At 70.0% G+C, this 227558-nt stretch carries 195 protein-coding genes (1 of these 195 running past the window's edge); 93 read left to right on the top strand and 102 right to left on the bottom strand.

Going from position 1 to position 227558, the window contains the following annotated elements; genetic code table 11:
- Positions 1–244: 244 nt before the first annotated feature.
- Entirely contained in the window at positions 245–1453 is a 1209-nt protein-coding gene (tyrS, locus tag WFQ05_RS09180; RefSeq protein ID WP_337053548.1) for a tyrosine--tRNA ligase, read from the bottom strand.
- Between the two features lie 182 nt (positions 1454–1635).
- On the opposite strand from tyrS, the gene WFQ05_RS09175 reads away from it, so the two are divergent.
- Together WFQ05_RS09175 and WFQ05_RS09170 are read left to right on the top strand one after the other, a co-directional pair.
- Positions 1636–3093, top strand: coding sequence for a peptidoglycan DD-metalloendopeptidase family protein (locus tag WFQ05_RS09175; protein ID WP_337053547.1), 1458 nt, complete (start codon positions 1636–1638; stop codon positions 3091–3093).
- A 32-nt stretch (positions 3094–3125) separates the two neighbouring features.
- Positions 3126–4244 carry an anhydro-N-acetylmuramic acid kinase gene (locus tag WFQ05_RS09170; protein WP_337053576.1) on the top strand — a complete coding sequence of 373 codons (1119 nt, stop codon included), beginning with the start codon at positions 3126–3128 and terminating at the stop codon, positions 4242–4244.
- A 60-nt stretch (positions 4245–4304) separates the two neighbouring features.
- On the opposite strand, the gene WFQ05_RS09165 is transcribed toward WFQ05_RS09170, so the two are convergent.
- The 3 genes from WFQ05_RS09165 to WFQ05_RS09155 are packed head-to-tail and all read right to left on the bottom strand — an operon-like array spanning position 4305 to position 6647.
- A complete protein-coding gene (locus tag WFQ05_RS09165) occupies positions 4305–4535 on the bottom strand; it encodes a hypothetical protein (protein WP_130521767.1) in 231 nt (76 codons plus the stop codon).
- Positions 4513–5850: an MFS transporter gene (locus WFQ05_RS09160; RefSeq protein ID WP_130525135.1), complete on the bottom strand. Its 1338-nt coding sequence runs from the start codon at positions 5848–5850 to the stop codon at positions 4513–4515. The genes WFQ05_RS09165 and WFQ05_RS09160 overlap by 23 nt, the downstream gene beginning before the upstream one ends.
- Positions 5847–6647, bottom strand: coding sequence for an exodeoxyribonuclease III (locus WFQ05_RS09155; protein ID WP_337053545.1), 801 nt, complete (start codon positions 6645–6647; stop codon positions 5847–5849). Before WFQ05_RS09155 ends, WFQ05_RS09160 begins: the two co-directional genes overlap by 4 nt.
- 100 nt (positions 6648–6747) lie before the next feature.
- On the opposite strand from WFQ05_RS09155, the gene pyrE reads away from it, so the two are divergent.
- Both pyrE and WFQ05_RS09145 read left to right on the top strand, forming a co-directional pair.
- Positions 6748–7404, top strand: coding sequence for an orotate phosphoribosyltransferase (gene pyrE / locus WFQ05_RS09150; RefSeq protein WP_337053544.1), 657 nt, complete (start codon positions 6748–6750; stop codon positions 7402–7404).
- A gap of 26 nt (positions 7405–7430) precedes the next feature.
- The gene (locus WFQ05_RS09145) at positions 7431–8084 is read left to right on the top strand and encodes a hypothetical protein (protein ID WP_235871781.1); all 654 of its coding nucleotides are present in this window, start codon (positions 7431–7433) and stop codon (positions 8082–8084) included.
- 425 nt (positions 8085–8509) lie between these two features.
- Here WFQ05_RS09145 and WFQ05_RS09140 read toward each other — a convergent pair whose 3' ends face one another.
- Genes WFQ05_RS09140 through coaBC form a run of 3 tightly spaced genes read right to left on the bottom strand, consistent with a single transcriptional unit; the run spans position 8510 to position 12566 of the window.
- Complete coding sequence (locus WFQ05_RS09140; protein WP_337053543.1) at positions 8510–10879, bottom strand: phosphomannomutase/phosphoglucomutase; 2370 nt, start codon at positions 10877–10879, stop codon at positions 8510–8512.
- A 17-nt stretch (positions 10880–10896) separates the two neighbouring features.
- A complete protein-coding gene (gene dut / locus WFQ05_RS09135) occupies positions 10897–11355 on the bottom strand; it encodes a dUTP diphosphatase (RefSeq protein WP_130525138.1) in 459 nt (152 codons plus the stop codon).
- Positions 11352–12566: a bifunctional phosphopantothenoylcysteine decarboxylase/phosphopantothenate--cysteine ligase CoaBC gene (coaBC, locus tag WFQ05_RS09130; protein WP_337053542.1), complete on the bottom strand. Its 1215-nt coding sequence runs from the start codon at positions 12564–12566 to the stop codon at positions 11352–11354. Before coaBC ends, dut begins: the two co-directional genes overlap by 4 nt.
- A 141-nt stretch (positions 12567–12707) precedes the next feature.
- Here coaBC and radC point away from each other — a divergent pair, with 141 nt between their 5' ends.
- From radC to WFQ05_RS09105, 5 genes are all read left to right on the top strand, one after another.
- Complete coding sequence (radC, locus tag WFQ05_RS09125; RefSeq protein WP_130532294.1) at positions 12708–13382, top strand: DNA repair protein RadC; 675 nt, start codon at positions 12708–12710, stop codon at positions 13380–13382.
- Positions 13383–13476: 94 nt separating this feature from the next.
- A complete protein-coding gene (gene argS / locus WFQ05_RS09120) occupies positions 13477–15168 on the top strand; it encodes an arginine--tRNA ligase (RefSeq protein ID WP_337053540.1) in 1692 nt (563 codons plus the stop codon).
- Between the two features lie 27 nt (positions 15169–15195).
- On the top strand, positions 15196–16014 hold the full coding sequence (locus tag WFQ05_RS09115; RefSeq protein WP_337053539.1) for an SPOR domain-containing protein: 819 nt from the start codon (positions 15196–15198) through the stop codon (positions 16012–16014).
- The gene (locus WFQ05_RS09110; RefSeq protein WP_337053537.1) at positions 16011–16460 is read left to right on the top strand and encodes a hypothetical protein; all 450 of its coding nucleotides are present in this window, start codon (positions 16011–16013) and stop codon (positions 16458–16460) included. The genes WFQ05_RS09115 and WFQ05_RS09110 overlap by 4 nt, the downstream gene beginning before the upstream one ends.
- On the top strand, positions 16457–17206 hold the full coding sequence (locus WFQ05_RS09105) for an SDR family NAD(P)-dependent oxidoreductase (RefSeq protein WP_130532299.1): 750 nt from the start codon (positions 16457–16459) through the stop codon (positions 17204–17206). The genes WFQ05_RS09110 and WFQ05_RS09105 overlap by 4 nt, the downstream gene beginning before the upstream one ends.
- A gap of 29 nt (positions 17207–17235) precedes the next feature.
- Here the strand turns inward: WFQ05_RS09105 and WFQ05_RS09100 are convergent, their stop codons facing one another.
- The 4 genes from WFQ05_RS09100 to WFQ05_RS09085 form a co-directional block, all read right to left on the bottom strand.
- Complete coding sequence (locus WFQ05_RS09100; RefSeq protein WP_337053535.1) at positions 17236–18372, bottom strand: acyltransferase; 1137 nt, start codon at positions 18370–18372, stop codon at positions 17236–17238.
- Positions 18373–18475: 103 nt separating this feature from the next.
- Positions 18476–19222 carry a LytTR family DNA-binding domain-containing protein gene (locus WFQ05_RS09095; RefSeq protein WP_337053534.1) on the bottom strand — a complete coding sequence of 249 codons (747 nt, stop codon included), beginning with the start codon at positions 19220–19222 and terminating at the stop codon, positions 18476–18478.
- The gene (locus WFQ05_RS09090; RefSeq protein ID WP_337053533.1) at positions 19219–20286 is read right to left on the bottom strand and encodes a histidine kinase; all 1068 of its coding nucleotides are present in this window, start codon (positions 20284–20286) and stop codon (positions 19219–19221) included. Before WFQ05_RS09090 ends, WFQ05_RS09095 begins: the two co-directional genes overlap by 4 nt.
- A gap of 5 nt (positions 20287–20291) precedes the next feature.
- Positions 20292–20816: a nuclear transport factor 2 family protein gene (locus WFQ05_RS09085; RefSeq protein ID WP_337053532.1), complete on the bottom strand. Its 525-nt coding sequence runs from the start codon at positions 20814–20816 to the stop codon at positions 20292–20294.
- Positions 20817–21112: 296 nt separating this feature from the next.
- On the opposite strand from WFQ05_RS09085, the gene WFQ05_RS09080 reads away from it, so the two are divergent.
- Entirely contained in the window at positions 21113–22123 is a 1011-nt protein-coding gene (locus WFQ05_RS09080) for a pyridoxamine 5'-phosphate oxidase family protein (protein WP_337053530.1), read from the top strand.
- A 310-nt stretch (positions 22124–22433) separates the two neighbouring features.
- Here the strand turns inward: WFQ05_RS09080 and speA are convergent, their stop codons facing one another.
- Positions 22434–24323 (bottom strand): arginine decarboxylase, encoded by a 1890-nt coding sequence (gene speA, locus WFQ05_RS09075; protein WP_337053529.1) that lies wholly within the window; start codon positions 24321–24323, stop codon positions 22434–22436.
- A 61-nt stretch (positions 24324–24384) separates the two neighbouring features.
- Positions 24385–26262: a M48 family metallopeptidase gene (locus WFQ05_RS09070; protein WP_337053528.1), complete on the bottom strand. Its 1878-nt coding sequence runs from the start codon at positions 26260–26262 to the stop codon at positions 24385–24387.
- Positions 26263–26351: 89 nt separating this feature from the next.
- Here WFQ05_RS09070 and speE point away from each other — a divergent pair, with 89 nt between their 5' ends.
- The 8 genes from speE to WFQ05_RS09030 all read left to right on the top strand — a co-directional run bounded on the left by speE (position 26352) and on the right by WFQ05_RS09030 (position 36188).
- Entirely contained in the window at positions 26352–27212 is an 861-nt protein-coding gene (speE, locus tag WFQ05_RS09065; protein ID WP_131660992.1) for a polyamine aminopropyltransferase, read from the top strand.
- 560 nt (positions 27213–27772) lie between these two features.
- Entirely contained in the window at positions 27773–28888 is a 1116-nt protein-coding gene (locus tag WFQ05_RS09060; RefSeq protein WP_337053527.1) for a glycerophosphodiester phosphodiesterase, read from the top strand.
- Positions 28889–29042: 154 nt separating this feature from the next.
- Positions 29043–31337 carry a TonB-dependent receptor gene (locus tag WFQ05_RS09055; RefSeq protein ID WP_337053525.1) on the top strand — a complete coding sequence of 765 codons (2295 nt, stop codon included), beginning with the start codon at positions 29043–29045 and terminating at the stop codon, positions 31335–31337.
- Between the two features lie 472 nt (positions 31338–31809).
- Positions 31810–32469, top strand: a complete 660-nt coding sequence (locus WFQ05_RS09050) for a kinase (protein ID WP_130535469.1) — start codon at positions 31810–31812, stop codon at positions 32467–32469.
- Positions 32470–32881: 412 nt separating this feature from the next.
- A complete protein-coding gene (locus WFQ05_RS09045) occupies positions 32882–33631 on the top strand; it encodes a DUF998 domain-containing protein (RefSeq protein ID WP_337053524.1) in 750 nt (249 codons plus the stop codon).
- A 43-nt stretch (positions 33632–33674) separates the two neighbouring features.
- Positions 33675–34190, top strand: a complete 516-nt coding sequence (locus WFQ05_RS09040) for a GNAT family N-acetyltransferase (RefSeq protein WP_337053523.1) — start codon at positions 33675–33677, stop codon at positions 34188–34190.
- 193 nt (positions 34191–34383) lie between these two features.
- Positions 34384–34638, top strand: a complete 255-nt coding sequence (locus tag WFQ05_RS09035; protein ID WP_130521742.1) for an accessory factor UbiK family protein — start codon at positions 34384–34386, stop codon at positions 34636–34638.
- Between the two features lie 35 nt (positions 34639–34673).
- Positions 34674–36188, top strand: coding sequence for a YifB family Mg chelatase-like AAA ATPase (locus WFQ05_RS09030; RefSeq protein ID WP_337053521.1), 1515 nt, complete (start codon positions 34674–34676; stop codon positions 36186–36188).
- Positions 36189–36328: 140 nt separating this feature from the next.
- Here WFQ05_RS09030 and WFQ05_RS09025 read toward each other — a convergent pair whose 3' ends face one another.
- The 4 genes from WFQ05_RS09025 to aceB all read right to left on the bottom strand — a co-directional run bounded on the left by WFQ05_RS09025 (position 36329) and on the right by aceB (position 41376).
- On the bottom strand, positions 36329–37330 hold the full coding sequence (locus WFQ05_RS09025; protein WP_337053520.1) for a DUF2884 family protein: 1002 nt from the start codon (positions 37328–37330) through the stop codon (positions 36329–36331).
- Positions 37331–37684: 354 nt separating this feature from the next.
- Entirely contained in the window at positions 37685–38056 is a 372-nt protein-coding gene (locus tag WFQ05_RS09020; RefSeq protein WP_130525160.1) for a hypothetical protein, read from the bottom strand.
- A 252-nt stretch (positions 38057–38308) separates the two neighbouring features.
- A complete protein-coding gene (gene aceA / locus WFQ05_RS09015; protein ID WP_337053518.1) occupies positions 38309–39640 on the bottom strand; it encodes an isocitrate lyase in 1332 nt (443 codons plus the stop codon).
- 101 nt (positions 39641–39741) lie between these two features.
- The gene (gene aceB / locus WFQ05_RS09010) at positions 39742–41376 is read right to left on the bottom strand and encodes a malate synthase A (RefSeq protein WP_337053517.1); all 1635 of its coding nucleotides are present in this window, start codon (positions 41374–41376) and stop codon (positions 39742–39744) included.
- 117 nt (positions 41377–41493) lie between these two features.
- Between aceB and WFQ05_RS09005 the strand changes: the two genes are divergently transcribed.
- Positions 41494–42456, top strand: coding sequence for a LysR family transcriptional regulator (locus tag WFQ05_RS09005; RefSeq protein WP_130521732.1), 963 nt, complete (start codon positions 41494–41496; stop codon positions 42454–42456).
- On the opposite strand, the gene WFQ05_RS09000 is transcribed toward WFQ05_RS09005, so the two are convergent.
- Both WFQ05_RS09000 and WFQ05_RS08995 read right to left on the bottom strand, forming a co-directional pair.
- The gene (locus tag WFQ05_RS09000) at positions 42386–43210 is read right to left on the bottom strand and encodes a hypothetical protein (RefSeq protein ID WP_337053516.1); all 825 of its coding nucleotides are present in this window, start codon (positions 43208–43210) and stop codon (positions 42386–42388) included. The two genes, WFQ05_RS09005 and WFQ05_RS09000, sit on opposite strands and share 71 nt — an antisense overlap.
- Positions 43211–43315: 105 nt before the next feature.
- Positions 43316–44239, bottom strand: coding sequence for an alpha/beta hydrolase (locus tag WFQ05_RS08995; RefSeq protein WP_337053515.1), 924 nt, complete (start codon positions 44237–44239; stop codon positions 43316–43318).
- Positions 44240–44328: 89 nt separating this feature from the next.
- Between WFQ05_RS08995 and WFQ05_RS08990 the strand changes: the two genes are divergently transcribed.
- On the top strand, positions 44329–44721 hold the full coding sequence (locus WFQ05_RS08990) for a MerR family transcriptional regulator (protein WP_337053514.1): 393 nt from the start codon (positions 44329–44331) through the stop codon (positions 44719–44721).
- Here WFQ05_RS08990 and rsgA read toward each other — a convergent pair.
- The gene (gene rsgA, locus WFQ05_RS08985; protein WP_130521728.1) at positions 44718–45806 is read right to left on the bottom strand and encodes a ribosome small subunit-dependent GTPase A; all 1089 of its coding nucleotides are present in this window, start codon (positions 45804–45806) and stop codon (positions 44718–44720) included. The genes WFQ05_RS08990 and rsgA overlap by 4 nt on opposite strands.
- A gap of 139 nt (positions 45807–45945) precedes the next feature.
- Here rsgA and WFQ05_RS08980 point away from each other — a divergent pair, with 139 nt between their 5' ends.
- Genes WFQ05_RS08980 through WFQ05_RS08970 form a run of 3 tightly spaced genes read left to right on the top strand, consistent with a single transcriptional unit; the run spans position 45946 to position 48606 of the window.
- Positions 45946–47226, top strand: coding sequence for a pyridoxal phosphate-dependent aminotransferase (locus tag WFQ05_RS08980; protein WP_337053512.1), 1281 nt, complete (start codon positions 45946–45948; stop codon positions 47224–47226).
- A gap of 5 nt (positions 47227–47231) precedes the next feature.
- Positions 47232–47879 carry an SGNH/GDSL hydrolase family protein gene (locus WFQ05_RS08975; protein ID WP_337053511.1) on the top strand — a complete coding sequence of 216 codons (648 nt, stop codon included), beginning with the start codon at positions 47232–47234 and terminating at the stop codon, positions 47877–47879.
- Between the two features lie 52 nt (positions 47880–47931).
- Positions 47932–48606 (top strand): class I SAM-dependent methyltransferase, encoded by a 675-nt coding sequence (locus tag WFQ05_RS08970; protein WP_337053575.1) that lies wholly within the window; start codon positions 47932–47934, stop codon positions 48604–48606.
- A gap of 72 nt (positions 48607–48678) precedes the next feature.
- On the opposite strand, the gene WFQ05_RS08965 is transcribed toward WFQ05_RS08970, so the two are convergent.
- On the bottom strand, positions 48679–50853 hold the full coding sequence (locus tag WFQ05_RS08965; protein WP_337053510.1) for a TonB-dependent siderophore receptor: 2175 nt from the start codon (positions 50851–50853) through the stop codon (positions 48679–48681).
- 179 nt (positions 50854–51032) lie between these two features.
- A complete protein-coding gene (locus WFQ05_RS08960; protein WP_337053509.1) occupies positions 51033–51806 on the bottom strand; it encodes a polysaccharide deacetylase family protein in 774 nt (257 codons plus the stop codon).
- 67 nt (positions 51807–51873) lie between these two features.
- Here WFQ05_RS08960 and grxD point away from each other — a divergent pair, with 67 nt between their 5' ends.
- Positions 51874–52803, top strand: coding sequence for a Grx4 family monothiol glutaredoxin (gene grxD / locus WFQ05_RS08955; RefSeq protein ID WP_130535454.1), 930 nt, complete (start codon positions 51874–51876; stop codon positions 52801–52803).
- 338 nt (positions 52804–53141) lie between these two features.
- On the opposite strand, the gene WFQ05_RS08950 is transcribed toward grxD, so the two are convergent.
- The gene (locus tag WFQ05_RS08950; protein ID WP_337053508.1) at positions 53142–53696 is read right to left on the bottom strand and encodes a DUF924 family protein; all 555 of its coding nucleotides are present in this window, start codon (positions 53694–53696) and stop codon (positions 53142–53144) included.
- Positions 53697–54027: 331 nt separating this feature from the next.
- Here WFQ05_RS08950 and WFQ05_RS08945 point away from each other — a divergent pair, with 331 nt between their 5' ends.
- Both WFQ05_RS08945 and WFQ05_RS08940 read left to right on the top strand, forming a co-directional pair.
- Positions 54028–54972 carry a DegV family protein gene (locus WFQ05_RS08945; protein ID WP_337053507.1) on the top strand — a complete coding sequence of 315 codons (945 nt, stop codon included), beginning with the start codon at positions 54028–54030 and terminating at the stop codon, positions 54970–54972.
- A 63-nt stretch (positions 54973–55035) separates the two neighbouring features.
- A complete protein-coding gene (locus WFQ05_RS08940; RefSeq protein WP_130525173.1) occupies positions 55036–55371 on the top strand; it encodes a hypothetical protein in 336 nt (111 codons plus the stop codon).
- Positions 55372–55510: 139 nt separating this feature from the next.
- Here the strand turns inward: WFQ05_RS08940 and WFQ05_RS08935 are convergent, their stop codons facing one another.
- The gene (locus WFQ05_RS08935) at positions 55511–56428 is read right to left on the bottom strand and encodes a DMT family transporter (protein ID WP_337053506.1); all 918 of its coding nucleotides are present in this window, start codon (positions 56426–56428) and stop codon (positions 55511–55513) included.
- Between the two features lie 102 nt (positions 56429–56530).
- Here WFQ05_RS08935 and WFQ05_RS08930 point away from each other — a divergent pair, with 102 nt between their 5' ends.
- From WFQ05_RS08930 to WFQ05_RS08920, 3 genes are all read left to right on the top strand, one after another.
- On the top strand, positions 56531–57946 hold the full coding sequence (locus WFQ05_RS08930) for a PLP-dependent aminotransferase family protein (RefSeq protein WP_337053505.1): 1416 nt from the start codon (positions 56531–56533) through the stop codon (positions 57944–57946).
- 330 nt (positions 57947–58276) lie between these two features.
- On the top strand, positions 58277–59422 hold the full coding sequence (gene cfa, locus WFQ05_RS08925) for a cyclopropane fatty acyl phospholipid synthase (RefSeq protein WP_337053504.1): 1146 nt from the start codon (positions 58277–58279) through the stop codon (positions 59420–59422).
- 193 nt (positions 59423–59615) lie between these two features.
- The gene (locus WFQ05_RS08920) at positions 59616–60791 is read left to right on the top strand and encodes an arabinose transporter (protein ID WP_337053503.1); all 1176 of its coding nucleotides are present in this window, start codon (positions 59616–59618) and stop codon (positions 60789–60791) included.
- Positions 60792–60813: 22 nt separating this feature from the next.
- On the opposite strand, the gene fghA is transcribed toward WFQ05_RS08920, so the two are convergent.
- Genes fghA through WFQ05_RS08905 form a run of 3 tightly spaced genes read right to left on the bottom strand, consistent with a single transcriptional unit; the run spans position 60814 to position 63098 of the window.
- The gene (fghA, locus tag WFQ05_RS08915) at positions 60814–61647 is read right to left on the bottom strand and encodes an S-formylglutathione hydrolase (RefSeq protein ID WP_337053502.1); all 834 of its coding nucleotides are present in this window, start codon (positions 61645–61647) and stop codon (positions 60814–60816) included.
- Between the two features lie 10 nt (positions 61648–61657).
- Positions 61658–62767, bottom strand: a complete 1110-nt coding sequence (locus WFQ05_RS08910; protein WP_130521714.1) for an S-(hydroxymethyl)glutathione dehydrogenase/class III alcohol dehydrogenase — start codon at positions 62765–62767, stop codon at positions 61658–61660.
- Between the two features lie 55 nt (positions 62768–62822).
- Positions 62823–63098 carry a metal/formaldehyde-sensitive transcriptional repressor gene (locus WFQ05_RS08905; protein ID WP_130521713.1) on the bottom strand — a complete coding sequence of 92 codons (276 nt, stop codon included), beginning with the start codon at positions 63096–63098 and terminating at the stop codon, positions 62823–62825.
- A gap of 293 nt (positions 63099–63391) precedes the next feature.
- Here WFQ05_RS08905 and WFQ05_RS08900 point away from each other — a divergent pair, with 293 nt between their 5' ends.
- The 4 genes from WFQ05_RS08900 to WFQ05_RS08885 all read left to right on the top strand — a co-directional run bounded on the left by WFQ05_RS08900 (position 63392) and on the right by WFQ05_RS08885 (position 68247).
- A complete protein-coding gene (locus WFQ05_RS08900) occupies positions 63392–64105 on the top strand; it encodes a response regulator (protein WP_130521739.1) in 714 nt (237 codons plus the stop codon).
- Complete coding sequence (locus WFQ05_RS08895) at positions 64102–65637, top strand: ATP-binding protein (protein WP_337053501.1); 1536 nt, start codon at positions 64102–64104, stop codon at positions 65635–65637. The genes WFQ05_RS08900 and WFQ05_RS08895 overlap by 4 nt, the downstream gene beginning before the upstream one ends.
- Positions 65638–65930: 293 nt before the next feature.
- Positions 65931–67640, top strand: a complete 1710-nt coding sequence (locus WFQ05_RS08890) for a hypothetical protein (protein ID WP_337053500.1) — start codon at positions 65931–65933, stop codon at positions 67638–67640.
- Between the two features lie 127 nt (positions 67641–67767).
- The gene (locus tag WFQ05_RS08885; RefSeq protein ID WP_130525181.1) at positions 67768–68247 is read left to right on the top strand and encodes a hypothetical protein; all 480 of its coding nucleotides are present in this window, start codon (positions 67768–67770) and stop codon (positions 68245–68247) included.
- Between the two features lie 87 nt (positions 68248–68334).
- Here the strand turns inward: WFQ05_RS08885 and WFQ05_RS08880 are convergent, their stop codons facing one another.
- Both WFQ05_RS08880 and WFQ05_RS08875 read right to left on the bottom strand, forming a co-directional pair.
- On the bottom strand, positions 68335–69699 hold the full coding sequence (locus WFQ05_RS08880) for a glutamate--cysteine ligase (protein WP_337053499.1): 1365 nt from the start codon (positions 69697–69699) through the stop codon (positions 68335–68337).
- 259 nt (positions 69700–69958) lie between these two features.
- The gene (locus tag WFQ05_RS08875) at positions 69959–72637 is read right to left on the bottom strand and encodes a serine/threonine-protein kinase (RefSeq protein WP_337053498.1); all 2679 of its coding nucleotides are present in this window, start codon (positions 72635–72637) and stop codon (positions 69959–69961) included.
- Here WFQ05_RS08875 and WFQ05_RS08870 point away from each other — a divergent pair.
- Positions 72614–72946 (top strand): hypothetical protein, encoded by a 333-nt coding sequence (locus WFQ05_RS08870; RefSeq protein ID WP_337053497.1) that lies wholly within the window; start codon positions 72614–72616, stop codon positions 72944–72946. The two genes, WFQ05_RS08875 and WFQ05_RS08870, sit on opposite strands and share 24 nt — an antisense overlap.
- On the opposite strand, the gene WFQ05_RS08865 is transcribed toward WFQ05_RS08870, so the two are convergent.
- The gene (locus WFQ05_RS08865; RefSeq protein ID WP_165403056.1) at positions 72841–73398 is read right to left on the bottom strand and encodes an ECF-type sigma factor; all 558 of its coding nucleotides are present in this window, start codon (positions 73396–73398) and stop codon (positions 72841–72843) included. The two genes, WFQ05_RS08870 and WFQ05_RS08865, sit on opposite strands and share 106 nt — an antisense overlap.
- A gap of 181 nt (positions 73399–73579) precedes the next feature.
- Here WFQ05_RS08865 and WFQ05_RS08860 point away from each other — a divergent pair, with 181 nt between their 5' ends.
- From WFQ05_RS08860 to WFQ05_RS08850, 3 genes are all read left to right on the top strand, one after another.
- Positions 73580–79264, top strand: coding sequence for an autotransporter domain-containing protein (locus WFQ05_RS08860; RefSeq protein ID WP_337053496.1), 5685 nt, complete (start codon positions 73580–73582; stop codon positions 79262–79264).
- A 112-nt stretch (positions 79265–79376) separates the two neighbouring features.
- Entirely contained in the window at positions 79377–79592 is a 216-nt protein-coding gene (locus tag WFQ05_RS08855) for a hypothetical protein (protein WP_130535440.1), read from the top strand.
- Between the two features lie 145 nt (positions 79593–79737).
- Positions 79738–80445 carry a VIT family protein gene (locus WFQ05_RS08850; protein WP_337053495.1) on the top strand — a complete coding sequence of 236 codons (708 nt, stop codon included), beginning with the start codon at positions 79738–79740 and terminating at the stop codon, positions 80443–80445.
- 285 nt (positions 80446–80730) lie between these two features.
- On the opposite strand, the gene yihA is transcribed toward WFQ05_RS08850, so the two are convergent.
- On the bottom strand, positions 80731–81369 hold the full coding sequence (gene yihA / locus WFQ05_RS08845; RefSeq protein WP_337053494.1) for a ribosome biogenesis GTP-binding protein YihA/YsxC: 639 nt from the start codon (positions 81367–81369) through the stop codon (positions 80731–80733).
- 220 nt (positions 81370–81589) lie between these two features.
- Here yihA and WFQ05_RS08840 point away from each other — a divergent pair, with 220 nt between their 5' ends.
- The 6 genes from WFQ05_RS08840 to WFQ05_RS08815 all read left to right on the top strand — a co-directional run bounded on the left by WFQ05_RS08840 (position 81590) and on the right by WFQ05_RS08815 (position 88414).
- Positions 81590–82417, top strand: coding sequence for a c-type cytochrome (locus tag WFQ05_RS08840; protein WP_130521708.1), 828 nt, complete (start codon positions 81590–81592; stop codon positions 82415–82417).
- Positions 82418–82565: 148 nt separating this feature from the next.
- On the top strand, positions 82566–83207 hold the full coding sequence (locus WFQ05_RS08835; RefSeq protein ID WP_337053493.1) for a thiol:disulfide interchange protein DsbA/DsbL: 642 nt from the start codon (positions 82566–82568) through the stop codon (positions 83205–83207).
- A gap of 89 nt (positions 83208–83296) precedes the next feature.
- Positions 83297–84106, top strand: a complete 810-nt coding sequence (locus tag WFQ05_RS08830; protein ID WP_337053492.1) for a thiol:disulfide interchange protein DsbA/DsbL — start codon at positions 83297–83299, stop codon at positions 84104–84106.
- Positions 84107–84110: 4 nt separating this feature from the next.
- Entirely contained in the window at positions 84111–84887 is a 777-nt protein-coding gene (locus WFQ05_RS08825; RefSeq protein ID WP_130521705.1) for an endonuclease/exonuclease/phosphatase family protein, read from the top strand.
- 239 nt (positions 84888–85126) lie between these two features.
- On the top strand, positions 85127–87088 hold the full coding sequence (locus WFQ05_RS08820; protein ID WP_337053491.1) for a transglycosylase SLT domain-containing protein: 1962 nt from the start codon (positions 85127–85129) through the stop codon (positions 87086–87088).
- A 96-nt stretch (positions 87089–87184) separates the two neighbouring features.
- The gene (locus WFQ05_RS08815) at positions 87185–88414 is read left to right on the top strand and encodes a multifunctional CCA addition/repair protein (RefSeq protein WP_131659166.1); all 1230 of its coding nucleotides are present in this window, start codon (positions 87185–87187) and stop codon (positions 88412–88414) included.
- A gap of 65 nt (positions 88415–88479) precedes the next feature.
- Here the strand turns inward: WFQ05_RS08815 and WFQ05_RS08810 are convergent, their stop codons facing one another.
- A complete protein-coding gene (locus WFQ05_RS08810) occupies positions 88480–88983 on the bottom strand; it encodes a hypothetical protein (protein WP_337053490.1) in 504 nt (167 codons plus the stop codon).
- A 65-nt stretch (positions 88984–89048) separates the two neighbouring features.
- The gene (locus WFQ05_RS08805; protein ID WP_337053489.1) at positions 89049–89957 is read right to left on the bottom strand and encodes a LysR substrate-binding domain-containing protein; all 909 of its coding nucleotides are present in this window, start codon (positions 89955–89957) and stop codon (positions 89049–89051) included.
- A gap of 79 nt (positions 89958–90036) precedes the next feature.
- On the opposite strand from WFQ05_RS08805, the gene WFQ05_RS08800 reads away from it, so the two are divergent.
- Positions 90037–91092 carry a YeiH family protein gene (locus WFQ05_RS08800; RefSeq protein ID WP_337053488.1) on the top strand — a complete coding sequence of 352 codons (1056 nt, stop codon included), beginning with the start codon at positions 90037–90039 and terminating at the stop codon, positions 91090–91092.
- Positions 91093–91123: 31 nt separating this feature from the next.
- Here the strand turns inward: WFQ05_RS08800 and WFQ05_RS08795 are convergent, their stop codons facing one another.
- The 11 genes from WFQ05_RS08795 to WFQ05_RS08745 form a co-directional block, all read right to left on the bottom strand.
- Positions 91124–92203: a heparan-alpha-glucosaminide N-acetyltransferase domain-containing protein gene (locus WFQ05_RS08795; protein ID WP_337053487.1), complete on the bottom strand. Its 1080-nt coding sequence runs from the start codon at positions 92201–92203 to the stop codon at positions 91124–91126.
- 16 nt (positions 92204–92219) lie between these two features.
- Complete coding sequence (nagA, locus tag WFQ05_RS08790; protein WP_337053486.1) at positions 92220–93365, bottom strand: N-acetylglucosamine-6-phosphate deacetylase; 1146 nt, start codon at positions 93363–93365, stop codon at positions 92220–92222.
- Positions 93362–94405, bottom strand: coding sequence for an SIS domain-containing protein (locus tag WFQ05_RS08785; RefSeq protein WP_130521698.1), 1044 nt, complete (start codon positions 94403–94405; stop codon positions 93362–93364). Before WFQ05_RS08785 ends, nagA begins: the two co-directional genes overlap by 4 nt.
- Before the next feature lie 4 nt (positions 94406–94409).
- On the bottom strand, positions 94410–95468 hold the full coding sequence (locus WFQ05_RS08780; RefSeq protein ID WP_130521697.1) for a LacI family DNA-binding transcriptional regulator: 1059 nt from the start codon (positions 95466–95468) through the stop codon (positions 94410–94412).
- A gap of 39 nt (positions 95469–95507) precedes the next feature.
- Entirely contained in the window at positions 95508–96779 is a 1272-nt protein-coding gene (locus tag WFQ05_RS08775) for a sugar MFS transporter (protein WP_130532356.1), read from the bottom strand.
- Between the two features lie 91 nt (positions 96780–96870).
- A complete protein-coding gene (locus WFQ05_RS08770) occupies positions 96871–97593 on the bottom strand; it encodes a GntR family transcriptional regulator (RefSeq protein WP_306996326.1) in 723 nt (240 codons plus the stop codon).
- Positions 97594–97693: 100 nt separating this feature from the next.
- Positions 97694–99292 carry an alpha-L-arabinofuranosidase C-terminal domain-containing protein gene (locus tag WFQ05_RS08765; RefSeq protein ID WP_337053485.1) on the bottom strand — a complete coding sequence of 533 codons (1599 nt, stop codon included), beginning with the start codon at positions 99290–99292 and terminating at the stop codon, positions 97694–97696.
- Between the two features lie 155 nt (positions 99293–99447).
- Positions 99448–100596 (bottom strand): acyltransferase family protein, encoded by a 1149-nt coding sequence (locus WFQ05_RS08760; protein ID WP_337053484.1) that lies wholly within the window; start codon positions 100594–100596, stop codon positions 99448–99450.
- Positions 100593–102920 carry an alpha-N-acetylglucosaminidase gene (locus tag WFQ05_RS08755; protein ID WP_337053483.1) on the bottom strand — a complete coding sequence of 776 codons (2328 nt, stop codon included), beginning with the start codon at positions 102918–102920 and terminating at the stop codon, positions 100593–100595. The genes WFQ05_RS08760 and WFQ05_RS08755 overlap by 4 nt, the downstream gene beginning before the upstream one ends.
- A 14-nt stretch (positions 102921–102934) precedes the next feature.
- Entirely contained in the window at positions 102935–105796 is a 2862-nt protein-coding gene (gene galA / locus WFQ05_RS08750; protein ID WP_337053482.1) for a beta-galactosidase GalA, read from the bottom strand.
- A 69-nt stretch (positions 105797–105865) separates the two neighbouring features.
- Positions 105866–108529 carry a TonB-dependent receptor gene (locus tag WFQ05_RS08745; protein WP_337053574.1) on the bottom strand — a complete coding sequence of 888 codons (2664 nt, stop codon included), beginning with the start codon at positions 108527–108529 and terminating at the stop codon, positions 105866–105868.
- A gap of 756 nt (positions 108530–109285) precedes the next feature.
- Between WFQ05_RS08745 and WFQ05_RS08740 the strand changes: the two genes are divergently transcribed.
- The 3 genes from WFQ05_RS08740 to WFQ05_RS08730 all read left to right on the top strand — a co-directional run bounded on the left by WFQ05_RS08740 (position 109286) and on the right by WFQ05_RS08730 (position 115539).
- On the top strand, positions 109286–110311 hold the full coding sequence (locus tag WFQ05_RS08740; protein ID WP_306995183.1) for a glucokinase: 1026 nt from the start codon (positions 109286–109288) through the stop codon (positions 110309–110311).
- A gap of 156 nt (positions 110312–110467) precedes the next feature.
- A complete protein-coding gene (locus WFQ05_RS08735; RefSeq protein ID WP_130525199.1) occupies positions 110468–113125 on the top strand; it encodes a TonB-dependent receptor in 2658 nt (885 codons plus the stop codon).
- A gap of 119 nt (positions 113126–113244) precedes the next feature.
- Positions 113245–115539 (top strand): family 20 glycosylhydrolase, encoded by a 2295-nt coding sequence (locus WFQ05_RS08730; RefSeq protein WP_337053480.1) that lies wholly within the window; start codon positions 113245–113247, stop codon positions 115537–115539.
- Between the two features lie 276 nt (positions 115540–115815).
- On the opposite strand, the gene WFQ05_RS08725 is transcribed toward WFQ05_RS08730, so the two are convergent.
- Both WFQ05_RS08725 and WFQ05_RS08720 read right to left on the bottom strand, forming a co-directional pair.
- Positions 115816–116220: a VanZ family protein gene (locus tag WFQ05_RS08725; protein ID WP_130521691.1), complete on the bottom strand. Its 405-nt coding sequence runs from the start codon at positions 116218–116220 to the stop codon at positions 115816–115818.
- Positions 116208–117389 carry an SAM-dependent methyltransferase gene (locus WFQ05_RS08720; RefSeq protein ID WP_337053573.1) on the bottom strand — a complete coding sequence of 394 codons (1182 nt, stop codon included), beginning with the start codon at positions 117387–117389 and terminating at the stop codon, positions 116208–116210. Before WFQ05_RS08720 ends, WFQ05_RS08725 begins: the two co-directional genes overlap by 13 nt.
- Positions 117390–117762: 373 nt before the next feature.
- Here WFQ05_RS08720 and WFQ05_RS08715 point away from each other — a divergent pair, with 373 nt between their 5' ends.
- Positions 117763–118602 (top strand): 20S proteasome subunit A/B, encoded by an 840-nt coding sequence (locus tag WFQ05_RS08715; RefSeq protein ID WP_130525202.1) that lies wholly within the window; start codon positions 117763–117765, stop codon positions 118600–118602.
- A 48-nt stretch (positions 118603–118650) separates the two neighbouring features.
- Here the strand turns inward: WFQ05_RS08715 and WFQ05_RS08710 are convergent, their stop codons facing one another.
- Entirely contained in the window at positions 118651–119592 is a 942-nt protein-coding gene (locus WFQ05_RS08710; protein ID WP_130521688.1) for an alpha-E domain-containing protein, read from the bottom strand.
- On the bottom strand, positions 119592–121037 hold the full coding sequence (locus WFQ05_RS08705) for a circularly permuted type 2 ATP-grasp protein (protein WP_306995176.1): 1446 nt from the start codon (positions 121035–121037) through the stop codon (positions 119592–119594). The genes WFQ05_RS08710 and WFQ05_RS08705 overlap by 1 nt, the downstream gene beginning before the upstream one ends.
- 172 nt (positions 121038–121209) lie before the next feature.
- Between WFQ05_RS08705 and WFQ05_RS08700 the strand changes: the two genes are divergently transcribed.
- Complete coding sequence (locus WFQ05_RS08700) at positions 121210–121950, top strand: pteridine reductase (RefSeq protein ID WP_130535424.1); 741 nt, start codon at positions 121210–121212, stop codon at positions 121948–121950.
- Positions 121951–122068: 118 nt separating this feature from the next.
- On the opposite strand, the gene WFQ05_RS08695 is transcribed toward WFQ05_RS08700, so the two are convergent.
- The 7 genes from WFQ05_RS08695 to rhlB all read right to left on the bottom strand — a co-directional run bounded on the left by WFQ05_RS08695 (position 122069) and on the right by rhlB (position 127460).
- Positions 122069–122194 (bottom strand): hypothetical protein, encoded by a 126-nt coding sequence (locus WFQ05_RS08695; RefSeq protein WP_337053479.1) that lies wholly within the window; start codon positions 122192–122194, stop codon positions 122069–122071.
- A 30-nt stretch (positions 122195–122224) separates the two neighbouring features.
- Positions 122225–122629: a 2-amino-4-hydroxy-6-hydroxymethyldihydropteridine diphosphokinase gene (locus tag WFQ05_RS08690; protein ID WP_286575696.1), complete on the bottom strand. Its 405-nt coding sequence runs from the start codon at positions 122627–122629 to the stop codon at positions 122225–122227.
- Positions 122626–122982 (bottom strand): dihydroneopterin aldolase, encoded by a 357-nt coding sequence (gene folB / locus WFQ05_RS08685; protein WP_130525206.1) that lies wholly within the window; start codon positions 122980–122982, stop codon positions 122626–122628. The genes WFQ05_RS08690 and folB overlap by 4 nt, the downstream gene beginning before the upstream one ends.
- Before the next feature lie 5 nt (positions 122983–122987).
- Positions 122988–123830, bottom strand: coding sequence for a response regulator (locus tag WFQ05_RS08680; protein WP_130521684.1), 843 nt, complete (start codon positions 123828–123830; stop codon positions 122988–122990).
- A 14-nt stretch (positions 123831–123844) separates the two neighbouring features.
- Positions 123845–124810, bottom strand: coding sequence for a permease-like cell division protein FtsX (gene ftsX, locus WFQ05_RS08675; protein WP_130532362.1), 966 nt, complete (start codon positions 124808–124810; stop codon positions 123845–123847).
- A 37-nt stretch (positions 124811–124847) separates the two neighbouring features.
- Complete coding sequence (gene ftsE / locus WFQ05_RS08670) at positions 124848–125534, bottom strand: cell division ATP-binding protein FtsE (RefSeq protein WP_130521682.1); 687 nt, start codon at positions 125532–125534, stop codon at positions 124848–124850.
- A 135-nt stretch (positions 125535–125669) separates the two neighbouring features.
- Positions 125670–127460, bottom strand: a complete 1791-nt coding sequence (gene rhlB / locus WFQ05_RS08665; protein ID WP_337053477.1) for an ATP-dependent RNA helicase RhlB — start codon at positions 127458–127460, stop codon at positions 125670–125672.
- Positions 127461–127686: 226 nt separating this feature from the next.
- Here rhlB and trxA point away from each other — a divergent pair, with 226 nt between their 5' ends.
- Positions 127687–128028, top strand: a complete 342-nt coding sequence (gene trxA / locus WFQ05_RS08660) for a thioredoxin TrxA (RefSeq protein WP_337053476.1) — start codon at positions 127687–127689, stop codon at positions 128026–128028.
- A gap of 219 nt (positions 128029–128247) precedes the next feature.
- Positions 128248–130029, top strand: a complete 1782-nt coding sequence (gene rho / locus WFQ05_RS08655; RefSeq protein WP_337053475.1) for a transcription termination factor Rho — start codon at positions 128248–128250, stop codon at positions 130027–130029.
- Between the two features lie 834 nt (positions 130030–130863).
- Here rho and WFQ05_RS08650 read toward each other — a convergent pair.
- Positions 130864–131736 carry an energy transducer TonB gene (locus WFQ05_RS08650; RefSeq protein WP_337053474.1) on the bottom strand — a complete coding sequence of 291 codons (873 nt, stop codon included), beginning with the start codon at positions 131734–131736 and terminating at the stop codon, positions 130864–130866.
- A gap of 159 nt (positions 131737–131895) precedes the next feature.
- Here WFQ05_RS08650 and WFQ05_RS08645 point away from each other — a divergent pair, with 159 nt between their 5' ends.
- Entirely contained in the window at positions 131896–133719 is a 1824-nt protein-coding gene (locus tag WFQ05_RS08645; RefSeq protein WP_337053473.1) for a monovalent cation:proton antiporter-2 (CPA2) family protein, read from the top strand.
- Between the two features lie 14 nt (positions 133720–133733).
- Here the strand turns inward: WFQ05_RS08645 and WFQ05_RS08640 are convergent, their stop codons facing one another.
- From WFQ05_RS08640 to WFQ05_RS08630, 3 genes are read right to left on the bottom strand one after another with little or no spacing between them, the layout of a single operon-like run.
- Complete coding sequence (locus WFQ05_RS08640) at positions 133734–134090, bottom strand: tRNA-binding protein (RefSeq protein WP_337053472.1); 357 nt, start codon at positions 134088–134090, stop codon at positions 133734–133736.
- 37 nt (positions 134091–134127) lie between these two features.
- A complete protein-coding gene (locus WFQ05_RS08635) occupies positions 134128–137511 on the bottom strand; it encodes an ankyrin repeat domain-containing protein (RefSeq protein WP_337053471.1) in 3384 nt (1127 codons plus the stop codon).
- Entirely contained in the window at positions 137504–137764 is a 261-nt protein-coding gene (locus WFQ05_RS08630; protein WP_337053470.1) for a YcgL domain-containing protein, read from the bottom strand. The genes WFQ05_RS08635 and WFQ05_RS08630 overlap by 8 nt, the downstream gene beginning before the upstream one ends.
- A gap of 178 nt (positions 137765–137942) precedes the next feature.
- Here WFQ05_RS08630 and WFQ05_RS08625 point away from each other — a divergent pair, with 178 nt between their 5' ends.
- The 4 genes from WFQ05_RS08625 to WFQ05_RS08610 are packed head-to-tail and all read left to right on the top strand — an operon-like array spanning position 137943 to position 142352.
- Positions 137943–139136, top strand: coding sequence for a beta-ketoacyl-[acyl-carrier-protein] synthase family protein (locus tag WFQ05_RS08625; RefSeq protein WP_337053572.1), 1194 nt, complete (start codon positions 137943–137945; stop codon positions 139134–139136).
- Positions 139133–139918: a beta-ketoacyl synthase chain length factor gene (locus tag WFQ05_RS08620; protein WP_286575703.1), complete on the top strand. Its 786-nt coding sequence runs from the start codon at positions 139133–139135 to the stop codon at positions 139916–139918. Before WFQ05_RS08625 ends, WFQ05_RS08620 begins: the two co-directional genes overlap by 4 nt.
- Positions 139915–140727, top strand: a complete 813-nt coding sequence (locus WFQ05_RS08615; protein ID WP_337053469.1) for a glycosyltransferase family 2 protein — start codon at positions 139915–139917, stop codon at positions 140725–140727. Before WFQ05_RS08620 ends, WFQ05_RS08615 begins: the two co-directional genes overlap by 4 nt.
- A gap of 2 nt (positions 140728–140729) precedes the next feature.
- The gene (locus tag WFQ05_RS08610; RefSeq protein WP_337053468.1) at positions 140730–142352 is read left to right on the top strand and encodes a tryptophan 7-halogenase; all 1623 of its coding nucleotides are present in this window, start codon (positions 140730–140732) and stop codon (positions 142350–142352) included.
- A 293-nt stretch (positions 142353–142645) separates the two neighbouring features.
- Here WFQ05_RS08610 and fabG read toward each other — a convergent pair whose 3' ends face one another.
- The 9 genes from fabG to WFQ05_RS08565 all read right to left on the bottom strand — a co-directional run bounded on the left by fabG (position 142646) and on the right by WFQ05_RS08565 (position 150042).
- Complete coding sequence (gene fabG / locus WFQ05_RS08605) at positions 142646–143392, bottom strand: 3-oxoacyl-ACP reductase FabG (RefSeq protein WP_337053467.1); 747 nt, start codon at positions 143390–143392, stop codon at positions 142646–142648.
- A gap of 130 nt (positions 143393–143522) precedes the next feature.
- The gene (locus WFQ05_RS08600) at positions 143523–143966 is read right to left on the bottom strand and encodes a phosphotransferase (protein ID WP_130521825.1); all 444 of its coding nucleotides are present in this window, start codon (positions 143964–143966) and stop codon (positions 143523–143525) included.
- Positions 143959–146319: an MMPL family transporter gene (locus tag WFQ05_RS08595; RefSeq protein WP_337053466.1), complete on the bottom strand. Its 2361-nt coding sequence runs from the start codon at positions 146317–146319 to the stop codon at positions 143959–143961. The genes WFQ05_RS08600 and WFQ05_RS08595 overlap by 8 nt, the downstream gene beginning before the upstream one ends.
- Positions 146316–146996 carry a LolA-related protein gene (locus WFQ05_RS08590; protein WP_337053465.1) on the bottom strand — a complete coding sequence of 227 codons (681 nt, stop codon included), beginning with the start codon at positions 146994–146996 and terminating at the stop codon, positions 146316–146318. The genes WFQ05_RS08595 and WFQ05_RS08590 overlap by 4 nt, the downstream gene beginning before the upstream one ends.
- Positions 146890–147873, bottom strand: a complete 984-nt coding sequence (locus tag WFQ05_RS08585) for an acyltransferase (protein WP_306995136.1) — start codon at positions 147871–147873, stop codon at positions 146890–146892. Before WFQ05_RS08585 ends, WFQ05_RS08590 begins: the two co-directional genes overlap by 107 nt.
- Complete coding sequence (locus tag WFQ05_RS08580; protein ID WP_337053464.1) at positions 147870–148151, bottom strand: hypothetical protein; 282 nt, start codon at positions 148149–148151, stop codon at positions 147870–147872. The genes WFQ05_RS08585 and WFQ05_RS08580 overlap by 4 nt, the downstream gene beginning before the upstream one ends.
- An 8-nt stretch (positions 148152–148159) precedes the next feature.
- Positions 148160–148894, bottom strand: coding sequence for a lysophospholipid acyltransferase family protein (locus WFQ05_RS08575; protein WP_337053571.1), 735 nt, complete (start codon positions 148892–148894; stop codon positions 148160–148162).
- Between the two features lie 126 nt (positions 148895–149020).
- Positions 149021–149749 (bottom strand): ketosynthase, encoded by a 729-nt coding sequence (locus WFQ05_RS08570; protein ID WP_337053463.1) that lies wholly within the window; start codon positions 149747–149749, stop codon positions 149021–149023.
- 23 nt (positions 149750–149772) lie between these two features.
- Positions 149773–150042 carry a phosphopantetheine-binding protein gene (locus tag WFQ05_RS08565; RefSeq protein ID WP_130521821.1) on the bottom strand — a complete coding sequence of 90 codons (270 nt, stop codon included), beginning with the start codon at positions 150040–150042 and terminating at the stop codon, positions 149773–149775.
- Positions 150043–150179: 137 nt separating this feature from the next.
- Between WFQ05_RS08565 and WFQ05_RS08560 the strand changes: the two genes are divergently transcribed.
- On the top strand, positions 150180–151559 hold the full coding sequence (locus tag WFQ05_RS08560) for an NAD(P)/FAD-dependent oxidoreductase (protein WP_337053462.1): 1380 nt from the start codon (positions 150180–150182) through the stop codon (positions 151557–151559).
- A 9-nt stretch (positions 151560–151568) separates the two neighbouring features.
- Positions 151569–152570 (top strand): pteridine-dependent deoxygenase, encoded by a 1002-nt coding sequence (locus WFQ05_RS08555; protein WP_337053461.1) that lies wholly within the window; start codon positions 151569–151571, stop codon positions 152568–152570.
- A 379-nt stretch (positions 152571–152949) separates the two neighbouring features.
- On the opposite strand, the gene WFQ05_RS08550 is transcribed toward WFQ05_RS08555, so the two are convergent.
- The 3 genes from WFQ05_RS08550 to WFQ05_RS08540 form a co-directional block, all read right to left on the bottom strand.
- The gene (locus WFQ05_RS08550) at positions 152950–153972 is read right to left on the bottom strand and encodes a hypothetical protein (RefSeq protein WP_337053460.1); all 1023 of its coding nucleotides are present in this window, start codon (positions 153970–153972) and stop codon (positions 152950–152952) included.
- Positions 153969–155318 carry an AMP-binding protein gene (locus WFQ05_RS08545; protein ID WP_337053459.1) on the bottom strand — a complete coding sequence of 450 codons (1350 nt, stop codon included), beginning with the start codon at positions 155316–155318 and terminating at the stop codon, positions 153969–153971. Before WFQ05_RS08545 ends, WFQ05_RS08550 begins: the two co-directional genes overlap by 4 nt.
- A 67-nt stretch (positions 155319–155385) precedes the next feature.
- On the bottom strand, positions 155386–156732 hold the full coding sequence (locus WFQ05_RS08540) for an AMP-binding protein (RefSeq protein WP_130521818.1): 1347 nt from the start codon (positions 156730–156732) through the stop codon (positions 155386–155388).
- Positions 156733–156899: 167 nt separating this feature from the next.
- On the opposite strand from WFQ05_RS08540, the gene WFQ05_RS08535 reads away from it, so the two are divergent.
- From WFQ05_RS08535 to hemF, 3 genes are all read left to right on the top strand, one after another.
- Positions 156900–159272, top strand: coding sequence for a S9 family peptidase (locus WFQ05_RS08535; protein WP_337053570.1), 2373 nt, complete (start codon positions 156900–156902; stop codon positions 159270–159272).
- Positions 159269–159871, top strand: a complete 603-nt coding sequence (locus WFQ05_RS08530) for a hypothetical protein (protein WP_337053457.1) — start codon at positions 159269–159271, stop codon at positions 159869–159871. The genes WFQ05_RS08535 and WFQ05_RS08530 overlap by 4 nt, the downstream gene beginning before the upstream one ends.
- A gap of 71 nt (positions 159872–159942) precedes the next feature.
- On the top strand, positions 159943–160899 hold the full coding sequence (gene hemF / locus WFQ05_RS08525) for an oxygen-dependent coproporphyrinogen oxidase (protein ID WP_337053569.1): 957 nt from the start codon (positions 159943–159945) through the stop codon (positions 160897–160899).
- Between the two features lie 225 nt (positions 160900–161124).
- Here hemF and WFQ05_RS08520 read toward each other — a convergent pair whose 3' ends face one another.
- Positions 161125–161610, bottom strand: coding sequence for a YetF domain-containing protein (locus WFQ05_RS08520; RefSeq protein ID WP_130521815.1), 486 nt, complete (start codon positions 161608–161610; stop codon positions 161125–161127).
- A 189-nt stretch (positions 161611–161799) separates the two neighbouring features.
- On the opposite strand from WFQ05_RS08520, the gene WFQ05_RS08515 reads away from it, so the two are divergent.
- Genes WFQ05_RS08515 through WFQ05_RS08500 form a run of 4 tightly spaced genes read left to right on the top strand, consistent with a single transcriptional unit; the run spans position 161800 to position 165931 of the window.
- Entirely contained in the window at positions 161800–162498 is a 699-nt protein-coding gene (locus WFQ05_RS08515; RefSeq protein ID WP_130521826.1) for an HAD-IB family phosphatase, read from the top strand.
- Positions 162499–162533: 35 nt separating this feature from the next.
- Positions 162534–163940, top strand: coding sequence for an aminotransferase class III-fold pyridoxal phosphate-dependent enzyme (locus tag WFQ05_RS08510; protein WP_130521814.1), 1407 nt, complete (start codon positions 162534–162536; stop codon positions 163938–163940).
- Positions 163941–163991: 51 nt separating this feature from the next.
- Positions 163992–165056: a GNAT family N-acetyltransferase gene (locus WFQ05_RS08505; RefSeq protein WP_337053456.1), complete on the top strand. Its 1065-nt coding sequence runs from the start codon at positions 163992–163994 to the stop codon at positions 165054–165056.
- Positions 165053–165931 (top strand): arginase family protein, encoded by an 879-nt coding sequence (locus tag WFQ05_RS08500; RefSeq protein ID WP_337053455.1) that lies wholly within the window; start codon positions 165053–165055, stop codon positions 165929–165931. The genes WFQ05_RS08505 and WFQ05_RS08500 overlap by 4 nt, the downstream gene beginning before the upstream one ends.
- 21 nt (positions 165932–165952) lie before the next feature.
- On the opposite strand, the gene WFQ05_RS08495 is transcribed toward WFQ05_RS08500, so the two are convergent.
- The 7 genes from WFQ05_RS08495 to polA all read right to left on the bottom strand — a co-directional run bounded on the left by WFQ05_RS08495 (position 165953) and on the right by polA (position 174709).
- A complete protein-coding gene (locus tag WFQ05_RS08495; protein ID WP_337053454.1) occupies positions 165953–167155 on the bottom strand; it encodes a DegT/DnrJ/EryC1/StrS family aminotransferase in 1203 nt (400 codons plus the stop codon).
- Complete coding sequence (locus tag WFQ05_RS08490; RefSeq protein ID WP_130524720.1) at positions 167139–167537, bottom strand: EamA family transporter; 399 nt, start codon at positions 167535–167537, stop codon at positions 167139–167141. Before WFQ05_RS08490 ends, WFQ05_RS08495 begins: the two co-directional genes overlap by 17 nt.
- Positions 167534–167896, bottom strand: a complete 363-nt coding sequence (locus WFQ05_RS08485; RefSeq protein WP_337053453.1) for an EamA family transporter — start codon at positions 167894–167896, stop codon at positions 167534–167536. Before WFQ05_RS08485 ends, WFQ05_RS08490 begins: the two co-directional genes overlap by 4 nt.
- Positions 167893–168759 (bottom strand): alpha/beta fold hydrolase, encoded by an 867-nt coding sequence (locus WFQ05_RS08480; RefSeq protein WP_130524718.1) that lies wholly within the window; start codon positions 168757–168759, stop codon positions 167893–167895. The genes WFQ05_RS08485 and WFQ05_RS08480 overlap by 4 nt, the downstream gene beginning before the upstream one ends.
- Before the next feature lie 82 nt (positions 168760–168841).
- Positions 168842–170266 (bottom strand): sensor histidine kinase N-terminal domain-containing protein, encoded by a 1425-nt coding sequence (locus tag WFQ05_RS08475; protein ID WP_337053452.1) that lies wholly within the window; start codon positions 170264–170266, stop codon positions 168842–168844.
- Between the two features lie 17 nt (positions 170267–170283).
- Positions 170284–170973, bottom strand: a complete 690-nt coding sequence (locus WFQ05_RS08470) for a response regulator transcription factor (RefSeq protein ID WP_130521806.1) — start codon at positions 170971–170973, stop codon at positions 170284–170286.
- 970 nt (positions 170974–171943) lie between these two features.
- Positions 171944–174709, bottom strand: a complete 2766-nt coding sequence (gene polA, locus WFQ05_RS08465; RefSeq protein WP_337053451.1) for a DNA polymerase I — start codon at positions 174707–174709, stop codon at positions 171944–171946.
- A 110-nt stretch (positions 174710–174819) separates the two neighbouring features.
- Between polA and WFQ05_RS08460 the strand changes: the two genes are divergently transcribed.
- Positions 174820–175140 carry a DUF2782 domain-containing protein gene (locus WFQ05_RS08460; protein WP_205956659.1) on the top strand — a complete coding sequence of 107 codons (321 nt, stop codon included), beginning with the start codon at positions 174820–174822 and terminating at the stop codon, positions 175138–175140.
- A 151-nt stretch (positions 175141–175291) separates the two neighbouring features.
- Here WFQ05_RS08460 and WFQ05_RS08455 read toward each other — a convergent pair whose 3' ends face one another.
- Positions 175292–176353 carry an acyltransferase gene (locus WFQ05_RS08455; protein ID WP_337053450.1) on the bottom strand — a complete coding sequence of 354 codons (1062 nt, stop codon included), beginning with the start codon at positions 176351–176353 and terminating at the stop codon, positions 175292–175294.
- A 326-nt stretch (positions 176354–176679) separates the two neighbouring features.
- Between WFQ05_RS08455 and WFQ05_RS08450 the strand changes: the two genes are divergently transcribed.
- Together WFQ05_RS08450 and WFQ05_RS08445 are read left to right on the top strand one after the other, a co-directional pair.
- On the top strand, positions 176680–178359 hold the full coding sequence (locus WFQ05_RS08450) for a GMC family oxidoreductase (protein WP_130524713.1): 1680 nt from the start codon (positions 176680–176682) through the stop codon (positions 178357–178359).
- A 276-nt stretch (positions 178360–178635) separates the two neighbouring features.
- Positions 178636–179529: a 2-dehydropantoate 2-reductase gene (locus tag WFQ05_RS08445; protein WP_337053449.1), complete on the top strand. Its 894-nt coding sequence runs from the start codon at positions 178636–178638 to the stop codon at positions 179527–179529.
- A gap of 9 nt (positions 179530–179538) precedes the next feature.
- On the opposite strand, the gene WFQ05_RS08440 is transcribed toward WFQ05_RS08445, so the two are convergent.
- The 4 genes from WFQ05_RS08440 to WFQ05_RS08425 form a co-directional block, all read right to left on the bottom strand.
- Complete coding sequence (locus WFQ05_RS08440; protein ID WP_130521653.1) at positions 179539–179775, bottom strand: hypothetical protein; 237 nt, start codon at positions 179773–179775, stop codon at positions 179539–179541.
- Between the two features lie 208 nt (positions 179776–179983).
- Positions 179984–180214, bottom strand: coding sequence for a hypothetical protein (locus WFQ05_RS08435; protein WP_306995102.1), 231 nt, complete (start codon positions 180212–180214; stop codon positions 179984–179986).
- 139 nt (positions 180215–180353) lie between these two features.
- On the bottom strand, positions 180354–181451 hold the full coding sequence (locus WFQ05_RS08430) for a DUF1615 domain-containing protein (protein WP_337053446.1): 1098 nt from the start codon (positions 181449–181451) through the stop codon (positions 180354–180356).
- Between the two features lie 277 nt (positions 181452–181728).
- Positions 181729–182313, bottom strand: a complete 585-nt coding sequence (locus WFQ05_RS08425; protein ID WP_337053445.1) for a phosphatase PAP2 family protein — start codon at positions 182311–182313, stop codon at positions 181729–181731.
- A 142-nt stretch (positions 182314–182455) separates the two neighbouring features.
- On the opposite strand from WFQ05_RS08425, the gene WFQ05_RS08420 reads away from it, so the two are divergent.
- Together WFQ05_RS08420 and WFQ05_RS08415 are read left to right on the top strand one after the other, a co-directional pair.
- Positions 182456–183577 (top strand): NAD(P)/FAD-dependent oxidoreductase, encoded by a 1122-nt coding sequence (locus WFQ05_RS08420; protein ID WP_337053444.1) that lies wholly within the window; start codon positions 182456–182458, stop codon positions 183575–183577.
- Between the two features lie 67 nt (positions 183578–183644).
- Entirely contained in the window at positions 183645–184034 is a 390-nt protein-coding gene (locus tag WFQ05_RS08415) for an MAPEG family protein (RefSeq protein WP_130521649.1), read from the top strand.
- 9 nt (positions 184035–184043) lie between these two features.
- On the opposite strand, the gene WFQ05_RS08410 is transcribed toward WFQ05_RS08415, so the two are convergent.
- Positions 184044–184883 carry a DUF1932 domain-containing protein gene (locus WFQ05_RS08410; protein WP_337053443.1) on the bottom strand — a complete coding sequence of 280 codons (840 nt, stop codon included), beginning with the start codon at positions 184881–184883 and terminating at the stop codon, positions 184044–184046.
- Positions 184884–185121: 238 nt separating this feature from the next.
- Positions 185122–185685, bottom strand: coding sequence for a hydrolase (locus WFQ05_RS08405; protein WP_286575731.1), 564 nt, complete (start codon positions 185683–185685; stop codon positions 185122–185124).
- A gap of 83 nt (positions 185686–185768) precedes the next feature.
- On the opposite strand from WFQ05_RS08405, the gene WFQ05_RS08400 reads away from it, so the two are divergent.
- From WFQ05_RS08400 to WFQ05_RS08390, 3 genes are all read left to right on the top strand, one after another.
- A complete protein-coding gene (locus WFQ05_RS08400; protein ID WP_337053440.1) occupies positions 185769–186365 on the top strand; it encodes a helix-turn-helix domain-containing protein in 597 nt (198 codons plus the stop codon).
- 118 nt (positions 186366–186483) lie between these two features.
- A complete protein-coding gene (locus tag WFQ05_RS08395) occupies positions 186484–187203 on the top strand; it encodes a hypothetical protein (RefSeq protein ID WP_306995089.1) in 720 nt (239 codons plus the stop codon).
- Positions 187204–187556: 353 nt separating this feature from the next.
- A complete protein-coding gene (locus WFQ05_RS08390) occupies positions 187557–188129 on the top strand; it encodes a DUF2058 domain-containing protein (RefSeq protein WP_337053439.1) in 573 nt (190 codons plus the stop codon).
- A 10-nt stretch (positions 188130–188139) separates the two neighbouring features.
- On the opposite strand, the gene WFQ05_RS08385 is transcribed toward WFQ05_RS08390, so the two are convergent.
- Both WFQ05_RS08385 and WFQ05_RS08380 read right to left on the bottom strand, forming a co-directional pair.
- Complete coding sequence (locus tag WFQ05_RS08385) at positions 188140–188520, bottom strand: VOC family protein (RefSeq protein WP_306995085.1); 381 nt, start codon at positions 188518–188520, stop codon at positions 188140–188142.
- Between the two features lie 62 nt (positions 188521–188582).
- Positions 188583–189485 carry a cyclase family protein gene (locus WFQ05_RS08380; RefSeq protein ID WP_337053438.1) on the bottom strand — a complete coding sequence of 301 codons (903 nt, stop codon included), beginning with the start codon at positions 189483–189485 and terminating at the stop codon, positions 188583–188585.
- Positions 189486–189575: 90 nt separating this feature from the next.
- Here WFQ05_RS08380 and WFQ05_RS08375 point away from each other — a divergent pair, with 90 nt between their 5' ends.
- Positions 189576–190418 carry a helix-turn-helix transcriptional regulator gene (locus WFQ05_RS08375; protein WP_306995081.1) on the top strand — a complete coding sequence of 281 codons (843 nt, stop codon included), beginning with the start codon at positions 189576–189578 and terminating at the stop codon, positions 190416–190418.
- 253 nt (positions 190419–190671) lie between these two features.
- Positions 190672–191664: an MBL fold metallo-hydrolase gene (locus WFQ05_RS08370; RefSeq protein ID WP_337053436.1), complete on the top strand. Its 993-nt coding sequence runs from the start codon at positions 190672–190674 to the stop codon at positions 191662–191664.
- A 172-nt stretch (positions 191665–191836) separates the two neighbouring features.
- Here the strand turns inward: WFQ05_RS08370 and ilvD are convergent, their stop codons facing one another.
- The gene (gene ilvD / locus WFQ05_RS08365) at positions 191837–193675 is read right to left on the bottom strand and encodes a dihydroxy-acid dehydratase (protein ID WP_337053435.1); all 1839 of its coding nucleotides are present in this window, start codon (positions 193673–193675) and stop codon (positions 191837–191839) included.
- A 161-nt stretch (positions 193676–193836) separates the two neighbouring features.
- Here ilvD and WFQ05_RS08360 point away from each other — a divergent pair, with 161 nt between their 5' ends.
- From WFQ05_RS08360 to WFQ05_RS08350, 3 genes are all read left to right on the top strand, one after another.
- Positions 193837–194373, top strand: coding sequence for a DUF1190 domain-containing protein (locus WFQ05_RS08360; protein WP_130521638.1), 537 nt, complete (start codon positions 193837–193839; stop codon positions 194371–194373).
- Position 194374: 1 nt separating this feature from the next.
- Complete coding sequence (locus WFQ05_RS08355; RefSeq protein WP_337053434.1) at positions 194375–195553, top strand: glutathionylspermidine synthase family protein; 1179 nt, start codon at positions 194375–194377, stop codon at positions 195551–195553.
- Positions 195554–195694: 141 nt separating this feature from the next.
- The gene (locus WFQ05_RS08350) at positions 195695–196666 is read left to right on the top strand and encodes a hypothetical protein (protein ID WP_337053433.1); all 972 of its coding nucleotides are present in this window, start codon (positions 195695–195697) and stop codon (positions 196664–196666) included.
- Positions 196667–196702: 36 nt separating this feature from the next.
- On the opposite strand, the gene WFQ05_RS08345 is transcribed toward WFQ05_RS08350, so the two are convergent.
- The 6 genes from WFQ05_RS08345 to WFQ05_RS08320 form a co-directional block, all read right to left on the bottom strand.
- The gene (locus WFQ05_RS08345) at positions 196703–198004 is read right to left on the bottom strand and encodes a DUF58 domain-containing protein (protein ID WP_337053432.1); all 1302 of its coding nucleotides are present in this window, start codon (positions 198002–198004) and stop codon (positions 196703–196705) included.
- Between the two features lie 232 nt (positions 198005–198236).
- Positions 198237–199223, bottom strand: a complete 987-nt coding sequence (locus tag WFQ05_RS08340) for a MoxR family ATPase (protein ID WP_337053431.1) — start codon at positions 199221–199223, stop codon at positions 198237–198239.
- Positions 199220–200380: a DUF4350 domain-containing protein gene (locus WFQ05_RS08335; protein WP_337053430.1), complete on the bottom strand. Its 1161-nt coding sequence runs from the start codon at positions 200378–200380 to the stop codon at positions 199220–199222. The genes WFQ05_RS08340 and WFQ05_RS08335 overlap by 4 nt, the downstream gene beginning before the upstream one ends.
- Complete coding sequence (locus WFQ05_RS08330; RefSeq protein ID WP_337053429.1) at positions 200377–201891, bottom strand: DUF4129 domain-containing protein; 1515 nt, start codon at positions 201889–201891, stop codon at positions 200377–200379. The genes WFQ05_RS08335 and WFQ05_RS08330 overlap by 4 nt, the downstream gene beginning before the upstream one ends.
- Entirely contained in the window at positions 201881–202882 is a 1002-nt protein-coding gene (locus WFQ05_RS08325; RefSeq protein ID WP_337053428.1) for a stage II sporulation protein M, read from the bottom strand. The genes WFQ05_RS08330 and WFQ05_RS08325 overlap by 11 nt, the downstream gene beginning before the upstream one ends.
- Positions 202879–203577 carry an RDD family protein gene (locus tag WFQ05_RS08320; protein WP_337053568.1) on the bottom strand — a complete coding sequence of 233 codons (699 nt, stop codon included), beginning with the start codon at positions 203575–203577 and terminating at the stop codon, positions 202879–202881. Before WFQ05_RS08320 ends, WFQ05_RS08325 begins: the two co-directional genes overlap by 4 nt.
- Before the next feature lie 152 nt (positions 203578–203729).
- Between WFQ05_RS08320 and WFQ05_RS08315 the strand changes: the two genes are divergently transcribed.
- Positions 203730–203996, top strand: coding sequence for a YkgJ family cysteine cluster protein (locus WFQ05_RS08315; protein WP_337053427.1), 267 nt, complete (start codon positions 203730–203732; stop codon positions 203994–203996).
- Positions 203997–203998: 2 nt separating this feature from the next.
- On the opposite strand, the gene WFQ05_RS08310 is transcribed toward WFQ05_RS08315, so the two are convergent.
- On the bottom strand, positions 203999–204892 hold the full coding sequence (locus WFQ05_RS08310) for a DUF2167 domain-containing protein (protein ID WP_337053426.1): 894 nt from the start codon (positions 204890–204892) through the stop codon (positions 203999–204001).
- A gap of 82 nt (positions 204893–204974) precedes the next feature.
- On the bottom strand, positions 204975–205517 hold the full coding sequence (locus WFQ05_RS08305) for a gamma carbonic anhydrase family protein (protein ID WP_337053424.1): 543 nt from the start codon (positions 205515–205517) through the stop codon (positions 204975–204977).
- 75 nt (positions 205518–205592) lie between these two features.
- Here WFQ05_RS08305 and xth point away from each other — a divergent pair, with 75 nt between their 5' ends.
- Entirely contained in the window at positions 205593–206360 is a 768-nt protein-coding gene (xth, locus tag WFQ05_RS08300; RefSeq protein WP_337053423.1) for an exodeoxyribonuclease III, read from the top strand.
- 99 nt (positions 206361–206459) lie between these two features.
- On the opposite strand, the gene WFQ05_RS08295 is transcribed toward xth, so the two are convergent.
- Entirely contained in the window at positions 206460–206711 is a 252-nt protein-coding gene (locus WFQ05_RS08295; protein ID WP_130521611.1) for a GlsB/YeaQ/YmgE family stress response membrane protein, read from the bottom strand.
- 212 nt (positions 206712–206923) lie between these two features.
- Here WFQ05_RS08295 and WFQ05_RS08290 point away from each other — a divergent pair, with 212 nt between their 5' ends.
- From WFQ05_RS08290 to WFQ05_RS08275, 4 genes are read left to right on the top strand one after another with little or no spacing between them, the layout of a single operon-like run.
- A complete protein-coding gene (locus tag WFQ05_RS08290) occupies positions 206924–207571 on the top strand; it encodes a 4'-phosphopantetheinyl transferase superfamily protein (RefSeq protein ID WP_130521609.1) in 648 nt (215 codons plus the stop codon).
- A gap of 11 nt (positions 207572–207582) precedes the next feature.
- Complete coding sequence (gene rsmG / locus WFQ05_RS08285; protein WP_337053421.1) at positions 207583–208221, top strand: 16S rRNA (guanine(527)-N(7))-methyltransferase RsmG; 639 nt, start codon at positions 207583–207585, stop codon at positions 208219–208221.
- Positions 208222–208276: 55 nt separating this feature from the next.
- Positions 208277–209077: an AAA family ATPase gene (locus tag WFQ05_RS08280; protein WP_337053419.1), complete on the top strand. Its 801-nt coding sequence runs from the start codon at positions 208277–208279 to the stop codon at positions 209075–209077.
- Entirely contained in the window at positions 209077–209976 is a 900-nt protein-coding gene (locus WFQ05_RS08275; RefSeq protein ID WP_130521603.1) for a ParB/RepB/Spo0J family partition protein, read from the top strand. The genes WFQ05_RS08280 and WFQ05_RS08275 overlap by 1 nt, the downstream gene beginning before the upstream one ends.
- Before the next feature lie 333 nt (positions 209977–210309).
- Here the strand turns inward: WFQ05_RS08275 and WFQ05_RS08270 are convergent, their stop codons facing one another.
- On the bottom strand, positions 210310–211809 hold the full coding sequence (locus WFQ05_RS08270; protein WP_337053418.1) for a serine hydrolase: 1500 nt from the start codon (positions 211807–211809) through the stop codon (positions 210310–210312).
- 160 nt (positions 211810–211969) lie between these two features.
- Here WFQ05_RS08270 and WFQ05_RS08265 point away from each other — a divergent pair, with 160 nt between their 5' ends.
- The 7 genes from WFQ05_RS08265 (at position 211970) to WFQ05_RS08235 (ending at position 218686) form a co-directional block, all read left to right on the top strand.
- Entirely contained in the window at positions 211970–212380 is a 411-nt protein-coding gene (locus WFQ05_RS08265) for a GntR family transcriptional regulator (RefSeq protein ID WP_205953642.1), read from the top strand.
- A complete protein-coding gene (locus tag WFQ05_RS08260) occupies positions 212380–213321 on the top strand; it encodes an ATP-binding cassette domain-containing protein (RefSeq protein ID WP_337053416.1) in 942 nt (313 codons plus the stop codon). Before WFQ05_RS08265 ends, WFQ05_RS08260 begins: the two co-directional genes overlap by 1 nt.
- Positions 213322–213342: 21 nt before the next feature.
- Positions 213343–215157 (top strand): hypothetical protein, encoded by a 1815-nt coding sequence (locus WFQ05_RS08255; protein ID WP_337053415.1) that lies wholly within the window; start codon positions 213343–213345, stop codon positions 215155–215157.
- Between the two features lie 190 nt (positions 215158–215347).
- Positions 215348–215971: a GntR family transcriptional regulator gene (locus tag WFQ05_RS08250; protein ID WP_337053414.1), complete on the top strand. Its 624-nt coding sequence runs from the start codon at positions 215348–215350 to the stop codon at positions 215969–215971.
- Between the two features lie 89 nt (positions 215972–216060).
- Complete coding sequence (locus tag WFQ05_RS08245; RefSeq protein WP_337053413.1) at positions 216061–216228, top strand: benenodin family lasso peptide; 168 nt, start codon at positions 216061–216063, stop codon at positions 216226–216228.
- 47 nt (positions 216229–216275) lie between these two features.
- Positions 216276–216950, top strand: a complete 675-nt coding sequence (locus WFQ05_RS08240) for a lasso peptide biosynthesis B2 protein (protein WP_337053411.1) — start codon at positions 216276–216278, stop codon at positions 216948–216950.
- Positions 216950–218686, top strand: coding sequence for an asparagine synthase-related protein (locus WFQ05_RS08235; RefSeq protein WP_337053409.1), 1737 nt, complete (start codon positions 216950–216952; stop codon positions 218684–218686). The genes WFQ05_RS08240 and WFQ05_RS08235 overlap by 1 nt, the downstream gene beginning before the upstream one ends.
- On the opposite strand, the gene WFQ05_RS08230 is transcribed toward WFQ05_RS08235, so the two are convergent.
- Together WFQ05_RS08230 and WFQ05_RS08225 are read right to left on the bottom strand one after the other, a co-directional pair.
- Positions 218683–220782, bottom strand: coding sequence for an Atxe2 family lasso peptide isopeptidase (locus WFQ05_RS08230; RefSeq protein ID WP_337053408.1), 2100 nt, complete (start codon positions 220780–220782; stop codon positions 218683–218685). The two genes, WFQ05_RS08235 and WFQ05_RS08230, sit on opposite strands and share 4 nt — an antisense overlap.
- A gap of 5 nt (positions 220783–220787) precedes the next feature.
- Positions 220788–223121: a TonB-dependent receptor gene (locus tag WFQ05_RS08225; protein ID WP_337053407.1), complete on the bottom strand. Its 2334-nt coding sequence runs from the start codon at positions 223119–223121 to the stop codon at positions 220788–220790.
- A 294-nt stretch (positions 223122–223415) separates the two neighbouring features.
- Between WFQ05_RS08225 and WFQ05_RS08220 the strand changes: the two genes are divergently transcribed.
- Together WFQ05_RS08220 and WFQ05_RS08215 are read left to right on the top strand one after the other, a co-directional pair.
- Positions 223416–223736, top strand: a complete 321-nt coding sequence (locus WFQ05_RS08220) for a helix-turn-helix transcriptional regulator (protein ID WP_337053406.1) — start codon at positions 223416–223418, stop codon at positions 223734–223736.
- Positions 223737–224048: 312 nt separating this feature from the next.
- Positions 224049–224333: a helix-turn-helix transcriptional regulator gene (locus WFQ05_RS08215; RefSeq protein ID WP_337053405.1), complete on the top strand. Its 285-nt coding sequence runs from the start codon at positions 224049–224051 to the stop codon at positions 224331–224333.
- A 753-nt stretch (positions 224334–225086) separates the two neighbouring features.
- Here WFQ05_RS08215 and WFQ05_RS08210 read toward each other — a convergent pair.
- On the bottom strand, positions 225087–227558 hold the 3' portion of the coding sequence (locus tag WFQ05_RS08210; protein ID WP_337053404.1) for an Ig-like domain-containing protein. It continues 1758 nt past the right edge of the window; only the last 2472 of its 4230 coding nucleotides appear in the window; its start codon lies off the right edge, out of view — the gene reads right to left on this strand; its stop codon occupies positions 225087–225089.

Here is a 227558-nt window from a genome sequence, read left to right as displayed (position 1 = left end):
TTTCGTTTCCGCCGAAGCGAGCCGCCCATTATGAGGCAGTTCCCGCATCCGTCAAGTGCTTCGTGCGAGGCGCTTGGTGGACCCCGTCTCGTCATGTGCCGGCTGGGCCGGTCACCACCGTGGCGGGGCGCGCATTATGGGAGCGCGCGGCCGCCTTGGGAAGGGGTTTGGGAAGTTCTTTTTACTTTGTGCGCCAAGTGCCTGATGGGGCTAGCTTTTGTCGCCTGCCCGCCGGCTGCGGGCGTTAGCCGGCGAGCAGGCGGACGCGGGCGAAGTTGCGCTTGCCCACCTGCAGCACGCCCTCGAAGCCAGGCTGCAGCTGCAGCTGCGCGTCCTCGATTACCACGCCGTCGACTTTCACCGCGCGCTCCTTAAGCTTGCGGCCGGCCTCGGAATTGCTCGGCGTCACGCCCGCCGCGGTCAGCAAGGCGCCGATCCGCAGGCCTTCGGCCGGGACCACCACGTCCTGCAGCGGCAGCAGCGAGGTATCGCCCTCACCGCGCACGACGGCATGCCAACCGGCGATCGCCGTCTCGGCCTGAGCCGCGTCGTGGAAGCGCGTGGCCAGCTCGCGCGCCAGCCGCAGCTTGACGTCGCGCGGATTGAGCGCGCCGGAGGCGACCTCGGCCTGCAGGGCCTTGGCCTCGTTCACGCCGATGTCGAAGCTGAGCAGCTCGATCCAGCGCCACATCAGCGCGTCGCCGATCTTCATGGTCTTGGTGACGATGTCGATGGCCGGCTCGCCGATGCCGATGTAGTTGCCCAGCGACTTGGACATCTTGTTGACGCCGTCCAGGCCCTCCAGCAGCGGCATGGTCAGCACGATCTGCGGCTTCTGGCCGTAGTGCTCCTGCAGGCCGCGGCCCATGAGCAGGTTGAACTTCTGATCGGTGCCGCCCAGTTCGACATCGGCCTCCAGGGCGACCGAGTCGTAGCCCTGGACCAGCGGGTAGAGGAATTCGTGCAGGGCGATGGACTGCTGGGCGGCGTAGCGCTTGGCGAAGTCGTCGCGCTCAAGCATGCGCGCCACGGTGTGCTGCGCCGCAAGACGGATCATGTCGGCCGCGCCCATCTTGCCGAACCACTCGCTATTGAAGCGCACCTCGGTCTTCTCGCGGTCCAGCACCTTGAACACCTGGTCCTCGTAGGTGCGCGCATTGGCCAGCACGTCCTCGCGGGTGAGCGGCTTGCGGGTGACGTTCTTGCCGGTCGGGTCGCCGATCATCCCGGTGAAGTCGCCGATCAGGAAGATCACCTGATGGCCCAGGTCCTGGAACTGCCGCATCTTGTTGAGCAGCACCGTGTGGCCCAGGTGCAGGTCCGGCGCGGTCGGGTCGAACCCGGCCTTGATGCGCAGCGGACGGCCGGATTGCAGGCGTTGCTGCAGGTCTTCGAGCTTGAGGATTTCGTCGGCGCCGCGGCCGATTAGTTGCAGTGCGTCTGCCTGTGACACGTGAGGTTCCAGATGAAGAAAGAGACCGGCGCGGCCACCACAAAGTTGAACGCGCGGTTAAATCGAGGTTAACGCCGCACCGCAGGAAAAAACCAATCCACTCAACGGTTTGACCTGCTCCCCATGCCTGACTATGGTAGCCCGATTGGGCCTTCCGCTTGGGCCCCAGGGTGAAGACATCGATGCAGACGCACGGGGACGGCAGCCGCCGCAAGCAACGCTTTCGCGAACGACTGGAAGTCCTTCGAGAGTCCGCTCTCCACCGCCAACTGACCCAGCACCTGCCCCAGGGCCGGTGGACGCGCCGGCAGTGGATCCACGCTTCCCTGTTCACCACCATCGGGATCATGGTGGCCACCATCGTGCCGGGCTTCTCCAGCGTGGTACAGCCGCAGCGCAAGCCGCTGGCCAGCGTGCCGCTGGCGCTGCCCGAGATCGACACGCAGGCCGCCGCGGCCTCGGCGGGCGACAACTGGCAGACGGTGAACGTCCGCCCCGGCCAGACCCTGAGCGCGATCTTCGAAGAGATGGGCGTGCCGGCCGCCACCCTGCAGCGTGTGATGGAGAACAAGTCGGCCGCGGCCGAGCTGCGCCGCCTGCATCCGGGCGATGAGATCGCCTTCGATCTTCCCGCCGAGGGCGTGCTCAAGGCGCTGCGCTACGACCGCGACATGGCCTCGCGTGTGCAGCTGGACATCAGCGACGAGGCGGTCACCGAGCGGGTGATCAAGCGCGAGGTCAGCGTGCGCACCGCGGTGCTGAGCGGCAAGGTCGGCAGCTCGCTGATCCGCTCGGCGCGCAAGGCCGGGCTGACGGCGGCCAACATCAATGCGCTGACCGACGAGATCTTCAAGTACGACATCGACTTCAACTCCGACCTGGAGGCCAACGACCGCTTCAGCGTGGTGGTCGAGCAGACCTGGCGCGAGGGCCAGCTGGTGGCCACCGGCCCGGTCCAGGCGGCGACCTTCACCGTGGACGGCAAGCTGCATTCGGGCTTCCGCTTCACGCGCCCGGGCGGGCAGCCGGAGTACTTCACCGCCAGCGGCAAGCCGCTCAAGCGCAGCTTCATCCGCATGCCGATTCCCTACGCACGGCTGAGCTCGACCTTCGGGGCGCGCCATCATCCGATCCTGGGCACGATGCGCATGCACCAGGGCGTGGACTACGCCGCGGCCACCGGCACGCCGATCATGGCCGCGGGCGATGCGCGCGTGCAGTTCGCCGGTCAGCAGCGCGGCTACGGCAATGTGGTGATCCTGGACCATGGTCAGGGCCGCACGACGCTGTACGGGCACATGTCGCGCTTCGCCAAGATCAAGACCGGCCAGCGCATCGCGCAGGGCACGGTGATCGGCTACGTCGGGTCCACCGGCATGGCCACCGGCCCGCATCTGCACTACGAATTCCGCGTCAACGGCGTGCACCGCAACCCGCTGAAGGTCACCCTGCCGCCGCCCGAGCCGCTGTCCGGCACGGTGCTGGCGCAGTTCAAGACCCAGACCTCGAGCGCGCTGGCCCGCATCCACACCGTGGAAAGCGCGATCTACGCCGATGCCTCGCCGGCCACGGCGCCGCAGCCGTCCGTGACGCTGGCCCAGGCGCTGGAGGCGTCGCGCAAGCGGCCGGATCGCCAGTGACTCCGCCGGCTGCGGCGCGCGCCGGCGGACCGCTGGCACGCAAGCCGGCGCTGGGCGACCTCTATCTGGGCATGATTTCCGGCACCAGCGCCGATGGGATCGACGTGGCGCTGGTGCGCTTCGACCCCGAGCCGCAGCTGCTGATGGGCCGCACCTACCGCTGGGACGACGCGCTGCGCACGCGTCTGATCGAGCTGGGCCAGGGCGGCGAGGCGACCTCGCTGGACGAGCTGGGCGAACTGGACGTGCAGGTCGCGCTGGCCTTCGCCCATGCGGCGGGCCGGCTGATCACCCAGTCCGGGCTGGACCGGGCGCTGGTGCGGGCGATCGGCTCGCATGGGCAGACCGTGCGCCACCGCCCGGAGGGCACCTTCCCCTTCACCTGGCAGATGGGCGACGGCAATGTCATCGCCGAGCGCACCGGCATCCCGACCGTGGCCGACTTCCGCCGGCGCGACGTCGCCGCGGGCGGCCATGGCGCGCCGCTGATGCCGGCCTTCCACGCCGCCATGCTGCATGACCCGGGCGAAGACCGGGCGGTGCTCAACCTGGGCGGCATCGGCAACCTGACCCTGCTGCCGGGCAGCGGCGCGGTGCGCGGCTTCGATACCGGCCCGGCCAACGCGCTGCTCGACGCCTGGTGCGAGCGGCATACCGGCATGGCCTTCGATGCCGGCGGCGCCTTCGCCGCGACCGGCAAGCCCGATGAAGCGCTGCTGGCGCGGCTGTTGGACGAGCCGTGGTTCGCCCAGCCGCCGCCCAAGAGCACCGGTCGCGAGCAGTTTCACCTGGCCTGGGTCGAAAGCAAGCTCGGCCAGGGCGCGCTGGCGGCGGCCGACGTGCAGGCCACGCTGGTCGAACTCAGCGCGGTCACCGTGGCCGAGGCGCTGCGCGCGACCCAGCCCGGCACCGCGCGGGTAATGGTCTGCGGCGGCGGCGTGCACAATCCGGTGCTGATGCAGCGCCTAGCGGCGCGGCTGCCGGGCGTGGTGGTCGAATCCACCGAGGCCCACGGCCTGCATCCGGACTACGTCGAGGCCATGGGCTTTGCCTGGCTGGCACGCGAGACCCTGGCCGGGCGCCCCGGCAACCTGCCCAGCGTCAGCGGCGCCAAGGGCCTGCGCGTGCTGGGCGCGCTGTATCCGGCCTGATCGCGCTGGATTCGCGGGAAACCGCGGCGCCCGGAATTGACCTGAGGGCGAGAGCGGCGGCTAGGACGCCGGGCCGCCGTGCGGCACCGCGCGCAGCGCCGCGATGGCCTCGGACAGGACGGCGACCTCCGGGTCGCTGAAGCCGTTGCGCACCTCGGCCTCGACCGCGAACAGGCCGTGCTCGATCAGGCGGCTGATGGTCTCCTCGGTGCTCCAGCCGCGCGCCTGGGCGACGCGGCGGATGCGATCGGTCAGGATCGGATCGAGGTCACGGATGAGCAGGTCGGTCATGGTCGGGTGCGGCCACTGTCCTGGAAGGCTCCTTGATACGACGCCACAGCCAGGCAAGCAAGGCCAGCGTGGGGATCACGGTCAGCGCGCTCAGGGCGAAGAAGGTCGAATACGAGGTGGCCTCGACGATGTAGCCCGAGACGCCGCCCACGAACTTGCCCGGCAGGTTGGCCAGCGAAACCAGCAGCGCGTACTGGGTGGCGGTGAAGTTGCGGTCGGTCAGCGAGGACATGAAGGCCACCAGCACCGTGCCGGCGAAGCCCTGCGAGATGTTGTCCGCGCTCAGCGCCGCGTAGAACGCCCACAGCTGGCCGGGGTGCTGGGCCATCAGCAGGAAGGCCAGGTTGGACAGCGCCACCGCCAGCGCGGCCAGCAGCAGCATGCGCCGGAAGCCGAACGCCGCCACCGCCATGCCGCCGCCGAAGGCGCCGACGATGCTCATCCAGATGCCGAACAGCTTGGACACCGTGGCGATGTCGGCCTTGGTGAAGCCCGAGTCCAGGTAGAACGGCCCGGCCATGACGCCGATCACCTGGTCGGGGAACTTGAACAGGCCGACGAACAGCAGCAGCGCCAGCGCCAGCTTCCAGCCGTTGGTGGTGAAGAAGCCGACGATCGGCTGCCAGAAGGCGCCGAAGAAGTCGATCCGCCGCACCACCGTGGCCTCCGGTCGCACCGGCTCGCGGCTGACCAGCGTGGTGACGATGGGCACCAGCATCAGCGCGGCCATGCAGAAGTAGGCGATCTTCCAGTCCTCGAACTCGGCCATGTACAGCGCGCCGGCGCCGCCGACGATCAGCGCGATGCGATAGCCCAGGATGTAGGTCGCCGCCAGCGCGGCCTGGGCACTTTCCGGGGCGATCTCGATGCGGTAGGCATCGACCACCGCGTCCTGGGTGGCACCGGCGAAGGAGCCCACCAGCACCCAGGTCACCAGCCCGGCCACGCCCAGTTCCGGCCGCATGGCGCCGAGTGCGAACAGGCTGGCCGCGACCAGCACCTGCGCGGCCAGCAGCCAGGAGCGCCGCCGCCCCAGCCCGGACAGCAGCGGCAGCGTATAGCGGTCGATCAGCGGCGCCCAGACGAATTTGAGCAGGTAGAAGAAGCTGGCCAGGCTGATCAGGCCGATCTCGCCCAGCTGCAAGCCGACGTCGCGCAGGCGCGTGGACAGGGTCTGCGAGGCGATCAGCAGGAACGGCAGTCCGCTGCCGAAGCCCAGCAGCGCCATGGTCAGCGCCGAGGGCGTGGCGAAGGCGGCTTTGATCCCGCGCCAGCCCTTGTAGGACACCGGCCGCCCGCCGGGCGCGGCGCTCACCGGGCGTAGTCCACGGTGAACGGCGCGTGGTCGGAGAAGCGCTGGTCGCGGTAGATCGCGCAGCCGCGCAGGCGATCGCGCAAGCCGGGCGTGGCGAACTGGTAGTCGATGCGCCACCCCACGTTGTTGGCGCGCGCCGCGCCGCGGTTGGACCACCAGGTGTAGTCCTGCCCTTCCGGATGCAGCACGCGGTAGGCGTCGACCCAGCCGCGGCCGGCGGCCACGTCGACCTGCGCGCCCTCGTCGGCGCACAGGCCGTTGAGCCAGTCCCGCTCGGGCGGCAGGCAGCCGGAGTTCTTCTGGTTGCTGGTCCAGTTGCGGATGTCCCGCCGGGTGCGCACGATGTTCCAGTCCCCGCACAGCACATAGTCGCGGCCGCTGGCCAGCCACTGGTCCAGGATCGGCTTGAGCCACTCCATGACCTGGAACTTGTAGCCCTGGCGCAGCTCGCCCGAGGAGCCGGACGGGATGTAGAAGGACACCACGCTCAGGTTGCCGAAGCGCGCCTCCAGGTAGCGGCCCTCCTCGTCGAACTCCGGCCAGCCCAGCGCGGTGCGGATCTCGTCGGGCTCGACCTTGCTGTAGATCGCCACGCCCGAGTAGCCCTTCTTGGTGGTCGCGTCGCGGAAGTAGGCCTTGTAGCCGGGCGGCAGGAATTCGGGCCCGGCCAGCTGGTGTTCCTGGGCCTTGGTCTCCTGCACGCACAGCACGTCGGCGTCCTGTGCGGAGAACCACGGAAAGAAGCCCTTGGACGCGGCCGAGCGCAGGCCGTTGGCGTTGAAGCTGATGATGCGCATGGAGTTGGAGCCGAAGACAGAAGCGACGCGCAAGCATACCGCCCGATCCGGCCGCCGCCGCCTGCTAACCTTTGCCCATCCCCACACGTTCAAGACGCCCATGTCCAACCACCGTGCGCGCTTCCTTCAGCTGGCCCTGCGCGCCAACGCGCTGCGTTTCGGCGAGTTCACGCTCAAGTCGGGCCGCCTGAGCCCCTACTTCTTCAACGCCGGGCGCTTCGACAGCGGCGCGGCGCTGGCCGAGCTGGCCGGCTGCTACGCCGATGCGATCGAGGAGGCCGGGGTGTCGTTCGATCTGCTGTTCGGCCCGGCCTACAAGGGCATCCCGCTGGCGACCGCGCTGGGCATGGAGTTCGCCCGCCGCGGCCGCGACCTGCCGCTGGCCTTCAACCGCAAGGAAGCCAAGGACCATGGCGAGGGCGGCACGCTGATCGGCGCGCCGCTGGACGAGCGCCGGGTGTTGATCGTGGACGATGTGATCACCGCCGGCACCGCCATCCGCGAGGCGCTGGGCCTGATCACCGCGGCCGGCGGCGTGCCGGCCGGGATCGTGGTGGCGCTGGATCGCCAGGAAATCCTCGGCGAGGACGGCCAGCGCCTGTCGGCCGCCCAGCGCGTGGCCGCCGAGACCGGCGTGCCGGTGATCGCGGTGGCCAGCCTGCACGATCTGCTTGCATTCGCCGGGGAAAATGCGGAACTTGTCGGCTACCGCGAGCAGTTGCTGGCCTACCGGGCCCGGTACGGCAGCGCCGCGTAATCGCCACTGGCAGCAAGGGGGCTGTCATGACCAGGACCAGGTTCGCCGCGATGCTGATGATGCCGCTGGCTGCGGCGGCGTTGACGGCGGGCGCGCAGGATGCGCCCAAGGCCAAGAAGCTCTATTGCTGGAACGACCCCAAGAGCGGCCGCACCTGCTCCGATGCGCTGCCGCCGGATCAGGTCAACAGCGCGCGCGACGAATTCAGCGCCACCAGCGGTGCGCGCACCGGCGCGGTCGGCCAGGCGCTGACCGCCGAGCAGCGCGCCGACCTGGCCGCCGCCGCCGCCCAGGCGCGGGCCGACCAGGCGGCCGAGGACACGCGCAAGCGCACCGAGCAGGCGATGTTGCTGTCCTATGCGTCCGAGGACGATCTCAAGCGCGTGTTCAACGAGCGCACCACGCTGATCGACAACAACGTGCAGACCGCGCGCTTCAATCTGACCAGCATGCGCGAGGCGCTGGTGATCAAGCTGCAGCAGGCCAGCAACGCCGAACTGGCCGGCCGCAAGGTCGACGCCAAGCTGGCCGAGGACGTGCGCCAGCGCCACACCGACCTGCTGCGCCAGCAGGCGCTGCTGACCAATTTCGAGCAGCAGCGCACGCAGCTCAGCGCAGAGGTGGAGGACACCTTGAAGCGCTACCGCGACATGAAGGCCAGCGCTGCGGCCAATGGTTGAGGTGGGTGCGGGCGGTTAAGCCTGCTGTGCCGAGCAGCGCCGGGCTCGCGAAGCCACCGGTGTTCGGCTTGGCACTGGTGGCAGGCATCTCGCTGCTTCGCCGCCAGGCCTGAACCTGTCGTGGGTAGAGCGGAGCTTGCTCCGCTGGGGCCTTCCCCATGAACCGAACGAAGAGCAGCGGAGCGAGCTCCGCTCTACAGACGGGCGGCTGCTGGAGTTGAGGAGACAGTTGCTCCCACCCGTAGAGCGGAGCTTGCTCCGCTGGGGCCTTCCCCATGAACCGAACGAAAAGCAGCGGAGCGAGCTCCGCTCTACAGGCGGGCGGCTGCTGGAGTTGAGGAGCCAGTTGCTCCCACAAAGGACTTGTTGCTCCGGCGATCGTGGACATGCCCGAGCCCGCTCCTCCTTCGCGCTATTACCGCGCCTCAGAAGCGGGGCTTGAGCTGCGGCGCCACGGCCTGCAGCTGGCTGCGGAACGCGCCGCGGATGCGCTCCAGCGCCGCCGCGTCCGAGGCCTCGAAGCGCAGCACCAGCACCGGGGTGGTGTTGGAGGCGCGCAGCAGGCCCCAGCCGTCGTCCCAGTCCGCACGCAGGCCATCGATGGTGGACAGGCGCGCGCCGTCGAACCGGGCCGCGTCCACGAACGCCTGCACGATCGCATGCGCATCGCCGGAGGGCACCTCGACCTTGATCTCCGGCGTGGACACGCCGTCGGGCAGCGCGTCGAGGATCTCGCTCGGGGTCTGGTCGTCGCGCGCGGCCAGGATCTCCAGCAGGCGCGCGGCGGCGTACAGGCCGTCGTCGAAGCCGTACCAGCGCTCCTGGAAGAAGAAGTGCCCGCTCATCTCGCCGGCCAGTTCGGCGCCGGTCTCGCGCATCTTGGCCTTGATCAGCGAATGCCCGGTCTGCCACATCAGCGGCGTGCCGCCGTTGCGCAGCGTCCAGCCTTGCAGCTTGCCGGTGCACTTGACGTCGTAGATCACCATCGCGCCGGGGTTGCGCTCGAGCACGTCGGCGGCGAACAGCATCAGCAGGCGATCGGGGAAGATGACGTGGCCGTCGTGGGTGACCACGCCCAGGCGGTCGCCGTCGCCGTCGAAGGCCAGGCCCAGATCGGCGTCGAAGCGCTTCACCGTCGAGGCCAGGTCGAGCAGGTTGTCCGGCTCGCTGGGATCGGGGTGATGGTTGGGGAACGTGCCGTCGATATCACAGTACAGCGGCACGACCTCGGCGCCGATGGCCTCCAGCAGCACCGGGGCGATCTCGCCGGCCACGCCGTTGCCGGCATCGACCACGACCTTGAGCGGACGCGCCAGCTGCACGTCGCTGGCGATGCGCTGGACGTAGTCCTCGGCGATCTCGCGCTGGGTCAGGCCGCCGCGCTCGGCGCTGTGCAGCTGCCCTTCGCTGATGCGGGTGTAGAGATCGGTGATGGCGGCGCCGGACAGCGTCTCGCCGCCGACCACGATCTTGAAGCCGTTGTAGTCCGGCGGATTGTGGCTGCCGGTGACCGCCACGCAGGTGCCGGTGCGCAGGTGGAAGGCGGCGAAATACGCCACCGGCGTGGGCACCATGCCGATGTCGATGACATCGCGGCCGGCCTTGCGCAGGCCTTCGATCAGGCCGGTGGACAGCTCCGGGCCGGACAGGCGGCCGTCGCGGGCGACGACCACTTCGGTCAGGCCCTGCTCGGCCATCACCGAGCCGATCGCCTGGCCGATCAGCTCGGCCACCGGCACGCTCAGCGTCTTGCCGACCACGCCGCGGATGTCGTACGCGCGGAAGATGCCCGGGTCCACGGTGGTGCCACGCACCAGCTTGGCGGCCGGCGCGGCCGCCGAGCCGACCGTCTCGACCGGCGCGTCGGTGGCCGTTGCTTCGGCATCGGCCTCGTCCGCCGCCCTGGCCGCCGCGGCGGCGCGGTGCGACTGCACGGCCTGGTCCAGGGTCAGGCCGTCGTCGGCCACGTCCTCGCCCTTGCCGCGACGCAGTTCGGGCACCTTGAGCTTGACCTTGCCGGTGGTCAGCGCCGCCACCAGCGCGGCCAGCGCCAGCAGCAGCGCGGCCACGATCGCGCTGGGGAGCGCGCCCAGGCCCAGCGGGCCCTCGCTTTCGTCGGGCACGGCGGCGGCCACGCGCAGGCCGGTCTGGCCGACCGGGCGCGAGAGCGCGTCTGCGGACCCGGACAGGCCCGCGTCGCCGACCTCGCGCAGGGTGAAGCCGCCCTGGCGCAGGGCCAGATAGGCGCCCGGCACCTGCGCGCCGTCGATCGGGGCGGTGAGCAGCGCCATCGGCAGGCGCACGTAGAGCAGCCGGTTCTGCACCGGCACGGCCAGCGCCAGGCCGGTGCCCGTGCCGTCGCGCACCGCGCCGACGATCGCGCCCTTGGCCTGCTGGGCGGCTTCCAGCAGTGCCAGCTTGCTGTAGCCGAAGCTGGCGGCATCGGCGTAGGCGGACTGAAGATCGGCCGGCAGCATGTCGACGGCTTCCACCTCGGGCCAGCCGGCCTTGATCGCCGCGCCGACCGCGGCGGTGTCGTCGGCGCTCACCGCGGCCTGGAAGGCGGGCGTGGCCACCCGCTGGTCGAGCTTGGCGGTCTGGGTCTGCAGGTTCTGCTGCAGGCCCTGCACGGCGGCATCGCGCGCCTGCAGCAGCGCGTCGCGGCGCGCACCTTCCTGGTAGAGCACCCAGGCGCTCCAGCCGAACCACGCGGCCAGCAGCACCAGCAGGGCGGACAGCAGCAGCACGTGTTGCCCGCTGCCTGTCTTCGCGGTCCTTCGTTTGAATCCAGCCATGCGACGTTTCGCCCCTGTCAGCGGACGCCCGTGTGGCCGAAGCCCCCTTCTCCACGCGCGCTTTCCACGAAAGTATCCACGATCTTCAACGCTACGCGCGCGATGGGCAACACCACCAGCTGCGCGACCCGGTCGCCGGGCTGGATCACGAAGGCCTCGCTGCTGCGGTTCCACAGGCTGATCAGCAGCGGGCCCTGGTAGTCGGCATCGATCAGGCCGGTGCCATTGCCCAGCACGATGCCGTGGCGATGGCCCAGGCCCGAGCGCGGCAGCACCACCGCGCACAGATGGGGATCGGCCAGGTGGATGGCGATGCCGCTGGGCACCAGCACCGTCTCGCCCGGCCCCAGCGTGAGCGGGGTCTCCAGCGCGGCGCGCAGGTCCAACCCGGCGCTGGCCGAGGTGGCGTAGGCCGGCAGCGGCCAGGTCTCGCCGAAGCGCGGGTCCAGCAGTTTGACTTCCATGGGCAGGCTCATGCGCGCAGACGCTCCCCGATCAGGTCCACCAGCGCCTCGGCCAGGGCGGTCTTGGGCGCGGAGGGGAACTCGCGCTGGCCATCCTTCCAGAACGCGGTCATCGCGTTGCTGTCGCTCTCGAAGCCGCCGTCGGGGATGCCGACCCGGTTGGCCACGATCATGTCCAGGCGCTTGGCCAGCAGCTTGCCGCGCGCGTACTCGGCCACGTTCTCGGTCTCGGCGGCGAAGCCGACCACCAGCTTGAGCGGCTGCACCGAGGCGGCGACCTCGGCCAGGATGTCCGGCGTGCGGACCAGGTCCAGCGCCAGCGACTCGCTGGACTTCTTGATCTTGTTGGGCGCCGGCACGCGCGGGGTGTAGTCGGCGACCGCGGCGGCGCCGATGTACACATCGGCCGGGAAGGCGCCGAACACCGCCGCGCGCATCTGCGCGGCCGAGCGCACGTCCACGCGGGTCACGCCGGGCGGGGTGCCCAGGCTCACCGGGCCGGCCACCAGGGTGACCTTCGCCCCGCGCCGCGCGGCCGCCTGGGCCACGGCGAAGCCCATCTTGCCGCTGCTGCGGTTGCCCAGATAGCGCACCGGGTCCAGGTCCTCGTAGGTGGGACCGGCGCTGACCACGACATGCAGCCCGGCCAGCGGACCGTCGAGCGGAACGGCCGCCTGCGCCGCCTGGCTGAGCGCGGCCACGATCGCGTCCGGCTCGCTGAGGCGGCCCGGGCCGGATTCGCCTTCGGCCAGCGGACCGTCCTCGGGCCCGATCACCTGCACCCCGCGCGCGCGCAGGGTGGCCAGGTTGGCCTGGGTGGCGGCGTGCTTCCACATGATGTGGTTCATCGCCGGGCACACGGTGATCGGGGCGGTGGTGGCCAGGGCCAGGGTGGTCACCAGGTCGTCGGCCAGGCCGTGGGCCAGATGCGCCAGCAGGTCGGCGGTGGCCGGGGCGATCAGCACGCGGTCGGCCCAGCGCGCCAGCTCGATATGGCCCATGGAGGCCTCGGCGGCGCTGTCCCACAGGCTGGTGCGCGTGGGCTGGCCGGACAGGGCCTGGAAGCTCAGCGGGGTGACGAACTGCTGGGCGCCGGCGGTCATCGCCACCTGCACCTGCGCGCCGGCATCACGCAGCCGGCGCACCAGTTCCAACGATTTATAGGCGGCGATGCCGCCGCCGACGCACAGCAGGATGCGTTGTCCTTCCAGGGCCTGGGCCACGTCAGAATTTTCCGAACCAGAACTAGGGCGACAGCTTACCCGACGCCCCTCCCGGGTCTGATAACCCCAGGGCATGAGCGTCCGGAACAATCGCCATGACGCCGCAGGGAAGCGGCACATCCCAAGCCCAAGGAAGCGCCCATGCATATCCGCGACTGGCCCGCCGAGGAACGCCCCCGCGAAAAACTGATGGCGCGCGGCGCCGCCACGCTGTCCGACGCCGAGCTGCTGGCGATCTTCCTCGGCTCGGGCCTGCCCGGGCGCGACGCGGTACGCACCGCGCGCGACCTGCTCGCCAGCCATGGCCCGCTGCGCGGCCTGCTCGACCACCCGCCCAAGGCGCTGGCCGCCCTGCCCGGCCTGGGGCCGGCGCGCGCCTGCCAGCTGGCCGCCGCGCTCGAACTGGGCCAGCGCCACCTGGCCGCCGGCCTCGCCCGCGGCGAGATGCTGAACGACCCGCACGCGGCCGGCCGCTATTTCGCGCTGAAGCTGCGGGCGCGGCCGCGCGAGGTATTCGCGGCGCTGTTCCTGGACACGCGGCACCGGGCGCTGGCCTTCGAGGAGCTGTTCGCCGGCAGCCTGGACGCGTCCGAGGTGCACCCGCGCGAGGTGGTCAAGCGCGCGCTGGCGCTCAACGCCTCGGCGGTGATCGTGGCCCACAACCACCCCTCCGGGAACCCGGAGCCCTCGGCCGCCGACCGCGCCGTCACCGCGCGGCTCAAGGCCGGCCTGGCGCTGGTCGACGTGCGCCTGCTGGACCACTTCGTGATCGCCGACGGCCCGCCGGTCTCGCTGGCCGAGCGCGGCTGGGTATGAGCCCCGCGCGCGGCGGCCCGGGCGCCGGGGCCGGCAAGGCGGCGGCCGTGGGCTAAAATGTCCGGTCCCGCGTGACCCATCGAGCCAGAACCCCGTGAAATCCGATCTGCGTGCCCGCATCGCCCAGGGCATCGACGCCCTGCGCCAGTCCGGCACCCTGCCCGCCGAGACCGCCACCCCGGACTTCACCGTCGAGCGTCCCAAGACCCGCGAGCACGGCGACTTCGCCACCAATGCCGCCATGCTGCTGGCCAAGCCGGCGCGCAGCAATCCGCGCGCCCTGGCCCAGGCCCTAGTCGACGCGCTGCCGGCCAGCGCCGATATCGCCCGGATCGAGATCGCCGGACCCGGCTTCATCAACTTCCACCTGGCCAATGCCGCCTACCAGCGCGAGGCCGTGGCCGCGCTGACCCAGGGCGCGCAGTACGGCCGCAACGCGTCCGGCGCCGGCCGCACGGTCGGCGTGGAATACGTCTCGGCCAATCCGACCGGCCCGCTGCACGTGGGTCACGGCCGCGCCGCGGTGATCGGCGACTGCCTGGCGCGCGTGCTGGCCGCCAACGGCTGGAACACCAAGCGCGAGTTCTACTACAACGACGCCGGCGTACAGATCGAGAACCTGGCCAGGTCCACCTACGCGCGCCTGCACGGCCTCAAGCCCGGCGACGCCGACTGGCCCGAGGCGGCCTACAACGGCGACTACATCGCCGATGTCGCCGCCGCCTACCTGCGCGGCGATGTCATCGAGATCGAAGGCCACACCGTCACCGGCGCCAAGGACATCGAGGACCTCGATGCCATCCGCCGCTTCGCCGTGGCCTACCTGCGCCGCGAGCAGAACGCCGACCTGGCCGCCTTCGGCGTGGGCTTCGACGTGTACTTCCTGGAGAGCGCGCTCTACCGCGACGGCAAGGTCGAGGAGACCGTCGAGACGCTGATCAAGTCCGGCCACACCTACGAGGAAGGCGGCGCGCTGTGGCTCAAGTCGACCGACTACGGCGACGACAAGGACCGCGTGATGCGCAAGTCCGACGGCACCTATACCTACTTCGTGCCGGACGTGGCCTACCACCTGTCCAAGTGGCAGCGCGGCTACGAGCGCGCGATCACCGAGCTGGGCGCCGACCACCACGGCTCGCTGGCGCGCGTGCGCGCCGGCCTGCAGGCGCTGGACGTGGGCATCCCCAAGGGCTGGCCCGAATACGTGCTGCACCAGATGGTCACCGTGATGCGCGGCGGGGAGGAAGTGAAACTGTCCAAGCGCGCCGGCAGCTACCTGACCCTGCGCGACCTGATCGAGGAAGCCGGCGCCGACGCCACGCGCTGGTTCCTGATCGCGCGCAAGCCAGATTCGCAGCTGACCTTCGACATCGACCTGGCGCGCGAGCAGAGCAAGGACAACCCGGTCTTCTACGTGCAGTACGCCCATGCGCGCGTGTGCAGCCTGCTGCGCCGCGTCGAGGAGAAGGGCTATGCGGCCTACGATCAGGACGCGGGCATCGCCGCGCTGCCCTCGCTCGAGGACGCCACCTCGATCGCGCTGATGGTGGAACTGTCGCGCTATCCGGAAGTGGTCGAAGCGGCCGGCGTTTCGCTGGAGCCGCATGCCATCGCGCAATACCTGCGCGAACTGGCCTATGCTTTCCAGGCCTGGTACGACGGCGAACCGATCCTCATCGACGATGCCGATGCGCGCAACGCGCGCCTGGCGCTGGCCCTGGCGGTGCGCCAGGCCCTGGCCAACGGTCTGGACCTGCTGGGCGTGTCCGCGCCCGAGCGCATGTAAGACGACTTCTACGAGAACAAGAACAAGATGGCGGCACGACGCGGTAAATCCCAGGCCAAGCGCACCAACGGCAACGGCACGCCCGGCTGGGTCTGGCTGATCGCCGGGCTGGTGCTGGGCGCGGCGGCGTTCTTCATCGTGCCGGACCTGATGAAGAAGGACGGCGACACCTTCCTGCGGCCCAAGCCCAACCCCGACGCGCGCCCCGCGCCGGTGAGCGAGGACGACAGCGCCACCCCGCCCGCCTCGGCCCCGGCCGAGACCGGAGCCGCGCCCGCGGCGACGGCCGAAGCCGCCAAGAAGCCGCCCGAACGCCCGACCCAGTACGACTTCTACACGCTGCTGCCGGGCCGCGAAGTGCAGATGTCCGACGCCGAACTGGCCGCCAGCGCGCGCGCCGAGGCCGACCGCAAGGCCAAGCTGGCCGCGCAGCAGGCGCGCGAGGATGCGGCCAAGAACGCCGGCCAGCCCCAGCCCATCGCCGAGACCACGACGACCGCCGCCCAGCAGCCCACGCCGCTGGATGAGATCACCAAGGTGCCCTCGGCCACGCCGACCCAGACCACCGTCGCCCAGGCCGCCGCGTCCAATGCGGTGGCCAGCGCCGCAGGCGATGTCGCCTACATCCTGCAGGCCGGCAGCTTCAGCGCGTCCGGCGATGCCGAGGCGGTCAAGGCCAAGATCGCGATGCTGGGGCTGAGCGCGCGCGTGGAATCGGGCGACTCGGCCGGCAAGACCGTCTACCGCGTGCGCATGGGGCCCTACGCCACCGCCAGCGAACTGGCCGAGGCCAAGCAGAAACTGGCCAGCGGCGGCCTGCCGGCGATGCCGATCAAGGCCCGGTGATCGCCCCGGCGACCCAGCGCGAGCGCCTGATCCTGGCGGCCGCGGTCGCCTTCACCGTGGATTTGCTGCTCGGCGTGCTGATCTGGCGGCTCCTGCCGCCCGGCTGGCGCGTGCTCGAGCTGCACGGCAACAGCCTGATCCAGCCCGCGCACTGCCTGGCCGGCGCCTTCAGCCTGTTGCTGGGCGGCTGGATCGGCGGGCGACGCTTTCTTCCGCTCGGCGTGGCGCTGATGTTCGCCCTGCAGCTGCTGGCCCTGTGCCTGCTGGTGCAGCTGGCCGACCGTCACATGCCGCAGCGGCCGCTGTGGCTGACGATCCAGGACGTGCTGGCCAGCAACGTGCTGGGCGTGGGCCTGCAGCTGCTGGCCGCCGCGCTTGGCGCGCTGGCCGGCGCGGCGCTGCATGCGCGCCGCCCCCTGTTTCCCTCCCCCAAGGAATCGACATGAGCAAGACTGTCCTGATCACCGGCGCCACCTCCGGCTTCGGCGCAGCCGCGGTGACCCGCTTCGCCAACGCCGGCTGGAAGGTGATCGCCACAGGCCGCCGCGCCGAGCGGCTGACGCCGTTCGTCGAGCAGTTCGGCAGCGAGGTGGTGCACGCCGCCGCCTTCGACATCCGCGACGGCGCCGCGCTGGATGCGGCCCTGGCCGCGCTTCCCGCCGGCTTCGCCGACATCGACGTGCTGGTCAACAACGCCGGCCTGGCGCTGGGCACGGTGCCGGCGCAGGAGGCGGACCTGGCGCAGTGGCAGCAGATGATCGACACCAACGTGACCGCGCTGGTCACCATCACGCGCAAGCTGCTGCCGGTGCTGATCGCCCGCAAGGGCGCGATCATCAACATTTCCTCGGTGGCGGCCACCTATCCCTACACCGGCGGCAATGTCTACGGCGGCACCAAGGCCTTCGTGCGGCAGTTCTCGCTGGGCCTGCGCAGCGACCTGCACGGCACCGGCGTGCGCGTGACCAGCATCGAACCGGGCATGGCCGAGACCGAGTTCACCCTGGTGCGCACCGGCGGCGACCAGGCCGCCTCGGACAAGCTCTATGGCGGCGCCACGCCGATGACCGGCGAGGACATCGCCGAGCAGATCTTCTACGTCGCCACGCTGCCGGCGCACCTCAACATCAACCGGCTGGAGATCATGCCGGTGAGCCAGTCCTTCGCCGGCTTCCAGGTCGCGCGTCAGTAAGTCTCTCTGCCTGCGCCGACCGCGGACGCTCAAGCGGCGTCCGTGGCCGGCATGGGTGTGGTGCGCGGCCTGAGCACGCGGCCGCGCAGGCGCAGGAACGGCCGCTCCACCGCGTAATGCAGCAGCGCAGCCGCCAGCAGCGACGCGCCGCCATAGACCAGCACCTGCGCATCGCCCCAGCCGGCGATGGCCTGGCCCAGATGGTCCTGCACCTGCACGAACACGGCCTTGTGCACCAGATACAGGCTGTAGGACACGCCGGCCAGCCAGGCTGCGCCCGGCAGCGCCCAACGCCCGATCAGGCTGCTGCGGCCCGCCCCGGCGAACACCAGCAGCGCCAGCCCGATCGACAGCACCGGCCAGCCCACCGCATTGCCCACCAGCCCGCTGCGGTCGCGGAACAGCCACAGCGCCAATGCCATCACCGCAAGCCCCACCGCCAGCGCGCCGTTGGCGTACCGCTGCGCATGCGCCCACAGCGCGGGGCGGAAGGTCTTCAGCATCGCCAGCAGCACGCCGCAGAGCAGGCCGTCCAGGCGGTTCCAGGTCGGGTAGTAGAGATCCTCGATGAACCAGTTGCGCTGCGCCCCGCCGGCGGCCTCGGCGGCGGTGTCGTGCAGCCAGATGCCGGCGCGCAGCGCGATGCCACCGACCATCACCAGCGCCGCCAGCGGCGCCACCTTCCACGCGGCCGGCCTGCGCATCAGCCACCAGGCCAGCACGGGGAAGACCAGATAGAAGTGCTCCTCCACGCACAGCGACCACGCGTGCGAGAACGCGGGCCGGCTGTAGTCGTTGCCCAGGTTCATCACCATCAGGACGAACTTCCACAGCGGCTCCATCTCCGGCCGCTCGCGCCAGGCCGGCACCAGCGCATACAGCGCCAGCACCACCCAGTACGCCGGCAGGATGCGGAACGCGCGCCGCAGATAGAAGTCGCCGAACCGCAGCGGCTGCCCGCGCGACAGCGGTGCCAGCACCTGCCCGCCGATCAAAAAGCCGCTGAGCACGAAGAACAGGTCCACGCCCATCCAGCCGTAGCGCGACAGCCAGGTCCATTCCGGCGCCAGTCCACCCACCACCCAGGCGTGGAAGAACATCACCCACACGATGGCGATGGCGCGCAGCAGGTCCAGGCCCGGGTAGCGAGCGTCGGTGCGGATCATCGGGTCGAGCCAGGCGTACAGGGGAAGTGGGAAAGTCTATGTCCGCGCGGCGTCCCGCTCACCGCCGTTGCGCCGGGCCGTGCCCCGCCTGCGGTGAAGCGCATCAGCCCGAAGCGCCGGTCAGCTGGGCGCGCAACGCATCGACATAGGTGCGGCTGACGCGCAGCGGCGCGCCGTTGTGCAGCCGCAGCAGCCCGTCCTTGTTGGAGAGCGGCTGCAGTTCGGCCACGCAATCCAGCCTGACCATGGTGGAGCGATGGATGCGCACGAAGCGCGCCGGGTCGAGCTGGGTCTGCAGGCGCTGCAGCGCATCGCGCAGCAGGTATTGCCGGGATCCCACGTGCAGGGTGACGTAGTCGCCGTCGGCCTGGAGATATTCGACCTCCTCGACCGGCACGAACACGATCCGCCGCCCGACCCGAACCTCGAAGCGCGTGAGCGGCTCAGGCCGCGGCTCGCTGGGCGGCGGAACGGGAGCGGCAGCGCTCGCCTGCAGCCGACGCCGCACGCGGGCCATGGCGTCGGCCAGGCGCTCCTCGTCCAGCGGCTTGAGCAGATAGTCCAACGCTTCCAGCGCGAAGGCCGGCACGGCGAACTCGGCATGCGCCGTCAGCAGGATGACCAGCGGACGCGCGTGCGCCTCCATGGCCTGGAGCAGTGCGATGCCGTCCAGGCCAGGCATCTGGATATCGAGGATCAGCACATCCGGCCGGCACTGCGGGAGGCCGGCCAACGCCGCCTCGCCGTCGGCGTACTCGCCCACCACCTGGACATCCTCATGGCGCGCAAGGCTGGCGATCACGCCGCTGCGCGCCAAGGGCTCGTCATCGATGACCGCGATCCGGATCACGCCGCATCGCCTCGCGGGGCCAGGCGCTGCAACGGAATGGCGATGGCGACCACATACACGCCGTCCTCCAGCCCGGCGGCGAAGGCGTGGCGCTGCGGATACAGCCAGGCCAGGCGCTGGCGCACGTTCGCATGGCCCAGCGTTCGTCCGCCCTGCGCCTCATCATCCGGCGCGAGATCGTTGACCACGCGCAGCCGCAGCTCCCCGGCTCGCGCGTGCAGCGCGATGGACAGCCGGCCCGCCGCGCTGCGTCTGGCGATGCCGTGGCGGATCGCGTTCTCCACTAGCGGCTGCAGCAGCAGCGACGGCAGCGACGCGTCCAGCACACCGGGCCCGATGTCCCATTCCACGCGCAGGCGGTCGCCCAGCCGCACCTGCTCGATGGCCAGATAGGTCTCGGTCATCGCCAGCTCCTCAGCCACCGACACCTCATGGGAGGGCCGATCCAGCGTGGCACGCAGGAAGCCGCCCAGCCGCGCCAGCATGGTGCGCGCCTCCTCGCCGCGCGCCTGCGCCACCAGCGAGGACACGCCATTGAGCGTGTTGAACAGGAAGTGGGGATTGAGCTGGTAGCGCAGCGCGCGCAGTTCGGCATCGCGCGCGGCCAGCAGCGCCTGCGCCTGACGGCCCTGTGCCTCCTTGAGTGCGTGGGAGTGCCCCACCAGCGCATTGGCCGCGCAATAGGCGATCAGCGCCAGCCAGCAATCGTCGACGCCGAAGAACACGCGCGGCCAGCGTGGAGGCTGTGCCCCGGACCAGCCCATCGCCTCGGGCAGCAGGAAGCCCAGCACGTTGTTGACCACCGCCATCAGATACGTCACCGCCAGCAGCAGCGGCACCGTCTTCCAGGGCGAACACCCGGCACGCCCGAGCGCGCGCTGCAGCCAGATCAGCACCGGCACCCAGGCCAGGAAGGCCAGCAGATATAGGGTGCGGTAGGCCAGCGCATGCGCATGCCCCACCGCCGGCACCGCCATCACCAGCTGGCACAGGCCGATCGGCAGCGCCGCCATCAGCGAGACGCGCCACGGCGGTGGCGAGAAGATCGACGCGTCCGGCGCCATCGGCGTCAGCTGGCCCGCTCGGGATCGCGCATGGTCCAGACGACCGAGACGATCTTCCAGCCTGCCTCGGTACGGATCAGCTGCCACATTTCCCTGCCCCGGTTGGTCTGCCTGCCATTCTCTAGGTAGGCGTAGTCGAAGGCGACCGCGGCGATCTCGCCATCGGTGTCGATCCTGACGTCGGAGAACACTTCCTCGCTGGCCTGGGCGCTCGTCACGATCGAGTCGATGAAGCTCAGGTAGTTGGACTGCGGGATGTAGCGGGCCTTCATGGCATCCGGCTTGACGGCACGGAACCGCGCCAGGCGCGCATCGTCGTTGACGAACTGCCAGGTCACCCGGGCCGGGTCCTCGGAGAAGAACAGCGCGGTGAACCGCGCCTTGTCCTTCTCGACGATGGCGCTGCGGAAGGCTTCGACGACCTGCCGGATCGCGGACACGTCGCGCTCGCTGTTCTGTGCGGCCAGCGCGGGCTGGACGGTCAGGGCGAGCAGCACGAATACCAGCGCGGCCTTGGATCTGATTGCCATGGGAGCGAGAGACGTCAGTGAGGGCGGCGCCATTACTCCACGCGGCAGGGCATGACGCCATACGCCTTCCGGCTCCATGCGCCGAGCCGTGCCCGCGATGCGCCAGACGGCCCTCCGGCGGCGGTGCGAGCGAGGCCCAGCGCGCACTTCAGCGTAGTGGCCGGGCCCTGCGCGGACGGGCGTGATACTGTGCGCACGCCAGCGTCGTGCCAGCGATCTCACCCGATCGATCGAGGAATGACGATGCTGCGCACCTGCCCTGTTCCCTGCCCGCCGCCACTGCCGGTGCGGCGGCCATGACCGCCCAGATCACCGACGCCGACACGCTGCAGCGCTGCATCGGCGCGCTGCCCGGTCCGCGCGACATGAAGGTCATCGACCACCTGGACGCCTGGGCGGTGCGCTGGCTGCAGGCCTCGCCGCTGGCGTTCTTCGGCTTCGGCGACGCCGAAGGCATCGCCATCACCGTCGGCGGCGGCCCGGCCGGGTTCGCCCGGACCGATACGCCGACCACGCTGGATCTGCCGCCCACCCGACTGGACGATCCGCGCCTGGCGCGCGCCGGGCAGAGCTTCTGCTCGCTGTGGCTCGTGCCGGGCCTGGGCGAGACCCTGCGCATCAACGGCCAGGTCGCCGGGGTCGAGGACGGCCGGATCGGCATCGCCGTGCGCGAGTGCTATCTGCACTGCGCCAAGGCGTTGATCCGCTCGGACTTCTGGCAGGCCGCGCCCGATCCGTTCGCCGCGCCGCTCGCGCCCGTCCAGGCGGCCGCACGCAGCCGCTTCTTGGTCCTGGCCACGGTCAATGCCGCCGGCCAGGCCGACCTCAGTCCCAAGGGCGATCCGGCCGGCGCCCTGCTGCAGGCGGACGAGGCGGCGCTGTGGCTGCCCGACCGCCCCGGCAACCGGCGCGTGGATAGCTTCCGCAACCTGCTCGAACAGCCGCGCCTGTCGCTGGCCGCGCTGGTGCCGGGCCAGACGCGGCTGCTGCACGTCCGTGGCACAGCCACGCTGACCACCGATGCCGCGGCCCGGGCCCGCCTGGCCGTCGGCGACAAGCCGCCCAAGCTGGTGACCCGCATCGCCCCGGCGCACTGGGCGGTGCGCGACAGCGCCGCCCTGGCCGCCGCCGCACTATGGCCGGCGGCGCAGCCTCCCGACGACCTGGCGCCCGCGGAGATATTCAAGGCCCATGTGCGGCTTAACCGCAGCAGCGGCCTGCAGGCGGCGATGGTGCGCGCGGCGGTCGCGGTGCCGGGGCTGGTGCGCCACGGGCTGGATCAGGACTACAAGAAGAACCTGTATTAGGCGGCGCGATGGCCGCTGCATCGTCGTTCCCGCGAAAGCGGGAACCCATGGACGTTCACGCAGGTCGCGCAAGGCGCTGGGTTCCCGCGTTCGCGGGAACGACGATTAGTGGATCGTGTAGGTCAGCGCGTCGCTGCGCGCCGTGCACGGCGCGTAAGTCCATGGATCCCCGCTTTCGCGGGGATGACGAGGTGAGGTGTTGCTTCGGCTTTAGCGCCGCTTCGGCGCGGTGTGGCTTGGGCTTCTGATCCCTAATCCCGAATCCCCAATCCCAAACGCGCACCACCCCAGATCGCAGGGAAAAACAGCCCTACGCCAACGGCTCATCCGAAAGATACGTGTACCCCGTCAGTCCCGCCTCCAAGGCAGCGGACAGCTCCTGCGCGCGTTCGGCCGACAGGTCGGCGGCAGCCACGCGCTGGGCGTAGGCGCTGCGCAGCTCGGCCAAGGAATAGCCCACGTAGTCGAGCATCACGTCGGTGGTGTCGCCGCGGCGCTGCTGGGTGATGCGCGTGGTGCCATCCTGACAGGTGACCTCCACCGCGTCGGTGTCGCCGAACAGGTTGTGGATGTCGCCCAGGATCTCCTGGTAGGCGCCGACCAGGAAGAAGCCGATGCGGTAGGACTCGCCCGGCTTCATCGCATGCAGCGGCAGCGAGCTGTCCAGGCTCTCGTTCTCGACATAGGTCTTGACCATGCCGTCCGAGTCGCAGGTCATGTCGCAGACGATGCCACGGCGCTGCGGGCGCTCATCCAGGCGTTCGATCGGCACGATCGGGAACACCTGGTCGATGGCCCACACGTCCGGGATCGACTCGAACACGCTGAAATTGACGAAGTACTTGTCCACCAGCCGGTCGTTGAGCTCGTCCAGCACCGGGCGGTGGCTCTTTTCCTCGTGGCTCAGGCGTGCGCGCACGCCGTGGGCGATGGCGTAGAACAGATCGTCGATGCGCGCGCGGTGGGTCAGGTCGATCTGCCCCAGCGCGTAGGCGGCCAGGCCCTCGGCGTGGAAGTGCTGGGCCTCCTGGAACAGCTCCACCGCCGGGCGCGTGTCCAGCTCGTCGTGGATCTCGCGCAGGTGGCGCACCGCGGCCGGCTCGTCGTCGTGCGCGTCGGGCACGCGGCCCTCCGGCGCCTGCTCGACCTCGGACACGTTGGCGATCAGCACCGCGTGGTGGGCGGTCATGGCGCGGCCGCATTCGGTGACGATGCGCGGCGGGGCCAGGCCGTGTTCCTCGCAGGCCTCGGCCAGCGGCTGGACGATGTTGCCGGCGTAGGAGCCCAGCCCGTAGTTGATCGAGTAGTAGCTGCGCGAACGCGTGCCTTCGTAGTCGATGCCCAGCCCGCCGCCGACGTCGACATGGCTGATCCTGGCGCCCAGCGCGGAGAGCTCGACGAAGTAGCGCACCGCCTCGCGCATGCCGTTGGCGATGTCGCGCACGTTGGAGATCTGGCTGCCCATGTGGAAATGCAGCAGGTTCAGGCAGGCCGCGTACTCGGTGTCGCGCAGGGTCTTCCACAGGTCCAGCACCTGGCGCGGGGACAGGCCGAACTTGGCCTTGTCGCCGCCGCTGTTCTGCCACTTGCCCGCGCCCAGCGAGGCCAGGCGCATGCGCACGCCCAGGCCGGGCATCACCTCCAGCGCCTTGGCCTCCTCCAGCACCAGCTTCAGCTCGGAGGGCTTCTCGATGACGATGAAGGTCTCCAGGCCCAGCTTGCGCCCGATCAGCGCCAGCCGGATGTACTCGCGGTCCTTGTAGCCGTTGCACACGATCAGGCCGCCGGGGCGCGAGAGCGCCAGCACGGCCATCAGCTCGGGCTTGCTGCCGGCCTCCAGGCCGAAGCCCTCGCCTTGGTGCGCGGCCAGCGTGCCGGCCACGCCACGATGCTGGTTGACCTTGATCGGATAGACGGCGGTGTAGCCGCCAGCGTAGTTCCAGTCCGCCTGGGCCTGGGCGAAGGCCGCCTGCAGCTTGCCCAGGCGCTGGCCCAGGATGTCGGGAAAGCGCACCAGCAGCGGCAGCTTGGCGCCCTCGGCACGCGCGGCGTCGACCACCTCCGGCAGCGCCACCACCGGGCCGCCCGGGCCCTGCGGGGCCACCGTGATGCGCCCGGCCGCGTCCACGTCGAAATACCCATCGGCCCAGTGCGGGATCGAATAGGTCTTGCGTGCCTGGTCGGTGGACCACTGCGTCATCGGTGCTGCCTGGAAACGTGAGGGGCGCGCATTCTATCGCCCCCCTCCTTTCGCCGCTGTGTCAGCGCCCCCGCCGCCAGATCGGCGTCCCGGCCGCCTTGCGCAATCGACCGGCATAGCGACGGCGATCGGCACCGTCGAACACCTGGATCGAGCCGGGCAGTTCCACCGCATCCAGCACGCGCTGCAGCGCTTTTCCGCGGCTGAACATCAGGCCGCGCAGCTGTACCAGCAGCAGAAAGTGCTCGCCTGCATCGTCATCGGGCAGGGCCTTGCGCACCAGCCAGGCGCGCCGCACCACGTTGGTCTTGACCAGCGCCTGTCGCAGTCGCGCGAGCGCCTCGCCCTGGAGGCCGTGCGGCAGGAACCGATCCTCTCCCGACAAGGTGAAGCGGCGCTTGGTCAGTGCGCGCTGCCGCCGCTGCCAGCCCTCGAACTCGGCTTCCACGGCCCGGGCCGACGGCGCGTCACCCCTCGCCTGGTAGAAGGCATGGAGGCGCTGCAGGACCGCACCGGTATAGCCGGCATCCAGCGCAATGGCCTGCCGCAGATGCGCCACACCGGCCGCGTCGTCCCGGTCCAGCAGCAGCGCCCCAAGGCGGAGCTGGCCTTGCAGATGCGTCGGCACCTGCGCAACCGCCGCCTGCAGCGCCGCAAGCTGGTCCTGCTCGTCCTGCTGGAAATGCCCGGCCAGCAGCAGGTATTCCACCTCCTGCTCGGGCGAGCGCTGCATCCGGGCCAGCTCGGCCACGCGCAGGGCCTGGTCCTGGCGCCGCTGGTATTCGGCCATCCAGTTGCCCTGCACCTCAGCCTGCCAGCGCTGGCTGAAATGCTGCTCCAGGCGCGGCAACAGGTCGCCCAGCAAGGCCTCCGCTGCCGATTGCGCCGGCTCGGTCAGGGCGATCTGCGTCGCGCCAAGGGCAGAGAGGCGGACGCTAAGCGGTGGGTGCGTGTCGTCCAACCCGGCATCATGGGCCAGCGCGCCTTCCAGCCATTGGGCGTCGCCCGGATGCGCATGACGCAGCGCCGCGCCCATGTCGCGATACAGCAGCTCGGGCGGGTGCGGCCGTTCTCGCACGGTCTCATGCACCGCGGGCAGGAAGTCCTGATGCAGGCGAGCGCCCAGCACGCTGGTCTTGACCAGGGCGTCGGCCACCGTCTGGCCACCGGACACCCGTGCGGCGATCCGGTCCGCTGCCAGCTCGTTATCGCGCGCCAGTACGAAGCTGTAGGCATTGAAGTAAGGCGCGTACCAGCCGAAGAACTTGCGGAACATGCCCGCCGCCCAGGCTTCGCGTACCTCCAGCGCATGCAGCAACCTGAACCAGCTCAGCCGCACCCGATAGATCCACGCCCCGAAACGGCCGTGACCGCCGCCCAGGTGACCGAACTCGTGGGCGATCACCGCAGCCAGCTGCTCGCGGCTCAGCGCCTGCATCAGAGGCAGGCCGAGCACCAGGAAGTGTCGATGCCCCAACAGCCCCAACACGCGCGGCACGCTGGCCGCCGCCGCATTCAGGTCGGTATCCACGATGATGCCCGCCAGCGCCGGCGCGCCCGCCGCCCTGCGCAGGCGCTCGACCTCGGCCTCCAGCAGCGGCGCCTCGCCCGGCGCGATCCGGTAGCCCTGCGGGGGCTCGATCCGCACCCACAGCGCGCGCAGCACCGAATAGCCGAAGATCAGCGGAATCAGGATCAGTTTGAACAAATGGGCGACCAGCGCCGGCTTGATCGCCGCCAGCACCACGACCAATCCGACCGAAACGCCCAGCGCCCCGACCACCGAGCCGGCCAGCACCGCGAATCCCAATCCGGCCAGCCCGGCCAGCTGAAGCCGGTAAAGCAGCGGCGCGGCCACCGCGCGGCGCTGCAGGCGCTCCACGAGCGCTCGATATGCCTCGACAGACTGCATCCTGCGTCCCCTGTTCGTGAACTCCATCCCCCACGGCGGATGCTAAGCCACAGACCCGGGAACGCAACAGGCGGTGGGCTACAATTGCGCCCCTTTTTTGCCCGGACCGCCCCCCGATGAGCGACAACGACGCCTGGTACATCGAACACTTCCAGCCCACCGGCTCGGCGATCGGCTTTCGCCTGAAGGGCAAGCTGGACGAAGTGCAGTCCCCGTTCCAGAAAATCGAGATCTACGACAGCACCGACTGGGGCAAGTTGATGGTGATCGACGGGGCGATGATGCTCACCACCAAGGACAACTTCTTCTACCACGAGATGATCAGCCACCCGGTGCTGTTCACCCACCCGAATCCCAAGCGCGTGGTGATCATCGGCGGCGGCGACTGCGGCACCCTGCGCGAGGTGCTCAAGCACCCGGGCGTGGAAAGCGCGACCCAGTGCGACATCGACGAGCAGGTCACGCGCATGGCCGAGAAGTACTTCCCCGAGCTGTGCGAATCCAACGGCGATGCCCGCGCCGAGCTGCTGTTCGACGACGGCGTGGCCTACATGGCCAACTGCCCGGCGGGCAGCGTGGACGTAGTGATCGTGGATTCCACCGACCCGATCGGCCCGGCCGAGGGGCTGTTCAACCAGGCCTTCTTCGAAAGCTGCTTCAAGGCGCTCAAGCCCGACGGCCTGCTGGTGCAGCAGTCCGAATCGCCGCTGGCGCTGCTGGACCTGATCCGCGACATGCGCGCGGAGATGGGCAAGGCGGGCTTCAAGTCGTTCAAGACCCTGCCCTTCCCGCAGCCGTGCTACCCGACCGGCTGGTGGAGCGTGACCATCGCCTCCAAGGACGCCGGCGCGGACTTCGCGTTCCGCGTCCAGGACGCGCAGGCTAAGCCGTTCCAGACCCTGTACTACACCGCCCACCAGCACACCGGCACGCTGGTGCCGCCGCCGTTCGTCGCCCAGGCGCTGGGCGAAGGCTGATCCCCGCCCGCGCCCGGACAGGACGCGAGCGATGCAACCCAACGCCGCGCGGGGCAGCCCGCGCGGCGTTTTTCGTTGCGTGCATCTGTTGGCGAAGCTTGGCAGCGGATGGACCCCAACCCAGTGCTTTGGGTGTTGCGGGCTTCGCCCGCCCCCTCCCCCCCTCAATCGCCAGCCGCGACTTCGAGCTCTCCCGGTGGGAGTGGACTCACAAAGAAAAGGGATCAGAACTTCTTCCGACCGAAGCCTTATGACTTGACGCGCGAGGCAGCGGGCCGGCGGGCGGTGGCCGCGCCTAGCGAGGCAGGATGCCGAGCGCCCGAATCAGGGCAGGATGCCCTGATTGAGGGAAAAGCGGCCACCGCCCGCCGGCCCGCTGCCCTTCCGCAGCCGAGACGCGCACGCGCTGCGATCCCGCGATCCCGCGATCAGCAAAAGACTCCTTGTCTTCGAAGGACTCCGGCCACGCCCGTAACGCAATGTCACCCACGCGCCATCCCCGCATGCGAGGCTGCACGGTCACGCAGGGGCGACCACGCGCGCCTGCTTCCAAGGAGTGCATGATGCGATCGACCCTGTTCCTAATGGCCTGCATGGGCGCCACCCTGTCCTTCCACGCCGCCGCACAGGACACGCCGCCGAAACCGGTGCCGAGCGATCGGCCCCTGGTGATCGGACACCGCGGCGCCAGCGCCCTGCGCCCCGAACACACCCTGGCCTCCTACGCCAAGGCCATCGCCGACGGCGCCGACTACATCGAACCCGACCTGGTCTCCAGCAAGGACGGCGCCCTGCTGGCGCGCCACGAGAACGAGATCGGCAGCACCACCGACGTGGCCGCGCACCCCGAATTCGCCGCCCGCCAGACCACCAAGACCATCGACGGCCATGCCGTCACCGGCTGGTTCACCGAAGACTTCACCCTGGCCGAGCTGAAGACCCTGCGCGCGCGCGAACGCCTGCCCAAGCTGCGCGGCACCGCCTTCGACGGCCAGTTCCAGCTGGTCACTCTGGACGAGATCATCGACTTCACCGCCGCCGAGTCGGCCGCGCGCGGGCGCGTGATCGGGCTGATCCCGGAGATCAAGCATTCGACCTACTTCCAGCAGCGGGGCCTGCCGATGGAGGCCAAGGTCGTGGCCACGCTCGATGCGCACGCCTACACACGCAGCGCGCCGGTCGTGATCCAGTCCTTCGAGATCGCCAACCTCAAGCAGCTGCACGCCCTGCTGGGCGATACGCATCCCAACGTGCGCCTGGTCCAGCTGATCGACGCACCGAACGAGCGCCCTGGCGACGTGCTCGCCGCCGGCGGCAGCACCACCTACGCGCAGATGCTCACCCCGCAGGGCCTGAAGGCCATCGCCCAGTACGCCCAGCTGCTCGGCCCCGCCAACCGCATGCTGCTGCCGCTGGACGCCCAGGGCAACCTGGGCAAGCCCAATACGATCATCGCCGACGCGCATGCGGCCGGACTGAAGGTGGTGCCCTACACCTTCCGCCCCGAGAACGCCTTCCTGCCCAAGGACCTGCAGCAGGGCCGCGCACCGGCCACGCGCAGCGACGCCGGTTCGATCCGCGAGATGCGCGCCTTCCTCGATGCCGGCGTCGATGGCTTCTTCACCGACGATCCGGCCCTGGGAAGACAGGCAGTAGACGGCTGGCATAAACCCTGAGGAACCCGTAGCGCCTGCGCCGCAGTACGTCACAACGCGCGTATCGCCCGGCACGCGTGCAACGCCGCGCCAACTTCGTAAGAAAGTTTTCATGTTCGTCGGTCAAGGTGTTCGGGCGCCTACGCACCTTCCCTTGACCAACGACGCTTCGAACATGCACATCCGCTCCCTGACGGTCGCGGTGTCGCTCGCCCTGTGCGCTGCGAACGCCTACGCCACCGACGACACCCCGCCCGCCGCGCCGGCCGACGCCGACACCACCGCCAAGACGCTGGACAGCGTGTCGGTCATCGGCCGCGGCGAAACCCGCCAGGTGCAGCGCATCACCCAGGTCGACAAGCAGGTGCTGCCGCCGGGTACCAGCGGGCAGAAGCTGCTGGACAAGCTCCCGGGCGTGTCGGTGCAGTCCAACGATGCCTTCGGCGCCAACGAGGAATCGCAGTCCATCACCCTGCGCGGCTTCGACAAGAGCCGCCTGGGCTATACGCTCGATGGCATCCCGCTGGGCGACAACAGCTACGGCAACTACAACGGCCTGAGCATCTCGCGCGCGCTGATTCCCGAGAACCTGGCCGGCGTCGAACTGTCGCAGGGCATCGGCTCGCTGGGCGTGGCCTCCACCAGCAACCTGGGCGGCACCCTGCAGTACTACTCGCAGGACCCGGACACCGAGGCCGGCGGCCGCGTGCAGCAGACCATCGGCAGCGACCACCAGAACCGCACCTACCTGCGCGCCGACACCGGCGACCTGCACGGCTTCTCGGCCTATGTCTCCGCCGTGCGCCAGGACGCCGACATGTGGGCGCCGCCGCACCAGGCGCAGAAGACCAAGCAGTTCAACGCCAAGGCGGTGTGGAACGTGGGCGACAACCGCTTCGGCGCGTTCATCGCCACCTCGCGCGTCAACCAGCCGAACTATTCCTACCTGTCCAAGAGCATGCTCGCCCGCGGCCTGGGCTGGGACTGGAACATCTACGCCCCCGACTGGGACCGCGCCGTGGCCGCGGCCTACTGCGCGCCGGCGACCTACAACGCCGCACGCTGCCGCTTCAGCGGCGGGGTCAACAGCATCGACGACGCCTACTACCAGAGCCGCGCGCTGCGCGACGACAACCTCTACGCGCTCGACGGCGACATCGCCCTGGGCAGCGAGGCGCACCTGAAGCTGCTGGCCTACCACCACGAGAACCGCGGCCAGGGCCACTGGTGGGCGCCGGGCCAGGCCTCGTACCCCAACACGCCGCAGGCGCTGCCGATCTCGATCCGCTCGACCAACTACACCATCAACCGCACCGGCGGCACCGCGGCGCTGAACTGGCGCTGGGGCCTGCACGAGCTGGAGGCCGGCCTGTGGTACGAGTACAACGACCACAACGTCGAGCGCAATTTCTACTACGTCAGCGGCCCGTTCCTGGACGACTTCTACCTCAACCGGCCCGACCGCCGCCTGTTCGACCAGGACTACACCATCCGCACCCGCCAGTTCTACGTGCAGGACCGGATGCGCTTCCTCGACGACCGCCTGACCGTGGACGTGGGCATCAAGAGCCCGCGCACCGAGATGACCGCCAAGGCCAAACCCGGCGTGGAAACGCTGCTCGCCAGCGGCACCCTAGTGGCCAAGAAGAGCGCCCTGCCGCAGGTCGGCCTGGGCTTCAAGTTGAACCAGGACAACGAGCTGTTCGCCTCCTACGCGCAGAACATCGCCGCCTTCGTCGGCGGCGGCAGCGGCGGCCCGCTGCAGGTCACGCCGCAGTCCTTCGCCGCGGCCAAGGGCCTGGAGCCGGAGAAGTCGCGCACGCTGGAAGCCGGCTGGCGCACCTTCGGCGAGCACTACCAGGCCTCGCTGGCGGCCTACCACGTGCTGTTCGACAACCGCCTGCTCTCGCTCAACCCGTGTTCGAGCATCGAAGTCGGCACGCGCCCGGAGTGCGTCACCAAGTTCGTCAACGTCGGCTCGGTCAAGAGCAACGGCGCCGAGCTGACCTTCATCCTCAAGCCCGGCGCGGGCTTCGAGTGGTACAACGCGCTGTCCTGGAACAAGAGCACCTACGAGGACAACTACGTCTCCGGCGGCCAGGTCGTGCCGGTGGCCGGCAAGATCACCGTCGACACGCCGCAGCGCATGGCCTCCAGCGAACTGAGCTGGCGCGGCGGCGGCTGGAACGTCAGCCTGCGCGGCAAGTACACCGGCAAGCGCTACTACACCTACACCAACGACCAGTCGGTGCCGGGCGTGACCACCTTCGACTTCGGCACCGGCTACGACTTCGGACCCGGCCTGGGCCTGCGCAACGTGCGGGTGGCCTTCAACGTGGCCAACCTGACCGACAAGCGCTACGCCGGCCAGCTCAGCTCGTTCGCCCCGACCGACCCGGCCGGCACGCGCTATGCCATCCATGCCGATGCGCCGCGGCAGTACTTCCTGACCTTCGGCGCGGACTTCTGACCGCCTAGGCCAGATTGGTGTGACCCCGGGCGGGGCGCGGACGTAAGTCCGCGCCCCGTTTGCGTTTTTGGGGCGAGGAGCGGTGCCGGAAGAGGGGCGCCCGGAGCGGCGAGGGGGCTGATCTCCAGCGTCCGGGACCGGCCTGGGAAAGCCCTCCCCGCCATGGCGGCTCCTACCTGTAGAGCGGAGCTTGCTCCGCTGGGGCTTTCCCCGCGAACCGAACGAAAAGCAGCGGAGCAAGCTCTGCTCTACAAGGAGGCCGCGGCTTACCGAGCCCTCGTGGCCCCAGGCGGACGTTTGGCGCTTCGGAGCTCGCCCGATCACCCCCTCCAGCGGAACAGTCTCTGTCGGAATTTCGTTACACCCTCATGTCGGAAAGCCGTTAGAATTGTTTGCCGAACCAAAAAGTTCAGTAATTCCGCAGCTGTTGGTCCCCGGAGTTCCACCGGCCCACGCGCGAGGCAACCGACTTATGAATACCGCCCTGCTCCCCTTCCACCCCGGCGCCCGCCTGCCGGCGACCGCCAAGCTGCTCAAGCGCGGCGAGCGCGTCCTCGAACCGGACGTCTACGTCACGCCCTACGAGGGCCGACCGGTGGTGGTCAAGGATTACCGCCGCTATGCCGGCACGCCGATGGCCCTGCTGGCCCGGCTGCTGGTCTGGCGCGAGGCGCGCATGCTCCGGCACCTGGCCGGCTGGCGCCATGCGCCGATGCTGCTGGGCACGGCCGGCGGCCTGCTGCTGGGCATGGAATTCGTCTCCGGCACCGTCCTGGGCGGCGATGCGATGGACGCCGGCAAGACGGTGTTCCGCCAGCTGCGCGCCATGATCGCCCAGCTGCACGCCGCCGGCATCACCCACAACGATCTGCACACCTCCAATCTGATGGTCAGCGGCGGCACCCTGGTGCTGCTCGACTACGCCTCGGCCATGCGCCTGCCGCGCTGGATGATGCGCCTGCCCCTGCTGCGCGAACTGCGCCGCTCGGACCTGGCCAACGCGCTGAAGATCCAGCGCCGCCTGACCGGGCGCGAGATCACGGGCATGCGCGCACGCGTGGTCGCCCAGCGCCCCTGGGTGAGCGGCGTGCGCAACGGCTGGAAGCGCTTCTACGCCTGGAGCAAGGCCTGAGCCCAGCGCCCGCCGCCCTGCGCGGCGGGGCTCGTCCTCGGAATTTCAGGCCCGCTCCATGAACGAACGCGCCCAAGCGGGAAAGACGCGGGCCAGTGATTGCGAGCCTGCCTCCAGCATCAGTTGGTGTCGGGCTGGATAGAGAAGACGCCTGCTTGCCAGGCTGCACGCAGCCGTCGCTGAGCTATTGCCTGACGCCGACTTGCAGGGGGCTTTGCGCGGGGCCCCTGCCGATCGGATATGCCCTTCCACGTCGACTGCGCGTCTATCACCGCCAGGCGGCGCCCCGCCTGCTTCAGCGGATGCCCAACCTGCTCCTGCAAGGAGCGCTAGCCCGCGCAGGTCTGCACCGCGCAGCGCTCACCGCGGTCCTGAGATGATGGCGAGATCGCCGCATTCGAAGGACCATCCGGTGAACAGAAGGCAGGAACATCCCGCGGTCGCGACGGACGACAAAGCACGCGCATCCGTCCCCGAGCCACAGCCGTCCCGCGCCGCTCGACGCCTCGCCGGCGCGCTGTGGATCGCCGCCGGCGTGATCTACGTGGCCGCGGAATACGTGGCGTCCACCGCGTTTCCCGGCTACAGCTATGCGACCAACTACATCAGCGACCTCGGCGTGCCCGAAGTGGGCGTCGTGGACGGCCGGCATCTCGATTCGCCGCTGAGCTGGGTGATGAACACCGGCTTCGTCCTGCAGGGCGTCTTCTTCCTGATCGCGGCCCTGCTGGCCGCCCGCGCGCTGACGCGCAGGCCGCGCAAGACGACGCTCTGGGTGACGCTGTCGGCGCTGCACGCCTTCGGCATCGTGCTCGTGGCAGCCGTGCCCGGCAGCCAGCAGGCCATCCAGTCCGGCATGGCCGTCTTCCACGGCATCGGCGCCGCATTCGCGATCATCTGCGGGAACCTGGCCGCGGCGGCCGGAGGCTTCGCGATCGGCGGGCGCTGGTTCCGCGGCTTCAGCATCGCCATCGCCGCGTTCGGTCTTCTCTCGCTGGTCGGGCTGTTTGCGCACAACGCGCTCGGGATCGCGGCCGTGGCGGACGGCCTCTGGGAGCGCGGGAGCGTCTACACGATCATCCTGTGGGAGCTCGTCGCCGGCATCGTCCTGATCGCGCCCAGCGGCTCGGGTCGGCCTGACGGCGGCTGGCGATCGCGCTGACCAACGCCGCAATGGTGATGCGATCGCGCCGGGTTTCGGACCCATGACCCAGATAGCGGCCTCGAACATCGAGCAGCGTAAGCCGCCGAAACTCCGGTGGGCGGTGGGCGCCGACCATCAGGCCCTGTCGGCCCTGGCGTTGCGCTCGAAGGGATACTGGGGCTACTCGCCGCAGTTCCTCGAAGCCTGCCACGCCGAACTTTCCTGGAGCGCGGAAGCGTGCGCATCCGGGCGCTTCTGGGTCGCCGGCGCGGACGACGATTGGATCCTCGGCTTCAGCCTGATCGGCCGAACGCCTCCCATCGGGGCGTTGTGCGCGCTCTTCGTCGATCCATCCGCGATCGGCACCGGATGCGGACGGCTGTTGCTGCAGAACGCGCTTCGCGATGCGGCGGCCCTTGGATTCGAGCGCCTCGTCCTCGACGCCGATCCGGGCGCCGAGCCGTTCTACGCCCGTTTCGGTGCCGTCAGGATCGGCCTGGTCCCAAGCGGCTCGGTCCCGGGGCGCTTGCTCCCGCAGATGGCGTTCGACCTCGCTGAGACGTCCTGCGGCAGTTGAGACCAGCCCGCGGCCGGGCCGCATCGGAACCGTCGCCTCTGGCGCGTGACCGCTAACGAACGGTCCTTCCACGATAATGTGCGCGAACCGGCCCGCGCGGCATCGGACTTTTCCGACCCGCCGGCGCGCGCCCGGCCGATGGTGGCGCGCGCAGGGCGCATGCGACCTTGGCCACGAGCCCACGGAGCCTGCCATGATCGATCTCAACCCCCTCGATGACCTCGCCCGCCGCCTGAGCGAGCTGGTGCCGCCTGGCCTGCGCGAATCGCGCGAGGACCTGCAGCGCACCTTCAAGAGCGCCCTGCAGTCGGGCCTGGCCAAGCTGGACCTGGTCACGCGCGAGGAGTTCGAGGTGCAGCGCGCCGTGCTGCTGCGTACCCGCGAGAAGCTCGACGCCCTGGAGCGCGAACTGGCCGCGCTGGAGGCGCGCGTCGCCCCGCGCAGCTAACGGTTCTCCCCTTCCGGCGGACACGGAGCGTCCCCATGAGTCTGGCCCTGGTCCATAGCCGGGCGCGCTGCGGCGTGCAGGCGCCCGGCGTGCAGGTCGAAGTGCATCTCTCCGGCGGCCTGCCGGCCACGCACATCGTCGGCCTGCCCGAGGCGGCGGTGCGCGAGAGCCGCGACCGGGTGCGCGCGGCGCTGCTGTGTGCGCAGTTCGAGTTCCCGGCACGGCGCATCACCGTCAATCTGGCGCCGGCCGACCTGCCCAAGGACGGCGGCCGCTTCGACCTGCCGATCGCGCTGGGCATCCTGGCGGCCAGCGGCCAGCTCGACCGCCAGGCCCTGGCCGGCTGGGAATTCGTCGGCGAGCTGGGCCTGACCGGCGAGCTGCGCAGCATCGATGGCGTGCTGCCGGCGGTGCTGGCCGCGCGCGACGCGGGCCGGCGCCTGATCGTGCCGGCGGGCAATGGCGCCGAGGCCGCGCTGGTGGCCACCGGCCAGGCCTGCACCGCGCGCACCCTGCTGGAGGTCTGCGCCATGCTGTGCGGCACGCGCGCACCGGCGATGGCGGTGGCCGAGCCGGTCACGCCCTGGCCCGTGCCGGACCTGCGCGATGTCCGCGGCCAGCTGCATGCGCGACGCGCGCTGGAAGTCGCCGCGGCCGGCGGGCACCACCTCCTGTTCGTCGGTTCGCCCGGCTGCGGCAAGACGCTGCTGGCCTCGCGCCTGCCCGGCCTGCTGCCGGAGGCCAGCGAGGACGAAGCGCTGGAGAGCGCCGTCATCGCCTCGGTCAGCGGCCGCGGGCTGGATCCGGCGCGCTGGCGGCAGCGCCCGTTCCGCAGTCCGCACCATACCGCCAGCGCGGTGGCGCTGATCGGCGGCGGCGCGCTACCTCGACCCGGCGAGGTCTCGCTGGCCCACCACGGCGTACTGTTCCTCGATGAGCTGACCGAGTGGGACCGGCGTGCGCTGGAAGTGCTGCGCGAGCCGCTGGAGTCGGGCACAGTCACCGTCGCGCGCGCGGCGCGCAGTGCCGAGTTCCCCGCGCGGTTCCAGCTGGTGGCCGCGATGAATCCCTGCCCCTGCGGCTGGGCCGGCGATGCTAACGGCCGCTGCCGCTGTACGGCCGAGCGCATCGCCCGCTATCGCGGCCGCATCTCCGGCCCGCTGCTGGACCGGATCGACCTGCAGATCGACGTCGCACGCGTGCCGCCGCAGGCGCTGCGCCCCGACGCACCGGCCGGCGAAGACAGCGCCACCGTGCGCGAACGCGTCACCGCCGCTCGCGCGCGACAGCTGCAGCGCGCCGGCGTGCTCAACGCACGCCTGGATCAGGCGCAGACACTCAACCATTGCCGGCTGGCACCGCCCGACCAGGCGCTGCTGGAGCGCGCGATCGATCAGATGCGGCTGTCCGCACGCGCCATGCAGCGCACGCTGCGCGTGGCCCGCACCATCGCCGATCTGGCCGAAAGCGAAGACATCACCACCGCGCATCTCACCGAGGCCCTGGGCTATCGCCAGCAGGCGATGACGCCGCAGGTCGATGCGGCGTGAGCAGGACAGCGAGCGCGGTATCTCGTTCGTCGCTGCAGTTCTCTTTCGTCGCTGCAGTTGCGGTGGCATCAAACCCTGGCGTCAGGAGGGGTCCTCGAGAGAGCCCATCGCCGCCGTGGCGGCTCCCACAGGTCGCGCGGTCAAGGATGAGGGACGGCTCGGGGCTTGATGGTGGTGTCGCGCGGGGCGTCTTCGCGCGCGGCAGCGGGCTGCTTCGAGGTGGCATCCTCGCTGTGGTCCGGCGCGTCGCGCTTTTCGGCGTCTTCCGCCGCATCGGCGGCGGCGTGGCCCTCGATCGGCTCCAGCAGTTGGAGGGGCTTGCCCTCGTAGCGGAACTCCAGCGCGTCCTGCAGCGCGCGCAGCTGATCGACCTGGTCGCACAGCGCTTCGGCCTGGGCCTCGATGGCCTCGCTGCGCGTTTCGAGCTTATTGTCCAGTTCGCCGTACAAGTGGTCGGCGCGTTCTTCGATGGCTTCGCTGCGGCCGGTGAAGATCTGGAACAGCAGGTGCCGGGCGATGCTGCCCTTGAACGCCTCGGCCTGGTCTTCAACGTAGCGCTCGAAGTTGCCGCCGAAGGCGTCCTGCTCCCAACGGCCCTTGCCCAGCGTGCCATCCACATAGCCATGGGCCTGGGTGCGCATGCGCGCGATCTTGCGCGCGTTGAAGGAGCTGCCGGTCATGATCTCGATCACGCCGCCCAGCGCGTCGTAGCTGAGGTCGACCACCTCGTTGGCCAGCCCGGCCACCTTCGGCATCAGCGCGCGGGCCTGGCTTTCCATCTGCCACAGCCGCTTCGCATCGGCGGCGCTGACCGGGCGCAGCTTGCGGTCCACGCTCAGTTCGCCGCCGTGGAAGAAGATCTCGCGCGGCGAGCCGCTGTCGCGGTACAGCCAGATGCCGCCGCTGTCGGCCAGCACGTTGAAGTCGGTCCCCAGGCCGCACTGGCGTGAGGACACGTGCGGGCGGCGGTCGTGCCGGCCTTGCTGCGCAGGGTCGGACTGGGGCTTGTCGGCAGGCGTCTGCAGCACCTTCTCGGCAGAAGCCTGGGTCTGCGGCGCCTTGTCGGCGGGCGTATTCGCCTGCTGCGCCCAGGCAGCAGGCGCCAGGCACGCCAGCATTACCACCTGCCATCGCTTGCGCATCTTCTCGAACGTCCTGTCTGCCAACTGGCAGCCAGCTTCCGCGCGGCCGCCGGATGCAGGCGCGTGCCTGAAGTCACAAGGACCGATGGCGGGCGTGCTTGATGGGAGCAACTGTCTCTAAGGTCAAGCAGCGGCTTCCTTGTAGAGCGGAGCTTGTGGCAATCCCCTTCTGGGGACTCCGCTGCGTTTCGACCGGATCATCGGCAAGGCCCAGCGGAGCAAGCTCCGCTCTACAGGTGGGAACCGCCCTTGTGGCCTTCTTGGCCATTGCCGGCGAGGGGCTTTATTGGGAAAGCCCCATCGCCGCCATGGCGGCTCCCACCCGGATCATGTCGCCCCAGGCTGTGCCTCGGGTCAGGCGTCTTCGCCCATCGCCAGGACCAGCTGCAGGTCGTCGCGCTCGCCCTGGATGCGCAGCTGGCCCTGGGCTTCGCCGGCCAGTGCGCCGAGCCTGGCGCCGCAGTCGGCCAGGTCGGCCCACTTGAGCTGCCACACGAACGGCGTGGGACAGGCGCTGTCCAGCATCAGCCGGGAGACCGAGTCGGTCACCTCCAGGCTGACGTTGGGCACGCCGGGGATGGCATGGCGGCGACCGACCGCGTCGGGGCGCGGACTGGAGGCCAGGTGATCCAGCATGGAGGCCAGCATGGCGATGCCGGGGCGATCCCCGCGGAACATCAACGCATCCTGGCCGCGATAGCGGTTGTCGTGACGGGCTCGAAGCATGGCGCACCTTTCTCAGTGGGTGAACGACGCTGGTGGGTGTTCGATGACGCTGAAGCGATGCCGCGGGTGTTGCCAAAGCACCCGACGCCAGCGCGTGCAATGTCTTTGATCGAGGGCGGGGCCTCCCAGCCCGCGTCGCGCCAGACCCTCGCGCCCCTGCTCGCGAGGGTCGCCTGCGCAACGCCGCTCCTCTCAAGGTTCATCGCACGCGCCGGTGCCGGGCGCGTCCTGCCTGGATCAAGGCGCGAAAGCTCAGGCCGCCTTGTGTTCGTAGAACTGCTCCTCCTCGGTCGAGCCGGTCAGCGCGGTCACGCTGGAGCTGCCGCCCTGGATGACGGTGGTGACGTCGTCGAAGTAGCCGGCGCCGACTTCCTGCTGGTGGCTGACGAAGGTGTAGCCCTGCTCGCGGGCCTCGAACTCCGGCTGCTGCACCTGCTCGACGTAGTGCTTCATGCCCTGGCCGCGCGCGTAGTCGTGGGCGAACTTGAAAGTGTTGAACCAGTTGATGTGGATGCCGGCCAGGGTGATGAACTGGTACTTGTAGCCCAGCGCCGACAGCTCGTCCTGGAAGCGGGCGATGGTCGCGTCGTCCAGGTTCTTCTTCCAGTTGAACGAGGGCGAGCAGTTGTAGCTCAGCAGCTTGCCCGGGCTGGCCGCATGCACGGCCTGGGCGAACTCGCGGGCGAAGCCCAGGTCCGGGGTACCGGTCTCGCACCACACCAGGTCGGCGTGCGGCGCGTAGGCCACGCCGCGGCTGATGGCCTGTTCCAGGCCGTTCCTGACGCGGTAGAAGCCCTCGCTGGTGCGCTCGCCGTTGACGAAGGGCTTGTCGTTGGGATCGAAGTCGGAGGTCAGCAGGTTGGCGGCCTCCGCATCGGTGCGGGCCAGCACGATGGTCGGCACGCCCAGCACGTCGGCGGCCAGGCGCGCGGCCTGCAGCTTCTGGATCGCCTCCTGGGTGGGCACCAGCACCTTGCCGCCCATGTGGCCGCACTTCTTCACCGCCGCCAGCTGGTCCTCGAAGTGCACGCCCGCCGCGCCGGCGATGATCATGTTCTTCATCAGCTCGTAGGCGTTGAGCACGCCGCCGAAGCCGGCCTCGCCGTCGGCGACGATGGGCAGGAAGAAGTCGATCGCGTCCTTCTCTTCCAGCTTGCCGTCGCAGATGTTCTTCCACTGGATCTCATCGGCGCGCTGGAAGGTGTTGTTGATGCGGCGGACCATGGTCGGCACCGAGTCGTAGGCGTACAGCGACTGGTCGGGGTACATGGTCTCGGAGGTGTTGCCGTCGGCGGCCACCTGCCAGCCGGACAGGTAGACCGCCTCCAGGCCAGCCTTGGCCTGCTGCATCGCCTGGCCGGCGCTGATGGCGCCGAAGGCGTTGACATAGCCCTTCCTGGCCTCGCCGTTCACCAGCTTCCACAGCCGCTCGGCGCCGCGCTTGGCCAGGGTGTGCTCGGGCTGCACGCTGCCGCGCAGGCGGACCACGTCGGCGGCGCTGTAGTTGCGCTTGACGCCGCTCCAGCGCGGGTTGGTGTTCCAGTCCTTCTGCAGGGCGTCGATCTGTTCCTGGCGAGTGCTCATGGTGCTTCTCCGGTCGTTGACGGATGCCCGTCGAATGGGGTGCAAGCGGAATGCGTGTAAGGGCTGGATGGGCTTCTTCGATCCGAAGCCCAAACCCGGCTTCAATCGATCTGCGCGTAGGCCGGCAGGGTCAGGAACTCGGCCAGCGTGTCGCTGCGCGAGAGCTGGTCCAGCAGGGCGATGGCCTGCGGCACCTTGGTCGCGCCGGGCAGCGCGGCATCACCCAGGCGGGTGGGCAGGCGCTTGAGCGTGGTCTCCAGCAGCGCCAGGTCGATGGCGGTGCCGTCGTCCAGGTGCAGGCCGTCGGTGTGCAGCCACTGCCAGATCTGGGTGCGCGAGATCTCGGCGGTGGCCGCGTCCTCCATCAGCCAGTGGATCGGCACGCAGCCGTTGCCATCCAGCCAGGCGGCCAGGTAGCGCACGCAGACCTCGACATTGCCCTCGAACCCGGCGCGGGTGATGGTGCCGGTGGACGGGCGGATCAGGTCGTCGCGGCCGACGTGCACATCGGCGCGGGCCACGCCGTGCTGGTTGGGGCCGGGCATGTGCGCATCGAAGATCTCCATCGCCACCGGGATCAGCGCCGGGTGCGCGACCCAGGTGCCGTCGTGGCCGGCGGTGACCTCGCGCAGCTTGTCGGCGCGCACGCGGGCCATGGCCTGCTCGTTGGCCGCCGGATCGTTGTTGATCGGGATCTGCGCGGCCATGCCGCCCATCGCGTGCGCACCGCGCCGGTGGCAGGTCTGGATCAGCAGCTCCGAATAGGCCTTCAGGAACGGCTGGGTCATGGTGACCTGGCCGCGCTCGGGCAGCACGCGGTCGGGGTGGGCGCGGAAGGTCTTGATGTAGGAAAAGATGTAGTCCCAGCGGCCGCAGTTCAGGCCGACGATGCGGCTGCGCAGCGCGTACAGGATCTCGTGCATCTCGAAGGCCGCCGGCAGCGTCTCGATCAGCACGGTGACCTTCATCTGCCCCTGCGGCAGGCCCAGGGTCGCCTCGATGTGCGACAGCGCGGTCTCCCACAGCGCCGCCTCCTCCATCGACTGCAGCTTGGGCAGGTAGAAGTACGGGCCGCGGTCCCTGGCCTGCAGCGCGCGGGCGTTGTGGAAGGCGAAGGTGGCCACGTCGAACAGGCCGCCGGCGATCGGCGCGCCATCGACCAGCACGTGCTTCTCGTCCAGGTGCCAGCCGCGCGGACGCACGATCAGCACCGCCTGCTCGTCGGCGGGCTTGAGCGTGTAGCGCTTGCCCGGCTTGTCGCCGGCCGCCGGCGCCTGGAAGGTCAGATCGCCATCGACCGCGCCGATCAGCGCGCGCTGGCCGGTCAGCAGGTTGACCCAGGTCGGCGAGGTCGAGTCCTCGAAGTCGGCCATGAACACCTTGGCGCCGGAGTTCAGCGCGTTGATGACCATCTTCGGGTCGGTCGGGCCGGTGATCTCCACGCGACGGTCGGCCAGCGCGGCGGGAATCGGTGCCACGGTCCAGTCGCCCTGGCGGATCTGCGCGGTGTCAGCGCGGAAGTCCGGCAGGGCGCCGCCGTCGAACGCGGCCTGGCGGGCGGCGCGGGCGGCCAGGCGGGCCTGGCGCTCGGGCTCGATGGCCCGGTGCAGCGAGGTCAGCAGGCCCAGCAGGCCGGCCGGCAGCAGCGCGTCCTGGCCCGGGGCCCGGACCGTCAGCGCCAGGCCGGGCGTGGCGCCGCGGGCGGTGGGCGACAGGGCGAAGGCGGTGGCGGACATGGCGGTGTTCCTCGTCGTTTCAGCTGGGCCGCCACCGTGCTCCGGGGGTTAGTATTTGACAACTTAGTTTTATCAATTCAATTCATAAGTTCTGCTCATGAGAACGGATTCAGACCCATGCCAGCGAACGTAACCCCGCGTTTTTCCTACAAATCCGATCGACTCAAACCACTGCGCGCGTTCTGCCAGGTGGTGCGTCTGGGCTCGGTTTCGCGGGCGGCGGAGGCCTTGTTCGTCAGCCAGCCGGCCATTTCGCTGCAGCTGCAGGCGCTGGAACGGGAGTACGGGACGCGGCTGTTCGAGCGCAGCGGGCGACGCCTGACCCCCACCCGCGAGGGCCAGCTGCTGTACGAGATGGCCCAGCCGCTGGTCGAAGGGGTGGATTCGCTGGCCTCGGATTTCCGCCACAAGGTCAGCGGGCTGGACGCCGGCGAGCTGAACATCGCCGCCAACAGCTCGACCATCCTCTACCTGCTGCCGCGGATCGTGGACGCCTTCCGCCGCGAGCACCCCGAGGTGCGCCTGACCCTGCACAACGCCATCAGCGCCGACGGCACCGACCTGCTGCGCCAGGACGCGGTCGACCTGGCGGTGGGCTCGATGGTCGACGTCGCGGCCGACCTGAGCTACGAGCCGGTCTACCGCTTCGAGCCGATGCTGATCACCCCGCACGACCACCCGCTGGCGAAGAAGGACAAGGTGACCCTGGAGGACATCTCGCCCTACGGCCTGATCCTGCCGCCGCGCCGGCAGATCACCTACCGGCTGGTGGACCTGACCTTCCAGCAGGCGCGCGTGCCGTACACCGTCGCGCTGGAGGTCGGCGGCTGGGAGGTGATCAAGCAGTACGTGGCCATGGGCATGGGCCTGTCGATCGTCAGCTCGATCTGCCTGGGCGAGGCCGACCGCGGCCGCATCACCGCGCGCTCGCTGAGCGCATACTTCCCCTCGCGCAGCTATGGCGTGGTGGTGCGCAAGGGCAAGTATCTCTCGCCGCAGGCGCGGGCCTTCATCGCGCTGATCCGGCCGGACCTGTTCCACCCGCGCGACCACGACGAGAGCGGGCATTCGGAGCGCTGAGCGTCCGGCCGCCAAGTCCCTGCACGAGCAGCCCGGTCACCAGCAGCACCGCCAGCACCAGCGAGGCGCCGCCGGTGCCCAGCTCCAGGCCGCCATGGGCGGCCGGCTTGGTCAGCAGGTCGCCGAAGGTCGCACCGAACGGCCGAGTCATCACGAACGCGATCCAGAACAGCAGCACCCGGCTGACGGACGTGAAGCGGTAGGCCAGCGCCGTGGCGGCGATCACCGCCGCGATCAGCCCGGCGCTGGCGGCGAAGCCCAGGCCGGACGAATCGGCCAGAAAATCCCCCAGCGCCGTGCCCAGCGTGTTGCTGACCAGGATCGCCATCCAATAGAAGCCCTCAGCCCGGCGGCTGGCGATGCGCTGCACCGACAGATGCCCCTCGCTGTGGTACCAGGCGGCCAGCACCCCGCCCAGCAGCGCCACCAGCAGCAGCGCGCCGCGCAGATAGCCCAGCCCCAGCGTGCGGTCCAGGAAGTCCGACATCGCCGTGCCCGCGGTGCTGGTGGACAGGATCACCACCCAGTACAGCCCGCGATGGAAGCCGCGCGCCCGCAGCTGCGCCAGCAGGGTCAGCGCGAACAGGCCCAGCAGCAGCAAGGCCCCGGGCCCATAGCCCAGCCCGAGCGTCATGGTGAGCCAGTCGCCGCCGGTCTCGCCCAGCGTGGTCGCCAGGATCTTGAGGATCCAGAAGCCCAGCGTGACCGCGGCGACCTTGTTGGCGACCGCCGGCGGCGTTCCGTGTTCGGACATGTCCAGCCCTCGGCCTCGAGTAGGGCAGACACGGTCGCAGCCGCGCTGTCGGATTTCGGTCGCACCTCACGCCGTGGGCCAGCGGTCGCCGAGCTCAACCCCTCCTCAGTCTCGACCAGTCGAGCCGGACGCGGCCGAGCGGATGAACGCGAGCAGGTCACGATTGAAGCGGTCCGGTTCTTCCAGGAACGGCGCATGGCCGGACTCGGCGTAAAGCACGCTGCGGATCCGCGGATTGAGCCCTTTGGCGCGTGCGATGCTCGGCTCGGCCTTCACCAGCGCGTCGCGCGCGCCGTAGAGCAGCAGCACCGGGACCTTGGCCCGGCCCAACCCGCCGGCGGCGTCGACGGTCATCGACGGGACGGCTTTTTGCATCTCCCACGACGCCAGCGCCGCATTGGCGAGCAGCAGCGAGAAGGTGTCCGCATCCGGCTGCCGGTGGAAGCACAGCCGCAGGAAGGCGCGTTCGCCCTGCAGATGGGTCTTCAGGTCCGCGGCAACCATGTCGCGATAGACGTCCGGATGCGCCACGAGCTGCTCGGGCTTGAGCTCGATCACGCCATCGACATAGACCGCACCGCCGATGGCGTCGTCGCCGTAGGCGGCGAGGTAGTTCGAGATCACCGCACCGCCCAGCGACCAGCCGACGAGGACCGGCCTGCGCGCCTTCGTGGACGCGATGACCGCCGCCAGGTCGTCGGCCCACCGGCGCCCGTCCGTGTAGGCCGCGGTGTCGGTGGGCTTGCCGGACAGGCCGTGTCCTCGCAGGTCGTAGGTGATCAACCGATGGCGCTGCAGTTGGGGGTCGCGCAGTTGCTTGTCCCAGTTCAGCCGGCTGCCCAGCAGGCCGTGGATGAAGATGACCGGAGCGCCCTCGGGATCGCCGGATTCCTGCACGGCCAGCGCCACGCCGTCCGGCGCGGAGACGATGTACTGCCTGGTGGCGGCGAGCGCGGCCGGCGCGCCGATCAACAGCGCGAGCCCGACGATCAGCGCGCCGAGCGCGCGGTGAAGCCTGGACGAAAGCATGGCGAATCCTCATCGATGCCTGGGAGGCGCGCAGTCTCAAGCCTCACACTGATGTGAGAGTCAAGCGCGGCCTGTGCTAGCGTTCGCCCATGCCCAAGGCCCGTCCCCAAGCCAACCTGTCCATCGGTGAACTGGCCCGCGAGACGGGCGCCAGCCTGCGCTCGATCCGCCACTACGACGACCATCGGCTGCTGTCGTCGGTCCGCGCCGAGAACGGCTATCGCGTGTTCTCCGCCCTGGCCGTGACCCAGGTCCGGCAGATCCAGCGCCTGATCGGGGCAGGCTTCAGCCTGGCCGAGATCCGCGAGTTTCCCGATTGCATGCGGATGATCGAAGGCGCGGCGGCCTGCTCCGAGACGACCGAGGTGCAGCGCCGGCGACTGGCCTCGATCGAGCGGCAGATCGCCGAACTCGAGCAGCGACGCAGCCGACTGCGCCAGATGCTGGAAAAGGGACAGCAGGCGGATCGCGATCCGGTCTAGCGGCGGGACGGCTTCCCAGTGGGACGCCGCCCTGTCTTGCCCTGCTGCTCGGCCACGCGCTTGGCCAGCTTGGCCGCCGCGGTGGTCACCTCTTCCTGCAGCTTCAGGTAATTGGCCAGCCGGCCGGGATCGAGCTCGCCGGCCTCGATCGCCGCCTGCACCGCGCAGCCCGGTTCGCCCTGGTGGGCGCAGTTGCGGAACCGGCACTGCGCGGCCAGCGCCTCGATGTCGGCGAAACCGCCCTCGGCCAGGTCTTCCTCACCGGTGGGCTTGAGCTCGCGCATGCCGGGGGTGTCGATCAGGCAGGCGCCGGAGGGCAGCGGGATCAGCGCGCGGTGGGTCGTGGTATGGCGGCCGCGCGAATCGGTCTCGCGGACCGCGTTGGTCTTCATCTTCTCCACGCCCAGCAGCGTGTTGGTGAGCGTGGACTTGCCCGCGCCCGAGGAGCCCACCAGCACCGCCGTGCGGCCCGGCCCGAGCCAGCCGTGCAGCTGCGCCACGCTGGCCGCGTCCTTGGCGTTGACCGTGCGCAGCGGCACCTCCTGCGCGGCCAGGTCGGCGAGCACCTCGAGCGCGTCCTCGGCGTACTCGGTGCGGTCGGCCTTGGTCAGCACCACCACCGGCTGCACGCCCCCGCCGCCGACCAGCATCAGATAGCGCTCGATGCGGCGCGGGTTGAAGTCGGCGTCCAGCCCGCAGACGATGAAGACCACATCGATATTGGCCGCGATCACCTGCTGGTGGTAATGCTCACCGGCGGCGGCGCGCTTGATCGCCGTGCGCCGCGGCAGCAGGGCGACGATGCGCTTGTCTTCCTCCACCAGTACCCAGTCGCCCACCGCGGGGCGCTCGTGCGCGGGGAAGCGCGGGCGCTGCCAGTCCGGCAGGGACTCGGGCCGCAGCGTCTGCTCGGGCAGCAGTCCGCGCGCGACCACGTAGCCGGAGCGATGCTGCTCGATCACCCGCGCCGGCCGGGCGCCGGGATGGGCCTGGATCAGCGCCCGCCACGCCGGGTCCTCGGGCGCGCCAGGCCAGGGCCAGCCAATCCGCCGCAGGTCGGCATCGTCGAAGACAGCATCGGTCATGGCGGCGATTCTACGGGCTGGCCCGTCGGCGCCGCAGGCGAGCGGCCTGGCCGGCGGCCATGGTTTCCGCTGAAACGCCCGCAGCACGGGCCATCAGGCGTATGCTTTGGTCGTTTTTTCACCTCCACGCGCCAGTGCCATGTCCTCCGCTCCCGTCAAGCCCCTCGCCATCCGTGAACGCCTGTCCGAAGTCCGCTACGAGATCCGTGGCGAGCTGGCCCGGCGAGCCCGCGAGCTGGAGGCCCAGGGCCGCAAGCTGATCAAGCTCAACATCGGCAACCCCGGCGCGTTCGGTTTCCGCGCGCCCGAGCATCTGCAGCACGCGATCGCCGACGACATGGGCCGCACCGACCCCTACACCCACCAGCAGGGTCTGCCGGCCGCGCGCGAGGCGGTGGCCGCCTACTACGCGCGCCGCAACACGCCCGACGCGCATCCGGACCGGGTGTTCATCGGCAACGGCGTGTCCGAGCTGATCGACCTGTCGCTGCGCGCGCTGCTCAACCCGGGCGACGAGGTGCTGGTGCCCTCGCCCGACTATCCGCTGTGGTCGGCCGCGACCATCCTCAACGACGGCCGCCCGGTGTACTACCAGTGCGATGCCGCCAACGGCTTCCTGCCCGATCCGTCGGAGATCGAGACGCTGGTGTCCAGCCGCACCCGCGCCATCGTGCTGATCAACCCCAACAACCCCACCGGCGCGACCTACCCGCGCGAGCTGCTCAAGCGCATCGTCGCCATCGCCGCCAAGCATCAGCTGCTGCTGATGGTCGATGAGATCTACGACCAGATCCTCTATGACGGGGCCACCTTCGAGCCGCTGGCGCCGCTGGCCGGCGAGGTGCCGTGCATCACCTTCTCCGGCCTGTCCAAGGTGCATCGCGCCTGCGGCTGGCGCGTGGGCTGGGCGCTGCTGTCCGGCGACGCGCAGCGCATCACCCCGCTGCAGCACGCCATGGACCTGCTGGGCGCGCTGCGCCTGTGCGCCAACGTCCCGGGCCAGTACGCGGTGGAAGCGGCCATCAACGGCCCGGACACCATCAGCGCGCTCACCGCGCCGGGCGGCCGCCTGTACGAGACCCGCCGCGCGGTGGTCGAGGCCTGCACGGCCAGCGAACACCTCAAGCTGTGCGCGCCGGCCGGCGCGCTGTATGCGTTCCCTGCGGTTGTGGGCGATGCGGCCAAGGGCTTCGACGACTACGCATTCGCGTTGGAGCTGATGGAGGACGAGGGCGTGCTGGTGGTGCCGGGCTCGAGCTTCAACGTGCCCTACCGCAACCACTTCCGCGTCACCCTGCTGCCCGATGCGGTGGCCATGCGCGAGGTGTTCACGCGCATCGATCGTGCGCTGGCCAAGCGCGCGGAGGCGGCCACCAAGGTCGTGCCGCTCAAGCCCAAGTCGCGGCCGGCCGCGGCCTGACCGCCATGGCCGGCGTGCGCCCGGCGGCGGGCAGCATCGCGCCGCACGGCCTGCGCTATCTGGCGCTAGGCGATTCCTACACGATCGGCGAGGGCGTGGCCGACAGCGAGCGCTGGCCGGTGCAGCTGGCCCGCGCGCTTCGCGCCGACGGGCTGGGCGTGGACGATCCGCAGATCATCGCCACCACCGGCTGGACCACCGACGAGCTGCAGGCCGCGATCGATCGGGCCGCGCCGACGCCGGGCTTCGACCTGGTCACGCTGCTGATCGGGGTCAACAACCAGTATCGCGGTCGTCCGCTGGACGAGTACCTGCGACAGTTCCAGGGCCTGCTGGAGCACGCCATCGCGCTGGCCGGTGGGCGCGCGCGGCGCGTGGTGGTGCTGTCGATTCCGGACTGGAGCGTGACCCCGTTCGCGGCCGCCTCCGGGCGCGATGTCGCGCAGATCGCCGCGCAGATCGATGCGTTCAACCGCGAGGCCCGGCTCGCCTGCCAGCGCCGGCACGTGGCGTTCGTGGATGTCACCACCGTCAGTCGCCAGCAGGGGGCCGAAGCTGCGATGCTGGTCGGCGACGGCCTGCATCCCTCCGGCGCGATGTATCGGCTGTGGATGCAGCGCGCGTTTCCCGCCGCCCGGGATGCGCTAGCCTAGCGCGCTCCCGCCCCTGCGCCGAAGGATCGACGTGAGCGAAGCCACCCGTCCCATGCCGCCTCAGCAAGCGTTGGCCATCGCCCGCGCCTTCCTGCCACGCCGGCCCTGGGGCAATCGTCACGACTACTACTACACGCGCATCAAGCTGCGCACCGATCCGCTTTATCCCGGCGTGCTGGCCGCGCTGCGCGAGGCGCCCGGCCCGGTGCTGGACCTGGGCTGCGGCCTGGGCCTGCTGGCGCACGCGCTGCGCGCGGACGGACAGCCGCGCCGCTACTACGGCGTGGACATCGACGCGGACAAGATCGCGCGCGCCGGCCGGATCGCGCGACGCAACGGCCTGCACGACGCCCGCTTCGAGGTGGTCGACCTGGCCGCGCGCTGGCCCGAGCACCGCGGCAACGTGTGCATCCTGGACATGCTGCAGTACCTGCCCGAACACGTGCAGGCCGGCATGCTGCAGCACGCCGCGCGCATGCTCGCGCCGGACAGCAAGCTGGTGATCCGCAGCGCGCTGGGCGACGACAGCGGGCGTGGCCGCACCTCCAGGATCACCGACCTGATGGCGCACTTCACCGGCTGGATGCAGGAAGTGCCCAAGCGCTATCCCACGCGCGAAAGCCTGGAGCACCACCTGACCAGCGCCGGCCTGAGCGCCAGCTTCGTCCCGCTGTACGGCAACACGCCGTTCAACAACTGGCTGATCGTGGCCCAGCGCCGCGGTTGAGCCGGCCTGGGCGCGCTGCGCGCGCCAGGCCCGTCCACGCGGACGGCGAGGTCCGCACGCGATGCCGGCCGCTCAGAACCGCCAGGACAGGGTCAGCTCCACATCGCGCGGATCGCCGTAGATCCACTGGGTCTGATAGGTGACGTTCGCGTAGTAGTGCCGGTCGAACAGATTGCGCACATTGAGCTGCGCCGAAAGCGCCTGGTTGATCTCGTAGCGGGCCATCAGGCTGGCCAGCAGCACGCTGCCCTGCTCCAGCCGCAGCGTGTTGCCCTGCGGACCGACACCGCGCTCGTAGAACGACGACTGCCAGTTGAATCCACCGCCGACCCGCCAGGGGCCGGTCTGCCAGGTGGTGAACACGGTGGCCTCGCGGCGCGGGCTGGTCGGGCTGACGTCCTTGCCTTGCGCGTCGTCGGCATCGAACTGCGCCCAGCCGAAGCTGATGCGCCATTGCTCGGACAGCTCGCCATCGAGCTGGAACTCCACGCCCTGGCTGACCGTGCCGTCGGCGGCGCGATAGGCCTGATCGGTGGTGCCCGGCACCCGTTGGCCTGGATCGGCCACGGCGAAGTTGTCCTGCTCGATGCGGAACAGGGTCAGCCCGGCGTTGAGCCGCCCGCCGAAGTACTCGCCCTTGGCGCCGATCTCGTAGTTGTTGCCTTCCAGCGGTTCCAGGTAGCGGCCGTTGCGGTCGCGGTTGTTCTGCGGATTGAAGATGCTGGTGTAGCTGGCATACAGCGAATGATGCGCGTCCAGGTCGTAGATCAGGCCGGCATACGGCGTGGTGCGGCCGCGCTTGGCGTAGGAGCTGGCCGGCGCCAGCCGGTCGGTGTTCTTCCAGTCGCTGATGCGGGCGCCGACGATGGCCTTCAGGTCGTCGGTCAGGTTGAAGCGGCCAGCGGCATAGACGCCGACCTGGCGGACGTCGTTCTCGCTGCCCTTCTGCAGCGGCGTCCAGGCCGGCTGCGGCATGGTACCGGTCCAGGCGTAGACGCTTTCGGCCACCAGCGGTTGCAGCGGCAGGTTGTACCAGCTGCGCACATTGCGATCGGTCCAGGTCGCGCCCGCGACGATCTCGTGCTCGCGCCCCCACCAGGTCAGCGGCAGGCTGACGTAGGCATCGAGGCTGTCCTGCCTTGTGTAGGTGGGGTAATCCCCGCCGTAAATGCTGTCCAGGCCCAAACCGGTGATCCGGTCCGGATAACCGTAGTAGCCGTACAGCACCGACTTCCAGTCGGTCTCGAAGCGCTGGTGCGAATACTCCACGTGCAGCTGCGCCCCGCCTTCGAAGCGATGGATCAGCCCGGCGAACGCGTTGGTGGTGTCGGCCACACCGCGCGCCCAGCGCGGGGTAAACGAATCCGAGCGCGAGAAGTGGGTGCGCGTGCCATCGCTGAACCAGGCCGGCACGCCGCCCCAGGTGGTGCCCCGGCCGTCGTTGCGCTGCTTGCTGACACCGGCGTAGCCGTGGGTGGCATCGCTGAAGTCCGCATCGACGATGCCGTACAGCAGGCCGGAGGTCTTGCTGTAGTAGTCGCGGAACGAATCCTTGTCCTCGTAGCTGGCCACCACGCGGCCGCGGACGTTGCCGGCCGCGTTCAACGGCGACTGCACATCGACGCTGCCGCGATAGCGATCCCAGCTTCCGGCGGAAAGGCTGGCATTGCCCGTGAACACATCGCTGTTGGCATGCTTGCGCACCAGGTCGATGGACGCCGCCGGGCTGCCGGCGCCGGTGGTCAGGCCATTGGCGCCGCGGACGATCTCCACGCGGTCGTAGATGGCCAGGTTCTGCTGCACATCGCCGGTGTATTGGGTCGGGATGCCGTCGACCCGGTAATAGTCGATCTCGAACCCACGCGCGCTGATGTAGGTACGCTCGGTATCCCAGGTCGGCGAATTGAAGCCGGCAACCGCGTCGGTGACGTCCTGGAAGGTATGCAGGTCGCGATCGATGATCTGCTGCTGGCTGATCACCACCACCGACTGCGGCGTCTCGCGCAGCGACAGCGCCAGCTTGGCCGAACTGCGCGCGAGATCGGCGGTGTAGGAGTCGCTGCCTTCGGTGGCGTCGCCACGATGGCCCTCCACCTTGAGGCGATCCAGATCGACTGCTTGTTGGGAAACGGATTGGGCGGCCACCAGAAGCGGCCAGGCGCAGGCCATGGCCAGCAGCGAACGGGACAGCGAACGTACGGAAACGACCTGCGCAGCGAGGCGCGCAGGGCAGCAGCGATGGGACATCGTCGAGAGCCTCGGGACCGGTGGGAGATGCCGTCGTGGACGGCAGCTGGCTGGGCATCGGGCCTTGTAGGCAAGTCGCCGCCGGTCGCTGGCTTCAGCGCGGCATGGTCCGCTCGCGTTAAAACGCTGTCAAGAATGCTTGCCGGCGCAACCGAGTCGCTCTTGGTAGCAACGTGCGATCAAGGAAGTTCGGCACGCAGGCTGCGCGCGCGCAGCGCTTCCAGCACGCGCCGCAGGATCTCCACGTTGTGGCCGTGCGTGGCGCCTTCGTGCAGCAGGACGATGGCGCCGGGCTTGAGGTCGGGGACAAGGCGCGCCAGCACCTGGTCGGGCGTGCAGCGCACGCCGTCGAAGCCGCGCGCGCTCCAGGCCACGCGGGTCAGGCCGTGGCGGGCAAGCACCGGTGCGATGAAGGGATTGGTGTGGCCGACCACCGAGCGGAACCAGCGCGGCGGCGCGCCGGCCAGTTCGGTCAGGCTGCGCTGGTTGGCGGCGATCTCGCGTTCGAGCGTGGCCGGCCCCAGCCGCCAGAACGCGGCCTGAGGATGGCTGTCGCTGTGGTTGCCCAGGCCGTGGCCGCGGCGGACGATCTCGCGCACCAGCTCGGGTCGGGCGCGGGCGCGCTCGCCGACGACGAAGAAGGTGGCCTTGGCGCCGTGGGCATCCAGCAGGTCCAGCATCGGCCGGGTGTCGTCGGAGGGGCCGTCGTCGATGGTCAGCCAGACCCGGGGCTGCGCGCCGGGCAGGCGCACCAGCGCCGGGCAGAACAGCTGCGAGCGCGGGTGGAAGGTGGACCACAGCACCGCGCCATGGCTGACCAGCAGCACGGTCAGGCCCAGCGGCCAGCCGACCAGCCACCACAGCGCCAGGGCGACTACTTGTGACAGCGCCAGCAGCCCCAACCTGAAGTAGGGCCTGGGCGTGGCGCGATGCTGCGTTGCTTCGGGCTCCATCCCGCGCATCATGCCACGCGGGTAAAATTCCTCTCCTTTCTTGTCGTCCAACCCGCCGGTAGCCCTCATGTCCCTCGATCCCGCCCTGCGTTCGCGCATCGATTCCCTGCTGCAGTCCAACCGCGTGGTGCTGTTCATGAAGGGCCAGCCGACCATGCCGCAGTGCGGCTTCTCGGCCAAGGCGGTCGGCGCGCTGTCCACGCTGGGCGTGGACTACGCCCACGTCAACGTGCTGGCCGACCAGGAGATCCGCGAGGGCATCAAGGTCTATGGCGACTGGCCGACGATCCCCCAGCTGTACGTCGATGGCGAGCTGGTCGGCGGCAGCGACATCATCGAGCAGATGACCAACTCCGGCGAACTGGCCGCGCTGCTTGGCGTGGCCGCGCCCGACCGCACCCCGCCGTCGATCACCGTGACCCCGGCCGCGGCCGAGATGCTGGCCAATGCCGTGGCCGACGCCGGCGGCAGCGCGGCGCTGGTGCTGTCCATCGACGCGCAGTTCCAGCCGAACTTCCAGCTGGGCCCATTCGACGCCAACGCCATCGCCGCCGAGTCCAACGGCGTGCGCATCCAGTTCGACCTGGCCAGCGCGCGCCGCGCCGAAGGCATCACCATCGACTGGGTCGACGACATCCGCGGCAAGGGCCTGGCCATCGACAACCCGAACGCGCCGCGCCCGGTCAATCAGCTCTCGGTGACCGAGGCCGCCGCCAAGGTCGCCGCCGGCGAGCTGCTGCTGGTGGATGTGCGTCCGGCCGACGAGCGCGCCATCGCCTCGGTCAACGTGCCGTTCAAGACCTTCGACGGCAACGGCCGTGCCGAGCTGGAGGCCCTGCCCAAGGACACGCAGCTCGCGTTCCTGTGCCACGCCGGCGGGCGCAGCCACCAGGCCGCCGAACAGTTCCGCGTGCTCGGCTTCTCCAACGTGCACAACGTGGCCGGCGGCATCGAGGCCTGGTCCAACGACGTCGATCCGAGCGTGCCGCGCTACTGATCCGTACGCGCGCATGGCCCACACGACACGCCCCGCTTGGGGCGTGTTGTCGTTTGGGTGAATCGATTCAAGGGAGCGGTCCTCGCCCCCTTCTGTAGAGCGGAGCTTGCTCCGCTGCTTTTCGGTCGGATCGCGGGGAAGGCCCAGCGGAGCAAGCTCCGCTCTACAAGGCGTTTCGGTCGGATCGCGGGGAAGGCCCAGCGGAGCGAGCTCCGCTCTACAAGGCGTTTCGGTCGGATCATGGAAAAGCCCCAGCGGAGCGAGCTCCGCTCTACAAGGGGCCGCGACGTGATTGGGAGAGACGGTTGCTCGCAAGGCCCACAAGGCCACTCCCGAGACTAGAAGCCACCGCCTGCGTCCAGCCAGGCCTGTTCCTCGGGCGTGCTGGTGCGGCCCAGCGCGGCGTTGCGATGCGGGAAGCGGCCGAAGCGCGCGATCACGGCCTGATGCGCATGCGCGAACTCCAGATGCTTGGCGTCGCCCAGCGACTCGAACAGCGCCACCGCCCGCGCCTGCAGCGCCGCGTCCTCGGCATGGCTGAAGGGCAGATAGAAGAACGGCCGCAGCGCCAGCTCGGTGGCCTGGTCATGGCCGGCATCCAGCGCGCGCGCGGCGTAGGCCAGGGCCAGGCCGTCGGTGGCGAAGGCATGGCCGCTGTCGCGCCAGGCGTTGCGCGGAAACTGGTCCAGCAGCACCAACAGCGCCAGCGCGCCTTCGGCGTTGTGCAGCCAGTCCTCGTGCTCACCGCGCGCGGCGGCGTGGTGATCGGCCAGGAACTGGGTGCGGAAGTTGGCGTCGAACGATTCGTTCTTCGCAAACCAGCGCTCCGGCCCGGCCTGGCGCCAGAACTCCACCACTTCCTGCTGCCGGCTCGGCTTGCGCTTCACCGGCATGCGCGGCGCCTCACCTGACCTGCCTCGCCTGCCTGCTTGCGCCTGGACATGCCGCCTGCCTCAACGGGATGGATGGAACGGCGAGCATAAGAAGCGGGGATGAACGGGACGTGCAAACCCGCCGCGCCCGCCCGGTTGGCTGACAAGGCCGTCATGCGTCGCCTGGCAGCCGCTGGGGTTCGACAAGTGCGAAACGTCCTGCAATTTTGCCGTGACCGGATCGTCCACAATGCGCGCCGGGAGGGCGCCGCCACGGATCGACGTGACGCGCCGCAACATCATCACAAGACCTGGCAACACGGCTCACGCCGGCTTTCGAAGGGGAAAGCGCATGCGGATCGGGATCGTGGTGGACTCGGCGTGCGATCTGCCCGCCGACTTCATCCGTCAACACAACCTCGTCGTCCTGCCAATCACGGTGCGCATCGGCGATGCCATCCTGGCCGACCATCGCGACGAGGAGGCCACGCTGGAGTTCCTGCGCACGCATGTGGCCGAGCGCGGCCACGAGGCGGAGACCATGCCGTTCTCGGTGGTGCAGATCCGCGACCTGTTCCTGCAGCGGCTGGCGATCGACTACGACCACGTGTTCTGCCTGACCATCTCGCGCCTGCGCAGCCAGATCCACGACAACGCGATGCAGGCGAGCTTCGCGATCCTCAACGACTACAAGCCGATCCGCCAGGCGGCCGGGCACACCTCGCCCTTCGCCCTGCGCGTGATCGACACGCTCAACGTGTTCGCAGGCCAGGGCGTGGCCGCGATCGAGGCCGTGCGGCTGCGCGATGCCGGCGAGAGCGTGGCCAGGATCCGCACCTCGCTGGAGGCGCTGGCCGAGAACACCTACGGCTACATGATTCCGCGCGATCTCTACTACCTGCGCGCCCGCGCCCGCACCAAGGGCGACCGCAGCGTGGGCCTGCTCAGCGCCGCCCTGGGCAGCGCGCTGGACATCAAGCCGGTGCTGCGCGCCTACCGCGGCGTGACCGAGCCGGTGGCCAAGCTCAAGGGCTTCGAGCCCTCGGCGCAGAAGCTGTTCGAGTTCACCGGGCAAAAGGTGCGCGAGGGACTGCTGACGCCGGTGGTCAACCTGGGCTATGGCGGCGAACTGGCCGAGCTGCACGCCCTGCCCGGCCATGCGCGCCTGCGCCAGACCTGCGAGGAACACGGAGTGCGGCTGTACGAGTCGGTGATGAGCCTGACCGGCATGGTCAACGTGGGCAAGGGCGCGCTGGGCGTGGGCTTCGCCGCGCCGCCGCACATCTTCTCGGCCTGAACACGGGGCGCTGACGCGCGCCGTCCTAGGCTGCGCCTCAATGCCACCGCGGAGGGAACACCCATGACGACCTATTACATCGCCCTGCCTGACCCCGACAAGGCGCGCGGGCCGGAGCCGGAGTTCAGCTTCACCTCCAGCAGCGCCGAGGGCTATGCGCAGCAGCTGCAGGATGCGCTGCGCACCGACGTGCTGTTCGCCCGCTGGCGCGACGCGCAGGACGAGCCGGACCAGGTGCCGCCCTCGCTGGGCGCGGTCGACCCGGCCGCGCATGTGCAGGGCAAGATCGACGACCTACACATCGACCTGGTGGTGGACACAAGCCTGCCGAGCGAGGTACTCAAGCATCGCCTGGGCCTGCTGGCCGGCAGCGGCTGGCGGCTGCACGACGTGCGCTGATGGCGCACCGCCAAGGCTGCGAGAGGCCGCGCCATGCGCGGCCTTTCTTTTTCCTGGGGCGGGCGCCACTGGAACCGCCAACAGGAATCCGTCGTTCCCGCGAACGCGGGAACGACGGTTGAAGCATTGCCGACGGCGTTTACCGGACTGCATCCAACGGCTCCGCGCGGCGCGAAGGCAGCCGCCACTTCAGGTTGACGCCCAGCGTGCCGAGGATGATCAGCGCCACGCCGAGCAGCTGCACGGCATCCAGCCGGTGCCCGTAGAGCGCGTAGTCCAGCACCAGCGTCACCAGCGGATAGACGAAGGCGATCACCGCGATGGTCGCCACCGACAGGTGCCGGTAGGCCGAGTAGAACAGCACATACACGATGCCGCTGTGGATCACGCCCAGGCCGACCAGCCAGGCCCAGTGCATGCCCAAGTGCAGTGCGGTGCCGGAGGAGAAGCCCGCCAGCATCACCGAGCCGACGCAGCACTGGATGGTGACCACCGCGAACGGCCGCTGGCGCCCGACGCTGCGCGACATCAGCAGGGACGCACCGCAAAGCACCGCCCCTAACAGGGTCAGCCCGATGCCGGCCAGGTATCCGGCATCGACATGCTGCAGCAGCCGCAGCGGATCGGCCGAACACACCACGCCGACGAACGCCAGCGCGGTCCAGCCCCAATCCGCCGGCCGCGTGCGCTCGCCCAGCAGCAGCGCCGCCAGGATCAGCATCACGAACGGGAAGAAGTGATAGACCAGCGTGGCCACGCCGATCGACGAGCGCGCCATGCCGGCGAACAGCGCCACCCAGTTGAGCACCAGCAGCACCCCGGAGATCACCGCACCGCGCAGCAGCACGCGGTCGCGCAGCACGCCGCGCAGATGACCGCGCGCGAGGCCCCAGGCCAGCAGGAACACCGCGCCGAACAGGCAGCGGTAGAACACGGCGGTCACCGGGTCCTGCCCGCTCTCGTGCACGAACACACCGACCGAGCCGATCAGCACCTCGGCGATCAGCAGCTGCCACAGCGCGGTGCGCGACGCGGCGGGAGAAGAGGCAGGCGACATGACGGCGGCTTCGCGGCAGGAGGAGAGCGGACAGGCTAGGCCGGCCACGCGCGGCAATACAGATTCAGTTAACCTCGAAGTTGACCAATACAGATCCGCCCCATGCTGCTCTACGAAACCATCGCCGACGGCCTGCGCCGGCAGATCGCCCAGGGCACGCTGCGCGCGGGCGAGCGCCTGCCGTCGGTGCGGCAGCTCGCGCAGGCACACCAGATCAGCGCGGCCACCGCCGTCCAGGCCTGCCTGCAGCTGGAGCGCGAAGGCCTGGTGCAGGCGCGCCCGCGTTCGGGCTACTTCGTCCATGCCGCGCCCTCCGCGCTGCCCGCGCTGCCGACGCCGCGCCGGCGCGCGCCCGGCGAAGTGGCCAACCCTGCGCTGCAGCGGCTGCTGGAGCTCACGCAGCGCCCGGGCCTGTTCCCGCTGCACGCGGCGGTGGCCGACCATTCCCTGCTGCCGCAGGCGTCCCTGAGCGTCGCCCTCGTCCGCACCACGCGGCGGCGACCCACCGCCGCGCTGGAATACGCCCCGCCGCAGGGCGACCCGGCGCTGCGCCGGCAGATCGCGCTGCGTTACGAACAGACCGGCACGCCGATGCAGGCCGATGAGGTCGTAGTGACCGCCGGGGCGACCGAGGCGCTCAGCCTGGCCTTGCGCGTGGCCACCTCGCCCGGCGATGTGGTCCTGGTCGAGACGCCGACCTATTACGGCATCCTGCAGACGGTCGCCGCGTTGGGATTGAAGGTGCTGGAAGTACCCAACCGGTTGGGCGTGGGCATCGATGTGGCGCGGCTGGACCGTGTGCTGCAGCAGACCGCGGTGCGCGCGGCGATCCTGGTGCCCAACTTCAGCAATCCCAGCGGCAGCCTGACCTGCGATGCAGACAAGCAGGCGCTGCTGGCCAGCTGCGCGCGGCATGGCACCGTGGTGATCGAGGATGATGTGTATGGCGAGCTGGCCTGGTCGGGCCAGCGCCCGCTGCCGCTGCGTCACTGGGACACCGGCGGCAACGTCATCACCTGCGGCTCGTTCTCCAAGACGCTGGCGCCTGGGCTGCGCGTGGGCTGGCTGGCCGGCGCCGCCTGGACCGAGGCGCTGGGCCGGGCCAAGTATTTCTCCAGCTCCAGCAATGCCAGCCTGCCGCAGCTGGCGGTGGGCGATTACCTGGCGCGCCACGGGCTGGAGCGCCACCTGCGGCGCCTGCGGCGCGCCGTGGCCGACAACGGCCAGCGCATGCGCGATGCCGTCGCCCGCTACTGGCCCGCCGGCACCCGCTGCAGCGCGCCGGCCGGCGGGCTGTCGCTGTGGCTGCAGCTGCCCGCCGGCGGCGACGGCCTGGCGCTGTTCGACGCCGCGCTGGCCGCCGGCATCGGCATCTCGCCCGGCGTGCTGTTCTCCAGCCGCGGCGACTACGGCGACTGCGTGCGCCTGAGCTGCGGCATGCCGTGGGATGCGCGCCTGGACCAGGCGATGCGCCAGCTCGGCAGGCTGGCGGCCAGACAGACCGCTTCGGCGCGCTGAAGCAGGGGGCCGCGAGGCCAGCCGAGCGCAGGTCGGCCGCGACGCGTTGGCACGCATCCAGCCCGAACCCTGCGCTCACCCGCGCTGCAACCCGCCGCCGGAACGCAGCGTTGAACCGGCCGCGCCGCCATGTCCACGACATGACCACGCCGTCAGGCGCACGCTAGGCGTTCCTGACGCGACGCGCGTGCGGGGCGCCGACACTGCCGGCGCCCGCGCCCGCCACCGCGCCATTCGGTCCGTGTCCTGACGACGCGGGATCGCCAGGGCCCGCGGCCCGACGTCCACGCCTGCCACGCGCGAACCCGAAGTTCTCGTGGAGATGCGTGCATGCTCACCTTCGATAGCGGTCAGGCCCCCGTCCAGCGCCACGACGCGCTCTACGACAAGCTGGCCGCACTGCTGCAAGCGGCGGACGTCAGGCTGGATGGCCACCGCCCCTGGGACCTGCGCCTGCTGCACCCGGACGTGCCGGCGCGCGTGTTCGCCCAGGGCAACCTGGGCCTGGGCGAGGCCTACATGGACGGTCACTGGGAATGCGACCGGCTGGACGAACTCTTCCACCGCGTGCTGCGCGCCGACCTGCCGCGCCAGGTCCGGCCGCTGCAGCTGCTGGGTCATCACCTGCGCGCCCGCCTGCTCAACCTGCAGACCGCACGCCGCGCCTGGCAGGTCGGCGAGGCGCACTACGATCTGGGCAACGACTTCTACGCGGCCATGCTCGACGCGCGCATGACCTACACCTGCGGCTACTGGGAGCACGCGCAGACGCTGGATGAGGCGCAGGAAGCCAAGCTCGACCTGGTCTGCCGCAAGCTGGGCCTGCAGCCAGGCATGCGCGTGCTGGACATCGGCTGCGGCTGGGGCAGCTTCATGGCCTATGCCGCGCAGCATTACGGCGTGGAATGCGTCGGGGTGACCATCTCGCGCGAACAGGCGGCCTGGGTCCAGCAGCGCTATCCGGATCTGCCGATCGAAGTGCGGCTGCAGGACTACCGCGATCTGGACGGGCGCTTCGACCGCATCGCCAGCATCGGCATGTTCGAGCATGTCGGCCATCGCAACTACGCCACCTTCATGGAGGTGGCGGCGCGCTGCCTGGCGCCGGATGGCCTGTTCCTGCTGCACACCATCGGCAAGACCGTGGCCGGCGCGACCGATCCGTGGACGCATCGCTACATCTTCCCCAACGGCGAGATCCCGACGCTGCAGCAGATCGGTACCGCCTGCGAGGCCCGGTTCGTGATCGAGGATGTGCACAACTTCGGCGCCGACTACGACCGCACCCTGATGGCCTGGCATGCCAACTTCGCCCGCGCCTGGCCGCGCTTCGCCGAGACGCTGGGCGAGCGCTTCGGCCGCATGTGGCGCTACTACCTGCTGTCCTGCGCCGGCGCCTTCCGCGCGCGCGACCTGCAGCTGTGGCAGCTGGTGCTGTCCGCGCGCGGCCTGGAGGGCGGCTACCGGCGGCCGTAGGCAAGCATGGTGATGCGTTGCCGACCGTCGTCTGGCTGCGCTAGGCTAGCGCGCGATTTTCGACAGGCTGACGCCTGCCGCGTAAGCGTTCACGTCAACCAACGCGCACCCCGTCCCTCTCTCCGGACGCAGGTCGCGCGCGGGTTCGTTCTCGGGCACGACCGGCCACCGGCTTACATCCCGAGACCTGTCCATGAACGCACTTCCTTCCGACCGCGCGGCCACCTGGCGCCTGGCACGCCTGTGCCTGGCGACCTTCATCGCCTATCTGAGCATCGCCGTCCCGCTGCCGGTGCTGCCGGTGTTCGTCCGCGACACGCTGCAGCAGTCCAACCTGGTGGTCGGCTGCGTGATCGGTGTGCAGTTCGTCGCCACCGTGCTGACGCGCGGCCTCGCCGGCCGCATCGCCGACACCCGCGGCCCGGCCCGGGCCATGCGCCGCGGCTGCCTGCTGCTGGCCGCGTCTGGCGCCACCTACCTGCTGGCCGCCGCGTTGCCCGGCGCGGCCTTGCCCCTGCTGATCATCGGCAGGCCGGCGACCGGCATGGGCGAGAGCCTGCTGATCACCGGCATGCTGGCCTGGGGCATCGGCACGGTCGGCCAGCCGCGCGCCGGACGGGTCATGACCTGGGTCGGACTGGCGATCTTCGCCTCGCTGGCCGTCGGCGCGCCGATCGGCGTGGCGATGGCGCAATCGTGGGGCTTCACCGCCGTGGCCGGCGCCTGCCTGCTGATGCCGCTGCTGGCGTGGGCGATGACCGCCGGGGTGCCCGCGCCGCAACCGGTCGCCGGCGCGCGCCTGCCGCTGCGCGACGTGCTGGGCCGCATCGCGCTGCCCGCGGTGGGACTGGCGCTGCAGGGTGTGGGCTTCGCCTCCATCAGCACCTTCGCCGTGCTGTACTTCAATGACCAGCACTGGCGCGGGGCCGCGTGGGCGCTAAGCGCCTTCGGCGGCGGATTCGTCCTGTCGCGGCTGGTCCTGGCACGCAGCATCGACCGTTTCGGCGGCGCGCGCGTGGCGGCGGTCTCGATGATTGGCGAGGGCATCGGGCTGGCACTGCTTGCGTTGGCCACCACGCCTGCGCTCGCCTTGGCCGGCGCCTTCGTCGCCGGCATGGGCTGCTCGCTGGTGTTCCCGGCGCTGGGCGTGGTGGTGGTGCAGCGCGTGCCGGCGCAGATGCGCGCCACCGCGCTGGGCGGCTATGCGGCGTTCCAGGACATCGCCTATGCGATCACCGGGCCGCTGGCCGGCATCGTGGCCACGCACCTGGGCTATGCGGCGATCTTTGCGCTGGCCACGTTGTCTGCGGCGTGCGGCGCGGGCGTGGCGATCGGCCTGGCCCTCCGCACGCGGACGGCGCAGACCTGAGGCCGCACGCGCTCGTGCGGCCTCAGGCGCGCAGCGCGGCGGCGTGGAAGGCGATGTGTTCGCCGATGAAGCTGGCCATGAAGTAGTAGCTGTGGTCGTAGCCGGGCTGCATCCGCAGCGTGATCGGGTAGCCCACCTCGGCCGCGGCCTGTGTGAACAGCTGCGGCTTGAGCTGGCCTTCCAGGAACTCGTCGGCATCGCCCTGATCGATCAGCAGCGGCAACCGCGGCGCCGAGGTCTTCACCAGCTCGGTGGCGTCGTACGCCTTCCAGGCGGCACGGTCCTCGCCCAGGTAGGCGGCGAACGCCTTCTGTCCCCACGGCACCTGCGTCGGCGCGACGATCGGCGAGAACGCCGACACGCTGCGGTAGCGCTGCGGATTGCGCAGGGCGATCGCCAGCGCGCCGTGGCCGCCCATCGAATGCCCGAAGATCGAACGCGCGTCGCTCACCGGGAAGTTCGCCTCGATCAGCGCCGGCAACTCCTCCACGATGTAGTCGTCCATGCGGTAATGCGCCGCCCAGGGCTGCTGGGTGGCGTTGACGTAGAAGCCCGCGCCCTTGCCCAGGTCGTAGCCCTCGGCATCGGCCACCTCGTCGCCGCGCGGACTGGTGTCCGGCGCGACGACGATCACCCCATGCTCGGCCGCGTAGCGCTGCGCGCCGGCCTTGGTGATGAAGTTCTGCTCGGTGCAGGTCAGGCCCGAGAGCCAGTACAACACCGGCAGCTTCGCGCCGGCCTGCGCCTGCGGCGGCAGGTAGACGGCGAAGTTCATCTGGCAACCCAGCACCTGCGAGCTGTGCCGGTAGACGTCCTGCCAGCCGCCGAAGCAGGCGCGGTGTTCGATGCGTTCCATGGCGGCGGCTTCAGTAATGGATGACCGAGCGGATCGACTTGCCTTCGTGCATCAGGTGGAAGGCCTCGTTGATGTCGTCCAGCGGCATGGTGTGGGTCACGAACGGCGCCAGCTGGATCTCGCCCTTCATCGCGTCCTCGACCATGCCCGGCAGCTGCGTACGGCCCTTGACGCCGCCGAAGGCGGTGCCCAGCCACTTGCGTCCGGTGACCAGCTGGAACGGCCGCGTGCTGATCTCCTGGCCCGCGCCGGCCACGCCGATGATCACGCTCTGGCCCCAGCCGCGGTGCGCGCATTCCAGCGCCGCGCGCATCACGTTGACGTTGCCGATGCACTCGAAGGAATGGTCCACGCCCCAGCCGGTCATCTCCACGATCACCTGCTGGATCGGCTTGTCGTAATCCTTCGGGTTGACGCAGTCGGTGGCGCCGAACTCGCGCGCCAGCTCGAACTTGGACGGGTTGGTGTCCACCGCGATGATGCGTCCGGCCTTGGCCTGGCGCGCGCCCTGGATCACCGCCAGGCCGATGCCGCCCAGCCCGAACACCGCCACCGAATCGCCCTCGGCCACCTTGGCCGTGTTGTGCACGGCGCCGATGCCGGTGGTGACGCCGCAGCCGAGCAGGCACACGTGCTCCGGGTTGGCCTCCGGATTGACCTTGGCCAGCGAGACCTCGGCCACCACGGTGTACTCGCTGAAGGTCGAGCAGCCCATGTAGTGATAGATCGGCTGCCCCTCGTAGCTGAAGCGGCTGGTGCCGTCGGGCATCACGCCCTTGCCCTGGGTGGCGCGCACGGACACGCACAGGTTGGTCTTGCCGCTCTTGCAGAACAGGCACTGGCCGCACTCGGCGGTGTACAGCGGGATCACGTGGTCGCCCGGCGCCACGCTGGTCACGCCCTCGCCGACCTCGACCACGATGCCGGCGCCTTCGTGGCCGAGCACCGCCGGGAACAGCCCTTCCGGGTCGTCGCCGCTGAGGGTGAAGGCGTCGGTGTGGCACACGCCGGTGTGGGTGATCTTCACCAGCACTTCGCCGGCCTTGGGCGGGGCGACGTCGATCTCGACGATCTTCAGCGGCTGGCCGGGACCGAATGCGACGGCGGCACGGGATTTCATGGTGGAAGTCTCCTTAAGCACTAAGAAAAAAAGAGCGGAGCGCGGCGCGCCCGGCTTACTTGAGGTACGAGCGCACCAGGCCGGTCATCTCGGCCACGCGCGCCTCGCGCTGGATGTCGTCATCGGCCGGCTGGCCGAAGGTCTCGCGGATATGGGCTTCCATGACCTCGGACATCAGGCCATTGACCGCGCCGCGGATGGCCGCGATCTGCTGCAGCACCGGGCCACAGTCGGCGCCAGCCTCCAGCGCGCGCTCCAGCGCCTCGGTCTGGCCGCGGATGCGGCGCAGGCGGCTGAGCACGCGCTTCTTTTCCGTCACCGAATGCGGCATGGCTGCCTCTCGCGGATACTGGGGGATAGTATCCAGAGCCGCACCCGGACATGCAAGCCCACGTCCGAGCACGCGCCGGCATGTGCGCGACACATGCCGGGCGATGACGCGGCGGGAGGGATGGCTTTCAGGGACCGCAGCGGGCCGGGGACTGGCCGGAAACGCCCAGGCAGCGGGCGCTGGACTACCGCCGGCTGAACGCGACCCGGGACGTGGCGGCGGATGGCACGACTGACAAACGCGACCTAAACTGGCGCAGTATTCAAGCGCTCATGAACGCCATCCTTGCCGATATGGACCCCGAATTCCGCATCCTGGTTGTCGACGACGATCCGGACCTGCGCCGTCTCACCGTCGATTTCCTGATCGGCCACGGTTATCTGGTGGACGAGGCCGACAGCGCCAAGGAGATGTGGGAGACGCTGGAATCCGGGCGCCCCGACCTGATCATCCTGGACGTGATGATGCCCGGCGAGGATGGCCTGAGCGTGGCGCGCCGGCTCAACACAGGCAACGGCCCGGCGGTGCTGATGCTCAGCGCGCTGGGCAACGACACCGACCGCATCGTCGGCCTGGAGGTCGGCGCCGACGACTACCTGGCCAAGCCCTGCAACCCGCGCGAGCTGCTGGCCCGCGTGCGCGCCCTGCTGCGCCGGCAGAAAGCGTTCGGCTCGGCGCCTGAAACGCGCGGCAGCCAGTACGAATTCGGCGGCTGGCGCCTGGACGCGGTGCGCCGCGACCTGCGCGATCCCAGCGGCACCTACATCACCCTGTCCGACGGCGAGTTCTCGCTGCTGCGCACCTTCGTCGAACATCCCCAGCGCGTGCTCAGCCGCGACCAGTTGCTGGACATGGCGCGCGGCCGCGGCACCGAGGTGTTCGACCGCGCCATCGACAGCCAGGTCAGCCGCCTGCGTCGCAAGATCAACGGCCGCGGCCACGCCGAGCTGATCCGCACCGTGCGCAACGAAGGCTACATGCTGCTGCCGGCGGTCACGCGCCTGTGAGGCCAGCGGCCGGAGGCCGCTCCGGCCGCTCGATCTTCTCCCGGACCTTCCTGCTGCTTGCGGCAGCGCTGGTGCTGGCCCAGTGCATCGGCCTGGCGGTGCTGTTCCTGCGCACGCCGGTCTACAACCCGCCGGTGCAGCTGCCCGAACTGGTGGCGCTGCTGTCCACGCGCATGCCGGCCAGCAGTCCCAATGTCTCGGTCACCGACGAGCGCGAGGCGCCGGTGCCGTCGGCCGGCATGAACCGCGAAGACCCCTTCATGCGCCGCGTGCTGGCCGGCTGGCTGCGCCAGGATCTGAATCAGATCCGCGTCTACCGCCCCCACCACGACGTGGCCCGCGGCGAACAGGAGCGCCTGAACGACGGGATGGTGCCGCTGTCGATGGGCCAGGAGCCGGCGTGGATGCGCCGGCGCGGGGTGGCGACGATCCCGGGCATGACCTCCGGGCCCTTCGTCCCGTCCCTGCCGCCGCAGGCCATTCCCCAGGACATCGCCGCACCGGAGGCCGGCCAAAGCTCCCAAGGCAATGCCTTCGCCCGGCAACGCGAGACCCCGCTGGTGCTGCGCTTCGGCGCCGGGCTGGAGAACGGCTTCATCGCCGCGGCCCAGCAGGACGACGGTCACTGGCGCGTGGTGCGCTACGCCGGGCGCACGCTGTCCACCGCCTTCAAGCTGCAGCTGCTGGCGCTGTTCTCGTTCGGCCTGCTGCTGATGCTGCCGCTGGCCTGGTGGTTCTCGCGCGCGCTGTCCAAGCCGATCCGCGATTTCGCCGCCGCCGCCGACCGCCTGGGCCGCGACCCGGACGCGCCACCGCTGGAGCGGCGCGGCCCGGCCGAGATCCTGCAGGCCACCGATTCGTTCAATGCCATGCAGGCGCGCCTGAGCCGCATGGTCGCCGAGCGCACCCACATGGTCGGCGCGATCGCCCACGACCTGCGCACGCCGCTGGCGCGCCTGGCCTTCCGCCTGGACGACATCGACTCGCCGCTGCGCGAACGCGCCGCCGCCGACATCGATGAGATGAAGCACATGATCAGCGTCGCGCTGGAGTTCCTGCGCGATCAGTCCTTCCGCGGCCCACGCGAGCGGCTGGATTTCCGCGACCTGGTCGAGAGCGTGGTCGACGACGCGGCCGACATCGGCCAGGACGTGACCCTGACGGCGGACAGCCAGCGGGTGATGATCGACGCCGATCCGCTGGCGCTGCGGCGCGTGGTCGGCAACCTGATCGGCAACGCGGTCAAGTACGGCACCCGCGCGCGGGTCAAGGTCCGCGCCATCGACGGCCACGCCCTGCTGGAGATCGAGGACGATGGGCCGGGCATCGACCTGGCGCTGGGCGACAAGCTGTTCATGCCGTTCTTCCGCGGCGAGAACTCGCGCAACAAGGAGACCGGCGGCATCGGCCTGGGCCTGGCCTCGGCCCGCGCGATCGTGCTGCGCCACGGCGGCGAGATCGGCCTGGCCAACCTGGACCATGGCGGCCTGCAGGCCTGGGTGACGCTGCCGCGCGCGCGCGATGACGCGTAGCGCGATCGGCTTCGAGGCGCGTGCGGAGCCGCGCCTAGCTCGCCTGGCCCGAGCGAGATCGCACTGATCCGCGGCTGACATCTCCTCGTCGTTCCCGCGAAAGCGGGAACCCAAGGACTTTCGCCGCCTGCTCCAACGCCCATGGATTCCCGCGTTCGCGGGAACGACGGATCTGGCTGGCGGAAACGCGCCGTCTTGCCGTCGTCCGAAGCATGGACGGGAGGACGGCCGATGTCCTGTCCCGGGCCGATCCTGCGCATTGCCATGGAACCGTCCCGATCTGCGACAGCGCCATGTCCTTCGTTGCCCCGCCGCACCGACCGCTCCGGCAAGCGCTGCATGCGCTCGGCCTGCTGGCGCTGCTCCTGCTCCCGCTGGGCTGTGGTCGCACGCCCACGGACGGCAAGCCAGAGGGAGCGCAACCCAAGCCTGCCGCCAGGATCGACCAGGCGCAGCTGGACCGCTTCAGGGCCGAGGGACCGGTGGCCAACGCGCGCCGGGTGGCGCCGATCGACTACGTGCTGCACTACCGGCTGATGCAGGCCACCGGCATGGTCGATGCGCTGGGCGGGCAGCCGCAGGCGCTGGAGGCCCTGCAGGCGCTGGGCAACGCTTACCAGCGGCACGCCGAAGCGCTGGCTGCGCATCCACCGAGGCTGCAGCCAATTGCGTTCACCGGAGAGGGCATGTCCTCCGGTTTCGTGGGATTTGGCATGGGCGTGTTCGGCGGCAGCCTGGTCAGCAGCATGTCCGGCTATATGGTCAGTGAGGCCTCCGACGCGCGTGTGGCCGAACTGGTCAAGGCAGGCCCCATCGAGCTGAGCAGGAACGACCGGGGCGGCATGGGGATGACGGTGACCGACACGACCGTCGAACAGACCATCGAGTACGCCATGAACGAACACGGCGTCAGCGGCGCGCTGAAGGTGCGCACGCGCATGGACACCTGTCCGGACCGCGAGGGCAGGGTGAGCATGACCATGGACGTGGACTCGAAGATGGCGGTCACCGGCAAGCCCGGCATCGGCGGCGCGGTCACCGCGCATTTCATCCTGGAACGCTGGCTGGACGACGATGCCCACCTGATCAATGCCCAGGACGGAAGCGCCTCGCACCTGGACATCCGCATGAGCGGCAGCGAACACGGCGCAATCCAGTCGGCCGACGTCAGCATGGGCCTGGGCCGCGACGGCCAGGGCACCTTCACCGAGCATGGTGAGCAGGGCTTCAGCATCTTCCATCCGGACGAAGCCGAGAGCGCCTACAAACTGCTGCAGGGCGCACAACTTTTCATGCACCTGATGTCCGAGGCGGCGCTGCGCAGCGCGCCGTGGCAATCCGGGCGCTGCGTGAAACTGGAAGTCACCAGCGACCCGGCCAAGCGCACCGGCGCGCGCCCCAACACCGCCTACACCCTCAGAGCCATGCCAAGGGCGAAGGCCGACGGCGCACCCACCCGCGGCACGGTCACCGCGACCTTGAGCGGTGGCAGCACGCTCAACCCCACCGGCAAGGTCAAGGCCGATGCGCAGTTCGACTACGCCAACTTGGACCAGCGCGACCAGCGCGCCAGCATCGCCTTCGAGGCACGCAGCAAGCGCGGCGTGGGCAAGGCCACGCTGACCTTCGACACCCTGCAGGGCGGCTGGCGGATCACGCTGCTGCCGGGCTGCCCCGCCATCCAGGGCGACGCGCGGGTCTGCGATCTGACCAAACCGTTCGCGATCCGTGGCACCGGTGGCGACTGCAGCCGGGCGAATGTCTCGATGCAGTTCACGCCCACCGACGACCGCCACGGCCGCTATCGCTGGCTGACGACCATCGGCCCGATCAAGGCCGACTACGGCGGCAGCTACACCATCGAAACCGACGGCGACACCGCGGTGATCCAGACCCAGGGCGCCGGCTGCGCCACCGGCCCGGGCGGCAAGGCCTGCGGCGGCGCCAGCCCAGGCATTCCGATGGTGCGCGAGCCGCAGTGCGCCGACGGCCCTGGCGGATGAGCGAGGCCGCCACCGCCGTCCCGTCCTCTCGCTTGCCTTGCGCCGACCTCCCACTTACGGACAGGCCCGCGCCCGACCCACCCTTCCACACTCGACCGGAGACATCCTCATGCGACCCCGACACCTGATGCTCGCCCTGCTGCCGCTCGCCGCCGGGCTCCCCGCCGCCGCCCATGCCGAAGGCTGGTGCCTGGGCGCGGCCATCCGTGCGCGCTACGTGGCGCACTTCGCCAACAGCGCCGGACTGAGCGTGCGGGATCTGGAACTGGCTTACAAAGCCCACCTGCAGAAAGCGGCCCCGCAATCCTTCAACTGGGTCAACAGCGGCAACGTCGAATGCGGCACGGGCAGCAACGACCGCAACAACACGCTGGAGGGTGGCAACACCGGGCAGACCGTCGCGGTGGGCTGGCAGCCCAGCCCTGCCGATCTGGAGGCCGGCAGGGCCGAGAAGGCCAGGCTGGAGGCCGCCAAGGCCGCACAGGCCACACAGGCACAACCCACCGACGCGCCGGCGCAGAACACCGACGCACAGCCCGCGCAGGCACAGACGATCAGCAAGGCAAGGAAGCTGCTGAAGTCGCTGACCGACAAGATCCCGCGATAGGTTCCGCACCGCAGACCCCGGCAAGGCGGGTGTCGAGCGCGGGAACGAACGCGATATCGCCGCAGGGCGCCCAACCCGCGTGGGCGCTCAGCGGTAGGCGAACTCGCGGAAGACCGGGTCCACGCTGCGGCCCCATGCGCCCTCGTACAACGCCAGCTTGGCGTCGGCCGCGCTTACGCCCGAATCGACGATAGCCTGCAGCGGATCGAGGAAGCCGGTCTCGTCGCGGCCTGCGTGCAGGCGGGCGCGCCGCGCCAGGCCGGCGTGGGCGATCTCCAGCGCGCGCCGCGCCAAGTCGCGCACGCTGCCGCCGCGGAACGGCAGGCGCAGGCCATGCCTCGGTACGCCGTCGCGCAGGGCGTGGCGCTCTTCGCCGGTGAAGTCGCGCACCAGGTCCCAGGCCGCATCCAGCGCCGCATCGTCGTACAGCAGGCCCACCCAGAAGGCCGGCAACGCGGCCAGACGATCGGGCGTGCCCGCATCGGCGCCGCGCATCTCCAGGTACTTCTTCATGCGCACCTCCGGGAAGGCGGTGGTCATGTGATCGGACCAGTCGCGCAGCGTGGGCAGCGCACCGGGCAGCACCGGCAGCCGGCCCTTGAGGAAGTCGCGGAAGCTCTGGCCGGAGGCGTCGTGGTAGATGCCGTCGCGGTAGGAGAAGTACATCGGCACGTCGAGCAGGTAGTCGACATAGCGCTCGAAGCCGAAGCCGTCCTCGAACACGAAATCCAGCATGCCGGTGCGGTCGCCATCGGTATCGGTCCAGATGTGCGAACGGTAGCTCTGGTAGCCGTTGGGCGCGCCGTCGGTGAACGGCGAGTCGGCGAACAGCGCCGTGGCGATCGGCTGCAGCGCCAGCGACACGCGGAACTTCTTGACCATGTCCGCCTCGCTGCCGTAGTCCAGATTGACCTGGACGGTGCAGGTGCGCGTCATCATGTCCAGGCCGAGCTTGCCGACCTTGGGCATGTAGGACTTCATGATCTGGTAGCGGCCCTTGGGCATCCACGGCATGTCCGCGCGCGTCCACTTGGGCTGGAAGCCCATGCCCAAAAAGCCCAGGCGCAGCTCGTCGGCGACCTGGCGCACTTCGTCCAGGTGAACGGTCAGCTCGTCGCCGGTCTCGTGGAGCGTCTCCAGCGCCGCGCCCGAGAGCTCGAGCTGGCCGGCCGGCTCCAGCGTGACCGAGGCGCCGTCGCGCAGCAGGGCGATGGTGCGGCCGTCCTCCTGCACCGGCTGCCAGCCGAAGCGCGTCAGCCCGACCAGCAGCGCCTCGATGCCGCGCTCGCCCTCGAAGGTGGGCGGGCGCAGATCGTCGGTGCGGAAGCCGAACTTCTCGTGCTCGGTGCCGATGCGCCACGCCTCGCGCGGCCGCGCCCCGGACGCGGCGTAATCGACCAGCTGCGACAGCGTGGTGATCGGGGTATCGGCAACGTGGCTGGGACTGGACAAGGGCGACTCGCAACGAAGAGGGGGGCGATCTGGCGCCGCGGGCGGACCAGCACAACGGCCGCATGATACCGGGCGATCCCCGCCGCATCGTCGACGCTGGCGTCTCTTGAGCTTTCCGTTGCTGGCATTCACGCCTGGCACGCGCGCGAAGGGCCTTGGGATCGACTGCCGTTCGTCCATCGCGCAACGACACCTGCCGGGTGATCCCGCCCGGCGTCAGCGTGTTGGCGTGCGAAACCGCGCCGCCATCAGCGTCCGCTCAGCCGTGCTGATTGAGCGCAAGGCGGGCTGCGAGCGATTCGGCAGCGGCCAGGGAGACTTCCTGTGGCAGCAGTTGCTTGCGCAGGACCGGCAAGGCCTGCGCAAGCAGCTGCGCGGCCTGCTGCGCATCGCCGCGCTGCTGCAGGATGTCGGCCAGCTCGGCCTGCGCGATGGCCGTGTCGATCGCCAGCGCCGCGTCGCCCTGCAGGCGTACCAGCGCCTGTCGCTGCGCGCGCTCGGCGTCGGCCAGCGCGCCCCGCTGGCGCGCGAACGCCGCCTGCGCACGCAACATATGGGCGAACAAGGGATGCGTCGGCGGCAGCAGTGCCGACAATCGCGTCCGTGCCTGCGCAAGCAAGGCGGTTCCCGCAGCCCAGTCGCCCATCCGGCGTGCGAGTCCAGTGCGTTGCCAGATCAACATGGCGTACTCGATCGAGGCGTCGCCCTCCAGCCGGAGGGCCCGTGCCTGCAGGTCGCGCAGCTGCAGATCGGCTTCGGCATAGCGACCCGCGAAAGCCAGGGAGCGCGCGCGACTCCTGGCCAGACGCCGTCGCGTCGCATCGTCCGGCGACAGGCCGCTGCGATCCGCCAACGAAACGGCGCGATCGAACAACTCGATCGCGCGCGCATAGTCCCCTGCGTTCTCGTAGACGGAGCCAAGATTGCCCAGGCCGATCGCAAGCTCCACCTGCGATCCGCTCGCCGATTCCTCCAGCCCATCCGAATGTTCAAGCGCTTCCACCGCCTCGCGGTAGCGGCCCTGGTCGTTCAGCACGATTCCGAGGCTGTTGTAGAGATCGGACATGCGCGTGCCGCCCTCGCCGATCGTGGCACGCTGCAGCGCCATCCCCTGCCGGATCACGGCCTCGGCCTCGGCCAGCTCGCCCGCCTGCTGCAGTGCATTGGCCTTGGAGAGCAGCAGGCTGACACGCACCGGTGAGTTCGGGGAGACCTGACGCCGGTCGGCAAAATCGAGCCCGGCCTGCGCGTATCGCACGGCCGGTTCGTATTCGCCCTTCGCCGCCAGCACGCCCGACAGCAACTGGTAAGCCTCGATCGTATCGTTCACCGCTGGATCCGGAAGCCGCGCCGCCAGTTCGATGGCCTGTTTCCAGAACGCCTCGGCCTGGTCTTCATCATGGGCGTAGAAATGCCCATTCCCCTGGAATACCAAGGCGGCGAGCTGCAGCGGCTCGTCCTGGGGGGCATAAGTCAGGCGCCAAACTTCGGCGCGCTTGGCCTCGGCGAGACCCTCCGCGCCACGGCCCGACTGCCCCAGTGCGCCGATATAAGCGGACATGGGGACGAACAGTGCCGCGACATCCTCCCGGCTCTGCGGCTGCACGCCCTTGAACCCCGCCTCGAACAACGGCAGCGCCGTGCGTACGTCCCCAAGCGAGTGGTAGAGCGTGGCCAACATCAGCTGTACAAACTGCCGCACCTGCGGGTCCAGCGATTTCTCGTCGAGCTTCTTGCGCGCCTGATCGAGCAGGTCGCGCACGCTGACATCACGGCGCATGGCTTCTTCCGGCGCGGCTGCGGCGAGGGTATCCGTCAGAAAGGCGAGCGAGGCACGCGCGCTGGCGCTTTCGCGCGTGGCGATGCGCGCCTGGGCGCGGGCCTCGTGCGCCTGCCAGAGCGCGACACCGGTGCCAGCGACCAGGGCGAGCGCGACGGCCACGCCGGCGGCGGCCAGCGTGCGGTTGCGGCGCCCCCACAGCCTCAGGCGCTGCATGCGTCTGAGCGGCACGGCGGCGATCGGTCGGCTGTCCAGCCAGGCCTGCAGGTCGTTGGCCAAGGCGTCGGCCGTGGCGTAGCGCGCCTCCGGATCGCGCCGCAGGCAGGTCTGGACGATCGCCGACAGGCTGCCGCGCAGCGCGCGCGACAGCGAGGCCGGCGTATGCCCGCCGCGCTGCTGCGCCTGCTCGGGCGGCAGCTTGGCGGCGGCGCGGGTGAGCGGCTCGGGATCGCGCTCGAGGTGCTGGAGCTGGCTGGCCAGCGGCGTGTCCCGGGTCAGCCCAAAGGGATGCGACCCGGACAGCAGCCGGTGCAGCACCACGCCCAGTTGCCACACATCGGTGGCGGTGGTGATGGGCGCATCGTGCAGCTGCTCGGGCGAGGCATACTCGAAGGTCAGGGCCCGGTCGTGGGTGGCCGTTACGGCGCCGCCTTCCAGCTGCTTGGCGATGCCGAAATCCAGCAGCTTGACGCGCCCCTCCGCATCGACCATCAGGTTGGAGGGCTTGAGGTCGCGATGCACGACCAGATTGCGATGCGCGTAGCGCACCGCGTCGAGCACCTGCAGGAACAGCGTCACGCGTTCGCGCAGCCCCAGGTTGTGCGCGTCGCACCAGCGGTCGATGGGCTGGCCGTCGATCAGCTCCATCACGAAGTACGGCTCGCCCTGCGGGGAGATGCCGCCATCGAGCAGCGTGGCGATGTGGGGATGGCGCAGCGCGGCCAGGATCTGGCGTTCGCGCAGAAAGCGCTCGCGCGCGGCCTGCGAATCGGTGCTGGCGCGGATCAGCTTGAGCGCGGCCTGCTGCGTGTAGGCGCCATCGTCGCGTTCGACCCGGTACACCGCGCCCATGCCGCCGCGCCCCAGCACGTCCAGCACGCGCCAGGCGCCGAGCTGCCGGCCCAGCATCGCGTCGTGCGCTTCGTGCTCCTCGCTCACGTGCAGCGCCTGGCCCCAGATGCGGGCATCGCCGTCGAAGGGCTCGCCTTCGCGGTCGTCGGCGGCAAGCAGGGCCAGCACCTGCGCGATGAGCTGCGCATCGTGCGCGCAGTGCTGCTCCAGCCAGGCCGCGCGCTGGTCGACGGGCAGGTCGACGACCTCGCGGAACGCCGCCAACGCACGCCGGCGACGTTCGGCCTCGTTCACTTCTCCAGCTCCGCCAGCAGGAAGGCGCGGGCCGCGCGCCAGTCGCGGCGCACCGTGCGCACGCTGATGTCCAGCATTTGCGCGATCTCGGTCTCCTCGTAGCCGCCGAAGTAGCGCAGTTCGACGATCTGCGCGGCGCGCGCATCGGCGTCATGCAGCGCGCCCAACAGCTCGTCCAGCGCCAGCACTTCCACGATCGCGCGCTCGCCCGAGCCCAGGCGCGCGGTCAGCGTCACCGGCGCCTGTCCGCCGCCGCGCTTGTCGGCATGGGCCGATCGCGCCTGGTCCACCAGCACCTGGCGCATGGCGCGGGCGGAGATCGCCAGCAGGTGGCTTCGATCGTTGGCCGAGACCACAGCGCCGCCGGCCAGTTTCAGATAGGCCTCGTGCACCAGCATGGTCGTATCCACGCCGCCGCGCTCGCGCCGCAGCTGCGCATGCGCGACGCGCTTGAGTTCGGAATACACGCTGGCGAACGCCGCATCGGCCGCGGCCGCATCGCCTTGCCGCGCGCGTTGCAGCAGTTCGGTCACCGGCACCGTCTCGGTCCCCATGCCTGTCCTCGGTTTGTTCCCCCATGTCCGGCCTTGGCGGCGCGGATCGTCCCGGCCGCATCCTCTCATAAGCCGCCGCGCAGCGGCGCTACAGCGGCGCGCGCCGCCGCCGATGTCCTGCCCTGGCCCCGTCCTGCGCATAGCAGGGTTCGAACTCCTTCCTTGCATCTGGGGCTAACGCATGAACCGTGTCTACCGGCTTGTCTTCAACCGCGCCCTGGGCGTGCCACAGGTGGCCTCCGAGCTGGCCTGCCGCCACGGGACCGGCGCGACGGCGGGGGGCGCCAGCGTGCGGCGCGCGCGGCTGGCGTCCCTGGTGGCGCTGAGCCTGGCCGGACTGGCGGGCCCGGCTGCGGCCACGGACTACACCTGGGCCTCGGGCTGGTACACCACCTTCAGCGACCCCACCACCTCCAGCAGCGTGGCGCCCCCCACCCTGGCCGCGGGCGATCTGCTCACGCTGACCAGCGGCGCCGACAAGCTACTGGGCTGCGCGCCCAACGGACCCAACTGCGACGGACGACAGGACCTGCTGATCGGCACCGGCGCCACCGTCGCGCACGCCGCCGGCAACCTGCTGTTCGGCAGCACCGGCAGCGTGCTGACCAACCAGGGCACCTACGACCTGCAGGGCGACGTGTCGATCACCGGCGACAACAGCAACAGCGGCGGTCAGTTCGACAACCAGGGTGAGTTGCTGAAGAGCGCCGGCACCGGCACGGCGCATATCGGCGGGGTCCACTTCGTCAACAGCGGCACGGTGCGGGTGCTGGCCGGCACCCTACAGTTCGACGGCGACAGTCAGGGCGGGCCGGAATTCAGGGACGGCGGCGTGATCGATACCGGCGTCTGGCGGGGCATCGTCTCCTTCGCCAACGGTGCGAGCTTCAGCGGCACCACCACGGCCACCAATGCCAACCTGAGTTTCGACGGCGGCGTATTCTCGGGCAACAACGCGATGCTCATCGACGGCAGTGCCACGCTGGGAAGTTCCGCCACGCTGGCGGGCGGCTGGACGCTGGAGGGCAGCACGCTCTATACCAACGGCGCCAACATCGTGGCGAACCTGGAGGTCGGCAACGGCGCGACGCTAAACCTGGTCGGCGTCACCGAACTCCCCGGCCAGGGGTCCATCCATGTCGCGACGGGCGGGCTGATCGGTGTGTCCAACGGCGATCTGCTCGGCGGCGGGCCGGTGACCAACGACGGCACGATCCGCAAGACCATCTCCGGCACCACGGCCTTCGATGCCGCGCTGACCAATCGCGGCCGCGTCGAGATCGATACCGGCGGCCTGCAGCTCCCGGACACCTTCATCAACGACGGCACGGTGCAGCTGCGCAACGGCGGCACCCTCCAGGCGGGCGACGGCACGGCGGTGTTCCGGCAGTCGGCGACCGGGCGCGTGGTGATCGGCGATGAGATCGACGATCTTCAGGGCAACAGCGCCGGCACGCTGGCGGCCACCACGCTGCAGGGCGGCACCCTGGTGGTCAACGCCTCCCTCGCCCCCGACCTGCGGCTGGCACAGATGCAGGCGCTGGAGGTCAATAACGGCGATCTGACCCTGCGTGGCGACAATTCCACCTTCGGCGGCAGCGCGCGGGTGGACGGCGGCGGCAGCTTCCTCTGGGTGCAAGACGGCGTGCTGGGAGGCGCGGTCACGCTGACCAATGGCGGTCATCTGGGCGGTTCCGGCACGGTCGCGGGCGATGTGGATGCGCAGGACGGCGCCTTGCAGCTCGGCTGGGGCAGCGACAGCCAGTTCCATATCGGCGGTGCGCTGCGGTTGGGCGCGAACAGCCGCCTCAACGCCATCCTCGGCGCACCGAACGACCTGCCCGCCTCGCAGGCGCGGCTCACCGTGGGCGGCGACCTGATCCTCGACGGCGGCCTGGCGCTGAACGCGACGCAGGACATGGGCGCCGGCGTGTACCGCCTGATCGACTACGGCGGCGCGCTGACCGACAACGGCCTGGACGTGTACGGCCTGCCCAGCAACCTGGCCAGCCAGGTCCAGAACAGCATCGCGCATCAGGTGAATCTGGTGGTGACCGCGGCCGGCGACGATACCTCGCTGAGCTTCTGGAACGGCAACACGCTCTCGCCCACTGGCACGGTGGTCGGCGGCTACGGCACCTGGAGCGCCGGCACGCGGACCAACTGGACCAACGCGAACGGGACCGTATCGCGGGCGTGGAACGGGCGTTCGGCGGTCTTCCAGGCCAATCCGGGCATCGTCACCCTGAGCGGCGCCGACGGTGAGGTGAAAACCACCGGCATGCAGTTCATGGACGGGGAGTGGTGGGTGTCCGGCGACGCGCCGCTGACGCTGGATGGTCAGGGCGGGGATGTGGTGGTCCGGGTGGGCGACGGCACCGCGGCCGGCGCGGCCTGGACGGCGCACATCGGGGTGCCGCTGACCGGCAACGCCACCCTGGTCAAGACCGACCTGGGCCGGCTGGTGCTCACCGGCAGCCGCAGTTGGACGGGGGACACGCGGGTGGAAGCCGGCACGCTGCAGTTGGGCAGCGGGGGCGGCACCACCTTCGGGGGGACGTTCACTGTGGCCGCGGGCGCGACGCTGGAGAACTGGGTCAATCTGTCGCTGAACGTCCCCGACCTGGTCCGCGGCTCCGGCCAGGTCGTCAATCGGGGCGGGCTCTTGCTGCAGGGGCAGGGCGTCTTTTCCTTCCCCGGCACCCTGCGCAATCTGGGCCTGATCAAGATGTTCGACAACAGCTACCTGCGCCTGCCCGGCGGCTTCAGCAACGAGGGCATCCTGCAGGTCACCGGCGGCGCGCTGCACGCATCAGATGACGTGCTCAACCAGAGCGACGACGGCATCCTTTATCTGGGCGGCACCATCGAGGACGGTCCCGAGACCAGCGGCCGACTCGACACCCGCACCACGGTCCACGGCGGGCGCGTGGTGTTCAATCACACCGACATCAAGAGCTACGACCTGTCCCTCTCCCAGGTGGACAGGGTGGACGTGCTGGCCGGCTACACCTCGCTGAGCCAGGACAGCCCGGACTTCGGTGGGACCGCCGTCGTCACCGGCGGCGAGCTCAACGTGCATGCGCTGCTCGGCGGCAATGCCCTGGTATCCGGCACCGGCATCCTGAGCGGCGACGGCCGCCTGTCCGGCAGCGTGGCGGTGAATGCCGGCGGCACGCTGTCGGGCGTGCAGGGCGAGCCGACGCTGCGCATCGATGGCGATCTGCTGCTGGGGGATACCGCGGTGGTGCGGGCGTCGCTGTACGCGCCGGACAGCCAGGCGCTGTTCGCCGTGGGCGGCAACCTGACGCTGGATGGCGCCCTGCAGGTCACCGATGCCGGCCTGTTCGGCCAGGGCGTGTACCGGCTGTTCGACTACGGCGGCACCCTGACGGACAACGGCCTGGACGTGGGGGCGCTACCCAATGGCACCAGCGGTGCGCTGCAGACCTCCGTCGACAAGCAGGTGAACCTGGTGGTCAGCGGCGGCGACGACCAGACCGTGAGCTTCTGGAACGGCACCACCACCATCCCAGATGGCCAGGTGCATGGCGGCAGCGGAACCTGGGTCAGCGGCGTCACCAACTGGACCAACCCGGCGGGCACCGACCCACGCACGTGGAACGAGCTGTTCGCGGTGTTCCAGGGCACGCCGGGCACGGTGACGCTGGGTGAAACCGTGTACGCCGCCGGCCTGCAGTTGGTCGGCAGCGGCTGGATGCTGCAGGGCGCGCGCTTGTACCTGGAGCAATTCTCCGACGGGGAAGTGGTCGTGAGGGTGGGCGACGGCAGCGCGGGGGGCGCGGCCTCTAGCGCCACCATCGCCAGCGACATCCGCGGCGATTCCACGCTGGTGAAGGACGACCTGGGCACACTGGTGCTGACCGGCAACGGCAGCTGGCAACACGGCACCGTGGTGCGCAACGGCACCCTGCAGATCGGCGACGGCGGCACCGCCGGTGCGATCGTCGGCGACGTGCGTAACGCCGGGACGCTGGTGTTCGATCGCGGCGACGCGGTGGACTTCGCCGGTGCGATCAGCGGCACCGGGACCCTGGCGCAAGCCGGCGGCGGCACGCTGCGGCTGACGGGCGACTCGTCCGCCTTCAGCGGCGCCACTCAGGTGCGTGCCGGCACGCTGGAAGTCGATGGCGCGCTGGGCGGCGCATTGGCCGTGCAGTCCGGCGCGACGCTGCAGGTGGGCAATGGCGGCACGGCCGGCGTGATCGCCGGCAACGTCGCCAACGCCGGCACGCTGGCCTTCAATCGCAGCGACGCGGTGAGTTTCGCCGGTGCGATCAGCGGCGCGGGCACGCTGGCGCAGGCCGGCAGCGGGCTGCTGCGGCTGACGGGCGACTCGTCCGCCTTCAGCGGCGCCACCCAGGTGCGCAGCGGCACGCTGGCAGTCGATGGTCGCCTGGGCGGCACGCTGGCGGTCGGCTCGGGCGCGCGCCTGCAGGGCAACGGCAGCGTCGGCGCCACCACCGTGCAGGCCGGTGCGACCATCGCGCCGGGCAATTCCATCGGCACGCTGAGCGTCAACGGCGACTACGTGCAGCAGGCCGGCTCGACCTATGCGGTGGAGATCGACCCCAGCGGCGCCAGCGACCGCATCGCGGTGTCCGGCACCGCGACGCTGCAGGGCGGTACGGTGGCCGTGAGCAAGGCTGCGGGCACTTACCTGCCGGGCACGTCCTTCGACATCCTCAGCGCCGCCGGCGGCGTGAGCGGACGCTTCGACGCACTCACCCAGGATCTGCCCTTCGTCGACCTGTCGCTGCGCTACGGCGCCAACGATGTCCTGCTGCAGGTGGCGCGCAACGCGGTGGCGTTCTGCGAGGTTGCGGCCACCGGCAACCAGTGCGCCGCAGGCGGTGGCGTGGAAAGCGTCGGCAGCGGGGCCTTGTACGAGGCGGTGGCCAGCCTGCCCGACCAGGCCAGGGCGCGCGCCGCCTTCGACGCGCTGTCCGGCGAAATCCACGCCGATACGCGCGCCAGCCTGCTGCTGCAGTCGGCCGAACTGCGCCAGGCGCTGGACGAGCGCCGCACCGACGGCAGCGGCGTCTGGGCGCAGGCGCTGGGCGCCTGGGGCCATCTGAACGGCGACGGCAACGCGGCGCAGGTCAAGGAAGACCACCAGGGCCTGGCGTTCGGCGCCGACCTGGCGCTGGGCGAGCATGGCGTCCTCGGCGCGCTGGCCGGCTACAGCGACGGCAGCCTGCGCAACGACGCACGCGCCTCCTCGATGGATGCGCGCGGGCTGCATCTGGGCGTGCACGGCGGCGTGCAGACCGGTCGCTTCGAGCTGCGCGCGGGCGTGACCTACTCCGACTACCGGCTGGACAGCCGGCGCGCGGTCTACATCGAGGGTTTGGAGAGCCAGCGCCTGCGCGCCGGCTACGACGCACAGCTGTGGCAGGGCTTCGCCAGCGCCAAGGTGGCGTTGACGCCGGTGCTGGGGGCGCAGCTGGAACTGGCGCATGCACAGGCCCGCACCGATGCCTTCGACGAACACGGCGGCAGCGCCGCCTTGCACGTGGCCAGCGGCACCAGCAAGACCGACACCGCCGGGGCCTGGCTGGTCCTGAACGTGCCCTCGGCCGATCAGCGCCTGCGCGTCGATGCGCGACTGGGCCTGCGTCACCGCTTCGGCGGCGATGCGGCCTCGTCCATGGAGGCGCAGTTCGACGGCGGCGCGCGTTTCCAGGTCCTGGGCCCGCGCACGGGCCGCGACGCGGTGATCGGACGCTTCGCCGTGGACTACGCGCTGGGGCGCGACAGCGAGCTGTCGCTGGCGTATGCGGCGACCAGCGGCGGCGGCCAGGCGGCGCATCAGGCCAGCCTGCGCTACACCTGGCGCTTCTAGCGCGCATCGCGCATATCAAAAGTGCGATGCGCTGTGGCGCCGATCCGGAGCAAAGCGCGCCCGGATCGGCGCCCAGGCAAGACCCCATCCCCTCAACCAAGGAACCTGCGTCATGGCGTGGCAGAAAGTGGACCACTACAGCTTCGGCTTCAAACCGGCCGACAAGACCTACTGGATGTACTACACCCTGGTCGGCTCGCGCGCGAGCACGCAGGTCTTCCTGAGCGCGACCGAAGCCCAAACGCTGGCGACCCTGTTCAATGCCAGCGCCTCCATCAGCTACGAGTCGGTCGGCGGCTACTTCGCCACCGAGGCGCGTCAGTTCTGAGCGGATCGACCGATCCGTACGCAGAGCGTTACACGCGATCGGGTCGACCTGGCGCGAGCGCATCGCATTCGCGCCAGGCCTCCCAGTTCGCGCCGGGCGGTCATGGTTGGCTAGGCTGTGGCCTCCCGATCGCCGGTCATCGCCCATGCGCAAGTTCCACGCCGAAGTCCACCGCAGCAACCGCACCGGCTGGCTGCGCGCCGCCGTGCTCGGCGCCAACGACGGCATCGTCTCCGTCGCCGGGCTGATGGTCGGCGTGGCGGCCAGCGGCGCGGGCCAGGGCGTGCTGGTCGCCACCGGCGTGGCCGGGCTGGTGGCCGGGGCGATGTCGATGGCGGCCGGGGAATACGTGTCGGTCAGCTCGCAGGCCGACACCGAGCGCGCCGACCTCAGGCTCGAGAAGCGCGAACTGGCCGAAGACCCGCACAACGAGCTGATCGAACTGGCCGGCATTTACGAGCAGCGCGGCCTGGATCCCGCGCTGGCGCGTCAGGTGGCCGAACAGCTGACCGTGCACGACGCCCTGGCCGCCCACGCCCGCGACGAGCTGGGCATCACCGAGACCCTGCGCGCGCGGCCGGTGCAGGCGGCGCTGGCCTCGGCGGCGGCGTTCTCCACCGGCGCGGTGCTGCCGCTGCTGGCGGCGCTGCTGTTCCCGGCGCAGGCGCGGCTGGCGGTGATCGTGGCCACGCTGCTGGCGCTGCTGGCATCCGGCGCGCTGGCCGCGCGCGCCGGCGGCGCGTCGACGCTGCGCGGGGCGCTGCGGGTCACCTTCTGGGGCGCGCTGGCGATGGCGGCGGCGGATCTGGTGGGGCGCGCGTTCGATGTGTCGCCGTCAGGGTTGGGCGGCTGACCATCAGCCGTCGCTCCCACCAAAGCGGGAATCCAGTGCCTTGGTTTGGCGCTTGAACGTCCATGGGTTCCCGCGTGCGCGGGAACGACGATAGGGAGGTTTTGCTGATGGTGCGGCGCGAGCCTTGAATCCATCCGCTCGCCGAAGTTCAGTCCTCGCCCGCGCGATGAGTTCAAATCTCGTCATCCCCGCGAACGCGGGGATCCAGGGACTTCCGTGCAGGTCGAGCGACGTCCACGGGTTCCCGCGCACGCTGGAACGACAGTAAGAGGTTTGTCGCGACGCTTACTCGGCCACGAGGGCCGGCGCGGCCGCCGGCATCAGGTCCAGCCAGGTCTGCACCACGGCGCGGGCCTGGTCCACGCCCTGCTTGGACTCCGACGAGAACACCTGCACCCCGACGCTGTCGCCGAACGCCGAGGACAGCTCCTTGCGCACCGCGGCCAAGGTCTGCGATTGCTGGCCGCGGCCGAGCTTGTCGCCCTTGGTCAGCAGCACATGCGCCGGCAGGCTGCGCTGGACGGCATAGCCCAGCATCTGCCGGTCGTAGTCCTTGAGCGGATGGCGGATGTCCATCACCACCACCAGCCCGCGCAGGGACTGGCGGGTGGCGAAATACTGGTCGATGAAGGCCTGCCAGTGCGCCTGCAGGTCCATCGGCACCTTGGCGTAACCGTAGCCGGGCAGGTCGACCAGGCAGCGCTGCGGCCGGACCTCGAAGAACACCAGCTGCTGGGTCCGGCCCGGCGTCTTGGAGACGCGCGCCAGCGCGTTGTGGCCGGCCAGGGCGTTGAGGGCGCTGGACTTGCCGGCATTGGAACGCCCGGCAAAGGCCACCTCCAATCCATCGTCGGCAGGCAGCTGGCGGGCGTTGTGCGCGGACAGCAGGTAGCGCGCGGCGTTGAGATAGTTGGAGACGGCCATGGGCATAGGATCGCACGGCCGTCGCGCGGCACGGCGGCCATGTTGCAGCGCGCCATCTTTTCCGCACATCTGCCCGGCATCTGCGCGCAATTGGCGCACTGCGCGCGCGGGACGCGCACTCGCATTGACCGTCCGAGCGGGCCATGACGATAATCGGCCGGCTTCGCGCGGCCCCGAGCCTTGCGGTGCGCGAACCATTGGGAATCACGGAGCTCCAGCTATGCGCCACGCTCGTGTCTTGGGACTGTCCAGCCTTGCCATCGTCGCCGTCGCGGCCGCCGCCTACGCGCAGACCAGCGTGACGCCGCTGCCGGACAACACCCCGGTGCAGGCCCAGCCGCTGGAGATCGACCTGACCAAGACCCACTGGGGCGATGCCAAAGCCGGCCAGAGCAAGGCCGGCACCTGCGCGGCCTGCCACGGTGCCGACGGCAACCCGGCCGCGCCGATCTATCCGCGCCTGGCCGGCCAGAGCGAGCGCTACATCGCCCAGCAACTGGCGCTGTTCGCCACCGGCCAGCGCACCAGCGGCATGGCCGCGGTGATGATCCCCTTCGCCCAGAGCCTGAGCCCGCAGGACATGCGCGACGTCGGCGCCTACTTCGCCACGCAGAAGGCCGGCGCGGGCGTGGCCGACGACACCCCGATCACCGAGGGCCCGTACAAGGGGCTGAAGTTCTACCAGGTCGGCGAGCAGCTGTTCCGTGGCGGCGACGCCGCGCGCGGCATCCCGGCCTGCATGGCCTGCCACGGGCCCAGCGGCGCCGGCAACCCGGGCCCGCCGTATCCGCATGTCGGCGGCCAGCCGCAGGACTACGTGGTGCGGCGCCTGCAGGAGTACCAGGCCGGCACGACCGCCTACAAGGATCCGGCCCACTTCCAGATCATGGCCCAGGTCGCCAAGCCGCTGACCGATCAGGAGATCCAGTCGCTGGGCAGCTACATCCAGGGCCTGCACGAGAGCGCCGCCGATGCGGCCGCGGCGCCCTCGGCCAGCGCCTCGGCGCCGGCGCCCGCCGCGCCTGCGGAACCAACCGGGCAGTCCTGAGGTCCAAGCGGCGCACCGCGCCGGCGGCCCCTGCTGTCGCCCCCGTCACACCACGACGCCGGCCATGTATGGCCGGCGTCGTGCGTTTTGCCGGACAATCCCCTCCCCCACCCCTCCCCCACCCCGCCACCGGAAGGAGCTCTGCCGCATGAAGCTGCGCCTGTTCGTCCTCGCCCTGCTCGCCCTGCTGCCGCTGACGGCCTGCGCGTCCTCCAATGCCCCGGTGGAGGGCGAGGACTACGACGTCATCGCCGGCGGCCAGCCCTTCGCCCCGCTCACAGGCCAGCAGAAGGTCGAGGTGGTCGAGGTGTTCGGTTATGTCTGCATCCACTGCGCGCATTTCGAGCCGCAGTTCGAGGCCTGGCAGAAGCGGCAACCGGCCAGCGTGCGGGTGACCTCGGTGCCGGCGGCGTTCGGCGGCTACTGGATCCCCTACGCCAAGGCGTTCTACGCCGCCCAGCAGCTGGGCGTGCTCAAGCAGAGCCACGCGGCGGTGTTCAAGGCCCTGCACGACAGCCATGAGCTGCCGATCCAGAACGCCAGCGACCAGGAGATCGCCGGGTTCTACGCGCGCTTCGGGCCCGACCCGGACAAGTTCGCCGCGGCCATGGAATCGCCGCAGGTCGCCGCGCAACTGGAGAAGGCGCGCGCCTTCGGCATGGCCAGCGGCATCCGCGGCACGCCGACCCTGGTGATCAACGGCAAGTACCGCATCACCACGGTCGACCCGGACGACGTGCTGAAGGTCGCCGACTTCCTGATCAAGCGCGAACTGGCCGCCGCCAAGTAACGCGCACATCCCTTCTTTACGTGCGCGGCGGCACCATGCCCCGCGCGCCCGCCCGCTTCTTCGCCTGCTGCTATGGAGTCGCACCGACCATGAAGACCCGTTTCGCCCTGGCCCTGGTGGCCCTGTTGCCCGTGCTGGCCGCCTGTTCCAAGGAGGACGCCTCCGCGGGGACCGCCGCGAGCACGCCCGCCGCTTCCGCCCCGGCCGCCTCCGCGCCAGCCGCCCCGGCTGCGACCGACACCAGCGCCCCCGCCGCCAGCGCGCCGGCCGAGGCCGCCGTGCCCGATGCGCCCAACCACAATCCGATCGTGCCGCCGCAGGGCCCGGCGCCGGTGGAAGGTACCGACTACTCGGTGATCGCCGACGGCCAGCCCTTCGAGCCGGCCGACGGCAAGATCGAGGTGGTCGAGGCGTTCAACTACATCTGCCCGGCGTGCGCGCAGTTCGAGCCGGGCTTCAACCAGTGGAAGGCCAAGCAGCCGGCCGACGTGAAGGTGGTCTACGTGCCGGCGCAGTTCCGTCCGGACTTCCGCGAGTACGCCAAGGTCTACTACGCCGCGCAGGCGCTGGGCATCGAGAAGAAGAGCCACGACGCGATGTTCAAGGCGATCCACGTCGACCACGCGCTGCCGGGCGAAGGCGAGCCCTTCGACGCGGACAAGGTGGCCCAGTGGTACACCCAGTACGGCGTCACCGCTGAGCAGTTCAAGCAGGCCATGGGCAGCTTCGCGGTGGCCGGCAAGCTGAGCAAGGCCAACCAGTTCCTGATGCGCGCCCAGATCGGCGGCACGCCGTCGCTGATCGTGGGCGGCAAGTACCTGGTCAAAGGCCGTTCGATGGCCGACATGCTGCGCATCGCCGACCACCTGATCGCCAAAGAGCGCCAGGCCGCCAAGTAAGCCGATGACCGACGTGTCCCCCGATGCACGCCGGCTGCGGATGTTGAGCGCCAACATCCAGGCCGGCTCCAGCACCCGCCGCTACAGCGACTACTTCACCCGCAGCTGGTCGCACGCGCTGCCGGTGGGGGCCAAGCGCAGCAGCCTGGACGCCATCGCCGACCTGGCCGGCGGCCACGACATCGTCGGCCTGCAGGAGGCCGACCCGGGCAGCCTGCGCTCCGGCTTCACCAACCAGACCCACTACTTGGCCCAGCGCGCCGGCTTCCAGTACTGGAGCCACCAGCCCAACCGCAACGTGGCGCGCGTGGCCGGCAGCGCCAACGGGCTGCTGAGCCGGCTCGAGCCGGTCAAGGTGGCCATGCACCCGCTGCCCGGGCGCATTGCCGGGCGCGGCGTGCTGCTGGCGCATTTCGGCAGCGGCGAGGAAGGCCTGGTGGTGGCGGTGGCGCATCTGTCGCTGGGCAACGGCTCGCGCCGCCAGCAGCTGGGCTATATCGCCGAGCTGCTGGCCCCGCATCCGCATGCGGTGCTGATGGGCGACTTCAACTGCGTGCCGACGGTGCCGGAAATGGACCTGCTGTACGAGCGCACGCATCTGCGTCCGCCGAGCTTCTGCGTGCCGACCTTCCCCAGCTGGAAGCCGGCGCGCGCGATCGACCACATCCTGGTCACCGACCAGTTGGCCCATGCCAATGCGCGGGCCGTGCCGGCGGCGTTCTCGGATCACCTGGCGCTGGCGCTGGACATCGACGTCCCCGCGCAGGCGCTGCGGCAGTAGGACTTCTGAATATCCCCCGGGCGGCCCGCCTGTAGAGCGGAGCTTGCTCCGCTGCTCTTCGGCCAGATCATCTGGAAAGCCCCATCGGAGCAAGCTCGGCTGCGCTTCGTTCGGTGCGTGGGGAAGGCCGCAGCGGAGCAAGCTCCGCTCTACAGGTGGGGAGGCGCCGTTGGCGCTCCTTCCAAACCCACACCCCCCGCGGAAATCCGATTCATGCTCGCCTGCTTATCATCGCGCGCATGATGCGATCGCTCCTGCTGTTGGCCGTTACCTCGCTGTGCCTCTGCGCGCCCGCCGCCGCGCAGGACCTGGATGCGCAGCGCCCGCTGGTCCGCGCCGCGCTGGAGGCCGCCGACCGCGGCCAGCCCAGCGATGCGCTGACCAACCCGGCCCTGGCCGACAGCCCGGTGCGCGGCTGGGTCGAGTTCGCCCAGCTCAAGCGCGACATCGACACGCTCGACCCCGCGCGCGCGCAGGACTTCCTGCGCCGCTACAGCGGCCAGCCCGTGGCCAACGCCCTGCGCAGCGCGTGGCTGCCGTCGCTGGCGCGACGCAAGGACTGGCCCACGCTGCTGGCCAACTGGCAGCCCACCGACAACCCCGGCCTGCGCTGCGCGCGGCTGCAGGCGCTGTGGGTACAGGGCCGCACCGATGCGGCCTGGGTGAGCGAGGCCCAGGCGCTGTGGCGCGGGGCCAGCAAGTCCCTGCCCGACGGCTGCGACCCGGTGTTCTCCGCGCTGGCCACGCAGGGCCAGCTCAGCGATGCGCTGCGCTGGGAGCGCATCGACGCGGCGGCGGCCGCGGGCCAGACGGGCGTGATGCGCGCGGCCGCCAACGGCATGAGCGCCGGCGCGCGCAGCCAGGTGCTGGCCTATGCGAGCTTCCTCGATGCGCCGGGCACCCAGGGCCTGGCCTGGGAGCCTTCCGACCGCGCCCGCGCCATGGCCACCGACGGCCTGGAACTGCTCGCGCGCAAGGACCCCGACGCGGCCGAAGGCCTGCTGCCGCAGTACGTGCAGGCCCTGGGACTGAGCGAGACCCAGCGCGGCCAGGTGCTCTACCAGATCGCGCTGTGGACGGTGGCGTCCTACCTGCCCGACTCGGCGCGCCGCCTGGCCGCCGTGCCCGCCGCCGCCTACGACGAACGCCTGCACGAATGGCAGGCGCGCGAGGCCATGGCCCGCGGCGACTGGCCCGCGGCGCTGCAGGCCATCCGCGCCATGCCGGCCGGGCAGCGCGGCGATGCGCGCTGGCAGTGGTTCGAGGCGCGCATGCTCGACAAGACCGGCCAGCCCGGCGCGGCCAAGGCGCTTTACGCACAGGCCGCGCGCACCAGCACCTTCCACGGCTTCCTGGCCGCCGACGTGCTCGACCAGCCCTATGCGCTGTGCCCGCGCGAGCCGCGCGACAGTGCGCAGGCGCAGGCGGCCGTGGCGCGCGACCCCGCGCTGGTGCGCGCGATGGAGCTGTGGAAGCTGGACCGCGCCGCCTGGGCCACCGCCGAATGGAACGACGCGCTGAGCCGCTTCAACGACGATCAGCGGCGCATCGCGGTGGAAGTGGCGCAGCGCAACGGCTGGTTCGACCGTGCGGTGTTCGCCCTGGGCAAGAAGCCGGAGGAAATGCAGCTCTACCGCCTGCGCTTCCCGCTGCACCACGACGCCACCATCCGCACCCAGTCCCAGCGCAATGCGATCGATCCGGCCTGGGTGGCGGCCGAGATCCGCGCTGAGAGCGTGTTCAATCCCAATGCACGCTCGCCGGCCAACGCCCTGGGGCTGATGCAGGTGGTGCCGGGCACCGCCGCCGAGGTGGCGCGGCGCAACGGCATCGACTACGGCGGCGCGCAGAGCCTGTACGACGCCGACACCAACATCGCCATCGGCGCGGCTTACCTGCGCGAGCTGCTGGGCAAGTACGGCACGCCCTACGTCACCATCGCCGCCTACAACGCGGGCCCGACGCCGACCGCGCGCTGGCAATCGCAGCGGCCCGGCTTCGACCCTGACATCTGGATCGAGACGATCAGCTACAAGGAAACCCGCGAGTACGTGGCCCGTGTGCTGGCCTTCAGCGTGATCTACGACTGGCGCCTGGGCGGCGACGCGCTGTCGCTGGACGAACGCATGCAGGGCCGGCTGGACGGCAAGCGCAAGCGCTTCGCGTGCGGGGCGCAAACAGGAGTGAGTGAAGAGGAGTGAGAAGTGAGCGAAGACAAGGCATGCTGGCATCCTGGCTCGCCTGAAGCCCTGCCCGCTCCACTCACTTCTCACTCCTCTGCACGCACTCCTGGGTTCATGAAGACCTATCTCGTCGGCGGCGCGGTCCGCGATGCCCTGCTCGGTCTGCCACCGGGCGACCGCGACTGGGTCGTGGTCGGCGCCACGCAGGCGCAGATGGAGGCGCAGGGCTTCCGCGCGGTGGGGCGCGATTTCCCGGTATTCCTGCATCCGGACACGCAGGAGGAGTACGCGCTGGCGCGGACCGAGCGCAAGTCCGGACGCGGCTATCGCGGCTTCGTGGTCGACGCCGACCCGGGCGTGACGCTGGAGGAAGACCTGGGCCGGCGCGACTTCACCCTCAACGCGATCGCGCGCGATGCCGACGGCGCCCTGGTCGATCCGTATCACGGCGTGGACGATATCGAAGCGCGCGTGCTGCGCCACGTCGGCCCGGCCTTCGTCGAGGATCCTCTGCGCGTCCTGCGCGCGGCGCGCTTCATGGCGCGCCTGGCGCCGCTGGGCTTCCGCGTCGCGCCCGAGACCCTGGCGCTGATGCGGCAGGTCGCCGACAGCGGCGAACTGGACGCGCTGGTGCCCGAGCGCGTCTGGCAGGAGCTGCGCAAGGCGCTGGCCTCGCCGCGCCCCAGCGCCTTCCTGCGCACGCTGCACGAGGCCGGCGCGCTGGCGCATGTGCTGCCGGAGGTGGACGCGCTGTACGGCGTGCCGCAGCGCGCCGAGTTCCATCCCGAGGTCGATACCGGCGTGCACCAGGAACTGGTCAGCGACATGGCGGCGCGACTGGCGCCGGGCGATGAGGTGATCGGCTACGCCGCGCTGACCCATGACCTGGGCAAGGCGCTGACGCCGGCGGACGTGCTGCCACGTCACATCGGTCACGAGCAGGCCGGCATCAAGCCGCTGCTGGCGCTGTCGGCGCGGCTGAAAGTGCCGACCGAACATCGCGAGCTGGCAGTGATGGCCTGCCGCGAGCATCTCAACGTGCACCGCATCGACGAGCTGCGCGATGCCACCGTGCACGACCTGCTGGCGCGCTGCGACGGCTTCCGCAAGCCCGCGCGCATCGCCCAGCTGGCCCTGGTCTGCGAATGCGACAAGCGCGGACGCGCCGGCAGCGCCGAGGACGCCTATCCGCAGGGTGAAACGCTCAAGCGCCTGCATGCGGCGGCCTGCGCGGTGAGCGCGCGCGATGTGGCCACCGAGGGCCTCAAAGGCCTGCAGATCGGCGAGGCCGTGCGCAAGGTGCGCATCGCGGCGATCGGCGCCGCGCGTTCGACGGCCGGCTGAGCCCGGCGCGCGCGACTAAGCGCCATCACACACTCGCCCCGACCCGACGGGCGCGGGCGGCGGGCTCAATGCCCGTTGTAGCGGGCCGAGAAGCGGCCGTCCTCGACCTGGAGAAACGGTCCCTGCTCGCCGCCGCCGGTCAGCCGCAGCCGACCGGAGAAGGTGCCTTGCACCCCATCGGCATCCATGGCCGTCACGGTCATCACGAAGCTGGCGCCGTCCATGGCATCGCCGGTGTAGGTCGTGGTCCCGTTGGGCGTCTGGACGTAGTAAGACGCATAGAGCTGATCGACGCCGCTGCGATAGGTCCCTGGCTTCACCTCCGGCGCCACGAGCTGGAACATGAAGCCGGGCGAGGACGGATCGTCTTCCAGGTGTCCGCCGACCGACACGAAATGCACCGTCGGCTCGGACGGCGGATCGTTGGCGCCCAGATGCTTGTCGAAGCGCAACGGCTTGCCTTCCAGCTTCAGCGTCAGGAATTGCTCGGGGGCGCCGCCGCCGCAGGCGGACAGCAGCCCGGCGAGCCCTGCGGCGAGCAGGAGGAATCGCCCTGTGTTGATCGGCATCGCGGAGGTCCTTCTTCGCCCATGGCGTCCATGCCTTCCAAGCTTGGCCGAGACGGCCGCGCCGCTCAAGTTTCCCGCCGCTCCATGGCCGCCAGGAACGCCACCAGCGCCGGCGAGCGCGGACGGTTGGTCAGCTCCAGGCGATAGAGCGGACGCTGCAGCGCCGGGCCGGGCGGCAGCGCTAGCGCGCGCAGGCGCCCGACCGCGATGAGATCGGCGACCACCGCGGCCGGCAGGATCGCCACGCCGTCGCCGGCGGCCACCGCGCGAGCGATGGCCTCGTTGCCGCCGATCTCCAGCGTGCGCGCCGGCACGATGCCGCGCGCGGCCAGCAGCGACTGGGCGACCTCGCGCGTGCCCGAGCCGGCCTCGCGCACCAGCCAGCGCTGCGCGGCCAGCTGCCGGGCGCTGGCCCGGCGCTGCGCGCCCAGCGTCGAGGCGGTGGCGACCACCGCCTGCAGCGGCTCATCGCGCCAGCGCGTGGCCAGGATGCGTTCGTCGTGCGGCGGGCCTTCGACGAAACCCGCGTCGATGCGGCAATCGATCAGCGCCTCGGCGACCTCGCCGGTGTTGCCGACCACCAGCGCGCTGTCCAGCTGCGGATGGCGCGCGGCATGGCGCGCGAACGCCTCGGCCAGCCAGTACGCCGCCACCGTGGTGCTGGCGCCGATGCGCAGGCCGCCGCGCCGCAGGCCCACGCGCTCGCGTACTTCCTCCAGCGCCGCGCGCTCCAGCGCGAAGATGCCGCGCGCGTGGCGATACAGGGCCTGGCCGCTCTCGGTCAGGCGCACGCCGCGGCCGCCGGAGCGGTCGATCAACGGCAGGTCCAGCTGATGCTCCAGCTCGCGCAGCGCCTTGGACACGGCGGACTGGCTGACGAACAGCGCCTCGGCCGCGCGCGAGAAGCCGTCGTGTTCCACCACCGCGGCGAAGACGCGCAGCAGATGCAGATTCAGGCCATGAGTTGAATTCATGGAAATTGGAAAATGATGTATTGGACGCATCCTAGCCTTGAGCCGAGCATGGCGCATCCTTCAAGGCCACTGACGCGTCATGTCCGGTTCCACGTTTCCGCACCCGCATTCGCTCACGCTCGGCACGCGGCCCGGCCCCTGGCCCGGCCTGCTGCTGGCGCTGGGCATCGCGCTGGCGGGCATCGGCCTGGCGCAACTGCCGTGGATGCAGCACGCCGGGCTGGGCGCGCTGACGCTGGCGATCGTGCTCGGCATCGTGCTGGGCAACAGCGTGTTCCCGGCCATGGCCGCGCAGGCAGGCGCCGGCGTGGACCTGGCCAAGGGCACGCTGCTGCGCGCGGGGATCGTGCTCTACGGCCTGCGCGTGACCTTCCAGGATCTGATGGGCGTGGGCCTGGCCGGGCTGGCGATCGATGTGGCGGTGGTGGCCGGCGTGTTCGGCGCCGCGACATGGTTGGGCACGCGCGTGCTCAAGCTGGATCGCCAGAGCGCCATGCTGATCGGCGCCGGCAGCGCGATCTGCGGCGCGGCTGCGGTGCTGGCCACCGAGCCGGTGCTCAAGGCGCCGGCGCACAAGGTGTCGGTCGCGGTGGCCACGGTGGTGGTGTTCGGCACGCTGAGCATGTTCGTGTATCCGCAGCTGGCGCCGCATCTTTCGCTGGACGCACACACCTACGGGCTCTACGCGGGCTCGACCATCCACGAGGTCGCCCAGGTCGTGGTGGCCGGCCGCGCCGTCGGCGAGGCCGCGGCGAACGCCGCGGTGATCGAGAAGATGCTGCGGGTCATGCTGCTGGCGCCATTCCTGCTGGCGCTGGGCGCGTGGCTGCGCCGCGGTCGAGCGCGCGCCGATGCGGAGGCGATACCGCTGGCCATTCCGTGGTTCGCACTGGGCTTCGTGGCGGTGGCGGGCTTCAACTCACTGCAGCTGCTGCCGCCGTCCGTGGTCGCGGTGGCCAACGGCCTGGACACGCTGCTGCTGGCCATGGCGATGGCGGCGCTGGGGCTGCGCACGCAGTGGGGGGCGATCCGGCAGGCCGGCGCCAGGCCGCTGCTGCTGGCGGCGGTGTTGTGGGGACTGCTGGTGATCGGCGGCTATGCGCTCAATCGCGCAGCGACGTCGCTGCTGGCATAGCGGCCGCCGATCGGCGACAAGCCCACAGCCACTACACCTTGATCACGATCCCCTTCCGCTCCATCGCCTTCGCGATGCCCCACCACAGCCCGGTGAACACCAGGCCGAAGGCCAGCGACGGCGCATACGGCCCGAACTTCGGCGTCATCCAGCCCGCGAACCCGATCCGGTAGATCGCCTCCCACACCCCCACCGCATACAGCAGCAGGAACATCAGCGCAGAGCCCGCGTAGACCGTGATCGCGTTGATGCCCAGCGACCGGCCCAGCGCCGGCCAGCCGTGGCGATCGATGAGCTGATGGAACAGCCACAGCACGGCCATCGCCCAGCCCGCCGTCCACAGCACGAACGAGGGCGTCCACAGGTTCTTGTTCCAGGGCAGCACGGCCGACCACAGCCAGCCGACCATCAGCCCGGCCAGGGCGCCGGGCAGCAGGCGATGGGCGCGGCCGCGGCGCAGCCAGCCGCCGGCGTGCAGGCCCAGCAGGGTAGTGACGATGGACGGCAACGTGGACAGCAGGCCTTCGGGGTCGTGGCCGCGGCCGGTGGCCGGGTCGAGCTCGTACACCAGCGGCCCCAGCAGCGCGGTATCCACGCGGCTGGCCAGATTGGTCCACGGCGCATAGCCGCCGCCGAAGGCCAGCAGCGCCCAGTAGCCCAGCAGCAGCCCCGCGGCCAGCAGGCCCAGCCAGGCGCGCGACCTGGGCAGGGTGGCCAGCCAGCCGACCACGAAGAAGCAGATCCCGATCCGCTGCAGCACGCCCCACGGGCGGAAGTGCGGCTTGTCCAGCAGCCACCACGCCAGCAGGTTGATCGCCAGGCCGATGCCGATGATGCGCAGCGCGCGCACGGCGATGCTGCGGCGGATCGGCGCGGGATCGGCGCCGGCCTCGATGCGCGGCACGATCCCCAGCGCGATCGACACGCCGACGATGAACAGGAAGAACGGGAACACCAGATCGGTCGGCGTGCAGCCGCTCCACTCCGAGTGCAGCAGCGGCGCGTACACATGCGCCCAGTCGCCCGGGTCGTTGACCAGCAGCATCAAGGCCACCGTCAGTCCGCGCAGGGCGTCGACCGAGGCGAAACGGCGGGTGGCGGGGGCATTCATGGCGCTGCAGTGTCGCTCAGAGCGAGGGCTTCCCGCCAATCCAGGTCTCGACCACGCGCAGGTCCTCGTCCAGCGCGACCAGGTCGGCGCGCAGGCCCTCGGCGATCGCGCCGCGCTCGTGTTCCAGCCGCAGGAACTGCGCCGGGTACAGCGTCGCCATTCGCAGCGCCTCCTCCAGCGGCAGGCCGAGCAGGTGCACGGCGTTGCGCACCGCGCTGGCCATGTCCAGCGCGGAACCGGCGAGCGAGCCGGCGGCGTTGCGCACCACGCCGTCGACGGCGGTGATGGTCTCGCCGTACAGGTCGAAGCTGGGGCGCTCGTCGCCGACCATCGGCATGGCGTCGGTGACCAGCACCAGCTTGCCGCGCTGCTTGGCCGCCAGCGCCACGCGCAGCGAGGCCGGGTGCACGTGCACGCCATCGACGATCATCCCGCACCAGCTGTGCGGGTCTTCCAGCGCCGCGCCGACCGCGCCGGGCTCGCGGCCCTGCAGCGGACTCATCGCGTTGTAGAGATGGGTGAAGCCGCGCAGGCCGGCGTCCAGCCCGGCACGCACCTCTTCGTAGCTGGCCGCGGTGTGGCCGGCCACCACGATCGCCCCGCGCGCGACGAGTGCGGCGATGCGCTCGGGGCCGATGGCCTCCGGCGCCACGGTCATCAGGGTCAGGCCGTTGTCCAGTGCGGTGACCATGGCGATCTCCTCGTCGCCAGGCACGCGGAACTGCTGCGCGTCGTGCGTGCCCTTGCGCGCCGGCGCCAGGTACGGCCCTTCCAAGTGGATGCCCAGCACGCCGTCCACGCCGTCGGCGATGGCCTGGCGCGTGGCGGCGATGGCCGTGTCCATGACTTCGGCGCGGTCGCTGATCAGGGTCGGCAGGAAGGCGGTGGTGCCGTACTTGCGATGCGCGCGGCCGATGCGGTCGATGCCTTCGGCCGTGGGCGTGTTGTTGAACAGCACGCCGCCGCCGCCGTTGACCTGGATGTCGATGAAGCCCGGCGCCAGCCAGGCGCCGCCAAGATCGCGCAGATCCTCGGTGAAGGCCTTGGCGCCGGCGCGGTCGGTGATCGCGGCGATGCGGCCGTCGCGCACCACCACGGCGCCGTCCTCGATCAGGCCCTGCGCGGCGAACACCCGCGCGTTGACCAGGGCAAAGATGCTCATACGGTTTCGGTGACCTTGTTCAGATGCGGCGGCACGTCTGGGTTGTGGCCGCGCGCCAGGGCCAGGGCGTTGATCGCCTTGTAGAAGCTCTGGATGGTCAGCAGCGGCGCGCACGCCGGATGCGGCACCTCCACCAGCGGCAGGTCGCCATCGTGCGTGGCGGCCACCCAGACCTGCGCGCCGCGGGCGCGGAACTCCCTGGCCAGCGTCAGCATGCCGGCCTCGGTGCCGTCGGGCTGGGCGAAGCACAGCACCGGGAAGCCCGGCCCGACCAGCGCCATCGGCCCGTGCTTGACCTCGGCCGAGCTGTAGGCTTCTGCATGCAGGCCGCAGGTCTCCTTGAACTTCAGCGCCGCCTCCTGCGCCGCGGCCAGGCCCAGGCCGCGGCCGAGCACGAACAGGTTGTGCGCATCGACCAGGCCCTCGGTGACGCTGGACCAGTCCGCGTCCCAGGCCTGGCGCAGCGCGCCGGGCAGCGCGTCGAGCGCAGCCAGCAGCGCCGCGTCCTGCGACCAGTGCGCGGCCAGCTGCAGCAGCGCGGCCAGCGAGGCCAGATAGCTCTTGGTCGCCGCGACCGACTTCTCCGGGCCGGCGCACAGCGGAATCACCACCTCGGCCAGCTGCGCCAGCGGCGAGTCCTCCACGTTGACCAGCGCCACCACCCGCGCGCCGGCGGCCTTGGCCGCCTCGGCATTGCGCAGCAGGTCCGGACTCTTGCCGGACTGGGAGATGACGATGAACAACGCGCCGGCCAGCTGCAGCGGCGCGCCGTAGACCGAACCGATCGACGGCGAGGCCGAGGCCGTGACCACGCCGAGCTGGGTCTCGAACAGGTACTTGCCGAAGGTCGCGGCATGGTCGGAACTGCCGCGCGCGCAGGTGGCCACGAACGGCGGCGGGTTCTGCCGCAGCGACTGCGCCAGCGCCACTACCGTGGCGTGATTGCGGGCGAACTGGGCGGCGACCACCTGCGCGGTGGAGGCGGCTTCGTTGTACATCAAGGTGTCGGCCGGGGCCGGCAGCGAAACATCGGACGTCATGGGATCAGGTCTTGGACTCGGCGCGCGAAGGGCGCATGGGAGCGGTGGAACCGCGCACGACCAGCTGCGGCGTGAAGCCCTGGTTGTGCATGGCGATGGGGGAATCGTCGTAGGCGTCCTGGCGCAGCCGCGCGATCAGCAGGCGCGCGGCGTGCTTGGCGATGTCCTCGGTGGCCTGCTTGGCCGTGGTCAGCGCCGGCCAGGACTGCTTGGAGAACGGGCTGTCCTCGAAGCCGGCGATGGACAGGTCATAGGGCACGTTCATGCCGGCCGACTTGGCCGCGGCCAGCACGCCGGCGGCGATCTCGTCGTTGGAACCGAAGATCGCCGTGGGCGGCTCGCGCAGCGCCAGCAGGCGGCGCGCGCCGCGGAAGCCGTCGTCGAAGGTGTAGTCGCCCGGCACCACCAGATGCTTGTCCAGGGTGATGCCGTAGTCCTTCAGCGCCTGCTCGTAGCCGGCGTAGCGCTCGGTGGAGGAGCGATGCGCGGGCCCACCCATCAGGAAGCCGATGCGCTGGTGGCCCAGCTGGATCAGATGCTCGGTGATCTCGTAGGCCGCGTCGCGGTCGTCCACGTAGACGCACGGCGGGCCCTCGCCCGGGTCCTCGGTGGCGGCGATGATGCGCACCAGCTGCACGCCGCGCGCGGTGAGCGTGGCGATCAGCTCGGGCCGCTCGGACATCGGCGCGGTCAGCACCAGCCCGGCCAGGCGCGAGCGCTGCACGAACTCGGCCAGCTCCTCGGCCAGCAGCGGCGAGGTCGAATCGCAGGGCTGGATCTGCAGGCCGAAGCCGGTCTCGCGGCACGCCGCCAGCACGCCGTTCTGCACGCCGATGATGTGGTACGGGTTGGGGTTGTCGTAGACCAGCCCGATCACGAACGGCGTGCCGCTGCGCAGGTTGCGCGCGGACGGGTCGGGCTCGTAGTCCAGTTCGGCGATGGCGCGCAGCACGCGCTGGCGCGTGGCCTGCATGACCGAAGGCTCGTTGTTGATCACGCGCGAGACCGTCTTGAGCGAGACCTTGGCCCGCTCGGCGACGTCCTTGATGGTGGGTCGGCGCATGTGCTGGCCTTTACCGTATGGGAGGAAATGAACGCACGATCACCGCGCCGGATCTTGGCCCACGCGATGGCCGCGCATCGCGAAGAACAAGATGTAGAGGTAGCACGCGATCATCAACACCGCGAAGACCACCTGGAAATCGAAAACGCCCTTGAAGTGCGCGAACAATTGCGGGACGGCAGCGCCACCCACGATCCCCATGACGAGGAGTGCGGAGCCCTTCTCCGTAAAGCGCCCCAAACCCTTGATGGCAAGGGGGAAGATGGCCGGCCACATGATGGCATTGGCAAAGCCAAGTGCCGCGACAAAGGCAACCGATGTGTAACCGTCGGTCACCATGGCGCAGATCGAAAGCACGATCCCCAGCACTGCGGAGAAGGATAGATACTTCTCCTGGGAAACGTACTTCGGGATCAGGATGAATCCGAGCAAATAGCCAACCAACATGCAGACCAGCGTGCCGATCGTGAAGTACTTGGCGCTGTCCAACGATAGATGCAAGCTCATCCCATAGATACCGATGGCATCGCCAGCCATCACCTCGGCACCGACGTAGACGAAGATGCACAGCGCGCCGAGCCAGACATGTGGGAAGGAGAAGATGCTCTGGCGTTCAGTGCTAGAAGTGACCGGAGAGGAGTTCGCGTCCTCTGCACTGATATCCGGAAGCGGCGAGAACAGGATCCCGACCGCCACAATGGCCAGAATTACCGCAATCACCATGTAAGGTCCGTGGATGCGGCTGGCGAACTCCTGAAGCAGGATCTCTTTCTGCGCTGGTGAAGCGTTCTGCACCTGATTGGAGATGTCCTCCATCCCGTGCAATACAAGCCGCGCAAGACCATAGGTCGCTAGGGCGCCTGCGACTTTGTTGCAGATACCCATGACTGCGATGCGACGGGCGGCCCCCTCGATGGGACCGAGAATGCTGATGTAGGGATTGATCGCCGTCTGCAGCAAGGCGAGGCCACCGCCAATGATGAAGATTCCACTCACAGCTCCCGCATACGAGCGGGCTGTCGTGAACTGCCCAAAGATGGCAGCGCCGATTGCCATCACCAACAAGCTCAGCGCCAACCCCTTCTTCATGCCAGTCAGCTTCAGGATCACCGACGAAGGCAATGCCAGGCAGAAATAGGAAATGTAAAAGGCGCTGGGGATCAGGAAAGCGAACGTGTCGCTGACCTCAAATGCCACCTTCGCGAACAGGATCAGCGGGCCGTTGATCCAGGTGAAGAACCCCATGATGAAGAACAGCAGGCCGGTGATGGCCAGCGAGGTGGCGAAGCGTTTGCTCTGGTCGGACGACATGGACGCGCAACTCCGAAGGTTCGATGGTGAGAGCGTGCTGGGTGGCTGACACCCGCCGCGCCCCGGACACGCCCGGGCGCGGCGGACGGGTTCAACGTCGCAGTTCGGCGACGAAATCGTAGAAATCGTTGTGGCAATAGGTGTCGGTCAGCTCGATCGCGCTGCCGTCGCGCGCGTAGCCCACGCGCACCACGTGCAGGATCGCGTCGCCCTCGCGCATGTCCAGGTAGCCGGCCATGCGCGCACTGAGGTTGATGGCGCGGAAGTACTGCAGCGCGCGCACCACCGGCGTGCCCTGCGCATCCAGGTAGGCGTAGAGCGAATCGCCGATCTGCGCCGGGTCCGGGACGATGCGCTCGGGCAGCACCGCCTGCTCGTAGGCCATCACCCGGCCGTCGGCGCTGCGCAGGCGGGTCAGGGTGGCCACGGTGGACTCGGGCGACAGGCCCAGGCGGATCAGCTCCTCGCCGTGGGCCGGGCGCAGGCGGCGCTCCAGCCAGCGTGTGCCGGGCTCGTAGCCCTTGATGCGCAGGGTCTCGCTGAAGCTGGTCAGGCCACTGAGCTGGTGCTGGATGTGCGAGGTCACGAAGGTGCCGGCGCCCTGCCGGCGCGTGACCAGGCCCTGGTCGACCAGCACGTCCACGGCCTGGCGCAGGGTGACCCGCGAGATCTGCAGCGCCTCGCACAGGTGGCGCTCGGGCGGCAGCGCCTCGCCGCTCTTCCAGCGGCCCTCGCGCACGCTGTCGCCCAGCTTGGCCGCCAGCTGCAGATACAGCGGCGTCGGCGCCTCGGCATCCAGGGTCAGGGCGTCGATGCGGGCGTCTCCTTCGGACTTGGTGTTGGCCATGCGCCGTCCCGCCGTCAAATTCGTCTTATCCAATATATAACCAATTTGGCCTGGATGCACAGGGGGCTCACGGCAGGTCGAGCACGACCAGGGCGTGGGGCGGCAGCGTCGCCGTCAGCACCCCGTCGGCCAGCCGCGCCCCGTCGAAGGGCACCGGGCGCACCGTGTCCGGTGCGGCAAAGGTATTGGCGCTGGTGATGTCCGGCGCGGTCAGCACCTTGCCCGACACGCGCGTGCCGGCGGCGCCGCGCAGGGCGATGCGCACCCTGGCCGGCTGGCCCGGGTCCAGATTGCTCAGCGCCACGTGCAGGTGGCCGTCCGCGCCGCGCACGGCCGAGCCATGCACCGCCGGCACCGCCAGCCCGGCGTGGCGATAGGCCGGCGCCTCGAGCTTCAGCGGCAGCGCGGTCGCATCGCGCCAGGGCTTGTACAGCATGAAGACGTGGTAGCTGGGCGTGCGCAGCATCCTGGGGCCGTCGGTGAGCAGCATCGCCTGCAGCACGTTGACCATCTGGGCGATGTTGGCCATGCGCACGCGCTCGGCATGGGCGGTGAACACGTCCAGCGTGACCGAGGCGACCAGTGCGTCGCGCAAGGTGTTCTGCTGTTGCAGGAAGCCGGGGTTGGTGCCCGGCAGCGGCGCATACCAGGTGCCCCATTCGTCGACCACCAGCGCCACGCGCCGCTGCGGGTCGTACTTGTCCATGATCGCGCTGTGCCGGGCGAGGTAGTCATCCATCAGCAACGCGCGGGAGAGCGTCTGGATCCAGCCGGCCTCGTCGAAGGTGGTCGAGGAGGCGCGCGGCGGCCATCCGCTGGGCGGGATGGTGTAGTAGTGCAGGCTCAGTCCGTCGATGTACCGGCCCGCGCCGCGCATCAGCGTCTCGGTCAGCGTGGTGTCGTCCTCGTTGGGGCCGGGCGCGATCCTGAAGAGCGTCTGCCCCGGCTGCGGGCGCAGGAAGGTCTGGTAGCGGCGGTACACGTCCACCGTGTACTCCGGGCGCATGTTGCCGCCGCAGCCCCACAGCTCGTTGCCGATGCCGAAGTACGGCACGGTCCACGGCGCCGGATGGCCGTTGGCCGCGCGCTCGGCCGCGAGCGAGCCGTGCGTGGCGGTCATGTACTCCAGCCACTGCGCCATCTCCGAAGGCGGTGCGCTGCCCACGTTGCCGGCGATGTAGGGCGCCGCGCCGATCAGCTCGGCCAAGCCCATGAACTCGTGCAGGCCGAAGGCGTTGTCCTCCTCCACCCCGCCCCAGTTGCTGTTGATCCGCACCGGCCGGTTCTTGCGCGGCCCGATGCCGTCGCGCCAGTGGTAGTCGTCGGCGAAGCATCCGCCCGGCCAGCGCAGCTGCGGCACCTCCAGCGCGCGCAGCGCCGCCAGCACGTCGTTGCGATAGCCCCGCGTGTTGGGGATCTTCGAATCCTCCCCGACCCAGATGCCGCCGTAGATGCCGGTGCCCAGGTGCTCGGCGAACTGGCCGAACACATTGCGCGAGACCTGCGGCCCGGGCTGGTCGGCCTGCAGCGTGCCCTGCACCTGGACCTGCGCGACGGCCGCGCCGGCCCCGGCCAGGCCCAGTGCGAGCAGCGCCAGCCGCGTGCGCCAGCGACGTGGGAGGGTCGGACGCGCCACGGCGCCCGCATTGCCGACTGCATCGTTCATGGAATGCTCCAAGGCAAAGGGAATGCCGTCCGCCGAGGCGCACGGCGTGGAATTCATCGGGTCCGGGCGATCACGCGCGCCCCTTGCGCGGCCTGGCCCAGGCCGAGGCCGTCGCCGTCGAAACCGCCCTGCCCGCTCCCCAGCGGCGCCGGGCGCTACAGCCGCACATAGAGTTTGCGCCGGTCCATCCACCACGCCAGCAGCCAGCACACCAGCGTGTAGGCGATGGCGCACAGCAGCGAGCCCAGCGGCCCCGGCGCGAGGCGCTGGAACAGCGTGATTCCGGCCCAGTCGTACAGCCCCACGCCCGGCGCCACCTGCACCAGTTGCAGGGTGACCACGAACAGCTCGGAGAACAGATAGATCGCCAGCGGATTCTTGCCCAACACGGTGAAGAAACCGCTGCCGCCATGGTGTCCGCCCAGTTCGATCCAGCCCACCAGCGCGCCCAGCGCGATCAGGTCCAGGCCCACGGTCAGCAGCACGAACGGCCCGGTCCACAGCTTCTTGGCGATGGGGAACAGCGGGTGCCAGGCCAGCGCCAGCAGCACCAGCGCCGCGCCCGCCACCAGCATCGTGCGCACCGCGCGCGGCGTCTTGCCGGCCTGCTGCAGGAAGCGCCCGGCCAGGTAGCCGCCGAGCACGTTGGCCGTGGCCGGCAGCGTGCCCAGCAGGCCCTCCGGATCGAAGCCGCCGGCCTTGCGGTACAGATGGTCGCGGCCGAACAGCCACAGGTCGATGCGCGTGCCGACATTGCCCAGCCGGTCCAGCGCCAGCCCCGGCGGCGATGCGACGTACAGCAGCGCCCAGTAGCCCAGCAGCAGCGCCGCGGCCAGCCACGGCAGGCTGCGCGGCGGCAGGTAACGCACCGCCAGCGCCGCCAGCAGGTAGCACAGGCCGATCCGCTGCAGCACGCCGGGCAGCCGCGTCTGGCTGAAGGCGTTGAACGCCCAGCCGCCGCCTTCGACGCGATGCACGAACGGGTACCAGTACATCAGCACGCCCAGCAGCACGATCAGGCCCGCACGCTTGAAGGTGCGGCGCAGGAACGCCGCCTCGCTGCCGCCGCCGGCAGTGAAGGCCAGCGCGTTGCCGGTGACGAACAGGAACGTCGGGAAGATCGCGTCGGCCAGGGTGAAGCCGAACCAAGGCGTGTGCGAGAGCTGGGCGTAAGCCGGCGCACCCGGCCCGGCGGTGTTGACCAGGATCATCAGGAAGATGGTCACGCCGCGGAACACGTCCAGCGACAGGAAGCGCTCGCGCGTCGGGCGCATGGTCGCCACCGATTCGGTCGCCGCGCTCATGGCACGTCCAGCTGCTGCAGCAGCGCGGTCAACGCCGCGGGCACGTCGCGTGGCGGCGCGGGCGCCGGCGGCGGGTCCGTGCGCGCGACCCAGGCCAGCTCCCACTGCTTGACCGACGCCTTGAACGCCGCCTCGTCGAACGGCTGCCCCTGCGCGGCCGAGGCGCGCATCGCGCCGAGCAGCTGCTGCCAGCGCGGCAGGTAGTAACCCGCGACCATGCCGGCCCAGGCCTTGGAGGCGTAGTCGGACAGGTTGCCCTCGCCGCCCCAGATCGTGACCTGGGCGCGCGCGTTGCGCACATAGTAGGCCGAGGTGGCGGCATCCTCGCCGTAGGCGCTGGCCTGGCCCTGCCACTGCGCCAGCGAGTCGGGCTGCGCGGCCAGCAGCTGGTCCACCGCGGTCGCCAGCCGGGTCACGCGCGCGGTGATCGCATCGCCCTCGGCCAGCGCGCCGCCCTGGTAGGCACGCACGGCCTGCTGCAACAGCCCGTCGATGCGCTCCAGCGCGTAATGCGCGCCAACGTCCACCAGGTCGTGCCGGAACAGCGGCGCGTCGCGATAATGCGGCGCCAGCGCCAGCAGCCCATCGATGCCCTCGCGCAGCGGCGCCAGCTTGCCGGGATCGCCCTCGAAGCTGACGATGTCCGGCGTGGGCCGCTTGAAGAACAGGTACGAACCCGCGCGCCCCTTCCACCAGCGCGTGTCCCAGTAGCGCGTGCGGTAGACACCATCCTGCAGCGCCGCCCAGGCCTGCGCCAGCTGCGGCGAGGTATGGCCATAGCGCGCACGGGCGTAGCCATCGAACCACGCCGGGAAGGACTGCGCCGGCCCCGGGCCGTTCCAGGCCAGGTCGTACAGGTAGGCATACACCACCGAGTTGGTGTCCAGCCCTTCCGGGAACACGCCGAAGCCGGCCAGCTGCCCGTGCCCGCCATCGGCCATCAGCGCCGACACATCCCGGCGGTAGAAGTCGAAATCCCCGTACACCGGGTTGGCCCCGCCGTAGTTGTGCACGTAGCCGTAGATCCACGGCTTGCCGTCGAAGGCCGACGAGGCCTTCCACGTGCCCGGATAGCGGTCGTTGCCGATGTCCAGCACCATCAGCTTGTCGTCGGGCACCTTGTGCAGGAAGGCCGCGATCGCCTCCGGCGTCCAGAACGCCTTGTCCGAGCCGAACAGCCAGCCCTGCATCACCCAGGTCGCCTTCGGATTGGCCGCGCGGATCGAGGCATACAGCGCCGCGCCGTAGTCGGCCAGACGCGCATGCTTCTGTTCGGGCGTCACCTGCGCGGCGGTGTGGGTGGCTGCGGTGTTGGCGGTGCTGTCGCCGTAGCTGGCCAGGCGCGCGTCGCTGCCGTCGGCCGACACCGGCGGCACCATCTCGTTGAAGGCGTCGGCCAGGTAGTACTCGCCCGGGCCGTAGGCCTGGGTATAGAGGTCGATGAAGCGCTTGGCGATCCTGGCGAACAGCGGATCGGCCGGGTCCAGCCAGTAGGTCTCGTGGAAGCCCTCCCAGGCGCGCATGCGATAGATACGCGCCTCCGGATGCGCTTGAGCGAAGGCCTTGGGCACGTAGCCGGCGAAGGCCGGCAGGATCGGCTTCATGCCCAGCGCGCGCATGCGCGCCAGGATCTGCTTCTGCAGCGCGGCCTTGCGGTCGATCCAGGCCTGCGGCAGCGGCGCCTGATAGCCCTCGATGTTGCCCATGCGCTGCCACGGGGTGAACGCCGGGCCGGAGAAGTATTCGGCCAGCCCGGCCTCGGACACGCCCAGCCCGCGCCACAGCTGCTGCCAGATGGCCTCCTGGCCTTCCATCGCCAGCGGCATGTCGATGCCGTGCAGCGCCATCCAGTCGATCTCGCGCTCCCAGCGCGCCCAGTCCCAGAACGGCGTGGTGTAGCCGTAGGTGCAGGTGTTGAGATAGGCGCGATGCGCGAACGGCGTGGCCACCACGCCGCTGGACTGCGCCGGCCACACCGCGGGCAGCGCCACGCGATCGCCCTCCCAGCTGACCGACAGCGCGCCGGCCTGGTTGAGATAGGTGTAGGCGCCGCGACTGAGCGCGACCTCCGACGAGCCGGTGATGCGCACCTTGCCGGCGCTGGCGTCGATCCGGTACCAGGCCTTGGGCTGGGCCGCGTCGCGCTGCACGCGCAGTTCCAGTTCAGCCGCGCGCGGACCGATGCTCCGCTGCAGCACCGCGCGCGCCGCATCGCCCTGCGCGGCCAGCGCCTGGCCGGCGCAGGCCAGCAAGGCCAGGACGAGCGCGACGCGCGAGGACCCGCTCAGGCGCGCGGGGATCAAGGAAAGGTTTGAAGGCTGCATCGGGAGCTCACTCTCTAGTATTCGATCGACACCACGTCGCGCAGGCCGTATTCGGCCCCGGCGACCACCTGCAGGATCACCACCAGCGTGCGTTCGCCGGCGCCGGCCGGCACCGGCACGCGCACCGGCTCGCCGGCCGCGGCGCGCGCCACCGGCCGTCCATCCAGGAACACCTGCGCCGGGCCGGTACAGCGGCCCAGGCGCAGCCAGCCGCCGCGCTGCTGGATGCCCGCCCACGGCGTGAACTGCGTGCGGTACAGCACATACCCATCGCCCTCGGCGCGGGTCTCCACATTGCCAGGCTGGAAGAAACTCCAGCTGTTGTTGTCGTTGGCCGCCCGCCGCAGCGCCGGATCGGGCGGCCGGGGGAAGGGCTGGGTGTGACGCCAGCCGCCAACCACCTGCACGCCGGCCACCACCGGCACCGACGGCGGGACCGGCGCGCGCAGCAGTTCGATGTCCAGCCGCGCCGGGCGCAGGCCGGGACTGCGCGCCTCCAGGCGCAGGCCACGCGCGCCGGCCTCGCCCTGCACGATGGCCTGCGCCAGGCCGTTGAACAGATCGACCGCGCTGGCCGCATCGGGCGCGTGCCGGTTGGGATCGCCGTTGCCGACGCCCAGCACGCGGCCACCGCGGATGGACAGCTGCACCGGCAAGTGGGCGGTGGGCACGTGGCGGCCCTGCGCATCGAGCGCCTCCAGCGTCACCGGCTGCGCGTCCTGGCCGTCGCCGCGCATGCGGGCGCGGTCGGGCACCAGGCGCAGAGCGACCGGCGCGCCCGCGGTCTGCACGCGGTGACGCGCGACCTCGCGCCCGCCGCTGTAGCCGATCGCCTCCAGCACACCGGGCTCATAAGGCACCTGCCACGCACAGTCGGCGAAGCGGTCGTTGCGCTGGCGACCCAGCGCACGGCCGTTGAGCCACAGCGCCACTTCCTCGGCGTTGGCGTAGGCGATCACCTTGATCGGCTGACCCTCGCGCCCGGGCCAGGTCCAGTGCGGCATCAGCTGCAGCACCGGCGCCTCGTCGATCCACAGCGCGCGGCGCAGCCAGTAGGCGCCCTTGGCGAAGCCGCACTGATCCAGGATGCCGAAGAACGAGGCCACCGACGGCCATTCGAACGGCGAGGGCTCGCCGCGATAGTCGAAGCCGGTCCACACGAAGCTGCCGGCGATGTAGGGACGCTCCGCGATCAGCTTCCACGCCTGCCGGTGCGTGTTGCCCCACGGCGCGGCCTGCGTGTCGTCCTCGTCGATGACGTGCGCGTCCAGGTCGGTAAACCACGCGCCACGGGTCTGGAACGCGCTGGTGTCCTCGGAGGACAGCAGCGGCGTGTCCGGGCGCTGCGCGTGCACGCGGTCGTAGTTGAACTGGCGGTAGTTGAAGCCCAGCACGTCCACCGCGTCGGCGACATTGCGCGCGGTGAGCATGCCGTCGTTCATGGCCGCGGTCAGCGGGCGGCTGTCGTCCAGGGCGCGCACCTCGGCGGCCAGGCGCCGGGCCATCTCATAGCCAGCCTGCGTGCCCTGCAGCGGTTCTTCGTTGAGCAGCGACCACATGAACACACAGGCGCGGCTGCGGTCGCGCCGCACCATCCAGCGCAGCTGCGCCAGGTTGTCCGGCGCGGTGCTGAAGACGCGGTTCTCGCCCAGCACCAGCAGGCCCAGGCGGTCGCAGACATCCAGCAGCTCGCGCGCCACCGCGTGGTGCAGACGCACCGCATTGCAGCCCATCGACTTGAGCCGGCGCATGCGGAATTCCAGCAGCGCATCGGGCACGGCCACGCCCACACCGGCATGGTCCTGGTGCAGGCACACGCCCTTGATCTTGGTCGGCACCTCGTTGAGGAAGAAGCCCTCGCGCGCGTCGAAGCGCAGCGTGCGAAAGCCGATCCGGCACTGCGCCGCCTCGTCCAGCTGGCCCTGCGCGCCGACCCGTACGCGCACGGTGTACAGCGTCGGCGACTGCGGCGACCAGCGCGCCGGGTCGGCCACCTGCAGGTCCACCCGCGCGCAGGCCTGGCCCAGCGGCGCCAGCGCATCGACCTGAGTGCGGCCCTGCGCCAGCGTGCGCCCGTCCTGGTCTTCCAGCCACACCGCCACCTGCACCGCGCGCGTCTGCTCGCCGGTGTTGGCCAGCTGCACCTCCACCGGCACCTGCCAGCGTCCGTCGGCCTGCAGGCGCGGGACCGCGCTCAGGCCATCGCTGACGATGTGCACCGGCTCGCGGATGACCAGCCAGGCATGGCGATACAGGCCGGCGCCCTCATACCACCAGCCGTCCATCGCCTCGGCATCCACCCGCACCGCGATGGTGTTGGGCGCCTGACCGAACCGCGCCAGCGCGGTGATGTCCACATAGAGGCTGGTGTAGCCGTTGGCGTGGCGCGCCAGCAGCACGCCGTTGACCCAGACCGTGGCGTGGCTGGCCACGCCGTCCAGATGCAGCTCGATGGATTTGCCGCGGCAGGCCTCGTCCAGGCGCAGGCTGCGGCGGTACCACGCGATGCCGCGCGGCTTGAAGCCCTGGGCGATATTGCCCTGCGGGTCGAACGGCTGTTCGACCGCGAAGTCGTGCGGCAGCCGCAGCGGCCGCCAGGTCGAATCGTCGAAATCCGGCGAGGCCGCGCCCCAGGCCTTGCCGGCCTTGGCGTTGTCGTAGGTCTCGTCCTGCCCGGTCAGGCGCGGCGCCGGGAAGTCCCCGGCGCAGAAGCGCCAGCCCTCGTCCAGCAGCCAGGCGCCGGGCGCGCCGGCGGCGGCCGGCGGCTGCAGCGTGGCGGCCGCCGCCGCTTCAGGGCCGGCGGCGCGGACGGGGCGCGGCAGCAGCCAGGCCGAACCCAGCATCGCCGTGCCGGCCATGAACTCACGTCGTTTCATCGCCTCCCACCTGGCTGAGGGGCCGCCGCCTACGGCGGCCCGGATCGGACCCCACGACGCCGCCGTGGGTCAGAGCTCCCAGGTCATCGACAGGTAGTAGCTGCGCCCGGTCACGCCGGTCATCTGCCAGCGGCTGGCGATGTCCTTGTACGCCTGTTCCTTCTCGTCGGTCAGGTTCAGACCGCCCAGCTGGAAGCTCAGCTTGTCGTTGACCTGGTAGCCCAGCACCGCGTCGAGCTGGGTGCGCGCCTCCATGGTGTGGCCCTCGCGGGCGAAGAAGCTGTCGCTGGCGTCCTGGTCGTACTGGCTGCGGTGGTTGAGCGAGACGCGCGCGGAGAACGTGTCGTTCTCCCAGTAGCCGGTGAAGTTCCAGGTCTTCTCCGACAGGTTGCGGATCTTGAACTGCGTATCGCGCTGCGGGATGACGCGGGTGTAGTTGGCGGTCAGGCCGAAGCCCTCGATCGGCAGCCAGGCATCCAGCGACTGCGTCCAGCCCAGCTCGTAGCCCTTGATCTTGACCTTGCTCGGATCGTTGAGCGTCGAGGTGACCTCGTAGACGGTGCCGTTGGCGGCCACGCAGTCGCCGCTGGCGTTGGTGGACAGCGCGGTCCCGTTGAAGCTGGTCGGACAGCCGATGGTGTTGTAGGTGCCGTTCTTGACGTTCTTCCAGAAGCCGGCCAGGGTCAGGCCGCCGCCGCTGCCGTAGTACCACTCCAGCGACAGGTCGGCCTGATCGGCGGTCAGCGCCTTCAGGTCGGTCTGGCCTTCGTTGACGAAGACATAGTTGCGGCCGCCGGTGTCGCTGCCGGTGGAGATGGTGGTGGCGATGTTGGTGTTGCTGGTCAGGATCGGGCGCACCAGCACCTTGGCCGCGGCGAAGCGCAGCAGCAGGTCCTCGCGCAGGTCCAGCACCAGGTTCAGGCTCGGCAGCCAGTTGTGATAGTCGTACGGCGCCTTGGCCGTGCCGACGATGTCGTTGGCGTCCTCGCTGAACTCCGAGGCCTGGGTCAGATAGGTCTTGGTGTTGCGACGGGTGTCCTCGTAGCGCACGCCGACGTTGCCGCGCAGGCGCATGCTGCCCAGGTCCGTATCGATGCGCGCCAGGGCGTAGGCCGAGAAGATGTTGTTGGCGATGTTGTAGCTGCTCTGCGGCGCGTACAGCACCGGCACGGTGATGCCGGCGGCCTTGAGCGCGGCGGCGTAGGCGTTGACGTCCGGCGCCACCCAGTCGGTCTGCGAGGCCAGGTTGCCGTCCATGTAGTTGCGCAGGTTGACGTAGGCGGCCGACAGCTCGGGGAACATGCCGTAGCCGCTCACCGCGCCGGAGTTGACCAGGTACAGGAAGTCCTTGCGGTAGATGTCGCGGTCCAGGGTCTCGCGGCGGTACTTGGTGCCGAACTTCACAGAGTCCAGCGCGCCTAGGCCCAGGTAGCGCTCGGCGTCGAGCTGCAGCGACCACTCCTTGTTCTGCATCTTGCGGATCGCGCCGTTGGGATACTCGTCGCGCACCAGGTTGCGCTTGTCCCAGGCGCTGGTGTCGGTCAGGTCGGCGTCGGTGACCAGCGAGATCGCATCGGGGTTGGAGGAATCGAAGATGGTCGAGGTCGGCAGGCGGCCCAGGATCGCCGCGCGCTCGTCCTCGTCGGTCTTGCCCTCGGTGTAGTTGGCCGCGCCGGAGAAGGTCCAGGCCTCGCCCTTCCACTTGGCGTCCCAGGTGGTCAGCTGGGTGCTGAGGTCGTGGCGCTCGAGCTGGCAGTTGTTCTCCAGCCAGTAGTTGGACGCCGACACCCGGGTCGCGGTCAGGCCCTGGGTCTGCAGCACGGTCAGGTAGTTGCGGTCGAAGGAATAGACCAGCTGACTCATGTCGTTGTCGGTCTTGTCCTGCGAGTACAGCGTGGTCAGGCTGGTCTCGAACTGGTCGTTGACCTTCCACTGCAGGCCGCCGCTGAACATCTTGCGGTCGGTCTCGCGCAGGATCGAGCGATAGCGCGGGCGACGTGGAATGTAGAGCGTGCCCTCCGGCGTGTCCTGGGTGAACCAGCGGTCGATCCACAGATAGTCGGCGCGGTCCTTGAGCTTCTGGTAGCCGGCGCTGAGGAACACGCCCAGCTCGCCGCCGTCGCCCATCTTGAACTGGTCGATGTAGGTGCCCACCACCTTGGGCGTGGGCGCGCCGCCGGCGAATTCGGCGTACTGCTCCTTGGCCGACACCAGCACCTTGCGCTCCTTGTAGTCCAGCGGCTTGGTGGTGTTGATGTTGACCGTGCCCGACAGGCCGCCGGCGTCCATGTCCGCGGTCGGCGACTTGATCACCTCGATCGAGGCGGCCACCTCGGGCTGGATGATGTCGTAGCGGAAACCGTCGGTGAAGTTGGCGCTCTTGATCGCCTGACCGTTGATGGTAGTGGCCGCGTACTGCGAGCCCAGGCCGCGGATGCTGATGGTCGAACCGCGGCCGTTGATGCTGGAGATCTGCACGCCGGGAATGCGCTGGATGGCCTCGGCGATGTTCTCGGCTGGGAACTTGCCGATGTCCTGGGACGAGATGCCGTCGGTCATGCGCGTGTCGGCGCGCTTGGCGTCCAGCGCCGTTTCCAGGCTCTTCTGGAACGAACCGGTCACCGAGACCGCATCGAGCGTCTTGGCGGCGCCCGGATCGGCGCCGGCGGCGTCCTGCGCCTGGGCCGAGGCGTGGAAAAGACTGGCCCCGATCGCGGCGGCCAGCAGGGAAATTGCGAGAGAGGTCGGAGTACGGCGCACGGGCGAGTCCTTTGGATTGGATGGCGGTGTGACGACGAGAGACCGCAGCGAGGCGCGCCGTGCCGGGATGGCGCCCGCTGCCAGGCTCCACCGCTCGACCACTGCTTCGACGCCATCTGAACCGGCCCGCGCATGGCGCACCGGCGTCCGCGCCCACCCTTCCCCAAGGACGCCCGGACCTGTTCAAACCCCTGCTGCGACGCGACATTGGTATGCATACCAATCGCGTTGCAGCATTGATATGGTATTAAAAATGTTTTGTCAACATCCCTGAAACATTGGTGAAAACGATCGCGCGCAAGCCTAGTTCCGCGCGCTGACAACGATGATAAAAGGCTTATTTATAGGCATTTTCAGGAGATTCTCGCACCGCGGAACAGCGCGCCATCTTCGTCGGCGAGTCATCAGAAGCCTATCGTTGTCATAAGACGACCCAGATACCAATTTCCCCCGACCGGTTTACGCCCAGGATCGCGCACAACCAAAACGACCCCACCGCCTTTACCACCAACCCTCGCCGTCCCGTACCTCATTCCAATCAACGACTTGAGAGAGAACCTGCATGCCACCCCGCCTTCCGCAACCGTTTACAGCCCACGCCGACCCCGGCCGGCGCCCAGCAGATTTCGTTGACGCCCTGTTGACAACGTTGTCAACGCCGAATCAGACTCGATTCACGGTCGATGGCGGGGGACGCATCGACAGGGTCGTACCTCTCGGGAATCGGACGTGCCTGGCCAAGCCAACCCATCATTCGGAACTGCCATGACCACGGCCGCGCCCTTCATCGCCGCCGACGTGGGCGGCACGCATGTGCGCTTGGGGCTGGTCCGGCCGACCGGACACGACCTGCAGCCGGTCGAGATCCTCAGCTACCGCAAGTACGCCTGCGCCGATTACGGCGGGCTGGCCGAGATCATCGGCAACTTCCTCGATGGCCTGGACGGCCCGCGCGTGCGCCGGGGCGTGATCGCCAGCGCCGGCTTCCCGCTGGAAGACGGCACGGTGATCACCGCCAACCTGCCCTGGCGCCTGTCCCCGCGCGAGATCCAGGGCACGCTGGGCCTGGACGATCTGCGCCTGGTCAACGACTTCGAGGCCGTGGCCTATGCCGCCGCGCTGGTCGGCGACCAGGAAGTGCTGCGCCTGACCGGCCCGGCCACCGTGTCCGAGCGCGGGCCGACGCTGGTGCTCGGCCCCGGCACCGGCCTGGGCGGCGCGGTATGGATCCCGACCGGACGCAGCGCCACCGTGCTGGCCACCGAAGCCGGCCAGGCCGCGCTGAGCGTGGGCACCGAGCTGGAGATGCGCCTGCTGGCGCAGATGCTGAAGAAGCAGCCGCACGTGCCGGTCGAGCACGCCCTGTCCGGCCCCGGCCTGCTCAACCTCTACCGCACGCTGTGCGAGGTGCGCGGCGTGGCGCCCGAGCATTTCGCGCCCAACGCGGTCACCGCCGCGGCCGGCCACGACCCGCTGGCGCGCGAGGCGCTGGAGGTGTTCTGCGGCCTGCTGGGCAGCACGGTGGGCGACATGGCCCTGCTGTACGGCATCACCGGCGGGGTCTACCTGGCCGGCGGCATCCTGCCGCGCATCCGCGAGTTCCTGCTGCAGAGCAGCTTCGTCGAACGCTTCCTCAACAAGGGGCCGATGCGAGCGGCGCTGGAGCGCATTCCCGTGCGACTGGTCGAGCACGGGCAGCTGGGCGTCCTGGGCGCCGCCAACTGGTACCTCGGCCAGACACAACAACCGCACTGACGTCCTCGCACGCCGCCCTTTGGCGATCGCGCTGGACGGGACATTCGGCATCCGCATCACCTTGTCGTCCTTGAACACTGCTCGTTTTTCGCACCGCACCGATGTAAGGCCTGGCAGCCCACTGCCACAACCCAACTTCTAGACCGGGGAAGCATCATGACCTGCAAGAAATCCCTCCTCAGCGTGGCCATCCTGACCAGTCTGAGCTTCGCCGCTCAGGCCCAGCAGACCGACAGCAGCCAGACCGCCACCGACCTGGACACCGTCAAGGTCGTCGGCATCCGCGGCAGCCTGGAGCAATCGCTCAACACCAAGCGCGACGCCAGCTCGCACGTGGAAGCCGTCAGCGCCGAGGACATCGGCAAGCTGCCCGCCAAGAACGTGGCCGATACCCTGCGCGAACTGCCGGGCGTGAACATCGCCTCGTCCTCGGCCAGCGAAGGCGCCTTCGACGAAGCCGACCGCGTGTCCCTGCGCGGCACCAGCCCCAGCCTGACCCAGACCACCCTCAACGGCCACGGCATCGCCACCGGCGACTGGTTCGTGCTCTCGCAGGTGCAGACCGTTGGCCGCAGCGTCAGCTACTCCCTGCTGCCCTCCGAGATCGTCGACCAGGTCGTGGTGCACAAGTCCTCCGAGGCCAAGCTGGTCGAGGGCGGCGCGGCCGGTTCGGTCGACATCATCACCCGCAAGCCGCTGAACTTCGACAAGCCGCTGACCCTGGAAGGCTCCTTCGGCGCGGTCTACTCCGACCTGCCGGGCGACACCAAGCCGCAGTTCAGCGGCCTGCTCAACTGGAAGAACGACGCCGACACCTTCGGCATCCTGGTCCAGCCCTTCTACGAGAAACGCAGCCTGCGCCGCGATGGCCAGGAAGTGGTCGGCGGCTACGGCACCGCCACGGTCGGCGGCCAGAGCGTGCTGTATCCCAACCTGATCGGCGCCACGCTGTTCACCCAGGAGCGCGAGCGCCAGGGCGGCACGGTCGACCTGCAGTTCAAGGCCTCCGACGACCTGACCTTCGACCTCAACGGCTTCTACTCGAAGATGAAGGCGGACAACTACAACCGCAACTTTATGATCTGGGGCAGCCAGTTCGTCGGCGCCCAGACGCCGGACAGCTACACCGTCAACAACGGCGTGCTGACCAGCGCCAGCTACACCCCCAACGGCACCACCCCGTACGGCGTGTACGACATGATCTCGCGTCCGGGCGCCGAGTCCTCGACCAACTACGTCGCGCTCAACGCCGACTGGCACGTCAACGACAGCGTGGCGGTGAAGTTCGAGGCCGGCAGCAGCCACGGCGTGGGCAAGAGCCCGCATCAAAACGTGCTGGAAACCGGCATCTCGCCCACCGGCGGCACCGTCGGCTGGCAGATGCACGGCATCGGCAGCGTCATCGACGCCTCGCTGGGCACCGGCAACACGCCGACCACCCAGGTGCCGTCGGCCGGCTGGATCTTCGGTGACCAGGGCATCGAAGTGAAGGACAAGGAAAACTGGTTCGCCGCCGACAGCAGCTGGACCAACACCGAGGGCGTGTTCAGCTCGCTGGACTTCGGCGTGCGCTACACCGAGCACGAGCGCCACAACGACTTCGATATTGGCCAGGGCCCGCTCAACGGCATGCCGCCGCTGTCGGCGCTGCCGACCACCGGCGGTTCCTACCCGAGCGACTTCGGCGACGGCATCGGAGGTAACCTGCCGAGCGGCATCTGGTACTACACGCCGGGCCAGCTGGCCGCGATCGACGCCGCCTACGCCAACCGAGATCCGGTGACGCGCTTCAACTGGCAGAACGTCTACGGCGTGAAGGAAAACAACGGCGCGGTCTACCTGCAGGGCAACTTCGAGGGTGAGCGCTGGAGCGGCAACATCGGCGTGCGCTATGTCAGCACCTCCAGCACGGTGCGCTACAACCAGGGCGTGGCCGCCACCATCCCGGGCGCGATCACCGGCTCGGCCTTCGGCGCCTACCTGCCGATCGAGGCCAAGAACAGCTACAGCAAGCTGCTGCCCAGCGCGAACTTCAAGTTCGACTTCAGCGACGACCTGGTCGGCCGCGTGGCCGCGTCCAAGACCCTGACCCGCCCGGATTACTCGGCGCTGGCCGGCTCGCTGTCGCTGGATGACCTGACCCACACCGGCAGCGGCGGCAACCCCTACCTCAAGCCGCTGGTGTCGACCAACTTCGACCTCTCCCTGGAGTGGTACTTCATGCCGCGCGGCCTGCTGGCCGCCAGCGCCTTCTACATGAAGATGAAGGACTACATCGACGTGGGCGGCTCGCAGACCATCCAGTACAAGGACCAGCAGGCCAGCTTCGACCAGGGCACCGACGTCTACGCCAACTACCAGGTCACCGTGCCGGTCAACACCGACGCCAAGGTCAAGGGCGTGGAGCTGACCTACCAGCAGCCGATCGGCGAGCACTTCGGTACCAGCATCAACTACACCTACACCGATGGCGACACCGACACCGGCACGCCGATGTTCGGCACCTCGAAGAACACCTACAACGTGGCCGGCTACTTCGAGAACGACATCTTCAGCGCGCGCGTGTCCTGGAGCTACCGCGACAGCTTCTACGCCGGCGCCAGCCGCGCCACGCCGTTCTACCAGGACGACTTCGGCACGCTGTCGGCCTCGCTGGGCTGGAAGTTCAATGACCACCTCTCGCTCAGCCTGGACGGCCTGAACCTCAACAACCCCAAGGCCAAGTACTACACCGACAGCACGGTGGGCTTCCTGCCCTACGCGGTGTACTCCAACGGGCGCCAGTACTACCTCAACCTGCGCGCCAAGTTCTGATCGGCGCCAAGTTGTTGCATGCTTGACCCTTGAACGGGCCCGGACATGTCCGGGCCCGTTCATTTTTCGGCGGATCGCGCCCCGGCGCGGTCCCATGTCACGCACGAGGTGTTCAGAAGATGTCCCTGCCCCGCCGTCTTGGTCCTGTCCTGCGCGCCGCCGCCCTGCTGCTGTCCGTGGTCGCGCCTGCCGCGCTGGCCGCGCCGCTGCCGCTGATTCCCGCCCCGCAGTCGGCCGTGGCCGGCCAGGGCCGCTTCGCCCTGGCCGCCGGCATGCGGGTCGGGGCGCAGGGCGAGCCCGCGCGCCAGGCGGCCGAGCAGTTCATCGACCTGCTGCACAACAGCGGCGGCCCGGCGCTGGAACTGGCCGAGGAAGGCGAGGCGGCGCAGGCCCCGATCCAGTTCGTGCTCGATCCGGCCGCCGGCCCGGCCGAGGGCTACCGCCTGCAGGTCACGCCCGAGCGCATCAGCATCCGCGCCGCCGACGGCGCCGGTCTGTTCTATGGCGGCGTCAGCCTGTGGCAGCTGCTGCCGGCCGGCAAGGGCGCCACCGGCCTGGCCGCGGTGGATATCACCGATGCGCCGCGGCTGAAGTGGCGCGGGCTGATGCTCGATTCGGTGCGCCATTTCCAGAGCGTGGAAGAGGTCGAACGCCTGCTCGATGCGATGGCGGTGCACAAGCTCAACACCTTCCACTGGCACCTGGCCGACGACCAGGGCTGGCGCATCCAGATCGACCAGTACCCGCTGCTGACCCAGGTCGGCGGCTGCCGCATCCCGCTGGGCGAGGCGGGCGTGGGCGAGGACGGTCAGCCGATCCAGGAATGCGCCTTCTACACCAAGGAGCAGATCCGCGCGGTGGTGCGCTACGCCGCCAAGCGCCACATCACCGTGGTGCCGGAGATCGACATCCCCGGCCACGCCACCGCCGCCATCGCCGCGTATCCGGAGCTGGGCGTGGACCGGCCGCAGCTGCAGGTGGCCAACGGCGCGGGCGTGTATCCCAACCTGTTCAATGCCGATGAGGCCACGCTGACCTTCCTGGAGAACGTGCTGGGCGAGATGCTGCCGCTGTTCCCGGGCACCTTCTTCCACATCGGCGGCGACGAGGCGGTCAAGGATCGCTGGAAGGCCTCCAAGCACATGCAGGCGCGCATCAAGCAGCTGGGCCTGAAGGACGAGGAAGCCCTGCAGGGCTGGATGATCGATCGCCTGGGCACCTGGCTGGCCCAGCACGGCAAGCGCATCATCGGCTGGGACGAGATCCTGCTGGGCGGCCCGCTGCCCGAGGGCGCGGCGGTGATGTCCTGGCGCGGCACCGAGGGCGGCATCGAAGCGGCGCGCAAGGGCCACGACGTGGTCATGACCCCGGCTTCGCACCTGTACCTGGACTACCTGCAGACCGCCTCGCCGGCCGAGCCGCCGGGCCGGCCGCTGCAGATCCCGCTGCAGAAGCTGTACGCCTTCGACCCGGTGCCGGCCGAGCTGGACGCCAGCCAGCGCCAGCACATCATCGGCGTGCAGGCCAATGTCTGGACCGAGCACATGCACAACTTCGCGCGCGTCGAACACGCGGTGTTCCCGCGCCTGGCCGCGCTGGCCGAGGTCGCCTGGTCGCCGCAGGCCAGCCGCAACTTCGAAGACTTCAAGGCGCGCCTGCCCAACCTGCTGGCGCATTACCGCGCGCTGCACATCGGCTACGCGCGCACGCCGTTCCAGGTGCTGTTCGACACCCAGGCCAACGACGCTGGCACCCAGGCCACGGTGGCCCTGTCCGACCCGCTGGGCTATCCCGACATCCGCTACACCCTGGACGGCAGCGTGCCGGCGGCCGACTCGCCGGCCTATACCGTGCCGTTGACCGTGCCGGTGCCGACCACCGTGCAGGCGGCGGTGTTCTTCGACGGCAAGCCGCTGGCGCCGCCGACCGTGCTGGGGCTGACCACCGAGGCTCTGCGCACGCGCAGCGACGAGCAGTTGGCCATGTGCACCGACCAGCTGATGCTGCGGCTGGAGGACGACGGCCCGCGCGAAGGCGCACGCGCGGTCTTCAACGTGGACATCTTCAACCCGTGCTGGCTGTGGAAGGGCGCGCCGTTGAGCGGCATCGGCAAGGTGACGGTGCGCGCCGGGCGCATGCCGTACTTCTTCGAGCTGGCCCACGATGAGTCCAAGCGCAAGTTCAAGCCGGCCAAGACACCCTACGGCGAGCTGGTGATCCGCAACGGCTGCGACGGCCCGACCCTGGCCAGCCTGCCGCTGCCCAAGGCGCCGGCGGCCGACGGCTTCCTGACCCTGGAGGCGCCGCTGACCAACGCGCCGGCCAAGGCCGACCTGTGCGTCTACTTCACCGGCGACACGCGTCCCGAGATGTGGGTGCTGGATCGGATCACGCTGCAGCCCGCCGCGCCTTAAGGCGGCGGCGCTGACGTCGCGGCGAAGCGAGCTCCGGGCGAGCCCTTCGCCCTGTAGGGTCTCCAAACCGCCGAGGCAACGGTGCGGCGGGAGCGACTGTGCCCAAAATCTCGCCTGTAGAGCGGAGCTTGCTCCGCTGGGGTCTTCCCCACGAACCGCACGAAGAGCAGCGGAGCAAGCTCCGCTCTACAGGTGGGAGCCGCCATGGCGGCGAGGGGCTTTCCCGGGAAAGCCTCATCGCCACCGTGGAGGCTCTCACCGCGCTTTGCTTTTTAGTTAGCGGCGCGGGAACAAGCGCAGCAGCAGATCGCGCGCCGGCGTCCTGGCGACGAGCAGGCCCAGCGCCACGCCCAGCGCATCGGCCAGCGCATCGAAGGCATCTGGCGTGCGATCGACGGTGAACCAGCCCTGCAGGAACTCGATCAGCACCCCCAGCATCACCAGGCCAGCCCCGGCGCGCAGCAGCGCGCGCCTCGTCGCGAACAGCTGCACCGCGCACACGCCCAGCACGAAGAACGCGCTCGCATGCTGCAGCTTGTCTACGCCCGGCGCGACCTGGGGAATGTCATCGCCCGGCAGCAGGCAGGTGGTCACCACCACCGCCATCGCCAACACCCACAGGCCGACCCAGAAGGCCGGCCAGCGCAGCGGCTTCAGGGCCGGCGCGCTCACAGGCGCCACGTCAGATCGCCGGTGAGGAAGGCCGCGTCGAAGTTGCAGTCGCGCGCGAAGCCCATGCACTGGAAGCGCTCGCCCATCTCGTTGGGCAGGGTGAGCTTCTTGAACGCATTGCGCAGGCGCAGCGCGCCGGCCTCGTCGGCCTGCGCCTCGGCCTCGGCCAGGCGGTCCATCAGGCCGTTGCCGAGCAGGAAGCCGGCCTGCGTGGCATAGCCGGCCAGTTCGAAGCCGGCCCCGGTGCCGGCCTCGGCCAGCGCGGTGAAGTCCACCGACGCGGTCAGGTCCTGCAAGCCCGGCCAGCGGAAGACATCGCCATGCATGCGATGCCGGTAGAACGCCCGCAGCGTGCCGCTGCTGCGCTGGTCCAGGTAGTACTCCTTGCGCGGATAGCCGTAGTCGCAGAACAGCATCGCGCCGGACTTCAGGCCGCCGATCACCGCCTGCACCCAGTACGGCAGCTGCGGCAGCAGCTCGGAGCGGTAGCCGTCCTCGAACAGCACATCGCGATAGCGCTCCACGTGACGCACCGCCGCGGCCAGCAGCGGATCGGCCGGCCGGTCGGTGGTGACGAAGGCGCCCTGCCCGTCCAGCGCCACGTGCTCCTCGAACACCTCGCCCTCGCGCAGCACGAAGCGCGGCGTGGGCAGCGCATCAATCACCTCGTTGGCGAACACCACGCCGTTCCAGTCCTCGCCCGGCGGACCGTCCAGCCATTCCACGCAGTCGAATACCGGCGGGATCAGGCGCTTGCCCAGGCGTTCGCGCTGGCGCTGGCGCAGGTCGGCGCTGGGCTCCAGGATCCAGTACTTGTCCGGCATCGCGTCCAGCTGCAGCAGGCGCTTGAGCATGACCTCGGCGAACGCGCCACTGCCGCCGCCGATCTCCAGGAAGCAGGCCTGCGGCCCCAGCTGCTGCAGCACCGGCGCCAGCGCCCCGGACACGGCCGCGGCGAACAGCGGCCCCAGCTCCGGCCCGGTGACGAAGTCGCCGGCCTCGCCGAACTTGGCCGCCCCGGCGCTGTAATAGCCCAGCCCCGGCGTGTACAAGCAGCGCTCCATGAAGCGCGAGAACGGGATCGAACCGCCGGAAGCGGCGATTTCGCCGCGGATCAGCGCGGCCAGCTGCTCACTGTGCGCCAGGGCGTCGGCATCGGGCGTCGGCAGGTCGGTCATGCGGAAGGGGAGGGCCTGATGGGAGAGATCGGTCATGGTACCTGCCCGGTCCTGAGGGCTCGCCCACACGCGGGCCGATGCTGTCCGCAGTTCGTCCGCCTGCGACCCGGCCGTTGCTGGGGGTGCGCTCCGGGCACAGGCGCGCATCCGTCACGGTGCTGTCTTGACGTTGCTGACTGCGAAGCGCAACGGCGGATGGGCGCCTGCGTCGACGCAGATCGAGGCGATCGCCCGTCGCATCAGGCGTGGAGATGCCCGTGAAGACCGCGACCTGCGCATGAAACGCACTGGTTCCTCGTGCAACCACCGCGCGGCCCTAGCCAGCACCGGCGGGGCTGCCTATGATCGTGAAGCCTATTTCCCCGGTTTCCCCATGACCTATTGCGTCGGCATCGAAGTGGACGAAGGCCTGGTCTTCGCAGCGGACACCCGCACTAGCGCATCGTTCGACGATGTGCGCGTCTACCGCAAGATGCATGTGTTCGAGTACCCGGGCGACCGGGTGTTCGTGCTGCTCTCGGCCGGCAACCTGGCCACGACCCAGCTGACCATCTCGCGGCTCAAGCGCGACGCCGAGGATCCGGACTGCACGCGCAGCCTGCGCACGTTCAAGCATCTGTTCGAGGTGGCCGAGTACGTGGGCGAGGTGCTGGTGGCCAGCCAGGCCGCGGTGACCGACCAGGCCCAGCAGAGCGGCGTCAGCGTGCAGTCCACGCTGGTGCTGGGCGGGCAGATCGCCGGCGAGCGCCCGGGCCTGTACATGGTCTATCCGCTGGGCAACTGCATCGCCACCTCGCCCGAGACGCCCTATCTGCAGATCGGCGAGTCCAAGTACGGCAAGCCGATCCTGGACCGCATCCTGCGCCCCGGCACCACGCTGGAGGACGCGGCGCGCTGCGCGCTGGTCTCGCTGGATTCGACCATCCGCTCCAATCTGTCGGTGGGCATGCCGCTGGACATGGCGATCATCCGCGCCGGCGATCTGCGGATCAGCCAGCAACTGCGCCTGGAAGCCGACACGCCGCTGTACGCCGAGATCCACGACACCTGGTCGCGCAAGCTGGAAAACGCGGTGCGCACGCTGCCGCGCTTCCCCTGGGAGCCGCCGCGCGCAGGCGACGAGGCCGAGGAACGCGGCCCCGCGCCGGTCACCGCCCCGCCGCGGCGCATGGCGGCGCGGCTGGATCCGGGCGACGAGGCCGGGCAGCAGTAAGCGTAGCGAAGAGAGTCGAGGCAGCGCACTCGGCGCTGCATTCACTCCTCAGTTGTAGAAGTAACCCTCGACGATGGCCTGATGCAGATCGCTCAGGCGCGTCTGGATATCGTCCATGAAAGCGGCCGGATTCTGCGCGGCCAGCCACACCGGGTCGGCGTTGCGGGTCATGCCGACCACGCGGTTGAGATGACGGTCCACGCTCGGGCGCGGCGGCATGGTCGGCAGCACGTGCTGGGCGCGGGTCAGGCAGAACTGCACGCTGCGCGGGAATTCGGTGTTCTGCAGCAGGAAGCGCAGCGCATGCTCGCCGGTGACGCGCTGGCGGATATGGCGGCGATACATCTGATACGCCGCCAGCGAGCGCAGCACCGCCATCCACTGCATGTTGCGGAAGGCCTCGCGGTCTTCCTCGGTGCGCGGCGTGATCAGGCCCGAGGCGCCGGCATCGATGATGCGCGTGGTCATGTCGGCCTGTTCGATCCCGGTGCCCAGGCGCAGGAACTGGTAGCCGATGTCGCGGCTGACGTTGGCCGACAGCAGGCCGGAGACCTTCAGGCAGCCATCGACGGTGCGGTTGATGAACTCCTCGCGGTAGCGCCGCTGCAGCGCGCGCTCGCCGCTGGCGCCCACGTACAGGTGCAGGTCGTTGACCGCCTCCCACACCTCCTGCGGCAGCGCATCGCGGATGCCGCGCAGGATCTCGCGCGCCTGGGTCAGGGTGACGCGCAGCGAGGACGGATTGAGCTCGTCCAGCAGCAAAAAGCGCACCACCTCGGCATCGGCCACATCGGTGCCGGCATCGGGATGCAGCGCGTTGAACACCTCGCCGGCGCCGACGGTGTCGATCATCGGCCGCCAGGTGAAGCGCACCGAGCGTGGCAGGTCCAGCTGCAGCATGCTGCCCACGCCAACCAGGCGCGCGGTGTTCTCCGCGCGGCGGATGTAGCGGCTGAACCAGTACAGGTTGTCTGCGACGCGCGAGAGCATCAGGCGTCCCCCTCCTCGTCGACCACCCAGGTGTCCTTGGCGCCGCCGCCCTGCGAGGAATTGACCACCAGCGAGCCGGGCGTCATCGCCACGCGCGTCAATCCGCCGGTGGTCACGTAGGTGTCCTGGCGCGAGAGGATGAAGGGGCGCAGGTCCAGGTGTCGCGGCGAGGGGCCTTCGTCGGTGACGATCGGCGCGGTGGACAGGTTGAGCGTGGGCTGGGCCATGTAGTTGCGTGGATCGTCCTGGATCAGCCCGCGGAACTTCTCGCGCTCGGCGCTGCTGGCGCGCGGGCCGATCAGCATGCCGTAGCCGCCGGACTCGTTGGCCGGCTTGACCACCAGCTGGTCCAGGTGCTCGAGCACGTACTTGCGATCGGCATCGTCGTGGCACAGATAGCTGGGCACGTTGGGCAGGATCGGTTCCTGGTCCAGGTAGTACTTGATCATCTTGGGCACGTAGGCGAAGACCACCTTGTCGTCGGCCACGCCGGCGCCCGGGGCATTGGCCAGCGCCACCTTGCCGGCGCGCCAGCTGCGGATCAGGCCCGGCACGCCCAGCATCGAATCCGGGTGGAACACCTCCGGATCGATGAACAGATCGTCCACGCGCCGGTAGATCACGTCCACGCGCTGCGGGCCGTATACGGTGCGCATGTAGGTGCAGTCGTCGTCGGCGACGAACAGGTCCGAACCCTCGACCAGCTCGATGCCCATGGCCTGGGCCAGATAGGCGTGTTCGAAGTAGGCGCTGTTGAACACGCCCGGTGTCAGCAGCGCGATCACCGGCGCATCGCCCGGGCGCGGCGACAGCGCGGCCAGGGTCTCGTAGAGCTGGCTGGGGTATTCGTCCACCGGCAGGATCGAGCTGGTCTCGAACAGCTCCGGGAACACGCGCTTGGCTACCATGCGGTTCTCCAGCATGTAGCTCACGCCGGAGGGGATGCGCAGGTTGTCCTCCAGCGCGTACAGCGTGCCGTCGGCATCGCGCACCAGGTCCGAGCCGCAGATGTGCGCCCACACGCCCAACGGCGGGGTGATGCCCACGCACTGCGGACGGAAGTTGACCGAGTCGGCCAGCAGCATCGCCGGGAACACCTTGTCCTTGACGATCTGCTGCTTGCCGTAGATGTCGCCGATGAACAGGTTCAGCGCCTGCATGCGCTGCTTGAGGCCGGCTTCGGTGACCTCCCACTCGCGGCGCGGGATGATGCGCGGGATCAGGTCGAAGGGCAGCGTGCGGTCGACGTTGCGGCCATCGGAATAGACGGTGAAGGTGATGCCCATGACCCGGGCGGTGACGTCGGCGGCCAGCTGGCGCTCGGCCAGTTCGCGCCCCGAAAGCCCCTCCAGGTACTCGACCAGCCGACGCGCGGCGGGGCGCGGCTGGCCATCGGCCTGGATCAGCTCGTCAAACGTGGAAGTCCGATACTTCGCCCAGTCCATTCGCTCCGTTCCGATGCCCTTGCAGCCAGCGGAAAGCGGTCGCGACAGGGTTCTTCGGCAACATGCCCGCAAACCATGACCGGCGTCAAGCAATGCCGGCGGTGCGCGCGGCAGTCCGGCGCGGCGGCCGGCGATGCCACAATCGCGGTTCGTCCTCGCCGCGATGACCGCCATGTCCGACCAACCCCGCGTCGCCCTGATCACCGGTGCCGCCAAGCGCATCGGCGCGGCCATCGCCCGCGCCCTGCACGCCGACGGCTACGCGCTGGGCCTGCACTACCGCGCCTCGGCGCCGCAGATGCAGGCGCTGGTCGATGAGCTGGAAGCCGCGCGCCCGGGCAGCACGCTGATGCTGCAGGCCGAGCTGGCCGACACCGAGCGGCTGCCGGCGCTGGTCGAAGACACCGTGCGGCGTTTCGGCCGGCTCGACGCCCTGGTCAACAACGCCTCGGCCTACTACGCCACGCCGATCGGTACGGCCACGCCGGCGCAGTGGGACGCGCTGTTCGCCTCCAACGCGCGCGCGCCGTTCTTCCTCTCCCAGGCGGCCGCGCCGCATCTGGCGGCCAGCGGCGGGGCGATCGTGAGCATCGCCGACATCTATGCCCAGCGCCCGCTGCCGGAACACACGCTGTACTGCATGGCCAAGGCCGCGCTGGTGATGATGACCCAGTCGCTGGCGCGCGAACTGGGCCCGCGGGTGCGGGTCAACGCGATCGCGCCCGGCAACATCCTGTGGTCGGAGAACCCGACCAAGGCCGAGACCGAGGCCCTGCTGCGCGAGCGCGTGCCGCTGCAGCGCCAGGGCGCGCCGGAGGACATCGTCTCGGCGGTGCGCTGGCTGCTGGACGGCAACGCCTACATCAACGGCCAGGTGGTGGCGATCGACGGCGGGCGCTCGGTGTTCGTGTAGCGCGAAACGTGGGAGCAACCGTCTCCCGGACCAAATCGCCACCTCGTTGTAGAGCGGAGCTTGCTCCGCTGCTCTTCGGCCGGATCATCGGGAAAGCCCCAGCGGAGCGAGCTCCGCTCTACAGGGGGGAGCCGCGCAGCTGATCCAGCACGTCCTGCATCAGGTCCAGGAACAGCGCATGGCCCAGCTTGCGGTCGTCGCGTCGTAGAGCGGAGCTTGCTCCGCTGCGCTTCGGCCGGATCATCGCGAAAGCCCCAGCGGAGCGAGCTCCGCTCTACAGGTGGGAGCCGCGCAGCTGATCCAGCACGTCCTGCATCAGGTCCAGGAACAGCGCATGGCCCAACTTGCGGTCGTCGCGCCACAGCACGATGCCGTGGCCGTCGCATTCGCAGGCCAGGTCGATGTCGATTACGCAGTCGGCCGCATTCGGCGTGCGGCCCAGCGCGGCCTCGATCTGCTTGAGCCGCGCCGGTAGCGCCTCGCGCGTCAGCGCGGTGGCCAGCACCACGGCCTGGTTGTGGAAATGGCGCGAATCGCCGGCGCTGATGCTGGGCCCGCTGACCCGGCGCGAGGCCGCCTCGATCAGGCCCTCGACCGCCAGCGATTCGATCGCCCGCTCCAGCACCAGCGGCGAGGCCAGGCTGGTGCCGAGCAGCAGCACGTAACGATGGGTCTTCATGCGGCGTGGCGCACGATGCGCACGCCCACGCCGCGCGCAGCCGGCACGGCCTGCGGCTTGGTCACGCGCAGGGCGACGGTGCGGATCGGAAACGCGCGCAGCAGCTGCGCGGCGATGGTCTCGGCCAGCGCCTCGACCAGCGCGAAGGCCGAGCCGGCGCAGAGCTGCTCGATGGTCTGCGCCACCACCGCGTAATCGACCGTGTCGCCCAGCGCATCGCTGCTTCCGGCCGCGCGCGTGTCCATGGTCATCTCCACGTCGAACACCAGCGGCTGCGGGCCGGTCCGCTCGAAGTCGTACACGCCGATCAAGGCCTGCGTCCGCAGCCCGTCGATGAAAACCACATCGTCCATCGCGCTCATGCGTCCACGCGCCCGCCGGCCATGCGCGCCAGCCGCAGCTGGAACAGCACCTTGGTCACCAGCAGGCGTTCCTCGATCGGCTTGAGCACCAGGTCGTTGGCGCCGTCGCGCAGCAGCTCGGCCTGGTTGTCGCGGTTGCTGTCGCCGGTCATCACCAGGATGGGCAGGCGCCGCTTGCCGTAGCCGAAATCCACGCGCACGCGCTGGACGATGTCCACCCCGCTCAGCTCGCCCTTCAGGGTCACGTCGGTCAGCACCACGTCGAAGCGGATATCGGACAGGCCCAGCGACTCGGCGGTCAGCAGGCCGAAGGCATCCTCGGCGCGCAGCACGTGGACCACCTTAAGTCCATGCCGCTCGAGCATGCGCGTGGTGGTCTCGGCCACCACGCGGCTGTCCTCGACATAGAGCACGGTCGAGCCGGGCACCGGCTCGGGCTGCACGTAGCCGTGGATGAAGGCGGCCAGCGCCTCGTGGCCCAGCGCCTTGTCGAAATAGTCGGTGACGAATTCGGTGAAGCGGCGCTCCTCCAGGTGCTGCTGCGCCTCGCCGGAGACCACGATCACCGGCACATAGGCCTGGCCGGCGGATTCGCGCACCGCGCGCGCCACCTCCAGGCCGCTGCCGCTCTTGAGCGACAGCGCGGTGGTGACCAGGTCGACCGGCCCCTTGGCCAGCGCCTCGCGCGCCTCGGCCAGGGTCGCGCAGCCGACCACCTCGACCTGCGGCAGGTCGCGCTTGAGCACATCGGCGATCAGCTTGCGCACCATCTTGGAGCCGTCCACCACCATGACCCGTGGCGCGTCGCTGATCAGGTGCCGCAAGTCTTGGGGGGCCATAAGCGCGGGGGCGGTCAGGTGTCGGTCGGGCGGGTCTGGCGCAGGTAGTGCCCGGTCACCCACCAGGCCCCCAACCAGCCGATGATCAAGGCCGCCACCAATACCAGACCGGCGCGCGCCGGGTCCAGCCCGTCCAGCGCGAAGCGGCTGCCATAGCTCTGCGCCAGCGCCTCCAGGGGCGCGCGCAGGGCGGCCCCGGCCACCAGCACCAGGCCCAGCGCCAGCACCCCGGCGCCCAGGCCGTACCAGGCGCCCAGATAGATAAAGGGCCGACGGATGAAGCCGTCGCTGGCGCCCAGCAGCTGCAGCACGCCGATCTCCTCGCGCCGCGACTGGATGTCCAGGCGCACGGTGTTGCCCACCACCAGCGCCGCGCCCAGGCCGAACAGCGCCGCCAGCACCCACACCAGGCGCGTGCCGAAGCGCAGCCAGCCGTCCAGGCGCTGGCGCCAGACCGCGTCGTGCTGGACCACGTCGGCCTCGGGCAGCTGCTCCAGGGCCTGGGCCAGCGGCGCGTCGTCGCCGCTGGGGATCACCACCAGCTGCGCCGGCAGCGGGTTCTCGTCCAGCGCATCGATGGCCGCGTCCAGCCCGCTGAGCTTGCGGAAGTCGGCCAGGCCCTGCTCGGGCGTGCGCAGGTCCACGCGGGCCACGTCCGGGCGCGCACGGACCTCGTCGGCCAGCGCGCGGGCGCGCTCGGGCGAGGTGTCGCGCTTGAGGAACACGTCCACCTGGCGCGAGGCCTGCACGCTGCCGGCGAAGTGCTGCACGTTGCCCAGCGCCAGCCACAGGCCCAGCGGCAGGGCCAGGGCCACCGCCATCACGCCGATGGTCAGGGCCGTGGACCAGGGCCGGCGCAGCGCGCGGCCCAGGCTGGAGACGAAGCTGTACAGGTGCTGGTCCAGCCAGATGCCCACGCCCGAGCGCGGGCCGTCGACGCGGCGGTTGGGTTCGATCTTCGGGCCCGGTTCGTCGCTCATGCGCGCCCCCCTACGGAACTTGCGGACATCATGTCAGTCACTCGGCCAGGTCGTCGGGGCTGATGTCGTCCATCAGCCGGCCGTGGTCCAGGATCAGCACGCGCTTGCGCATGCGCTTGATCAGCGCCAGGTCGTGGCTGACCACCAGCACCGAGGTGCCGCGCTCGGGCATGGAGGCGAACAGCGACATGATCTCCGCGGCCAGGGTTGGGTCGAGGTTGCCGGTCGGTTCGTCGGCGACCAGCAGGCGCGGCTCGGACACGATCGCCCGGGCGATGCCCACGCGCTGCTGCTCGCCGGCCGAGAGCTGGGTCGGCAGCGCGCGCTCGCGATGGCCCAGGCCCAGGCGGGTCAGCACCTCGCGCACGCGCTTGCCGATGTCGCCGCGGCGGTCGCCGCGCAGGATCAGCGGCAGGGCCACGTTCTCGGCCACGGTGCGGTCGGTGAGCAGGCGATGGTCCTGATGCACCGCGCCGACATGGCGCCGGTGCAGCGGGATCTGGCGGCCGCGCACCTTGAGCAGGTTGCGCCCGTCGAACACCACCGCGCCGCGGCTGGGCCGCTCGCTCAGGTGCACCAGCCGCAGCAGCGTGCTCTTGCCGGCGCCGGAGTGGCCGGTGACGAACAGCATCTCGCCCTCGCCCACCTCGAAGCTGACATCGGACAAGGCCTCGTGGCCCCCGGGATAGAGCTTGCTGACGTTTTCGAAGCGCAGGACGGTCATGGCGCGATTATGCCCGCGCGACGCGAAGAACGAGTGCGCGACCCGTGGAGCGGGAAGCGGAGCGAGGAACGCGCGGCGGCGAAGCGGTCGCAGCGCCGATGCGCTGCGCGCTGCTCCACCCGCGTTCCTCTCGCGTCAGCCGCCGACCAGCGACTTGATCTTGCGGCCCAGGCGGGTCAGGAACGAGTCGTTGCCGGCGGACGACGCGGCGGCCGGGGCCGGCTTGGCCTTGGCGACCGGCGCGGCGGCCGACGGCTCGGGCTTGGCGCGCGGCGCGCGCGGGCCAGCGGCAGCGTTGCCGGAGCCGGCCGAGGGCTGCGTCGCGCCTTCGGCGCCTTCGACCGGACGGCCGTGGCGGCGACGACGGCGCTTGCGCGGGCGCTTCTCGCCCTGCGGCGCGTTCGGATCGTGCGGCGCCTCGACGTCTGCGACAGCGGCAGGCACGGCGCTGGGCGCCTCGGCCAGCGGCGTGTCGGCGACCGGCGCAACGGCCGCCTCGCCTGCCACCGGCTCGCTGCGCGGACGGCGCGGCGGACGCGGGCCGCGGCTGCCGGCGCCATCGCGGGTGCCGGAGCGGCCGCCCTCACGCGGACCGCTGCGCCCACCGCCGCCGGAGCCGGAGCGCCCGCCACCGCGGCGCGCCTCGTCGGCGGCCTTCTGCTCGCGCGCCTCGCGGAAGATCGCGCTGACGCTCTCGGCTTCCTCGCCCTCCTCGCCCGGCGGCAGCGGCGCGCGCTCGGGGCGCGGCAGCGCGGTCAGCAGCTCGGCGGTGACCGGCTCGACCGGGATCTTCTGCTCGATGTAGGCCTCGATGTCCGGCAGGCTCATCGCATAGCGCTCGCAGGCGAAGCTGATCGCGTCGCCCTCGGCGCCCAGGCGCGCGGTGCGCCCGATGCGGTGCACGTAGTCCTCGGCGTCGAACGGCAGGTCGTAGTTGTAGACGTGGCTGACGCCGTCGATGTGCAGGCCGCGCGCGGCCACGTCGGTGGCGACCAGCAGCTCGAGCTGGCCGGCCTGGAAGCGCTTGAGCAGGGTCTCGCGCTTCTTCTGCGGCACATCGCCGGACAGCACGCCGACGCGGTAGCCGGCGCGCTCCAGCGCCCGGGCCACGCGCTCGACGAAGGCCTTGGTGTTGACGAACACCATGGTGCGCGCGCCCTCGCTGCGCGACAGCAGGCCCAGCAGCAGCGGGATCTTCTCGTCGTCGGCCGGCAGGTACATGCGCTGGCGCACGCGCGCGGCGGTGACCGTCTCGGCCTCGACGACCAGCTTCTCCGGCTCGTTCATGTGCTCGTAGGCCAGCTCCAGCACGCGGTGGCTGAGCGTGGCGCTGAACAGCAGCGTCTGGCGCGTGGTGCGCTCGGGCATGCGCCGCAGCAGGAAGCGGATGTCCTTGATGAAGCCCAGGTCGAACATGCGGTCGGCCTCGTCCATCACGCACACCTCGCAGGCATGCAGGGACACGACCTTGTGCTGCTTGACGTAGTCGATCAGGCGGCCCGGGGTGGCGATGATGATGTCCACGCCCTGCTGCAGCAGCTCGCGCTGCTTGTCGTAGTCCACCCCGCCGTAGACCAGCGCGAAGCGCAGGCCCAGCGACGAGCCGAACTTGACCGCGTCCTTGTGGATCTGGATGGCCAGCTCGCGGGTGGGCGCCATGATCAGCGCGCGCGGATCCTCGGGCTTGCGGTCGGCCAGGGCCGGCCGGGTCAGCAGGCGGTTCATCACCGCCACCAGGAAGGCCAGCGTCTTGCCGGTGCCGGTCTGGGCCTGGCCGGCCACGTCGCGCCCGGCCAGCGCCACCGGCAGGGTCAGCGCCTGGATCGGCGTGCAGCGGGAGAAACCGGCCGCTTCCAGCCCGGCCAGCAGGTCCGGATGCAGGGGAAAGGAGTTGAAGGTGACGTCGGTAAGAGGCTTGTCGCTCATGAATTCTCTTTACGCCGGGGCACGGGCCGACGGCGGGATGAAGGGGGCGGAGAAGTCCGCTTGCATCGCCGGCAACCCGGTCGCACACTGGCGCCCTCGATGCCGGGTGGCGCGGCCGCCCCCTAGAGCATGCAGGGCTTGATCGGGCCGCGAAACACCCCATTTTACCGCATCCGGCGGCCATCTTCCGGCCCCGCACCGCGAAACCTCCCACGGAGACCCCCTGATGAGCGACAAGGTGACCCACGTCGGCGACGCCGATTTCGACGCTGCCGTACTGCAGTCCGATGAACCCGTTCTGGTCGATTTCTGGGCCGAATGGTGCGGTCCGTGCAAGATGATCGCCCCGGTCCTGGACGAGCTGGCCAACGCCTACGAGGGCCGCCTGAAGGTGGTCAAGCTCAACGTCGACGACAACCGCGCCACGGCCATCAAGTACCACGTGCGCAACATCCCGCTGCTGCTGCTGTTCAAGGACGGCCAGGTCCAGTCCACCCAGGTCGGCGCCGTCGGCAAGGGTCAGCTGACCCAGATGATCGACAAGGCCATCGGCGCCCAGGCCGCCTGATGCCCCGCCCCGCGGCCTCCCGCGGGGCCTGAATCCGCTGCAAACCGACGCCGGGACGCGCTTGAAGCCGTTCCGGCGCGGTGTTAAGGTCAAGATATCCGGCGCTTGGGGTTCTCGCGCCGCACCCCTTCTGCAACACCACCCACCGTCACTCCAACAGCCGCCCGCGCCCTTTGTGCCGCCGGCAGGCTCGCAACCTCTTAAGCGAGGAATCGCCCTTTGTCCGACAGCAACGAAACCGGCGTCGCCACCGCCGAGAAGCGCGTGCGCAAGCCGCGCGTGAGCAAGACCCCCAAGCCCGACGCCATCGCCCAGCCCGACCTGGCCCTGGACAGCGCACCGCCTGCGCCCAGGCCCGCCCCGGCGCCGGAAGCCAGCGCGCGCGCCCCGTCGGCGCCGCCCGCCGCCCCGGCTGAAGCCAGCGCGCCGCGCAACGAAGGCGGCGGCGACGGCGCCCCGAGCGAGCCCCGGCAGGCCCCGCAGGGCCAGCAGAGCGGTGAGGCCAACGGCAACGGCCAGCACAACAATCCGCAGCGCTTCCAGAACAACAACCAGAACAATCAGAACAACCAGAACGGCCAGCAGCAGGGCCAGGGCAACAACCGCCGCGAGCGCTTCCGCAACCGCCGCGACCGCGAGCGGGGCCGCAACGACCGCTACAACGACGGTCTGCCGCAGGACGCCGCCAGCGAGACCTTCGTGCCGCGTCCGCACCCGCAGGTGCCCGAGGGCTTCCCGCAGTACTCGCTGAGCGATCTGAAGAAGATGCCGGCGCACAAGCTGATCGAGATCGCCGACCAGCTGCAGATCCAGGAAGGCGTGGCCCGCGCCCGCAAGCAGGACGTGATCTTCGCCCTGCTCAAGGTGCTGACCCGCCATGGCGAGGGCGTGGCCGCCGACGGCGTGCTGGAGATCCTGCCCGACGGCTTCGGCTTCCTGCGCGCGGCCGAGGCCAGCTACCTGGCCGGCCCGGACGACACCTACATCTCGCCCAGCCAGATCCGCCGCTTCAACCTGCGCACCGGCGACCACATCTCCGGACGCATCCGCTGGCCCAAGGACGGCGAGCGCTACTTCGCGCTGAACATCGTCGACACCATCAACGGCGAGCCGATCGAGGCCAGCAAGGGCAAGGTGCTGTTCGAGAACCTGACCCCGCTGTTCCCGCGCAAGCGCTTCCACCTGGAGCGCGGCAACGGTTCGTCCGAGGACATCGCCGGCCGCATCCTCGACCTGATGGCCCCGCAGGGCAAGGGCCAGCGCTCGCTGATCGTCTCCCCGCCCAAGGCGGGCAAGACGATGATGATGCAGCAGATCGCCACGGCCATCACCACCAACCATCCCGACGTGCACCTGATCGTGCTGCTGATCGACGAGCGTCCGGAAGAAGTGACCGAGATGCAGCGCACCGTGCGCGGCGAGGTCATCAGCTCGACCTTCGACGAGCCCGCCGCCCGCCACGTGCAGGTCGCCGAGATGGTGATCGAGCGCGCCAAGCGCCTGGTCGAGCACAAGAAGGACGTGGTGATCCTGCTCGACTCGATCACCCGCCTGGCCCGCGCCTACAACAACGTGGTGCCGTCCTCGGGCAAGGTGCTCACCGGCGGCGTGGACGCCAACGCCCTGCACCGCCCCAAGCGCTTCTTCGGCGCGGCGCGCAACGTGGAGGAAGGCGGCAGCCTGACCATCATCGCCACCGCCCTGGTCGACACCGGCAGCGCGATGGACAAGGTGATCTACGAAGAGTTCAAGGGCACCGGCAACTCGGAAATCCACCTGGATCGCCGCATCACCGAGAAGCGCGTCTACCCGGCCATCGCGGTCAACCTCTCCGGCACCCGCCGCGAGGACCTGCTGATCGAACCGGAGCTGCTGCAGAAGATCTGGATCCTGCGCAAGCTGCTGCACCCGATGGACGAAATCGCCGCGATGGAGTTCATGCTGGACAAGATGAAGAACACCAAGTCCAACGACGAGTTCTTCAGCTCGATGAAGCGCTGAACCGCGCTTCTCGCAGCCCAACGAAAAGCCCCGCATTGCGGGGCTTTTTGTTTTTCTCGCACCGATGTGCGGGAATGACTTCAGTGTGTGTGGTCGGTAAAGCCGGCTTCGGTGAGCAGCCTCGACCCGGCCGGGCGCGACTACTCGGCTCGGTCCGCCATCCCTGGCGGACTCGCCGCCGCGGGCCATCCTAAGGCCCGCTCTCCGCGCGCCCGCCCGGGTCGAGGCTCTGCGGCGAATGGATCAGGACTTCTTCCAATTCGAAAGCATCAAGCAGCGCTCTGCCCCCTCCCTTTCGCCGCAGGCGAAGGGGAGGGCCGGGGTGGGGTGCTTTTGCTTTTGCTCTTGCTTCTGTGGCTTGACCGGGAAAGCCCCGACCCCTCCCCATCCCTCCCCTGCGCCGCGCGCAAGGGAGGGGGCCTCAAGTCGATGCCCTCCCGTCACCGATCGCGCTCTGCACATGGGCGAGGGTCTCGAACACCGCGCAAACCGAAGCCTCGGACCTGACGCGCGAGGCAGCGGTCCGGCGGGCGGTGTCCGCGCCTAGCGAGGCAGGAAGCCGAGCGCCCGAGTCAGGGCAGGATGCCCTGATCGAGGGATAAGCGGACACCGTCCGCCGGACCGCTGCCCTTCCGAAGCCGCACCGCTCACCTGCAACGCAATCTCAGGATCCCGAGCAGAGCCGGTTCTTGGTGCTCCGAGCGAAAGTCCCTGGGTTCCCGCGTTCGCGGGAACGACGATAGGAGAATGTAAGGCGGGTAGATGACTCGCCTGAGGGGAAAGCAGACACCGCCCACCAGAGCGGTGCCCACACGACGCAGGAGCGCGCCCGCGCTAGCCCTGGCCGAGATCGGTGCGCAGGCGGATGGCGCCTTCGCCGACCGGGGCGAGCGTGCCGGACTGGGCGGCATCGACGTCCTGGGCGCGGGCCAGCTCGGGGCGCAGCCACGGCGCCGGCATGTGCGGACCGGGGATGTAGGGCTCCCAGGTGCCGTAGCCGGGACGCTGGCGCGCGAGCGAATAGTCGATCGGCACGCGCGAGGTCCAGCCGCCCTCGGGATGCTTGGGATCGTTGGCGGACGGCGTGAACTGCCAGGCCCGCGTGGCGGCGATGGCCGACTGCTCCAGCACCTTGCGCCAGCGCGCCATCTCGCGCCCGTTGGCCAGCACGCGCAGATTGGTCTGCTCGGCGAACGCCTGCTGGACCTTGCCGTCCGCGCCGACCTTGATCAGCAGAAAGACCGTGCCCGACACGTTGGACGCCGCGGCCACCGCCGGATAGGCCGGCGGCGGCATCTTCTGCTGCTTGAGCCAGGTCGCATCGACCTCCTCGTCCTGGTCGCCGGTGAAGGACGCGCTGCGGATGCTCAGCACGTAGTTGCCGTCCTCCCGCTTGTACGCGACCAGGCGGATGCGCATGCGCGAGCGCACCTCCGCCGGCTTGCCCTCGACCAGGATCGGCTCGAACTCCCAGCTCGGCACCGCACGGTCGATCAGCTGCGTCACATCGCCCGACAGCTTGTCCGGCCGATCGATCTGGAACGCCTTGACCTTGCCGTCGCTGGCGATGCGGATTTCGCCGGTGACGACGAGGCTGGATTCCAGCGTGTCCCTGACTTCGCCACGGGTCTGCGCGAACGCGGCATTCCCCACGGTCGCAAGCAGCGCACTGCACAAGAAGGCCGCGAGTCTGACGGTGATGCGCATGGTCGATCCCTGTCCACGATGAGGCGCCGAGCTTGCCGCCCCGGCGCAGCGGCGGCAAGTGCCGTTCGTCCCGCCGGCGCCATGACAGTGCAGCCCACGCGCGCGGCCGGTCCGACGCGCGCGGCGGCGCATAATGAAAGGGGCGCAAAGGGAGTTTCGATGAACGACGGCGGTCTGCAACTTGCGCTGGTGTTCCTGCTGGCCGGCGTGGTGGCCGTGCCGGTGTTCAAGCGCCTCGGGCTGGGCGCGGTGCTGGCCTATCTGGTCGCCGGCGCGCTGCTGGGCCCGCATGGCTTCGGCTTCGTGCGCGATGCCGAGCGCATCCTCAACGCCTCGGAAGTCGGCGTGGTCATGCTGCTGTTCGTGATCGGCCTGGAGCTCTCGCCCTCGCGGCTGAAGGTGATGCGCAAGCCGGTGTTCGGCACCGGCGGGCTGCAGGTGCTGCTGACCACGCTGGTGCTCGGCGCGCTGTGTCTGTGCCTGGGCCTGAGCTGGAAGAAGGCGCTGGTGATCGGCATGGGCCTGGCGCTGTCCTCCACCGCGGTCAGCCTGCAGCTGCTCGCCGAACGCAAGGCCCTGGCCACCGACTACGGCCGCACCGGCTTTGCGGTGCTGTTGTTCCAGGACCTGGCCGCGATCCCGCTGCTGGTGGCGATCCCGCTGCTGGGCGGGGCCAAGAACCAGACCCTGAGCTGGGCCACGGGCCTGGAGGCGATCGGCGCGATCGTGCTGGTGGCGCTGTTCGGCCGGCTGGCGCTGCGGCATCTGTTCCGCATCGTGGCGCGCACCCGGATGCCCGAGGTGTTCACGGCCAGCGCGCTGCTGGTGGTGCTGGGCACGGCCTGGCTGATGCAGCTGGCCGGGCTGAGCGCGGGCCTGGGCGCGTTCCTGGCCGGCGTGCTGCTGTCCGACTCCGAGTTCCGCCACGAGCTGGAATCGCAGATCGAGCCGTTCAAGAGCCTGCTGCTGGGCCTGTTCTTCATCGCCGTGGGCATGTCCATCGACATCGACCGCGTCCGCGCCGAGCCGCAGATCATCGCCGCCGGCGTGCTGACCCTGCTGCTGGTCAAGGCCGGCGTGCTGCTGGCGCTGGGCCGCTGGCAGGTACGCCTGAGCTGGCGCGCGGCGCTGAAGCTGGGCGCGGTGCTGTGGCTGGGCGGCGAGTTCGCCTTCGTGGTGTTCAACCAGGCCGCGCAGGCGGACCTGCTGAGCGGGCAGCAGCGCGACCGGCTGGTGGCGATGGTCGGCCTGTCGATGGCCGCCACACCGCTGCTGCTGATCGCGGCCAGCCGCTGGCTGGACCAGGCGCCGGCCGCGCCCAAGCGCGCCTTCGAGGAGGTCGAGGACCTGCAGCCGCGCGTGCTGATCGCCGGCATGGGCCGCTTCGGCCAGATCGTCGCGCGCCTGCTTACCGCCCAGCGCGTGTCCTTCGTCGCGCTCGAACACAGCGCCGAGCAGGTGGACACCCTGCGCCGCTTCGGCAATGCACGGCTGTTCTACGGCGATCCCACCCGGCCCGACCTGCTGCGCGCGGCCGGCGCGCAGCACTGCAAGGTGTTCGTGGTGGCCATGGACGATCCGGACACCAACATCCGCTGCACACGCCTGATCCGGCGCATGTATCCGGCCGCCACGGTGCTCAGCCGGGCGCGCAACCGCCAGCACGCCTGGCGGCTGATGGACCTGAGCGCCGAGCCCTTCCGCGAGACCTTCGGCTCCAGCCTGGAGATGGGCGAGCGCGTGCTGACCGCACTGGGCGTGGACGAGGAGGAAGCCGCGCGGCAGGCGCAGCGCTTCCGCGCGCACGACGAGAAGCTGCTGCGCGAGCAGTACCTGGTCTACGACGACGACGCGGCGCTGATCCAGACCGCGCGCGACGCGCGCCGCGACCTGGAAAAGCTGGTCGCCGCCGACACGGCGCCGCCCGCTACAGCGGACACGTCTGCGTCTGCGACGACGGACAAGCCGGCGGCCAGCGACTGAGGCCGCGTCAGCGCTCAGCCCAGGCGCGCGCCGTTGGGCACCGGGCGCTCCAGCGTGGTGATCACCACGCCCTCCTCGGTGTAGGCGCCGGTCAGCAGGAACTGCGACCGGAACGGGCCGATCTGCTTCTCGGGAAAGTTCAGCACCGCCACGATCTGTCTGCCGACCAGGTCCTCGGGCGCATACAGGCTGACGATCTGCGCGCTGGTCTTGCGCTGGCCGTAGGGGCCGAAGTCGGCCCAGACCTTGTAGGCCGGGCGGCGCGCCTCGGGAAAGGGCTCGACTTTCAGGATGGTGCCGGCCACCAGCAGCACCTTCTCGAAATCGGCCCAGGTGATGGGGGCGGAATCGGCGGCGGGCGCGTCGGACATCGGCGAGGATCCAGGGGAGGGAAGCGGTGCGCCGCCTTCAGCGCGGGTCGCGCAGGAAGCGCGCGATCGGCGCGCCGGCGCCGGGCACCACGGTCGGCGCCAGTTCGCCGGCCACATCGACGAAGCCGCGCATGATCGCGATATCGCGCGGGATGCGGTTCAGCGCATCGCGCTGGGCCGGGTCGGCGCCGGCGCGCAGCAGGCGCTGGACCACGCGCAGCAGGCCGTGCAGCGCGGCCAGGTGCAGCGGGCCGAAGCCGCGCGGATCGCGCACGTCGAGCGCGACGTTCTCGTCGAGCAGGCGCTCCAGGCCGGCCAGGATCACGTCCTCGTCGCAGGCGGTGCCCGGCTCGGCGCGCGCGCCCAGCAACAGCAGCAGCGGGGTGACCGTGCCGCCGTCGGGCCCGTCGGGCTGCGCGCCGGCCAGCAGCAAGGTGTCCAGCAGCGCCAGCAGGCGCGGCCGGTCGCGGGCGATGAAGCCGAACAGCCCGGCGCAGTGCAGCGCGGTCAGGCCCTGCGCATCGACCGCGTGCACGTCGGCCCCGGCGGTGAGCAGGCGCGCGGCGACATCGGGCAGGCCCAGCGCGGCGGCCAGCATCAGCACGCTGACCTCGCCGGGCAGGCGATATTCGATGCTGGCGCCGGTATCGAGCAGGGCGCCGACGATCGCGGTCTGGCGCATGCTCACCGCCGCCGACAGCGGCGTGGCGCCGGTGCGCGCGGGGCGCTGCGGATCGGCACCGCGCGCCAGCAGCAGGTCGACCACCGCGCCGTGGCCGCCGCCGGCCGCGCGCAGCAGCGCGCTGCAGCCCTGTGCATCCTGCGCGTCCACGTCGAAGCCCAGGTCGAGCAGGCGGCGCACCGCATCGGCATCGCCGGCCTTGGCCGCGGCCGGCAGGTCGGCCGGCTGCAGCGCGCGGCGCGGCAGCGGCCAGACGCGCCAGTCCAGCCAGTCGGCCAGGTCGCGGCGGCCGGCCGACAGGGCCACGCCCAGCGGGGTCTGGCCGTCGGCGGCGCGCGCGTCGGGCGAGGCTCCGGCCGCGATCAGGCGCCGGACCATCGCCACATTGCCCAGCGCGGTCGCCAGGTGCAGGGCCGACATGCCGCGCGCGTCGCGGGCCTCGCGATCCACGCCGAGGGCGAGCAAGGCCTCGACCAGCGCCGGCCAGTCCAGCCGCACGGCCAGGGGCAGCGCGCGGTCGCCGCCGGGCGCGGGGGCGAAGGGATCGGCGCCGCGGGCCAACAGCTCCAGCGCCATTGCGGCCACCTCCGGCCGGGTGCGCGCATCGGAGGCGAGGCAGGCGGCTAGGAAGCGCGCCAGCCCGGCGCTGCCGGCGGGCGACAGGCCGGCGTCGAGCAGGACACGGAGCACCGGCAGCGCCGCCGGCCCGCGCGCCATCGCCGCCAGCAGCGGCAGGTCGCCGCGCACGTCGGGCTGTTCGCCCGAGGCGCCGTGGCGCAGCAGCCAGGCCACCGCATCGGCCTGCGCCTGCAGGGCCGGTGCATGCAGCAGGCTGCCCAGTTCCTGCGGCGAACACAGCCGGACCAACGCGTCCAGGCCGCGCCGTTCGCCGCGCTCCAGCGCTTCGCGCAGCAGGCCCAGCGGCGCCTGGTCCGGCGGCGGGGCGTGGGTGTCGGCCGCCGAGACGGCGGTGGGCAACGGGTAGTCGGGATCGAGTTGGGAGACCAGGGCCCAGCGCCCGGCCGCCGCGGCCAGGTCGGCGGCGCGGTGGCCGGCCAGGTCGCGCCGTTCGGGGTCCACGCCCAGCTCCAGCAGGCGCCTGACCACCGCCGGCACGACCTGCTCGGCGGTGCTGGCCAGCAGCAGCGCGTTGCGACCGCGGGCATCCACCGCGGCCAGGTCGGCGCCGGCGGCGGCCAGGGTGTCCAGCGCGGCGACCCGGCCGCTGCGCGCGGCCTCCAGCCACGGCGTGGCGCCGGCCTCGTCGCGCGCATCGACGCTGGCGCCGGCCGCGAGCAGCGCGGCCAGGATCTCGGCATGGCCGGCCAGGGCGGCCTCGTGCAGGGCGCTGCGGCCGTGCGCGCCGCGCGCGTCGACCTTGGCCTTGTGCTTGAGCAGCAGCTGCACGCCGGCCGCGTCGTCTTCCTCGGTGGCGGCGGCGGCCAGCAGCACCGGCTGCCCGCCGGCGGGTTCGGGGCGGGCACCGCGTTCGAGCAGGAACTTGGCCAGGCGCCAGTTGCCGGCGACGCAGGCGATGCCCAGCGGGGTGATGCCGTCGTGGTTCAGGGCGTCCAGTTCGGCGGCGGCGTCGCGCAGCAGCGCGGCCACGCCGGGGTCGGAACTGCGCGCGGCGTGGTGCAGGGCGGTGTTGCCTTCGCGGTCGGCCTGGCGCGGATCGGCGCCGTTGGTCAACAGCGTGGTGACCGCGTCGGGGCGCCCGTGCCAGCTGTCGCGGGTCGCCGCCAGCAGCGGGGTCATGCCGGCGTGGGCCTGGTTGAGGTCGATGCCCTTGGCGATCAGGGTGCGCAGCAGGCGCAGGTCGGGCAGCACCGCGGCCAGCACGGCCAGGCTGCGCTGGTCGCGCGCGTCCGGCGGCGGCAGGGCGCGCGGGTTGGCGCCGGCCTCGATCAGCTCCAGCGCGCGCTCGACCCGGCCGCTGCGCGCGGCCTCGTACAGCGCCGCCTCCTGGGCCGGACCCGCCGCGGCGGGTGCCGGCGTGGCGCGCGGCGCGGCGGCCGGTGCCGGGGCGGCCGTGGGGCGCGCGGCAGGCGCCGGCGCCGGGGCGAAGGACGGCGGCGTCTTCTGCGCCGGCCGGGCGGCGGGCTTGGCCGGCATGTCCAGCACCGGCAGGCCACCGGCACGGGTGGCACGCTGCAGGCCGGCATGCAGCAGCGGCAGGGCCAGCGCGTAGACGATCGCGCCGGCCGCGCGCAGGGTGCTGGGCCACAGCGCCGGCCAGGCCAGGCTCAGCCCGCCGCCGATAGCCAGGGCCACGGCCGCGGCCACGCCCAGCCCGCGCCAGTCGCCGACGTCGCGGTCGGCCATCGCCCGCCACTGGCGCGACAGCGCGCCGCCCTCGCGTTCGACCGCCAGCCACAGCGGCCAGGCCCGCCACACGCCGATCAGGGAGACGCCGACCACCGCACTCAGGCCCAGCGCCGCGCCCAGCGACCCGCCGCTGCGCAGCGCCTGCAGCGGCCAGGCCAGCAGCGCGGCCGCGAGGGCGAAGCCCGCGCCCCACACCGCCAGCAGCGGCAGCAGATCGCGCTTGAGGAAGTCGCGCCGCGCCGGTGCGCGCGTGCGCGCCTGCCAGGACACCGCCAGGGCCAGCGCCGGCTGGGCCAGCAGCGCGCCCACCGCGGCAACCGGTCCGCCGAAGAAGGTCAGTGCGGCCAGGGCAAGGCCGGCGAGCAGCGCCACCAGCGCCGCACGGATCGGCGGACGGACAGGGTCAGGCATCGGGCATCGGATCCTGGATCGCCGCCAACGGCGGGAACTGCAGGTGGAAGCCCTGGCTGGCCAGGTTCTGCCGCACCACCGCGATGTCCTCGCGCGCCAGCTTGCGCTCGGGAGTCAGGGTCACTTCCAGCACGAAGGCCAGCTCGCCCAGCTGGGCGCGCACCGGCTCGGGCAGACGGGCGAAGTCGTCGCGCGCTGCCAGGTACAGGTACGTGTCGGCCTTGCGCAGGCTCTTGTAGACGAACGCATGCATCCGGTTGCGCGCGAATCCGATTGATCAGGAAAGTCGCAACGATTGTGCGGCAAAGCCCGCAGTGGCGAAACCCGAACCTGAAACGCCACCTGCGCGTGCACACGGTCACGCCGAGGCCGCTGGCTATACTCGAACGCCATCGACTGACACAAAGCTCTGGATGCCGTCCCCGTCCCGCATGACGCCCCTGGCGATCACGGCCTACACCGCCACCACCGCCCTGGGCCATGGCCGCCAAGCGCAGGCGCAAGGCCTGGAAGCGCGCCGCAGCGGCCTGCGGCGCAACGACTTCGGTCCGACGCCGCGCCTGGACTGCTGGATCGGCCGCGTCGACGGCGTCGAGGACGTCGTGCTGCCGCCTGAACTGGCGCAGTGGGACTGCCGCAACAACCGCCTGGCCTGGCTCGCCCTGGGCCAGGACGGCGTGCTCGACGCGGTGCAGGCCGCGGCAGGCCGCTACGGTGCGGCACGCGTGGCGGTGGTGATCGGCACCTCGACCTCCAGCATCGGCGCCAGCGAGGAGGCCTACACCCGCCTGGAGCAGGATGCCGAAGGCGAGCGCTTCCCCGACGACCTGGCGCGCCCGATCGTGCACACGCCGCACTCGCTGGGCGACTTCGTCCAGCACGCCACCGGCCTGGCCGGGCCCTGCGTGACCGTGGCCACGGCGTGTTCGTCGAGCGCCAAGGTCTTCGCCCAGGCCGCGCGGCTGATCCAGGCCGGGCTGGTCGATGCGGCGCTGGTGGGCGGCGTGGACACGCTGTGCGGCAGCGTGCTGTACGGCTTCAACGCCCTGCAGCTGGTGTCGAAGAATCCGTGCATGCCTTTCGATGCCCACCGCGACGGGCTGTCGCTGGGCGAGGCCGGCGGCTTCGCCCTGATTGAACGCGCGGACCAGGCGCAGGCCGGCCTGCAGCTGCGCGGCTACGGCGAATCCAGCGATGCCCACCACATGTCCGCCCCGCATCCGGAAGGCCTGGGCGCGCAGCTGGCGATGGCCGATGCGCTGGCCCGCGCCGGCATCGAGCCCGCGCAACTGGACTATCTGAACCTGCACGGCACCTCCACGCCGGCCAACGACACGGTCGAGGCGATCGCGGTGGCCAAGCTGTTCCCCGATGGGCTGCACGCGGCCTCGACCAAGGCCTGGACCGGGCACACGCTGGGCGCGGCGGGCATCGTCGAGTCGGTGTTCGCGCTGATCGCGCTGGACACCGGCTATCTCCCCGGCACCCTCAACGCCCACACGCCCGATCCGGCGTGCGGTCCCCAGATCCGTTTCGCGCCCGAGCGGCGCCCGGTGCAGTACGCCATGAACAACTCCTTCGGCTTCGGCGGCAACAACTGCGCGCTGGTCTTCGGCCGCGCATGAGCGCCCCGGTCCTGAATGCCCGCGTGGCCGGCATCGGCTTCTGGTGCCGCGGCCTGCCGTCCTGGGACGCCGCGCAGGGCTATGCCCGCGGCGGCGCGCTGCCGCCCGACGCGCCGGCCAAGCCGGCCCCGCAGCTGCTCGCGCCCAACGAACGCCGCCGCGCCCCGGAGACGGTGGCCGTGGCCCTGGAAGTGGCGCTGGCCGCGTGCCAGGCCGCCGGCCGCGACCCGTCCGCCCTGCCCTCGGTGTTCACCTCGACCCATGGCGACCTGGCGATCACCGACTACATGTGCCGCCAGCTGGCCAGCGACCCGACCGGCATCTCGCCGATCCGCTTCCACAACTCGGTGCACAACGCCGCGGCCGGCTACTGGACCATCGGCGCCGGCACGCATGCGCCGGCCACCGCGATCAGCGCCTTCCACGGCAGCTTCGCCCAGGGCCTGCTCGAAGCGCTGACCCAGCTGGCCACCGGCACGCCGGAGGTGCTGCTGGTGGGCTACGACAGCCAGTCGGTGGGGCCGCTGGGGCGCATCTCGCACAGCCAGGGGCTGCTGGGGGCGGCCCTGGTGCTCAGTGCGCAGGGCGAAGGCCTCGCCCTGCGCGCCGCCCTGGGCACCGGCGGCGCCGACCGCGCGCCGGCCGGCCCGCTGGAAACCCTCGCCGCCGGCAACGCGATGGCACCGATGCTGCCGCTGTTCGACGCCCTGGCCCAGGGGGCCGCGCACTGTCACCTCGACGCCGGCCACGGCGCGGTGCTGCAGGTGGAGATCGTGCGATGAGCGCGCTGACCATGGACGACGTGGCGGTGGTGATCCCCGCGCTCAACGAACGACTGCGCATCCGCGAAGTGGTCGAGGACGCGCTGACGGTGTGCCCGCGGGTGATCGTGGTCGATGACGGCTCCGACGATGGCACCAGCGACTGCCTGGACGGCCTGCCGGTGACGCTGATCCGCCATCCGCAGCGCCTGGGCAAGGGCGCGGCGCTGCGCAGTGGCTTCGCCGAAGCCGCGCGCCAGGGCGCGCAGGGCGTGCTGACCATGGACGGCGACGGCCAGCACCGGGCGAGCGACTTCCCGCGCATGCTCGAGGCGGCCAATGCCTACCCCGGCTGGGTGGTCAACGGCGCACGCCTGCGCAAGCGCGCCAGCCAGCCGATCATCCGCCGCATCGGCAACGACTTCGGCGACTGGGGCATCGCCTGGGGCTGCGGCTTCCGCCTGCTCGACACGCAGAGCGGCCAGCGTTTCTATCCGCGCAGCGTGTTCACGCTGGACGGGGTGGAAGGCGAAGGCTTCGTGTTCGAGGCGCAGATGCTGATCAGCGCCGCGCGCCGCGCCGGCGCGCGCGTGGTGTCGGTGCCGATCGAGACGCGCTACGCCGGCACCGAGCCGGGCACCTTCCGCAAGAGCCATTTCCGCCTGGTGCGCGACCTGTGCAGGATCACCACGCACGTGGTCGGCCAGGTGCTGCGCCATGGCCGGCTGCTGTCGGTCTATCGCGGCATCCGCGCCACCCGCCCGGTCATCCACGACCCACACGGCGAGTTTGCTAGGGTGCCGGCTCCCTCCCCGGCGGCGGACGCCTGAAGATGAATGCGCGGACCGATGTGGCCATCCTCGGCGGCGGCCTGGCTGGACTGACCCTGGCCCTGCAGCTCAAGGCGCGCGACCCGGCCCTGGCCATCAGCGTGATCGAGCGCCGCGCCCATCCGGTGCGCGAAGGCGCGTTCAAGGTGGGCGAGTCGACCGTGGAGATCGGCGCGCACTATTTCAGCGACGTGCTCGGCCTGCGCGCGCACCTGGATGCCGAGCATCTGCGCAAGTTCGGCTTCCGCTTCTTCTTCTCCGAGGGCCAGTGGCGGATCGACCAGTGCACCGAACTGGGCGTGAGCCAGCTGCTGCCCACCCCGTCCTGGCAGATCGACCGCGGCCGCTTCGAGAACTTCCTCGGCGAGCGCGCGCGTGCGCTGGGCGTGGACTTTATCGATGGCGCCAGCGTGCGCGGCGTGGACCTGGCCTCCGGTGAGGCCGATCACGGCGTGCGCTTCGAACGCGACGGCGCGGCGGCCACGCTGGACGCGCGCTGGGTGGTCGATGCCAGCGGCCGCGCCGGCCTGCTCAAGCGCAAGCTCGGCCTGGCCCAGCCCAATGCGCACCATGCCAATGCGGTGTGGTGGCGCGTGGAAGGCTTCATCGATCCCAACGACTGGTCCGACGATCCGGCCTGGCTGGCGCGCTGCACGCCGCCGGACCGCTGGCGCTCGACCAACCACATGTGCGGACCGGGCTACTGGTTCTGGCTGATCCCGCTGTCCTGCGGCGCGCATTCGCTGGGCATCGTCTGCGATGCCGACGCGCATCCGCTGGAGACGATGAACACCCACGCCAAGGCGATGGACTGGCTGCGCGCGCACCAGCCGCGCGTGGCCGCCGCGCTGGAGCGGCCCGAGCATGCGCTGATGGACTTCATGTTCCTGCGCGACTTCTCCTACGGCTGCAAGCAGGTGTTCTCCGGCGACCGCTGGGCGCTGACCGGCGAGGCCGGGGTGTTCCTGGACCCGTTCTATTCGCCGGGCAGCGACTTCATCGCCATCACCAACGGCTACATCACCGACCTGGTCGCGCGCGATCGCGCCGGAGAAGGGATCGCACCGTACGCGGGCATCTACAACCAGCTCTACAGCGGCTTCTACGAGAACACGCTGACCCTCTACCAGGGCCAGTACCCGCTGTTCGGCGATGCGCAGGTGATGCCGGTCAAGGTGATCTGGGACTACACCTACTACTGGTCGCTGCTGGCGCCGCTGTACTTCGCCGGACGGCTGACCGATGTGCCGTTGCTGGGGCGGCTGCGGCCGCTGTTCCAGCGCGGACGCGCGCTCAATCTGGCCGTGCAGGCCTTGCTGGCCGAATGGGGCCGGCGCAATGCGCCCCACCCTGCCCCGCTGACCGATGGGCGCCTGCTGGACCAGTACGCGATCGACTGGTTCTTCGAACTCAATCGCGCCTTGAACGACACGCTCGATTCCGACGCCCTGGCCGCACGCCTGGCGTCCAACGTCGCACGCATGGAATGGCTGGCCGGCGAGATCCTGGCCCGCGCCAATGCGGCGCATGTTGACCTCGACGACCATGGCCTGGCGGCCTTGCTGGCTGGCACCGCGCCGCCCATCGCGTCGCTGGAGCCCGCCTGGTACGCCGAAGCGGCATAGGCCCGATGTGGGTTGTGGGTGTGCTGGGTGGTAGCCGTCCTTGTGGCCTTTTCGGCCAATGGCGGCGATGGGGCTTTACCGGTAGAGCCCTATCGCCGCCATGGCGGCTCCCACCTGTAGAGCGGAGCTTGCTCCGCTAGGCCTTTCCGATGATCCGGTCGGAACGCAGCGGAGCAAGCTCCGCTCTACAAGGGGCCGCGGCGTGATCCGAGAGACAGTTGCTCCCACAAAAGCGGAACGCTTCGCCCTCCTGTTTGCCCTGCTTGAGGCCGAGCGCCTATCGGCGGCCCTTCCTACGCCATCCCGCCATTGACACCGATCACCTGGCCGTTGATGTAGCCGGCGGCGTCCGAGCAGAGAAAGGCCACCAGCGCAGCGACTTCCTCAGGCTTGCCGGCGCGGGCGGCCGGGACCAGTTGCTTGATCGCCTCGGGCGGGAACTGCGCGCCGATCATCGCGCCCTCGATCACGCCGGGCGCCACCACGTTGGCGGTGATGCCGCGGCTGGCCATCTCGCGGGCCAGCGACTTGGTGGCGCCATGCAGGGCCGACTTGGCCGCGGCGTAGTTGACCTGGCCGCGGTTGCCGATCACCGCCGCGACCGAAGACACGCTCACCACCCGGCCCCAGCGCGTGCGCGCCATCGGCAGCAGCAGGGGCTGGGTGACGTGGAAGAAGCCGTGCAGCGAGACATCGATGACGCGATGCCACTGCTGCGCGCTCATGCCGGCCATCGGCGCGTCGTCATGGATGCCGGCGTTGTTGACCACCACCTGCACCGGGCCGGCTTCCAGCAGGGTGGCGATGGCGGCCGCGCAGGCATCGGCGTCGGCCAGGTCGAAGGCCACGGCCTGCGCGCGTCCGCCGGATTCGGCGATGCGTTGCGCCACGGCCTGGGCGCGCGCCAGGTTGCCGTTGGCATGCACGATCACCTCGAAGCCCGCCGCGCCCAGCGCGGTGCAGATCGCCCCGCCCAGGTCGCCACTGCCGCCGGTCACCAGCGCGCGCCGCGCCGGCGTTGAAGTCGTCGATGAAGTCATGGGTGCATGGTAGCAATGCGCTGCATGCGGTCTGGGGGGAGTAACTGTCTCTTCACACCACGTCGCGGCCTCCTTGTAGAGCTTTGGGAGTCTGTTGCTTCTCCCAAGGCCACCGCCCCACCCCCTCGCGTCAGCCCAGCATCACCGAGGCGCGGCCTTCTGCCAGCAGGGTACCGGCGTGCAGGATGCGGAAGCCGTACTGCTGGCTGTCGGGCGTGTGCATCAGCAGCTCGGCATGGCCTTCCAGCGCCTGCTCAAGGCCGTCGAGCGTGTCCACGTGCAACTGCACGCCGCGCAGCGCCACCAACATGCCCGGTCGCACCGGCGCGCCGCTGGCCTGGCCGAGCAGGCCGCCGTGGACGGCCATGGCCTGGGCGCCGTATTCGCACAGGTGCACCGCATGCAGCCGGCCATGCCGGCGCAGCGGATGGTCGGGCGCGCGATGGCCGTGGCTGCGCAGGACCAGCGCCGTGTCGCTCCAGTCCAGCACTTCCTCCCACAGGCACATCAGGCCCTGGTGCGGCACCAGCCTTGCGATCTCCGCGCGCGTGCGCGGCAGCGCAACCTCAGCCATGCGCGGCTGCCTGCGCGCCCGGCGCATCGTCGCCGCGCGCGTGCTCGCGCGAGACCAGCAGCGCCAGCACGAAGTTGAACACCACGCCCATCGCCACGGTCGAACCGATCGCGCGCAGCACCGGGATGCTGGACAGGCCCAGCAGCACGAACACCAGCAGCGTCATCAGGCTGCACACGATCAGCGCGTGCAGGGTGCGGCGCTGGTCGGCCGCATCGTCGCCGGCATGGTCGAAGAACAGTGCGTAGTCCAGGCCCAGCCCGGCGCCGAGGATCAGCGAGATCAGGTGGAACAGGTTGAGCTCCACGCCCGCGCCGCGCAGCACCGCCAGGATCAGCAGCACGCTCAGGCCCATCGGCAGCAGCACGCGCACGATGCGGCGGCGCTCGCGCAGCGACACGCTGACGGCGATGGCCAGCAGCACCGCGGCCACGCCCATGGCCACCAGCACGCGGTGGTAGGTGAGCACCAGCGTACGCGAGGCCTCGCGCAGGTCCATCAGCTGCGCGCCCGTGCCGGCCAGCGCCGCAGTGAGCGCGGCCGGATCGCGCAGGCCGCTGAGCGAGACCAGGGCGGTGGTGTGGCCTTCGCCTTCCAGCAGCAGGCCCTGCACGCCCGTGGCCAGCGGCGTGTCGGCCAGGTCCGGCGCATCCAGCGGCCTGGCGGTGCGCGCCTGCTCCAGGTCGGCCAGGAACGGGGCGAAGACATCGCTGCGGAACGGCAGCCCGGCGGTGGCCTGTTCCAGCATCGCGCGCGCCGCTTCCGGCGCGGGCAGCTGCGCCTGGCGCTTGCGCTGGGTCGCGATGGTCGGCAGATAGCGCGCGGCCATGTCGTAGCTGGCCAGGTTGCCGGCGGCGACCTGCGCGTCCAGGCGCGTGCGCAGGGCGGACGAGGCGGCCAGCGCGGCCTGCCGGTCGGGCGCCTGCAGGCTCAGCACGTACATCACGTCCGGCGCGCCCAGCTCGCTGCGCAGCTCCCCGTCCTGCATCAGCGATTCGCGCGGCACCGGGGTCAGCTTGGACAGGTCGTCCTGCCAGAACGGGGTCGGGCTGGCGACGATCACCACCGCCGCCGCCACCGCCAGGCCCAGCAGCGACCAGCGCGGCCGCGGCAGGCGATCGATCAGCACGAACAGCCGCGCCATCAGCCGCGAGTCGGCGTAGTCGCGCGGCGAGGGATCGATCAGCGCCGGCAGCAGCAGGCGCGTCAGCAGCGCCGCGCCACCCAGCCCGCAGATGGTGAACGCCGCCAGCTGGCGCAGGCCTTCGACGCCGGAGAAGAAGAAGGTCACATACGCGATGCAGGTGGACACCACGCCGGTGGCCAGCGTCGGCCACAGATGGCGCGCATTGGCGTAGGGCGAGAGCCCCGGACGCTGATGGCTGAACAGATGGATCGGATAGTCCTGCACCACGCCGATCAGGGTGAAGCCGAAGGCCAGTGTGATGCCGTGCACCTGCTCGAAGCACAGCATCACCGCGACCATGCCCACCAGGCCGGCGCTGGCCAGCGGCAGCACGCCCAGCAGCGGGATCTTCCAGCTGCGGTAGGCGATCAGCAGCAGCAGGATCAGCCCGCCGGTGTCGAGCATGCCGATCCACTGGGTCTCGTTCTGCGTGCGCGTGCTGATCTCCACCGAGAACGCGCCCGGCCCGGTCAGCAGCAGTTGGCTGGTGCTGCCCTTGGCCACCGCCTCGAACGCGGCGCGGATGCCGCCCACCGCCTGCTGCTGGCCGCTGGGATCGAAGCCACCGGCCACCGTCTCCACCACCAGCAGCGCGCGCTTGCCGGCCTTGTCGAACCACACCCCGTCGATCAGCTGCGGCGTGCTGGCCGGCTGCAGGCGCTGGGCCACGTACAGCAGTTCGAGCGTGGGATCGCGCGGCAGCATCGGCTCGATCATCTCGGCCGCCGGCGAACCCAGGTCCTGCACGCGCTCGGCCAGTTCGGCGTGCAGCGTGGCCGCGTCCAGCGGATGGGCGTCGTAGCGGTCGGTCAGCAGGAAGCGGTACGGCAGCCACTTGGCCGGGATCGCATCGCCCGGCGACACGTCGCCGTTGGCGACCATCGAGATCGCCTCGCGCTGGCTGGCCAGGCGCACGCGCAGCGCCTTGGACTGCGCCGCCAGCGTGGCCTGGTCGCTGCCGGACAGGGCCAGCAGCAGCAGGCGCGAGCCCGGGCCTTCGCCCAGCTCGTCCAGCAGCAGCTTCTGCGCGGGGGTACGTGCCTCGGGCATGAACTTGCGCAGGTCGCCGGACAGCCTGAGCGTGCTGCCGATCCACGCGCCGAGCGCGAGCAGGAGCGCCAGCCAGAGCAGCGCCAGGCCGGTGCGCGCGACGGGCGGCAGACTCACCCGGCGTGGCCGCGGCACAGCGCGGTCAGGGCCGCGCCGTCATCCACGCCCTGGGCCGCATGCGCCGCGCCGGCCAGCAGCGTGCGCTGGGCCTGGCCCTTGGCATCGGTGGTCTCGATGCAGCGCAGCTCGGCGCCCTGCCCGTAGAGCTGGATGCCGCGCACCGGCACCTTGGCCGCGGTGGCGTCCTTGGGATTCAGGCGCAGCTGCCAGGCCTGGCGCGTGCCGGTGGCGCTCAGCGCGTAATGCTGCTCGAGCTGGCTGGCGTCGCCGCTCAGCAGGGCGCCGAAGCCTTTTTGCAGATCGGCCAGCTCCGGCGCGCGCGCCAGCGAGAAGGTGCGCGTGGCCTTGCCGTCGCGCTCCAGCGTGGCGGTCTGGCCCTTCAGCGTGATCTTCTCGTGGTAGGGCGCGGTGACCTCGCGCACCAGGGTGGTGTCGGCCTGGCGCGCGTAGCGGCCTTCCACGCGCAGCGGCGCCTTGAGCAGGGCCGAGCCGCGCAGTTCGACGAACGGAGTGGAGATATCGCCGCTGCGGGCGATCTTGGACAGGATCCAGGCCGGATCGACCGCGTCAGGCGACGCGGCGGACAGCGGTGCGGCGCTGCACAGCAGCGTCAGCGTCAGCGCCCGGAACCACAGCGGCAGGATCCGGGTCGGGCTTGGTGTTCCAGAAATCATAGAAGTTGAACCAGTTGTAGGGCGCGGCGCACACATGATGCTCCAGCCGCGCGGCATAACCACGGATGAGTGCGCCCAGGGTCGCGGCGCGGTTGCGGCGCGGCACCTCCAGGCCTTCGCTGAAGGTCTCGAACGCCAGCGTGTAGCGCGCGCGGCCCTGGTACAGGCCGAAGGCCAGCACCACCGGCACCTTGAGCACCGCGCCGATCAGCCACGGCGAGGTCGGGAACTGCGCCTGCGCGCCGAGGAACTGCGCCGGCAGGCACGGGTCCTCCGGCCGCGCGCGGTCGACCAGCAGCGCGACCAGGTGGCCTTCGTCGGTGGCGTGCTTGATCGCCATGACGATCGAGGTGCTGTCCTGGCTGGCGTCGATGATGCAGTCGGCCAGGCGCGGGTTGAGCGCGGCCAGCATCTCGGTCATCGCCGGCGCCTGGGCCTTGTCCAGGACCACCTTGACCTGCACGTCCGGACGCTCCTGGGCCAGCACGCGCAGCGCGTCGAAGCTGCCCAGGTGCGAGCCGAAGATCAGCACGCCGCGGCCCTTGTCCATCTGCGCATGCAGCTGGTCCAGGCCGGTGACGCCGACCTCGAACTCGCCCATGCGCCCGCTCAGCAGGAACACCCGGTCCAGGATCACCGAGGCGAAGGTATGGATGTGGCGGGCGACATCGCGCCAGCGCACCGGGCGATGGAGCACGCGCGCCAGGTAGGCGCGCGAGGCGCGGCGCTCGGGCCCGCGCACGGCCATGAAGTACAGCGTGATCGGCCACAGCAGCGCGCGCGCCAGGCCGCGCCCGCCGTGGCAGGCGATGGCGCGCAGCACGCGCAGGGCCAGACGGTTGCCGCCCTCGGGGCGTTGCTTCCAGGCCGTGCTCATGCGGCCACCACCTCGCCGCTGGCCAGCACGGTGTCCGCGCGCAGCACGCGGAACTTCCAGCGCGGCGCGGCGCCGTCCAGCTCCACCCGCGCGGTCTGGTCCGGCAGCAGCGGCTGGACGAACTTCACCTGCGGCAGGCGCAGCGCGCCGGACAACGGGCCGTGCGCGGCGGCGATCGCCTCCAGCACATGGTCCAGCAGCACTACGCCGGGCACGATCGGCTGGCCTGGGAAATGGCCCGGCAGGGCCGGGTGGTCGAACGCGACGGCGAATTCCATGCCCTGGCTCAGATCCGCGGTTCCAGCATCGTGCGCACGGCGTCGTGGACACGCTGGGTGAGCGCCTGGCGGTCCAGCGGGTCGCCGGGCTGGTGCGGGTCGATCGGCGTGCCGATGCGCACCCGGATGGTGCCGGGCCGCACGCGGAACAGGCCCTGCGGCGGCAGCACCTTGCCGCAGCCGTCCAGCGCCACCGGGATCACCGGCACGCCGGCGTCGATGGCGGCCTGCAGCAGCCCGGCCTTGAACGGGGCCAGCTCGCCGGTGCGGCTGCGCGTGCCCTCGGGGAACAGGCACAGGGTCTGCCCGGCGGCCAGCAGCGCGGCGGCCTGGCGGCGCACGATCGCCCCGGCGCGGCGGCTGTCGCGGTCCAGGAACAGCATGCCGGTGGCGCGCGCGTACCAGTTCACGAACGGCACCTTGCGCATCTCGTCCTTGAGCAGGAAGCGCAGCGGCACCGGCACGGCCATGTACAGCGACTGGTGGTTGGAGACGATCAGATGCGGGCGCGACCAGTCGATGTCCTGCCCGCCTTCGACCACCAGTCTGGCGCCCGCCCCGGCCACCAGTACCGGCGCCCACACGCGGGGGGCCATGCGCAGCAGGCGCGCGACCGGCACGCCCAGCACGTAGAGCAGCAGCACCAGGCTGCACAGGGTGGCCGTCCAGAGCAGCGTGAACACCAGCTGCAGCAGGTTCCAGGCGCCCCAGGCCAGTTGGCCGGGAGACCTCGACGGTTGCACGTCCATGTTCTCTGTCGAAATGCTCATGCCCGACAGGATACCCGGCCGCCGCGCACTTGGGCGGCGGGATTTTGCGATTTTTTAACGCCGCCCCGAGTCACGCCCTTGGACTGGGCGCGGCCGCCTTCAGCGCAGCACATCGCGCCAGAAGGCCGGCCCCAGCCGCGCCAGCTGGCGCACGAAGTCGACGAAGTTGCGGTACGGCCGCACCGGGAACCAGCGCGCGCGCAGCAGGTATTCGCCCAGGAAGAACCCGCCGATCACCCCGTAGCCGAGCAGGTTGGCGAACAGCGAGGCATGCGCGTCGGAGATCGGCCAGGGCGAGGGCCGGCCCAGCTGCGCCAGCACGCCGCCTGGCACCGCGCACAGCGCCAGCACCAGGTTGGCGAGGGTCATGCCGGCCAGCAGCGCGGTCCAGGCCTGGGTCAGGCGCCGGGTGTAGCGGCGCTGGTCGTCGCTGAGCGGCTGCCCGGCCTGGGCGTAGAGCCCCTCGACGATGCGCCCGATCAGCGGCACCCGCCCGGCACGCAGGCTGCGGCCGAAGAACCACGCCACCCAGCCGGTGAACACCACCGGCGGGGCGGTCAGCAGCGGCAGCGCATGCGGCGAGCGCCACAGCGGCACCAGGGCGGCCAGCAGCAGCGCGCCCAGCGCCCAGGCCCACCAGCGCCTCCGGGCGATCGGTTCGATCAGCAGCATCAGCACCAGCGCCGCGCCGGCCAGCACGGCCAGGTCGCTGCGGCCGCTGGCATTGGCCCAGTGCGCCAGCGGCGAATAGACCACGGCCAGCACCAGCGCCGCGCCGATCGCCCAGGGCGCGGCGTCGGCCGGCGCGCCCGGCTCAGGCGCGCGCATGGCGGGCCGGACGGGCCAGGGCCTCAGACGGTCCGGTTGGCCTGGACATGGGCCGACAGCGCGCGCAGCGAGGCGAAGATGCGCTGGTTGTCCTCGTTGTCCGAGCGCAGCTGGAAGCCGTACTTCTTGCCGATCGCCAGCGCCAGCTCCAGCGCGTCGATCGAGTCCAGGCCCAGGCCGGTGTTGAACAGCGGCGCCTCCGGGTCGATCGCGCCGGCGTCCACGTCCTCCAGGTTCAGACTCTCGACCAGCAGCTGGGCCAGTTCGTGTTCTTCGGGCGTTTGCGCGGACATGCGGCAGCGGTTTCCAGAGCGTTGAAGGTGCGACACGATGGTGCAAAGGACGGCCGTGCGCAACCTTCGGGCAATGTGCCCGCGCAGGCTATGATGACGCCCTTGTCAGGACTGCCACACGCGAAGGTTCGCGCCGCATGACCCCCGCCACCGCTGCCCAGCCCGCCGCCGATCCCGGCGCCGCCGCGGCCCTGGCCACCGCCCCGACCGCGGCGCCCGACGCCACGCCCGACGTGCTGATCGTCGGCGGCGGCCCGGCCGGCAGCACCGCGGCCATCCTGCTGGCCCGCGCCGGCTGGCGCGTGACCCTGCTGGAGAAGGACCACCACCCGCGCTTCCACATCGGCGAATCGCTGCTGCCGATGACCATGCCGCTGCTGGAGCGGCTGGGCGTGCTGGAGGACATGCGCGCGATCGGCACGCTCAAGCTGGGCGCGGACTTCCCCGACGAGCAGGGCGGCTACAACACCTTCAAGTTCGCCCGCGCGCTGGACGCCAAGAGCCCGTTCGCCCTGCAGGTGCCGCGCGCGGACTTCGACCGGATCCTGTTCGACAAGGCGCGCAGCGAGGGCGTGGACGCGCACGAGGGCACGGCCGTGACCGGCGTGGCCTTCGAGGGCGAGCAACCCGTGGTGCGGGTGCGCCAGCACGGCACCGAACTGACCCTGCGCCCGCGGTGGCTGCTGGACGCCAGCGGCCGCGACGCCTTCCTCGGCGGCCGGCTCAAGCTCAAGCGCAAGAACACGCGCCACCAGTCGGCCGCGGTGTTCAGCCACTTCCGCGGCGTGGCCCGGCGGCCGGGCGAGGACGCGGGCAACATCAGCATCTACCGCCATGCGCACGGCTGGATGTGGCTGATCCCGCTGCCGGACGATGTGATGAGCGTGGGCGCGGTGTGCTTCCCCGACTACCTCAAGACCCGCAGCGGCGACCTGGAAGGCTTCCTGCGCCAGACCCTGGCGCTGAACGACGAGGTCGCCCAGCGCATGGCCGGCGCCCAGCGCGTGGCCCCGGTCCACGCCACCGGCAACTACGCCTACGAATGCACGCGCATGAGCGGCCCGCGCTGGCTGCTGCTGGGCGATGCCTATGCCTTCGTCGACCCGATGTTCTCCTCCGGCGTGTTCCTGGCCATGCACAGCGCCGAACAGGGTGCGGCGATGGTCGATGCCGCGCTGCGCGCGCCGCGTCAGGCCACGCGCCTGCGCCGCCGGCTGCAGCGGCGGCTGGACGCCGGCCTGGACGAGTTCAAGTGGTTCATCTACCGCTTCACCTCGCCGACCATGCGCCACCTGTTCGCCAATCCGCGCGATGTGCTGGAAGTCGAATCGGCGGTGGTGGCGATGCTGGCCGGCGACGTGTTCGACAGCCCGCGCGTGCTGCGCCGGCTGCGCGTGTTCCGCCTGATCTACGCCGCGCACGTGGCGATCATGGTGCCGGCCGCCCTGCGCGCCTGGCGCAGGCGGCGACGCCAGGTGGCCGAGGGCTTTACCGGCGACACACTGCAGGCCGATTAAACTGATCGCGTGAACTCGCTCTCCGCTTCCGTGCCCCTCGACGCGTCCACCCTGGCGGTGGACTACCTCCACGACAGCACGCCGCAGGCGCTGCTGGCCGACGACCGCGTACTGGCAGTGTTCGGCTTCGGCCCCGACGCACCCGTCGACGACGATCCGCGTTACCTGCGCGTGCCGCTGGCGCCCTACGGCTCGGCGCCGCTGGAAGTCTGGCGCAGCACCCGCCCGGTCGTGCGCGGGCGCGATGGCGCGATCGCCTGGGCCAGCGACGGGACCCTGCAGTTCGGCGCGATCCAGATCGACGAGGTCGACGGCGACATCGAGACCGCCGCCGTGCAGGCCTATGCGCAGCTGTCCGGCTTCGTGCCCGACAGCGCCACCCCGCACCTGCTGCGCGTGTGGAACTACCTGGACGACATCACCGAAGGCGAAGGCGACGCCGAGCGCTACCGCCACTTCTGCGTGGGTCGCGCCCGTGGCTTGGGCCGCTTCGACACCGCGCAGCTGCCGGCGGCCACCGCGATCGGGCGCGTCGATGGCCGCCGCACCTTGCAGGTGTATTGGCTGGCCAGCCGCGAGCCGGGCACGCCGGTGGAGAACCCGCGCCAGGTCAGCGCCTATCGCTATCCACGCCAGTACGGCCCGCAGCCGCCGAGCTTCGCCCGCGCCATGCTGCCGCCGCCGTCGGTGCACGCCCCGCTGCTGCTGTCCGGCACCGCCTCGGTGGTCGGCCACCAGAGCCTGCACGGCGACTCCACCGCCGCGCAGCTGGAGGAGACCTTCGCCAACTTCGACAGCCTGCTGGCCAGCGCGCGCCGGCACCGGCCAACACTGCCGGCCCAGTTCGACGCCAGCACCCGGCTGAAGGTCTACGTGCGCGACGCCGCCGAGCTGCCCCTGGCCGCCGACCTGCTCGCCCAGCGCCTGCCGGCCTCGGTGCCGCGCCTGATCCTGCACGCGGCCGTGTGCCGCCGCGACCTGCGCATCGAGATCGACGGCGTCCACGGCTGAGCGCGCCATCGCCGCCATTGGCCGAGGAGCCACCAGGGTTCTCCCACCTGTAGAGCGGAGCTTGCTCCGCTGGGGCTTTCCCGCGAACCGAACGAAAAGCAGCGGAGCAAGCTCCGCTCTACACCGAGGCCGCGACCGGGTCAGCAGTCGCGTCGACTTTCGACCCAAACCCATCTCACGAAACGCGCGAGGCAGCGGGCCGGCGGGCGGTGGCCGCGACTAGCGAGGCAGGATGCCGAGCGCCCGAATCAGGGCAGGATGCCCTGATTGAGGGAAAAGCGGCCACCGCCCGCCGGACCGCTGCCCTTCCGAAGCCAGCGCGCTCAAGCACCCAAGTCGCTCAACCAGGACAGAGGCCTTTAAAGCCCCCGCCAAAAGCTCAATCACCGCAAAGCTTCGGCGTCACATCCGGCACGCCGCCATCGGGCGAGAACGGCAGACCGCCTTCCTCGGGCGCGGGCGCGCTCCAGTCCTGCTGCCACTGACGCGCCAGGGCATCGGCCTGCGCGAGCTGGGCATCGGACATGTTGCCGCGCAGCCAATCGATGTTGCGCTGGAGCGCGCCGGCGCGGAACCGCTGCATCGGCGCCTGCGCCTGCGCGGACTGCGTGCTCGCCAGCGCCTGCTGCGCGCGCAGATAGAGCGCCAGCGACTTGCTCGGATCCGGCGTCACCACCTGCGCCAGATACGTGCGCCGGCCGGTATCGCGCTGCGGCGAATACGCACCGGCCAGCGCCATCGTGGCCTGCAGACTGCCGCGCTCGGCCGCCTGCAGCGCCAACCCTTCGGCCTCGTTGCGATAAAGCTGCAGCTGCGGCAGCACCTGCAGCGTGTCGCGGGCGCGGAACGCGTTGCCGACCGCGTACTGCGTCAGCGCCGGCAGACTGCCGCCCAGCGCCGCATCGCGCCACAGGCCCGCGCGCTGCGCCGGCGACATCGCCGGCACCCCCTCGCAGCCTTCCGAATCCTGCAGCAGCTGCTGGCCGCGCGCGAGGGACGTGCGCTCCATGTTCTCCTGCGCCTTGGCGCGCCGCGCGGGCTCCATGCCCTCCAGCATGCGCTGCTGCTGTCGGGTCATGTCGTCGAACTGCGCCAGCTGCAGGCGCACGCGCTCGCACTGCTCCAGCTCGGCCGCGAGCCGGCAGGCCGCGCGCGCATCGCCGTTGCCGGCGCGCCGCTTGAGATCGTCGAACACCAGCCGCAGCGGCGTGCCCGTCGCCGGCAGCGGCGTGGTGCTGGCCGGCAGCGCGCTGACGGTGGGCGTGGAGGTAGCGCGCGCGGGGGTCTCGGGCGCGGCCACGGCGGCCTGCGTCGGCTCGGGCCTGGCGCGCAACGCCCACCACCCCAGCCCCGCGAGCGCCGCGGCGAGCGCGACACCGACCATCACCGCAGCCGGCTTCATGTCGCCTCCCCGAGCAGGCGCAGCACCTCTGCGCGCGGCAGCTTGCCGGTGTCGGTGCGCGGCAGCGCCTCGACGAAGCGCACCCGCCGCGGCAGGAACACCGGATCCATCGCCCCGCGCAGCGCGGCCAGCAGATCGCCCTCGGACAGGCCCAGCGCCACCACCAGCGCGGCGATGCGGCGCACCTTGCCGGGGCTGTCGAGCTGCACCATCACGCCATCGCGCACGCCGGGCACCGCGCGCAGGCGTCGGGTCAGGTCGGCCAGCGAGGCGCGCTTGCCGGCGATCTCCAGCAGGTCGGCCTGGCGCCCGTGCACGATGAAGCGCCCGTCGCCGAGCACCTCGGTCAGGTCGGCCAGCGCCACCGGCTGGCGCAGATGCGGCGCGGCGATCAGCGTGCCGTCCGGCTGCGGCTGCACGCTCACCCCGGGCAGCGGGGTCCAGGCGCGTTCGATGGCGGTGCGGCGCCTGGCGAAGATACAGGTCTCGGTCGAGCCGAAGATCTCGCGCACCTGGCCGCCGAAGCGCGCCTCGGCCTGGCGCGCCAGCGCCTGCTCCAGCGGCGCGGTCGCCGAGACGCAGCCGGCGATGGCTGGCAGCGACACGCCCGACTCGACCAGGGCACGCAGGTGCACCGGCGTGGTGATCAGCATGCGCGGCGCGGGCACGTCGGCCAGCGCGCGCGCCACATCCTGCGGGAAGAACGGGCGCGCCCCGTGCAGCACCGCCTCGGTCAGCAGCGGCACCATCACCGACTGCTCCAGGCCGAACATGTGCTGGGCCGGCACGGTGGCGACGATGCTCGGCCGCGCGCCGTCCCACAGGTCGGCCATCGCCGCGACCAGCTGCGCGGTGCTGGCGCGGAACTGCGCCAGCGCCTTGGGGAAGGCCTTCGGCGCGCCGGTGCTGCCGGAGGTGAAGGCCACGGCGAACACCGCGTCCTCATCGACCTCGGGCACCGGGCCGTCGGCCTCGTCCAGCACCTCGGGCAGGCGCCAGTAGTGCGGCGGCGCGACGGCCAGCGCCTGATCGCCCAGGGCGTAGGTGGCCGGCTGCCGCGCCATCACCTCGTCCACCACCGCCGGCGCGCGCGAGGGCGGCAGCAGGGTGACCTGCCCGCGCAGCGCCACCGCGCACAGGGCGACCATGAAACGGTAGCGGTCCTCGCACAGGTTGACCGCGTGGGTGCCGGCCGGCAGCCGCGCCGCCAGCGCACGCACCTGCGCGTGGAAGGTGTGCAGCGCGATGTCGCGCCCGCCCGCACGGGCGATCACCCGTTCGGGCGTTCCGGTCCCCAGCGCGCAGCGTCCTGCCGGGCGGGGCAGGGTTTCGATGACAGCCGACATGGCGTGGTGTGAGGTCCTCGTGCGTGACGCGCGCAGCCTGCCGGGCGCGTCCTGATGCGTCCTTGAATCAGTACTCCAGCAGGCGCAGCGCGGCATCGCGCGGCAGCTTGCCGGTCTCCCCGCGCGGCAGCGCGGCGACGAAGCGGATGCGCCGCGGCAGGAACACCGGGTCCATCGCCGTGCGCAGCTGCGCGAGCAGCTCGGTCTCGTTCATGCCCGGGGCGACCACCAGCGCGGCGATGCGGGCCACGCCCATCTCGTCCGGCGCCAGCTGCAGCACCGCGCCGTCGCGCACGCCGGGCACGGCCTGCAGGCGGCGGGTCAGATCGCCCAGCGAGGCGCGCTTGCCGGCGATCTCGAGCAGGTCGGCCTGGCGCCCCCGCAGGTGGAAACGACCGTCGGGCTCGACCTCCATCAGGTCGGCCAGCGGCACCGGCTGCGGCAGGTGGCGCGCGTGCACCAGCGTGCCGTCCGGCTGCGGCTGCACCCACACGCCGGGCAGCGGCGTCCAGGCCGTGTCCAGCGCGGTGCGGCGCTTGGCGAAGATGCAGGTCTCGGTCGAGCCGAAGGTCTCCCGCAGCTCGCCGCCGAAGCGCGCCTCGGCCGCCTGCGCCAGCGCCTGCTCCAGCGGCGCGGTGGCCGAGACATAGCCGGCGATGGGCGGCAGCGACACGCCCGACTCGACCAGCGCGCGCAGGTGCACGGGCGTGGTCACCAGCACGCGCGGGGCCGGCATCTGCGCCAGCGCGCTGGCCACGTCCTGCGGGAAGAACGGCTTGCCGCCGTGCACGCAGGCATCGCTCATCAGCGGCATCACCACCGACATCTCCATGCCGTACATGTGCTGCGGCGGCACGGTGGCCACCAGGCTGGGCGTGGCCTGGCCCCACAGGTCGGCCACGGCGCTGAGGTTCTGCGCGTTGCTGGTGCGGAAGGCCGCCAGGGTCTTGGGGAAGGGCTTGGGCGCGCCGGTGCTGCCGGAGGTGAAGCCGATGCAGACCACCGCGTCCTCGGGCACTTCCGGCACCGGGCCATCGAGATGGCTCAACGTCTCGGGCAGGCGCCAGTAGCCGGCCGGGGCCGGGTCGATGGGCAGGTCGCCCAGCGCGTAGGTGTCGGCATGGCGGTCCATCACGTCGGCCACCACCGCCGGCGCGCGCGAGGACGGCAGCAGGGTCACCTGCCCGCGCAGGGCCACCGCGCAGAACGCCACCAGGAAGCGGTAACGGTCCTCGCACAGATTGACCGCGTGGCGCCCGGCCGGCAGCTGCGCGGCCAGCGCGCGGACGTGGCCGTGGAAGGTGGCCAGATCGATGGCCGCACCGCCGCTGCGGGCGATGATCCGCGTGGGCGCCCCGAGGCCCAGCGGACACAGGCCGGCGCGCTGCGGCGCGGATTCGACGACGGCTGACATCAAGACATTCCCCTGGCTGCACCCCGGTCCTGGTCGCCGGGCGAACGGTACTGTCGCCGCTGGGGCCCGCCCGGGCAAGTCGCCGTGACCTTGGTCCGATGCGCCCCGCGCGATGCCGCTGCTACCCTTCGCGGCTCTTTGTCGTCGAGAAGCGCCTGTTCATGCGCCTGCCCGTTGCCGTCCTGTCCTGCCTGCTGCTGTCGCCCGCCGCGCTGGCGCAATCGCCCACGCCGCTGACCATCGAACAGGTCATGGCCGACCTGGACTGGATCGGCCCGCCGGTCGAGGCGCCGCGCTGGACCTGGGACAGCCGCGGGGTGGAATACGACCTCAAGCGCAACGGCTCGCCGATCCGCGACACCTTCCGCCAGGAGCTTAGCGCCAGCGCCGCCACGCGCGTGTCCGACGATGCGCGCGACACCCTGGGCGCGCCGGATGCCATCTACGATGCCAAACGCCAGCGCCAGGCCTTCATCCGCAACGGCGATGTGTTCGTGCGCAACCTGCGCAGCGGCGCGCTGACCCAGCTCACGCGCACGCTGGAGGACGAAAGCCAGCCGCAGTTCGCCAGCGACGGCGCGCTGGTGTGGCGGGTCGGCCAGCAGTGGTTCCGCTGGAACGGCACCGCCGTGGCCCAGGCTGCCCAGGCCAAGGCCGAGGACGATCCGGACAAGGCGCCCGAGGCCGACGTCCTGCGCGAGCAGCAGCTGCGCACCCTGTCCACCCTGGCCCGCGACCGCGAGCAGCGCGAGGCGCTGCGCCGCCAGGAGGCCGCCTGGCGCAAGGCCGACCCCAGCCGCGCGCCGGCGCCGGTCTACCTGGGCAAGGACGTGCAGATCAGCCAGACCGCGCTGTCCCCGGACGGGCGCTGGCTGCTGGTGGTCACGCAGAAGAAGGGCGCCGACGCCGGCCAGGCCGGCGAGGTCCCGCATTACGTCACCGAATCCGGCTACGCCGAGCAGCAGGAGGCGCGCACGCTGGTCGGGCGCAACTCGCCGATCCCGCAGGCCCTGTGGCTGGCCGACATGGCCAGCGGCACGGTCAAGCCGCTGAGCCTGGACACCCTGCCCGGCATCGCCAGCGATCCGCTGGCCGAGCTGCGCAAGGCCGCCGGCAAGGAGCCGCTGAAGGGCAACCGCGCCGTGCGCGTGGAAAGCGACGGCGACGCCAGCGGCGCGGCGATCCACTGGAGCGCCGACTCGCGCAATGTCGCCCTGCTGCTGCGCGCCACCGACAACAAGGACCGCTGGATCGCCAGCGTGGACCTGGACAACGCGCGCCTGCAGGTGCGCGACCGCCTCACCGACCCGGCCTGGATCAACTGGAGCTTCAACGAGTTCGGCTGGCTGCCGGACAACCAGACCCTGTGGCTGCTGTCCGAGGCCAGCGGCCATTCCCAGCTCTATACCCAGCGCGGCAGCGAGAAGACCAAGGCACTGACCAGCGGCGCGTGGGAAGTGTCCGCGCCGCAGGTGGCCGCCGATGGCGAGGGCTTCTTCTTCCTGTGCAACCGCGCCGCGCCGGGCCGCTACGAGGTCTGCCGGACCGAACTGAAGACCGGCAAGGTGGCCGAGGTCACCGCGCTGGATGGCGGGGTGGAGGCCTTCAGCCAGTCGCCGGACGGGCGCTCGCTGCTGGTGCAGTACTCGGCCAGCTATCTGCCCAGCCAGCTGGCGGTGGTGCCGGCCGGCGGCGGCCAGGCCAAGGTGCTGACCGACACGCGCACGCCGGCGTTCAAGGCGGTGAACTGGATCCAGCCGCAGCTGGTGCAGGTGCCCTCGCGCCACGGCGCCGGCGCGATCTGGGGCAAGTTCTACGCACCGGCGCAACTGGTGCCGGGCAAGCGCTATCCGGTGGTGATGTTCGTCCACGGCGCCGGCTATCTGCAGAACGCCATCGCCGGTTATCCGCCCTACCCGCGCGAGCAGATGTTCCACAACCTGCTGGTGCAGCGCGGCTATCTGGTGCTGGACCTGGACTACCGCGGCAGCGCCGGCTACGGCCGCGACTGGCGCACGGCCATCTACCGCAACATGGGCCACCCGGAGCTGGACGATTACCTGGACGGCCTGGAATGGCTGGTGCGCGAGCACCAGGGCGACCGCGACCGCGCCGGCATCTACGGCGGCAGCTATGGCGGCTTTCTGACCTATATGGCGCTGTTCCGCGCGCCGGGCACGTTCAAGGCCGGCGCCGCGCTGCGCCCGGTGGCCGACTGGATGCAGTACAACCACGAGTACACGTCCAATATCCTCAACACGCCGGACATCGACCCGCAGGCCTATCGCGTCTCCTCGCCGATCGAGTACGCCGCCGGACTGCAGGACCGCCTGCTGATCGCGCACGGCATGATCGACGACAACGTGTTCTTCAAGGACTCCATCGACATGACCCAGAAGTTGATCGAGCTGCACAAGGACAACTGGTCCATCGCGCCCTACCCGCTGGAGCGCCACAGCTTCACCCGCGCCGACTCCTGGCTGGACGAGTACAAGCGCGTGCTCAACCTGTTCGACGACACGCTCAAGCCCACACCATGAGCGCGCCCGTCCCGCCGCCGCTGCCAGGCGCCGCGCCCTCGCCCCGCAGCGGGGCGCAGGGCTTCGTCACCGTGCTGGCCTGGATCACCCTGGCCCTGGCCGCGGTCGGCCTGGCCTACGGCGCGTTGCAGATGGCGATGGCCGGCCTGGTGTCCAGCCCGGCCTATCTGCAGCTGTTCGAGCCGGCCGGCCCGATGCCGCCGCTGATGCGCTGGCTGCTGACCCATTACTTCGAGATCGGCCTGGCCGAGGCCATCGCCTCGCTGCTGCTGGCCTGGCTGGGCTGGGGCCTGCTCAAGCGCCGCGAATGGGCGCGCCTGGCCTTCATCGCCTACCTGGCGCTGGGCACGCTGTTGACCTACGGCTCGCTCTGGTACGTGCCGGCGATGACCGAGGCGTCGCTGGCGATGCAGCCCGGGCTGGGCGGCGCCGGTGGCGCGCTGCCGCCGGAGCTGGCCGGCCTGAAGACCGCCGCCCTGGTCTTCAGCGTGATCGTGGCGCTGGTGTTCACCGCGCTGCACGGGGCGATCATCTGGAAGCTGTGCACGGCGCCGGTGCGGGCGCAGTTCGGCAGCGCGTCGACGACGCGCTCGCGCTAGGGACCGTCTTCACTTCCCGGGCAGGCGCTAAGCGCCACGAAGCGGCCCGTACACTTGCGCGCATGACCGACATCCCCAGCATCGACCTCGTCCGCGACTATCTGGCCGGACTGCAGGACCGCATCTGTACCGCCATCGAGTCCGCCGACGGCCAGGCCCGCTTCGTCGAGGACCGCTGGAAGCGCGAGCCTCCAGCCGACGCCGCATCCGGAGCCACCGGCCCCTCCCTGGGCGGCGGCGGGCGCACGCGGATCCTGCGCGACGGCGCCGTCTTCGAACAGGCCGGCATCGGCTTCTCCGACGTGTCCGGCAGCCGGCTGCCGCCTTCGGCCTCGGCCGCGCGGCCCGAGCTGGCCGGCGCCTCGTGGCGCGCGGTCGGCGTGTCGCTGGTGTTCCATCCGCGCAATCCGTATTTGCCGACCACGCATGCCAACGTGCGCCACTTCCGCGCCGAGCGCGACGGGCAGACGGTGGCATGGTGGTTCGGCGGCGGCTTCGACCTGACGCCGTTCTATCCGGTCGATGCCGATGTGCTGCACTGGCATCGCACCGCGCAGGCGCTGTGCGCGCCCTTCGGCGGCCAGGCGCGCTACGAGGCGCACAAGCGCTGGTGCGATGAGTACTTCTTCCTCAAACATCGCGGCGAGACGCGCGGCGTCGGCGGGCTGTTCTTCGACGATCTGCAGGACGACTTCGACGCCGACTTCGGCTATCTGCGCGCGGTCGGCGACGGTTTCCTCGAGGCCTATCTGCCGATCGTGGCCGCGCGCCGCGACACGCCCTATGACGAACGCGAACGCGACTTCCAGCTCTACCGGCGCGGGCGCTATGTGGAGTTCAACCTGGTCTACGACCGCGGCACGCTGTTCGGCCTGCAGAGCGGCGGGCGCGCCGAATCGATCCTGATGAGCCTGCCGCCGCTGGTGCGCTGGGAATACGGCTTCACACCCGAGGCCGGCAGCGACGAGGCGCGCCTGGCCGACTATCTGCGGCCGCGCGATTGGTTGGCCGAGCTCGATTCCCGCTGACCCCGTGCGAGCCGCCCTTGTGGCCTTTGCGTCAATGGCGGCGATGAGGCTCTACCGTTCGGGCTCCACCGCCACCACTGACCGAAGAAGCCACAAGGGTGGCCTCTCCGTAGAGCGGAGCTTGCTCCGCTGCTCTTCGTTTGGTACGTGGCGAAGGCCCCAGCGGAGCAAGCTCCGCTCTACAAGATTTGTGGAGACAGGTGCGCCATGGGATGCACCAAGCCGCTACCCCGACTTGCCCTCGCGGGTCTCGATGGTGATGTGGCCGTTGGTTTCCAGGATCGCCAGGCGGATGTCGCGCTCGTGTTCGCAGCCGGACTGGCGCATGGCCTTCTTGAAGTCCGACTCGGCCACCAGCTGCTTGCGCAGCACTTCGGCGAAGACCTTGCCGTCGCGGGCCAGCACCGTGGCATGGCCCTCCACCAGGTGGCGAAAGCGCATCGAGCGCGCCGAGCCGAAGGCCACCAGCCAGTTCAACGCGATCAGCGTCGAGGCCATGATCAGCGCGCCGGTGAGCGAGTTGTCGCCGCCGTTGATGCCGTTCTGCACGGCATTGCCGATCAGGATCAGCAGGATCAGATCGAACGGGGTGAACTGGCCGATGGCGCGCTTGCCGGAGATGCGCATCAGCACGGTGACCATCACATAGATCACCACCCCGCGCAGCACGAAGTGCCACCACGGCGCGGACAGGTCGAACAGATCGTGCATCGGGGCGGCATCGCAGGTGGCAACGGCGGCGTTATCACACGTGCGCCCCGCAGCGGCAAGTGAAGAACGGGCGCCGTCACAACGCCGGCTGAAGCGCGCGGCGACGGAAAGCCCTCGGAAAGGTCCGCTGCCTAACGTGGCGCCACCTCGAACCACGCACCAAGTCCCATGTCTCTTCGTTCCGTTCCCCTGCGCTGGACCGTGCTGTGCGACTTCGACGGCACCATCGGGCTGCGCGACACCATCGACACTCTGCTGCAGCGCTTCGGCCGTCCCGGCTGGGAGGCGCTGGAGGACGACTGGCTGGCCGGCCGCATCGGCTCGCGCGCCTGCATGCGCGGCCAGGTCGCGCTGCTGGACATGGATGCGGCCCAGTTCGAGCAGCATCTGTCGGGCCTGGACATCGATCCGGCCTTCCCCGCCTTCGCCGCGGCGGTGGCCGCGCGCGGCTGGCCGCTGGAGATCGTCAGCGACGGCCTGGACCTGCCGATCCGCCTGCTGCTGGCCCGCGAGGGCGTGGCGCCGCTGCCGCTGTACGCCAACCGCTTCCATCCGGTCGGCGAACGCCGCTGGAACCTGGAATCCCCGCACCAGGCGCCCAGCTGCGGCGCCGGCACCTGCAAGTGCGCGCGCGCCGCGCAGGCGCGCCGCCACGCGCCGGGTGGCCAGGTGCTGCTGGTCGGCGACGGCACCTCGGACTTCTGCGTGGCCGGCCGCGCCGACTACGTGTTCGCCAAGCGCAAGCTGATCGCCCATTGCCGCGACCACGCGCTGGCGCACAGCGCCATCGAAGGCTTCGCCGAGGCGCTGGCGCTGCTGCCCGCGCTGGAATCCGGCGCACTGACCCGCCACGCACCGCTCGTTTCTCCCGCCGTCGCCATCGCGTGACGCGCCTTCCCCTCCTGCTGCAAACGGACACTGCCATGAACCTGCTCCACACCCTCGCCCCGGCGCTCGAGGACGACGCCCAACTGCTGGCCGACGAGGCCCGCTACAGCTCCTTCGGCGACACCGTGCACTACGTCGATCCGCCCAAGGTGTTCCACCGCTGCGAAGGCAGCTACATGTTCGACAGTGGACAGACGCCGTATCTGGATCTGCAGATGTGGTACTCGGCCTGCAACTTCGGCTATTCCAACAAGCGCCTCAACGACGCGCTCAAGCACCAGATCGACACCTTGCCGCAGGTCGCCAGCCAGTACCTGCATCCCACCCGCATCCAGCTGGCCAAGACCATCGCCCAGGATGTGGAGGGCAAGTTCGGCCTGCCCGGCCGCGTACACTTCAACGTCGGCGGCGCGCAGGCCATCGAGGACTCGCTCAAGCTGGTGCGCAACTACAAGAACGGCAAGAGCCTGATGTTCGCCTTCGAGGGCGGCTACCACGGCCGCACCCTGGGCGCCTCCAGCATCACCTCCAGCTACCGCTATCGCCGCCGCTTCGGCCACTTCGGCGAGCGCGCGATGTTCATCCCCTTCCCCTATCCCTTCCGCCGGCCCAAGGGCATGAGCCCGGAGGAGTATTCGGACCACTGCGTGCGCCAGTTCGCGCGCCTGTTCGAGACCGAATACAACGGCGTGTGGGACCCCAAGGTCGGCCAGGCCGAATACGCGGCCTTCTACGTCGAGCCGATCCAGGGCACCGGCGGCTATGTGATCCCGCCGCAGAACTTCTTCCGCGACCTGAAGAAGGTGCTGGACCAGTACGGCATCCTGATGGTGGTCGACGAGATCCAGATGGGCTTCTGGCGCACCGGCAAGCTGTGGTCGATCGAGCACTTCGGCGTGACCCCGGACGTGCTGGTGTTCGGCAAGGCGCTGACCAACGGCCTGAACCCGCTGTCCGGCCTGTGGGCGCGCGAGGAGCTGATCAACCCGACCATCTTCCCGCCGGGCTCGACCCATTCCACGTTCAACTCCAACCCGCTGGGCACTTCGCTGGGGCTGGAAGTGATCCGCATGGGCTACGAGATGGACTACGAGCGCACCGTGCCGGAGAAGGGCGCGCACTTCCTGGACGGCCTGCGCGAGCTGCAGAAGCGTCACAAGGAGATCGGCGACGTCGACGGCCTGGGCCTGGCGCTGCGCGCGGAGATCTGCGAGGCCGACGGCTTCACGCCCAACAAGGCGCTGCTGGACCGCATGGTGGACATCGGCCTGGGCGGCGAGCTCACGCACAAGGGCAAGCCGATCGGCCTGGTCCTGGACGTGGGCGGTTGGTACAAGAACGTCATCACCCTGGCGCCCTCGCTGAACATCACCCACGAGGAGATCGACCTGGCCATCGCCCTGATCGACCAGGCGCTGACCAAGGCCAAGCAGACCGTCTGATCCCCAACCGGCACCGGCCGCGCCAAGCGGCCGGTGCTTCGCGGAGCCGCCATGTACTCCTGTACCCAGCTCGAGCCCGATGCGCTGCTCGACAGCTTCCTGGCCCATCCGCCGCCTGGTTTCCAGGTCGAACGTCTGTCCAGCGGCCTGCCGCTGTTCCGTGCCCGCCTGGATCTGCTGACCACCGCCGACGACGCGCTGCGCCGGCGGGTGAACGGCCTGCCCGGCTATCGCCACTGGCGCCGCTGGCTGGAGTGGCCGGCCTGTTTCATCGGCTGCACCGCCACCGAATACGCACCATTGCCGCTGAACGGCAGCGTGGAGGCGCTGGCCGACGAGGTGCTGGCGCAGGCGCGGCGCGCGCCGCTGCTGATCGTCAAGGATCTGCCCGACGACTCGCCCCTGCTCGGCCTGCACGGCAATCGCCGCGCCCAGGCCTTCGCCCAGGCGCTGGCCGAGCGCGGCTTCGTGCTGATGCAGGGCATGCAGCTGGCGTGGGTGCCGATCGATTTCGCCGACGAGGACGCCTACCTGGCGCGCCTGTCCTCCGGCCGCCGCCGCGATATCCGCCGCAAGCTGCGCTCGCGCGCCGACCTGCGCATCGAATGCCTGCCCACCGGCGCGCCGTGCTTCGACGAGCAGGACACGCTGGCGAGCTATTACGCGCTGTATCTCAACGTCTACGCGCAGAGCCAGATCCACTTCGACCAGCTCGACCGCGCCTTCCTCGACGGCCTGCTGCGCGACGGTGGCAGCGGCGGGCGCGTCTTCGCCTACTACCACGATCAGGCGTTGATCGGCTGGAACCTGTGCTACGAGCACGCCGGCATGCTGGTGGACAAGTACATCGGCCTGGCCTATCCGCAGGCGCGCCAGCACAACCTGTACGCGGTGAGCTGGATGCACAACCTCGAACACGCCCGCCACCAGGGCCTGAGCCACTACGTGGCCGGCTGGACCGATCCGGAAATCAAGCGTTATCTCGGCGCGCGCCTCACCCCGACCCGGCACGCGGTGTACCCGCGCAATGCCCTGCTGCGCGGCCTGCTGCGCCGGCATGCGCACCGTTTCGAACACGAAGCCGGCAGCGTGCCGCAGGCCGAGGTGGCCGGATGAGCGCACCGCTGGTGCTGGACCTGGACGGTGCGGTCGGGCCGCTGCCGGGCGCGCGCGTGCTGCCGCTGCGCGCCTGGCAGGACGCGGTGCGCTTCGGCTGCGACGTGGCCACGCTGGAACGGCTGGCCCGCGAGCTGCAGCCGGCGCTGGAGAGCGCGCACGGCACGGTGATGCTGGGCAGCGGCGACTTCCATCACCTGACCTGGCCGCTGGTGCGGCAGGCGGCGGCGCGTCACGGCGGCCCGCTGCAGGTGGTGGTGCTGGACAACCATCCGGACAACATGCGCTATCCCTTCGGCGTGCACTGCGGCTCGTGGGTGCGGCGCGTGGCGGCCCTGCCGCAGGTGGCGCGCGTGCACATGGTCGGCCTGTGCTCGGCCGATGCCGGCACGCGCCATTGCTGGGAGAACGTGCTCGGCCCGCTGCGCGCCGGACGCGTGCACTACTGGTGCCTGGGCGTGGACACGCGCTGGGCGCGCGCGCTGGGCTGCGGACATGCCGTGCATGGCTTCGCCGACAGTGCCAGCCTGCTGGATGCCTTCGCCGCACGCGCCGACGCCGCACTGCCGGTCTATCTGTCCATCGACAAGGACGTGTTCGGCGAGGACGTGGCCCGCACCAACTGGGACCAGGGCCGCTTCCAGCTGGCCGATGCGCGGCGCCTGATCGCTGAACTCTCCGCGCCGATCGTCGCCAGCGACATCACCGGCGAGATCTCGCACCATCGCTATCGCCAGCCGTTCAAGCGCCTGCTCTCCGCCCTGGACGGCCAGCAGCCGCCCGATCCGAACGTCCTGCCCCTGTGGCAGGCCGGCCAGCACGCGCTGAACGCGGCGCTGCTGCCCCTGATCGCGGCCGCCTCAGCCGCGGCCTGACAGACCCGCGTCGCGGCGCTCCTACGTCGCGCCTTGGCGCAGGACGTCCAGAATGCGCCCGCGCGTGGCCTCGTCCAGCCAGGGGCCGTTGCCGATGGTCAGGCTGCACGCGGCCAGTGCGCGCGCCTGCGGCACCTCGGCCTGCGGCACGCAGTCGCGCAGATAGGCGTAATCGGGCAAGGCGTGGATGAACATGCGGCTCACGCCCAGGCCGGCGGTCCACAGCCGCGCGAGCACCGCATCGCGGCGCGCACGGTCGGGCAGGCGCAGCCACAGCACCGGCCAGGTGCCGTGTTCGCCGGGGCGGTCGTCGTAGACCTGCACGCCGGGCACGGCTTCGACGGCCTGCTTCCAGGCCAGCGCGCGGTCGCGCGCGTCGTGCAGGAAGGCCGGCAGCCGCGCGCTGGCATGCACGCCGACCATGCGCCGCCAGGCGCCGACGCGGTGCAGCGGAATCTCCGGCCCGAACACATCGCCCACCGCCGCTTCCGGATCGCCGCGCTCCAGCGCGCGCCGCAGCGGCAGGCCATAGGCCAGGGCCAGCGCGCGCGGCCGATAGGCCAGCGCCAGGCCCAGCAGCTCGGCGCTGCGACGCAGCTCCCAGCCTGCGCTCGAGGGCACCCGTGCGGCTTCCTCGGCCAGCAGCGCGCGCAGCACCGGATCGGCGCTGACCAGCACGCCGCCCTCGTACAGCGACAAGCCCTTGCCCGCGGCCAGGCTGAAGAACCCGATGTCACCCCGCAGGCCGACGCTGCGCCCGTCCACGCGCGCGCCCAAGGCCTGGGCCGCGTCCTCGATCACCCAGGCGCCGCAGGCGCGCGCCGCGTCCACCGCGTCGGCGACATCGGCCACGCGACCGGCCAGGTGCGTGGGCAGCACCGCCAGCGTGCGCGACCCGCACAGGCCGCGCAGCGCGGCCGGATCGAGATCGAAGTGTCCTTCGCGCAGCTCGCCCAGGCGCAGGCGCAGCCCGCAGGTCTGCACCGCGATGGCCACCAGCGGGCAGGTGTAGGCCGGCACCACGACCTCATCGCGCGTCGGCGCCAGGCGCCGCAGCGCGCGGAGGGCCAGCACCAGCGCCGCGGTGCCCGAGCAGGTCAGCAGCGGCGCGGGCAGATCGAACAGCTGCGCCAGCCGCGCTTCCAGCCCGGCATCGCCGGGCAACAGGTCGGTCCAGCGCAGCGGCAGCCCCGCCGTGGGCGGCAGCTCACGTCGCAGCAGCACCGGCGATCTCGGCGGTCTGGGTTTCGGCACGCGCCAGGCAGGCCACGCCGGCCAGGATCAACGCCGCGCCCACCAGGTGCACGAGGGTGATCGGCTCACCCAGCAGCCAGGCCGAGACCAGCAGCACGCTGACCACTTCCAGATGCGAGGCGGCGAAGGCCGGGCCGATCGGCGCGCGCTCCAGCAGCGTCATCCAGGTGAAGAAGGCACCGATGTAACCCAGGATCGCGCCATAAATCCATGGCTGGCCGAACAGCCGCTGCAGCCAGGGCAGGCCCCATTCCAGCGGCAAGGCGTGATCGCCGGCGAGCTTGAAGCTCAGCTGCGCCAGCGTGTCGAACGCCATCAGCAGCGGGAAGCCGAACACATACAGCCGCTTCATCCTCCCACTCCCACCACCGCCACGCCCAGGCCGATCAGGCCCATGCCGGCCACGCGCAGCGGCGTCAGCCGCTCGCCGAAGAACAGCCGCCCGGCCAGCATCAGCGCCAGGATGTTGACCGAGCCCAGCAGCACGCCGCGCGACAGCGGCACCAGCGACAGGAACGCCGCCCAGGCCAGGAACTCAACGCCATAGCAGGCGATGCCCAGCCACAGCCACGGCCGCGCCAGCCGGTGCCGCCAGCGCGCCAGCGTGGCGTCGGCCTCACCGCCATCCATCGCCGCGGCCTTGAAGGCCAGCTGGCCGGCGGTATCCACCACCACGGTCAGCAGCCACAGCAGGGCCACTGCCAGACTCATGCCAGCGCCTCGTACCGGTACGGCGCATCGACGCTCGCCCGCGGCGCCGCTTCCGGCTGCGCCAGGCGCTGGAAGAATTCCACCGTGCGCTCGGTCAGCAGGCGCCGCTGCCGGTCCAGGGTCAGCATGTGATAGCTCTCGTGCATCGGCAGGAACTCGGTCGGCCCGGACACGCCGTCCAGCACCCACTGCGCATTGCGCAGGCTGGCCACGTCGTCCTCGGTGGCATGCGCCACCAGGCAGGGCGCGGTGACCTGGGGCAGGTGCCGGCGCACCCGCGCCGCCAGCGCGCGCAGCTCGGCCAGCGAATGCCAGGGGTTGCCCGGCAGCCCGGCCACGCTGCTGTCCGCGCCCTGCATCGCCGCGCTGATCTGTGCGCGCAGGCGCTCGTCGCGCAGCCCGAACGGCGGCTCCTCCATGAACATGCGGTCGCGGCCGATGCCGGTGGCCTTGAACAGCGGCAGCAGGAAGGACAGATGACGCGTCCACGGAATGTTCCAGCCGTCGTAGACGAAGGTCGCGCCGTACACGCCGACGCCCGACACCAGCTCGGGGCGCTGGGCGGCCAGCTCCAGCGACAGCAGCGCGCCCATCGACAGGCCGGCCACGAAGATCCGGTCCACCTTCGTCGCCATGGCGTCCGCGGCCTGCTCGACGCTGGCATACCAGTCGCGCCAGCCGGTGGCCATCAGGTCGTCCAGGTCGCCGCAGTGGCCGGCCAGCTGCACGCCGTGCACGGTGAAGCCGGCGCGGTGCAGGCCGGTGCCGACCCGGCGCATCTCGGCCGGCGTGCCGGTCAGGCCATGGATCAGCAGCACGCCGTTGCGGCCACCTTCGAAGAAGAATTCGCTTGAACGGATCACGTGCCACCTCACTGAAGAGGCCGGCAGGGTGTCACGCGAGGTTTTCCGCTGGCTTTCGTCCGCGCCGGGGCGGCGGCGGGATTTACGCCAGGTTGTGCTTGCCCGGATCGGCCGCCGTCTCCGGTCGCGCCGCTGCGGGGAAGCGCACCTCCACCCGCAGCCCGCCCTGCGCGCCGCGCAGGAACGCCACCTCGGCCTGGTGGTGGCTGGCGATGCCCTGCACGATCGCCAGCCCCAGGCCTGTGCCCTCGCCGCCGGTGCCGGGCACGCGGAAGAAGCGCTCGCCCAGCCGCGCGCGCAGCGCGTCGGGCACGCCCGGGCCATCGTCTTCCACGCTGAGGATCACCCGCGCCTGCCCGGCCGAGAGGCCGACGGTGATGCTGCGGCCCTTGCCGGCATAGCGCAGGGCGTTGTCGATCAGGTTGTCGAGCAGTTCCTGCACCCCGCGCGCTTCGCCGACGATCGCGGGCACGGGCGCGTGCGGGGGCTGATAGCCCAGGTCCAGCCCGGCATCGAGCGCCTCGGGGACGCGGGCGGCCACCGCGCGCGGCACCAGCCGGTCCAGAGCCAGCGGCTCATGCATCTCCTCGCGCGGATGCGGCGCCTGCGCGCGGCTCAGCGCCAGCAGCTGGTTGGAGGCCCGGGCCGCACGCGCGGTCTGCGCCAGGATGTGGGCCAGCGACTGTTGCAGCTGGGCCGGATCCTGCGCCGTCATCGCCCGTTCGGCATGCAGCTGCAGGCCCGCCAGTGGCGTGCGCAGCTGGTGGGCGGCGTCGGTGATGAAGCGTTCCTGCAGGGAGATCGCGCCGCGCACGCGCACGAACAGCGCGTCCAGCGCGCGGGTCAGCGGCAGGATCTCGCGCGGCACGTCGGGCTCGGTCACCGGCGCCAGGGCCTGCTCGCGTTCGGCCAGGCGCCGGGTCAGCGGCGCCAGCAGGCCAAGCCCGCGGTCCACGCCGACCCAGACCAGCACCAGCACCACGGCGATCAGGCCGGCCTGCAGCGGCAGGGTCATCAGCAGCACGTCGCGGGCGCTGCGGTGGCGCTCGCGCAGGGTCTCGGCGACCGTCACCCCCAGCGTGTCGCCGGCCTCGTACGGCGAGGCCAGGCCGACGGTCGCCATGCGCAGATGGTGCTCGTCGTGGAAGCCCTTGTAGAGCACCGGCTTGGTCCCCGGCACCGGCATCCGCGTGTTGCCCAGGCCGCTGTCGCCGTAAAGCAGGCCGTGGCGCCGGCTGATCACGGCGAAGTAGTTGGGCCCGTTCGGGTCGTAGCGCAGCAGGAACTGCGCCTGCTGGGACAGTGCGTGCGACTGCGGCTCGCGCCGCAGCAGCTCGGCCAGGGTGACCGCGTCGTCGGCCAGGCTGCTGTCGTGCGCGCGGTTGGCGTAATGCAGTGCCACGCGATAGGTCAGCCCGGCATCGAGCGCTAGCAGCACCAGCATGGGCACCGCCAGCCACAGCACCAGCCGCCGGCGCAGGCTGGGGTGCGGGCTAGGGCCGGCCATCGGTCCCCCTGCAGGCCCTAGGCGTCATCGCCTGTGTCCTGTTGCTCCTGCAGCAGGTAGCCCAGACCGCGGATGGTGCGCACGCCCACGCCGCTGCCCTGCAGCTTGCGGCGCAGGCGATACATGGCGATGTCCAGGCCGTTGTCGCTGATGTCGGCATCCCAGCCGCACAGGACTTCGACCAGCTGGGCGCGGCTGGCGACCCGGCCGGTGCGCGTGGCCAGTGCGCCGAGCAGGCCGAACTCGCGGGCGGTCAGCTCCAGCGGGTCTTCGCCGATCCAGGCGCGGTGGCCGGCCAGGTCCAGGCGCAGCTGGCCCAGGCGCAGTTCGGGCGCGCCCTGGCTGACCATGCGCCGCAGCAGCGAGCGCACCCGTGCCTCGAACTCCTTCAGGGCGAAGGGTTTGACCAGGTAGTCGTCGGCGCCCAGGTCCAGCACCTGCACGCGATCCTCCAGCCCTTCGCGTGCGGTGATCACCAGCACCGCGGTGGTCGCCGCGCGGGCGCGCAGGCGCTGCAGCACCTGCACGCCATCCATGGGCCCCAGCAGGCCCAGGTCCAGCACCAGCAGCTGGTACTCGGTGTCGCGCAGCGCCAGATCGGCACGGGAACCATCGGCCAGATGATCCACCGCATGCCCCTGCTGGCGCATGGCCGAGACCACGGCCTCGGCGATGGCCGCATCGTCCTCGACGATCAGGACGCGCATGGCGGACGGGACAGCAGACGAGAAGGGAACGGCAGCATGCGCACCACACCACGAAGCGGCTCAACCGGCAGGCGCGAAGTGTCGCCGAAAACCTGTCGCGCCGGTCAGGTCTTTGGGCTTGCGGGCAGGAAGGCGTTTCGACTCCGTAAGGGCAGCGCGTCAGGTCACAGGGCTTTGGCTTGAGCCCCCTCCCTTGCGCGCAGCGCAGGGGAGGGATGGGGAGGGGTCGGGGCTTTACCGGGCAAGCCGCCGAAGCAAGAGCACCCCACCCCCTCAGTCGCTAGTTAGCGACTTCGAGCTCCCCTTCGCCTGCGGCGAAAGGGAGGGGGCAAAGCGCTCGCTGGATGCCTTCGTGCCGTAAGAGGTCCTGATCCATTCGCCGCAGAGCGTCGGCCCGGGCAGGCGAGCGGCGAGCGGGCCAGGGATGGTCCGCGGCGGCGAGTCCGCCGTCGAGGGCTGACCGAGCAGAGGCGCCGCGCCCGAGCGGGTCGAGGCGGGTTGGCGAAGCAGGCTTTTCGGGCAGGCGCGCGTGGCGACGGCGGGTTGGTGCGACCGCACGCCGGCGATCGGGCATAAAAAAGCCCCGCGGAGCAGGGGGGGCTCGGCGGGGCCAGGGTACGGGAGCCTGGGGAGGGGCTCTTCGTACCAGAGATCGGCCCCAGGGGATGGGGGGCGATCCGCGACAGACCTTGCATCTGTCGAGGGCTATGAAAGCACTCCCAACATGGATAGATCGTGAAGGATCCAGTTAAAAACCCGTTGAATTTAGGGGATATTCAGATCATAAACTGGTCAGTTCTGAAATTAATTTCTCGTTATCTCGAAAATCACGATGTAACTGGCTGTTTCGCCAGCATCGCGTAGGCCGCAACGCCGTGCTGGAGGCCCGAACTGCGGGTTTTATTGCACCGCCTGACACAAAGACGCTATACGCGCCAACGTCCACTTCGCAACACACCCGCACAGCCAATCAGTGCGCCTCGTCCCAGTTGTCGCCGACGCCACAATCGACTTCCAGCGGCACGGCCAAGCTCGCCGCGCCCGCCATCAGGCTGCGCGCCTGCGCGGCGAGGGTCTCGACGAAGTCGGCCTCGGCCTCGAACACCAGTTCGTCGTGCACCTGCAGGATCATCATGGCGCGCTCGCGATGGTCGGCGAGCCACGCGTCCACCCTGACCATCGCGCGCTTGATGATGTCCGCCGCGGTGCCCTGCATCGGCGCGTTGATCGCCGCGCGCTCGGCGCCGGCGCGCTGGCCCTGGCTGCCGGCGTTGATGTAGTCCAGATACAGGCGGCGGCCGAACACGGTCTCGACATAGCCCTGCTCGCGCGCCTGCTGGCGGGTGGCCTCCATGTAGTCGCGCACGCCCGGATAGCGGCTGAAGTACAGGGCGATGTAGTCCTGCGCCTCGCCGCGGCCGATGCCCAGCTGGCGCGCCAGGCCGAAGGCGCTCATGCCGTACATCAGGCCGAAGTTGATCGCCTTGGCGGCGCGGCGCTCGTTGGACGTGACCTGATCGATGCTGCGGCCGAAGACCTCGGCCGCGGTGGCGCGGTGCACGTCGGCGCCGGATTCGAACGCGCCGACCAGACCGGGATCGCCGGACAGGTGGGCCATGATCCGCAGCTCGATCTGCGAATAGTCGCAGGCCACCAGCTTGCGCCCGGGCGGGGCGACGAAGGCGCGGCGGATGCGGCGGCCGTCCTCGGTGCGGATCGGGATGTTCTGCAGGTTCGGGTCGGACGAGGACAGGCGCCCGGTCGCCGCGCCGGCCTGGTGGTAGCTGGTGTGCACGCGGCCGGTCTGCGGATGGATCATCTCCGGCAGCTTGTCGGTGTAGGTGCTGCGCAGCTTGGCCAGGCCGCGGTACTCCAGGATCACGCGCGGCAGCTCGTGCGCCTCGGCGATGGCCTCCAACGCCTCCTCGTTGGTCGAGGGCTGGCCCTTGGGCGTCTTGACCACCGCCGGCAGGCCCAGCTCGTCGAACAGCAGCGCCTGCAGCTGCTTGGGCGAATCCAGGTTGAAGCTGCGCCCGGCCAGTTCGGTCGCCTTCTGCTGGGCGGCGAGCATGCGCTTGGACAGGTCGGCGCTCTGGCGGCGCAGCTCGTCGGCATCCACGCGCACGCCGTTGGCCTCGATCCGCGCCAGCACCGGCACCAGCGGGATCTCGATGTGGCGATAGACCGAATCCAGCGCCGGCTCGGCGGCCAGCTTGGGCGACAGCACCTGGTGCAGGCGCAGGGTGATGTCGGCGTCCTCGGCCGCGTAGCGGGTGGCGTCCTCCAGGGACACCTGCGAGAACGGGATCTGCTTGGCGCCCTTGCCGCACACGTCCTCGTACTTGACCGTGTCGTAGCCCAGGTAGCGCTTGGCCAGGCTGTCCATGTCGTGGCGGGCGCTGCCGGAGTTGAGCACGAAGCTCTCCAGCAGGGTGTCCTGGGTGTAGCCGGCCACTTCCACGCCGTGGCGGCGCATGACGTGCAGGTCGTACTTGCCGTGCTGGCCGATCTTCTCCACGTCCGCATCGGTCAGCAGCGGGCGCAGCGCCTCCAGCGCATCCTGGCGCGGCAGCTGCGCCGGCGCACCCGGATAGTCGTGGCCCAGCGGCAGGTAGGCGGCCTTGCCCACTTCGGCGGCGAAGCTCAGGCCGATCAGGTTGGCCTGCATCGGGTCCAGGCTGTCGGTCTCGGTGTCGAAGGCGAAGCGGCCGGCGGCCTTGAGGGTGTCGATCCAGGCATCGAGCTGTTCGGTGGTCAGCAGCGTCTCGTATTCGCCCGCGGCCGAGAGCGCCGGATCGAGATCGGGCGCGGCAGCCGGCGCGGGCGCGGCGCTGAAACCCGTGCCGCGCGCCTTCCCAGGTTCTTTTTCCGCGATCGGCACCGACACGCTGCCACCGTCCAGGTCCTTCAGTGCCTGGTTGAAGCCATAGCGCGCGTAGAGCTCGCGCAGTTCGTCCACGTGCTGCTCGCGCAGGGCCAGGTCCTGGGCGGCCACTTCCAGCGGCACGTCGGTGCGTATGGTCACCAGCGCGCGGTTGAGCGGCAGGCGCTCGAGCGCCGCGCGCAGGTTGTCGCCGATCTTGCCCTTGATGCTGCCGGCGTTGGCGATGACGTTGTCCAGCGTGCCGTACTCGGCCAGCCACTTGGCGGCGGTCTTGGGGCCGCACTTCTCCACGCCGGGCACGTTGTCCACCGTATCGCCCATCAGCGAGAGCAGGTCGACGATCTGATCGGCGCGCACGCCGAACTTGTCCATCACCGCCGCGTCCGAATCCATCCGGCTGCCGCTCATGGTGTTGACCAGTTCCACGCCCGGGCGCACCAGCTGGGCGAAGTCCTTGTCGCCGGTGGAGATGGTCACCTGCAGCCCGTCGCGGCAGCCTTGCACCGCGAGGGTGCCGATCACATCGTCGGCCTCCACCCCTTCCACGCGCAGGATGTCGATGCCCAGCGCGTGGACGATCTTCATCATCGGCTCGACCTGCGCCCGCAGGTCGTCGGGCATCGCCGCTCGGTTGGCCTTGTACTCGGGATACAGGTCGTCGCGGAAGGTCTTGCCGGGCGCGTCGACCACGAAGGCGACGTACTCGGGCCGCTCCTTCAGCGTGGCGCGCAGCATGTTGACCACGCCGAACAGCGCGCCGGTCGGTTCGCCGGCCGCGTTGCTCAGCGGCGGCAGCGCGTGGAAGGCGCGGTAGAGGTAGCTGGAGCCGTCGATCAGTACGAGTCTTGTCATGCGCAGATTCTACGCCGCGCCTCCACGTCACCGGCCGTCACCCGGCAGCACGCGCGCAGGCGGATAATCGGTATGGTTCCCACCTGCGAGATGCCGCCATGAAGCGCCTGATGCCCGTCCTGACCTGCCTGCTACTGAGCGGCGGGATCCTGCTCACCGGCTGCGCCAGCGGCGGCGGCGCGCGCCACGGCGGCCAGGACCTGACCGAGATGGACCTGCCCGACGCCGATGTGGCCGTGCGCACCGAGGACAACGGCGACGTCATCCAGGAGTACCGCGTGGCCGGCGCCCTGCGCATGGTCAAGATCACCCCGAGCCGCGGCCCGGCCTACTACCTCTACGACGACAACGGCGACGGCAGGCTGGACCGCTCCAGCGATCCCAACCGCGGCGACATCTCGCCGGTGTACTGGAAGCTCTACGGCTGGTGAAGTAGCGGCGTGGCGCCGCCGGGTGCGGCTGGCACCGAGCCCCTCTCCCACATCGTCGTTCCCGCGAAAGCGGGAACCCATGGACGTTCGGCTTCTCGCTTGAAAGGCACGGGGTTCCCGCATGCGCGGGAACGACGGACTGTCGGCCGTCCTAGCGCGTCTCCGCAGCCTCTTCGACCGAGGCCGCCTTGCGCCTGGCACCACGCTCCATCCACGCCCTGCGCAACCCGCGCGTGATCGGACGTTCCAGCCAGCGATAGCTGGCCAACCCGACCAGCGCGCTCACCCCCAGCGCGGTGAGCAGATAGCCCGCCAGCTGCAGCGGCCCATGCATCGGAATGCGCGCCCACAGCGCCTGCACCAGCAGCAGCGCCAGCACGGTATGGGTGAGGTAGATCGAGTAGCTGGCATCGCCCAGCCGCTCCAGCAGCGGGTGGCGCGGCGCGCGCGTGCCCAGCCCGATCGCACCGGCCACGACCGCGACGCCGCACACGATCCGACCCGCCAGTGCCAGCCCGTCCTCCGGCAGCGCCGGCAAGAGCAGCAGCCCCGCCAGCCCGGCCGGCAGCAGCCAGCCCGGTAGACGATCGGCATGGCCGCGGCGGTAGAGCACGCCCAGCCAGAGTCCGCACAGGAATTCGAGCAGCAGCGGACTGGTGTAGGTGCGTGCCAGCGGGCCTTGGGGCTCGCCCAGCGCGCCTGCCGCGACCAGCGCCAGGATCAGCACGGTCGGCGCTGCCACCACGCGCCTGAGCACGATGCCGACGCAGAACAGCGCGTAGAAGAACATCTCGTAGTTGAGCGTCCAGCCCACGGCCAGCAGCGGATACAGCTCGCCGTGCTTGTCCGGGCTCGGGTGCGGGATGAAGAACAGCGACTGCAGCAGGTGCCACAGTTCGCTGGCGTCCAGGCGCGCCTGGTGGCGCAGCAGCTCGATCGCCAGCAGCGCCAGGGTCGCGATCCAGTACAGGGGCACCACCCGGATCACCCGCTTGCCGATGAACTCGCGCCAGCGCTCGTCGCGCGCGGCGACGTACATGATCAGGCCGCTGATCACGAAGAAGATGTCCACGCCGGAGGCGAACGCCTCGTAGTGCGCCAGCGGATTCCAGAGCCAGGGAATCGGGTTGCGCGCGTGGTGCAGGACGACCATCAGCGCGGCCACGGCCCGCAGCGACTGGATGGCGGCCAGGCGGTCCTTGTCCGATCCCATGCGGCTTCATTCGGGCGGCGCCCGCGTGGGGCAGGAGCGCCGGATCCTGACACGATGGTCATGAAGCGAGGCCGTGTGCGATCGCGGATCGTGACAGGGGCCGCAGTTGAGCTGGCTCAGGTTGATCCGGGAATCGGCCCGTTGGCGAGGGGCGATGCAAAAGCAAAGGCGACCCCACCCCAGCCCTCCCCTTCGCCTTGGGCGAAAGGGAGGGGGCAAGACCGTGGCCAGCTGACTGTCCTGTCAGGCGCCTTGCCCGCGTTGTCTGGGGGAAAGGACGCCTCAGGCGCCCGGATTCGACCGTCTGATCGACAGGATGTGCGTTCATGTTCGTTGATGCCAAGGCGCTGCCCCGCGGCGCAACCGTTCGCTCCCACGTCTGCATCGTCGGTGCCGGCCCCGCCGGCATCGCCGTGGCCACCGCCCTGCGCCACTGCGGCCTCAAGGTCACCCTGCTGGAAAGCGGCGGCCTGGACGAAGACCACGCCGCCCGCGGCCAGCCGGCCAGCACCTCGGTGTTCGACGGCCACCAGGGCATCTGGACCACGCGCCGGTTCGGCGGCAACGCCAACCGCTGGCTGGTCGACGCGGGCACCGGTGCCAACCACCTGCGTCTGACCACGCTCAGCGCGGTCGATTTCGAGGCGCGGCCGTGGCTGCCCGACAGCGCCTGGCCGCTGTCCATCGCCGAGCTGGCGCCGTTCTATGCGCGCGCCCAGCAATGGTTCGAGCTGCCGCCCTGGCACTACGGCCCGGGCTACTGGGAGGGCGCCGATGCGCCGCGGCTGCCGCTGCAGGGCAGTGGCCTGCGCACCAGCATGTTCCACTTCGCCGACAAGGAAGTCGTGCTGAGCGGGCAGCGCGAGCTGATCGGCGCCTCGCGCGACATCACCTGCTACTACAACGCCACCGCCGCGCGCCTGCAGCTGGATGCGTCGAGCGGGCGCGTGCGCGCGGTGCACGCCCTGGCGCAGCCCGGTCATGCGCTGGTGTTCGAGGCCGACACCATCGTGCTGGCGCAGGGCGGCCTGGCCACGCCGCAGCTGCTGCTGGCCTCCGACGATGTGCTCGCCGACGGCATCGGCAACCAGCACGGGCTGGTCGGGCGTTATTTTATGGACCATCCGCTGGTCTTCGGCGGCACCTTCACCCCGAGCTCGCGCAAGCTGATCGACCGCATGGCGCTGTACGACCTGCGCCGCGTCGATGGCACCTCGGCCATGGGCCATCTGCAGCTGACCGATGCCACCCTGCGCGGCGAGCCCAGCGTCAACCTCAGCACGATCCTGTTCCCCCGGCGCAGCATGTCGCGCCGGCGCGAGATCGGCTTCCGCGCCTCGCAGCGCGTGCGCGAGGCGCTGCGTCGCAAGCAGCTGCCGCGCAAGCGCGACCTGGTGGCCGCGGCGCTGGGCGTCGACGGCGTGCTGCAGCAGTACAACGACCGCCTGCGTCGCCCGATCTCGCACCTGGGCGTGGGCGGCTGGTCGCGCCAGGGCGAGCCGAGCCACCGTCTGGACCACTTCGAAGTGCTGCACCAAGTCGAGCAGCCGCCGCGCTACGACAACCGCGTGCGCCTGGGCCAGGAGCGCGACGATCTGGGCAACCGCCTGATCGAGATCCAGTGGCGCTGGCACGATCAGGACATCGCCCTGGTCCACCGCAGCCAGGACATCGTGGCGCGCGAGCTGGCGCGCAGCGGCCTGGGCACCTTCCACATCCGCCGGCCGATGGAGATCAAGACCACCTCCACCACGCATTTCCTGGGCACCACGCGCATGCACGACGACCCGCGCAGCGGCGTGGTCGATCGCGAGGGCCGCGTGCACGGCGTGGAGAATCTATACGTCACCGGTTCGTCGGTGTTCCCCAGCGGCGGCTACGCCAACCCGACCCTGACCATCGTCGCGCTGTCGCTGCGGCTGGCCGAACGGATCCGCAACGAGGCCGGCGTTGCCGCGCCGCTGATCGATCTTCCCAGCGGGACGCGGCGCGCGCCGATCGGCTAGCGTGCATGGCGGGCTCTGGGCTGAGTGCAGGCCCGCCATGAAACAGTCGATCCCGCGTTGCGCGTCTCGCCGACGCGGCATTGGCGCTTGGGGCTCATCGCGTCTGATCGTCGTTCCCGCGAACGCGGGAACCCAGCGCCTTTCGCACGATCCTGAAGGTGTCAACGACACCGCGCTCCCACTTCTGCGGGAACAACAGGTTCCGATCACCACCCTTACCTCACCCCGCGACACGCTCTAAAGTCCGTGGCTTTCCCATGAACCAAGGAGGCCGCGATGCGTATCGCGGTGATGGGGGCCGGCGCAGTCGGCTGCTACTACGGCGCCATGCTGGCGCGCGCCGGCCACGCGGTGACCCTGATCGGCCGGGCGCCGCTGGTCGAAGCGGTGCAGGCCCATGGCCTGCGGCTGGAGTCGGCCGCGTTCGATGGCGTGGTCGCGCTGCAGGCCAGCACCGACGCCGCCGCGGCGGCCGAGGCCGAGCTGGTGCTGTGCTGCGTGAAGTCCGGCGACACCGAGACGGCCGGCGCCGCGCTCGCGCCCTGGCTCGCGCCGCAGGCCCAGGTGCTCAGCCTGCAGAACGGCGTGGACAATGCCGCACGCCTGGCGCAGGCGCTGCAGCATCCCGTCATCCCCACCGTGGTCTACGTCGGCACCGAGATGGCCGGCCCGGCGCATGTGCGCCACCACGGCCGCGGCGAGCTGGTAATCGGCGCAGGGGCGAGCAGCGCCGCGCTGGCCGCGATGCTGACTGAGGCCGGCATCCCGAGCGAAGTCTCGGACCACGTGGCCGAGGCGCTCTGGGCCAAGCTGGTGATCAACTGCTGCTACAACGCGCTGTCGGCCATCTCCCAGCAGCCCTACGGCCTGCTGGTGCAGGTGCCGGGGATCAAGGACACCATGCGCGCGGTCTTCGACGAATGCACGGCGGTGGCCGCGGCCGCGTCCATCACGCTGCCCGATGACCTGTGGGACGCCACGTACGGCCTGGCGCGCAACATGGCCGGCCAGCGCTCCTCCACCGCGCAGGACCTGGCGCGCGGCCGGCCCAGCGAGATCGACCATCTCAACGGCGCCGTCGTGCGGCTGGGCCGGGAACATGGCATCGCCACGCCGGTCAACCACACGCTGTGGAGTCTGGTGAAGCTGCTCGAGGCCGCGCCGCGCTAGCGGCGTCGGTCAGGGTGCGCGGCGATACACCGCCGCGTTGATGCACGAGAGCACGCTGATGATGAACCAGCCGAAGGGCAGCAGCGACAGCGTGATCAGCCAGGTGATGACGAAGGCCACGCAGCCGGTCAGGAACCACAGCACCGCCGAGATCAGCCGCCCCTGGAACAGCTGGCCCAGTCCCGGGATGAAGAAACTGCAGATGGCGGCGATGACGTTGCCTGCCGAACCCTGTCCTGCGCTCATGGGGATGTCCTGGAGTCCGATGCGGATCGATCGACCGCGATGCTCACCGCGCACGGCCGCCGCGCCCAGTGACGAAGGTCATGCGCCTGGAGCACGGGATCGGGGCGGCCCAGGGAACCCGTCGTTCCCGCGAACGCGGGAACCCAGCGCCTTCGATTTCCGCACGAATCCGCGCAGCGCGTCGCTTCTGCAGGCCCGCGAGCGGCGCCTAGTCCGCCACCGCGATCCGCATCCCATGCGGCGCCAGCATCGCATTCAAGCGCGCGGTCAGGTCCAGCTCCGGCGGCGCGCATGCCTCGATCTCGTCCAGCCGGAGCATGAACGCGTTCCAGAAATCGCCCGGCGCCGGGTGCGCGGCCACCAGCGCAGGCAGGGCCTGTTCCAGCGCCTGGAGCATGGCTTCGAGCTGCGGCGACGTGTCGGGCGGAAGCGCGGTCATGGCGAGCTTGCGCAGGCGCGTGGTGCGACTGCGCGGCGATGGCGAAGGGAGTCCGACGCATCTTAAGGCGCTCGTTGACGCGGCCAAGCGCATCTAAAGCCAGCCTGTCCGCTTTCGCTGACCGATGCGCGCCCGGCGCTCAGCGGCGCATGCACCGCTGCCAGCGCGCGTTGACCCGGTCGGCGAACCAGGCGGTGGTCAGCTGGCGGGTGATCTTGGGGCTCTCCAGCCGGATGCCCGGCAGCACCGCGCGCGGCAGCGGCCGGCCGGCCGCCGCGTCGCCCAGGGCGAACACGCGTGCATACAGCGCGCTGTCCTCGAACGCCAGCGTGTCACCCTGCTGCAGCGCGCGGCGGATCTGGCCCTCGTCCATGTCCAGGCGTGCGCCCAGGGCGCGCACCGCGCGCTCGGTGGCGCCCGGATCGTCCATGCCCGCGCCGGGCCGCAGCAGGTCGCCGTCCAGGGCCAGCTTGATGCCCGAGGCGCGACTGACCGCGGCCTGGAAGGCGGCGTTGCGGCTGGCGTACCAGCCGGCGTTGAAATCGGCGAAGCGGTACAGCAGCGCGTCGTAATGCGCCGGATAGCCCAGCAGATGGGCGGTGCCGAAATACAGCCCACCGCGCCGGGTGAACACCTCGTGGCGCACGCCGGCCTGCAGCGGATACGGATAGCCGCCCGTGCGCGTCTGGGCGAAGGCGATGCTCACCTGCATCGGCCCGCCGGTGCGGACCGGGTTGAGCCCGCCGAACAGCTTGCCGCCCAGCGGCACCATGCCGACGAAGTCCTCGTAGAGCTCGCTGAGCTGGCGCTCGGTGCGCACCGCCGCCAGGCGCTGGGCGTAGCTGCGCCCATCGGGCGAGGTGATGCGCAGCGCCGCATCGACCAGCAGGCCCGGCACATGCAGCGCCGCCGCGCGGCGGTCGATCTCGCCGCGCGCGATCGCCGGCAGGCCGGGCACCGGCGGATCGGCCTGATAGGTGGACTCCTGCTCGGTCACCGCCAGCACCGCGCACACGTGTTCGGGGCTGGGGTCGATGCCCTGCGCGGTCAGGGCTACGTAGACGTCGTCGGCCCAGCCTTGCGCGTCGGGCAGCGTGGCCGGCAGCTTGCGCACGATCTCGGCCCGCACCGCATCGGGGTTGCGCTGCGGCGCCTTGGGCTGGGTCGCGCAGCCGGCCAGCAGCAGGCAGAGCAGCCCTGAGGCGGTGCGGAGCGTGTCGAGGCGGCGCGGCGGCATGGCGCGCATGGTGCCATGCGCGCGTCCCGGTGCGCGTCACGGGCATCGAGATGAGGGCGAAGCGCATACAGGGCGCGCATGCGCAGCGTCACTCCTGCGCGCACACCTTGCACCCGGCGGCTCCGAACCTCGAGACGTCCGCGCACTCTCCATCGTCGTTCCCGCGAAGGCGGGAACCCAGCGGCTTTCGCACACCGCCTCGATGCCATCGGGTTCCCGACCTGGCGGAAGCGACGCCATCCGTCGTCCGCTCCCGCCTCGAAGCCCCCGACAGCCCCTACCCCCGGATCCGCCAGGCGATATGCGACAGCACGCGCTCGGCCGGCACATTGGGCACCAGCCACACCGCCAGGCCGGCGACCATCGCCGTGCCCACGACCCAAGGCGCCGCATGCGGCGGCAAGGCCAGCTGGGCGCGCCAGCGCCACAGCATCCAGCCCGAAGCGGCCAGGCCCAGCCCCAGGCCGACCACGATTTCCACCGGCGTGTGGCGGAAGCTGAGCACCCGCGCCACCGCCACGGCCACCGCCAGCGCCACGCCGATCAGGGTGGACAGCAGGCGCGTCGTCGGCGCGGCATGCGCGGCCAGCAGATAGCCCAGCACCGGATACAGCATCGCCGCCAGCGCGCTGTGGCCGCTGATGGTGAAGAAACCGACGCTGCGCCAGTCCACGCCGAAGGCCTTGTAGGCCAGCTTGGACGCCACGATCGCGCCGCCCAGCGCCACCAGCGTGGCGGCCCATGCCACGGCCAGGCGCGGATTGCGCCCCCACCACAGCCCGCCCAGGACCAGCATGACCGGGACCAGCAGCCGGCTGTCGCCCATCCAGTTCAAGGCAGTGCTGAGCGGCGATGGCGTCATGCGGAGGTCCGGCGGAGAGGCGACACCCCACACTACGGCAACCGCACCGAACCCAGGCCGCGTCCCGAGCGGGCCGTAATTGCCGTGTGGTGGGAGGTGCACGCCCCGCGCGCACGGCATCGAATCAATCTGGAGTGGCGGTATGGAACGCGTGGACAGCGTGGTGATCGGCGCCGGCGTGGTCGGCCTGGCGGTGGCGCGGGCGCTGGCGCTGGCCGGGCGCGAGGTGCTGGTGCTGGAGGCCGAGTCGGCGATCGGCACGGGCACCAGTGCGCGCAACAGCGAGGTCATCCATGCCGGCCTGTACTACCCGCACGGTTCGCTCAAGGCGCGGCTGTGCGTGCAGGGCCGCCAGCAGCTGTACGCCTTCTGCCAGCGCACCGGGGTGGCGCATCGCCGCTGCGGCAAGCTGATCGTCGCGGTGGACGACGCCCAGCGCGAAGGGCTGGCGCAGATCCGCCAGCATGCCCTGGCCAATGGCGTGAGCGACCTGCGCGAGCTCGAGGCGGACCAGGTGCGCGCGCTGGAGCCGGACCTGCACGCCGTGGCCGCGCTGCTCTCGCCCAGCACCGGCATCATCGACAGCCACGGCCTGATGCTGGCCCTGCAGGGCGAGGCCGAGGCGCAGGGCGCGCTGCTGGCCCTGCGCGCGCCGGTGAGCGCCATCGCCTGCGACGACCAGGGCTTTGCGATCGAGGTCGGCGGCGACAGCCCGATGCGGCTGCACGCCGACCTGCTGGTGAACAGCGCCGGCCACGGTGCGCCGGTGCTGGCCGCCGCCATGCGCGGGCTGGCCCCGGCGCATGTGCCGCAGGCGTGGTTCGCCAAGGGCAGCTATTTCAGCCTGGCCGGGCGCACGCCGTTCACGCATCTGGTCTATCCGTTGCCCGAGCCCGGCGGCCTGGGCACGCACCTGACCCTGGACCTGGCCGGGCGCGCGCGCTTCGGCCCGGACGTGGAATGGGTGGACACGCTCGACTACACGCTGGACCCGCGCCGCGGCGAGCGCTTCTACGCCGCGATCCGCCGCTACTGGCCCGGCCTGGCCGACGGCGCGCTGCAGCCGGCCTATACCGGCATCCGGCCCAAGATCAGCGGCCCGGGCCAGGCCAATGCGGACTTCCGCATCGACGGACCCGCGCACCACGGCATCGCCGGGCTGGTAAACCTGTTCGGCATCGAATCGCCGGGCCTGACCTCCGCGCTGGCCATCGCCGACCACGTCTGCGCGCTGCTGGAACTGACCGAGCCGCTCGCCGCCTGAGCGCCCGGCCCCTTCACGCGCCGATGCGGGACACTGCGCTCTCTCTCCGAGCAAGCCGAGCCACCCCATGCCGATCGAACTGAAGCTGCTGGCCTGGTCCATCCTGCTGGGCCTGGCCTATGTGCTGCTGGCCGCCGCCCTGGTCACCGCCAAACGCGGCGTGGCCTGGAACGCCGGCAACCGCGATGCCCCGGTCGAACCGCTGCGCGGCCCGCCCGCGCGGGCGCAGCGGGCCAGCGCCAACTTCCTGGAGACCTTCCCGTTCTTCGCCGCCGGGGTGCTGGCCGTGGTCGCCCTGGGCCGCACCAGCCCGCACACGGCGCTGGCCGCGCAGCTGTACTTCTGGGCGCGGCTGGCCTATCTGCCGGTGTACGTGATCGGCATCCCCTACCTGCGCTCGATCATCTGGGTGGTGTCGCTGTGGGCGATCCTGCAGATGGTGTGGGCGCTGCTGTAGGCGCGCGCTTCAGGTGACGGGGAAGGCGCGCAGCACCGCGGCCGCCTCGCCTGCGCCATCCAAGTCGTCGGCCAGCGCGCGGCAGTGCGCGGCCAGCGCGGTGTAGATCCCGGCCTCGGGCCGTTCCGGGCCGATGAAGGCGGCGATCTCCTCCATCTCCGGCGCCCAGCGCCGCGCCTTGGGCAGCAGGTCCGGCAGCGCATGGTCCAGCTGCGCCAGCAGCGCGGGATGGGTCTGCCCCAGCGCCGCGCGCAGGGCCTCGCCCGCATCGTGGCGCTGCGCCGCCAGGGCCATGGCGGCGCCCAGCAGCGCCACGCCCTTGTTGATCCCGGCGTAGGCCATCTTCAGCGCGCTGGCCGCGCCGACGCCGCCGTGCAGCGTGCGTGCCTGCAGGCCATGGGCCTGCAGCAGGGTGGCCAGCTCGGCCGCGTCGTCGGACAGGTAAATGGTCGGGCCGGGCGCCTCGCCCTTGGGCGGAAAGCCCAGGATGCAGCCGTCGACGAAGCGCGCACCCGCCGCCTCGATCACCGCCTGCATCTGCACCGCGGTGTCGGGGTTGATCGCGTTGAGGTCGACGAATACCGGTGGCCGCGCCACGCCTAGGCACCAGCCCGCGAACTCCCGCGCCAGGGTCATCGCCTGCGCCGGCGGCACCACCGACAGGAACCAGGGCGCCTGCATCAGCTCGCCGGTGGCCACCACGCGCAGGCCGGCGGCTTCGGCACGCGCCCGGCTGGACGCGCTGCGGCCCTCCAGCGCGGTGAGCACCGGCACGCCGTGTGCCACCAGGCGCGCGCCAAGCGCCGCACCCATGGCGCCGGGCGCCACCAAGGCCAGGGGATCGGTCATCGCACGCGCTCGCTCACCGGAAGATGCCGCACATCGTGCGCCTGGCCGTCGGCCTCGCCCAGCGATGCCGAGCCGGAACGTCCCGCCAGGAGGAACGTCCGGCTGCCGCGATTCCGCTGCGAACCGTGAGCCCGTCTTGGCCCTCGGTTGGACACGCCGCAACGCGCCTCATCCAGGCTTGCCATGGAGCGCCGCGTTCCCCAGCGCGGCTCCCCATGGGGCAGTGCTCGCGATGCCGCTACGCCTGCAGCTGCAGCGCGTCGCTGGGGACGATGCGCGCCACGCGCGGCAGCACGTGTTCGAGCGTCATACGGTGCAGCTCCTCCGAGACGCTGGCGCACAGATCCGGCGCGACGACCACGGCGAAGCCCAGCTCCCAGGCATGGCGCGCGGTGGACTCGACACCGAAGTTGGTGGCGATGCCGCCCAGCACGATGGTGTCGATGCCGCGGCGGCGCAGCTGCTGCTCCAGGCTGGTCCCGGTGAAGGCGCCCCACTGACGCTTGGTCACGCGCAGGTCGCCGGGCTGGACCAGGCCGTCGTGCAGCTGCGACCAGTCGGCCGGCAGCGGGCCGCCACCGAGCGGCCGGTCGACCGGCTGGCGCGGCGCATCGACCATGTCCGCGCCGAAATCGACATTGAGCAGCACGACCTGCGCGCCGGCCTGGCGGAAGCGGGCCGCGGCGGCGCGGCCGCGGGCCGCGACTTCCTCACCACTGATGGGCTGCAGCGGCATGGCGGTGATGCCGTGCTGCAGATCGATCAACACAAGCGCCGTACGGCGCGGGGACAGCGTCAACATGGGGATCTCCAGGGGACAGGAAACACAACACGAAGTGGGTGGGCTAAAATGCGAGGATCGACTCGCATATGAGAATTGTGAGGATGCCCTCGCAAAAGTCAACCCAGGCCATCGCCCCCAAGCGCCAGCGCGGCCGCGATCGCGTGGCGGCGATCCTGGAAGCGGCCACCCAGCTGTTCATCGACCAGGGCGCGGCGGTCACCATGACTGAGATCGCGGCCCGTTCGGGCACGGCAATCGGCTCTCTGTACCGGTTCTTCCCCACCCGCGATGCGCTGGTGGCCACGCTGCTGGAGCGCTACACCGAGGACCTGCACCGGGCGCTGACCGAACTCGAGGCACGCGCCGCCACGCTGGCGCCCGACGCGCTGGCCGATGCGCTGCTCGGCCTGGCCCTGGACCGCAAGGCCGAACGCACGGCCGCGCTGGTCCTGGTGGAGATCACCGGCGACGAGGCCTTGCGCGCACGGCTGCGCGAGGACATGCGCCAGGGCGTGGCCGACATCCTGCGCCAGGCCGGCACCGTACCTGCGGCGCAGGCTTCGGCCGCGGCCGAGGCGGTCGTCCTGCTGATCAAGGCGGCCGGAAGCCTGGCCCTGCAGCCCGGCAGCCAGTCCGCGCTGGACGAACTGCGCCAGGTGTTGCGCCACTACCTGGAGCAGCGCAACCGGCCCCGCTGATCCGCTCGCCGCGTCGTGCCCGGTTTTGCCATCTACAGACAACCGGACAACAACTTTTTAATCCCGTTCCCGGTCATGATGCGCGCTTGCTCGCGGCATCGCGCCGTGGAGGGAAGTGATGAAGTTACGAGTCGCCGCGTCCGCCCTGGTGCTGCTGTGCGCCGCCTGCAAACCGGCTGCCACGCCCGAACCGACCGCACCCCCGCCGGTGTCCGAGCCGGCGCCCGCCGAGTGCAAGGCCAACGCCGATTGCGAGCAGGGCGAGATCTGCAGCAACGGCAACTGCACCGCCTCCAGTGCCGGCGCCAACCCGATCGCGCCCGGCGCGCCGGGCGCTTCGGCCCCGACCCTGCCGCCGCAGGACAACGTGCCCCAGCCCGTGCCATCGCAGGCGGGGCCGCCGGCGATGGCCTCGGTCGGCGACCTGGTGCCCGGCGTGCCGACCTGCAAGGCCGGCGATGGCCGCACGCCGATCCCGGTGTGGAAGCCCTCGGTCACGCCGGACAACGTCGTCGGTAGTGCGCCGCCGCAGGAAGACCATCAGGTGGTCGTGCTCGACCTGGAGTCGCTGCACGAGCCCAAGTGCAACGACAAGGACAGCAACCTGTTCACCGTGGCCTCGAGCGGCGCGCCGGAGGAGGCGCTGCGGATTGGCGTACGCGGCAACACGCAGGAGATCGACGGCGTCTGCCACCTGACCGGCCTCTACCGCACCGAGCTGCTGCCGGCCAAGCAGGGCAAGCGCGGCAAGACCGAGCCGGCCAGGATCGAATTCACCGCCGAGGACGCCTCGGGCATCGCCTCGTCCAACCGGTATTGCGTGCAGGCGGCGCCTTGACGGGTGGCGATGCCGGGTCTGGCGTTCGCCGAGGTATCGACGGCCCGCGGGTTGCACGTCCTCAGGCGCAGCTTTTGTCCTTGAGGGAAGGACTTAAGCTGGGGGGAAACCCAAAGATTTGTCGTTCCCGCGAACGCGGGGACCCATGGACGTTGCTCGACCTGCACGGAGGTCCCTGGATCCCCGCGTTCGCGGGGATGACGGTGGTTGGGTGGCCGGTGATCTGTCACGGCGCGCGCTGAGCGCACAGTGAGGCTTTCGGGAAAGCGGCGCCGCGGCTCGGCACGCCCGCGATGCCGCACACAACCCAGCGCTACACTGCGCGCCCGACGTTCCCACGACACGCTCCACCCATGCGCAATCCCCTGCAGGAACAGCTGCTCAAGGCCGGCCTGGTCAAGAAGGGCAAGGCCGACCAGATCGCCCGCGACCAGGTCAAGGCGCGGCTGGCCAAGGGCCAGGCCAAGCCGCCTGCCGATGCGGACCGGGTCGATGCGGCCCGGCTGCAGGCCGAACGCGCCGAGCGCGACCGCGCCCTGGCCGCCGAGCGCAATGCGCAGGCCAAGCGCCAGGAGCTGCAGGCGCAGATCCGCCAGATCGTGGACACGCACAAGGTCAAGCGCGGCGGCGAGGTCGAGTACCGCTTCAACGACGGCAAGGCGATCCGCACCGTGCTGGTCGACACCGCGCTGCGCGCCCAGCTGGCCAATGGCGCGCTGGTGATCGTGCGCCATGGCGAGGGCGTGGAACTGATCCCGCGCGCCGCCGCGCAGAAGGTGTGCGAACGCGATGCGTCGTTCGTGCTGCTCGACCATGGCCGCAAGGAGGGCGAGGCATCGGCCGCCGCGGCGGACAACGCCACGCCCGCCGGCGACGACTTCTACGACCAGGACCGCTTCAAGGTGCCGGACGACCTGATCTGGTGAGGCGCGCGGGTCACTGACCCGCCGGCGGCTCCCACAGCTCGACCTTGTTGCCTTCCGGATCGATGACCCAGCCGAACTTGCCCTGCTCGGAAGACTGCGTTTCGTCGGACACGTGGCAGCCCTCGCCGCGCAGCACGACCAGCAGCGCGTCGAGATCGGCGACGCGGAAGTTGACCATGAAGGACGCGGTGCCAGGCGACATGTAGGTCGTGTCGGCGGCAAACGGGCTCCACAGCGTCATGCCCGGCGCGCTGCCCTCGCCGCCCCAGTTGAAGATGGCGCCGTTCCAGTCGGCCACCTCCAGACCGAGGTGATCGCGATACCAGGCGGCCAGCGCGGCCGGATCGCGTGCCTTGAAGAAGATGCCGCCGATGCCCGTGACTCGCTTCATGGCGCTGCCTGTGTGGGTGATGGCGGATTCTTGGGCACAGGCGTGAATGAAGCAAGCGCGCCTCAACGCACGCGCACGCCCTTGGCCGCATCCCAGTGCAACGGCTTGTCCGAGCGCGGCAGCGGCGCATCGCGGCGCGGATCGGCGGCCACGCCGTGCGGCCAGTCGGGTGGGCAGATCGCGGTGAAGCTGGCGTAGCCGCCGGTGCCGCCCTTGAACCTTGGGAAGCCGATCGCCACCAGCGCGCCGACTTCCGGCACCTGGTCCAGGTGCGCCACGCCTTCGGCCTGGGCGTAGCCGTGGTGCATCAGCCAGGCCTCGCCTTCCAGCTTGGGGCTGTCGTCGGTGTCCAGCGGCTCGTGCCCGTGCAGCAGGATGTGGCGCTGTTCGTGCAGGAACTTCAGCGCCGGCAGCGACACGCCCGGGAAGCGCGCCAGTTTGGCCAGCGCCGGATCCGGCCAGCGCCTGGACCAGTCCGAACGCACGAAGACCACCGCCCCTTCCGGAATGCGGCCATGGCGCCGCTCGAAGGCCTCGATGTCGGCCACGCTCAGCGCATAGCCGGGGTCGCGCTTGACCTGCTCGACGATGGAGATCACCACCAGCGGGCGCAGCGTGTAGCTGGCCGGCAGTTCGTCGATGGCCGGATACTCCGGCGCCCAGTGCGCGGGCGGATCGAGCTGGGTGCCGAGCTGGTCGGTGGCCAGCGTGTAGCGCGTGGCCTCGAAACCATCCTTGGCATAGGTGTAGGCGTGACCTTCGGCCGGGTCGCGGGCCGGTTCGAACGTCGACGGCCCGAAGCCGTGCCACACCGGGATGTCCGGCGCGATCACATGCGAGAGCGACACGTACTTCACGCCCTTGAGCTGCTGGGCGTAGACGTCCCAGAGGCGGGTGTCGTCGGCGCGCGCCGGCGGGGCGGCAGCGATCAGGCAGGCGATCAGCAGGCAGGGCAGGCGCGGCATGGGAGGCTCCGTGGGCGTGGGCGTCGTGGACATCCTGCCCGCTCGGCGGCGCACATTCGAGCCACGCGCCGCGCGTACCATGCCGGGGCCATGAACCACGCCCTGCCCGCGCGACAGACCCTGCTGGCCGACCTGGCCACGCTGGCCGACTGCGCGCGGGCCGAAGGTTTCGCCTGCATCGCCGCGCGCCGCGAACATGGCGCCCAGTCGGTGGACATCCCCGGGCCGCAGGTGGCGATCCTGCTGCAGGGCCGGAAGCAGGTCAGCACCGCGACGCAGCTGCTCGCGTTCGAGCCGGGCGATCTGTTCCTGACCACCCGGGCCTGCCGCATCGATGTGATCAACACGCCCGATGCCGCCAGCGGCCTGTACCTGACCGCGGTGATTCCCCTGTGCGCCGAGGTGCTGGAGGCCGCGCGTCTGCTCTGGGCCGAACCCCTGCCCCAGCCCGGCCAGGCCCTGGCGCGATTGCCCATCGAGGACTTCGCCACGGCACTGCCGCAGTGGCGCCAGGCGCTGGCCGAAGGACGCTACGCCGAAGCCCGGCTGGTGCTGGCGGGCATGGTGGTGGCGCTGTGCCGGCGCGGACACGGCAGCCTGCTGCTGCCACCCGAGCCAACCCTGGCGGCGCAGGTGCAGGCGCTGGTGGCCGACCAACCGGAGCGCGACTGGCAGTCGCGCGATGTCGAGCAGGCGCTGTCGCTCAGCGGGGCCACCCTGCGCCGCCGCCTGGCCGCCGAACGCACCTCGCTGCGCCAGCTCATCGTCGAGGCGCGCCTGGCACGTGCGATGGAACTGCTCTACACCACGCGCTGGCCGTTGAAGACCGTCGCCGCCCGCGTGGGCTACCGTTCGGCACGCAGCTTCAGCCAGCGCTTCCAGCAGCGCTATGGGCTGGACCCGGCGCGCATCGGCAACCAGTTGCCGGACTAAACGCTGCCACGGCGTTCGCCTGCGTGCCTGTCCATGCATGGGCTGCTTCAGCCGCGGGCGCGCATGCGTTGCCCGCGATGCGCAAGGCTGCGCGTCCACCGCGATCCAGCACAGGCCATGCCGCTGCGCGCAGCGCTCGGCGCGCGGAACACCTGCTGAGCGTTGCGCGCAGCGGGTTGAGCGATTCGCGCGCGCCTCCTCTCCCAGCATGTGTCCAGGGCGCCAGCCGGCGCGCATCCCTGGAGACTTCCGCATGACCCTGTTCTCGCCACGTCTGCTGCTCGCCGCGGCCCTGCTGAGCGCGGGCGGCGCCTGCGCCGGTGCCGCGCACGCCACCGCAAGCGATACGCCCACCACGCAGGTGCCCGGCTATTACCGCCAGCAGATCGGCAGGCTGCGGGTGACCGCGCTGTTCGACGGCACCGTGGCCTTGCCGCGCCAGCAGCTGCTCGGCATCGACGACGGCAACATCACCCGCCTGCTGGACGGCCGCTACGTGCCCGAGGACGGCAAGGGCCTGCAGACGGCGGTCAACGCCTACCTGGTGCAGGACGGCACCCATCTGACCCTGGTGGACACCGGCACCGCCAACTGCTTCGGCCCCGGCCTGGGCCAGGTGCTGAGCAATCTGCGCGCGGCCGGCGTGGACCCGGCGCAGGTGGACGACATCCTGCTCACCCACGCCCACCCCGACCACCTGTGCGGCGTGCTCGATGCACAGGGCCAGGTGGCTTATCCCAACGCCACGCTGTGGCTGACCCGCGCCGATGCGGCCTACTGGCTCGATCCCGCGTCCGAGGCCCAGGCGCCGCAGCCGCTGCGCTTCGCCTTCCCGCTGGCCCGCAAGGCCGTGGCGCCCTATCAGGCCCAGGGACACCTGCGCCTGTTCGCGCCGGGCGATGCGCTGCCGGGCCAGGTGCAGGCGCTGGATTCGCATGGCCATACGGTCGGCCATGTGTCCTATCTGTTCGACGGCGGCGCCGGGCAGCGACTGCTGGTGTGGGGCGACATCGTGCATTACCACGCCGTGCAGTTCGCCCAGCCGCAGGCCTCGTTCGAAGCCGACAGCGATCGCGCCGCCGCCATCGCCGCACGCCGGCGCCTGATGCGCCAGGCCACCGACGCCGGTTGGTGGGTCGCCGGCGCCCATCTGCCCTTCCCCGGCCTGGGCCATATCCGCAGCGAAGGTCAGGCCTTCGCCTGGGTGCCGGCGGAATTCAGCCCGCTGCCGCCGGCGATGCCTTGAAGCAGCGGCGAGCCCTCGCCGTAGAAATCACAAGGGCGCCCCCTGTAGAGCGGAGCTTGCTCCGCTGCATTTCGATCGGATCTCGGGAAAGCTCCAGCGGAGCAAGCTCCGCTCTACAGCGAGGGCGCGACGTGATCCGAAGAGAGTGTGGCTCCCGCCAAGCGCGCTGGCCTCACCCGTCCAGCAGGGCCTTGTCGCGCACGGCGCCCTTGTCGGCGCTGGTGGCGAGCAGAGCGTAGGCCTTCAGCGCGGTGCTGACCTTGCGCGGGCGCGGCTGGGCCGGCTTCCAGCCCTTGGCGTCCTGCTCGGCGCGGCGGGCGGCGAGTTCATCGTCGGACACCAGCAGGTTGATGCCGCGGTTGGGGATGTCGATCAGGATGCGGTCGCCGTCGCGCACCAGGCCGATGGCGCCGCCGGCGGCGGCCTCGGGCGAGGCGTGGCCGATGGACAGGCCGGAGGTGCCGCCGGAGAAGCGGCCGTCGGTGAGCAGCGCGCACTGCTTGCCCAGGCCCTTGGATTTCAGATACGAGGTCGGGTAGAGCATTTCCTGCATGCCGGGGCCCCCCTTGGGGCCTTCGTAGCGGATCACCACCACGTCGCCGGCCTTGACCTCGTCGCCGAGGATGCCCTTGACCGCCGCGTCCTGGCTCTCGAACACCTTGGCCGTGCCTTCGAACACGTGGATGGATTCGTCCACGCCGGCGGTCTTCACCACGCAGCCGTCGCGGGCGATGTTGCCGTAGAGCACGGCCAGGCCGCCTTCGGCCGAATAGGCGTGCTCGACGCTGCGGATGCAGCCCTGCGCGCGGTCCACGTCCAGCGACGGCCAGCGCGTGGCCTGGCTGAAGGCGATCTGGGTCGGGATGCCGGCCGGGCCTGCCTTGTAGAAGGTCTGCACGGCCTCGTCCTGCGCGGTGATCACGTCCCACTTGGCGATGGCCTCGGCCAGCGTCCGCGCATGCACGGTGGGCACGTCGGTGTGCAGCAGCCCGCCGCGCGCCAGTTCGCCCAGGATCGCCATGATCCCGCCGGCGCGGTGCACGTCCTCGATGTGGTACTTCTGCGTGTTCGGCGCGACCTTGCACAGCTGCGGCACCCGGCGCGAGAGGCGGTCGATGTCACGCATGTCGAAGGGCACCTCGCCCTCCTGCGCGGCGGCGAGCAGATGCAGGATGGTGTTGGTCGACCCGCCCATGGCGATGTCCAGCGTCATCGCGTTCTCGAAGGCCTCGAAGGTGGCGATGCCGCGCGGCAGCGCGGTCGGATCTTCGGCACCGTACCAGCGGTGGCACAGCTCGACCGCGGTGACGCCGGCGCGCTTGAACAGCGCCTCGCGGTCGGCATGGGTGGCCACCACGGTGCCGTTGCCCGGCAGCGACAGGCCCAGGGCCTCGGTCAGGCAGTTCATCGAGTTGGCGGTGAACATGCCGCTGCACGAGCCGCAGGTCGGGCAGGCGCTGCGCTCGACCGCGGCGACCTGCTCGTCCGTCGCGTTCGGATCGGCCGCCATCACCATCGCATCGATCAGGTCCAGCTTGTGATCGGCCAGCCGGGTCTTGCCGGCTTCCATCGGCCCGCCGGAGACGAACACGGTCGGGATGTTCAGGCGCAAGGCGGCCATCAGCATGCCCGGGGTGATCTTGTCGCAGTTGGAGATGCACACCAGCGCGTCGGCGCAGTGCGCACTGACCATGTACTCGACCGAGTCGGCGATGATCTCGCGGCTGGGCAGCGAATAGAGCATGCCGTCGTGGCCCATGGCGATGCCGTCGTCCACCGCGATGGTGTCGAATTCCTTGGCCACCCCGCCCACGCGCTCGATCTCGCGCGCCACCAGCTGGCCCAGGTCCTTCAGGTGCACATGGCCGGGCACGAACTGGGTGAAGGAGTTGGCGATGGCGATGATCGGCTTGTGGAAGTCGGCGTCCTGCATGCCGGTGGCGCGCCACAGCGCGCGGGCGCCGGCCATGTTACGGCCGTGGGTGGAGGTCCTGGAGCGGTACTCGGGCATGGCGGTCGGTCTTGAGCGAGCGCGAAGGCTGGCGTGCGGCGGAAAGCCGGCATTTTCCCCCGTTTGCTCCGTTGCTGCTGCAACTGACCGTTCAGCCATGTAAGACCAGGCGCCCGGCACTGCAGGCATCATGGGCCATCGCCCGCCCAGAACGGACCCCGATGAAACGCTCCACCACCACGCGCCTGCTGCTGATGGGCGCCGCGCCCCTGCTGTTCACCGCCTGCCAGAACGAGCCGGAGGTCCGCCAGGGCCTGTACACCACGGTCGAGGCCTGCACCCGCGAGACCGGCGACGCGGCCAGCTGCAAACAGGCCTTCGACAGCGCGCAGAAGCAGTCGGCCGACCAGGCGCCGCGCTACGCCACGCGCGAGCAGTGCAAGGTGGACTGGGGCGAGGACCGCTGCGCCGAGCAGCGCGACAGCCAGGGGCACTCGTTCATCGGGCCGCTGATGGCCGGTTTCTTCATGTCGCAGATGCTGAACAACCGCGCCGGCTTCAACGCCGCGCCGGCCTACCAGAACCGCGACAACGGCTGGCTGCGGCCCACCCCGGGCGCGCGGCCGGACACCTCCGGCGCGTTTCGCACCGGCACCCCCGGCATGACCCCGATCAACGCCACGCCCAACCGCGCGGTGACCGTCAGCCGCGGCGGCTTCGGCGCGCGCAGCAGCGGCCGCGCCAGCTTCGGCGGCTGACATGCGCCGCATCGCCATCACCCCACGCGGCGACTGGCGCGCGCAGGCGGCCGAGTGCGGCTTCGACTTCCACACCATCGACGGCGCGCCGTACTGGGACGAAAGCGCGTACTACGCCTTCACCCTGCGCCAGATCGAGGACGACCTGGAGGATCCCAGCGCCGAGCTGCACGCCATGGCGCTGGACCTGGTGGACGATATCGTGCGCGACGCGCAGCTGCTCGAACGCCTGGCGATCCCGCAGTTCGCCTGGTCCTGGATCGCCGAGAGCTGGCAGCAGCGCCAGCCGCATCTGTACGGCCGGTTGGACCTAGCCTACGACGGGCGCGGGCCGGCCAAGCTGTACGAGCTGAACTACGACACGCCCACGTCCCTGTTCGAGGCCGCGTTCTTCCAGTGGCAATGGCTGGAGGACCAGCGCGCTGCGCAGCGGCTGCCGGCGCAGGCCGACCAGTTCAATTCGCTGCACGAGGCGCTGGTGGCGCGCTTCGGGCAGATCGCGCCCGCCCTGCCCGGCCCGCTGCGCTTTGCCGCCGTGCGCGACTCCACCGAGGACCGCGGCACGGTCGCCTATCTGCGCGACTGCGCGGCCCAGGCGGGGCTGCAGAGCGAGTTCGTCGCCATCGAGGACATCGGCCTGTCCGAGGACGGCCGCTTCACCGACCTGGACGATGGCGTGATCGGCACGCTGTTCAAGCTCTATCCGCTGGAGGACCTGCTGGCCGAGGAATTCGGCCGCGCCCTGCCGGCCTCGGGCCTGCAGCTGCTGGAACCGGCGTGGAAGGCGGTGCTGAGCAACAAGGGCCTGCTGCCGCTGCTGTGGCAGCGTCACCGCGGCCATCCCAATCTGCTGGAGGCGCATTTCGACGATGGCGCGCCGCTGCGCGCGGGCTGGGTGCGCAAGCCGCTGCATTCGCGCGAGGGCGCCAACATCGCCCTGCACCTGGCCGACGGCGGCTGGCAGGAAAGCGACGGCCCCTATGCCGGACCGTGCATCGTCCAGGCCGCCCATCCGCTGACCGCCTTCGACGGCCGCTATCCGCTGATCGGCAGCTGGGTGATCGGCGACAGCGCCTGCGGCATCGGCATCCGCGAGGACGACACGCGCATCACCCGCGACAGCGCGCGCTTCGTGCCGCACGCGATCATCGATGAAGCGCCCGGGGTGTTCTACGCCTGAGCGCGGCGCATTCGGCGTAATCACGCCAGGCAAAGCACGGATTGGCTACATCAGGTCGATAATGCGGCACACTCGCGACTTGCACCCGGCCACCGCATGAGACGCGGGTTGGGCCGCCAGGTGTCCGACAGGGATTTCCGCATGCTCCATAGATTCTTGTTCGCAAGCCTGATTGCGATGACATCGACAGCCATCGCGCGCGAGCGAATCCCGACCACCTACGAAGCCGGACATTTCTTCGTCCATCTACACACGCAAGACGGCCGCTCGCTGCGCTTGGTCGTGGACAGTGGCGGCGCTGGCGGAAGCGGCCTCTACGTCCTTGAGCCCAAGGCGGTGAAGCGACTGCAGCTGCCCGAGATCCGATGTAGTTCGTTCGATTCCGAAACTCCCCTTTACGCGCTTCCGGCGGACCGATGGAAAGGCATTCCGGATGCCCCAGGGACTCCCTGCGGTGCAACCGCACTTGCGGCTCGCACAGGCCTCGGCCAGGGCGACGGCAATCTGGGCGCGGGTTATCTGCCCGCATTCACCTGGACGTTCGACTATCCGGCGAGGGCGCTTTGGCTGGAGTCGCCGGATTGGCGTGCGCCGGCGGGCATGCGTGGGTTGCCGATGTTTTTCCCCAGGAATGCGCGCGGGCAGCGCGCGGCCGGGCTACCGCGGATCCAGTTGGATATTGCGGGCCAAACGCTTTCTTTCCTGCTGGATACCGGGGCAACCGCCAAGCCCACCGCCGAGGGTCTGACCGCGAGTGGCATCGAAACCTTCAACGGTCTCGGCGTGACCTCGTATATCAACACCAGCATCCTCGAACGGTGGCACCGCGAGCATCCCGAGTGGCGCATGGTGAACAACGGGGATGCGCTGATGGGCAGCCGGATCATTGAACTTCCAGCACTGGACGTCGCCGGCTGGCGGATCGGTCCGGTGTGGTTCACCGAGCGTCCCGATGGTGCATTCGACGAGACGTCGGGGATCAGCCAGTACATGGACGCCGAGGTCGTTGGCGCCATCGGCGCCAATGTCTGGCAGCGCTTCACGATGACGCTGGACTATCCCCATGCCACGGTTTGGCTGTCCTGCTCCCACTGTGAGGGCGCCGAGCACTGAAGGCGCGATCCGGCCAGGAACCTGTCGCCTTCCCCGCTACAGCAACCCCTCGCGCTTGACCGCCAGATAGCGTTCGACCAGCGCAGCGGGCAGCTGTGCGGTGGTCACGTCCAGCACCATCACGCCGTGGCCGCGCAGGGCGTCGTGGGCGGCGGCGCGCTGGTCGAGGTAGCGGGCCACCGCGCCGGCCTGGATGGCGCCGGACAGGTCGGTGACCTCGGCCTCCAGCGCTCGATCCAGTTCGGCCTCGCGCAGGCTGGCCACGCACACCAGATGCCGGCGACGCAGCAGGTGCACGGCGGCCAGCAGGTCTTCGATGTCCTCGTCGCGCACGTTGGTCACCAGCATCACCAGCGCGCGGCGGCGCTGGCGCGCGGACAGTTCGCTGGCCATGGCCAGATAGTCGCAGGCGGTGGCCGATGGCTGCAGGTCGTAGGCGGCGCGCAGCAAGGTATCGATGCCGGCCATCCCGCGCCGCGGCGGCACCCACCGGGGCTGCTCGCCGGTGGACAGCAGGCCGGCGGCGTCGCCCTGGCGCAAGGCGAGATAGGCCACCACCAGCGCGGCATTGAGCGCGTGGTCGAAATGCGCCAGCCCGTCCTCGCGCGCCAGCATGCGCCGGCCGGTGTCCAGCACCAGCACCAGCTGCTGGTTCTTCTCGTCCTGGTATTCGCGCGAGATCAGCTTGCCCGCGCGCGAGGTGGCCTTCCAGTCGATCTGGCGCAGGCTGTCGCCGACGCGGTACTCGCGCATCTGGTTGAAGTCGGTGCCTTCGCCCCGGCGGCGCTTGAGATGCGCCCCGACCAGCCGCGAGGCCTGGTCGGCGCTGAACAAGGCCAGCCTGGCCAGCGGCGCGAAATCCGGATACACGCGCACCGCCTGCGGCGCGCCGACCACGCGCGCCTGCTTCCACAGCCGCAGCGGCGAGGCCAGGCGCAGCTGCACGCCGGCGAACCAGGCATCGCCGCGCGCGATGGGGCGCAGCGTGTAGGCGAAGGTGGCGGTGGCGTCGCGCGCCAGGTGCAGCGCGCGCGGCAGGCCCTGCGAGGGCCAGGCGCCCGGATGCAGGTCGAACACCTCCACGCGCTGCGCCCGCCCGGGCGAGGCGAGGGTCAGCTGCACCTCGCGCGTCAGGTCCAGCGCCAGCGCTTCGGGCACGCGGCGCTGTACCTGCGGCGCGGGCCGGCGCCACAGCGACAGCGCATCGAGCAGGGCCAGGCCGGCAATCGCCGCGCCGATGCCCTGCCAGGCCGTCAGCGGCAGCTCGGCGAACAGCACGGCCAGCCCGGAAAGGCCCCAGGCGCACAGCAGTGCGATCAGTGGCGCGGCTGGCCTCATCGCGACCGTGCCGCCATGAGCGCCCGCTCGGTGGGAGCCGCCATGGCGGCGATGAGGCTTTCCCAGTAAAGCCCCTCGCCGCCATGGCGGCTCCCCCCTGTAGAGCGGAGCTTGCTCCGCTGGCGCTCTCCCGATGAACCAGCCGAAACGCAGCGGAGCAAGCTCCGCTCTACAAGGAGGCGGCGAGGTGAGTGGGACAGACAGGTGCTCCCACGATGGTGCGAGGTCACCCTCACTTGCGCGGCGCCTCGACCTTGGCGAGCAGCGCGGTCAGCACGTCGTCGGGCGACTGGCCTTCGATCTGCAGTTCCGGCGCCAGCGCGATGCGATGGCGCAGCGCCGGCAGCGCGACCTCGCGCACGTCGTCGGGAATCACGAAGTCGCGCCCGCCCAGCACCGCCTGCGCGCGCGCCGCGCGTACCAGGGCGATGCTGCCGCGCGGCCCGGCGCCCAGCGCGATGCCCGGCCAGCTGCGCGTGGCGGCGGCCAGGCGCACGGCGTAGTCGATCACCTGCGCGTCCACCTGCACCTGCGCGGTGGCGCGCTGCAGCGCGACCACATCGCTGGCAGAGGCCACGCAGCGCACCTGGCTCAGGTCGAAGTCGGCGGCGGTGCGGCCGGTGGTGATCGCATCGACCATGCGCTTCTCGTCCTCCAGCGCGGGGTAGTCGATCAGCACCTTCAGCAGGAAGCGGTCCAGCTGCGCCTCGGGCAGCGGATAGGTGCCCTCCTGTTCGACCGGGTTCTGCGTGGCCAGGGTGAGGAAGGGCGGCGCCAGCGGGAAGGACTGGCCCTCGATGGTCACCTGCCCTTCCTGCATCGCCTCCAGCAGCGCCGACTGGGTCTTGGCCGGTGCGCGGTTGATCTCGTCGGCCAGCAGCAGGTGGGTGAACACCGGTCCGCGGCGGATCTCGAAGCGCTGCGTGCCCGGGTCGAACACCGCATGGCCCGACACGTCGCTGGGCATCAGGTCCGGGGTGAACTGCACCCGCGCGAAATCCAGCGACAGCGCCTGCGAGAGCGCGCGCACCAGCAGGGTCTTGCCCAGGCCCGGCACGCCTTCGATCAGCACATGGCCGCCGGCCAGCAGCGCGATCAGGATCTGGTCCAGCGGCTGCGGCTGGCCGATGAAGGCCCGCGCCACCTCGGCGCGCACGGCGGCCACGCGTTCGGCGATGCCGTCGAAGGCCGGCGGCGCGGCCTGGGGAAACTCGCTCATAGTCGTTGCCTCATGAACATCAGCAGGGAAATGCGGTCGGCGAACTCGCGGCGCTCGCGGTCCGTGGGCGATTGCAGGGCACGAACCACGCGCGCGACCGGCAGGTCGAAGCGGCGCGCCAGCGCGTCGGCCTGGGCCGCGCCGGTCAGCGCGGCGGCCACCGGATCGCGGCGCCGCAGCCGGGTGAGAAAGGCCTTGCGCGCGGCGGCATGCAGCAGCACGCCGCGCCGATAGCGATAGAGGTGCTCGCCGCTGGCGCGCACGTGTTCGAGCAGCGAGCGGCGCGCGGGCGCCGGCGGCGGCAGCAGCGGCCCGAAGCGCTGCGCCCGCAGCGTCATCCAGGCCAGCAGCGCCAGCAGCAGCGGCGCCCACACCGGCCAGCCGCGCTCGAGCACGGTGCGCCACAGCGAGGGCATCCGCGTGGCGTAGACCAGGTGCATGGTGCCGTGGCCGTAGTTGGGCGCCAGCACCTGCCGCGCCAGCGCCTGATGCGTGGGCGCGCGCAGGCCGCTGCCATCGTCGCCACGCCGCGCCGGCCCGCCGTTCTGCAGGAAGTCCACGTCGGCCAGCACGTCCACATAGCCCTGGCCGCGCGCCAGGCGCGCGTAGACATAGCCGTCGCGCAGGTTGCCCCAGGCCTGCACCGGCTGTACGCCCTGGAAGCTGAAGCGCCGCGCGCCGCAGAACTCCACATGCGGCGGCTGTCCCCGCACCTGGAAGGGCGCGCAGTCGCCGACCGCCATCGGCGTCAGCCGCAGCGCCTCCAGCAACGGCATCGATTCGTGCAGCCCGAAGGCCGGGCCCGGCGGCGTGCGCACCACCAGGTGGCCGCCGCGCGCCACCCAGTCCAGCAGTGCACTCGCGCGCGCGGCATCGAGATAGCGCGGGTCGTCCAGCAGCACCAGCGTGTCGCGCCGGCCCAGCCGGGCGATCTCCAGATCGAAGCGCGGCCGCGCATCGACGCTCACCCCATCGGCGCGCAGCGCCTGCTTGAGGACGTAGAGCGGATTCCACGCCGCCTCGCCGGCCGGCGGCAGGTCGACCCGGTAGGCCACCCGTTCGTAGGTGTGCACGAACCACGCCACCAGCACGAACAGCACCGTGCCGCTGGCGAGCGCGATCAGGCCCGGCTTGGCGCCGCGCGTGCTCTGGCTCATGCCGGCCACCGGTAGCGCGTCTGCAGGGCGCCGACTAGCGTCTCGAACTCTTCGGCCTGCGGCAGGCGCTGCGCATAGGCCGCGTACTGCCACACGCGCACCATGCGCGCGAACAGGCCGCGGTCGGCCTCCTCGGGCTGGCGCTGCGCCACGCGCAGGCACTGCACCTCGGTCGCGCCCGGCGGCAGCACCACGCCGGCACGCTCGGCCATCGCCTCGACACTGGCGCGATACAGCAGGGCCAGCGCATGGCGCGGCTGTCCCTGCGCCCACAGCCGGCGCGCGCTGGCGGCGATGTCCGGCGGCAGGACCTGCGGCAGCTCGACCACGCCGGTGGTGACGGGCGCCGGCACCGGCCGCGGCGTGCGCACCCCGCGCATCCAGGGCCACCAGTGGCGCGCGCTGGCGAGCAGGAACACCAGCAGCAGCCCGAGCACGATCCACAGCCCCCACTCGCCGATGAAGGCCAGCACGCGCTGCAAGCGTTCCAGCCAGCTCATGTCCAGCTTGGGCGGCTCGGCGATTTCGGGCGGCCGGCGGCGCTGCCAGGTGTGGTCGGTGCGGTGACGATCGATCAGTGGGTCGCGATAGGCCTGCACCACCGCGCGGCGGAAGCGCGCATCGTCCACGCGCTGGCCTTCGAACACCTGCTCCACACCGGGCGGTGGCGGCGCCTCGCTGGCCGGCGCCGGCTGCTGCGCGCGCAGCGGCGCCACCCCGACCAGCGCCAGCAGCAGCACCAGCGGCGCGGCTGCGGCCAGCAGGCGCTGGCGCAGCCGGCGGAAGGCGATCTCCACGTCCCAGGCCTCGATCTGCGTGCGCCGGTTGAGGTACAGGCCGAAGCCGGCGCCGACGAAGAACGGCTCCACCGCGCCGATCGCGATCCAGAAGAACGCGTTGAACCCCAGCTGCGCCCACAGCGGCGGATCGGACAGCATCGCCAGCCCGGCGCGCGCGGCCTGCGGCAGATAGTCGATCGGCACGAACACGGCCACCATCGCCACGCAGGCCAAAGTCAGCGCCAGCTGGAACCCCAGGAACACCAGCGTCAGCACCAGCGCGTTGCCGTAGAGCGTGGCGCCCAGCACGCGGCGACGCGCACGCAGGCGTGCGCCGTGTTCGCCTTCCAGCGTCTCGATCGGCAGGAACAGGCTGCGCGCGCCGCTGAAGCGCCGCCAGGTCAGATAGCCCAGCATCGGCCGCCAGCCCCAGCGCAGCTGCGCGGCCAGGGTCTGGCGCATGGTCGGCACCTGCCCGAACACGCCGCGCGAGATGACATACAGCGGCACGCGGTCGAACAGCGGCTTGATCCACCACAGCACCAGGCAGGAGGCCAGCGGCGAGGACAGCGCCCACGCGCCGGCGTTGACCAGGGCGAACACCGGCAGCGCCAGCCACAGCCACGGCTTCCAGATCGCGCCCGCGTGCCGGCGCACCAGCGCGGTGCCCAGCTCGACCGCCTCCCAGGGCGAGCGCGCGCGCAGCTCGACGGTGAGCTGCTCAGCGCGCATCGCAATCCCGCTCCGCGCCGCCGCGGCCACCGCGCCACAGCCACACGATGACCCCGGTCCACAGCACCGCGGCCACCGCGTACTTCACCGGATGCGGAATGCTGGCCACCGAGGACCAGAACGCCTCGATGAAGGCCGCCACCAGCAGCATGAAGGCCACGCCCAGGCACAGCCGCGCGCCGATCGCGCCAGCCTGCACCAGGGCCTGCCCGCGCGTGCGCCGGCCCGGCGCCAGCCAGCTCAAGCCCAGCTGCAGGCCGGCGCCGCCGGCGATCACCAGGGCGGTCAGCTCGAACGCGCCGTGCCCGCATACGAAGCTCCACAGCGGCCCGCCCGAGCCGATGCGCGTGAGATGACCGAACAGCGCGCCGATGGTCAGCCCGTTGCCCACCAGCACCACCAGGCTGCTCACGCCCACCACCAGCCCGCTGGCGAAGGTCTGCAGGCCGATGCCGATGTTGTTGCGGATATAGACGCCGAACATCATCCAGTCGCTGCCGCTGTCGCGGCCGATGCGCGGGTTGGACGGGTCGTACATGCGCTCCATCGCCGCCACCATCCGCGGGTCCATCAGCGCATGGATCAGCTCGGGCCGGAACTGCAGCAGCACGGTCATGCCCACCAGCGGCACGGCGAACAGCGCCAGCGCCACCCACATGCAGCGCGCCTGGCTGCGCACCAGCCGCGGGAAGCCGGCCATCAGGAACTCCAACGCCGTGCGCCAGCGCAGCGGCGGGGTGCGGTAGAGCACCTGGTGACCCTGTTCCATCAGCGTCTGCAGGCGGCCGGTGACCTGCGCGCTGTAGCCGCGCCGGCGCGCCAGCGACAGCTGCTGGGCGATGCGCCGGTAGCGCTGCGGCATGGCCTCGTCGCCCAGCGCGCCGGTGTTGCGCGTGTCGTGCGCCCGGCGCGCCTCGGCGCGCGTGCGCAGCCAGTCCTCCAGCTCCTGCCATTCGCGCTGGTGGCGCGCGACGAACTGCTCCTGCCTCATCGCCGCCCCAGCAGCCAGTTGGCCATGCCGAACAGGCGCAGCACGCCGGCCGGGCCGCGCGCGCCGGTGAGCGGTTCGAGCAGATCGGCCAGTTCGACCTGGCGCTCGGGCGTGAGCTGCGGCGCGCGTTCGCCGAAGGCGACGATGGCGGCCTGCTCGGCCGGACGCAGCGTGGCGCGTGGCACCACCACCGCGTTGACCGGTGCCGAGGCCGGCGGTTCGGCGTGCTCGGCATGGATGACCAGGGTGCCGGCGGCCAGGTCGCCCAGCCGGCGCGCGGACGGATCGATCAGGCTCACCACCAGCCCGGCGGCGTAGCCGAAGGGCAGCATGTCCACCACGCGCAGCAGGTTGCGGGTGATCGCGGCCGGCCAGCCGATCGGCGCACCGTTGGCCAGCACCACGCGCAGGCGCATCGCGCGCTTGCCCAGCGTCTGCCCGTGCCACAGCGCCTCGAGCACGATCATGTAGCCCCATTGCAGCAGGAAGGCGGCGACCAGGCTCAGGCCATCGCCGAACTTGCCCAGCAGGCTCAGCACCATGGTGGCGGCGAACATCATCCCCACGCGCACCACCAGGTCTACGCCCCAGGCCACCGCGCGCGGCACCGGCCCGGCCGCGGGCAGCTGCAGCGCCACGCCCTCGGGCGTGACCACCTCGCGCACCGTATCGAGCGCCACCGCCGGCGCGGCCACCTGCGCGATGGCCGTCATCGAATGTCCCGTTGAAGCACCCGCGCCTGCCTGTCCATGCCTGCCATCATCCCTGCCCCGGCCAGACTGTAGCGAGCGCCGCGCGACTTGCCCACCCTGCCGGTCGGCCTGCCCGGAAGGCCTACACTGCGCCGATGTCCACCTCCGTCCCCTGCCGCAGCGGCTGCGCGGCCTGCTGCATCGCGCCGTCGATCAGCTCGCCGATCCCCGGCATGCCGCAGGGCAAGCCGGCCGGCGTGCCCTGCGTGCAGCTGGACGAAGCGCTGCGCTGCCGGCTCTTCGGCCGGCCCGAGCGCCCGGCCGTCTGCGCCAGCCTGCGCCCGCAGCCGTCGATGTGCGGCGCCTCACGTGGCGAGGCGATGACCTTCCTCACCGCGCTGGAAGCGGCCACGCGGCCCTGAGCTCAGCGCACCGTCGCCGAGGCCTTGGCCTTGCGCGAGGCGAAGAACTTCCTCACCGCCGCGGCCGCCGCGACCACGCCCAGGAACAGCAGCTTGCCGAACTTGGCCAGGACCAGGCCCAGCTTGGCCAGCAGGCCGGTCTTGGCCGCCAGGCCGCCGCCGATCAGCGCGGCCACACCATAAGCGGCGACCTTGTCGGTGGACGGGTTGTGGTCGGCATAGCGCGCGCCGGTGTCGAACTCGGTCATCGGCAGCAGCTGCTGCATGCCGGCCTGCACCTTCGGCAGCTCGTCCATCGCCGAGACCGCGTTGAGGCTCAGGTAGCCATGGCGCCCGAGCACGCGGATGTCGTAGTTGAGCGTATGGCTGGGTTGGCCGTTGAAGGCCAGCTCCTTGGCCCAGTACAGCTTCTTGGCTCCGGCGTCGTAGCGCGGCGGCACCGCCCAGCCCACCAGGTCGACGCGGCCATAGCCGGCCTTCTCGCGCTCGGCGTTGGCCTCGCGCGTGCCCTCCTGCATGTTCTTGAGCAGCTCGTCGTAGTTGATCTTGGACGCATCGGCGTCGGAGACGTACCCCTCGTCGTCGTAGGTCACCACCACCGCCCAGCTGTCCTGCTCGTCCAGCCCCGGATGGGTGGGCACCACCATGCCCAGCACGGTGTCGTCCTGCGGATTGCCCCACAGCTGCTCGAGCACCTTGCGAGCGTCGGCCTTGTCCAGATAGCGGAACTGCGTGCCCAGGTTGAAGTGCGCGTGGGCCGGGCCGACCTCGATCTGGCCACTGCGGAAGTGCAGGCTGTCGATCAGCTGCTGGGCCTGTTGCCCGTCCTCGGCCAGCACCGGCAGGGCCAGTCCCATCAGGCACGCGACCGCCAGGCCGCGAAGCGTCGTCCGCATCGTCTTTCCCCTTCGTCCATGTGGGCATCCCCATGCCCGGGGCGCCGAGTGTCGCCCGAGTCACCGCTGGCTGACAACCCGGTCAGCCGTTGTCCTGCCCCAGGTACTGGTCCTTCAGCCGCACGTAGTGCTGGGCCGAATACAGCAGGCCTTCGATGTCCTTGTCCGACAGCTGCCGCACCGGGCGCGCCGGATTGCCGACCCACAGTTCGCCGCTGCCAACCCGCTTGCCCGGGCCGATCACCGCGCCGGCGCCGATGAAGGCGTGATGCTCGACGATCGCGCCATCGAGCACGCACGCGCCCATGCCGATCAGGCAGGCATCGCCGATGGTGCAGGCGTGGATGATGGTGCCGTGGCCGACGGTGACGTCCTCGCCGATCAGGGTCGGATAGCCGCCCTTGTTGTACGGGCTGTGGTGGCTGACGTGGACGATGGTGCCGTCCTGCACGTTGGTGCGCGCGCCGATGCGCACGTGGTTGACGTCGCCGCGGATCACCGTGCCCGGCCAGACCGACACATCGTCGCCCAGCTCGACATCGCCGATCACCGTGCACGCCGGGTCGACGTACACGCGCTGCCCCAGCACGGGGCGCTTGTCCAAGAAGGGGCGCAGGTTGCTCATCGGCGCAGTGTAACGGTCGGCTCCCGCGGCGGGCCTGGGTTAGGCTGTGCCGCCCTCGCCGCCGCGCCGTCGCCCATGAAGATCGCCAGCTGGAACGTCAACTCGCTCAACGTGCGCCTGCCGCACCTGGAACAATGGCTGGCCGAGTTCGGGCCGGATGTGGTCGGCATCCAGGAAACCAAGCTGGAGGACCACAAGTTCCCCGATGCGGCGCTGGCCGCGGCCGGCTACCGCAGCGTGTTCGCCGGGCAGAAGACCTACAACGGTGTGGCGCTGCTGGCGCGCGGGGCGATCGAGGACGTGCAGATCGGGATCCCCGGCTTCGAGGACGAGCAGAAGCGCGTGATCGCCGGCACCATCGGGGGCGTGCGCGTGATCAATCTGTACGTGGTTAACGGACAGGACGTGGGCACCGACAAGTACGGCTACAAGCTGCGCTGGCTGGAGGCGGTACGCGAATGGATCAAGGCCGAGCTGGCCGTGCATCCGCAGCTGGTGGTGCTGGGCGACTTCAACATCGCCCCCGACGCGCGCGATGTGCACGATCCGGAGGTCTGGAACGAGACCCACATCCTCACCTCGGCCGCCGAGCGCGAGGGGCTGCAGGCGCTGCTCGGCCTCGGGCTGCACGACGCCTTCCGCCTGCACAGCGAGGAGGCCGGCGTCTTCAGCTGGTGGGACTACCGGATGGCCGCATTCCGCCGCAACCTGGGGTTGCGCATCGACCTGACCCTGGTTTCCGACGCGCTCAAGCCGCGCGTGACCGCCGCCGGCATCGACCGCGCCCCGCGCAAGTTAGAGCGCCCCAGCGACCATGCCCCGGCGTGGGTGGAAATCGCCTGACCGGCGCCATGGCTACACAGCGCCCAAGAAAAAACCCGGGCAGGGCCCGGGTCTTCTCGCTTCCTGGCTGGCGCGCGTTGCGCGCCAACCCAGCTGCGCTTAGCGCACGCTCTTGCGGGTGAACAGGTTCACGATCGCAAGCAGGATCACCGCGCCGAGCAGCGACCACAGGAAGGTGCCGACGGTGATGGCCTGGTTGATGCTGCCGCCGCCCAGGAAACCGGCGATGGCGGCACCGACGATGCCGACGACGATGTTCAGGATGATGCCCTGCTGGGCGTCACGACGCATGATGATGCTGGCGAGCCAGCCAACGACGCCGCCCACAATCAGCCAAATGATGATGCCCATGATGCTCTCCTCGATTCGTAGGGTGAAAAGCCCCGTCGCGGGGGTGGGACGATTTGGCGGCCGCAGGCGTGAAACCGTCGTATACGAAGGACGCATCGCACGCGCCAAACCCCTTGAAAATCAGGGTCGCGCGGGTCGCTGCGTGCGGCGGCCTTCACAAACGCAGGGCTGGTTCTCCGACGAATTTCCATCGCGCGGCCTGTCGCATGCACATGGCTGAACCGAGCGAAACGTTCTTCGCGCAGCACCGTATCGGGCCGCTGCAGGTGTGGTGGACCTCGCATCCTGCGCGCGGTTCGGGCGAGCCGGTCGCGCGTCCGCTGCTGGCGGCGTGGTTCGACACCGCGCCCGAGGCGCTGCCACTGCAACGCGATCCGCGCGGGCGCCCGCGGCTGGAAGGCGCGCTGGCCGCGCACGATGTGGGCTGGAGCCACAGCGGCGACGCGCTGCTGCTGGCGACAGGGCCGCAGGTGCAGCTGGGCGTGGACGTCGAGCGCCTGCGTCCGCGTCCACGCGCGCTGGAGCTGGCCGAGCGCTTCTTCGCCCCTGCCGAGACGCAGGCCCTGCGCGCGCTACCAGAGCACGAGCGCACTGATGCGTTCCTGCGCCTGTGGTGCGCCAAGGAGGCGCTGCTGAAGGCGCACGGGCATGGCATCTCGTTCGGGCTGGAGCGACTGACGTTCGCGCCCGTCGGCGGCCTGGACGCGCTGGACGCCGCGCCGCTGCAGCTGGTCGCCTGCGATCCGCGCCTGGGCGCGCCCTCGGACTGGACCCTGCACCAGTGGCAGCCGCATCCGCACTACCTGGCGGCGGTGGCCTGGCGCGCGGCGCCGGACGGCGCGGCCCCGGGCCTGCGATAAAATCGCCGGCGATGACCCACGATTCCCTCCCCGCCGGCCTGGACGCGCCGCTGCGCGACGGGCTGGCCGAACTCAGCCTGTCCACCGCGCTGGCCTCGCCGCTGCTGGCCTATCTGGCCCTGCTGGTGCGCTGGAACGGCACCTACAACCTCACCGCCGTGCGCGACCCGCGGCAGATGGTCACCCGCCACCTGCTCGATTCGCTGGCGATGCACCGTTTCGTCTCCGAGGGCACGCTGGCCGACCTGGGCACCGGCCCCGGCCTGCCCGGCATCCCGCTGGCCATCGCCCATCCGCGCCTACAGGTGACCCTGGTGGAGAGCAATGGCAAGAAGGCGCGCTTCCTGCGCGAAGCCGTGCGCCAGCTGGGGCTGACCAACGCCAGCGTGGCCGAGAGCCGCGCCGAGGCGCTGGATCGCCCGAGCGCGTTCGATCGCCTCACCGCCCGCGCGCTGGACACGCTGGCCGGCATCGTCGAGGTCGGCGGCCACCTGCTCAAGCCCGATGGCCTGCTGCTGGCGATGAAGGGCGTGATGCCGCATGCCGAGATCGCCGCCCTGCCCGCCGGCTGGCGGCTGGTGGAGGCCACGCCGCTGACCGTGCCCGGCCAGGACGGCGAGCGTCACCTGGTCACGGTGGGACGCGCCTGACCGAAACCCGCATAATCCCCCGTTCCTTTCCCATTCCCCCAGGACACGCCCTCGCATGGCCCGCATCGTCGCCATCGCCAACCAGAAGGGTGGCGTGGGCAAGACCACCACCGCCGTGAACCTCGCCGCCGGCCTGGCCCGCACGCCGCAGCGCGTGCTGCTGGTGGATTTGGATGCCCAGGGCAACGCGACCATGGGCAGCGGCGTGGACAAGCGCCAGATCGAGGCCTCGGCCTTCGAGGTGCTGCTGCGCGAATGCGAGGCGCGCGCGGCGATCGTGCGCACGGCCGAGGACTTCGACCTGCTGCCGGCCAACATCGACCTGACCGCCGCCGAGATCCAGCTGATGGACCAGCCCGAGCGCGAGCAGCGCCTGAAGTCGGCGCTGGAGCCGCTGCGCGCCGACTACGACTGGATCCTGATCGACTGCCCGCCGGCATTGTCGCTGATGACGCTCAACGCCCTGACCGCCGCCGATGCGGTGCTGGTGCCGATGCAGTGCGAGTACTACGCGCTGGAAGGCCTGTCGGCACTGATGGACACCATCAGCGCCATCCGCGGCCGGCTCAATCCGAAGCTCGAGATCGAAGGCGTGCTGCGCACCATGTTCGACGTACGCAACAACCTGGCCAACGCGGTCTCGGCCGAACTCACCGAACACTTCGGCGACAAGGTGTTCCGCACCATCGTGCCGCGCAACGTGCGCGTGGCCGAGGCGCCCAGCCACGGCCAGAGCATCGTCGGCTACGATCGGACCTCGCGCGGTGGCGTGGCGTATCTTGGCCTGGCCGGTGAACTGATCCGTCGCCAGCAGGAGCGCACGCGTGCTCCGCTTCCCCCCATGGAGACCTATTGATGTCCGCCGCCCCGAAGAAGCGCGGCCTGGGCCGCGGCCTGGAAGCGCTGCTCGGCCCCAAGGCCGCCGAGACCGCACCGGCCGAGGCCCAGCCTGGCGAAGTCCTGCGCAACGTGCCCGTGGGGCAGCTGCAGCCGGGCCGCTACCAGCCGCGCATGGCGATGGACCCGGCCAAGCTGGACGAGCTGGCCGACTCGATCAAGGCCCAGGGCGTGATCCAGCCCATCGTCGTGCGCCAGCAGGACGATGGCCGCTACGAGATCGTCGCCGGCGAGCGCCGCTGGCGCGCCTCGCAGCAGGCCGGCCTGGCCGAAGTGCCGGTGGTGGTGCGCGAGCTGGACGATCGCACCGTCATCGCCATGGCGCTGATCGAGAACATCCAGCGCGAGGACCTCAATCCGCTGGAAGAGGCGCAGTCGCTGCAGCGGCTGATCAACGAATTCTCACTGACCCACGGCCAGGCCGCCGAGGCCGTCGGCCGTTCGCGCGCGGCGGTGTCCAACCTGCTGCGCCTGCTGGAGCTGCCGCCGGCGATCCGCGCGCTGCTCGAGGCGCGCCGGCTGGAGATGGGCCACGCCCGCGCGCTGCTCACCCTGTCGCCGGAGCTGGCCAGCAAGCTGGCCGCCGAAGCCGCCGACGAAGGCTGGTCGGTGCGCGAGGTCGAACACCGCGCCTCGCAGTTCGCCGCCGGCCGCGTGCCGGTCAGCGGCAAGAAGAAGCCGGCCCGGGCCGTGCCGCAGGCGGATATCGCGTCCCTGCAGAACGAGCTGTCCGAGACGCTGGGCACGACCGTGGCCATCGCGCACGGCCGCAACGGCCGCGGCAAGCTGGTGATCCACTACACCGATCTGGACACGCTGGAAGGCGTGCTGGAGCGGTTGCGGGGCAAGCGCGACTAAGCCGCACAGGAACGGCAGCGCCGAAAGCACCGCCTTCATGCCGTCATTCCCGCGAAAGCGGGAATCCATGGACGTTGCGCTCGTCGCTTTTGCTGCTGCGGTTGAAGGCGTGAGTGCAGGCAATGGGTGACCACCGCAGCTGCGAGCTCCCGTCGGAGCTTGCCTGGATCACGAACTGCAGTCAGAGCCCGAGCACCCCTGCAAACCGTTGTTCCCGCGCAGGCGCGAACCCAGCGCCTCGATCCTTCCCTGCGGAAGTCCCTGGGTTCCCGCCTTCGCGGGAATGACGGTGCGATGTACCAGGATGTTGGAGTGATGGCGCGGTCCGGCCGCTCACTCCCCCTGCAGCTGCGCAAGACGCTGGCGCAGGCGCCTGGACTCGGGCTTGAGCGCGATCATCTTCTGCAGCTGTTCGATGGCCGCCTGGCGGTTTCCCGTTTCGCGATAGACATCGACCAGACTATCCAAGGCGTCCAGCGACTTGGGATGGATGCGGGCGTTGAACGCCAGCACGGCCACGGCCTTGTCCGCCGCCTTGCGCTTGAGCAGTTCGCCGGCGACCTGTTCCAGCGGCTGACCCGGGAAGTCGTAGCGCTGCGGGACCGCCTTCCACTGCTGATCGAGCCAGCGCGTGATCTGTGCCGCATCCAGGCTGTCGGCCTGCTTGTACAGGTCCCAGTGCACCGACATGCGCAGCATCGGACGCGGCTTGCCCGCCAGGATGGCTTCCACGGCGTCGCGCGCCGCCTCGACACTGTCGTCCTGCGCATTGTTGGTCAGCAACACGATCTGGATGCCCTGCTCGGGCAACAGGGTCAGATCCGATTTGAAGCCCCGCCAATCGCCGCCATGGGTGACCATGCGACGGCCGAGCGCGGAGTCCACCAGTTTGAAGCCGAAGCCGTATGGCACCTTGCTGCCATCGGACAGCGTGGCCGGCGTCGTGGCCAGCGCCCAGTTGGCCTTGGAGATCGCCCGGCCCTGCTGGAGCGCGTCGGCCCACAGTTGCAGATCATGCGTGGTGGAGTAGATGCCGCCGGGGCCGACGGGATAGAAGTTCGGAATCTGGTCGAACGGCTTGCGGCTGCCGTCCGGGCGGACGATGAAGCCCCATGCGCGCGGCTGGATCAGCGCATCGTTGTCCGGCAGGCGCACGCGCGTGTGCGTCATGCCCAACGGCTTGAAGAACTCCCGCTGCAGGTACTCGGCGTAGTCCATGCCCGAGACGCGGCCAACGATCTGCGCAAGCAGGATGTAGCCGGTGTTGCTGTACTCGAAGGCCGAACCGGGCGCGAACAGCGGCGGCGCCTTGTGCTGCACCAGCAGCGCGACCGCCTCGTCGCCGCGCATCGCCGTGGTGACCTCGCCCCGCTTGAGGAGCTGCGTGTACAGCGGGAAGACATCGGGCACGCCCGAGGTGTGGGTGAGCAGCTGGCGCAGCGTGATGTCGGCATAGGGCAGCTGCGGCAGGTACTTGGCGGCCGGGTCGTCCAGGGCCAGCTGGCCCCGCTCGGCCAGGCGCAGCACGGCCGCGGCCGCGAACTGCTTGCTGACCGAGCCGATGTCGAAGGCATCCTCCACCGTCAGCGCGACCTGCGCGCTGGCGTCGGCCTCTCCCAGGGCGCCCTGGTAGACGACCTTGCCGTGCTGCGTGACCAGGAAGCTGCCATTGCAGACCCTCACGGCATGGCAGTTCTCGAAATAGCGCGCGACCTCGGCGGACCGAGCGGGCCCCGCGTCGGGCACGCGCGCGAACACGGGCAGGACCGCACAGGACAGTGCGACAACGGCCAGGCGCGGCATGCGCTGAGCCAGCTTGCGTAGAGCAGCCATCGGAGTTTCCTCTGCTTGTCTGTACTACTACAATTAGTACAGATGGGATAAAAAAAGACGCCTGCCGATGCAGGCGCCGTGGCGATCGGCCAACCGTGCTGGACAGCCGTCGAAGGCAACTGTACTATTTGTATTAGTACACATCAACAGGAGCGACGACGTGGCCCGTACCGCAGCGCTGATGATCCAGATCGCCACCGGCGATCCACGCCCCATCGTGCGGCAGATCACCGATGCGGTCCGTATGCGGATCGCGACCGGAGAGCTGGCCCATGGGCAGCAGCTGCCCAGCGTGCGCGGGCTGGCGCAGCAGCTGACGATCAATCCCAACACCGTGGCCAAGGCCTATGCCGAGCTGGTGTCCGAAGGCTGGCTCGATTCGCGGCAGGGCATGGGCTTCTACGTCGCGCCGCCGCGGCAACGGCTCTCCGATGCCGAGCGCGAGCGCCGGCTGGATGAAGCGGTCGCCACGTTCGTCAACGACGTCGTCCCGCTCGGACTGCCGGCCAAGACCGTGCAGCAGCGCATCGCCGACGCGTTCGAGCGCGCGCTTCCGCGCAAGCGTGCGTGATGGAGACTTCCGATACGTTCGGCGCCATGGACGGCGCGCATGATCTGGCGATCGAGACCGTGCGGCTGAGCAAGCGCTACGGCGACAAGTTTGCGCTGGACGGGCTGGATCTGCGCATCCAGCGTGGGCAGATCCACGCCATGGTGGGCGCCAACGGCGCGGGCAAGTCCACGCTGTTCCGCATCCTGCTGGGCTTCCTCTCGCCCAGCGGCGGACAGGCGCGCATCCTGGGCCGCGACAGCCAGCGGCTGACGCCCGGCGACCGCGCCCGCATCGGCTTCGTCAACGAAGAACACACGCTGCCGGGGTGGATGCGGGTCGAGGAGATCACCGCGATGCAGCGCCGCCAGTATCCGCAGTGGCGGCAGCCGATCTTCGATGAGGTCATCGGCCACTACCGGCTGCTGCCCACGCAGAAGATCGCCCAGCTCTCGCGCGGTGAACGCGCCGGCTTCAACCTGGCCCTGAGCCTGGCGCAGTGTCCGGAACTGCTGATCCTGGACGAGCCCACCCTGGGACTGGACGTGGTCGCCAAGCGCGCCTTCCTCGAATCGCTGCTGCACACCAACGTCATGGAAGACCGCACGGTGATCTATTGCTCGCACCAGATGGAAGAGATCGAGCGCGTCGCCGACAACCTCATTCTGCTCGAGGATGGCAGGCTCAGGCATATGTCGGCGCCGGAAGGCTTCTGCGAGCGGGTCACCTACTGGATCGCGGATATCCCGTTCAAGGGTCCGCCGCACGAGACGATTCCCGGCCTGATGGAAGCGCGCCGGCTCGACGGCCTGCATCACTACCTGGTGCTGGATCAGGACGAGACCTTCGCCGACTTCCTGCGCGCCGCGGGCGCCCGCTCGATCGACGCCATGCCGGTCAGCCTGGACCGCGCGGTCAACGCCTTCCTGTCGATGCGCCACGCGGCCCCGCCCGTCCACTGACGCCAGTCCTGGAGACACACCATGTGGAGCCTGTTCAAGGTCGAATGCGTGCGCTTCCGCACCTGGGCCGTCATCGCCGCGCTCGTGCACCTGTGCGCGCTCGGCTTCGGCACCCGCCTGATGGATCTGGCGCAGCAGACTCTGCCCATCCATCGCGCCATCGGCGGCGTCTATGCGCTGGCCGGCGCGCTGCTGGGGCTGTATCAGATTGGCGGCTATCGCCGCGGCAGTCACTGGGTCACGCTGCTGCATCGCCCGGTGCCGCCGACGCGCATCGCGCTCACGCTATGCGGCGCGGCTGGCGTGGTCCTGCTGGTCGCGGTGCTGCTGCCCACATTGCTGCTTGCCGCCTGGCAGCAGGGCACGACCGCGCGCGTGGTCGATCTGCGCCATTGGCTGCTGCCCGGCGTCGCATGGCTGAGCGCGATGGCGGGCTATCTGGCGGGGGCCTTCTGGGCTTTGCGCGGGCCGCGGACCGCGCTGGCGGCCGTGGCGCTGCTGGCCTGGCTCGCGTTCGCCGATGCGACCGGGATCGCGATGCTGGCGGTCGAGCTGCTGGTCGCCGCCTGGCTGCTCGCCTTGGTGCTGTGCGCCTTCAGGCCCGATGTCGAGGCCACGCCGCGTGGCCCGTGGGCGAGCGCGCTGCTGGCGCTTCCACTGAGCGCGGGCGCATATCTGGTCGTGCTGTTGATGCTGTTCGGCGCGGAGTTCCTGTGGATCGCGCAGGGCTCGCATCCCCTCAACACCGCCGTGCCGCCGCCCGGCGGCCACACGGAGGCGGAGAAGATGGAGCCGCGCGCGCGCATGCTCAGGGCGCTGCACGACGCGCGGCCTGCCGATCTGGAGCGGCTGCAGGCTGCGGCCGAGGCGGGCAAGCCGCAGGGCCTGACCGTTCGATTCCGGCAGCTGCCCCAGCGCAACGCATTGAGCAACCTCACATCCCTGCAGTTCGACGATCCGGAGCGCCACGTCCGCTGGACCTTCAGCCATGACCGGATGCGCCTGCAGGGCGAGAACCTGCTGAGCGGACACGCCGCCGGCACACTGGGCATAGGACCGCAGCGCGAGGCGTTTCCGTACGTCGCCGTGCCGATCGGTCACCTGCCCGGCCTCCCTGATGACGACACGGCGCTGCTTGCCGGCGACACCTTGTACCGTTACGACAGCGCCGACCAGACCATCACGCGCTGGCTCGGTGTGCCCAACGAGGAAAGCATCGCAGGCGTAGGCCGCATCAATGGGCGATGGGCCCTGATGAGCGACAAGGCGCTGTACTTCTACCGTGCTGATGCGGCCCTGGCTGAGGCGGCTTCGCCGAAACTCCTGACGCGCATCGCGTTACCTACTCCAACCGCACGGCTGAGCAGCCTCGACATGATCGCCCTGAGCGACGGCGTCCTGGTCTGCCTGGTGGACTCGGAACTGGCGCATGCCGAGGACGGCACACGACCCGCCCTGCTCCTGCTGCGCGGCTTCGATGACGGGCGCCCCCCGGTGCTGCACTCCACGCCCCTGTCCTTCGACTACCCCGCCCTGCACCGCTACCGAAGCTGGTGGCCCTCGCCGGCGCTGCACGCTGCGCTGGAGCAGGCGCGCGCCGTGTTCGCGCCCACTTCGCCATTGTCCGCTGCGACGCCCGCGCCCCTGCCCATGTCGATCATGGCGTTCGCAGGGTGCCTCTTGTTGGCTTCCGCCGCGTGCGCCGCCTACTACGCGCATCGCGAAGGTCTTGCAGGACGAGTCCGCCTCGCCTGGATCGTGTTCTGCGGATTCGTCGGTCTGCCGGGGCTGGCCGCCATGATGCTGATGAGGCCGCGCTCGCGCCCCAGCATCTGAAGCCCGTCTCTCAGCGCCGAAGCGCGCGCCAGGGCTGCACCGGCAGCGTCTTGCGGTCACGCAGATACCCATGGTCGCTGGCAACGAAATTCACCACATTCAAATCGCATTGACTCGCTCCAAATTTCCGGCGCGATGCGTGTACGATCGGGCGCGGGGAGGCGGCGCGACACGGACGGGGACACGCAGGATGGATCCAGTACGGTCCAAGACGGCACTGCTGTACAGCACGGTCAGACGCGCCCTGCAGTCGGGGCGCTATGTCCCTGGCGAACGCATCGACCCGGCATCGCTCGCCCACGAGTTTCATATGAGCCCGACACCCGTGCGATGCGCGCTGTATCGTCTCGCGGGCGAAGGCGTGATCGTCGACCACCCCCGTCATGGCTTCCAGGTGCCGCTGCCCACCGAACTGAGCCTGCGCGACCTGTACGGCTGGATGGAGCAGCTACTGGTCATGGCCTGCACCTCGCCAGCGCGCAAGGCGTCGGAGCACGCCAGTGCGCGGGCCGCAGTCGGCGACGATGTGCCGAAACGGACGTGGAAGCTGTTCGATGCGATCGCGCGAAGCAGCGGACAGTGGTCGCTGCATGAAGCCGTGCGCCGCACCAACGACCGGCTGGCGCCGATCCGCCGCGCCACGCTGGAGTTGATGATCGACATGCCGGAGGAGCTGGATCGACTCCAGCAGCTCTTCGTCGCCCATGACCTCCAGCGCCTGGAACAGGCGCTGCGCGACTATCACGCCCATCGCAAGCAACTGGTCCCGCAGATCGTCGCCCTGCTGGCCGAACGCCGCGACCGCCTGCACTGAGCGGTCCAAAAGAATTCTTCGAGTACAAAACAGAAATTACTTGAGAACACACCATCGCCATTCCAGGCTGGCCCTGTCATGGAATCGCCATGACACAACCCAAGGAGACAGCGATGGACAACAACGAGAAGGCACGCGACACCGCGTCCGCGGACATCATCGAGCTGGGCGTGGCCAGTGTGGAGACTAGGGGCGGCGGCACGCTCGACGGCGAGATCCTGGGCAATATGCCGGGCGATGGCATCTCGGAAGGCTGATGCAAGAGGGCGCGCCGCGTGGCGCGCCCTCCTTCCCGGAGGTTCTCATGAAACGACTGAAGCAGAGTCAGGACGTCTCTTACTGCCACTACGACGACCGACTGATCTTCCTGGACACGTCAAAGGACCGCTATTTCCAGATTAGTCAGTCTCTGGAGAGACACTTTCTGGAATTTGTCGCATCAGGTGAAACGGATGCGGCCTCTCTAATTCGCCTCACGGAGCTCGAGATCCTTGTGTGCGGCGATACCGGAACACCGAATCCAACGCGACTTCCTCGACCGGCGCGAAGTGCGCTTGAACAGCGCGAGGCAGGAACCCAGCTCACCGCACGTGTCACACGCGACGTGTTCACTTCATTGATTGCCATGCAGTGGCGCTTGAAACACTGGCGGCTCAAGGAAGTGCTAGCGCTACTGGCATACCGCGAGAATGAGGAAGCCGTCACGTCGGAGCAAGAGTCGATACTCCAAACACACGAGGCCATCGCGGCATCCATTGCTTTCCAACGTGTCCGCCCCTTTGTCCCGGTCGCACCATGCTGCCTGGTCGACTCACTTGCACTGGCGGCGTTCATGACGAAACGGGGGATTCGAACCCACCTTGTCTTTGCGGTGGCATGTGATCCGTTCTCCGCGCATGCCTGGACGCAATACGACGACGTGGTGCTGAACGATACCACTGGGAACGTCTTGAACTACGTGCCGATTCGGGTGATCTGATGAGCCCGGGATACCTCGCGCTCGTTGACGGAACACCGGCAGCGGAAGCAACGATGCGCCAGGATGCAATCAGTCTCCTGCATGAGCTTGGATTTGTAAGACGCTTTCGCATCGGCAGTGTCGCGCTTTACCTCATGCGGGGAACAGAGGCGCTCGCCTTACCGCTTGGCACTCACCTTGTGGGCGAGCTCTATACATCGAGTGGATGCCGCGTTCGCGAGAGCAAGGGATTCCAGCGCTTTACCACTCAGCGCCAACTGCGCGAACATCTTCTTGAGAGCTTCTGGGGCGAGTACGTGCTTTTCCAGCCAAACGAGGAAAAGCAGAACATGGCCACTTTCATCACACGCGATCCTTCCGGCGCCCTGTCGTGCGCCTACTCGTATGACGAGGGCTTCATCACGTCCGACATCTCTCTCGTGTCTCGGCTCGGTTTGGCCCAGGCAGGCGTGGACTGGGATTTCATCGAGCATTTTCTGAGTTACTCCCACACTAAGATCGCTCGATCCGGCGTTGCAGGCGTAAGCGAGCTCTTGCCGGGATGCATGCTTGAGATCGCCCCCCGACGGAGCAGTACCAGTTCCGTCTGGACGCCATGGCGCTTCGTTCAGGAAACAGAGCTGCAGCGCGACATCGATACCGCCTCGCACTTTGTGCGAAAGGCTGTTTCCACCGTCGTGACGGCGATGGCGACCACAGATCAATCCCTGTTGCTACAGCTTTCTGGTGGCCTCGACTCTTCCATCGTCGCCGCCTGCCTGGGAGACACCGATGCATGCGTACGCACGTGTACCGTCGTCGCCCCGCTACCTGGGGGCGACGAACGACCCTATGCCGAGCGGGTCAGCTCTCGCGTGGGTATTCCGCTGTTGCATGCAAACCTCGACCTCTCGGAACCGGCGATCCAGTTCAAGATCCCTGCCCGCTCGCTGCGCCCTGCGGTCTCGCCATTGTCGCGGGCTGCAGCACGCGCCATGGAGCCCTTCGTCAATGCGGAACGCGTCAACGCGGTCTACTCCGGCGGCGGGGGAGACACGGTCTTCTGCTATCTCAGGACTGCGTCTCCCGCCACCGATGCGCTTCGCCGCGCTGGGTGGGCAGAAGCATGGAACAGCGTGCTCAATCTCACCAAGCTCCATCGATGCACAGCGGCCAAGGCAACCTGGCTGGCTTTTCGTAAGCTCGTCGACACCCCTCACCTCGACCCATCTGCGGATAGGTCTCTTTTGCGCGCGTCACGGCAACCTCCACTCGGGCGGCATCCGTGGGTGCCCAAGGATGATGGAACGCTTCCTGGCAACTGTGAACGCATAGTCGACCTGGCGGGCACCCAGATGTTTCGTGAGGTCACACTTCGGGAGGATGACAAGCGGGTGCGCATGCCGTTGCTTTCTCAGCCCGTGATGGAAGCCTGCTTGCGTGTTCCTAGCTGGCTTTGGATTAGAGGCGGCTTGGACCGCGCCGTCGCCCGTGCCGCGTTCGCCGATGCACTACCGCCCGAGATCATCCAGAGACGGAGCAAAGGGAATCTCATGGGCTTCAATGCGGCATTGTTTCAACGGCACAAGACCACAATGCGGCGGTTCTTGCTGGATGGCTGCCTCAGCGCACGAGGGATCGTCGATGCTGACCATCTGAACGCCTATCTGTCCCGAACTGCTCAACCAAGAGATCGCTCTTTCCTGCGTATCTTCGACCTTTGCATGACCGAGAACTGGGTCAGACAACGCAGCTAGTTGATCGGCTGCTTGCTCCGCATTCGTTTGGTGGCGTTTCCTTCTGTGCCGACGCTCCCGCGGAGCTCCCTCCAGCGTTCGTACTGCTGGGCCTTGATGGGATTAGAGTCCTCATGAGACTGCAGCCAAAATCTGAACCAATCCACGTTTCGCTCATAGACGGCCAACTTGTGCATGGGCTGGAACTTCTGGTGAGGCTCGTCCGGGAACACATACATGTCGGCTCTTCTCGCCTCATGCAGAGGGCCTGCGTAATCCATCGCGAACAGATATTCTTGCTCTGATAACTGAAGGAGCAGTGGCACGCGCAGCTTGTCGAGATGAAACTCAGGTGCCAGCATCCTCCAGCGACGTGGTGTGTCGCTCAAGCCCTTCAAACCCCAGTTCTTCGTGAGCGTCTGGTCCACAAGTAAGCCTGCAAATGAAGTGAGCAGGTAGTAAGTCGAAGACAGCGAAGGTGTGCTGACAGAGATCGCCGACAGCAGGTTGGAGTGCATCGCCGTCCACATTGTCACCTCACTTCCGAAGCTGAGCCCGCTCATGCCCACACGTGACGCGTCGATCTCACCCGAGTTCGATAGCATATCCACCGCGCCAGCGACCGCCACACGCGCTGCGTCGTAGCGATGTTCCGCCGTTCGCACATAGGGCGCCTGATTGATGCAAAGGGCTGCGATGCCTTGCTCTGCGAGGCTGAAAAAGGGCAGTTCGTCGCCCACCCCGCCGCGCACGAAACCGGTGCATTGATAGTAATTGACCACCAGCGGCACTCGCTCTCCGTCCGGCCGCCGCGCCGGATAATACTGGCCTGTAAACATCTGGCCATCGCTTCCGGTCCAGCGCAGGAGTTTGACCTGGGGTTCGCTTGCCAAGCGCGCAGCGAGTTCGGCGTTGGGATCGAAGAGGATGTGGCGCGCGCCCGTACTCAGGCTGATTCTTTCCAGCCGGGGAGGCTGGTTGGCATCTGCGGTAACGCAGATCATGACTTCGGCCGCGACATCGCACGCGCTGTCGCGGGCTCTACCGCCGTTCACCAACCCCTGTGTGTAGACGATGGGACGCACGACGTTCTGTTGGATATCCCAGCCAAAAATCGACTGTGCGCCTCCTTGAGCTGGGTCTGTGACCGTGAACAGCAGCTCATGATGGCCGGGGCGCCAGACTAGCGCCGAGATCTGGCGACCGACGCAAAGTGGCACAGAGCAGGAGAGGGGTTTGCCGTGCGGACCTCGAGCGGTCAGGGTGACATCAGGTTTCTGCGTGAGGTCGCGCTGCTGCCCTACCCGCGTCAGCCGCGCTGTCCAGCCCTCGTCCGAGTCCGCCTGCTTCCAGACTCCTTCAGGCGTTGGGCCCCCACCGCCGGCACCTTCAACTAGGCTCGGCGTCTCCGGCGGCGGAACGTTCGCGGCGGGTGGACGTCCGCTCGAGAGATCTAATGTCTTCCAGCGATCCGGCGTCGCTGCAAGCAGGCGGCCACGAGCCAGAGTTCCTTTGAGAAAACGTTGGCTCGCCGGCATCCCGTCGATCCGGCCAGAGCGGAACAGTCCTTGGCCCAGCGGCACACTAGGGTCGATATGGATGCCACGATCGTATTCGGCCTGCTCGGCTTCGCTCACCTCCAGCCGACTTGCGCCCACTGCGTACTCAAGCCGCTGGCCACCATCCACTAGCCGAAAAGCGCGCACGTCCGAAGGATCGCGTGTCAATGGCGCGACTTCCCTGCCGTCGACCGAGGCGCGCCAGACATCGATACGCCCATCGACCATCGCGCGGTAGTAGATCCATTGTCCGTCCGGCGACCAAGTCGCAACCGCAGGCAAGCTGACACCCGCGACGTCACGCAGCACGAAGCCGCCGTCCGAAAGTCGTCTGGGGAGCGCGTCCGGGCTATCTACCCGTTGCACGTACCAGGAACTGGTATAGGTATTGCGTTCAATAGACGCTTGTTCGGTGCGGAACGCAACGAGTTTGCCGTCTGGAGAAAGCGTAGGAGCACTGAAGTCAACGACTTCCAGGAGCGCGCGAGGGCTCACCGCCTGCACCGGCAATGTCCAATGCAGCCCCAGCACGAAGAGAAGTGTCCGCCAGGTATTCATTCCTCTCACCAGCGCTTTGACAAGGCCAATGCCAGGAATCTGCCTACCGCGGAGTAGTTGGTTGAGTCGTAGGGCGCCTCGCTTCGCGCAACAGCGGCATAACGCGGCGGCTCACGATCTAGAAGGTTCTGTGCCGTCAACTCGACCGTCAGCCCCGAGAGCAAGCCGTGCCAACCGGGCACTTCGTAGCCGATTGTTGCGTCGAAGGTGGTGAACGATGCGCCTTCCTTGCCGTCCAGCCGATTGCGCACGCCGCTTCTGTAGTTGCCGAACAACGATGTCGTCAGACCTCCCGAGTTCCACACCAAGCCCGCTCTTCCATTCAGCCTTGCTGGGTAGAACAGCGTGCCCGCCAAGTCGCTAGGCCGCTGGCCAGGCAGAGTCGCCTGCGTGCTTTCCATCCAGCCGGTCGAACCCCTAATCGTCAACTCTCCGAACTCCAGATCAAAGCGGTAACCTCCTGACAGATCGGCCCCGTGGATCCGCTGTCGCGCCGCGTTGACGCTCCGATTGTCCACGATGGCGATCACCTTGCGTGGGTCATAGGGCGCACCGGCATAGTTGAGAAAGCTCGCCGAATCAGCAATTGCCTGCGCCATCTGTGCCTGACTGGGATCACGCGTCACGAATGGCGCATAGATCGAATTGGCGAGCGCTTCCGAATACACCACCGGCTGCACGATTCGACCGGTGTAGTCGATGTCAAACCACGACAGTTCCGCCTCGAGCGCCGGGAGTGCTTCAGGATGGAAAGCCAGCGTGGCGCTCCAGGTTCGCGCCCGTTCGGGACTCAGGTCCGGATTGCTGCCTGATCGATAGAACACCGTCGCGGTACGAGGCACACCCGCAGCGCCAAACGTTGCTGCGGGATAGAGTGCAACGCTCTGAGTGCCGTAGAGTTGGAGAAGCCTCGGTGTCTTGAAAGATTTGCCCCACGACGTGCGCAAGGTGAAGTCGGCGTCGGGCGAGTAGATCAGCCCCAGCTTGGGCGTGGTGACCCGTCCATCCCGGTCGTAGTATTCTGTGCGTAGCGCGCCGGTTAGCGCCAGTCGACGTAGGCCCCTGATGTTCTGCGTCGGCGCCACCAGCGGCATGTTGAGCTCTGTGTAGGCGAAGCTGCTCTTTTCGCTACCATCGGCCAGCGTCCGATTGCTACTGATCCCGAGGCTGAGGAACTCGACATCCCTGTACCCGGCGCCTGCCGCCATTCTTACCTCGCCAGCCGGCAGATCCATCACTGGACCTTCCGCCCCCAGTTCGTAGGTGATGCTGCTATTGCTGTAGGTGCCCAGGCTGTTGGTGGAGACCAGACCCGTGTTGGTCTGTATGACCTGTTGATGCGTGTAGGTCTTGTCTCGGCCTAGAGACGCGCTCGCGGTCAGCGTCCAGTCGCTAGCCAGGGCGAGCACAAATGCTGGCGAAACGAGTGTGCTATGTGTCTCAGGCGTATTGTGATAGTAGGCCTTGGCATACCCGGTATCCGTGTATGCCTGGCGCTCCGTTCGCAGTGCGTCGATCTGGAAGGTCAGCGCCTCGCCAATCGATTGATGCCCGCTGATCAGCCCACTGCGAAGGTCGCTGCCCGACCACAGAGTCGCTGGCTGGTACATCGCCTGGGCAAAATCACGTTGCGACGCCTGGATGGGATCGATGGACTCGCGCTTAAGTGTGGCAGTCAGGCCTCCTGTCGGCCAGCGTTCGCCGGCTGTGGCCGTGTACGCACGCGTGCCCAGGCCGCCTTCGGTCGCGTGGCCAAACCGTGCACCGATCACCGCGCCCTCGAAGTCCTGCTTGAGGATCACGTTCGCCACGCCGCCCACCGCATCGGAACCGTACAGCGCAGACGCACCATCCGGGACGATCTCGATTCTTTCCACGGCCTCGACCGGGATCGCGCTGATGTCCACGCCCTGAGAAGCGCCGCCATAGGCCAAGCGGCGTCCATTGAGCAAGGTCAGCGAAGCGTCCTGGCCAAGACCCCGCAGGTTGAGACTCGAACCACCCGTCGTATTGAAGTTGTTGCCGCCGATGTTGGCACTGGCGAAGATCCCCGGATTCTGCCCGCCCCCGAAGTTCTGCGGCAGGCTACGGATCACTTCGCCCAGGTCGGTGAAGCCTTCCTCGCGGATGCGCGTGCTGTCGATGGTGATCACGGGCGAAGGCGTGGTGCCGCCCTTGATGCGTGTGCCGGTGACCTGGACGGTGTCGAGTTGGACGGCGGACTGGGTCGACAGGTCGTCCTGCCTTGGGTCCGTGGCCTGCTTGTCGCTATCGGCCCTGCGTGTGACTTCCTGTGCGTCGACGGCGCCGCTCAGCGCGACGGCGACCCAGAACAGCATGCTGCGAACGACATGTCGTGATTGCCGCGAATCCATGATGCGTCTTCCCCGTTGGCATCCGACAGGCACGACCTGAGCGTTGCGGCCGTCGGACAGCCGCAAGCGAAGGCGTATTCCCGTCTGTTGACTTGCTTTCCCCACGCCCACGCGGAGCGGCGGCCGCACGCGCCAGCTCTCAAGGCGAAAGGTCCCATGGCTACGATATACGTAGCACCGTGCACACTACGTTTTACGTAGTATCGATGTCAAGCGCTGTTTCTGAAGCTTCCGCATATCGAGGACTGATATGCACGCATGACGCGGAAGCCGCCAGGCAATGTCTACGGCCGACGCCTGCGCGAGGCGCGGGATTTCTACGGGTTCTCCCAGATCCATCTGGCGGTCGCCGCACGCCTGGATGAGTCCGGCGCCAGTGCGCGGATCAGTCGCTATGAAACCGGCGTCCATCAGCCCAAGCTCGGGTTGCAGAAGCTGTTCGCCGACGTGCTGGCGCTGCCGATCAGCTTCTTCTACATCGAGGATGACGCGGAAGCGCTGAGCGTCCTGGACGCGCATCGGAGTGAGGAGCCCATCCGCACCTTGGCGAGGGTCAGGTGCCAGCTGGGACAGACCTGATCTTCGAGGAAGTTGATCATGGGAGAGGATTAACGACGCGGACTCGGCGGGCACGTCTAAGCCATGGGCTGACCGCTTCCCCAAAGAAGCGCTGAAACAATTCTGCTTTAGCAGAGTCAGCACGCACCAGGCCAGGACATGCGCCTCGGCGCGTGCAGCCGCACCGCGGCCGACCAAGACAAACTTGGCTGCACGCCGCGTTCTACTTGCGCAACTTCATCGCCGCGCTTGCTAGGCTACGTAAATCGTAGTATCGAGGCAGCCCGGGCGACCGGAAGCTTTCCTGCATGGAAGGCACACAAGTACGCGCCCGTGGCTGACAGGCCGCCGCTCCCCGTCTACAGCCGCAGGCTACGGCAGGCGCGCGAGGCGCATGCGATCTCGCAGCGCGCCCTCGGCATCGCCGCCGGCCTGGACGAATTCGTCGCCAGCACCCGCGTGAACCGCTACGAGACCGGTGTCCACCAGCCCGACCTGCAGACCCTGCAGCGGCTCGCCGCCGTCCTCGAGCGCCCAGTCGCCTACTTCTACGCTGAGGACGATGACCTCGCCCAGCTGATTGCCGACTTCAAAGAGCGGCCGAGGGACAAGCGCTAACCGACTGCCACGACGGTAGAACCTGCCGCTGAACAGGCGGGGCGGGCCGCTAAAAAAATATCCCCCTTCAGTGCTCGATCTCCAACATCTTTACTGCGTCAGCTCAACGATAATTACCAACGATACGCGCTGCCCAGATGCATCAAGTAGAGAAGTGAGCAAATGAGCGCATGAATTTATTGCTTTAAATACAGTTCTCGATGATGGACTTAGAGCAGGAAACAACAGAACGCCAATTCTCAATAGCAACTAATTCAAACTACTACTTCCTTTTTATGATCACGGCGTCGCCAAGTGTGCGAGGGAGCTCCGCACTCTTCGAAGAAGCCTGTTCGTCAAGCACAGGCCAAATCGCACTGACCGGAATATTTAAAAGCTCCTTATCTCCTCCTCCATGGGTGTAGGTCATCGTGAAGGCCACATCCTTAGCAGCACTTGCGCCCGTACTCAAGCAGCCTGTCCATTTCACAGCTTGTGCTGAGGACTCCGTGATAACAGCCCCAGGATCGCATCTCGCATCGCCAAAGTGAGCGAAATCGGCCGTCAAGACTATCCGCTCCTGCGACTTGACTGACACCTCCTCGAAATCGCGTTTTGAGTTGATTCTCAGATCTTTTAAGTATGACTCCTTAACGCTTAAGCATACAAGTTGCCCGCAATAATTAGGTGCGTCTGATATGGTCTCGATGACACTACGGCTCGCACACCCAGTTGCGCATACTAAGGCCATATATGCCATTGTGATTAAGCGTTTCACTTCTCTATTTCCTTTTTTGTCGATCTGTTCTTCTTTGCCTCGTCGATGTTGACAGACTTTATTTCAATCCCATTTCGAGACGCCATAATATTCTTCCCGTCATACCCCGGCAATAAAATTGCCGGTCCACGAGTGCCGTTCTTATTGACCTTACTATCCTTGTAACCGTCGTTAATCCCTGCAAAATGTAATATATCATGAGCAGCAGCATCGACGAAGGAAGCTTTGCTTGAGTCAATATGCGCATCATTACCGCCAAGACTTTCTATGCCCTCTCCGATATCGCCATAATTTTTTTGATCGAGACCGGGGCTCAGATCCATTCTATTGACCCCTTTAGCCTTAGCATCACTGGAAATGACAAGGTCAATCTTATACTTTGCGTTATCAATTGCCAGACCTTCAACTCTGGCCTCAATCGCTGCCAAGGTCGAAGGTGAAGCATCTGCCCCACTAAAGTGCACTGGTATTAATAATGTAACATTACCGTTCTTGTCTTGTTTCCATACTGCGTCTCTACCATCAGGATCAATGAACTTATATGGGTTGCTGTTGGCATACCGGTATCGACTGAAGGCGCTAATTACGCTGTATGCTGTCACCGGATCAATCGACAAGAATTGTCCCAAGCTGGGATCATAATAGCGTTGTTGCATGTAAGTCATGCCAGTAGCGGCATCCTGCACATGCCCGGTGAACCCCGGGCCATCCTTCTCTCCTCGGTTAGCTAACTTACCGTACGGCTCGTACTCACTGATGTCGACTACCAACCGGCTCTGGTCCGTCACCGCTACCGGCGAGCCCAGCGCATCGGTGTGCTGATACTTGTTTGTAAACGCGCCACCGCCTGCGCTCTGCTCACGGATGGAGACCAAGCTACCGCTCAGATATATATAGTCAGATACGGTATTGGTGCGGGCGTCGCTGACATAGACGAGCTGACCACCACTGCCGTACTGAGTGCGTTTTGAGATTCCGTTGACAGTATCCAGCACACGCAGTCCCTTACCATCGTATAGGTAAGCACCTCTACTGCCCGAAACACTGCGCAACTGGTTACCGATGTCGAAACTGTATAGCACGCCGTTCTTGTTGCTTAGGTTGCCGCGGGCGTCGTAGTCCAGGCCGACGACGGTTGCGCCGCCGGGCCCGTCGGTGATGCTGGCCAGTCGGTTCTGCGCGTTGTAGATGTACCAGTAGTTGCGGGCGCTGTTGCCGCCGCTGATCTGTGCGCTGATGAGGTTGTCCAGCGCGTCGTAGCCGTACGCCGCGGTGCCGAACATGGGCGACGAGGCGTAGGTCAGACGGTCCAGACCATCGTAGGACATGGCGACGCTGCGTCGGCCGCCAGCACTGTAGTCGGTGATCTGCTTGACGTTGCCGTTGGCGTCGTAGGCATAGCCGGAGTCCAGCGGCCGCACGTCGCCCAGCGCATCGGTCGAACGCTCGGGCAGCTGCCTGGCGTTCTGCTGCATCGTGTGGACGATGCCGTTGCCGTAGGTGAACTGCTTGATCGCGCCATTCGGCCAGTAGCTTACGTCCGTGGCGAAGGAGCCTGCCTTGGTCGGCTGCCCCAACGCGTTGGGCGCGTAGTCTACGGTCATGCCGTGCCAGGTGTTGCTGGCCAGACTGCCGTTGCTATCGTAACCGTAGGCGTAGTCGGTCGCCGTGCCGGCGGCGTCCAGCCGCTCCAGCGTCATGAGGCGCCGGTGGTTGTAGAGGTAGCTGTTGGTGACCGTCCCGCCCCCGTTGCTGTTGTTGGTCGCGATTGCCTCGACCAGGCCGTCCGGCGTGTAGGTCAGCACCTGGTTGCCGATGCCGTCGGGGAAAGACACACTTTCGACCTGGTTGCGCACGGTGTAGGTACGGACCACTTTGGCCGAGGCGGGCACCTGGTCGCGGTCGCAACTGGTGGTCGAAGACAGCGACAGGCCGCTCGCACTCCAGATCACGTTGCCGGCGGCGTCGTAGTCCACCACGGTCGCACCCGATTCGGGCTCAATCGTCTTGCACAGCCGCTGGTATTGATCGTAGACGTAGGAGCGGGTCACCGAGGCAGGTGAGGCTGGCCCGAAGACCTGCGCAGTCACGGTCGCCGTCGTGGTCTGGCCGCCGCGCCGGTCCGTGGCGACGGCGCGCAGGTTGTAGGTCCCCGCAGCCAGACCGGTCAGGGTGTACTGATAGGGGGCGGATGTGGAGGAGCCCACCACCTGATCGTTGGACAGAAACTCGACCTTGACCACCGCATCGTCCGCGTCGCTGGCGGTGGCCGACATCTGGATCGAACCGGGCGCGGCCATGCGGGGGGACCCCGTCGGGGCCGTCAAGGTGATGCTGGGCAATTGGTTCTGCGGGACAGCGAAGGATCCAGAGTGGCTGATGAGGTTGTTGCCGCCACCGAGCGGAGACAACCCGTGGATATAGATACTCTTGCCCGCCTGCTGCCGGATCAGATCGTCGGAGAACGG

Origin of the sequence: Pseudoxanthomonas sp. USHLN014 (assembly GCF_037153335.1) — a bacterium.
Classification (GTDB): Bacteria; Pseudomonadota; Gammaproteobacteria; order Xanthomonadales; family Xanthomonadaceae; genus Pseudoxanthomonas_A; species Pseudoxanthomonas_A winnipegensis.
This window is presented reverse-complemented; position numbering and strand designations above follow the sequence as displayed.

What these genes read in the sequence shown, in the direction of transcription:
- WFQ05_RS09020 (WP_130525160.1), bottom strand. Translation starts at nt 38,056, where the DNA reads ATGCTTCGAGCCCGTCACGACAACCGCTATCGCGGCCAGGATGCGTTG.
- WFQ05_RS08275 (WP_130521603.1), top strand. Translation starts at nt 209,077, where the DNA reads ATGTCCGCCGCCCCGAAGAAGCGCGGCCTGGGCCGCGGCCTGGAAGCG.
- WFQ05_RS08865 (WP_165403056.1), bottom strand. Translation starts at nt 73,398, where the DNA reads ATGGGGACCGAGACGGTGCCGGTGACCGAACTGCTGCAACGCGCGCGG.
- WFQ05_RS08385 (WP_306995085.1), bottom strand. Translation starts at nt 188,520, where the DNA reads ATGAAGCGAGTCACGGGCATCGGCGGCATCTTCTTCAAGGCACGCGAT.
- WFQ05_RS08435 (WP_306995102.1), bottom strand. Translation starts at nt 180,214, where the DNA reads ATGACCGCGCTTCCGCCCGACACGTCGCCGCAGCTCGAAGCCATGCTC.
- WFQ05_RS08415 (WP_130521649.1), top strand. Translation starts at nt 183,645, where the DNA reads ATGCCGATCGAACTGAAGCTGCTGGCCTGGTCCATCCTGCTGGGCCTG.
- WFQ05_RS08335 (WP_337053430.1), bottom strand. Translation starts at nt 200,380, where the DNA reads ATGAGCCAGAGCACGCGCGGCGCCAAGCCGGGCCTGATCGCGCTCGCC.
- WFQ05_RS09080 (WP_337053530.1), top strand. Translation starts at nt 21,113, where the DNA reads ATGACCGCCCAGATCACCGACGCCGACACGCTGCAGCGCTGCATCGGC.
- WFQ05_RS08850 (WP_337053495.1), top strand. Translation starts at nt 79,738, where the DNA reads ATGCGCAAGTTCCACGCCGAAGTCCACCGCAGCAACCGCACCGGCTGG.
- WFQ05_RS09070 (WP_337053528.1), bottom strand. Translation starts at nt 26,262, where the DNA reads ATGGAGTTCACGAACAGGGGACGCAGGATGCAGTCTGTCGAGGCATAT.
- polA (WP_337053451.1), bottom strand. Translation starts at nt 174,709, where the DNA reads ATGACAAGACTCGTACTGATCGACGGCTCCAGCTACCTCTACCGCGCC.
- WFQ05_RS08765 (WP_337053485.1), bottom strand. Translation starts at nt 99,292, where the DNA reads ATGAACGATGCAGTCGGCAATGCGGGCGCCGTGGCGCGTCCGACCCTC.
- WFQ05_RS09105 (WP_130532299.1), top strand. Translation starts at nt 16,457, where the DNA reads ATGAGCAAGACTGTCCTGATCACCGGCGCCACCTCCGGCTTCGGCGCA.
- WFQ05_RS08855 (WP_130535440.1), top strand. Translation starts at nt 79,377, where the DNA reads ATGGCGTGGCAGAAAGTGGACCACTACAGCTTCGGCTTCAAACCGGCC.
- WFQ05_RS08310 (WP_337053426.1), bottom strand. Translation starts at nt 204,892, where the DNA reads ATGCGGACGACGCTTCGCGGCCTGGCGGTCGCGTGCCTGATGGGACTG.
- WFQ05_RS08970 (WP_337053575.1), top strand. Translation starts at nt 47,932, where the DNA reads ATGCCGCCTCAGCAAGCGTTGGCCATCGCCCGCGCCTTCCTGCCACGC.
- WFQ05_RS09000 (WP_337053516.1), bottom strand. Translation starts at nt 43,210, where the DNA reads ATGTCCGAACACGGAACGCCGCCGGCGGTCGCCAACAAGGTCGCCGCG.
- WFQ05_RS08400 (WP_337053440.1), top strand. Translation starts at nt 185,769, where the DNA reads ATGCCCTCGCAAAAGTCAACCCAGGCCATCGCCCCCAAGCGCCAGCGC.
- WFQ05_RS08290 (WP_130521609.1), top strand. Translation starts at nt 206,924, where the DNA reads ATGGCTGAACCGAGCGAAACGTTCTTCGCGCAGCACCGTATCGGGCCG.
- yihA (WP_337053494.1), bottom strand. Translation starts at nt 81,369, where the DNA reads ATGGCCGTCTCCAACTATCTCAACGCCGCGCGCTACCTGCTGTCCGCG.
- WFQ05_RS08405 (WP_286575731.1), bottom strand. Translation starts at nt 185,685, where the DNA reads ATGTTGACGCTGTCCCCGCGCCGTACGGCGCTTGTGTTGATCGATCTG.
- WFQ05_RS08235 (WP_337053409.1), top strand. Translation starts at nt 216,950, where the DNA reads ATGAGCCCGGGATACCTCGCGCTCGTTGACGGAACACCGGCAGCGGAA.
- WFQ05_RS08800 (WP_337053488.1), top strand. Translation starts at nt 90,037, where the DNA reads ATGTCCGGTTCCACGTTTCCGCACCCGCATTCGCTCACGCTCGGCACG.
- WFQ05_RS09145 (WP_235871781.1), top strand. Translation starts at nt 7,431, where the DNA reads ATGACCAGGACCAGGTTCGCCGCGATGCTGATGATGCCGCTGGCTGCG.
- WFQ05_RS08720 (WP_337053573.1), bottom strand. Translation starts at nt 117,389, where the DNA reads ATGACCGACCTGCCGACGCCCGATGCCGACGCCCTGGCGCACAGTGAG.
- WFQ05_RS08560 (WP_337053462.1), top strand. Translation starts at nt 150,180, where the DNA reads ATGACCCCCGCCACCGCTGCCCAGCCCGCCGCCGATCCCGGCGCCGCC.
- rsgA (WP_130521728.1), bottom strand. Translation starts at nt 45,806, where the DNA reads ATGACCGATGCTGTCTTCGACGATGCCGACCTGCGGCGGATTGGCTGG.
- WFQ05_RS09155 (WP_337053545.1), bottom strand. Translation starts at nt 6,647, where the DNA reads ATGCGCATCATCAGCTTCAACGCCAACGGCCTGCGCTCGGCCGCGTCC.
- WFQ05_RS08805 (WP_337053489.1), bottom strand. Translation starts at nt 89,957, where the DNA reads ATGAATTCAACTCATGGCCTGAATCTGCATCTGCTGCGCGTCTTCGCC.
- WFQ05_RS08270 (WP_337053418.1), bottom strand. Translation starts at nt 211,809, where the DNA reads ATGGCTGCTCTACGCAAGCTGGCTCAGCGCATGCCGCGCCTGGCCGTT.
- WFQ05_RS08505 (WP_337053456.1), top strand. Translation starts at nt 163,992, where the DNA reads ATGTACTCCTGTACCCAGCTCGAGCCCGATGCGCTGCTCGACAGCTTC.
- WFQ05_RS08520 (WP_130521815.1), bottom strand. Translation starts at nt 161,610, where the DNA reads ATGCACGATCTGTTCGACCTGTCCGCGCCGTGGTGGCACTTCGTGCTG.
- WFQ05_RS08730 (WP_337053480.1), top strand. Translation starts at nt 113,245, where the DNA reads ATGTCCCTGCCCCGCCGTCTTGGTCCTGTCCTGCGCGCCGCCGCCCTG.
- WFQ05_RS08475 (WP_337053452.1), bottom strand. Translation starts at nt 170,266, where the DNA reads ATGGCCGGCCCTAGCCCGCACCCCAGCCTGCGCCGGCGGCTGGTGCTG.
- WFQ05_RS08700 (WP_130535424.1), top strand. Translation starts at nt 121,210, where the DNA reads ATGTCCGACCAACCCCGCGTCGCCCTGATCACCGGTGCCGCCAAGCGC.
- WFQ05_RS08825 (WP_130521705.1), top strand. Translation starts at nt 84,111, where the DNA reads ATGACCGACGTGTCCCCCGATGCACGCCGGCTGCGGATGTTGAGCGCC.
- WFQ05_RS08350 (WP_337053433.1), top strand. Translation starts at nt 195,695, where the DNA reads ATGCTCCATAGATTCTTGTTCGCAAGCCTGATTGCGATGACATCGACA.
- WFQ05_RS08570 (WP_337053463.1), bottom strand. Translation starts at nt 149,749, where the DNA reads ATGCGCGCGCCTGAGCCGGGCGCGCCGGCCGACGCCGCGCCCTGGGCG.
- aceB (WP_337053517.1), bottom strand. Translation starts at nt 41,376, where the DNA reads ATGTCCGCCACCGCCTTCGCCCTGTCGCCCACCGCCCGCGGCGCCACG.
- WFQ05_RS08565 (WP_130521821.1), bottom strand. Translation starts at nt 150,042, where the DNA reads ATGTCCGCGCAAACGCCCGAAGAACACGAACTGGCCCAGCTGCTGGTC.
- folB (WP_130525206.1), bottom strand. Translation starts at nt 122,982, where the DNA reads ATGGACGATGTGGTTTTCATCGACGGGCTGCGGACGCAGGCCTTGATC.
- WFQ05_RS08975 (WP_337053511.1), top strand. Translation starts at nt 47,232, where the DNA reads ATGGCCGGCGTGCGCCCGGCGGCGGGCAGCATCGCGCCGCACGGCCTG.
- WFQ05_RS08410 (WP_337053443.1), bottom strand. Translation starts at nt 184,883, where the DNA reads ATGACCGATCCCCTGGCCTTGGTGGCGCCCGGCGCCATGGGTGCGGCG.
- nagA (WP_337053486.1), bottom strand. Translation starts at nt 93,365, where the DNA reads ATGAGCATCTTTGCCCTGGTCAACGCGCGGGTGTTCGCCGCGCAGGGC.
- WFQ05_RS08815 (WP_131659166.1), top strand. Translation starts at nt 87,185, where the DNA reads ATGAAGACCTATCTCGTCGGCGGCGCGGTCCGCGATGCCCTGCTCGGT.
- WFQ05_RS08395 (WP_306995089.1), top strand. Translation starts at nt 186,484, where the DNA reads ATGAAGTTACGAGTCGCCGCGTCCGCCCTGGTGCTGCTGTGCGCCGCC.
- WFQ05_RS08245 (WP_337053413.1), top strand. Translation starts at nt 216,061, where the DNA reads ATGACACAACCCAAGGAGACAGCGATGGACAACAACGAGAAGGCACGC.
- speA (WP_337053529.1), bottom strand. Translation starts at nt 24,323, where the DNA reads ATGACGCAGTGGTCCACCGACCAGGCACGCAAGACCTATTCGATCCCG.
- WFQ05_RS08610 (WP_337053468.1), top strand. Translation starts at nt 140,730, where the DNA reads ATGAATGCGCGGACCGATGTGGCCATCCTCGGCGGCGGCCTGGCTGGA.
- WFQ05_RS08735 (WP_130525199.1), top strand. Translation starts at nt 110,468, where the DNA reads ATGACCTGCAAGAAATCCCTCCTCAGCGTGGCCATCCTGACCAGTCTG.
- WFQ05_RS08990 (WP_337053514.1), top strand. Translation starts at nt 44,329, where the DNA reads ATGCCCAAGGCCCGTCCCCAAGCCAACCTGTCCATCGGTGAACTGGCC.
- WFQ05_RS08390 (WP_337053439.1), top strand. Translation starts at nt 187,557, where the DNA reads ATGCGCAATCCCCTGCAGGAACAGCTGCTCAAGGCCGGCCTGGTCAAG.
- WFQ05_RS08450 (WP_130524713.1), top strand. Translation starts at nt 176,680, where the DNA reads ATGTTCGTTGATGCCAAGGCGCTGCCCCGCGGCGCAACCGTTCGCTCC.
- WFQ05_RS08705 (WP_306995176.1), bottom strand. Translation starts at nt 121,037, where the DNA reads ATGGACTGGGCGAAGTATCGGACTTCCACGTTTGACGAGCTGATCCAG.
- cfa (WP_337053504.1), top strand. Translation starts at nt 58,277, where the DNA reads ATGCTCACCTTCGATAGCGGTCAGGCCCCCGTCCAGCGCCACGACGCG.
- WFQ05_RS08840 (WP_130521708.1), top strand. Translation starts at nt 81,590, where the DNA reads ATGCGCCACGCTCGTGTCTTGGGACTGTCCAGCCTTGCCATCGTCGCC.
- WFQ05_RS08910 (WP_130521714.1), bottom strand. Translation starts at nt 62,767, where the DNA reads ATGAAATCCCGTGCCGCCGTCGCATTCGGTCCCGGCCAGCCGCTGAAG.
- WFQ05_RS08780 (WP_130521697.1), bottom strand. Translation starts at nt 95,468, where the DNA reads ATGCGCCGACCCACCATCAAGGACGTCGCCGAGCGGGCCAAGGTCTCG.
- WFQ05_RS08625 (WP_337053572.1), top strand. Translation starts at nt 137,943, where the DNA reads ATGACGCCCCTGGCGATCACGGCCTACACCGCCACCACCGCCCTGGGC.
- WFQ05_RS08345 (WP_337053432.1), bottom strand. Translation starts at nt 198,004, where the DNA reads ATGAGGCCAGCCGCGCCACTGATCGCACTGCTGTGCGCCTGGGGCCTT.
- WFQ05_RS08530 (WP_337053457.1), top strand. Translation starts at nt 159,269, where the DNA reads ATGAGCGCGCCCGTCCCGCCGCCGCTGCCAGGCGCCGCGCCCTCGCCC.
- WFQ05_RS08965 (WP_337053510.1), bottom strand. Translation starts at nt 50,853, where the DNA reads ATGTCCCATCGCTGCTGCCCTGCGCGCCTCGCTGCGCAGGTCGTTTCC.
- WFQ05_RS09060 (WP_337053527.1), top strand. Translation starts at nt 27,773, where the DNA reads ATGATGCGATCGACCCTGTTCCTAATGGCCTGCATGGGCGCCACCCTG.
- WFQ05_RS09050 (WP_130535469.1), top strand. Translation starts at nt 31,810, where the DNA reads ATGAATACCGCCCTGCTCCCCTTCCACCCCGGCGCCCGCCTGCCGGCG.
- WFQ05_RS08340 (WP_337053431.1), bottom strand. Translation starts at nt 199,223, where the DNA reads ATGAGCGAGTTTCCCCAGGCCGCGCCGCCGGCCTTCGACGGCATCGCC.
- WFQ05_RS08600 (WP_130521825.1), bottom strand. Translation starts at nt 143,966, where the DNA reads ATGGCTGAGGTTGCGCTGCCGCGCACGCGCGCGGAGATCGCAAGGCTG.
- WFQ05_RS09025 (WP_337053520.1), bottom strand. Translation starts at nt 37,330, where the DNA reads ATGCGCAAGCGATGGCAGGTGGTAATGCTGGCGTGCCTGGCGCCTGCT.
- WFQ05_RS09055 (WP_337053525.1), top strand. Translation starts at nt 29,043, where the DNA reads ATGCACATCCGCTCCCTGACGGTCGCGGTGTCGCTCGCCCTGTGCGCT.
- WFQ05_RS08545 (WP_337053459.1), bottom strand. Translation starts at nt 155,318, where the DNA reads ATGTCGGCTGTCATCGAAACCCTGCCCCGCCCGGCAGGACGCTGCGCG.
- WFQ05_RS08810 (WP_337053490.1), bottom strand. Translation starts at nt 88,983, where the DNA reads ATGCCGATCAACACAGGGCGATTCCTCCTGCTCGCCGCAGGGCTCGCC.
- WFQ05_RS08950 (WP_337053508.1), bottom strand. Translation starts at nt 53,696, where the DNA reads ATGCCGGTGAAGCGCAAGCCGAGCCGGCAGCAGGAAGTGGTGGAGTTC.
- WFQ05_RS08440 (WP_130521653.1), bottom strand. Translation starts at nt 179,775, where the DNA reads ATGAGCGCAGGACAGGGTTCGGCAGGCAACGTCATCGCCGCCATCTGC.
- WFQ05_RS08935 (WP_337053506.1), bottom strand. Translation starts at nt 56,428, where the DNA reads ATGTCGCCTGCCTCTTCTCCCGCCGCGTCGCGCACCGCGCTGTGGCAG.
- WFQ05_RS08615 (WP_337053469.1), top strand. Translation starts at nt 139,915, where the DNA reads ATGAGCGCGCTGACCATGGACGACGTGGCGGTGGTGATCCCCGCGCTC.
- WFQ05_RS08540 (WP_130521818.1), bottom strand. Translation starts at nt 156,732, where the DNA reads ATGTCAGCCGTCGTCGAATCCGCGCCGCAGCGCGCCGGCCTGTGTCCG.
- rsmG (WP_337053421.1), top strand. Translation starts at nt 207,583, where the DNA reads ATGACCCACGATTCCCTCCCCGCCGGCCTGGACGCGCCGCTGCGCGAC.
- WFQ05_RS08580 (WP_337053464.1), bottom strand. Translation starts at nt 148,151, where the DNA reads ATGGAATTCGCCGTCGCGTTCGACCACCCGGCCCTGCCGGGCCATTTC.
- WFQ05_RS08820 (WP_337053491.1), top strand. Translation starts at nt 85,127, where the DNA reads ATGATGCGATCGCTCCTGCTGTTGGCCGTTACCTCGCTGTGCCTCTGC.
- WFQ05_RS08890 (WP_337053500.1), top strand. Translation starts at nt 65,931, where the DNA reads ATGTCCTTCGTTGCCCCGCCGCACCGACCGCTCCGGCAAGCGCTGCAT.
- WFQ05_RS08470 (WP_130521806.1), bottom strand. Translation starts at nt 170,973, where the DNA reads ATGCGCGTCCTGATCGTCGAGGACGATGCGGCCATCGCCGAGGCCGTG.
- WFQ05_RS08590 (WP_337053465.1), bottom strand. Translation starts at nt 146,996, where the DNA reads ATGATTTCTGGAACACCAAGCCCGACCCGGATCCTGCCGCTGTGGTTC.
- WFQ05_RS08295 (WP_130521611.1), bottom strand. Translation starts at nt 206,711, where the DNA reads ATGGGCATCATCATTTGGCTGATTGTGGGCGGCGTCGTTGGCTGGCTC.
- WFQ05_RS08920 (WP_337053503.1), top strand. Translation starts at nt 59,616, where the DNA reads ATGAACGCACTTCCTTCCGACCGCGCGGCCACCTGGCGCCTGGCACGC.
- WFQ05_RS08645 (WP_337053473.1), top strand. Translation starts at nt 131,896, where the DNA reads ATGAACGACGGCGGTCTGCAACTTGCGCTGGTGTTCCTGCTGGCCGGC.
- WFQ05_RS08635 (WP_337053471.1), bottom strand. Translation starts at nt 137,511, where the DNA reads ATGCCTGACCCTGTCCGTCCGCCGATCCGTGCGGCGCTGGTGGCGCTG.
- WFQ05_RS08860 (WP_337053496.1), top strand. Translation starts at nt 73,580, where the DNA reads ATGAACCGTGTCTACCGGCTTGTCTTCAACCGCGCCCTGGGCGTGCCA.
- WFQ05_RS09165 (WP_130521767.1), bottom strand. Translation starts at nt 4,535, where the DNA reads ATGACCGACCTGCTCATCCGTGACCTCGATCCGATCCTGACCGATCGC.
- WFQ05_RS08455 (WP_337053450.1), bottom strand. Translation starts at nt 176,353, where the DNA reads ATGGGATCGGACAAGGACCGCCTGGCCGCCATCCAGTCGCTGCGGGCC.
- WFQ05_RS08690 (WP_286575696.1), bottom strand. Translation starts at nt 122,629, where the DNA reads ATGAAGACCCATCGTTACGTGCTGCTGCTCGGCACCAGCCTGGCCTCG.
- WFQ05_RS08240 (WP_337053411.1), top strand. Translation starts at nt 216,276, where the DNA reads ATGAAACGACTGAAGCAGAGTCAGGACGTCTCTTACTGCCACTACGAC.
- WFQ05_RS08220 (WP_337053406.1), top strand. Translation starts at nt 223,416, where the DNA reads ATGACGCGGAAGCCGCCAGGCAATGTCTACGGCCGACGCCTGCGCGAG.
- WFQ05_RS08375 (WP_306995081.1), top strand. Translation starts at nt 189,576, where the DNA reads ATGAACCACGCCCTGCCCGCGCGACAGACCCTGCTGGCCGACCTGGCC.
- WFQ05_RS08315 (WP_337053427.1), top strand. Translation starts at nt 203,730, where the DNA reads ATGTCCACCTCCGTCCCCTGCCGCAGCGGCTGCGCGGCCTGCTGCATC.
- WFQ05_RS08885 (WP_130525181.1), top strand. Translation starts at nt 67,768, where the DNA reads ATGCTCGCCCTGCTGCCGCTCGCCGCCGGGCTCCCCGCCGCCGCCCAT.
- WFQ05_RS08585 (WP_306995136.1), bottom strand. Translation starts at nt 147,873, where the DNA reads ATGAGCACGGCCTGGAAGCAACGCCCCGAGGGCGGCAACCGTCTGGCC.
- WFQ05_RS08370 (WP_337053436.1), top strand. Translation starts at nt 190,672, where the DNA reads ATGACCCTGTTCTCGCCACGTCTGCTGCTCGCCGCGGCCCTGCTGAGC.
- WFQ05_RS08760 (WP_337053484.1), bottom strand. Translation starts at nt 100,596, where the DNA reads ATGAGCGCGGCGACCGAATCGGTGGCGACCATGCGCCCGACGCGCGAG.
- rhlB (WP_337053477.1), bottom strand. Translation starts at nt 127,460, where the DNA reads ATGAGCGACAAGCCTCTTACCGACGTCACCTTCAACTCCTTTCCCCTG.
- WFQ05_RS08430 (WP_337053446.1), bottom strand. Translation starts at nt 181,451, where the DNA reads ATGCCGCCGCGCCGCCTCGACACGCTCCGCACCGCCTCAGGGCTGCTC.
- WFQ05_RS08305 (WP_337053424.1), bottom strand. Translation starts at nt 205,517, where the DNA reads ATGAGCAACCTGCGCCCCTTCTTGGACAAGCGCCCCGTGCTGGGGCAG.
- WFQ05_RS08640 (WP_337053472.1), bottom strand. Translation starts at nt 134,090, where the DNA reads ATGTCCGACGCGCCCGCCGCCGATTCCGCCCCCATCACCTGGGCCGAT.
- WFQ05_RS08835 (WP_337053493.1), top strand. Translation starts at nt 82,566, where the DNA reads ATGAAGCTGCGCCTGTTCGTCCTCGCCCTGCTCGCCCTGCTGCCGCTG.
- WFQ05_RS08510 (WP_130521814.1), top strand. Translation starts at nt 162,534, where the DNA reads ATGAACCTGCTCCACACCCTCGCCCCGGCGCTCGAGGACGACGCCCAA.
- WFQ05_RS08550 (WP_337053460.1), bottom strand. Translation starts at nt 153,972, where the DNA reads ATGAAGCCGGCTGCGGTGATGGTCGGTGTCGCGCTCGCCGCGGCGCTC.
- WFQ05_RS09040 (WP_337053523.1), top strand. Translation starts at nt 33,675, where the DNA reads ATGACCCAGATAGCGGCCTCGAACATCGAGCAGCGTAAGCCGCCGAAA.
- WFQ05_RS08330 (WP_337053429.1), bottom strand. Translation starts at nt 201,891, where the DNA reads ATGCGCGCTGAGCAGCTCACCGTCGAGCTGCGCGCGCGCTCGCCCTGG.
- WFQ05_RS08695 (WP_337053479.1), bottom strand. Translation starts at nt 122,194, where the DNA reads ATGATCCGGCCGAAGCGCAGCGGAGCAAGCTCCGCTCTACGACGCGAC.
- WFQ05_RS09140 (WP_337053543.1), bottom strand. Translation starts at nt 10,879, where the DNA reads ATGGCTGGATTCAAACGAAGGACCGCGAAGACAGGCAGCGGGCAACAC.
- WFQ05_RS08380 (WP_337053438.1), bottom strand. Translation starts at nt 189,485, where the DNA reads ATGCCGCGCCTGCCCTGCCTGCTGATCGCCTGCCTGATCGCTGCCGCC.
- WFQ05_RS09005 (WP_130521732.1), top strand. Translation starts at nt 41,494, where the DNA reads ATGCCAGCGAACGTAACCCCGCGTTTTTCCTACAAATCCGATCGACTC.
- WFQ05_RS08940 (WP_130525173.1), top strand. Translation starts at nt 55,036, where the DNA reads ATGACGACCTATTACATCGCCCTGCCTGACCCCGACAAGGCGCGCGGG.
- WFQ05_RS08280 (WP_337053419.1), top strand. Translation starts at nt 208,277, where the DNA reads ATGGCCCGCATCGTCGCCATCGCCAACCAGAAGGGTGGCGTGGGCAAG.
- WFQ05_RS08355 (WP_337053434.1), top strand. Translation starts at nt 194,375, where the DNA reads ATGCGCCGCATCGCCATCACCCCACGCGGCGACTGGCGCGCGCAGGCG.
- WFQ05_RS08250 (WP_337053414.1), top strand. Translation starts at nt 215,348, where the DNA reads ATGGATCCAGTACGGTCCAAGACGGCACTGCTGTACAGCACGGTCAGA.
- ftsE (WP_130521682.1), bottom strand. Translation starts at nt 125,534, where the DNA reads ATGACCGTCCTGCGCTTCGAAAACGTCAGCAAGCTCTATCCCGGGGGC.
- WFQ05_RS08325 (WP_337053428.1), bottom strand. Translation starts at nt 202,882, where the DNA reads ATGAGGCAGGAGCAGTTCGTCGCGCGCCACCAGCGCGAATGGCAGGAG.
- WFQ05_RS08650 (WP_337053474.1), bottom strand. Translation starts at nt 131,736, where the DNA reads ATGCGCATCACCGTCAGACTCGCGGCCTTCTTGTGCAGTGCGCTGCTT.
- WFQ05_RS08620 (WP_286575703.1), top strand. Translation starts at nt 139,133, where the DNA reads ATGAGCGCCCCGGTCCTGAATGCCCGCGTGGCCGGCATCGGCTTCTGG.
- WFQ05_RS08960 (WP_337053509.1), bottom strand. Translation starts at nt 51,806, where the DNA reads ATGGAGCCCGAAGCAACGCAGCATCGCGCCACGCCCAGGCCCTACTTC.
- aceA (WP_337053518.1), bottom strand. Translation starts at nt 39,640, where the DNA reads ATGAGCACTCGCCAGGAACAGATCGACGCCCTGCAGAAGGACTGGAAC.
- WFQ05_RS08710 (WP_130521688.1), bottom strand. Translation starts at nt 119,592, where the DNA reads ATGCTCTCGCGCGTCGCAGACAACCTGTACTGGTTCAGCCGCTACATC.
- WFQ05_RS09090 (WP_337053533.1), bottom strand. Translation starts at nt 20,286, where the DNA reads ATGGCGCCGGACGCGTCGATCTTCTCGCCACCGCCGTGGCGCGTCTCG.
- WFQ05_RS08755 (WP_337053483.1), bottom strand. Translation starts at nt 102,920, where the DNA reads ATGCAGCCTTCAAACCTTTCCTTGATCCCCGCGCGCCTGAGCGGGTCC.
- WFQ05_RS08905 (WP_130521713.1), bottom strand. Translation starts at nt 63,098, where the DNA reads ATGCCGCATTCGGTGACGGAAAAGAAGCGCGTGCTCAGCCGCCTGCGC.
- dut (WP_130525138.1), bottom strand. Translation starts at nt 11,355, where the DNA reads ATGAGCCTGCCCATGGAAGTCAAACTGCTGGACCCGCGCTTCGGCGAG.
- WFQ05_RS09030 (WP_337053521.1), top strand. Translation starts at nt 34,674, where the DNA reads ATGAGTCTGGCCCTGGTCCATAGCCGGGCGCGCTGCGGCGTGCAGGCG.
- WFQ05_RS08785 (WP_130521698.1), bottom strand. Translation starts at nt 94,405, where the DNA reads ATGACGTCCGATGTTTCGCTGCCGGCCCCGGCCGACACCTTGATGTAC.
- WFQ05_RS09100 (WP_337053535.1), bottom strand. Translation starts at nt 18,372, where the DNA reads ATGATCCGCACCGACGCTCGCTACCCGGGCCTGGACCTGCTGCGCGCC.
- WFQ05_RS08900 (WP_130521739.1), top strand. Translation starts at nt 63,392, where the DNA reads ATGGACCCCGAATTCCGCATCCTGGTTGTCGACGACGATCCGGACCTG.
- galA (WP_337053482.1), bottom strand. Translation starts at nt 105,796, where the DNA reads ATGAAACGACGTGAGTTCATGGCCGGCACGGCGATGCTGGGTTCGGCC.
- WFQ05_RS08980 (WP_337053512.1), top strand. Translation starts at nt 45,946, where the DNA reads ATGTCCTCCGCTCCCGTCAAGCCCCTCGCCATCCGTGAACGCCTGTCC.
- WFQ05_RS08260 (WP_337053416.1), top strand. Translation starts at nt 212,380, where the DNA reads ATGGAGACTTCCGATACGTTCGGCGCCATGGACGGCGCGCATGATCTG.
- WFQ05_RS08680 (WP_130521684.1), bottom strand. Translation starts at nt 123,830, where the DNA reads ATGGCCCCCCAAGACTTGCGGCACCTGATCAGCGACGCGCCACGGGTC.
- WFQ05_RS09115 (WP_337053539.1), top strand. Translation starts at nt 15,196, where the DNA reads ATGGCGGCACGACGCGGTAAATCCCAGGCCAAGCGCACCAACGGCAAC.
- ftsX (WP_130532362.1), bottom strand. Translation starts at nt 124,810, where the DNA reads ATGAGCGACGAACCGGGCCCGAAGATCGAACCCAACCGCCGCGTCGAC.
- speE (WP_131660992.1), top strand. Translation starts at nt 26,352, where the DNA reads ATGAGCGACAACGACGCCTGGTACATCGAACACTTCCAGCCCACCGGC.
- xth (WP_337053423.1), top strand. Translation starts at nt 205,593, where the DNA reads ATGAAGATCGCCAGCTGGAACGTCAACTCGCTCAACGTGCGCCTGCCG.
- WFQ05_RS08500 (WP_337053455.1), top strand. Translation starts at nt 165,053, where the DNA reads ATGAGCGCACCGCTGGTGCTGGACCTGGACGGTGCGGTCGGGCCGCTG.
- WFQ05_RS09035 (WP_130521742.1), top strand. Translation starts at nt 34,384, where the DNA reads ATGATCGATCTCAACCCCCTCGATGACCTCGCCCGCCGCCTGAGCGAG.
- WFQ05_RS08425 (WP_337053445.1), bottom strand. Translation starts at nt 182,313, where the DNA reads ATGACGCCATCGCCGCTCAGCACTGCCTTGAACTGGATGGGCGACAGC.
- WFQ05_RS08360 (WP_130521638.1), top strand. Translation starts at nt 193,837, where the DNA reads ATGAAACGCTCCACCACCACGCGCCTGCTGCTGATGGGCGCCGCGCCC.
- WFQ05_RS08945 (WP_337053507.1), top strand. Translation starts at nt 54,028, where the DNA reads ATGCGGATCGGGATCGTGGTGGACTCGGCGTGCGATCTGCCCGCCGAC.
- WFQ05_RS08630 (WP_337053470.1), bottom strand. Translation starts at nt 137,764, where the DNA reads ATGCATGCGTTCGTCTACAAGAGCCTGCGCAAGGCCGACACGTACCTG.
- WFQ05_RS08485 (WP_337053453.1), bottom strand. Translation starts at nt 167,896, where the DNA reads ATGAGTCTGGCAGTGGCCCTGCTGTGGCTGCTGACCGTGGTGGTGGAT.
- pyrE (WP_337053544.1), top strand. Translation starts at nt 6,748, where the DNA reads ATGTCCAACCACCGTGCGCGCTTCCTTCAGCTGGCCCTGCGCGCCAAC.
- WFQ05_RS08795 (WP_337053487.1), bottom strand. Translation starts at nt 92,203, where the DNA reads ATGAATGCCCCCGCCACCCGCCGTTTCGCCTCGGTCGACGCCCTGCGC.
- radC (WP_130532294.1), top strand. Translation starts at nt 12,708, where the DNA reads ATGCATATCCGCGACTGGCCCGCCGAGGAACGCCCCCGCGAAAAACTG.
- WFQ05_RS08230 (WP_337053408.1), bottom strand. Translation starts at nt 220,782, where the DNA reads ATGAATACCTGGCGGACACTTCTCTTCGTGCTGGGGCTGCATTGGACA.
- WFQ05_RS08490 (WP_130524720.1), bottom strand. Translation starts at nt 167,537, where the DNA reads ATGAAGCGGCTGTATGTGTTCGGCTTCCCGCTGCTGATGGCGTTCGAC.
- fghA (WP_337053502.1), bottom strand. Translation starts at nt 61,647, where the DNA reads ATGGAACGCATCGAACACCGCGCCTGCTTCGGCGGCTGGCAGGACGTC.
- WFQ05_RS08460 (WP_205956659.1), top strand. Translation starts at nt 174,820, where the DNA reads ATGCCCGTCCTGACCTGCCTGCTACTGAGCGGCGGGATCCTGCTCACC.
- WFQ05_RS08995 (WP_337053515.1), bottom strand. Translation starts at nt 44,239, where the DNA reads ATGCTTTCGTCCAGGCTTCACCGCGCGCTCGGCGCGCTGATCGTCGGG.
- ilvD (WP_337053435.1), bottom strand. Translation starts at nt 193,675, where the DNA reads ATGCCCGAGTACCGCTCCAGGACCTCCACCCACGGCCGTAACATGGCC.
- WFQ05_RS08420 (WP_337053444.1), top strand. Translation starts at nt 182,456, where the DNA reads ATGGAACGCGTGGACAGCGTGGTGATCGGCGCCGGCGTGGTCGGCCTG.
- fabG (WP_337053467.1), bottom strand. Translation starts at nt 143,392, where the DNA reads ATGACTTCATCGACGACTTCAACGCCGGCGCGGCGCGCGCTGGTGACC.
- WFQ05_RS09085 (WP_337053532.1), bottom strand. Translation starts at nt 20,816, where the DNA reads ATGGCAATCAGATCCAAGGCCGCGCTGGTATTCGTGCTGCTCGCCCTG.
- WFQ05_RS08225 (WP_337053407.1), bottom strand. Translation starts at nt 223,121, where the DNA reads ATGCTGTTCTGGGTCGCCGTCGCGCTGAGCGGCGCCGTCGACGCACAG.
- WFQ05_RS08775 (WP_130532356.1), bottom strand. Translation starts at nt 96,779, where the DNA reads ATGTCGTCCGACCAGAGCAAACGCTTCGCCACCTCGCTGGCCATCACC.
- trxA (WP_337053476.1), top strand. Translation starts at nt 127,687, where the DNA reads ATGAGCGACAAGGTGACCCACGTCGGCGACGCCGATTTCGACGCTGCC.
- WFQ05_RS08255 (WP_337053415.1), top strand. Translation starts at nt 213,343, where the DNA reads ATGTGGAGCCTGTTCAAGGTCGAATGCGTGCGCTTCCGCACCTGGGCC.
- WFQ05_RS09175 (WP_337053547.1), top strand. Translation starts at nt 1,636, where the DNA reads ATGCAGACGCACGGGGACGGCAGCCGCCGCAAGCAACGCTTTCGCGAA.
- WFQ05_RS08930 (WP_337053505.1), top strand. Translation starts at nt 56,531, where the DNA reads ATGCTGCTCTACGAAACCATCGCCGACGGCCTGCGCCGGCAGATCGCC.
- WFQ05_RS08715 (WP_130525202.1), top strand. Translation starts at nt 117,763, where the DNA reads ATGACCTATTGCGTCGGCATCGAAGTGGACGAAGGCCTGGTCTTCGCA.
- WFQ05_RS08830 (WP_337053492.1), top strand. Translation starts at nt 83,297, where the DNA reads ATGAAGACCCGTTTCGCCCTGGCCCTGGTGGCCCTGTTGCCCGTGCTG.
- grxD (WP_130535454.1), top strand. Translation starts at nt 51,874, where the DNA reads ATGTCCCTCGATCCCGCCCTGCGTTCGCGCATCGATTCCCTGCTGCAG.
- WFQ05_RS08445 (WP_337053449.1), top strand. Translation starts at nt 178,636, where the DNA reads ATGCGTATCGCGGTGATGGGGGCCGGCGCAGTCGGCTGCTACTACGGC.